Genomic DNA, 224,886 nt, shown 5'->3' with positions numbered 1-224,886 from the left:
ACGATCCAGGCGCTCTGGGCGGACTCCTGGGAGGAGGCACCGCCGATGTTGAGGGAGCCGGAGAGGTCAGCGGCCTCCTCGCTGGCGCCGCCACCGGAGTCGCCACCGCAGGCCGTCAGGCCGAGCGCGAGGGCTGCAATACCGGGCACCAGGGCGCGGCGGGTGGAAATACTCTTCACTTCATGTCTCCTGATGTCGCAGAAGTACGGACATTCAGGAGTCTGGGCAGCCGAAGTGACCGGACAGCCCGCGACGGGTGAACGAGCGGTGAACGGAGTCGAGACGTTTCACGATCAGCCGTGAGGCCCGTCACGGGGTCAGGGGGCGTGCCGCTCCACCGCGACCACCCGCCCCTTGCGGAGGTGCACCACGAGCATCTCCGCCGGGGAGAGGTCCTCGGCCCGGTGCTTCTTGCGCAGGCCCAGCGCGTCGAAGACCAGCGGCAGCACCGGACGGTGCGTGCAGACCACGGCCCCCGTCTTCTGGTCGACCAGGTCGGTGATCACCGCGGTCAGCCCGTCCAGGTCCGCGTCCTCCTCGCTCAGGCTGTCCAGCGCGAGGGGATCCCAGCCGGTCATCTCGGCGTACGGCGCCACCGTCTGCCGGCAGCGCACGCTGGAGGAGGTGACCACGCGGGTGACGTCGTACGCCGCGAGGAGCGGGACGACCCGGTCGGCCTGCCCGTGGCCCCGCTGCAGCAGGGGACGCTGGCGGTCGTCGCCGGACCACGCCTTGCGGGACCGCGCCTGGCCGTGGCGCAGCACGACCAGGGCGCGCGTCTTGCGCCGCTGCGCAGCGGCCGCGGCGAGCGTCTCGCGGTCCTGGTCGTAGGTGAGCCGGTCGGGCGCCTCGGCGAGCGGCACCCAGGCGACGTCGTCGATCTCGTCGTTGGGCTCGTAGCCGGACACGTCGTCGTCGCCGACCACGCGTGCGGTCCAGTAGTCGACCGTCTTGGGGCGGCCCTTGGCGCGGTACTGCTGCTGCGGCAGGGGTGCCCCCAGCCGCACGTGGAGGCCGGTCTCCTCGGCGGTCTCGCGGACCGCGGTCACCGCGAGGTGCTCGCCCCGCTCGACCTTGCCCTTGGGGAAGGACCAGTCGTCGTACTTGGGACGATGGACCACCAGGACCTCACGACCCGGCCGGAAGGCAACGACGCCGGCAGCCCGGACAGCGGCACGGTTGCGGGACACGCGCGCTAGTGTCACATCCCGACCCGCAGGACAGGGAGAGCCACCCGAGATGACATCCAAACGTCGCACGATCGTCATCGGCGCGATCCTTGCGGTGGTCCTCGGTGGCGGCGTCCTCGCCTGGCAGGCGTGGCAGCAGGACTCCCGGCTGGCGACCGCGGTCGCGCTGGCGCCCGGCGACAGCCAGCGGCTGAGCTGGACCGACTGGTCCGGCGTGCGGGAGGAGCTCGGCGCCGACCTCACCGGCGCGGGCCCGGAGGAGGTCGAGGCGTTCCTCGACCGCGGGTACGACGCGGACCTCACCTCGACCTCGGCGGTCCTCACCTCGGCGACCGCGCTGCAGGAGCAGTGGGACCTCTCCCCCGCCGACCTGGAGTGGGAGCTGCTCGCCCAGGCCGTCGACGGCCAGGTGGTGCTCCTCGGTCCGGGCGAGGACTTCGACTACGAGGCGTTCCGGGAGCGGTTGCGCGCGGCGGGCTACGTCGAGCCCGACGAGGAGGGCGGCACCTGGCAGGCCGGTGAGGGCGAGCTCGCCGAGCTCGGCCTGCCGCCGGAGGTGGGCAGCGTGCGGGTCGACGAGGACGCCGGGGTCGTCGCGACGAGCGAGGTGGCGGCGTACCTCGCGCAGTGGGACGAGGAGCTGCGCGAGGACGACGTCGACGAGGGCGTCGCCGACGTCGTGGGTGCCTATGACGAGGTCCGGGCGCTCTCTGCGGTGGTCTACACCGGCGACCAGGCGTGCGGGGAGCTGGCGATGAGCCAGGCCGACGGCGCCGACAACGCCCGTGCCGACCAGCTCATCGCCGACGCCGGTGAGATCCATCCGCTGCGGGGCTACGGCATGGCCGCGCTCCCGGGGGACGCCGTGCGGGTCGCGATGGCCTTCGAGTCCGACGACCAGGCACGCACCGACGCCGACACCCGCTCCACCCTCGCCGCCGGCGACGCCCCGGGCCAGGGCGGCACCTTCCCGGACCGCTTCCGGCTCGGCGAGGTCTCGGCCCGCGGCAACGTCGTCCGCATGGAGCTGGCCCCGACCGAGGGCTCCTACGTCCTCTCCGACCTCTCCAGCGGACCGGTGCTGTTCGCGACCTGCTGAGGTCGGCCCGGCGAGATAGTCCCTGACGAAAAGCACCCGAAACCGGCGTCCGGAGGTGCTCTTCGTCAGGCACTACCAGGTCAGGCCGCGCGGTACCTCAGGAAGCGAGCACGCTCGGCCGCGCTGAGCGCCCGCCGCTGCTCCACCGTGGCCGTGGACGTCCACCACGCAGGTGGAACGATCGTCCACGTGCGCCGCTGGGCACCGGTGGCCCCAGCGCGTCGGTACGCCGCGTCCAAGCGACGGAGGAAGCTCCCCTGCGGATCACCCGCCAGCCACGTGACCGCCTCGAGGCCGTGGGCCCGGAAGGCGGCGTCTCGGTTGACGTCGGTGACCCGCTGGTCAGGCTCGAGGTGGTGGGCGCCGTCGTACTCCCCCACGACCCCGGCCACCGGATCGACGAGGTCCGGCGTACCGATGTGGCGGCCCGTCCGGTCGAACAAGGGTTGGTTGTGCAGGGGAGGCGGATGCCCGCCGTCGAGCTCCCAGACCAGGCCCATACGAGTCTCGGCCGGTGACCATGAGTTCTCCGCCCCGTGGTCACGTGCCCATCGCGCCTGCGGGACACCGGTCCATCCGGACTGGCGCCCGATGACCTCGCTTGCTTCGGCGAGCGAGACGAGATCGGAGTACGCCGCCATGTCGAGCGCCGCGACGGCCTCCCGCCGGTCGGTGGACCGCCGCATGCTGTGGACCACCGACCAAGCCGGCACCGTGACGGGGATCCCATCCACGACGACGATGTCGTGGCGGCTCACACCTTCGCCGCACGGTTGGATACCGGGTTGCGGGCGGATGTCCTGCGTGCCGACGAGGATGGTCACCGGCTTGGTTCGAGCGCCACCACCGGTGAACCACACACCACCCAGCCATCTCAGCGCCGCCCACCCCGTGATGGCGCATCCGGTCGGCACGACGACGGAGGCCTCGAGGATGCGTTGGTCGACATTCGCAGCATCGACCGCGGCCGGGACGTAGAAGCCGTGACTGGTCTGACGCCAGCGAGGACCTCGCGCCTGTCCACGCGTCGGTCCGTCGGCCCCCGTCGGGTCAATGCGGACCGGTCGTACCAGACCGCGATGAGGAGCCTCTTCCATGACCGCACCCTGCGCGGCTCACTCGCGGTCCTCAACGGTGCGATTCGTTATCCACAGCGACCGTCGGATAGTCCCTGACGAAAAGCACCCGAAACCGGCCTCCGGAGGTGCTTTTCGTCAGGGACTATCCACCTGAGTCAGCGGAACCGGCGCAACCGCAGGCTGTTGCTCACCACGAAGACCGAGGAGAGCGCCATGGCGGCGCCGGCGAGCATCGGGCTGAGCAGGGCGGCGGCGGCCAGCGGCAGGGCGGCCACGTTGTAGCCGAACGCCCAGAACAGGTTGCCGTGGATGGTGCGGAGCGTACGCCGCGCGAGCCGGACCGCGTCCGCAGCGCCACGGAGGTCGCCGTGGGTGATGGTCAGGTCGCTGGCCTCGCGCGCGACGTCGGCGCCGGCGCCCATCGCGATGCCGAGGTCGGCCTGTGCGAGGGCGGCCGCGTCGTTGACGCCGTCGCCGACCATCGCGACCGATCGGCCCTGCTCCTGGAGGTCGCGCACCACGCGCACCTTGTCGGCGGGGAGTACGTCGGCGATCACCTGATCGATGCCGACCTCGGCGGCGACGGCTCGTGCCGCACGTTCGTTGTCGCCGGTGAGCAGCATCGGCTCCAGGCCGAGGTCGCGCAGTCGACCGATCGCCTCGGCGGCCTCGGGCTTGACGGTGTCGGCGACCACGACGACGCCCCGGGCGTGCCCGGCCCACCCCACGACGACCGGCGTCGCACCGTCGGCGCGGGCGGCCTCGACCGCGTCGGTGACCTCGCCGGCCACGGACCAGCCGAGGTCGTCGAGCAGGGCGGGACGCCCGACGACGACGTCCTCGTCCTCGACGCGGCCCCGCACACCGAGCCCCTCGTGGTTGGTGAACCCGGTGACGCCGCCCGCGACGTGCCCGGCGGCGATGGCGCGGGCGATGGGGTGCTCGGAGGCGGCCTCGAGCTGCGCGGCGCGGCGGTGCACCGTGTCGGCGTCCTCCCCGGGCGCGGCGACGACGTCGACCAGCGTCATCTCGCCGCGGGTCACGGTGCCGGTCTTGTCCAGCACGATGGTGTCGATCCCGCGGGTGGCCTCGAGTGCCTCCGGCCCCCGCACGAGCAGGCCCAGCTGGGCACCGCGGCCGGTGCCGACCATCAGGGCGGTGGGCGTCGCCAGGCCGAGCGCACACGGGCAGGCGATGATCAGCACCGCGACGGCGGCGGTCAGCGCGACGGCCGCTCCCTGGCCGGCCAGCAGCCACCCGGCGAGAGTGACGAGCGCCAGCCCGATCACGGCGGGCACGAAGTAGGACGACACCCGGTCGGCGATGCGCTGGGCGTTGGCCTTGCCCGCCTGGGCCTCCTCGACGAGTCGCGCGAGCTGCGCCAGGTGGGTGTCGCTGCCGACGCGGTCGGCGCGGACGACGAGACGGCCGGTGGCGTTGACGGCACCGCCGACGACGTCGTCCCCCTCGCGGACCTCGACCGGCACCGACTCACCGGTCAGCAGCGACTGGTCGACCGCGGAGAACCCGGCGACGACCCGGCCGTCGGTGGCGACCTTCTCCCCCGGCCGGACGACGAAGTGGTCTCCCACGCCGAGCTGCTCCGGGGCGATCAGGGTCTCGGGCCCGTCCAGTCCGTCACGGAGTACGGCGACCTCGCGCGCGCCCAGGTCGGCCAGTGAGCGCAGGGCGTCGCCGGCGCGCTGCTTGGCGCGCTTCTCGAAGTAGCGGCCGGCGAGCAGGAAGGTGGTGACGCCCGCGACGACCTCGAGGTAGACGTTGTCGAGTCCGTCGCTCGGCCCGTCGCGGAAGCCGACGAAGGGGTCGAAGCCGTGGCTCATGCCCAGCTCGCCGGCGCTGCCGAAGAACAGCGCGACCAGCGACCAACCGAAGGCGGCGGTGACGCCGACCGAGACCAGGGTGTCCATCGTGGTGGCGCCGTGGCGCAGGTTGGTCCAGGCGGCGCGGTGGAAGGGCGCCGCCGCCCACACCGCGACCGGCGTCGCGAGCACCAAGGAGACCCACTGCCACCCAGTGAACTGCAGCGGCGGCAGCATCGCCAGCACGATGACCGGCACGCTCAGGATCGCCGAGACCGTCAGCCGCCGACGCAGCGCGCCGACCTCGTCGCTCGCCCCGGGCGTCTCCTCCGCGGTGCGCACGGTCGCGCCGTACCCCGCGGCCTCGACGGTATCGACCAGTCGGTCGAGGGGTACGCCGTCGACGGTGGTGACGGACGCGCGCTCGGTGGCGTAGTTGACCGTGGCGGTCACGCCGTCGAGCTTGTTGAGCTTGCGCTCGATCCGGTTGGCACAGGAGGCGCAGGTCATGCCCGTCAGGTCGAGCTCGTGGGCCTGCTCCGCGTCGTGGGCGGCAGGGCGCGTGGTCTCACTCAAGGGTGTAGCCCGCCTCGGTCACCGCGGCGTCGACGTCGACACGCGCGATCGGGTCCGCGCTGGTCACCACGACGGTGCCGGTCTCGACGGTGACGTCGACCTGCTCGACGCCCGCGAGCTCGCCGACCTCCTCGCGGACCGAGGCGGCGCAGTGCTCGCAGGTCATGCCGGTGACGTGCCAGGTGCTGGTCATGCTCATGGGTGGCTCCTCGGGTCTCAGGACTTCACGAGTCGCTGGATGGCAGCGACGGCCTCGGTGATCTTCTCCTCGGCCTCGGCGTCGCCGGCTCGTGCGGCGTCGACGACGCAGGAGGCCATGTGCTCCTCGAGCAGCGACATCGAGAAGGAGTGCAGGGCACTGGTCATCGCCGAGACCTGGGTCAGGATGTCGATGCAGTACTTCTCCTCCTCGACCATCCGCTGCAGGCCGCGGGCCTGCCCCTCGATCCGGCGCAACCGTCGGAGATGGGCGTCCTTGCGTGCCAGGTAGCCGTACTGGTGCTCCTCCTGTGTCATGCCACCACTATACCCCCCATGGGTATCCGTTCAAGGCCGGGCGCCCCGGCACAAAAGGCACGAGGCCCCGTCCGTGCGGACGGGGCCTCGCGTGAAGTGCGGTTCGAGGAACCTCAGAGGGGAACGACGTTCTCCGCCTGCGGGCCCTTGGGGCCCTGGGTGACGTCGAACTCGACCTTCTGGTTGTCCTCCAGGGTCTTGTAACCCTGGGACTGGATCGCCGAGTAGTGGACGAAGACGTCGTCTCCGCCACCCTCCTGCTCGATGAAGCCGAAGCCCTTCTCGGCGCTGAACCACTTGACGGTGCCCTGAGCCATGTTGCTCGTTACTCCTCGTGTCGGGGCGAGAGCCGCCACCTCGGCGGCCCACAACGGATGCGATGACTCGTCGCTCCGACCCGTGGATGGAGACCACGAAGCAGATACGCCGTCGGCCACAAGACTCCGCAGGCGTCATACCGGTGGAACTTGCATCCGTTGCGAGGGTGAGACTATCAACGCCGCGGGGATTCCAACCCTTCGCGGCGCAACTTTCTCACCGACTACTGCCAGGCCTTGACGTAGTCGATGACGAACTCCGCCGGCAGGTCGGTGTGCGGACCCACGGCGTTGTTGCCGGTCTCCTTGTCCACCGCCATCGTGAGCGCGATGTTGAAGGGGTGGTCGAAGGGCTGCGGGGCGACGAGTGGACTGTCGGGCTGCCACGTGCGGGTCCAGCACTGCTGGCCGTCCTGGTAGAAGCGCATCTCCTGCGGCGTCCACTCCACGGCGTAGGTGTGGTACTTGCTGACGTCGGCGATGCTGCACCACCAGCCGCTGTCACCCCAGTAGGTGCGGCCGGAGTAGTGGAGCGAGGGCAGCACGGTGGTCGGCGAGCCGGACCACCACTCCGCGATGTCGATCTCGCCGGAGTGCGGCCAGCGGCCGTAGGTGTGCTCGTTGGGGTAGAGCCAGAACGCCGCATGCAGGCCGGTCTGGTCGGTGTCGGGCAGCTTGGCCCGGATCTCGAAGCGGCCGTAGGTCTGGGAGAAGCGACCACGGGTGCCGACACTGGCGCCGGTGTAGCGGGTGTCGAAGTCACCCAGCGGGCTCCGGCAGGTGAACGGCGCCCCCTCGTCCCGGGCGGTGAGGACCATGGTGCCGCGGCGCAGCGCGACGTTCGGGCGGCCCGCCTTGATGCAGGTCTGGTCGACGCGGAAGCCGCTCCAGCGGGTCTCACCGGCGAGCCACTTGTCGTCCACGGGCTGCCCGTTGCCGGCGAAGTGGTCGACGAACGTGCACGACCAGGTGCCGCCCTCGGGCTTGCCGAGGATCGCGCCGCAGGCGTCGGCGGCCGCAGGCGCGGCGGCCCGGGGTACGACGCGCGGCACCGTTTCTGCCTGTGCGGCCGGTGAGCCCGGCAGCAGTCCGAGCGCGACCAGCAGGGCACTTCCCGCACCGATCGCCAGTCGCCGGGCGCTTCGTTGCCTCATCGTGGCCATCACGCCACACCGTCCTTCCCGAGATCGTGACGGCCCCGGCGCGCGGACATCACTTCCACACCTTGACGTGGTCGATCACGAATTTCGCGGGGAGCTTGGTGCGCGCCGTGACCCCATTCCTGCCGCCACTGTTGTCCACCGCCATCGTGAGCGCAATGTTGAAGGGGTGGTCGAAGGGCTGCGGCGCCTCGAGTACGCCGGTCGGCTGCCACTTCCGCTTCCAGCACTGGCGGCCGTCCTGGTAGAAGCGCATGACGCGCCGGTTCCACTCGATCGCGTAGGTGTGGAACTTGTTGACGTCGCGGACGCGGCACCACCAGCCGGTGTCGGCCCAGTACTTGCGGCCCGGGTAGTGCAGCGACGGCAGCACCCGGCGGGGAGTCCCCGACCACCACTCGGCGATGTCGATCTCACCCGAGTTCGGCCACCGGCCGTAGGTGTGCTCGGTGGGATAGAGCCAGAACGCCGCGTGCAGGCCGGGCCGGTTGGTCGCGGGGAGCTTGGCCCGGACCTCGAAGCGGCCGTAGGCCTGGGAGAACCGACCGCGCGTGCCGACGCTCGCGCCGGTGTAGCGGGTGTCGAAGTCGGCGAGCGGGTTCTTGCAGGTGAACGAGCTGCCCTCGTCGCGGGCCTTGAGGACCATCTTGCCGCGGCGCACCTTGACGTTGCGCTTGCCGGCCTTGATGCAGGTGCCCTCGACGCTGAAGCCGCTCCACAGGGTCTCCCCCGAGAGCCACTTGTCCTCGTCCGGCTGTCCGCTGCGGGAGAAGTTGTCCACGAACGTGCACCGCCAGCGACGGCCGCTGCGCTTGCGGATCTTGCGACCGCACGCGTCGCGGCGCGCGGCCACCGTCTGCTTCACCTGCTGCGGCACGGCCGCCGACGCGGTCTCCGTGGCGGACGCCTGTGCCCCCGGTGCCGTCATCCCCGCCGGGAGGAGGCCCAGCGCCACCGTCGCCGACGCGACGGCGACCACTGCGGCCCGACGTACCCGAGCTCGTCGTTGGAACATTGCCACTCTCCCGTACGGCGTCTCCGCCATCCCATGAACACGATTGCGGCCATTGTGTGAGCTGCGACGCGCCGCCGTATCGCCAACTCGTGGGATGTGGCCGAACGACGGCGGCCCGTATGGTCCGTTGTGACCAGACAGCGTGGAAGGAGCCCGCGGCCCCGGGGCCCGGTACGGACGGGGCCCGTGACTGCGATACTTGGCCCGCCTGGGCCCCTAGCTCAATTGGCAGAGCAGAGGACTTTTAATCCTTTGGTTGTGGGTTCGAGTCCCACGGGGCCTACTGGTCGCCCCTCGCGATCGTGTCCTCGACGACCTGGTTGAGCCGGGCTCCGTGGGGCCAGCCGGCGTAGTGGCAAAGGAAGATGACGATCTCGCGCAGCGCGGTCGCGTCCAGCTCGCCGTTGGCGTACGCCGCCGGCACCTGGATGCCGAGCACGTCGGCACCACCGGTGCCGGCCAGCAGGCCGATCAGCAGGAGGCGGCGGTCGCGGTCGGAGAGTCCCTCGCGCTGCCACACGTCGCCGAAGAGGTGGTCGGCGGTGTAGCCGAAGAAGTCGCCCTCGCCGTCGGTCATGTCGAAGCCGTAGACCTGCTCCATCTTCTGCAGCCCTCGGCGGCGTTGCTCGGGCAGGTCGGCGAACTTGTCGGTCATGGGTGTCTCCCGTCGGTCGAGGCGGCGTTCACGGCAGTCCCAGGCCGGGACCGAGGCGGTCGCGGGCGAGCCGCGCCAGGGGGACGTCCACGCCGAGCTCGTCGGCGAGGGCGCACGCGAACCCGAGGTCCTTCTCCCCCAGGTCGCGGACGTGGCCGAAGACGTCGTGCCAGAAGTCGTCCGGCTCGATCTCCGCGGTGGTGTCGCGGTGCATGATCGCGCCGGGGCCGCCCGTGATCGCGTCGGTGTGGCGGACGACGTCCCCGAGCGCGACGAGGTCCAGCCCCGCGGCCTCGGCGAGCCGCTGGGCCTCGGTCGCGGCCGTGAACGCGACGAAGTGGAGCAGGTTGCGGGCGAGCTTGAAGCGGGTGCCGGCGCCGACCTCGCCGGCATGGACGACCTTCTCCCCCAGCACCTCCAGTGCGGGCCGGGCCCGCGCGAACGCCTCGTCGCTGCCGCCCACCAGGATCGCCAGCGTCCCGGCCGCGGCGCCCATCGGGCCACCGGAGACCGGAGCGTCCACGACGTGTACGCCGTGCCGCGCGGCCGCGTCCGCCAGGTCGGCCGGCGTCGTGGGTGCGACCGTGGAGTGCACCGCGACCACGAGCGGCTCCCCGCCCGCGCGACCGCCGGCCAGCACCGACTCGAGCACGTCGCGCACCTGGTCGTCGTCGCGCACCATCACGCACACCACGTCGACGTCACGCGCGAGGTCGCCGAGGTCCTCCGCAGCGCTCGCCCCGGCTTCGGTGAGCTCGGCGACCGGGCCGGGCGCGACGTCGTACACGGTCAACGAGACGTGTTCGGCGGCGGCGAGCCGCTGCGCCATCGGCTTGCCGATGTTGCCCAGGCCGACGAAGCCGACCCGGGTCCGGGCCGAGTCGACCGACGGTCGTCGCGGATGCTCGGTCACCGTCGCCCCCTCACAGCCGGAAGGTCTGGCCGCCGTCGACGGCGAGGACCTGGCCGGTGATCCACGACGCCTCCTCGGAGAGCAGGAACAGGCACGCTCCCACCATGTCGCGGGGCTGCCCCATCCGCTTCAGCGCGAGGTTCTTGACCAGCTCCTGGGACGCATCGCCCGCCTGGGTGCGGGTCGCCTCGGTGTCGGTCGGCCCGGGCGCGATCGCGTTGACCCGGATGCCCATGCCGCCCACCTCGTGGGCGAGCTGCTGGGTGAGGCCGTTGATGCCGACCTTCGCCAGCCCGTAGAACCCGGAGTAGAGGTAGGCCGCGGTGCTGGACTGGTTGACGATCGCGCCGCCGCCACGCGCCTGCATCGACGGCAGGCAGGCCCGCGTCATCACCAGTGCGCCGTCGAGGTTCACGCTCATGAACTTCTTGTAGTAGTCCCAGTCGACGCTGACCAGCAGGTCGAAGGCCATGTCGCCGTAGATCGCGGCGTTGTTGACCAGCGCATCGATGCCGCCGAAGGCCTCGGTCGCCTCCGCTGCCAGCGCCTCCGCCGACTCCGGCGAGGACACGTCGCAGCGCACGAACCGCGCCGAGCCGCCGTCGGCCCCGATCCGCTTCGCGACCTGCTCCCCCGACTCCTCGTTGAGGTCGGCCACGACCACGTGGGCGCCCTCCGCGGCCAGCGCCACGGCGTACGCCTCCCCGATGCCCTGGGCCGCGCCGGTCACGACGACGGTCTTGTCCTGGAACCTCATGCTGTCCTCTCGGGTTGCTGGGTGCTCAGGTTTCCCCGGTTAACCGGGGAAACTGGTATTCCATGGGCTTGCAATCCCTCATCAGTACGAGAATCCCCGGTTAACCGGGGATCCCTCCCCCCCTCATGCCGGCTCCGCGATCGTCTTGGTCTCGAGGTACTCCTCGAAGCCGGCGACGCCCATCTCGCGGCCGAGGCCGGACTGCTTGTAGCCGCCGAAGGGGGCGTCGGCGCTGAACCAGACGCCGCCGTTGACGGCCAGGGTGCCGGTGCGGATGCGGCGGGCGACGGCGCGGGCGCGGTCGAGGTCGGCGGAGTCGACCGACCCGGAGAGGCCGTACTCGGAGTCGTTGGCGATGCGGACGGCGTCGTCGTCGCCGCCGTGGGGGATCACCACGAGCACCGGGCCGAAGATCTCCTCCTGCGCGAGCCGGGAGGTGTTGTCCAGGCCGGCGACGACGGTCGGCTCGACCCAGTAGCCGTCGCGGTCGATGACGTGGCCGCCGGTGGCGAACCGGCCGCCCTCCTCCGCCGCGAGTGCGAGGTACGCCGCGACGCGGTCGCGCTGTGCGGCCGAGATGACGGGGCCGCAGATCGCGCTCGGGTCGCCGGGGTCCTTCACGCCGATGCCCGCCATCGTCGCGGCGGCCACCTCGACGGCCTCGTCGTACCTCTCCCGCGGCACCACCAGCCGGGTCGTGAGCGCGCAGCCCTGGCCAGCGTGGATGCAGGCCGCGAAAGCGGTCGCCCCGGCCGCCGCACCGACGTCGGCGTCGTCGAGCACGATGGCCGCGGACTTGCCGCCCAGCTCGAGGAAGGTGCGCTTCAGCGTCGGCGCCGCGGCGGCCATGATCGCCCGTCCGGTGGCGGTGGATCCGGTGAAGGACACCATGTCGACCCGCGGGTCGCTGCTGAGGACCGCCGCGACCTCGTTCGAGCGGGGCGTGACCACGTTCAGGACGCCCGCCGGGAGGTCGGTGTGCTCGGCAGCGAGCCGGCCGAGCTCGGCGGCCACCCACGGGGTGTCGGGCGCCGGCTTGAGCACGACCGTGCAGCCGGCCGCCAGGGCCGGGCCGACCTTGGCGAGGTTGATCTGGTTGGGCACGTTCCACGGCGTGATGGCGGCAACAACGCCGACCGCCTCGCGGCGTACGGTCCGCCGGGTCGGGATGCCCATCGGCTCGGCGACCCCGAGGTCGGTCTCGTACTCGTAGCGCTCGGCGAGGTCGGTCATCCACGCCAGGCCCCCGACGGGGACGTCGAACCCGGCTGCCCCCATCATGAACGACGGCATCCCCACCTCCGCGGTCGTCAGGGCGCGGAAGTCATCTGCGTGGTCGAGCAGCGCCCGGTGCAGCTGCCGCAGGCAACGCACCCGGAGCCCGGTGTCGGTGGACCACTCGGTCTCGTCGAAGGCACGCCGTGCGGCGGCGATCGCGGCGTCGACGTCCTCGGCGGTGCTGTCGGGCGCGACGCCGATCTCGCGCCCGGTCGCCGGGTCGAGGATCGGGTACGTCGCCCGGTCGCTGGCGGCGCCCAGCTTGCCGTCGACGAGCTGTTGCGCCTGCGGCGTGTTCATCGGGTCTCCCGGGTCTCGGCCACCGGGGCGGACCCTTGGGTGCGGTACTCCCCGGCCTCGACCGGGGGCGGCCACACCGGGGAGGGGATGTCGGCCAAGTGGTAGTGGCCGGGCACGTCGTGGCCGGTGACCTTCATCCGGTCCAGCAGCGTCGGCGGCGCCTTGTCGGCGGCGAGGATCTGCATGAAGGTGTGGGCGGTCGAGGGCATGTCGAACCAGTCGCGCTGCCAGGCGATCTTGATCTCACCCGCATCGGCGCCGCTGGTCTGTCGCTCGACCCCGAACCACGACCCGCCGATGCCGAGGATCTCGTACTCCTGCCCGTCGTCGTCGAGGATCCCCGAGCGCTGTTTCCAGAAACCGACGATCATCTGGTTCCTCTCGTCGATCACGGTGGCCTGGTAGTCGTAGTGCCAGCCGTCGAAGCCGTCCATCTCGATGCCGATGGCCCAGTCGCGGATCTGGTCCCGGCCCACGGCCATGAAGTGCTCGTCGACGGAGTACATCCAGCCGTAGCTGGCGTCCTCGGCGTACCACTGCGCCATCGGGCGCCAGTCGCCCAGCCGCTCGGCCTCACGGTTGATGTCGAGCCAGGAGTCCCAGAACTCCTCGATCTCGTCGCGGGTCATGCTCATCGGTCTTCCTCCAGTGAGAGTGCGAAGGCGGGGCAGTACTTGACCGCCTGGGTGACGTCGGTACGCCGCGCCTCGTCCGGGTGCTCGTCGAGGACGACCACCACGTCGGCGTCCTCGTCGAAGCCGAACACGTCGGGTGCCTCGCCCTGGCAGAGCTGGTGGCCCTGGCAGATGTCGACGTCGGCGACGACCCTCACCGGCCGGCCCTCCGGCGGTAGCGGACCCGGCAGGGCTGTTGCAGCTGGATGACCATCTTGGAGAAGTCGTCGCGGTAGGAGTCGACGGGCTGGGCCGGCTCGAAGGTGAAGTCGCGCAGGATCACCGAGAAGATCGCCTTCATCTGCATCATCGCGAAGGCGTTGCCCACACAGCGGTGCTTGCCGGCGCCGAAGGGGATCCAGGTCCAGCGGTTCTGCAGGTCCTCCTGCCGGGAGTCGATGTAGCGCCCCGGGTCGAAGGAACTCGCGTCGGGGAAGTCCGCCTCGATGCGGTTGGACACCCGCGGCGAGGCGGCGATCAGGGTGCCGGCGGGGATCTGCTGGCCGAGCAGCTCGAACTCCTGCTGCACCAGTCGCATCAGGATGACCAGCGGCGGGTGGAGCCGCAGTGTCTCCTTCAGCGCGGCCTCGAGCACCGGGATCGAGCGCAGCGCCTGGAAGGAGACCTCCACGGCACCGGTCCCCTCGGGGTCGGCGTAGAGCTCGTCGAGCTCGGCCACGACGTCGGCCATCACCTCGGGATGGCGCATCAGCTCGATCATCGCCCACGACGCGGTGCCGCTGCTGGTGTGGTGGCCCGCGAACATCATCGAGATGAAGATGCCGGTGACGGTGTCGGCGTCCATGTCGATGCTGATCAGCACGTCGAGGAGGTCGCGCTCCTCCTTGGGCACCGTCCCCCGCGCCCGGCGGCGGTCGATGATGGCCTGCACCAGCTCGACCAGCTGGACCCGGGCGGCGTCGCGACGGCGGAAGTTGTCCAGGTCGGCGTACGCGTCGACGTAGGCGATGGCGTCGGTGCCGCGCTCCAGCTCGTGGTAGTGCTGCGCGAAGCTGCTGTCGAGCTCCTCGCGGAACGGCTTGCCGATCAGGCACGCCGAGGTGGTGTAGATGGTCAGCTCCGCGAAGAAGTCGAGCAGGTCGATCTCGCCCTCCTCGCCCCAGTCGGCGACCATCCGGCGGATCTCGGCCTCGATGGTCTGCGCGTGGCCGCGCATCATCTCGCCGCGCAGTGCCTGGTTCTTCAGCATCTGCTGGCGTTCCTCGGGGCTGGCGTCGAAGACGACGCCCTTGCCGAAGATCGGCGTCATGAAGGGGTACGCCGCGGCCTGGTCGAGCACGTCGTCCGGCGCGCGGAAGAACGCCTCGTTGGCCTCGGCGCCGGTCACCAGCACCACGTCGGAGTCGGCGAGCCGGAACCGGCCGATGTCGCCGCACTCCTCCCGGACGCGCTCGAAGAGCCCGATGGGGTCCAGGCGCATCTCCGGCAGGTGGCCGGTGCCCTTGATGATGTCGGGGACGTCGGCGCCCCAGTCGTCGACCGGGCGCGACACCTCCGGGATCCCGGCGAGCCGGTCCGCGGCCGTCGTGCCGCGTCCGTTGGTCGTGGCGCGTTCGTTGGTCGTGGCGCGTTCGTTGGTCGTGCCGCGTCCGTTGGTCGAGCCTGTCGAGACCATGGTCAGTCCTCCCGTAGGGGTGCTTCGGGGTTGACGTCCACCGGGCTGAGGTGGACGCCGCGGGGTGCGGCGACGACCGCGGTGATGGCGTCCGCGATCGCCGTGGCCTTGAGGAAGTGCGGGTGCCGGGCGAGCCCGAACCGGACCCACTCGTTCAGCACGTCCGCGGCAGCCGCGTCGTCCCAGTCGGTGCCCATCTCGCTCCAGGTGGGGCCGGGCCGCACGATGGAGGCACGGACCCCGGTGCCCTCCAGCTCCATCTGCAGGGCGTGGACCATCCCCTCCAGGCCCCACTTGCTGGCGCTGTAGGCCGACATGAAGGGCCGCGCCCGCACCGCGACGTCGGAGGAGACGAAGACGATGTCGCCGCGACGACGCTCGACCATGCCCGGGACCAGTGCCCGCACCAGCCGATGGGCGCCGAGGAGGTTGACGTCGACCTCGTGCGCGAAGCGCTCGGTGGCGACCTCGTGGGTGACGCCGGGCCGCACCAGTGCGGCGTTGCACACGACGACCTCGGGCTCGCCGTGGTCCGCGGTGGCCTTCGCGACGAACTCCGCCACGGACTCCTCCTCGACCACGTCGAGCCGGTGGGCGACCGCCTCACCACCCTCGGCACGGACGGCGGTCGCGAGCTCCTCGCACAGGTCGGTACGCCGTGCGCCCAGTGCCACCGGGTGCCCCGCGGCGGCGAGGGCGCGGGCGGTCGCCGCGCCGATGCCCGAGGAGGCGCCGGCGACGATCGCCGGGCGGCGCTCGGGCTGCTCGTACTTGCCCATCACGCGCTCCGCTCGGTGAAGCTCACCGGCAGGCGGGCGAACCCGCGCACGCTGGTCGAGTGGACCCGCTCGGCGCGGTCGGCGTGGACCTCGAAGCCGGAGACGCGGCGTACCAGCTCGGTCAGCACCACCTTGGCCTCCAGCCGGGCGAGGTTGGCGCCGAGGCAGAAGTGGCGACCGGTGCCGAAGCTGAGGCTCTCGGCGAGCTCACTGCGGTCGCGGTGGATGTCGTAGCGCGTCGGGTCGGTGAACACCCGCTCGTCGCGGTTGGCCGAGCCGAGCAGGATCAGCGCCTTGGCGCCGGCCGGGACCGCCGTGCCGGACAGCTCGGTGTCGTGCACGACGTAGCGCGTGAGCATCTGGCTGGAGGTGTCGAAGCGCAGCGTCTCCTCCACCCACGGCGCGACGTACGCCTCGGGCTCGGCGGGGTCGGCGAACACCTCGCGCTGCTGCTCGGGATGGGCCGCGAGGTGGTGCAGCGCGTTGCCGAGCAGCTTGGTGGTGGTCTCGTTGCCGGCGACGACCATGAGGAAGAGGAACGCGATGACTTCGCCGTCACGGAGCCGGTCGCCCTCCATCTCGGCGGCGAGCAGCGCGGAGGTGAGGTCCTCGGTCGGCTGCCCGCGCCGGCGCGTGACCATGTCGCCGAAGTAGGTGAACAGCTCCATCGACGCCGCGACCCCCGCCTCCGGCACGTCACGTACGCCGGCCTCCCGGTGGACCGTGAGATCGGCCAGTCGGCGTACCTCGTCGCGGTCGGCCTGCGGCACGCCCATCATCTCCGAGATGACGTCCATCGGCAGGCGGCCGGCGAAGTCGCCGATCCAGTCGGCCTCGCCGTGCTCTGCGTTGGCGGCGAGGGTGCGGTCGAGGTAGTGGTCGGTCAGCGCCTGGACGTTCGGGGTCAGCTCCCGCACCCGGCGGGGTGTGAAGGCGCGCGAGACGAGCCGCCGGATGCGGCTCTGGGCGGCGCCGTCGAGGGCGAGGAAGGACATCACCCGGTGGGCCTCGGCGGTCCAGGCGGACGCGTCGAGGGAGACCCCCATCTGGTTGGAGTAGGTCTCGTCGTCGCGCATCACCGCGAACACGTCGGCGTGCCGGGAGATCACCCAGAGGTCGTCGCGGGCGGCGTGGTGGACCGGGTCCTCGGCGCGCAGCCGCGCGTAGGTCGGGTAGGGGTCCTCGTGGAAGTCGTAGTCGTAGGGGTCGAAGTCGATCGGCGCGGTGGCCGGCGCGGTCCCGGCGGTCACGGGGTGAGGGTCCCTTCGAGGATGGTGGCGACGACGACGTCGAGGCGGTCGCCGAGCTCGGCGTAGGTGACCAGGCCCATGCCGGCCTGCAGCAGGGCCCCGGAGAACGCGAAGGTGAGCGCCTCGAGCACCGCGGGCGTGGCGGCGTCACCGAGCGCCTCCTCGAAGCGGGAGACGAACTCCGCACCGACGTGGAGCCGCAACCGGTCGACGTCGGGGTCGCTGCCCAGCAGCGCCACGGTCACCGCCGCGGCGAGCGCCGGCGCGCCCTCGAGGAGATCGGTGAGGTGGCGGGTCACCGACTGCACCCGCGCGGTCGGCGTACGCCCGGAGGGCTCGTGGGCGTCCTCGGCGAGCATCCGGACGAACAGCTCGGTGACGAGGTGGCCCTTGGAGGAGAAGTAGGTGTAGGCCGTCGCCGGCGAGACCCCGGCCTGCAGGGCCACCTGGCGGATGGTGAGCGCCTCGGCCCCGCCCTCCTCCAGCTGGCGCAGGCCACCGTCGAGCAGCTTCTGCACGGTCTCGACCTGGCGCGGCTTGAGCTGCCGGCGCGGCGCACTGGTCATTTGACTGGACACCTGTCCAAACTAGAACACGTTGCACTACTCTGGCAAGGGAATCGTCACCACCACCCCACGGAGGACCCATGCCAGTGCGCAGCCGGTACGCCGATCTCTCCCGCGCCGACCTCGCGGTGGTCGTGCCCGAGCTGCTGTTGATGGGACAGCTCATCGACCGGTCCGGGATGGCGTGGTGCATCCAAGCCTTCGGGCGCGAGGAGATGCTGCAGATCGCGATCGAGGAGTGGGCCGCGTCCAGCCCGGTCTACACCCGTCGCATGCAGGCCGCGCTCGGGTACGCCCCCGCGACCCCGGGCCGCGGCGACGTCGTCACCATCTTCAAGGGCCTGCAGCTCGACATCGGGGCTCCCCCGCAGTTCATGGACTTCCGCTACACCGTCCACGACGCCCACCACGGCGAGTTCCACCTCGACCACTGCGGCGCCCTCATGGACGTGGAGCCGATGGGCGAGGACTACGTGCGCGGCATGTGCCACGACATCGAGGACCCGACCTTCGACGCCACCGCCATCGCGAGCCATCCCCGCGCGCAGGTGCGCCCGATCCACCGACCTCCCCGCACGCCCGCGGACCGCCAGCCGCACTGCGCCTGGACGGTGACCATCGACGACAGCCACCCCGAGGCCGAGGGCATCCCCGCACTGGCCCGCAACGAGCGGTCACGCGCCGCCGGCATCGCCCTCGCGCCGATCGACCCCACCGAGGACGGCGCGGCCGACTACGCCGGGCCGCTGGTCACCGACGTCGACTTCGCCGCGTTCTCCCACTCCGCCCTGGTGCGCATCGCCGACGAGGTGTGCCTGCAGATGCACCTGCTCGACCGCGGGTTCGCGATGGCCGTGCGCGGCCGCGCCGCCGACGAGGCCCAGCTGCTCTCGCTGCGGCGCCAGCAGCTCGTCGGCGCGGCCGGCATCGGCGCCCTGCGGCTCGCCCGCGCCCTGGGCGTCACCCGCGACGAGGCGGGTGCGCGACGCGTGCTCGCACTGCACCCGTTGCTCAACCCCGCGGCGTACGTCGACGCCGACGTGCCGGTCCCCGACGGCACGCTGACCGTCCGGCCCGGCCCGGCACACGAGGACGAGGCATGGATCTCGCTCGTCGGCCCGGACGCGCCCGACGCCCTGCAGGCGATCGTGCAGGCCGTCGACCCGCACCTCGACGTCGAGGTGACACCCGCCGGGGAGGCCTGGACCGCCGACGTCGTACGCCGCGCCGAGCCCGCCGAGGAGCGGCCCGAGGTGGCGGTGACGAAGTTCAGCACCGGCACCGACTTCGCCTTCGAGGAGCGGACCTCGCTGCCCATCACCCCGGTGTGAACGGCACCGGGAGACGGTCCCGGACGCAGCGCACCCCGACCGGCTCGATCGGGGTGCGCTGCGCCGTTGGGTCCCCGGCGTGGACGTCGGTCGGTCAGGTCGCGGAGCCCCCCGTCCCGGACCCCGTCCCCTGCCGGAACTGCTCGAGCTGGCGCGCCGCGGCCTCGCGGCCACCGAGCCCGAAGGCGAGCGCTGCGGCCAGCGCGCCGCCGACGACCAACGCACCGAAGCCGAGCTCGATGATCCGGTTGGCGACGCCCATGTAGTTGAGGCCCATCGCGGCGAACAGCACGATGATCGCGTAGCGGATGAAGGTGCTCGCGTGCCCCGAGAGGAACCCGGAGACCAGGTTGGCGATGAAGACGCCCGCCACCACGATCACGCCACCGAACAGCACGCGCCCGCCGAGCTCGAGGACCTCACTGAGGATGATCGTCAGCTGCGGGAACCCCAGCAGCTGGACCGCCGCGACCGCGAAGAACAGGGCGATGCCGACCTGCGCCACCTTGGCGATGACGGGGCTGGCCTCCTTGTCCTCGGGCAGCACCTGGATCTCGCGCAGCGCCCGGTCGGTGCCGGCACCCACCAGCAACTGCTCGAGGATCCCACCGACGAACCGGGCGATGGCGACACCGATGCCGAGCAGGACCAACGCGGCGACGATGCTCGGGACCGCGTCGAAGATGGTCTGCAGCATCTGCTCGGCGGGGCGGGAGATCGACTCGATGCCCAACACCTGCAGGGCAGCGATCGCGACCAGCAGCATGATCAGCCCGTAGACGACCGTCGCCAGGGTGGTGGGAAGCGTCCTGGCCAGGGAGCCCTGACGGTCGGTGTCGACCCGGGTCCCCCCGGTCCCGGTGGCCTCCCCCGCCTTGGCGTTGGCCGTGCTCAGCCATCGCTCGTAGGGCAGGGCCGTCAGTGCCGTGTGGATGAGCTGGCGCACGATCTTGGCGACCAGCGCTCCCACGAAGAAGACGAATCCCGCGCCGATGATGTTGGGCAGGAACTCGAAGATCCCATTGAGGAGCCCCTGGATGGGCGCCAGCACCTGGCCGAGCGCGAACACCTGGAGCACGGCGATGAGGCCGAACAGCCACACCAGCAGCGAGGCCACCTGGCCCAGTGACGCGCCGAGTGTGTCGCCACTCCCGCCGTCGCCCTGCAGCGCAGGCACCTTGGTCGTGAGCCGGGCGAACAGCGTCTTGACGAGGGTCGCGACGATCCAGGTGACGACGAGGATGACGATCGCGAATACCACGTTCTGCACCATGGATGCCCAGTCGATCTGGTCCCAGAAATCTTCCATTGTGAGCTCCCGTAATAGCGGAATGTCCTTTTCATGCTAGGACAACCCGCCTGCCCGGGAGCACGGTCAACAGTGGAGATCTGCGGTATTCTGGGACCAACGGGCAAGCGCACCGAATAGGGGCGGACCCGTCATTCCCAGTTGTGCGGGAGCGGCATTCGACCGATATTTAGAATGTCATTCCCGGCACCGGAAATCGCATTCTTCACAGGACGGTGAAATCAATCCCGGCCGTCTGGAGCCGCGCGAGGAGGGCGTCACCCATCGCCTGGGCGGTGGTGACCTGCCCGGCGGACTCGGGGTTGTCGTCGAGCGCGAGGCACATCGCCGCCTCGGCCAGCATCTTCGCGGTCTCGGTGTAGCCGGGGTCGCCCCCGCTCACCCGCGCGTGCACGGTGCGGCCGTCGGTCTCGCCCACCACGTCGACGGTGAACCACGACTTCTCGCGGCGCCGCTCGTCGGGCCCCTCGCCCTGCGGCACGCGCTTCTTGAGGAACTCCCGCACCGGCGGCACCTGGGCCGCGACACCGATGGCACCGACGCCGAGGGCACCACCCGCGGCGTAGCGCAGGGTCTTGGTGCCGGCGTAGTGGGAGTAGCGGAAGTCGGGGCCGTACGCCGGCAGCGCGGCGCCGCTGCGCGCCACGATCAGCGGGTCGACCACCGGCATCGGCAGCAGCCAGTAGCCCAGCAGCGGGTCCTTGTGCGGCTTGCCGCCCACGGGCTTGGCACGGCGACCCTCGGGACGCGGCTCGACCGCCTTGCGCTCGCTCATCGCGGATTTCATCTGCTTCGCGCGCGACATCGCGGTCAGCGCGGACGCGAAGGTGCCACCGGAGAACGCCGCTCCGGCCCGGACGATGCCGCGCATCGTCACCGGCGTGGTGATCGGACCGTCGGCGGCCAGCTGCTGGACGGTGAAGTAGGCGCCGAGGTCGTGCGGGATGGAGTCGAAACCGCAGGCGTGGACCAGGCGTGCGCCGGTGGCGCGAGCGGTCTCGTGGTGGGCGACGTACATCCGGTCGACGAACTCCGGCTCACCCGTCAGGTCGAGGTAGTCGGTGCCGGCCTCGGCGCAGGCGCGCACGAGTGGCTCGCCGTGCTCCAGGTAGGGGCCGACCGTGGTCGCGACGACCTTGGTCTGGCTGGCCAGCTCGGCCAGGCTGCCCGCGTCGCCGGCGTCGGCGTGCAGCAGCGGCAGGTCGGCCAGCGATCCGTTGCGCTCGGCGAGCCGGTCGCGTACGGCCTCGAGCTTGCCCTGGTTGCGGCCGGCGAGGGCCCACCGCAGTCCGGCGGGCGCGTGGTCGGCGAGGTACTCGGCCGTCAGCCCACCGGTGAAGCCGGTGGCGCCGAGGAGCACCAGGTCGTAGGGGCGGTCGCCTGCGTTGGAAGCTGCCATGCCTGCATCGTTGCACCGATCGGCGGCCCCGGTCGCACCTCCCCCCGGATGGTGGGACTGCCGCGGCGGCCCCCGCAAGGCTCGACGGGCAGCCCCGGCGGCCCGCCCGGCGTACCGTGGAGGCATGTGCCGCAACATCCGCCCCCTGCACAACTTCGCGCCGCCGGCGACGTCGGAGGAGGTGCACTCCGCCGCGCTGCAGTACGTGCGCAAGATCAGCGGATCCCCCAAGCCTTCACAGGCCAACGCCGCCGCGTTCGAGCAGGCGGTCGCGGAGGTCGCCGACGCCACCCAGCGGCTGCTGGACGGCCTCACCACGACCGCGCCGCCCAAGGACCGCGAGGTCGAGGCGGAGAAGCGGCGCGCGAAGGCCCGCCTGCGCTACGGCTGAACCCATGGGACGCGCGGCCGAGGCGATGCGGGCGGTCGACCGGCGCCGCTTCCTGCCCCGGGACCAGCAGGCCCGCGCCGCACTCGATGCCCCGCTCCCACTCGGGTACGGCGCCACCAACAGCCAGCCGACCACCGTCCGGATCATGCTCGACCTGCTCGACGTCGGCGCGGGTCACCGGGTGCTCGACGTGGGCGCCGGGTCCGGCTGGACCACCGCGCTGGCGGCGTGGCTGACCGGCGACGCCGGCGACGTGGTCGCCGTCGAGCGGGTGCCGGAGCTGGTCGCGTTCGCCCGCGAGCGGGTCGAGGCGGTGGTGCACGAGGCGCGGCCGGACGTCCTCGGGTGGCCCGACGGGGCGCCGTACGACCGGATCCTGGTGTCCGCCGAGGCCGCGGCCCTGCCGGGCGAGCTCGTGGACCAGCTCGCACCGGGCGGCGTACTGGTGGTGCCGGTCAGCGGCCAGATGCTGCGCGTGGTGCGCGGCGACGACGGGCCCGAGGTGACCCGGCACGGTCCGTTCCGCTTCGTCCCGCTCGTAGGCTCGTGACGTGGACGCACTGGAGCTGCTCGGCACGCGACCGCTGGTCGTGCTGACCGGCGCGGGGCTGTCCACCGACTCCGGCATCCCCGACTACCGCGGCCCCGACAGCCCGCCGCGGCAGCCGATGACCTACGACGAGTTCGTTTCCGGGCCCGGCGCCCAGCAGCGCTACTGGGCACGCAGCCACCTCGGCTGGACCCGCATGGGCGCGGCCGTGCCCAACGACGGGCACCGCGCCGTCGCGGCGCTGGGCGCCGACCTGGTGATCACCCAGAACGTCGACGGCCTCCACGAGGCCAGCGCCACCCCCCGCGTCGTCGCGCTCCACGGCCGTATCGCCGACGTCGTCTGCCTCGAGTGCCGGCGTACGTCGCCGCGCGCCGCGCTGCAGGAACGGCTCGGCGCCGCCAACCCCGGGTGGCTCGAGCGCCACCGGGCCGCGCCGGTCCGCCCCGACGGCGACGTCGAGCTCGACGACACCGCCGACTTCGTGGTCCCCGGCTGCGACGGCTGCGGCGGCGTGCTCAAGCCCGATGTCGTCTTCTTCGGCGAGAACGTCCCGCCCGACCGGGTCGCCCGCTGCTACGCCGCCGTCGACGCCCTCGCCGACTCCGGTGGTGCGATCCTCGTCGCCGGATCGAGCCTGACGGTCATGAGCGGCCTGCGCTTCGTCAAGCGCGCCGCCAAGCTCGGCGTCCCCGTCGTCATCGTCAACCGCGGCCCCACCCGCGGCGACGACCTCGCGACGTACCGCCTCGACGTCGGCACGAGCGAATGGTTGCCGCGGCTGGCGGCGGTGCGGAATCCCCGGTCAACCGGGGAAACTGGTACTTCCATGGTCTTGCAAGACCATGGAAGTGAAGGTATCCCCGGTTAACCGGGGATCCCGCACCCGCCTCAAAGTTTCTTGACGAAGATGTGGTCGGCGGCGTCAGTGACCAGTTCGGCGGTCTCGCCGCCGGCGCCGACCATGACGCCGTCGGGGGTGGCCTGGATGTTGACGGCCTTGTCGGGCATGGCACCGACGCGACGCAGGGCGCTCATGAGCGACTCGTCCTTCTGCATCTCCTCGGAGATGCGGCGGACCAGGGCGCGGCTGCTCTCGGTGCCGGCGGCCTTGGAGAGCGGCTCGACGCCGGCCATGAACTCCTCGCCCTCGGCGGTCTCCCCGATCTCGGCGAGGCCGGGGATGGGGTTGCCGTACGGCGACTCGGTCGGGTGGTCGAGCAGCTGGATGAGGCGGCGCTCGACGTTCTCGGAGATGACGTGCTCCCAGCGGCACGCCTCCTCGTGGACCAGCTCCCACTCCAAGCCGATGACGTCGGTGAGCAGGCGCTCGGCGAGGCGGTGCTTGCGCATCACCGAGGTCGCGAGCCGGCGGCCCTCGTCGGTGAGCTCGAGGTGGCGGTCACCCTCGACGGTCAGGAGGCCGTCGCGCTCCATGCGGGCGACGGTCTGCGACACCGTGGGACCGCTCTGGTGGAGCCGCTCGGCGATGCGGGCGCGCAGCGGCACGATCCCCTCCTCCACGAGTTCGTAGATCGTGCGGAGGTACATCTCGGTGGTGTCGATCAGGTCGCTCACGACGCCATTGTGTCTCATCCGTGGTTCCGCTGGCAGGCTGGAGTCCGTGAAATCGCTGATCGTGCCGCGCCGGTTCAACGGCCCCGCGAACTCGGGCAACGGCGGCTGGACCGCGGGCTCCCTCGCCCAGGACCTGCCGGGCTCCCGCGACACCGCGGTGACGGTCCGCCTGCACCGACCGCCGCCACTGGACACGCCCCTGGCCCTCACCGAGACCCCCACCGGGTCGGTGGCGACCCACCAGGGCCGCACGGTGGCCGAGGCGTCGTACGCCGAACTCGAGCCGGAGCCGCTGCCGCCGGTCACCGTGGCCCGCGCCAGCGAGGCCGAGGAGAAGTACGTCGGCCTGGCGAGCCACCCGTTCCCCACCTGCTTCGTGTGCGGCACCGACCGGCGTTCCGACGACGGGCTGCGGGTGTTCGCGGGCCCGGTCGAGCCGGGGCGCGTGGCCGCGACGTGGACGCCGTACGAGGTGTCGGTCCCGATCACCTGGGGCGCGCTGGACTGTCCCGGGGCCTGGGCGAGTGACATCGCCGAACGGATGATGGTGCTGGGCCAGATCACGGTCCGCATCCGCCGGCTGCCCCGGACCAGCGAGCGGTACGTCGTCACCGGCGCCGTGCGCGGGGCCGAGGGCCGGAAGACGTTCACGGCGACGACGCTGCACGACGCCGACGGCGAGGTGCTGGCAGCGGCCGAGCACGTCTGGATCACCGTGGACCCCGACACCTTCGGCTGACCTTCGGCCTCAGCCCAAGGCGGAGTTGTAGCGCTCCAGCAGGCCGACCAGGTCCTCCAGGTCGCTGGTGGGCCAGTCCGCCAGCCGCTCGTCCATGCCGCGGCGGCGCTGCTCGCGCACCTGCTGCATCTGGGCGCGGCCCTGCTCGCTGGGGACGATCAGGGTGGCCCGACCGTCCTCGGGGTCCGGGGTCCGGTCGACCAGGCCGAGCTCGAGCAGGTGCTGGACGTGGCGACTCACGGCCGCCTTGTCCAGGTCGAGCACCTCACAGAGGGCGGAGGCCCGCAGCGCACCGCAGCGCTGGAGGTGGCCCAGCATCAGGTAGGCACCGGTCTGCAGGTCGGGGTGCACCTCGGCCGCCCGTTGGGCCACCACCCGGCGCGCGCGGCGCAGCAGCACGCCGAGCTCGTGCTCGATGTGCTGCAGGGCGTCGTCACGCCGACTCATCGACCGGGCTCCGCGGTCGGCTCGGGAGCGCGCCCGGCGATCTCGTCCTCGGACTCGATGGTCGTGCGCAACGGCACCTCCTTGATGTACAGCACGCAGATGAGCGCGAGCAGCCCCAGCGGCGCGGCGATGAGGAAGAGGTGACCGGCGGCCTCACCGAAGGCACCTTCGTAGAGCACACGGAGGGGGTCGGGCAGGGCAGACACGTCCGGGATGCTGCCATGCGAGTGCTGGAGCTCGGCCAGCTGTTCGGGATCCAGTCGTCCACTGGCGGCCAGGTCGGCGACGCCGGTCTCGACCCGGTCGGCCACCTGGTGGGCGAGCACCGCACCCAGCACCGAGACACCGACGGAGCCGCCCATGGTGCGGAAGAAGGCGACCGTCGAGCTGACCGCACCCATGTCGGCGTACGCGGTGTTGTTCTGCACCGCGAGCACGAGGTTCTGCATCGTGGCGCCGATGCCGGTGCCGAGGACGGCCATGTAGCCGCCGACCAGCCAGATCGGGGTGTCCCCGTCGATGGTGCCGAGCAGCGCGAGGCCGAGCGTGGCGACGGCGGCGCCCCCGACGAGCCAGCGCTTCCAGTAGCCGGTGGCGGCGATGACCCGGCCGGTGAGGATGCTGGAGACGAGCAGCCCGCCCACCATGCACACCGACATCAGGCCCGCCTGCGTGGGCGACATGCCGCGGGAGAGCTGGAAGTACTGGCTGAGGTAGACCGTCGCGCCGAACATCGCCAATCCGATCGAGGCGGAGGCGATGGTGGCCAACCGGGTGGTGCGGTCGCGGAACAGTCGCAGCGGGATGATCGGGTCGGCGGCGACGCGGGCCTCGACCCAGGTCGCGGCAGCAACCAGGACGACGCCCAGGGCCACCAGCGAGAGGCTGGGCGCGGATCCCCAGTCGAAGGAGTTGCCCGCCAGGGAGATCCAGATCAGCAGCGCGCTGACGCCACCCATGAGCAGGAGCGCGCCGAGGTAGTCGATGCTGACCTCGCGGCGTCGGGTCGGGAGGTGCAGCGTGCGCTGCAGCACGACGAAGGCGCCCACGGCGACGGGCAGCACGACGTAGAAGCAGCCCCGCCAGCCGAGCGGACTGTCGACGATGAGCCCGCCGGCCAGCGGTCCGGAGACGGTGGCGACGGCGAAGGTGGCGCCGATGTAGCCGGTGTAGCGGCCGCGCTCGCGGGGCGAGACGAGGCCGGCGATGATCACCTGCACCAGCGCCGTCAGCCCGCCGACGCCCAGGCCCTGGATGACGCGGGCCGTGATCAGCACGCCCATGTTGGGCGCCAGGGCGGCGACCAAGGACCCGATGCTGAAGATGACCAGGGCGAGTTGCACCAGCAGCTTCTTGTCGAACAGGTCGGCGAGCTTGCCCCACAGCGGGGTGGTCGCGGTCATCGCAAGCAACAGCGCGACGACGACCCAGGTGTAACCGGTCTGGGAGCCGTCGAGGTCGGTGACGATCACCGGCAGCGCGTTGGTGACGATCGTGCTCGAGACCATCGCGACGAACATGGCGAGCAGCAGCCCGCTCATCGCCTCCAGCACCTCGCGGTGCGTCATCGTCGGGCCCGCTGCCGCCGTGGGCGTCGGTCCCGCCTGAGTCACCGGGTCCCCTGCGCTGCGTGCCTGGCTCACGCCACCTCCAGATTGGTTGATGTTGACAACTATATTGGATCTGGTTGCGCGCATCAACTTCCCGGGCACGGTCAAAAATGAGCGACCCGCAGGTGTGGCCGTGTGGCCTCGTCCGGGGGACGTTCCCGGATCACCTGCGGGTCGGGTGGCTGCTTCGGATTCGCCAGCAGCCGCTCATCTGCTGGGGGCTGCTAGCGGACAGCCACCTCACGCGTCCTTGAAGAATTCAACTTCGGACCACCTCCTTTCCCGTGTACGACGAAGGTACGCCGCCGCCCCAAGCGGCACAACGGGTTTCCGGTCCCTCAGTCGACCGCGGCCGCGGCGTACTGCGCGGCGTGGAGCCGCGCGAAGGCACCGCCCCGCCCGACCAGCTCCTCGTAGCCGCCCTGCTCGACGATGCGGCCCTCCTCCATCACCAGGATCAGGTCGGCGTCACGGATGGTGGAGAGCCGGTGGGCGATCACGAACGACGTCCGGTCGCTGCGCAGCGCCGCCATCGCGTGCTGCAGCAACAACTCGGTGCGGGTGTCGACCGAGCTGGTCGCCTCGTCGAGGATCAGCAGCGGCGGACGCGCGAGGAAGGCGCGGGCGATGGTGACCAGCTGCTGCTCGCCCGCGGAGAGGTTGCCGCCGCCGTCGGCGACCACGGTGTCGTAGCCCTCGGGCAGGGAGCGGACGAAGCGGTCGACGTAGGTGGCGCGGGCGGCCTCGACGATCTCCGCCTCGGTCGCCCCCGGACGCCCGTAGGCGATGTTGTCGCGGATCGTGCCCTCGAACAGCCAGGCGTCCTGCAGCACCATCCCCACGCGGCCGCGCAGGTCGGCGCGCGGCATCGCGGTGATGTCGGTGCCGTCGAGGGTGATCCGCCCGCCGTGGAGCTCGTAGAACCGCAGGACCAGGTTGACCAGGGTGGTCTTCCCCGCCCCGGTCGGGCCGACGATCGCCACCGTCTGCCCGGGCCGCGCGACCAACGACAGGTGCTCGATCAGTGGCTGGTCGGGGTCGTAGGAGAACGAGACGTCCTCGAACCGGACCTCGCCGCGGGTGGTCTCGACACGGTGCTCGCCCGCGCTCGCACCGGCTCGACCAGCAAGGGACTCACCGGCGCTCGCACCGGCTCGACCAGCAACGGCGGCACCTGCGGCATGATCGACGTCGGGGACCTCCTCCGGCGCGTCGAGCAGCTCGAAGACCCGCTCCGCCGACGCGACGCCGGACTGGAGCAGGTTCGCCATCGAGGCGATCTGCGTGAGCGGCTGGGTGAACTGACGGCTGTACTGGATGAACGCCTGCACCTCGCCGATGGTCAGCGCCCCGCTGGTCACCCGCAGCCCGCCGACGACCGCGATCGCGACGTAGTTGAGGTTCCCGATCAGCATCATGACCGGCATGATCAGGCCCGAGACGAACTGGGCCTTCCACGAGGCGGCGTACACCTGCTCGTTCTGGCGGTCGAACTCCTCACTCACCGCGGCGCGGCGGCCGAAGACGTTGACCAGTTCGTGCCCGGTGATGCTCTCCTCGACGTGGGAGTTGAGGCGTCCCGTACGCCGCCACTGGGCGATGAACTCGCGCTGCGACACCCGCATGATCCGGGTGGTCACGAACATCGACACCGGCACCGTCACCACGGCGATCAGCGCGAGCAGCGGGCTGATCCACAGCATCATCGACAGCACCGCGACGACGGTGAGCAGTGCGGTGAGCAGCTGGCTCATCGTCTGCTGGAGGTTCTGCGCGACGTTGTCGATGTCGTTGGTCACCCGGCTGAGCAGCTCACCGCGCGGCTGCCGGTCGACGTAGGACAGCGGCAGCCGGTGCACCTTGTCCTCGACGTCGGTGCGCATCTGCCGCACCGTGTCCTGCACGACGCCGGCGACGAGGTAGCCCTGCACCCAGCTCAGCGCGGCGCCGACGACGTAGATCACCAGCACCAGCAGCAGCACACGGGCCAGCGCGTCGAAGTCGATGCCCTGCCCGGGCACCAGGTCGTCGGTGCCGCGCAGCAGGTCGGCGAGGTTGCCCTCGCCGCGCGCCTCGGCGGCGTCGGCGGCCTGGTCCACCGTGGTGCCGGCGGGGAGGCGGCTGCCGAGGAACCCGCCGAAGACGATGTCGGTGCCCTTGCCGAGCAGCCACGGGCCCAGTGCCGTCGCGGTCACGCTGAGCGCGGCCATGACGAACACGGCGACGGCGCGTCCGCGGGCGGGTCGCAGCAGGCGCACCAGGCGTCGGGCGGAGCCACGGAAGTCGTCCGCCCGCTCCCCCACGTTGCCGCCCGGGCCGCGTCCGGGGCCGCCGGCCGCGGCGATCCGCTCGGTCTGCTTCAGGGTGCCGTCGCGCTCGCTCATGCGGCCACCTCGACACCCTGGCTCGTCGCGATCTCGCGGTAGGTCGGGTTGGACGCGCTGAGCTCGGCGTGGGTGCCGCGGCCGACGACCTCGCCGTCCTCGAGCACCACGATCAGGTCCGCGTCGCGGATGGTGGCGATCCGCTGGGCCACGACGACCACGGCGGCGTCGCGGGTCGCGGGAGCCAGTGCCGCCCGCAGCCGGGCGTCGGTGGCCAGGTCGAGGGCGGAGAAGGCGTCGTCGAAGAGGTAGACCTCCGGGCGACGTACGAGCGCCCGGGCGATCGCGAGGCGCTGGCGCTGGCCGCCGGACACGTTGGTGCCGCCCTGGGTCAGCTGGGTGTGGAGGCCGTCGGGCATCGCAGCGACGAAATCCCGCGCCTGGGCGATCTCCAACGCCTCCCACAGCTCGTCCTCGCTCGCGCCGGGGTCGCCGTGGCGCAGGTTCTCAGCGACGCTCCCGGAGAACAGGTGGGCGCGCTGCGGCACGAGCCCGACCCGGGACCAGAGGATCTCCGGGTCGAGGTCGCGGACGTCGACGCCGTCGACGCGCACCGCGCCCTCGGTGGCGTCCAGAAGCCGGGGCACCAGGTTGACCAACGTGGTCTTGCCGGCGCCAGTGGCGCCGATGATCGCGACCGTCTCGCCCGGGCGCACCGAGAAGGACACGTCGCGCAGCACCGGCTGCTCGGCGCCGGGGTGGGTGAGGCCGACGCCGTCCAGGTCGAGGTGACCGGCGAGGTCCAGCGTGGTCACCGGCTCGAGGGGTGGCGCCACCGAGGTGACCGTGTCCAGGACCGCGGTGATCCGGTCGGCGCTGACAGCCGCCCGCGGCACCATCATCAGCATGAAGGTGCCCATCATCACCGACATCAGGATCTGCATCAGGTAGGCGATGAACGCGGTCAGCGCCCCGACCTGCATCGAGCCGTCGTCGACCCGGTGGCCGCCGAACCACACCACGCCGACGCTGGCGATGTTGGCGACCACGAGCACCAGCGGGAACATCGTGGCCATCCAGCGGCCGGCCGTGAGGGAGACCCGGGTGAGGTCGGCGTTCGCCTCCTCGAAGCGCGCGCGCTCCTGCGGCTCGCGGACGAAGGCGCGCACCACCCGGATGCCGGTGACCTGCTCGCGCAGGATCCGGTTGACCGCGTCCAGGCGGTCCTGGACGGCCCGGAACGCCGGCACCATCCGCGAGACGACGATGCCCATGCACACGAACAGCACCGGCACCGTGGCGACGATGAGCCACGACAGGCCGAAGTCCTCCCGCATCGCCATCAGGACGCCGCCGACCATCATGATCGGCACGGTGACCGCCATGGTGCAGGTCATCATCGCCAGCATCTGCACCTGCTGCACGTCGTTCGTGGCGCGGGTGACCAGTGACGGGGCGCCGAACTCCGCGACCTCGCGGGTGGAGAAGGTCCCGACCCGCTTGAAGATGGCGGCGCGTACGTCGCGGCCGAAGGACATCGACGCGCGGCCGGCGAAGTACGCCGAGGTGACCTGGCACAGCGCCTGGCCCAGTGTCACCAGCAGCATCACGCCACCGAGCTCGACCACCCGGCCCGTGTCGCCGACGGCGACGCCCTCGTCGATGATGTCGGCGTTGATGCTCGGCAGGAAGAGCATGGCCACGGTCGCGACGAACTGGAGCACCACGATCGTGGCCAGCCACGCGCGGTAGCGGCCGAGGTGCTCCCGGAGCAGGCGGACCAGCATCACTTCCCCTCCTGCACGCCGTGCAGCAGGGTGTCGACGATCTCCTCGGGTGCGAGCAGGTGCCCCTCCGCGATGTCCTCGTGGGAGCCGGCGAAGGTCAGCATGCGCAGCAACTGCACCACCCGGGCGGGCGGCAGGCGGAGGCGGTCGGCGTCGGGGGCGAGCAGCGCGGCCAGGCGCTCGTCGAGGGCGTCCATGCGCTCACGGTGCGCCTCGTCGTGGACGTGGTCGGGCGGGGCCACCATGCCCACCGCACGCATCAGCCCGAAGACCCGCTGGAAGCGGCACTGCATCGCGGTCGCGACCACGACGAGTCGGTCACGCAGCGGCAGCGACGCGTCGACCTCGTCGAGCTGTCGCGCGAACTCACCGGGCTCGAACTCACGGGCCAGCGTCGCCTCGACCAGCTCCTCCTTGGTCGCGAAGACGCGGAAGATCGTGCCCTCGGCGACGCCGGCGGCCTCGGCGATCTGCTTGCTCGTGACGGCGCGCCCGTGCTCGACCAGGAGGGGCAGCGTGGCATCGATCAGGGCGGTACGACGTTCCTCGGGCGAGAGCGGGGCGGCGCGGGGCACGCGACGACGCTAACTGAGTGAGTGCTCACTCACCAAGTCGTGGGACGTCGACCGCCCTCAGGGCGCGAGGCGCTCGATGTGCCACTCCGCGCCCTCACGGCGGTAGCGCAGCCGGTCGTGCAGCCGCCCCGGACGGCCCTGCCAGAACTCGAACGACGCCGGCCGCACCCGGTAGCCACCCCACTCCTCCGGCGCCGGGACGTCGGCGCCCTCGAAGCGTTCCTCCACCGCGGCGTACGCCGCACCCAGCTCGTCGCGGTCCGCCACCACCTGGGACTGGTGCGAGGCGTGCGCGCCCAGCTGCGAGCGCCGCGGCCGCCCCGCGAAGTACGCCGCCACCTCCTCCCGCGACAGCGGCACGGTCTCGCCCTCGATCCGCACCTGCCGCTCCAGCGGGTGCCACGGGAAGAGCAGCGCGCACCGCGGCTCCACGGCGAGGTCCTCGCCCTTGCGCGAGGCCGCGTTGGTGAAGAACGCGAAGCCGTCCTCGGTGACGCCCTTGAGCAGCACGTAGCGCGCCGACGGCTGCCCGGTGACCGAGACGGTGGCCACCACCATCGCGTTGGGTTCGTGCAGGCCGGCGTCACGCACCTCGGCGAACCAGCGGTCGAACATCGCGAACGGATCCGGGTCCAGGTCCGACTCGTGCAGGCCCGCGTCGCCGTACTCCCGGCGCAGCGCTGCGATCGGTGAGGGTTCCTCCGACTGACCACCCATGGGGGCAACCTAGTGGGTGGGGCAGAATGCTGGCGACGCGCGGCGGCGCACACCGTCGCCCCGCGAGTGAGTCTTTCGCCGGCTCCGGGAACCGCCAGCCGGCACCCGCAGACGAAGGAGTCGCACGATGCCCGAGGTACACCACGGACTGGAAGGCGTCGTCGCCTTCGACACCAAGATCGCCGAGCCCGACAAGGAGGGGTCGGCACTGCGCTACCGCGGCGTCGACATCGAGGACCTCGCCGGCCGGGTGCCCTTCGAGAACGTCTGGGGCCTGCTCATCGACGGCGCCTTCACGCCCGGCCTGCCCCCCGCCGAAGCGGTCACCCTGCCCGTCCACACCGGCGACGTCCGCGTCGACGTCCAGTCCGCGATCGCCCAGCTCGCCTCCCAGTTCGGCTTCGGCCAGACCTACGACATCAGCGACGAGCAGGCACGCATCGACCTCTCCCGCGTCGCGGTGATGGTGCTGTCCTTCGCCGCCCAGTCCGCCCGCGGCATCGGCCGCCCGCTGGTCCCGCAGAGCGAGGTCGACAAGGGCCGCACGCTGGCGGAGAAGTTCCTCATCCGCTGGAAGGGCGAGGCCGACCCCAAGCACGCCCACGCCATCGACGCCTACTGGTCCTCGGCGGCCGAGCACGGCATGAACGCCTCGACGTTCACCGCCCGCGTCATCACCTCCACCGGCGCCGACGTGGCGGCCGCGTTCTCCGGCGCCATCGGCGCCATGAGCGGCCCGCTGCACGGCGGCGCGCCCTCGCGCGTCCTCGGCATGATCGAGGACGTGGAGCGCTCCGGCGACGCCGACGCCTACGTCAAGGACCTGCTCGACTCCGGCCAGCGACTGATGGGCTTCGGCCACCGCGTCTACCGCGCCGAGGACCCCCGCGCGCGGGTGCTGCGGCGTACGGCGCGCGAACTGGACGCGCCGCGCTACGAGGTCGCCGAGGCGCTGGAGAAGGCGGCGCTGGCCGAGCTGCGCGAGCGGCGCCCGGACCGCGTGCTGGAGACCAACGTGGAGTTCTGGGCCGCGATCGTGCTCGACTTCGCCGAGGTTCCCTCCAACCTGTTCACCTCGATGTTCACCTGCGCGCGCACCGGCGGCTGGTCGGCCCACATCCTGGAGCAGAAGACCACCGGACGCCTGATCCGCCCCTCGGCGGTCTACACCGGCCCCGGCACCCGGCCCGCGACCGAGATCGAGGGCTGGAACGACGCCTGGGGCGCCTGAGCACCCCCACGCCCGTGACCGCGCCACTACCATCGGCGCATGGGCTACTCGATGGCGACCGCCGGGCTGCTGGTGCTGCCCGCCGAGCAGGAGCCCCGTGCGCTCGACGCCGCGCGGGGCGCGATGGCGCCGCTGCAGGGGTGGTTCGACGGTGACGCCGACCTCGGCACGCTCGACGACCTCGCCCGGTACGTCGGCGCCGCCGTGACGCGCGACGGTGAGCGGCTGCTGCTGGCCACCGACGAGGACGGCGACCCGAAGTGGTCGGACCAGGCGACGGCGTTCTACCTCGCGATCGCGCCGTTCGTCTCCGCCGGCGAGGTCCGCTTCGTCGGCGAGGACGAGCGCAGCTGGCAGTACCGCTACGAGGACGGCGCCCTGCGCCAGGACGGCATCAACGGGTGGGACGGCAGCAACGAACCGTTCGGACCGCCCGCCGACCTGATGACCGACCCGGCCGAGGACCTGCCGCCGGCGCCCGTGGCACCGCCGAGCCGTCGCCCCCGTCGCGAGGAGCAGGAGTCCGCGTCCGTCCCCACCACCCAGACGAACTCGCTCGGGCTCAGCCCGACCGTCGTGGGCCTGCTGATCGGCCTGACCGTGCTGGTCATCCTGGTGCTCTCCATCTGAGGTCTCGACAGGCTCGACCACCGGGACCCCGGGCTCCCGGCGACCGGGGTTGACCGGTCAGAGCAGCTTGCCGAAGCAGCGCGACAGTGGCTCCGCCTTGTAGTGCCCGAAGCCGGGGATCGCCTCGTAGCCCGCGGACCGGTAGAGCTCGATCGCCTCGGGCTGGCGGGTGCCCGTCTCGAGCACCAGCAGGTCGTAGCCCGCCTCGGCGGCGGTGCGCTCGAGCTCGGCCAACAGCGCGCGGGCGTGGCCGGCGCCGCGGTGGTGGGCGGCGACGTACATCCGCTTGATCTCCGCGGCCGACGTGCCGCCCAGCGCACGGACCGGCGAACGACGCCACGCCCCCGAGGCGACCGGCTCCGCGCCGACGTAGCCGACCAGGAACGTGCCCTCGGGCGCCACGAACATCAGCGGGTCGATCGGGCTGTCGTCACGGCTGCCGTAGCGGGCGACGTACTCGCCCTGCACCTGCTCGATCAGCGCCGCGGCGTCGGGGTGGTCGTAGCCGACGCGCTCGATGCGCAGCACCGCACACCTCCCTGCTCCGCCCCTCGGTTGGATTGCGGGTCCTCCCCCGCGGGCTGACACAATAGGCACCACCTGACAGTGTCGTCAGCGCAGGTTCGCATCCATCAGCTGACGAAAGGCGCCCCCGTGACCGACGCTCCCGGGCCCGCACTGCAGATCCCCGCCGACCTCAAGCCGGCCGACGGCCGGTTCGGCGCCGGCCCGTCGAAGATCCAGACCGGTCACCTCGACGCGCTGGCCGCCACCGGCACCTCCCTGCTCGGCACCTCGCACCGCCAGGCGCCGGTGAAGGACACCGTGGGTCGGGTGCGCGACGGGCTGGCCGAGCTGTTCGGGCTCCCCGAGGGCTACCAGGTGGTGCTCGGCAACGGCGGCGCCACGGCGTTCTGGGACATCGCGACCTTCTGCCTGGTCGACCAGCGCTCGCAGCACCTGAGCTTCGGTGAGTTCTCCTCGAAGTTCGCCGCGGCGGTCGACAGCGCGCCGTGGCTCGAGGCATCGGTCATCAGCGCCGACCCCGGCTCGCGCCCCCAGCCGAAGGCCGAACCCGGCGTCGACGCCTACGCCTGGGCCCACAACGAGACCTCGACCGCCGTGATGGCGCCGGTGGAGCGGCCCACGGGCACCGACGACGGGGCGCTGGTCCTGGTCGACGCCACCTCCGGCGCCGGAGGGCTGCCCGTCGACCTCCGCGAGGTCGACGTCTACTACTTCGCCCCGCAGAAGTGCTTCGCCTCCGACGGCGGACTGTGGATCGCCATCATGTCGCCGGCCGCGCTGGAGCGCGTCGCGCGGCTCAAGGAGTCCGGCCGCCACATCCCGGCGTTCCTCGACCTGCAGACCGCGATCGAGAACTCGGCCAAGAACCAGACCTACAACACGCCCTCGGTCGCGACACTGTTCCTGATGGCCGAGCAGCTGGACTGGATGAACGCCAACGGACGGCTGCCCGGCATGGTGCAGCGCACCTCGGCCTCGGCCACCGCGCTCTACGACTGGGCCGAGCGCACCAGCTGGGCCACGCCGTACGTCGCCGACCCGGCCCACCGCTCCCTGGTGATCGGGACGATCGACTTCGACGAGTCCATCGACGCCGCAGGCATCGCAGCCACGCTGCGCGCCAACGGCATCGTCGACACCGAGCCCTACCGCAAGCTCGGCCGCAACCAGCTGCGGATCGCGATGTACCCCGCGATCGACCCCGCCGACGTCGAGGCGCTCACCCGCTGCATCGACCACGTGGTCGAGCAGGGCTGAGCCGGCCCGGAGTCAGCGCCCCAGCGCCTGCCGGGCGACGTCGTACGCCGCCTCGCCGAAGGCGACGAAGCGGGCCTCCTCGACCACGGTGCCCATGCCCTCGAAGGCCTCCAGGGCCGCCGTGATCGACTCCTCGGCCGACCACCCGTAGACCCCGGCCCCGACGAGCGGGAACGCCACCGTGCGCGCACCGAGCTCGCCGGCGACACCCAGGCACCGGGCGTAGCAGGAGACCAGCAGCGAGCGGTCGTCCTCGCCGGCGTGCCGGTTGGGGCCGACGGTGTGGATGACCCAGCGGGCGGGCATCTCCCCCGCGGTGGTCCATCCGGCGTCGCCGGTGGCGAGGCCGTCGGGGAAGCGTGCCTCGCAGTCGGCCAGCACGGCCGGTCCACCGGCGGCGTGGATCGCGCCGTCGACGCCCCCTCCGCCACGCATGGCGCGGTTGGCCGCGTTGACGACGGCGTCGACCTGCTGGGTGGTGATGTCACCGGTCACGACGGTGGTCTGCATGCCTCTCTCCTCACTCCTCGCGGAAGAACCCTGCCCGCACGAGCCGGACTGCGCCGTACAGCACGACCAGGCCCATGCCGCCCATGAAGAAGTAGGGCCAGACCGGCTCGTTCGCCTCCTCCGCCGCGGCGGCCTCGGCCCGTGCGCGTGCCTCGGCGTCGGGGTCGGGCTCGATGCCGCGGACGAGGTCGTCCAGCTCGCGGGGCAGCGTCACCCGCAGCACCGGCTGGTCGAGGCCCTCGCTGCTGAGGAGGAGCCGGCTGCGCTGGTCGACGGCGGCCGACTCGCCCTGCTTCTGGTCGGGCAACGCCACCTCGGCGACCTCCTCCAGGTCCGGCCAGGTGTAGACGACGGCCTTGGCGTAGCCGCGGATCAGCACGTGCTTGCCGTCGGGGAAGAACTCACCGCCGGTCGCGACGCCCATCACCTGCCCGACGCCACGCATCCGGTTGACACCGTCGGGGTCCGGGTCCTCCGGCACGGCGTAGATGCGGCCCGACACGGCCTCCTTGGTGACCACGTAGACGCGTCCCGTGCGGGGGTGGCGCAGCAGCGCCTCGGCGTCGTGGCGTCCGTCGGGATAGTCCAGCTCGTAGGAGGCGGAGACGGCCGTGCGCTCGCCGGGCCCGATGGGCACCCGGTGCACCTGGATCGACTCCCGACCGCCGAAGTTGTCGCCGATGTCGCCGACCCACACCTCGCCGTCGCCGGCGGGGGCGAGCGCCTCGACGTCGTAGAACGCCAGCGGCCAGCGGGTGACGCCCACCGTCTCCCCCGTCTCCGGGTCGACGGTGAAGAGCCGGGAGGTGTCGCCGGAGTCGTTGACGGTGATGACGTAGCCGTCCTGGATCGCCAGGCCGCTGGACTCCACGATCTCGGTGTCGGTGAAGGTGAAGAGCTCCTCGGTCGAGGGCTCCGGCGAGGCGGGATCCGCGACGGCCGCCATCGGCAGCGCCACGACCAGCAGGACCGCGGCGAGCGCGGCGCGGGCCGTCACGGGCGCTCCGCGAGCAACGCGGCCAGCCGCGGCCGCACGCCCCACGGGGTCACGAGGGCGTCGTACTCCTCGGCCGCGGCCGCGTCAGTGCCGTTGCCCCGGACGCCGCGGAGCAGGGTGTTGCGCGGCGTGTGCTGGCTGTCGACGAACTCCATCACGTCGGTGCGGTAGCCCTCGCGGCGCAGCAGCAGCGAACGCACCGCGTCGGTGAGGGTGTCGGCGAGCCGCTCGCGGAGGATGCCGTGCCGCACCAGCTCGGCGTACGCCGGCGGTGGGGTCCCGCGACGGAGTTGCGCGGCGATGTCGTGGTGGCAGCAGGGCGCGGCGAGGACCAGCGGCGCCTGCCAGGCCACGGCGCGGGCGAGCGCCTCGTCGGTGGCGGTGTCGCAGGCGTGGAGGGCGAGGACGACGTCGGGCTCGGTGACCGGCTGCGGGAGCGTGGACAGGTCGGCCTCGGCGATGCTGCCCACGACGAACGAGGCGTCCAGGTCCAGCTCCTCGGCGACGGCGGCGTTGTGGTCGCGCGACTGCTGCTTGACGTCGACGCCGATGACGCGGACCGGCAGCGAGCGGTGGGCGGTCAGGTAGCGCTGGGCGGCGAAGGTCAGGTAGCCGTTGCCGCAGCCGAGGTCGACGATGCGCAGCGGGTCCTCCGGCGTGGGGCGTCGCAGCTGCTTGCCCAGGGCGTCGTCGATCGAGGCGTCCAGGATCCGCAGGAACTCCTCGACCTGGCGGTACTTCGCCTGCCGGCTGGGCTTGATGCGGCCGCGCTCGTCGGCGATGCCGAGCCGCGCCAGCAGCGGGTCGTCGGCCGGCAGCAGCCGCCGCTTCGCGCGGTCGTGGCTGCGATCGGGTTCGGTGCGACCGGGGGTCGAGCCGTCACCGGTGGTCGAGCCTGTCGCCGTGTCCTGAGCCTGTCGAAGGGAGACCCGTCGCGTGTGCACCAGCGCCTCACCCCGCTTGGTGATCCGCACCTGCTGGTGATGGTCCGTGCCATCGACGTGCCAGTTGCCGAACGGCTCGGCCATGAGCTCGGCGAGCACCGTGTCGACGTCGTCGCCGGGCGCGTGGTTGGCGGTGTGGGCCTGGGTGTCGTCGTAGCGGGTGACCTGCAGGCGGCGCCCGGCCCTGAGGTCGACCCACCGCAGCTCCACGCGCTTCCACGCCGGTGTCGTTCCCTTGCGGCGGCCCGACGCCACTGCCCGTAGCAGGGTGGCGTCGTCGAGCACCTGGCGGCGTACGTCGTCCAGGGCGTCGGCGAGCGTCCGTCGCGCCACGGCTCAGCCCACGATCGCCGCGACGACGACGATCACGAGCAACGCGATCAGCGCGGCGGGGATCACGAGACGGCGATGGCGGGGGTTCACGTCACCAGATTACGGCGGAGCCCACCGGTGACGAGGGTCGAGGTGCGACGAACGCCAGCGACGACGCCGTCTCCGGGTGCCGCTGGCCGACATCGGGCGGCGGCTGATCCACTGAGTCACACACGGCGGCATCGCTCGGTCGTCGTCGTTCTCCGATCATTGAGCGAGCGGTCTACTGGCCTGCGTGTGCCGCAAGCGGATGGGCACGCGAACATCGAACCGTGTCCAAGTCCTTTCGTCGCTGGCAGAATGAGTCCCGTGTCAGAGGTGGAGAGTTCGCGGGTCGCGCTCTTGCTGCCGGGGCGTGGCTACACAGTGGATCATCCTGCCCTGTACTACGCGGCCGAGGTGGCGCGTGAGCTTGGATGGCGTGCCGACTCTGTCAGTTGGGACGCGACGGATCTATCGGATCAGCAAGTCGTCGCCCACGGCCGGGCTGCTGTCTCGGCGCTCCGTCCCGACAGGGACGTCGTGATCGGCAAGTCGCTCGGCTCGCTGCTCTTGCCGGACGCCGTGGACCGGGGGGTGCCGGGAGTGTGGCTTACCCCACTGCTGCATCGCGACGAGATTCGAGCCAGTGTCCTGCAGGGGATCGGGCCAGCGCTGCTCGTTGGTGGAAGCGCTGACGAATCGTGGGATTCAGGACTGGCGCACCAGAGCGGACACGTGGTGCACGAGCTTCGTGGAGGTGACCATCGACTCCAACTTCCGGGTGACGCGGTTGGTTCCGCTCGCTTTCTTGTCTCTCTTGTCGAGCAGGTGCGTAGCTTCCTCGTCGGACTCAGCTGAGAGCCCCAAACCTCTCGGCGCAGCGTGCCAGTACCCGATCGTCTAGTGGCTACAGGCGCAGCGAAGGACGCGACGAGGCCCCATCGGTCGGACGAAAGCCCCGGATGGGCCACGTTCGCGATGTAGCGTCACGGCCGTGCGGCGGCTACCAATCCTGGGCCTGACGCTCGTCCTCCCTGGCTGCTCACCTGACAAGGAGTTCGCGACGCGCGACGTCGACCGGGAGGACTACTGCAAGGCCTGGCCGTTGACAGTCGACGACGCCGTGCTCGCCTGCGAGCCGGGAGATGTCACGACCGTGACCGTGGATGGGAACTCCTATCGGCTGGACGAACTCCCCACCGTGCACGACGCCAGCTCCGGGCTGCTGCGCATCTGGGCAGTGAGACCGAGCGGCGGACCCCGTATGGATCTGTCGCCGTTGGCTCAGGGCGCGAAGGCTCTCTGTGATTGACGACCATCCGTGGCCCCGGCCTTGAGATCGGTGGTCGCAAGCCGATCGGTCAGTGCCACAGCCGAGATCGCGGCATGAGCGCTCGCAATATGTGAGGCTCCCGTACGTGACTGACGACGCGCTTCACAAGGCGATCCTCGACATTGGTCTGGAAGACGACATCCCCCTGTGGGAGATCGCGGACACGTGTCATTCCGCTGGGCTGATCGCCGACGGAACCGTAGGCATCGAGGTGCTTGCCACGGTTCTGTTGGACCTCGCGCGCAAAGACACGATCAGGGTTCTTGTAGGCCGCTGGAACGACCCTCAGCCTCGGTATGTGGGCGCCCGCGAGGCGGAGACCCTGCTCGCAGACACCCGCCGGTACGCCTCGTCCGAGGAGATCGCACACGATCTGGAGCGCGTCTACTACGTGAACGTGGACAACATCGTGGAGTGACCGCTCACCGGCATGCGGAGGTCCCGGTTGCCGAACGCTTTGCGGTGAGCCTCGCGGTCCGAGGGAGAGGTGCGGGCGTGAGTATCGGTCGGTGTGCCGGTTGACCCGTCCGCGTTACTGCCCGGGACTGGGGCGTCATTCGGGACGAGGTCGACGCCGCCCTGGCACTGCGCTGACTGGGCGGATCGACGCAACTGTCCGTGCACGATCAGCCACCCCGAATCGACCGTCCACAAGGGGGTCTTCGAGCCGGTAGCAATGTCGGTGCCCTCTGATCCAATAGGAATATGTCCACGCAGCCGACTCCCCACCGCGGCACCGCGGAGCTGCTCACGGTGCTGCGCGACCACGAGGACGTCAAGCGCGAGGCCGAGGTCGCCTCGGTCCGCACCATCGTTGCCTGGGCCGAAGTCAACACCGTCGAGACTCCCGAGGACGCCGCCACCCTCAGCGACGGATTCGTGGACACCGGGGTGCCGATCGCCGGCGACGGTGCGCCACTGGTGAGCGAGTTCGCGCTGATGGAGTTGTGTGCGGTGTTGGGCCGGTCGACCGCTGGTGGCCGGGAGTACGTCGGCAAGGTGCTCGAAACCGCCTACCGGCTCCCCAGCGTGTGGCAGGGCGTGCTCGAGGGTCGCGTTCCCGTCTGGCGTGCGCAGCGGATCGCCGACACTACCCGCCTGCTATCCGCCGAGGCGGCCGAGTACGTCGACCACCACCTCGCGACCTTCGCGGCCACCTGCACGTTCGCCCAGGTCGACCGGCTGGTCGAGGAGGCGCTCGCGAGGTTCGACCCCGAGACGGCTGAGGAGCGCCGTCGGGAGGCGGCCGAAGGGCGCCGGTTCGACGTCCACACCGACGACGCCGGCATCGAGGGCACCGTCGCCGTGGACGGTGTGCTGGACGTGGCCGACGCACTGGATCTGGACGCCGCCCTCGCTGAGCGGGCCACCGAGCTCGCCCAGCTCGGGTGTGAGGAGTCCCGCGACGTCCGTCGATCGATGGCCGCCGGCGACCTCGCCCGCGGCAACCAGTCGTTGGGGTTGGGACACGAGACCGGTGCGGCGGGTCTCGACACGCGCTCACTCGTCCCTCACGAGCGCGGCTCGACCACCAAGAACCGAACCACCACCACGAGCCGCCGCGCCGTCGACCTGCACGTCCATCTCACCGACACCGCCCTCACCACCGACGGCGTCGGGACCATCGGGCGGTTGGGCAACACCCGCACCCCCATCACCACCCAACAAATCCGCCACTGGTGCAGCGCACCCGGCACCACCATCATCGTCCGTCCGGTCATCGACCTCGCCGGCCACGAGCCGATCGAGGCCTACGAGATCCCTGACCGCCACCACCGCCAGGTCCGGCTCCGCGACCCCGTCTGTGCGTTCCCGCACTGCAACCGTCGCGCCGAACGCTGCGACACCGACCACGCGCAGCCCCACGCCGACGGCGGAGCCACGTGCCCCTGCAACCTGGTACCACTCTGCCGCGGACACCACCGCGCCAAGACCCACTCAGACTGGGGCTACACGATCCTCGACCCCGGCACCTACCTGTGGACCAGCCCGCACGGCCACCAGTTCCTGGTCGACCACCGCGGCACCCGCGACCTCGACCACGACCTCGACAGGCTCGACCACCGGCGGACGCACCGACATTGATCTCGCCCCGGACCCCGCCCGCGAGCGGGGCCCTCGTCATGCCGTCGGCACTTCAGTGGCGGCACGAGACGCGAAGAGCTCGGCCAAGTGCTGCGCTCGGACACCGGCGAGGTCGTCCAGCTGGAGTTGGCACGACATCCCGTCGGCCAGGACCACCGTCTGCGCGTCGGCGGCCAGCGCGTCGCGGACCGCCGGCAGCAGGTGGGTCTCCGCGACCGCGACGGAGGTCTCGTAGTGGCCCTGCTCGACGCCCCAGTTGCCCGCGAGGCCGCAACAGCCCTTGACCCGGGTCACGTCCGCGCCGGCCCGCCGCAGCAGCGCCTCGTCGGCCCCCCACCCGATGACCGCGTGGTGGTGGCAGTGCGGCTGCGCAACGACGCGCACGCCCGTGAGGTCCGGCAACGGCAGGTCCAGCCGCTCGACCAGCTCGGCAAAGCTGAGCACCCCGTCAGCGACCTGCTCGACGGCGTCCCCCTCGAGCAGCTCCCGCGCGTCAGTGCGCAGCGACGCCAGGCACGACGGCTCGATCGCGAGCACCGGTGCGCCGCCGGCGACGTACGGCGCCAGTCGCTCGACCGCGTCGCCGAGGATCCCGCGCGCCGCGTCCAGCTGGCCCGTCGTGACCCACGGCAGCGCACAGCAGGCCCGCTCGTCGATGACCCGCACCGACAGGCCCACCGCACGGAGGTACTCGATCGCGGCCAACCCGGACTCGGGCAGGAAGTGGTTGGTGAAGGAGTCCGCCCAGACCCACACGTCGGGGCGCTCGACGGGCTCGACCTCCCGCGCAGACCGGCGCAGCGTACGCCGCGCGAAGGTCGGCAGCGAGCGCCGCTGGTCCACGCCCGCGACGGCCTTGGCCATCCGGGCGACCGGGCCGATGCGGAGGCTCGCGTTGGCCACGCGGGCCACCGGTGCCGTCATCCGCGCCCACCGGGGCAGCTGCCCGAGGGTGTAGTGGCTCCGCGGACGACTCAGCCGGCGGCGGCCGCGGTATGACTGGTGCAGCACCTCGGACTTGTAGGTCGCCATGTCCACGCCGGTCGGGCAGTCCGAGGCACAGCCCTTGCACGACAGGCACAGGTCCAGCGCCTCGTGGACCGCCGGGTCGGTGACGCCGCCGAGCAGCGACCCGTCCAGCGCCTCCTGCAGCACCCGCGCGCGGCCGCGGGTCGCGTCCTTCTCCTCCCGCGTCGCGGCGTAGGACGGGCACATCACGCCACCGGGGCTCGGCGCCACGCACTTGCCGACACCGGTGCAGCGGTGCACCGCGTCGCCGAGCGAGCCGTCGTCGTGCAGCAGGCGCAGCGCCGTCGGCGGGTCGTGCCGGGGCCGCACCGGCCGCAGGTCGGCGTCGATGGGTGCCGGGTCGACGATGTTGCCCGGGTTGAGCAGGTTGTCGGGATCGCAGATCGCCTTGGCCGCACCGAAGAGCGCCAGCGAGGTGTCGTCGTACATCGTCGCGAGCAGCTCCGAGCGCTGCCGCCCGTCGCCGTGCTCGCCGGACAGCGACCCGCCGTACTCGGTGAGTCGCGAGGCGCACGCCTGGAGGAACGCGCGGTAGGTGCCCGTGCTCGACGGGTCCCCGGCCGCGAACGGGAAGTCGATGCGCACGTGCAGGCAGCCGTCGCCGAAGTGGCCGTACGGGATGCCCTCCAGGCCGTGGTCCGCCAGCAGCACGTCGAAGTCGCGCAGCCAGTCGCCCAGCCGCTCCGGCGGCACCGCGGCGTCCTCCCACCCCGAGTACGCCGGCGTCGCCAGGCTGCGGGCGGCCAGGCCCGCGCCGTCCTCGCGGATCCGCCACAACGCGGCGGCCTCACCGCCGTCGCGCACCAGCCGCGCGTCGAGGGCCCCGGACTCCGCCTGCACCGTCGCCAGCACCTCGGCGGCGTCGGCGCCGGTCGCCTCACAGAACAGCCACCCCGAGCCCCGCGGCAGCTCGGGTACGCCGCCCCGTTGCGCCACGAGGTCCACGATGCGCGCGTCGATGCCCTCGCAGGCGATGAGGCGACCCGGCGCGGCCGCGAGCAGCGCGGGCACCGCATCGGCCGCCTCGGGCATCGACGGGTAGCCCAGCACGAGCAGCAGTCGCTCCTCGTCGTCGGGGACGAGGTCGACCGTCGCCTCCAGCACCGTGGCCAGCGTGCCCTCGGTGCCGACCAGGAACCGGTCCAGCCGCCGGCCCTGCTCGGGCAGCAGGTGCTCCAGCGAGTAGCCGCTGACCTGCCGGGAGAAGCGGCCGAAGTGGGTGCGGACGTGGCCGAGCTGGTCCTCGACCATCCGCGTCAACGCCTCACCGGCCGCGCCCGCGGGGGCGCCCGGCCCGGCCGTGACGACCTCGCCGGTGCCGAACGCGACCCGCAGCTGCTCGACGTTGTCGGCCGTGCGGCCATAACCCAGCGCCCGCGAGCCGCAGGCGTTGTTGCCGATCATCCCGCCGATCGTGCAGCGGGTGTGGGTGGACGGGTCGGGGCCGAACCGCAGCCCGTGCGGCGCGGCGGCGGCCTGCAGCCGGGCGTGCACCAGGCCGGGCTCGATCCGCGCGGTCCGCGCCTCGGGGTCGATCTCCAGGACCCGGTTGAGGTGGCGCACGGTGTCGATGACGATGCCGGGACCGACCGCATTGCCGGCGATGGAGGTGCCCGCACCGCGCATGGTCACCGGCACCCCGAGCTCGCGGGAGGCATCGAGGACCGCCAGCACCTCGTCGGTGTCGCGCGGCCGCGCGACCGCCTGCGGCAGGACGCGGTAGAGCGAGGCGTCGGAGGAGTAGAGCGCCCGGGCGAGGTCGGAGTCGTCGACGTCGGTCACCCCGCGTCGCCGCAGTGCCGCCACCAGCTCGGACGTGCTCATTCCTGGCTCCCGTCGGGTCGGTAGCGCCACACCGTCAACCAGGCGGTGTAGCCGAGGATCACGACCACCAGCAGCAGCACGGCCGCCATGGTCACCGGGTCCATCCGCGGATCGTCCTGCCGGCTCGTGCGCACCAGGGCGAGTTGCACCAGCGTCAGCAGCGCCATGGTCAGCCCGCCGACCACGAGGAGGTCGCCCCGCAGCATGTCACGTGCCCGCGCCACCCGCTCCGGGGTGGCCGTCCACCAGTCCTTGTGGGGCAGGTTCACCCAGCTGGCCGCGAGCCGGGCACGCCCCACGAGCCAGGCGCCGCCGCCGAGCACCGCCGTCATGAGGATCCCGAGGGCAGCGAGCAGGACGAGCGCCTCGCCCCGACTCCCCCAGTTGTCCACCTCGCCGGTCAGGCCGAAGTGCAGCGCGACCCGATCGGGCAGCGCGCGGAACGCCCATCCCCACACGACGGCGTACGCCGCCACGGTGAGCCAGAAGAAGGTCCGCACGTCACCAATGTTCCATGGAGCCGCTGATGACCTGCGCGAGGTCCTCCCCCGTGACCGGCTTGGGCGCGGTGTCGAGCAGCCGCTGCTGCTTGAGAGCGCCCTCCACGAGGTCATCGACGTCGCCGTGGCCGTAGCCGACCTCGGCCAGTCCGTTGGGGAGTCCGATGTCGCGCATCAGCCGGGTCAGTACGTCGGGCAGCACGCCGGGGCCGTCGCCGTCGACCGACGGGTCCAGCAGGTGCGCTGCCCGCACGTGCCGACCGGGGGCGGCGTCGAAGGTGAACCGGAACGCCGCTGGAGCGGTGAGGCCCACGGCCATGCCGTGCGGCACGATCGGCGCACCCGGCGGGTAGTCGGCCGGGACGTAGTCGCGGACGCGGCCCGCGATCGGGTAGGCGTTGGCGTGCGGGATGTGCACGCCGGCGTTGCCGAACCCGAGCCCGGCGAAGGTCGCGGCGAGTGCGAGCTCCTCCCGGGCCGCGGTGTCGTCACCGTCGTTGACGGCGCGGCGGAAGGCCCCGGCGAGCAGGCCCATCGCGCGCTCGGACCACAGGTCGGCGATCGGGTTCGCACCGCAGTAGGGCACCCGCTGCTCGGGCTGCTTGGCGTCGTACGAGGCGTACCACCGGGCCGTGTAGCTCTCCAGGGCGTGGCACAGGATGTCCATGCCCGCCGCCGCGGTGACCCCGGCGGGCTGGGTCGCGCTCAGCTGCGGGTCCACCACGGCCAGCCGCGGCCGCAGCGCAGGGTGGCTGATGCCGGTCTTGACCTTCAGCGACAGCACGTCGAGCACGCAGATGGTCGTGGACTCGCTGCCCGTGCCGGTGGTCGTCGGCACCGCCACGAGCGGCAGCAGCGGCTCGCTCGGCGCCCTCCCCTGGCCGACCGGCGCGTTGAGGTAGTCCATGAGCTCGCCGGGATTGGTGGCGAGCAGGCAGATCGCCTTGGCGGTGTCGATGGAGGACCCGCCGCCGACCGCGACGACCGCGTCGAAGGGCCCCTCGTCGCTCGCGAACCCGACCGCCTCGGCCAGCGACTCGTCGGTCGGCTCCACGTGCGTGCCGTCGTACGTCGTCACGTCCAGTCCGCGCGAGGTCATCGCCTCCGCGACCCGCGCCGGATGACCGGCCGCGGCCACGCCGGCGTCGGTCACCAGCAGCACGCGACGCACGCCCCACGCGGTGAGGTCGTGCCCGATCTCGAGCGCGGCACCGCGGCCGAACTTCAGGTCGGGAGAGGCATAGGTGAACACGGTCTCGGTGGGGTGCACGGTCCCACCGTAACGAGGCGCCGAACTTTTCCTCGGGAACGACCAATCCGGATCGCGACTCCCCTCCGAACCCCGTGTGACCGAGACAACACCCAGGTGGGACTCGGCCCACCGATGCGGAGGAGTCACATCATGCGAACGTCACTTCGACTCGCCGGGGCCATGGCCGCGGCGGCACTGCCACTGGCCATGTTCCCGGCGGCAGCACAGGCCGACCACGCCAACGGCGAGTACAGCTCCCGACTGGACCCCCAGAACGGCTCCGGGGGCTCCGGCATGGTCACCGTCAGCATCGACGGCGACCAGGCCACGGTGAACCTCAACTACGACGGCCTCGCCGAGCAGTTCGACGGCGGACCGTTCCCCCACGTGCAGCACATCCACATCGGTGGCCAGGGCACCTGCCCCACTCCCGCTGACGACGAGAACGGTGACGGCGTGGTCAGCACGCCCGAGGGCCAGGCCTCCTACGGCGGCATCGGCACCACGCTCTCCACCAAGGGCAGCACCGGCCCCGAGGAGGGCACCAACATCCAGCTCGCCCCCGGTGGCGGCAGCGCCGACTACAGCCGGACGTTCACGATGAACGACGACACGCTCGACGCCCTCGCCAACGGTTCGGGCGTCGTCGTGGTGCACGGGCTGGACCCGTCCACGCTGAGCCAGGAGGCCCAGAACGCCAAGAGCCCGCTCGTCCCGGAGCTGCCGCTGGCCGCGACGGCACCGGCGCTGTGCGGTTCGATCGCCACGATGCCCTCCGGTGGCGTCGCGACCGGTAGCGGCTCGACCTCCGGCATGGAGGACCTCGGCCTGCTCGGCGGAGGCGCTGCACTCGTGCTCGGCGGAGGCGCGCTGTACGCCGCCAACCGTCGCTTCCGCACGGACGCGGTCGAGGCCCGCTGACCGACTCGGGACAAGGACTCGGTGCCGGGCGTGACCATGCGGAGCAAGCGGGCGATCAGCCTGATCGCCGTGGTGACGGTCGCGCTCGGCACCGTGCTCATCGGGTGGGCACTGGTCCACCAGCAGCGCACGTCTGACCCACCGGCCGCGGTCGGCACCGTCGATCCCGACCGGACGTCCCCGACCCCCGTGGACCCACCCCCCTCGTCCACGGACGGAGCGCGCGGCGGCGCGGACTCGGGGCAGGAGGCGTCCGGAGAGGCGCCCCTCCCCCTCTCGCCGCCGCGTCGCCTCGAGATCCCCGCCATCGACGTCGACACCGCGGTGCACCCGATCGGCAAGAACCCCGACGGCACCCTCGCGGTGCCCCAGCCCGGGCCGCGGCTCGACGAGGCCGCGTGGTTCGAGGAGTCACCCTCACCGGGCCAGCTCGGCCCGTCGATCATCGAGGGCCACGTCGACACCGAGCAGGGGCCGTCGGTCTTCGCCGACCTCGCCACGCTGCGCCCCGGCGACGAGATCACCGTGACCCGCCGCGACGGCGTGGTCGCCACCTTCACCGTCGACGCCCTGCGCGACGTCGAGAAGGCCTCCTTCCCCACCGAGCTGGTCTACGGTGGCAAGGACCTGGGGTCCTCGACGCTGCGGCTGATCACCTGCAGCATGTTCGACCCCGACATCGGCACCCACGTGGGCAACACCGTGGTCTTCGCCTCGCTCTCCGACGTCACGCGCTCCTGACGCGGTACGCCGCTCAGCGGTCCTCGCGGGCGGCCGCGACCGCCGCTCGCACCAGCGAGAACAGCGGCCGCTCACCGGCCTGTATCTCGGCCAGCGGGACCCACTCCACGGCGTCGGTGGTGCCGTCGACCTCCAGCACCTGCGGCGCCACACCGTCGGGCACCGTCGCCCGGTAGATGACGTAGAGGCCGTGGAAGTCCTCGGTGCGCCCGTTGGGGCCGGTGCCGGTGAGGTGGAGGGCGTCGACGGTCAGCAGGTCGCCGATCTTGCCGTCCAGGCCGGTCTCCTCGTGCAGCTCCCGCCGGGCCGCGTCCTCGGGGTGCTCGCCGTGGTCGATCCCGCCTCCCGGGAGCGTCCAGCTGCCGACCCCGACCCCTCGCGGGGAGATGCGGGTGAGCAACACGTGGTCGTCGCGCTCGACGTAGGCGTAGGCGCCGGTGCGCTGGTAGCGGTGGTGCCCGTGCGCCCGGAGCGCCTCCACGACGACGCTGACGGTGGGGATGGTGCCGTCGAGCACCTCCGACAGCGGACGCCAGGCGGCCTCCGCGGTGGACCCGTCGACCTCCACGACCCGCGGGGCGGGCGAGTCGACCGGCACCCAGCCCTCGTAGACGATGCGCAGCGAGTGGGCGTCGACCCGGCGGCCGCGGCGCCAGGTGTCGGGCATGTGCAGGGAGAACACCTGGGCCTCGTGGCCGACGGTCGCCGACAGCCCGGTCTCCTCGTGCACCTCCCGCACGACGGCCTCCCGGGGGTCCTCCCCGTGCTCGACGCCGCCGCCGGGCAGGCCCCACAGCTCCTGCTTGGTCACGCGGGAGGAGAGGCGGGTCAACAGCACCTGGTCCTCGCGGATGATGACGGCGTACGCCGCCACCCGTTGAACCCGCTGCGCCATCTCGTCCTCCTGTCCTGGTCCCACCCTACGGAGCCGACCGACACCGGTCCGGCACATCGGGGCGGGTCAGTGGAACGGCGGTCGGGCGTCGCGGAGGACCGAACGTCGCCCGGCCCAGCGCCACACCCGGGCGGCCCGGTCGCGGTCCTCGTCGGTGACGAGGTTGCCCATCCAGCGCAGTGCGAGCGTCATCAGCCACGTCGAGCGCATCCCGGCGGGTCCGAGCGTGGGCAGCAGTCCGGGCACGGTGACCAGTCCGGCCAGCCGGCGCGCGATCGAGAACGCCTCCCCGTAGTGCTCGTGCAGCAGCGCCGGCCACCGGGTCGCGAGGTCGACGTCGGGGCCCTCGGCGAGCAGCTCGGCGACGAACCGGCCGCCCTCGAGCCCGTAGTCGATCCCCTCGCCGTTGAGCGGGTTGACGCACGCCGCGGCGTCACCGATCAGGGCCCAGTTGCGGCCGGCCACGTGGGAGACCGCACCACCCATCGGCAGCAGCGCCGAGGTGGGCATGCGCAGCTCCTCGCCCAGGCCGAACTCCGCACGTCGTTCGTCGGCGTAGAAGCCCATCAGCGGCTTGACCGCGACCTCGGCCGGGCGCTTGGCGGTCGCGAGCGTCCCCACGCCGAGGTTGACCTCACCGGCGTCCTTGCCGAGCGGGAAGAGCCAGCCGTAGCCGGACAGCAGGTCGCCGTCGCGGCCGCGCAGCTCCAGGTGCGAGCTGATCCAGGGGTCGTCGGCGCGCGTGGAGGCGACGTAGGACCGCCCGGCGACGCCGTAGACGGTCTCGCGGTGCCACTGCCGCCCCAGCACCTTCCCGAGCCCCGACCGGACACCGTCGGCCACCACGAGCCGCCGGCACGCGATCTCGACCAGCTCGGTGCCGCCGCCGTCCCCGTTGGTCGCGCCGTCGCCGTTGGTCGAGCCGGTCGAGACCTTGAACACCACCGCGGCCACCCGGTCGCCCTCCATCCGCACGTCGACGGCCTTGGCGCCGTCGACCGGGACGGCGCCGGCTTTCACCGCGACCGAGCGCAGGTGGTCGTCGAGCTCGGTGCGCGCGACCGCGCTCCCCCAGTCCGGCAGCTCACCGCTGGGCCAGCGCAGGTGCAGGGTCTGGCCGAACCCGTGGGCGCGCAGGCCCTGGTTGACCGTGTGGGCGCGCAGCCAGTCCTCCAGTCCGAGGCGCTGCAGCTCGCCGATGGCACGCGGCGTCAGGCCGTCACCGCAGGTCTTGTCGCGGGGGAACACCGCCGCGTCCGCGAGCACGACGTCGAGCCCGTGGCGGGCCGCCCACGCGGCGGCCGCCGAACCTGCCGGGCCGGCGCCGACGACCAGGACGTCGGTGCGCTGCGGGGTGCCGTGACTCACGCGGACAATCTTCTCAGGCGGGCGGGGACCGCACGTACGCCGGTGGCAGTTCCAGCCCGTGCGCATCCATCACGTCGCGCGCCCGGTCCGGGTGGTCGGTGATGAAACCGTCGACGCCGAGTCCGATGAGCCACGCCATCAGGGCGGCGTCGTTGACGGTGTAGGGCACCACCAGCAGGCCCTGCTCGTGGGCCGCCTCGACGAGCTCGGCGGTGGTGAACGGCACGTGGGAGCGGCCACCGGGACCGTCGGCGTACGTCCCGTGGACGGGTGAGACGGCCGCGGCGCCGATCGAGGCCGCAGCGGCGACGTACTTGTGCTGCACCGACCCGGCGAAGTCGTCGATGTCCAGGCCGCCGAGCCACGGCGAAGCACCGCGCCGACCCACCTCGAGCCGGTCCTCGTGACTGAGGACGTACGTCGCCACCTCCGGCGCCACGTCCGACACCCGCCGCAGGGCGGCCCAGTCGAAGCTCTGGATGGTGCTGCACCCGAGGATGCCGGCGGCGTCGAGCTCGGCCAGCACGACGTCGACGAACTCCGCGGCGTCGGCACTCGTGCCGGGACGGGTGACCGCGACCTTGAGCTCGACGTTGCAGCGCACGGTGTCCGCGGCGACCGCGCGCAGTAGGTCTGCCACCTCCGAGAGCAGCGGCATGCGCGCACCGGGGGCGAGTGCCTGCTCCGGGTGCCGGGGATCGCGCACCGACCCGACGTCGAGGGAACGGGCCTCGGCCAGCGTGAGGTCACGGATCCGGTGGCCGCCGTGGTCGGCGTCGTGGGCGATCACGGCGCGTCCGTCCGCGGTGACCTGCACGTCGAACTCCAGGGTGCTGACGCCCACGGCGAGTGCCCGCTCGAACGCGGCCAGCGTGTTCTCCACCGTCAGCGCGAGCCCGCCACGGTGGGCCTGCAGGTCGAAGTGCACGGGGTCAGCCTGCCGCAGGTCACGTGGCCGCGGGCGCTTGGCTGGTCTCGATACGCCGAAGGCCCTCCCGAGCAAGCTCGGAAGGGCCTTCGTCTACTCGACCTGGTTCCTTGGCACCAGAGTCGATCGCTCCGCGATCAACTCTGGTAGGAACCAAAGTCGAAGTCGTCCAGTGCCACGGCCTGGCTGCCCGCAGCGTCGCCGAACTCGTAGTCGTAGGAGTCGTAGCCGGTGACGGCGTACGCCGCCTGCCGGGCCTCCTCGGTCGGCTCGACGCGGATGCTGCGGTAGCGCTCCAGGCCGGTGCCCGCCGGGATCAGCTTGCCGATGATCACGTTCTCCTTCAGGCCACGCAGGCTGTCGGAGCGACCGTTGATCGCGGCGTCGGTGAGCACCCGGGTGGTCTCCTGGAAGGAGGCCGCCGAGAGCCACGAGTCCGTCGCGAGCGAGGCCTTGGTGATGCCCATGAGCTCGGGACGACCCGAGGCCGGCTTGCCGCCCTCGGAGACCGCGCGACGGTTCTGCTCCTCGAAGAGGACCCGGTCGACCAGGTCCGAGGGCAGCAGCGTGGTGTCACCCGACTCCAGCACGGTGATCCGGCGCAGCATCTGCCGCACGATGATCTCGATGTGCTTGTCGTGGATCGACACGCCCTGGCTGCGGTAGACCTCCTGGACCTCGTCCACCAGGTGCTGCTGGGTCTTCTTCGGACCCAGGATCCGCAGGACCTCCTTGGGGTCGGGGGTACCGGCGGTCAGCATCTGGCCGACCTCGACGTGCTGGCCGTCGGCCACCTCGAGCCGCGAGCGGCGGTTGACCTGGTACTCCATGACGTCGGAGCCGTCGTCGGGCGTGATCTTGACGATCCGCGCCTTGTCGGTCTCCTCGATCTCGACCCGGCCGGCGACCTCGGTGATCGGGGCGACACCCTTGGGGGTGCGCGCCTCGAACAGCTCGACCACACGGGGCAGACCCTGCGTGATGTCGTCGGCGGAGGCCACACCACCGGTGTGGAAGGTCCGCATCGTCAGCTGCGTGCCGGGCTCACCGATGGACTGGGCCGCGATGATGCCGACCGCCTCACCGATGTCGACCAGCTTGCCGGTGGCCAGCGAGCGGCCGTAGCACTTCGCGCAGGTACCGGTGCGGGCGTCACAGGTGAGCACCGAACGCACGGTCACCTCGGTGATGCCCGCCTCGACCAGCTGGTCGATCTTGACATCGCCCAGGTCGTCACCCGCCGCGACCAGCACCTCGCCGGTCTCGGGGTGGGGCACGTCCACGGCCGAGGCACGGGCGTACGCCGCGGTCTCGGCGTGCTCGTGCTTGACCACGTTCCCGTCGGTGGCGACACCGATCTGCTTGACCATGCCGCGCTCGGTGCCGCAGTCGTCCTCACGGATGATGACGTCCTGCGAGACGTCGACCAGACGACGGGTGAGGTACCCGGAGTCGGCGGTCCGCAGCGCGGTGTCGGCGAGACCCTTGCGGGCACCGTGGGTGGAGATGAAGTACTCCAGCACCGAGAGGCCCTCGCGGAAGTTCGCCTTGATCGGCCGCGGGATGATCTCGCCCTTCGGGTTGGCCACCAGGCCTCGCATGGCGCCGACCTGACGGATCTGGTTCATGTTTCCCGAACCGCCGGAGTGGACCATCATCGCGATGGAGTTGCTGTCGGGCAGCGCCTCCTCCATCGCAGCACCCACCTTGGAGGACGCCTCGGTCCAGATCTCGATGAGCTCCTGGCGGCGCTCGTCGTCGGTGACGAGTCCGCGCTCGAACTGCTTCTGGATCTTGGCGGCCTTCTCCTCGTAGCCGGAGAGGATCTCGGCCTTCGCGTCGGGCGTGACGACGTCGTCGATGGAGACGGTGACACCGGACCAGGTGGCCCAGTTGAAGCCCGCGTCCTTCAACGCGTCCAGCGAGGCGGCGACCTGCACCTTGTCGTAGCGCTCGGCGAGGTCGTTGATGATCGCGCCCAGCTGCTTCTTGCCGACCTCGGAGTTCACGTACGGGTAGTCCGCGGGGAGCGTGTCGTTGAACAGCGCCCGGCCCAGGGTCGTCTCGATCGTCGCCGGCGTACCGGCCTCCCAGCCCTCGGGGGCGGGGACGTCGTCGGAGGGGACGATGTCGGGGAAGCGGATCCGGACCCGCGACTGCAGCGTGATCTCCTTGCGGTCGAAGGCCATGATCGCCTCGGCGGCCGAGGCGAACGAACGACCCTCGCCGGGCTCACCCTCGCGGTCGGTGGTGAGCCAGTACAGGCCCACGACCTGGTCCTGCGACGGCATCGTCACCGGACGGCCGTCGGAGGGCTTGAGGATGTTGTTGGTCGACAGCATCAGGATCCGGGCCTCGGCCTGCGCCTCGGCCGACAGCGGCAGGTGGACCGCCATCTGGTCACCGTCGAAGTCGGCGTTGAACGCGCCGCACACCAGCGGGTGGATCTGGATGGCCTTGCCCTCGACCAGCTGCGGCTCGAAGGCCTGGATGCCGAGGCGGTGCAGCGTGGGCGCACGGTTGAGCAGCACCGGGTGCTCGGTGATGACCTCTTCCAGGACGTCCCACACGACCGGCTTGGCGCGCTCGACCATCCGCTTGGCGGACTTGATGTTCTGCGCGTGCGACAGGTCGACCAGCCGCTTCATCACGAACGGCTTGAACAGCTCCAGCGCCATCTGCTTGGGCAGGCCGCACTGGTGCAGCTTCAGCTGCGGACCGGAGATGATGACCGAACGGCCCGAGTAGTCCACGCGCTTGCCGAGCAGGTTCTGGCGGAAGCGACCCTGCTTGCCCTTGAGCATGTCCGAGAGCGACTTCAGCGGCCGGTTGCCCGGGCCGGTGACGGGACGACCGCGACGACCGTTGTCGAACAGCGAGTCGACGGCCTCCTGCAGCATCCGCTTCTCGTTGTTGACGATGATCTCCGGCGCACCGAGGTCGAGCAGGCGCTTGAGCCGGTTGTTGCGGTTGATCACGCGGCGGTACAGGTCGTTGAGGTCGGAGGTCGCGAAGCGGCCACCGTCCAGCTGCACCATCGGACGCAGGTCCGGCGGGATGACCGGCACCGCGCCGAGCACCATGCCGGCGGGGTGGTTGCCGGTCTTGCGGAAGGCCTCGACGACCTTGAGGCGCTTGAGGGCGCGGACCTTGCGCTGACCCTTGCCGTTGGCGATGACCTCGCGGAGGTTCTCGACCTCGGCCTCGATGTCGAAGTTCTCCAGGCGCTTCTGGATCGCCGTGGCGCCCATGTGGCCCTCGAAGTACTTGCCGAACCAGCCCTTCATCTCGCGGTAGAGCATCTCGTCGCCCATGAGGTCCTGGACCTCGAGGTTGCGGAAGGTCTCCCAGACCTCCTCCAGGCGCGCGATCTCGCCCTCGGAGCGCTTGCGAATCTGGTTCATCTCCCGCTCGGCGCCGTCCTTGAGCTTGCGCTTGGCGTCGGCCTTCGCACCCTCGGCCTCGAGCTCGGCCAGGTCGGCCTCGAGCTTCTGGCTGCGGTCCTCGATGGCCACGTTGAGGCGGTCCTCGAGCATCTTGCGCTGCTGGCCGATCTTGCTCTCCAACGAGGACAGGTCGCGGTGGCGCGCGTCCTTGTCGACGTCGGTGATCATGTACGCCGCGAAGTAGATGACCTTCTCCAGGTCCTTCGGGGCGAGGTCGAGCAGGTAGCCGAGCCGGCTCGGCACACCCTTGAAGTACCAGATGTGGGTCACCGGGGCGGCGAGCTCGATGTGGCCCATCCGCTCACGACGCACCTTGGAGCGGGTGACCTCCACGCCGCACCGCTCGCAGATGATGCCCTTGAAGCGCACGCGCTTGTACTTGCCGCAGTAGCACTCCCAGTCCCGGGTGGGACCGAAGATCTTCTCGCAGAACAGGCCGTCACGCTCGGGCTTGAGCGTGCGGTAGTTGATGGTCTCGGGCTTCTTGACCTCGCCGTGGCTCCAGGTGCGGATGTCGTCCGCGCCTGCGAGGCCGATCTGGAGCTGGTCGAAGAAGTTGACGTCAAGCACTTGGCTGATTCCTTCGCTTGGTTCGAGTCTTAAGAGTCATTTGAGTGAGCGGGTCGCTCACACTTCTTCGACCGTGTTGGGCTCACGGCGGGAGAGGTCGATGCCGAGCTCCTCCGCGGCGCGGAACACGTCGTCCTCGGAGTCACGCATCTCGATCGCGGTGCCGTCCTCGCTGAGGACCTCCACGTTCAGCGACAGCGACTGCATCTCCTTGACGAGCACCTTGAAGGACTCCGGGATGCCCGAGTCGGGGATGTTCTCGCCCTTCACGATGGCCTCGTAGACCTTCACGCGGCCCGCGACGTCGTCGGACTTGATCGTCAGCAGCTCCTGCAGGGCGTAGGCGGCGCCGTACGCCTCCATCGCCCAGACCTCCATCTCACCGAAGCGCTGGCCACCGAACTGGGCCTTACCGCCGAGCGGCTGCTGGGTGATCATGGAGTACGGACCCGTCGACCGCGCGTGGATCTTGTCGTCCACGAGGTGGTGGAGCTTGAGGATGTACATGTAGCCCACCGACACCGGGTCCGGGTACGGCTCGCCGGAGCGACCGTCGAACAGGTTGGCCTTGCCGTCGCCACCCATGAGGCGTACGCCGTCACGGTTGGGCAGCGCGCTGCCGAGCAGGCCGGTGATCTCGTCCTCACGCGCACCGTCGAAGACGGGGGTGGCGACCTTGCTGTCGCCCTCCACCTTGTCGGCGTGGATGTCGATCAGCCGCTGCTTCCAGTCGGCGTTGTCGGGGTCGTCGGACAGGTTGAGGTCCCACCCCTGCTTGGCCAGCCAGCCCAGGTGCAGCTCGAGCACCTGGCCGATGTTCATCCGGCGCGGCACGCCCAGCGGGTTCAGCACGACGTCGACCGGGGTGCCGTCCTCCATGAACGGCATGTCCTCGGTGGGCAGGATCTTGGCGATCACGCCCTTGTTGCCGTGCCGGCCGGCGAGCTTGTCACCGACGGAGATCTTGCGCTTCTGCGCGACGTAGACCCGCACCAGCTGGTTGACGCCCGGGGGCAGCTCGTCGCCGTCCTCGCGGTCGAAGACCCGCACGCCGATGACGGTGCCGGACTCGCCGTGCGGCACCTTCATCGAGGTGTCGCGGACCTCGCGGGCCTTCTCACCGAAGATCGCGCGCAGCAGCCGCTCCTCCGGCGTCAGCTCGGTCTCACCCTTGGGGGTGACCTTGCCGACGAGGATGTCGCCCGGCGAGACCTCCGCACCGATGCGGATGATGCCGCGCTCGTCCAGGTCGGCGAGGGTCTCCTCGCTGACGTTGGGGATGTCGCGGGTGATCTCCTCCGGCCCCAGCTTGGTGTCGCGGGCGTCGACCTCGTGCTCCTCGATGTGGATCGAGGTGAGGACGTCCTCCTGCACCAGGCGCTGGCTGAGGATGATCGCGTCCTCGTAGTTGTGGCCCTGCCAGGACATGAACGCCACCAGCAGGTTCTGGCCGAGCGCCATCTCCGCGTTGTCGGTGCTGGGACCGTCGGCGATCGGCGAACCGACCTCGACGCGGTCGCCGGCGTCGACCAGCGGGGACTGGTTGATGCAGGTGCCCTGGTTGGACCGACGGAACTTCGCCATCTTGTAGCTGACGTGGGTGCCGTCGTCGTTCATGACCTCGATGAGGTCGGCGGTCACGCTCTTCACCACACCGGCGGACTCGGCGACCATCACGTCACCGGCGTCGATGGCGGCGCGGCGCTCCACACCGGTGCCGACGAACGGGCTGTCGGCCTTGATCAGCGGGACGGCCTGGCGCTGCATGTTGGCGCCCATGAGCGCACGGTTGGCGTCGTCGTGCTCGAGGAAGGGGATCAACGCGGTCGCCACCGACACCATCTGGCGCGGCGAGACGTCCATGTAGTCGATTTCCTCGCGCAGGATCTCGGAGACCTCCTGGTCGCGCTGGCGCACCAGGACCCGCTCGTTGACGAAGTTGCCCTGCTCGTCGATCTGCGCGTTGGCCTGCGCGATGACGTAGCGGTCCTCGTCGTCGGCGGTCAGGTAGTGGATCTCGTCGGTGACGCGACCCTTCTCCACCACGCGGTACGGCGTCTCGACGAACCCGAACGGGTTGATCCGGCCGTAGGAGGCCAGCGACCCGATCAGACCGATGTTCGGGCCCTCCGGGGTCTCGATCGGGCACATCCGGCCGTAGTGCGACGGGTGGACGTCACGGACCTCCATGCCCGCGCGGTCACGGGACAGACCGCCGGGGCCGAGCGCGGAGAGCCGGCGCTTGTGCGTCAGGCCCGCGATCGGGTTCGTCTGGTCCATGAACTGCGAGAGCTGCGAGGTGCCGAAGAACTCCTTCAGCGCCGCGACGACCGGACGGATGTTGATCAGCGACTGCGGCGTGATGGCCTCGACGTCCTGGGTGGTCATCCGCTCGCGCACCACGCGCTCCATCCGCGCGAGTCCGGTGCGCAGCTGGTTCTGGATGAGCTCGCCGACGGTCCGCATGCGGCGGTTGCCGAAGTGGTCGATGTCGTCGAGGTCGAGGTAGATCTCCTCGCCCTCGGCGTCGGTGAGGTCCTCGCGGCCGTCGTGCAGCGCGACGAGGTAGCGGATCGTGGCGACCACGTCGGCGATGGTCAGCGTCTGCTGGTCGTAGGCCTGGCCGGCGCCGATCTTCTTGTTGACCTTGTAGCGACCGACCTTGGCCAGGTCGTAGCGCTTCGGGTTGAAGTAGTAGTTCTTCAACAGCGTCAGCGCGGCCTCGCGCGTCGGCGGCTCACCGGGACGCAGCTTGCGGTAGATGTCCAGCAGCGCCTCGTCGGCGCTGGTGGTGGCGTCCTTCTCCTCGGTGTACTGGATCGACTCGTACTGGCGCATCTCGGCCATGACCGCGTCGAAGTCGTACTCCTCGCCGATGTCCTCGGCGACGGCCTGCAGGGCCTTGAGCAGCACGATGACGTTCTGCTTGCGCTTGCGGTCGAGGCGGACGCCGACCAGGTCGCGCTTGTCGATCTCGAACTCGAGCCAGGCGCCGCGGCTCGGGATGAGCTTGGAGGTGTAGATGTCCTTGTCGGAGGTCTTGTCCGGGGTGCGCTCGAAGTACACGCCCGGGGACCGGACCAGCTGGGAGACGACGACACGCTCGGTGCCGTTGATGACGAAGGTGCCCTTGGGGGTCATGAGCGGGAACTCGCCCATGAAGACCGTCTGGCCCTTGATCTCGCCGGTCTCGTTGTTCATGAACTCGGCGGAGACGTAGAGCGGCGCGGAGTAGGTGAGGTCCTTCTCCTTGCACTCCTCGACCGAGTAGTTCGGGTCGTAGAAGACCGGGCTGTCGAACGAGAGCGACATGGTCTCGTTGAAGTCCTCGATCGGCGAGATCTCCTCGAAGATCTCGGCGAGGCCGGACTTGTCCGAGACGTCCTCACCACGGGAGCGTCGCTCCTCGACGCGACCCAGGTGGTCCTCGTTGCCGATCAGCCAGTCGAAACTGTCGGTCTGGAGGGAGAGGAGCTGCGGGAGCTCGAGCGGTTCGTTGATCTTCGCGAAAGAAATGCGGGTCTTACCGGGAGTGGTACGCGCGGCCAAGAGTGTTGTCCTTCGAGCGAATCGCTGTACGGAGGCGCCGGCCAACCACATTCATCGGCCACCGGACAGGCCAATGTGCATTTGAGGGCAGGCGCAAGGCGCCACGTTACACGACCGGAGGGCGCCGGACAACATCGGGCGTCACCGCCCGGGGGCGACGTTCCCATTCGCAGAGGATCATCCCCGGCGGGGGCACTCAGGTCAAGCACCCACACGGGCCTGGGCCCCGGTTCGGGCGCGGGTTCAGCCGCACTCCGGGTCGGTGGTGCAGATCTTCTCCAGCTGCCAGGTCTCCCCGTCGCGGATGAGCCGGAGGGTCGCCCACATGGTCAGCTCGCTGTCGTCCTCGCCGCTCTTCTGGACCAGCTGGTCCACGAAGACGAGCACCTCGGACTGGCCGCCGTCGTCGCTGAGGCCGGAGATCGCGCTGCCCCGCACCGCCGCGGTCACGACGGCCTCCTGCTGCTGGGCCTGCTCCCGCAGCCCCTCCTGGACGCCCACCCACTCCTCGGCGTAGGAGGGCGTCATCAGCTCCTGGAGCTCGGCGAGCCGGTCGTCGCCCATGTCGCGGTGGTCATAGCTCAGCACCTGCGGAGCGATGCGCTCGGCAGCGGCGATGCTCTCCGCGGCGCGCTCCTGCTGTGCTGACCGGGCGTCGGGAGCGGTGCCGAAGGTGCCGGGCCAGGTGAGCACCCAGGCCGTCGTGGCGATCACGACCACCGCCACCGCCGCGACCGTCGCGACGACCCACTGCGGGGGGCGTGAGGCGAGCATCGCGGTCCCGGTCGACGCCGGACGGGTCGCCGCGGGCGCTGCGCCGGCAAGGTCCGCCGGCCCGACGGACGCCTCGTCCTCGCGCTCGTCGGCGGCCGTCGCCTCGCCCTCGTCCTCGTCGTCGTCCTCGTCGGGTCCGGCGGTCTCGTCCTTCCCGCTCGCGGCCCGCTCCTCCGGGGCGGTCTCCCCGGCTCCCGCGTGCCCGTCGGTGGCCTCCTCGGCCGTCGGCTCCGCTGCCGCAGGCTCCTGCGCGGCCAGCTCGGCGTCGTACGCCGCCCGGCGGTCGGGGTCCATCAGCACACTGGCGGCGTCGGTGTAGGCACGGAAGCGCCGGTCGGTCGGTCCCAGGTCGGCGATCGCCTCGGCCCAGGCCTCCCGGATCTCCTCGGTGGAGGCGGTGGGGTCGACGTCGAGCAGGTCGTAGAGGTTCGGGCTCACTGGCCGTCCCCCTGGCTCTCGCTCGGCACCGGCACGCTCGGCGAGGGCTCGGATGACCCGGGGGCGGAGGGCTCCGGCGCCTCGGTGGGGTCGGCGAGTCCCTCGTCCTGGTCGTCGAAGGAGTCCAGGTTGTCCACCAGCCACTCACCGTCGACCCTGACCAGTGAGACCTCGAAGCGGAAGGGCAACCGGTCGCCCTTGATCTCCTCCGACTCCTTCTCCGGGTTCGGGTAGGCCTGTGTGCCCCACCCGCCGACGAGGACCTCGGCGGAGTCCTCGTCGAAGGACGCCACGCCCACGCCCTGCACCGTGCCGGCGCTGCGGACCTCGTACTGCGCGACGATTCCCTCGATCTGGAGCAGGCGCTGGTCCAGGGCGGTGCGGAACTTCGCCGACATCAGCGGTCGGATGCGGTCCTTGAAGCCCGCGAGGCTGCCCTGGTCGTCCAGGTCGTCGGGCCCGTATGTGAAGAACTCCTCCACGAACTCGGTGGCTCGCTGCCGGGCGTCGGAACGCACCTGGGCGGCGTCGACGGTGTCGGCACGCAGCGCCTCGGTGCGGGCGCCGATGCCGCCCTCACCGGCGCGGTCGAGGTAGACCCAGCCGACGAAGACCAGGCAGGCGACGACGAGGAACACCAGTGTGGACAGCACCCACCACAGCGGGGCGACCCGTCGTGCGGCGGGCCCGCTCACTCCTGACTGTCCAGGAGAGGTTGGAGGTACAGCCACTTCCACGCGTCCTTTCCGAGCCCGTCCGGCGGCGCAACGCTACCGGTCCGGGGCAAGGAGGTGGACTGCTGCTCACCCCAGGCGAACTCGCCGCTGTCGACGTCGAAGCTGCCGATGACGCTCTCGGGGTCCGGACCGTCGAGGTCGGGCGCGACCCGCGGCAGGTTCTGCGCCCCGCGGGAGTTCGTGCTGGGCGGGGCGGTGCACCGGGCGTCGGTGTTCAGGGCCAGGTCCTCGCCCTGGAACGGCGTCCGCTTCTGGGTGCTCTCGTACCCCTCGGTGCAGGGGTGGCTGTCGCTGAGGATCAGCCCGAAGTGGGCGTCGTAGAGGTTGTCGTCGTCCTTGGCGACCACGCTCCACGCCCCCTCCACGACGTAGGGGAACACGATCAGTGCCTGCTCGATGGCCGGCAGGTGGCGCACCACGACCTGGCCGGTGGTGACCAGGTCCTGCAGCAGCTCCTGGAGCGGGACCTCGTTGGCCTCCAGGAAGGCGCGCAACTGGTTGACCGAGAAGGACCCGGTGTCGATGAGGCGACGCAGGTCCGGATCGGCGTCGGCCAGCGCGGTGCTGAACAGCGAGAGCTGGTCGGCGAAGGTGCGCAGCGAGCTCTCGCTGTCCACCTGGCCGTTGAGCACGGTGTTGGCGTTGCGGATCAGCTCGGTGGTGACGTCGAAGTTCTCGTCGGCGGCCTCGATGAAGGAGTTGCCGGTGTCGATGATCTGCTGGAGGTCCTCCCCCGTGCCGTCGAAGGCGACGCCCAGCTCGCTCACGGTGGTGCGCAGCGCTTCCTGGTCGACGTCGGAGACGGTCTGGGAGATGTCGGCGAGCAGCTTCTCGGTGCGGATCGGGGTCTCGGTGACCAGGATCTCCGACCCGTCCTCGAGGAACGGCCCGTCGTCGACGGTCGGCTGGATCTCGACGTACTGCTCACCGATGGCGGAGCGGTTGCCGACCAGTGCCCGCGCGTCGGAGGGGATCGCGTCCCACTCGTTGTCGATGCGCAGCACGACGTCGACGCCCTCGTCGGTGACCTGCATGTCGGTGACCTGGCCGACGCGGACGCCGCGGTAGGTGACCTCGCCGCCGACGAAGATGCCGCCGGACTCCTCGAACTTCGCCACCACGTCGTAGGACCGGTCGAGGATCAGGCGGTCGAGCTGGGCGTACTTCGCGCCGACGTAGGTCACGCCGAGCACGGTGATGATGACGAAGACCAGCAGCTGGACCTTCGTGCGCCGGGTGATCATCGGCCACCTCCTGACTGGAGCGGAGCGCGCAGCAGCCCGTCGAGCGGCGAGGTGCCGCCGTTGCCCAGGTTGGGCAGCAGGCCGCCGCCGTTGCCGCCGGTGCCACCGCCGCCGGTGCCACCACCGCCGTTGCCGCCGCCACCGTTGCCGCCGCCACCGGTGTTGCCACCACAGACGACGGGCAGCTGGAGCGTCTGGCAGAGCTGGTCACCGGCCACGCCCTGCAGGATCTCCTGCGGCAGGCTGGTGCAGGCCGAGGGGTCGTTGAGGCCCTCCTCGATGCAGTTGAAGATCGGGCCGATGACCTCGTCACACGGCAGCGCGTCATTGATCGGCTCCAGGCAGATCGTCGGCAGCTGCGGGTTGGCCAGGTCGATCTCGAGCTCGGCGTCGAGGTTCACGTAGTCGCCCATGTGCAGGTTGCGGGCCACCTGCGGGTCGCGGCCCACGGCGGCGTCGATGAACGGGAATACGAGCGCCTCGATGGAGTTGGCGAGGTTGTCACCGGAGTTCGAGAGCTGGTTGAGCACCGGGAAGAGCTGCTCGAGCGACTCGATGGTGACGTCCTCGGTCTGCCGGATCACCCGGACGCCGACGTCGCCGAGCCGGTTGAGTCCCTGCAGCATGGAGACCAGGTCCTCCCGCTGGCGGTCCAGCGACAGCACGGCGCTGGGCAGCTCCTCCAGGGCGAGGTCGATGCTGTCCTGCTGGGCGCGCACCTGCTTGGCGAGCCGGTTGACCGACTCCAGCGCGTCGATGATGTCGCCCTTGCGCTGGTCGAGCTGGCTCATCAGGTCACGGACCTGGCGCAGCGCCGACTTCACGTTCTCCTCGCGCCCCTCCAGGGCGAGGTTGACCTCCTTGGCGATCGTGCGCAGCTGCGCGACGCCACCGCCGTTGAGGATCAGGCTCAGCGCACCGAGCACCTCCTCGACCTCGGGGTTGCGGCCGGTGCGGGCCAGCGGGACGAGGTCGCCGTCGGCGAGCTCGCCGCTCGCCGACTCCTGCGTGGGATCGGCGAAGGAGACGAACTTCTCCCCCAGCAGGCTGGTCTGGCGGATGTTGGCCCGCGCGTTGGCGGGCAGGCCGGTGTCGTTGCGCACCAGCAGCGTGACCCGGGCGGTGCGCCCGTCCTCGCCGCCGAGCTCGACGTCGGTCACGCGTCCGATGTCGACCTCGTTGTACTTCACCGAGGACTGCGGGACGAGGTCCAGCACGTCATTGAACTCCACGGTGACGGTGATCGGGTCCTCCCCCACGTCCGCACCGCCCGGCAGCGGGAGCGAGTAGACGTCGAACTCGCAGCCGGTCAGGAGCAGGGTGGAGAACAGCACCGCGACGAGGACGCGGATCCTGCGCAGACGGTTCCTCATTGCGGCACCACCCCGCTCAGCGTCGGGTCATAGGTCGCATCGGCTCGCGAGCCCGTGCCCGCTCCGAACGGACCACTGCGGGGCAGGATCGTCTTGAACAGGTCGCACAGGTTGCCGTTGTTGTCGGCGTTGCCCAGCAACGTGCACAGCACCAGCGCCGGGTCGTCCTGCAGGTTGCCCAGCAGCTGGGCGACGTTGGCGTTGGTGTCCAGCGTGCCGGTCTGCGGGTTGTAGGTGTGCGCCAGGTTGTTGTACGCCAGCGGAGCGACCTCGAGGAGCTCGTCCAGCTGCGCGCGTCGCTTCACCAGGGTGTCGGTGACGCGACCGACCTTCTTGATGTTGCGGCCCAGCAGCTGCTTGTTCTCGTCGACGAAGTCGCCCACGACCTGCAGCGCGGTGCCGAGCTCGGCGAGGGCCGTGGTCAGCTCCTGCCGCTCGTCGGCGAGCACCGTGGAGATGTTGCCCAACTCGGTGTTGAAGTCACGCACCGTGCCGTCGTTCTCGGCCAGCGTGCGGACGAAGTTGTTGAGCTGGCGCACGGACCCGAAGAGCTCGTCCTTGTTGTCGTCCAAGGTCTTGCTCAGCTGGCCGAAGTCCTCGATCGTCTCTCGGAACTGCGCACCCTGGCCACCGAAGTTCTCCGCGGTGGTCTGCAGCAGGTCGGTCAATGCACCGTCCTGGTTGGCCCCCTGGGGACCGAGCGCCACCACGAGGTCGTCGATGCTCTGGTAGATCTCGTCCAGCTCCAGTGGCACCGAGGTGCGCTGGGTGTCGAGGACGGTGTTGTCCGGCAGCACCTCACCGGACTCGTAGGCCGGGGTGAGCTGGATGTAGCGGTCACCCACGACCGAGGGCGAGATGATGACCGCCTTGGCGTCCATCGGCACCTCGACCTCGCTGTCGTAGCGCATCTCGACGCGGACCTTGGTGCCCTCGGGCACGACGGAGTCGACCGTGCCGACCGCGACGCCGAGGACCCGCACGTCGCTGCCCTCGTAGACCGAGACGGTGCGGGGGAAGTACGCCGTCACCAGCTTGGTGTCGCCGTTGCTACCCACCATCCACAGCACGCCGGCCGCGACCAGGGCGAGCACGACCGCGATGGGGAGGAACTTGCTGATGGTCCGCATCATTCCTGGCTCCTCCCCCCGGGCACCGGCGGCAGGTTCGACACGAAGGTGTCGAACCACGGCCCGGTGCCGAGCGTGTTGGCGAAGACCCGCGCGAACGGCGCGGCCAGGCGCAGGCTGTTGTCGAGGTTGTCCTGGTTCTTGTTCAGCACGTCCACGACGCTCTCCAGCCGCTGCAGCGCCGGCCGGAGGTCGGCGCGGCTCTCGCGCACGAACGTCTTGAGCTCGCGGCTGAGCGTGGTCGCCGACACGAGGAGGTCGTGCACCGCGTCGCGCCGGCTGACCAGGGCCTCGAACAGGACGCGCGCGTCGTCCATGAGGGCGATGATGTCCTCGTCGCGCTCGTCGAGCACGCGGGACACGCGCTGGGTGTTCTGCAGCAGCGAGTTGAGCTCGGCGTCGCGCTTCACGACCGTCTCCGACAGCGCCGACAGCCCGTTGAGCGCGTCACGGAACTCGTCCGGAGTGTTGCGCGTGAGGTCCGACAGCGTCGTCAGCGCCTCGGTCAGCTGGTCGGTGTCGATGCCCTCGGAGGTCTCGGCGAGGCCCTCGAAGGCGTCGATGACGTTGTACGGCGACCGCGTGCGCTCGGAGGGGATCGTCTCGCCCTCGGCGAACTCACCCTCCCCGGCGGGGACCAGGGCGACGAACATCTGGCCCAGGATCGTCTGCACCCGGATGTCGGCCTCGGGACGGTCGCCGAGCTGGGCGTCGGTGTCGACCTTGAAGCCCACCTTCACCTCGCCGCTGGCGAGCTCGATCGTGTCCACCTCGCCGACCCGGACACCGGCCAGGCGCACGGGGTCGCCGACCGAGAGCCCGCCGGCCTCGGTGAAGTTGGCGTAGTAGGTGTCCCCGCCGCCGATGAGCGGCAGGTCACCGGCGCGGAAGGCGGCGAGCAGCAGCATCGCGAGCACCGAGATGCTGATCGCCCCGATCACCACGGGGTTGCGTTCGCGGAAGGGTTTCATCGGCACCTCACGGCAGCTCGCAACGGTGGTCGTCGTTGCCGTTGTAGGTCTGGTAGTTGATGGGCGGGATGAGGTTGTCGCCGCTGAGCTTCACCGAGGCGGAGAAGTTGCACAGGTAGAAGTTGAACCAGGAGCCGTAGGTGGCGGTGCGACCGATCTTGTTGAGCTTGATCGGCAGCACCTGCAGCGCCCGGTCGACCTCGGCCTTGTTGTTGTCCAGGTTGGTCGCGACGCTGCGCAGCTCCTTGATGTCGCGCACCAACGGCGCCCGGAGGCCCTGGAGCAGGTCGGCGGTCTCGACGGAGAGCTCGGAGATCCCGTCCAGCGAGTCCAGGATCGCCCGACGGTCCTGCTTCAGCCCCCCGACGAGGGTGCGGAAGCTCTGGATGGTGTCGGTGAGCTCGCGCTCGCGGTCGGCGATGTGGTCCAGCGCGTAGTCGAGGTTGTCGAGCAGGTCGCCGATCAGGGCGTCCCGGTTGGCCAGGGTCTGGGTCACCGAGGCGGTGGTCGCGAGCAGGCTCTCGACCGTGCCGCTCTCGCCCTGGAAGACCTGGACGACCTCGAAGGAGAGCCGGTTGATGTCGTCGGGGGTGAGCGCCTCGAAGAGCGGCTTGAACCCGTTGAAGAGCTTGGTCAGGTCCAGCGCCGGCTCGGTGCGGTCGATGGGGATCTCGTCGCCCTCGGCCAGGTCGTCGCCGCCGTCGGCGGTCTGGGTCAGCGCGAGGTAGCGCTGTCCCACGAGGTTGCGGTAGCGGATCTTCACCTGCGTGCTCGTGGCGAGCCGCTTGTCCTCGTCGACGGTGAACGTCAGTCGGGCCCGGTTGCCCTCGATGATCTCGATGTCCTCCACCGAGCCGACCTTCACCCCGGCGATGCGCACGTCGTCGCCCTCGACGACGCCGGTCACGTCGGAGAACTGCGCCCGGTAGGAGAGCGTGGCACCGAAGGAGAGGTTGCCGATGGTCATCACCAGCAGCCCGGTGAACAGCGTGGTGACGACGCCGAAGATCACCAGCCGGACGAGGTCGAAGGTGGTCTCCTTGTCCATGCGTGCCATCAGCGGTCACCTCCTGTCGCCAGTGGCCCCGCCAAGGCGACACCGAGGTCGCTGCCGGGGACGTCGTAGTGCTCCTCAAGCAGCGAGCGCAGGACGTCCATGTCCTCGCCGGTGCCCGTGTACCCCTCGGAGAACCCGGGTGCCACGCGCTGGGTGCCCTTGCCGGTGGGCTCGTCGACGCCGTCGTTGAAGTCCGGCACCGACTTGCGGAAGTTGTCGCCCTCCTGGCTGAAGGGCGGGTTGGGCAGCTCGGCGCAGTCCGGCCCCCGGGTGTCGGCGAATCGCTGCTGGTCCTGCGGGGTCCACTTGCGGGGCTGGTTGGGCAGCGGCTCGAGGATGATGTGCAGCTCGTAGCCGCGGAACGCCTCGCTCAGGCGATCGCTGGCCCCGACCAGGCCCTCGGTGACGCAGGGGAAGATCGGCGAGTACTTGCTGAGCAACCGCAGCTGACGGACGCTGAGGTTGCCGAACCGCTCGATGAGGTCGCCGTTGCGGTCCAGGAACCCGCGGGCGGTCGAGGCGAAGGAGTCGGTGTCGCGCAGGAACTGGTTGAGCACGCCCTCGCGTCCCTCCAGCGTCTGGGTCGTCTTCACCGTGTTGTCCAGGATGGTCGCGACCTCGGGGAGGATGTCGGCGTAGATGTCGGACGTCTCCGCGGTCAGTCGCAGGTCCTCCAGCAGCGCCGGGATCTGCGGGTTGAAGCGCTTCAGGTAGGAGTCCAGCCGCGTGAGGTTCTCGCCGAGCGCCTCGCCGCGGCCCTCCAGCGCGGTCGCCAGGGCGGTCAGCGTGACGTTCAGGTCGGCCGGCCGCACCGCGCGCAGCAGCGGGTAGATGTCGGTGAGCACCTGCTCGACCTCGACGGCCAGCTCGGTCTCGTCGATCACCGCACCGGCCCGGATCGCCGGGCCGCTGGTGTCGGTGCCGTCGGGGATCTTCAAGGAGACGTACTTCTCGCCGAAGAGCGTCTTGGGCACGATCGCGCCGGTGACCCCGGCGGGGATGGTGTCGAGCTCGTCGGGGTAGATGCCCAGCGTGAGCATCGCGTCGTCGGCGCCGCCGGGGTCCATCTCCAGCACCTCGCCGACGATGACGCCGCGCACCTTCACGTCGGCCCGCGCGGGCAGCTGCAGGCCGATCGAACCGGCCTGGAGGGTGATCTCCTCGTACTCGGCGAACTTCTTGGTGAAGATGCCGTAGGAGGCCCACACCCCGAGCAGCAGCAGCGCGATGAACACGACGCCCAGCGCCTTGTGGAAGGTCAGCAACCGGTGGATCATCAGCGCATCACCCCGCCAGCCTGACCGTCGTCGTCGTGCCCCAGATGGCCATCGACAAGAACAGGTCGATGACGTTGATCGCGACGATACTGGTGCGCACCGCGCGTCCCACCGCGACGCCCACGCCCGCAGGACCGCCGCTCGCGGTGTAGCCGTGGTAGCAGTGGATCAGGATCACCACGACCGCGAAGACCAACACCTTGCCGAAGGACCACAGGACGTCGCCCGGTGGCAGGAATTGGTAGAAGTAATGGTCATAGGTGCCCGTCGACTGGCCGTAGAACTGCACCACCACCAGGCGACTGGCCATGTAGGAGGAGAGCAGGCCGACGACGTAGAGCGGCACGATCGCGATGAGGCCGCCGATCACGCGCGTGGCCACCAGGAACGGCATCGACGGGATCGCCATCACCTCGACCGCGTCGACCTCCTCGGAGATGCGCATCGCGCCCAGCTGGGCGGTGAAGCCGCAGCCGACGGTCGCGGCCAGTGCGATGCCGGCGACCAGGGGCGCGATCTCGCGGGTGTTGAAGTAGGCCGAGACGAAGCCCGACAGTGCCGCCGTGCCCAGCTGGTCCAGCGCGGCGTACCCCGACAGCCCGACCTGGGCACCGGTGAAGAAGGTCATGCCGACGATGACGCCGACGGTGCCGCCGATCACGGCGAGCGCGCCCGACCCGAGCGTCACCTCGGCGAGGATCCGCAGGATCTCCTTGGGGTAGCGCCGCACCGAGCGGGGCAGCGCCATGAGGACCTTGATGTAGAACGAGAGCTCCTGGCCGAGGGTGTCCAGACCCTTCAGCGGCCGCTCGTAGATCGCCTTCACGTTCGCCATGGCTCAGCCGACCTTCGGCGGGACGAGCTCGAGGTAGATCGTGCTGAGGACGAAATTGACCACGAAGAGCAGCAGGAAGGTGATGACGACCGACTCATTGACCGCGTCGCCGACGCCCTTGGGACCGCCACCGGCGTTCATGCCCTTGAAGGCGGCGACGATGGCGGCGATGAGACCGAAGATCAGTGCCTTGACCATGCCGATCCACACGTCGGGGATCTGGGCGAGCGCGGTGAAGCTGGCCATGTAGGCGCCCGGCGTGCCGTCCTGCAGGATCACGTTGAAGACGTAGCCGCCCGCGACGCCGACGACGCTGACCATGCCGTTGAGGAAGACGGCCACCAGCATCGCGGCCAGCACGCGGGGCACGACGAGGCGCTGGATCGGGTCGATGCCGAGCACCATCATGGCGTCGAGCTCTTCACGGATCTTGCGGGCACCGAGGTCCGCGGCGATCGCCGACCCGCCGGCGCCCGCGATCAGCAGCGCGGTCGCGATCGGGCCGGCCTGCTGGATCACCGCCAGCACCGACGCCGAACCGGTGAAGGACTGGGCGCCGAACTGCTTGATCAGGCCACCCACCTGGAGAGCGATGACCGCACCGAACGGGATCGCGACCAGCGCGGTGGGGACGATGGTGACCGAGGCGATGAACCAGGCCTGCTGCAGGAACTCACGCAGCTGGAAGGGTCGCCGGAACAGCCCACGGCCGACGTCGAGGCCGAAGGCGAAGAGCTTGCCCGCGGTCCCGACCGGGGCCAGGACGCGGGTCGCCATCTGGGACACGGAAGTGGAGCCTCCCTCAGCCCACTGCCGCCGTGGCGGCCTCGGGGGTGAAGGATCCCGGCGGAGGCGTCACGCCGTGCTCGCGGCACCACTCGCCCGGCGGGCGCTGGCCCTTGCGCGGGATGCCGTTGGAGGGCTCCAGCTGCAGTGCGATCGGGGGCAACGGCGGCATCTCCTGGTCGCCCTCGGCAGCGAGCTCGTCGGCGTCCTTCTCCTCGGACATGCCGATCGGGCCGATCTTCTGCGCGTTGAGGAACTGCCGCACCACCGGCTCGTCGGAGCTGAGGAGCTGCTCGCGGTGACCGAACATCGCCAGGTGCTTGTGGTAGAGCAGGCCGATGTTGTCTGGCACCGTGCGGGCGGTGTTGATGTCGTGGGTGACGATGAGGAACGTCGCGTCGATCTGTGCGTTCAGGTCCACGATCAGCTGGTTGAGGAAGCTGGTGCGGACCGGGTCCAGGCCGGAGTCGGGCTCGTCGAACAGCACGATCTCCGGGTCCAGGACCAGTGCACGGGCCAGGCCGGCGCGCTTGCGCATACCGCCGGAGATCTCACCGGGCAGCTTGTCCTCCGCACCGAGGAGGCCCACCAGGTCCATCTTCTCCATGACGATGTCGCGGATCTCCGACTCGCCCTTCTTGGTGTGCTCACGCAGCGGGAAGGCGACGTTGTCGTAGAGGTTCATCGAGCCGAACATCGCGCCGTCCTGGAACAGCACGCCGAAGAGCTTGCGGATCTCGTAGAGGTCGCGCTCGGAGCAGGAGGCGATGTCGGTGCCCTCGATGAGCACGGAGCCCCGGTCGGGCTTGAGCAGCCCGATCACGGTCTTGAGGAGGACGGACTTGCCGGTGCCGGACGGGCCGAGCATCACGCAGATCTCACCGGCGGGGATCGTCAGGGTCACGCCGTCCCAGATCAGGTCCTTGCCGAACGACTTGGTCAAGTCGTCGATCTTGATCTCCACTCCCATGCGACCTCTCCTCAGTGTCGTCGTCGCCGGTGGGCCCGCCGTTCTCGCTCCGCCCTCCCTCGGGCGACGGTGTCGGGCACCTACTCACCAGTTAACTATGACCGAACACGGAGGTTACGCGTTGACCGTGGCGCGCGTCACGAAACCGCCATGGTGCGAGACGGAATCGTTGTCGACGGGTGGTCGGCACCGCCACCGCGCCGGCACCACCACGACACGACGACGGAGGGCGGGCCCTGCCGCAGCAGGACCCGCCCTCCGGGAGTGATTCGCCTCAGGCGAGGGTCACTTGACGGTCACCTCGGCGCCGGCGCCCTCCAGGGCCTCCTTCGCCTTCTCGGCGGCCTCCTTGTCGACGCCCTCGAGGACGGCCTTCGGCGCACCCTCGACGAGGTCCTTGGCCTCCTTGAGGCCGAGGGAAGTCAGCGCGCGGACCTCCTTGATGACGTTGATCTTCTTGTCACCGGCGGACTCCAGGACGACGTCGAACTCGTCCTTCTCGGCCTCGCCGCCCTCGTCGCCGCCACCGGCGGCCGGGGCAGCGCCACCCGCGGCAACCGCGACGGGCGCGGCGGCGGTGACGTCGAAGGTCTCCTCGAACTGCTTCACGAACTCGGACAGCTCGATGAGGGTCATTTCCTTGAATGCATCGAGCAGCTCGTCGGTGCTGAGCTTCGCCATGGTGGCGTTCCTTCCTCTAGATGATGCCGTGGTGGTCCCACTGGGACCGGATGGGATGTGGATCAGGTGTGGTCAAGGGCCGTGGCCGGCGTCGCCGGCCGCGACTCACTCCTCGGAGGCCGACTCCTCGGCGGCTTCCTCGGCGGCCGGCTCCTCGGCAGCGGCCGGGGCGTCGCCCGCACCCGCCAGCACCGAGGGGTCCTCCTGGGCCTTGGCCTCCAGCGCACCCGCGAGGCGGGCGGTCTGGGAGAGCGGGGCCTGGAAGAGTCGGGCCGCCTGGGACAGCGAGGCGAGCATGCCGCTCGCCAGCTTGCCCAGGAGCACCTCGCGCGACTCGAGATCGGCCAGCTTGGCGATCTGACTCGGGTCGAGGTTCTCGCCGTCGAGCACACCACCCTTGATGACAAGGGCCTCGTGTGCCTTGGCGAAGTCACGCAGGCCCTTGGCCGCCTCGACGACGTCGCCCGTGATGTAGGCGATGGCCGTCGGCCCGGTGAGCAGGTCGTCGATGCCCTCGACGCCCGCCTCCTTCGCGGCGATCTTGACCAGCGTGTTCTTGACCACGGCGTAGTCGGCGTGCTCAGCGAGCGAGCGCCGCAGTTGCTGCAGCTCCGCCACGCTGAGGCCACGGTATTCGGTCAGCACGGCGCCGTTGGACTCGTTGAGCGACTCAACGATCTCCGCGACGGCGGCCTGCTTCTCTGCCCGCGCCATGGGTCTCCTTCCGGATCTGACGAGACCGACGCTCGTTTCCGGGGACCGACATGCGAAACGCCCCGAACGCAGGCGTTCAGGGCGTGAGGATCGAATCCTGCTCTGGTCCACCTGCGCTGGCCGTCCGCGTGAGCGGCACCTTCGGTCCGTGTCGCCCTGCGCGTGCGGCGGGACGATCCGGACAACCGGCGGTCTCTGGTTGCGAGAAGTACAGTACGCCGTCGCGGCGCCACCGCCAAAACCGCGGCAGGGCCACCTCCCGGCCGAGTCGTCCGATCGTCGGGGTCTCGACACCACGGACCGGGGAGTTGAGAAGATGGGGCGGTGACCACCACGCCGTACGCCGACCTGTCCGCCGACGACCTCGCCTCCGAGCTCACCCGCCTGCGTGAGGAGTACGACGCGCTGCGGGCGAAGGGCCTCGACCTCAATCTCACCCGTGGCAAGCCCGCCCCCGAGCAGCTCGACCTGTCCAACGGCCTGCTGGACCTGCCGAGCACCCACGTCGACCCCGACGGCACCGACGTCCGCAACTACGGCGGACTGCAGGGCCTGCCGGCACTGCGGGAGATCTTCGCCGACCTGCTCGGCGTCGACGCCGACCGCGTCGTGTGCGGGGGCAACTCGAGCCTGACGATGATGTACCAGACCCTGACCTGGCTGATCCTCAAGGGCGGGCCGGACTCGCCCCGGCCGTGGTCGGCCGAGCCGACGGTCAAGTTCATCACGCCGGTCCCGGGCTACGACCGCCACTACACGATGCTCGAGGAGCTCGGCATCGAGATGCTGCCGGTGCCGATGCACGAGGACGGTCCCGACGTGGCCGCCGTACGCGAGCTCGTCGCCGACGACCCGGCAGTGAAGGGCATGTGGCTGGTGCCGACCTATGCCAACCCCACCGGCTCGGTGTGCAGCACCGAGGTCGCCGCCGAGCTGATGGCGATGCCGACCGCCGCCCCGGACTTCCGCATCCTGTGGGACAACGCCTACGCCGTGCACCACCTCACCGCCGAGGAGACCAAGAGCGCGGACGCCCTCGGGCTCGCGGCGGCGTCGGGCCACCCCCACCGGCCGGTGATGTTCGCCTCGACCTCCAAGATCACCTTCGCCGGCGCCGGCGTCGCGGCACTCGCCGCCTCGCCGGAGAACGTCGCGTGGTGGCTGGAGCGGCTCTCCTTCGCCGCGATCGGCCCCGACAAGGTCAACCAGCTGCGCCACCTGGAGTTCTTCGGCGACGCCGAGGGCGTGCGCGCCCACATGCGTCAGCACCGCGACCTGATCGCACCGAAGTTCGCCGCGGTCGAGGACGCACTCACCGCGCGGCTGGCCGGGCGCGGCGTGGCCACCTGGAGCCGCCCGACCGGCGGCTACTTCGTCAACCTCGACGTGGTCGACGGCACCGCCTCGCGCGTGGTCGCGTTTGCCGGCGACGCCGGCATCGCGCTCACCCCGGCCGGGTCGGCCTTCCCGCACGGCGACGACCCGCACGACCGCAACATCCGCCTGGCCCCGACCTTCCCCTCGCTGGCCGACGTCGAGACCGCGATGGCCGGCGTCGCCCTGTGCGTCGCCCTGGCCGCGGTGGAACAGCTCACCAAGTGACTGAGCCCCGGGGCCGAGTCGGCGTGAACTCGGCCCACAAAAGCGCCGAGTCGGCGTGAACTCGTCGAGTTCACGCCGACTCGGCGTCAGTACCCAGGGGGTCGGACCACCTCAGTTGGTGGCGACCTCCTTGGAGCTCGGGTCGATCTGCACGCCCGGGCCCATGGTCGTGGAGACCGTGACCTTCTTGACGTAGCGGCCCTTGGAGCTGGACGGCTTCAGTCGCAGCACCTCGTCCACGGCGGCGGTGAAGTTCTCGGTGAGCGCCTCCTCGCCGAAGGACGCCTTGCCGATGATGAAGTGCAGGTTGGCGTGCTTGTCCACGCGGAACTCGATCTTGCCGCCCTTGATGTCGGTCACGGCCTTGGCCGGGTCCGGGGTGACGGTGCCGGTCTTCGGGTTCGGCATCAGGCCGCGGGGACCGAGCACGCGACCGAGCCGGCCGACCTTGCCCATCATGTCCGGGGTGGCCACGACCGAGTCGAAGTCCAGGTAGCCGCCGGCCACCTTCTCGATCAGCTCGTCGTCGCCGACCTCGTCCGCGCCGGCCTCACGCGCGGCCTCGGCCTTGTCCGCGGTGGCGAACACGAGGACCCGGGCGGTCTTGCCCGTGCCGTGCGGCAGGTTGACGGTGCCGCGGACCATCTGGTCGGCCTGACGCGGGTCGACCCCGAGCCGCAGGACGACCTCGACGGTCTCGTCGAACTTCTTCTTGCTGACCGACTTGGCGATCTTGATCGCCTCGGCCGGGGTGTGCAGGGCGTCGCGGTCGAAGGTCTCGACGGCGGCGCGGTAGGACTTGCTGCGCTGCATGGGTTCCTCTTCTCAGAAGTCGTGGTCAGCGGGCCAGCGCGGCCCTGCCACAGGGTTCGGCGTACGTGCCGACGGTCAGGGGGTGTCGATGCCCATCGAACGGGCGGTGCCCGCCACGATCTTCATCGCCTGGTCGACGTCGTTGGCGTTGAGGTCGGGCATCTTCTTCTCGGCGATCTCACGCACCTGGTCGGCGGTGATGGAACCGACCTTCTCCTTGTGCGGGACGCTCGAGCCCTTCTTGATCTGCGCTGCCTTCTTGATCAGCTCCGACGCCGGCGGCGTCTTGGTGATGAAGTCGAAGGACCGGTCCTCATAGATCGTGATCTCGACCGGCACGATCTCGCCACGCAGGGACTCGGTCTCGGCGTTGTACGCCTTGCAGAAGTCCATGATGTTGACGCCGTGCGGACCGAGCGCCGTACCGACCGGCGGGGCCGGGGAGGCAGAACCCGCCTGCAGCTGCACCTTGACGAGTGCGGCGATCTTCTTCTTGGGAGGCATTGCGTTTCTCTTTCTCTCTCGTGGTCATGACGAGGGCGTCGGGCGCCCTCTGCCACCTGCGGTCGCCACGTGGGCAACCCTCACATTGTGCGGGGTTTTCGCGTGGGGACGAAATCGGGTGCGGTCCGTCCGAACGCTGCGGTGGGTCTCGACCCGCGGTCGCGGCTTCGCAGGCTCAGCCGCGCGCTCGCTCGACCCAACTCGGTCCTGTCGGTCCGGCATGCTCGCTCGCAAGCTCGCGAGCGAGGCCGGACCGTCAGACGCGCTGCACCTGGTCGAAGCTGAGCTCGACGGGGGTCTCGCGGCCGAAGATCTCCACCAGCGCCTTGACCCGCTGCGACTCGGCGTTGATCTCGGTGATCGTGGCGTGCAGCGTCGCGAACGCGCCGTCGACGATGAGCACCGAGTCGTCCACGGCGAAGTCCGCGACCTCGACCGGCTTCTTGGCCGGCTGCCCACCGCCGGAGGAAGCCGCCGCACCCTGGTCGGCGTCGACGACGACCGGCTCGGAGGGCACGATCGTGGGGGCCAGCATGTTCTCGACCTCACCCATGCTCAGCGGCACGGGCTGGTGGCTGTGGCCCACGAAGCCCGTCACCGACGGGGTGTGGCGTACGGCGGCCCACGACTCGTCGGTCAGGTCCATGCGGACCAGGACGTAGCCGGGCAGGACGGTCCGCTTGACCATCTTGCGCTGGCCGTTCTTGATCTCCGCGACCTCCTCGGTGGGGACCACGATCTCGTGGATGTAGTCCTCCATGTTGAGCGAGGTGATGCGGTTCTCGAGGTTGCGCTTGACCCCGTTCTCCTGGCCGGAGTAGGTGTGCACGACGAACCACTCGCCGGGCTTGGCCCACAGCTCGCGGCGGAACTCCTCCAGCGGGTCCGCGGCCGCGGCGGGCTCCTCCTCCGTCGCCTCGTCGGCGTCGGTCCCGGCGTCGTCGGTCTCCTCCACGGAGTCCTCGGGGGTCTCGACGGGATCGACCACCGAGTCCTGCTCGAAGGTCGAGTCCGACTCGGTCGCCGAGTCCTGCTCGGTCATCGAGTCGCCGTCGTACTGCTCACTCACGTCCTGCTCCATCCTGATCAGAGACTTCCTGCGCCACCGAAGACCTCGAACACCAACTGGCCGAAGGCGTAGTCCAGCGCGGTGATGATGCCGATCATCACCAGCACGAAGGCCATCACGACGAGGAAGTAGGTCACCAGCTGGTCCCGCGTGGGGTAGACCACCTTGCGGAGCTCGGCGACCACCTGGCGGTAGAAGGTCACCGGACCGGTGCGCTTGTCAGCGCCGGACCGGTCCGGCTTGCCGGGACCGCGGTCCCCGCGGACGGTGTCGGCGTCCGACACGCTGCTCACCTCATCCATCGCTTCCGAGTTCGTCACTTCTCGCAGGGCACGAGGGACTTGAACCCCCAACCTTCGGTTTTGGAGACCGATGCTCTGCCAATTGAGCTAGTGCCCTCCGACGGCCGACCCGCCCCGAGCGCGACCTGCGTGAGGGCGCGACTGAGCATGTGGGAAAGCCACCAGGGGTGGAGTCTACGCACTCCGACCAGCGGCGACCAATCGCCCGCTCCCGGTGGCCGTTACGCTGCCCGGATGCGGGACCTCCATGCGCTGCCGAAGGCCCACCTGCACCTGCACTTCACCGGGTCGATGCGCCACGAGACCCTGCTCGAGCTCGCCGAACGCGACGGGATCCACCTCCCGGACGCACTCGTGCACCAGTGGCCACCGCAGCTGTCGGCACGCGACGAGAAGGGCTGGTTCCGCTTCCAGCGGCTGTACGACGTCGCGCGGAGCGTGTTGCGCACCGAGGACGACGTACGCCGGCTGGTCCGGGAGGCGGCCGAGGACGATGCCCGCGACGGCGGCCGCTGGCTGGAGATCCAGGTCGACCCTAGCGGCTACGCCAGCCGGTTCGGCAACACCACCGCCTTCACCGACCTCGTGCTGGACGCGGTGCGCGACGCCTCCGAGCGCACCGGCGTCGGCATGGGCGTCATCATCGCCGCGAACCGCACCCGCCACCCGCTCGACGCCCGCACGCTGGCCCGCCTGGCGGCGCAGTACGTCGGTCACGGCGTGATCGGCTTCGGGCTGTCCAACGACGAGCGGCGTGGGACGACGCGGGAGTTCGAGAAGGCGTTCTCGATCGCCGAGCGCGCCGGCCTGATGCTCGCACCGCACGGCGGCGAGCTGTGCGGGCCCGAGCACATCGAGGTGTGCCTGGACGTGCTGCACGCCGACCGGCTCGGGCACGGCGTGCGTGCGGTCGAGGACCCCGCACTGCTGGACCGCATCGTCGAGGCCGGCGTGGCACTGGAGATCTGCCCGACCTCGAACGTCTCCCTCGGCGTCCACTCCGACCTGAGCTCGGTGCCCGTCCCGCAGCTGATGGAGGCCGGCGCCACCCTCGCGCTGGGGGCCGACGACCCGCTGCTCTTCGGGTCCCGTCTGGCCGGGCAGTACGCCACGATGCGGGCCGCCCACGACCTCGACGACACCCAGCTCGCCGAACTGGCACGGATGTCCTTCCGCGCCAGCCGCGCGCCGGAGGAGGTCGTCAAGCAGGCGATGGCCGACATCGACGCCTGGTTGGCGGCCCCGGACCCACGGGATGGAACACTGCCCGCGTGAGCGAGCACTACCCGCCCCCGGGTGGCGAGGACCGTCCCGAGGAGTCCGGCTGGTCCGACTGGTCCGACGGCGGGTCGCCGCCTCCCCCACCCCCACCGGGTACGCCGCCCTACGGCACGCCGCCGGCGTACGGCGCCCCGATGGGTGGCTACGGACCCGCGGTGCCGCTGTCGCACACCGGGGCGACCACGTCGCTGGCGCTGGGGATCACCAGCATCGCGGTCGCGGTGATCGGTGCCTGCCTGTGCGGGTTCCTCGGCGCACTCGGCGCCCTGGTGGGCCCGTTCGGGATCTGGCAGGGCCTGCGGGCCCGCTCGGAGATCGACGCCGACCCGGCCCGCTACGGCAACCGCGGCAACGCCGTCGCCGGCCTGGTGTGCAGCATCATCGGCACCGTGCTCGGCGTGCTCACGCTGCTGGGCACCCTCGCGGTGCTGGCCTTCATCGGACTGGGCGCGTTCTCCGGCCCCGGCTACTGACTCTCCCTAGAGCGTGCAGCCGACGAGCACCGGCTCGTTGACCAGCGTGATGCCGTAGGCCTCACGCACCCCGTCGCGGACCTCGCGGGCGAGCGCCAGCAGGTCCGCCGTCGTCGCGCTGCCCCGGTTGGTCAGCGCGAGCGTGTGCTTGGTGGACAGCCGTGCGGCGCCCGATCCCGGGTGCCCCTTGCCGAAGCCCGCGTGCTCGATCAGCCACGCGGCGCTGGTCTTGACCAGGTCCGGGTCGTCGGTCGCGAAGGCGGGCGCGCCGTCGGGGACACGGTCGGGCGCGATGATCGGGTTGGTGAAGAAGGACCCGGCGCTCCAGGTGTCGTGGTCGTCCGGGTCGAGCACCATGCCCTTGCCGCGGCGCAGCCCGAGCACCGCGGACCGGACGTCGCTCGCCGGCGCCCGCTCCCCCACCGCGACGCCGAGGTGGCGCGCCAGCTCGGCATAGGCCACCGGCGCGCCGAGGGGTCCCTCGGCGAGGTCGAAGGTCACCGAGAGCACCACGTGGGCGCCGCCGCGGTCGTCGTACCGGTCGGCCTTGAACCGGGACGTGCGGTAGCCGAAGTCGCACTCGTCGGCGGGGTAGTTCCTCACCTCGCCGGCGCGGCGGTCCCACACCCGCACCTCGGCGATGGTCTGGGAGACCTCCTGGCCGTAGGCGCCGACGTTCTGGACCGGCGTGGCGCCGACCGAGCCGGGGATGCCGGAGAGTGCCTCGATGCCGGACCAGTCACGATCGACGGCATGCGCGACGAGGGCGTCCCAGTCCTCGCCGGCCGCGACCCGGACCCGGGTGCCGTCGGCCTCGATGCCGGTGGTGGCGACCTCGACCACGGTGCCCGGGAAGCCGTCGTCGGCGACGACGACGTTGCTGCCCCCGCCGAGCACGAGCACCGGCTCGCCGGCGGCGTCGGCGGCGGCGACGGCATCGGCCAGCGCCGACTCGGTCTCGGCCCGTACCCAGGCGCGGGCGGGGCCGCCCAACCGCAGGGTCGTCCGGGCGGCGAGTGCATGGGACCCGGCCGGACCACGCGGCTCGGCCTGCACTGCCTGGGGGTTCCTCGGCTCAGCCAAGCCGCACGACCGCCTTGGGCGCACCCAGCACCTTCTCCTCGCCGCTGGTGACCTCCAGTGCGAGGGTGGCGAGGCCGTCCTCGACGGCCTTGACGGTGCCGGCGACGCGCACCGTGGCGCCGCCCTCCGCGGGCACGACGACGGGGGCGGTGAAGCGGCAGCCGAGGTCGACGACCTCCGCACCGTCGGTCCAGGTGGCGACGGCGCGGGCGACCAGCGCCATGGTGTACATGCCGTGTGCGATCACGCCCGGCAGGCCCACCGCGGTCGCGACCGCCTCGTCCTGGTGGATCGGGTTGTGGTCACCGCTGGCCTCGGCGTACGCACGGAGGTCGGCCCGCGTGATCGTGTAGTCCTGCGGCGCGAGCTCCGCACCCGTCGTGAGTGTCATGCGTCCTCCCCGGACCGGTGGACCAGCGTGGCCTGTGCGGTGCAGACGGTCGCGTCGTCGGCATCGACGATCTCGCTGGTGGTCGACACGAAGTCCGCGCCGCCGCGCGAGCGGACCTTCTCCACCCGCAGCCGCGCCCGCAGCTCGTCGCCCACCCGCACCGGGCGGGTGTAGGAGAACTTCTGGTCGCCGTGCACGATCCGGGACAGGTCGACCTGCTCGGCCTCGAGGAAGCCCAGCATCGCCTCGAAGGTCACCACGATCGGGAAGGTCGGTGGCACCGGCTCGGCGGCGGCACCCACGGATTCGGCGAAGGCGGCCACCGCGTCCGCGGTGACGGCGTACGGCGCGGTCTCGGGGAACTCCCGTCCGGCCAGCGAGGCATCGATCGGCATGGCGCCAGCCTAGGGCAGCCGTTCGGGCACCGGGACCTCGTAGGCTGCGGCGGCATGCGAGCGCGACGCGGCAGGTGGCTGGTGCCCTGGGTCGCCCTGCTGGCCGCGGTCACCGCGTGCACCGCCGCTGAGCCTCCGGCGACCGAGGACCGGCCGGTCGCCGGCTGCGGTCCGCCGACGCGGGACGACGTCGGGGGGACCGCCCCGGCGTACCTGCGGGGCGCGTTGGACCGCTTCCCCAACGACGAGTCGATGTGCGCGGCACGCTGGCTGCCCCACACCGACAGCGAGTTCGTGCCGCAGGGGCTGGTCGTGCGCGGTCGGACGGCCTGGGTCAGCGGCTACGACCACGGAGCGGTGGGCCACAAGTACTGCCGCGTGCTGCGCATCGACCTGCGGGACGGGGAGCGGGTCACGCAGCGGGCGCGGGTCGGTGGCCAGGTCGGGCACCGCGACCCGGTCGGCTGCCGCCACGGCGGCGGGCTCAGCCGGGACGAGCACGGACTGTGGCTCACCGAGAAGCGTCGACTGTGGCTGCTGGACCCCGACACCCTCGCGACGAAGCGGGCCTGGGCGATCGTGCTGCCGGTCTGGGGGTCGACCGTCCTCCACGACGCGCGGGGACGGCTGGGGCTGGTCGGGTGGAGCGACCACCGCCGTGCCCGGCTCCACTGGTACGACCCGCAGGACCTGCTGGCCGACGGTGTGATCGAGGTACGTCGCGGCGCGGCCGCCGGACGGCGGTGGGTGCCGCCCCGGACCCAGGGTGCGTTCTGGGGCGCGCCGGCCGGTGGCGAGCCGCGGGTGTGGTTCGTCCGCTCGACGACCCGCTGCGGGGAGCTCAAGGCCGGCCAGCGCCGGCGCGGCTTCATCCCGGGCGCCGAGGGCACCGCCCTGGGCGAGGAGCACCTGTGGGTGCTGAGCGAGTCGACCTCGGCGCCGTACTGGCGTCGGGGCGGCCGGCCGCTGGTCCCGCAGCTGGCGCGGTTCGAGGTGGCCGACCTCGCCGACTGGCGACCGCCGGACTGCACGGTGTGAAGCGGCCCCGAAAACGACGAACGGCCCGGCATCGTGCCGGGCCGCGTCGTCGTGTCAGGACCGCTGGGTCAGCGGGTCTCCTTGTGACCGGTGTGCTTGCCGCAGCGCGGGCAGAACTTCGACATCTCCATCCGGTCGGGGTTGTTCCGCCGGTTCTTCTTGGTGATGTAGTTCCGCTCCTTGCACTCGGTGCACTCGAGCGTGATCTTCGGACGAACGTCGGAGGTCTTGCTGGCCACGGGGAATCCTTCTGCTGCGGACGGATGCGTTGGGTCTTTGGCGTAGCGGGGGCGGGACTTGAACCCGCGACACCACGATTATGAGCCGTGTGCTCTAACCACCTGAGCTACCCCGCCATGGGGTCGAGGGCAACCGGATCGAGCAGCCCTGCTCCCAGAGCCCCTTTACGGAATCGAACCGTAGACCTTCTCCTTACCATGGAGACGCTCTGCCGACTGAGCTAAAGGGGCAACGCCGCTGAACGATACACACGCCTGCCCACCGGTGCGAAATCCGGCCTCCCCCAGCCGGCTCCGCGGCGTACGACGGCCAGCGGGGAGCGCGTCAGGAGTCGGTGATCCGGGCGAAGGGAGCGGCCTCCTCCAGCTCCAGGGCGAGCTCGAGCAGCAGCGCCTCGTCGCCCGCACCGGCGCCGAACATCATGCCCTGCGGGAGCCCGTCGGCGGTGGTCGCCAGCGGCAGCGAGATCGCCGGCGTCCCGGTCGCGTTCTGCAGCGGGGTGAAGGCCACCCAGTCCAGGAGCCGCTCGAGGATGATGTCGTAGTCCTGCGTCGGGTCGAGGTGGCCGACCTCGGGCGTCGGGTGCGCCAGCACCGGCGTGAGCGTGACGTCGTAGGTCTCGTAGAACTCCGCCGCGATCGCCGCGCTGCGCCGCAGTCGCCGGATCGCCCCCGGCAGCCGGTGGAGGTTGCGCCGCACGTGGCGGTCCAGGCCGAGGGTGAGGTTGTCGTGGCGGTCACGGCGCCAGGAGCTGCCGTGGACCAGCCGCCCCGTGCTCAGCATGGCCGTCGAGAGGCTCCCCCAGTACAGCAGGAAGTCGGCCTCGAAGCCGTCGTAGACCGGCGGCTCGACCTCGACCACGCGGTGCCCCAGCTCCTCCATCCGACGGGCGACGCCCTCGGTGAGGGCGGTGACCTCCGGGTCGGCCCCGCGCGCGACGCCGGTGGTGTTGAGCGCGACCGTGAGCCGCTTCTTGCCCGGGCGCCGGATGTCACCGATGGGCGGCAGCTCGACGTCGCGGAACACCTTCTCCGCCTCCCGGCAGAACACCGCCGTGTCGCGGACGCTGCGCGTCAGCACCCCGTCGGAGATGATCCGGACCGGCATGGTCCGCAGCGCCTGGTCCTGTGCGAACCGACCGCGGGTCGGCTTGAGCCCGACCAGCCCGTTGACCGAGGCGGGGATGCGGATCGAGCCGCCCCCGTCGTTGGCGTGGGCGATCGGCAGCGCCCCCGAGGCGACCAGGCCGGCGGCACCGGAGCTCGAGGCGCCGGCGATGCGGGTGGTGTCCCACGGGCTGCGCACCGGGCCCAACCGCGGGTGCTCGGCCGCGGCGCTGAAGCCGTACTCGGAGAGCTGGCTCTTGCCGAGGTTGACCAGACCGGTGCCGAGGTACATCCGGGCCCAGTCGCCGTCCTTCTTCGCGGGCGTGGGGTCCCAGGCGTCGGCACCGTTCATCGTGGGCATGCCCGCGACGTCGCAGTTGTCCTTCACCACCGTCGGTACGCCGGCCAGGAAGGAGTCGCCGACGGTGCCGGACCCCGTGCGGGCGCGGTCGTAGGCCGGGTGCGCCATCGCGTTCAGCTCCGGGTCGACCTGCTCCACCCGGGCGATCGCGGCCTCGAGCACCTCGCGGGGCGAGACCGAGCCGGCACGCAGCGACTCGGCGACCCCCACCGCGTCGAGGTCTCCCAGGGCATCGTCGGTGAAGGCGTGGATCCGCGTCATGGCACGACGCTAGCGTCCACGTCGCGGTGGCCGGGGCACGCCCACGGCTCAAGATCCGGGCTCAGAACAGCCACAGTGCGAGCAGCGGAAGCACGAGGCTGATCGCGAGGGCGGTCAGTCCCATCGAGAGGCCGGCGACCGCGCCCTCGGTCTCGTCCTCGCGCAGCATCCGCGACGCGCCGATCCCGTGCGCCACCGCCCCGACCGCCAGGCCACGGGCCCGCCGGTCGCGGATCCGCAGCAGGTTGAGGGTGGCCGGGCCGAGGATCGCGGTGAAGATGCCGATCATGATCGCGAACACCGCCGCGAGCGGCGGCGTACCGCCGATCCCCTCGCTGAGCGCGATCGCCACCGGGGTCGTGGCGGCCTTGGTGCCCAGGGTCTTGGCGATGACCTCGTCGGCGCCGAGGGCGCGCGCGAGCAGCACGGCACTGCTGATCGAGAGCACGGCGCCGACGACGACCGCGGTCAGCAGTGGCACCACGAATCCCTTGAGCCGGCCGGCCTGGCGGTGCAGCGGGATCGCCAGCGCCACGGTGGCCGGTCCCATCCAGAACGCGATCAGCTCGGTGCCGGCGCGGTAGTCGGGGTAGTCGACGCCGAGCAGGCCGATGGCGGTGCCGGCGACGACGATGGTGACCAGCGTGGGCTGCACCGCGGCGTGGCCTCCGGAGAGGTCCTGCAGGCGACGGCCGAGCTGGTAGCCGGCCAAGGTGATGGCGATCAGGCCCACCGGCGAGCGCAGCACGTCGAGGACGGGGTCGAGCATCAGGCCCCCTCCCCCGCGTAGTCGTCCCGCGGGCGGCCCAGGAGCCGCTCCAGGGCGACGGCGGTCCAACCGACCCCGGCGAGCGCGATGAGCCACGACCCGAGCATCGCGACCAGGATCGGGAGCCAGGAGTCGGCGAGCTCGCCGAGGTAGGCGGTGATGCCGACGCCGGCCGGGACGAACAGCAGCTGGAGGTGGCGCAGCAGGCCGGACCCGGCGCGCACCAGCGCGGTGTCCTCGCCGGGGTCGCGCCACTGCAGCCACACGAACAGGAACAGCATCCCCACCACCGGGCCCGGCACGGGCAGGCCGGTGAGCTGCACGACGAGCTCCCCGGCCAGTTGGAAGACGATGAGTCCGGTGAGTCCTCGGATCACGCGGACCTCCGGTGGCACCCGAGCAGGTGCGGGTCGAAGATCCCGATCGCCTCCATCAGCGCGAACATCGTGGTCGGCCCGACGAAGGCGAACCCGTGCCGCTTCAGCGCCCGCGACAGCTCGGTCGACTCCGTCGAGGTGGTCGCCTGTTCCTCGGTCGTCGTGGGTCGCGGGTGCGCCGCGGGCGCGAACCCGTCGACGAACGCGGGCAGTCCGCCGTCCTCGCGCAGCGCGACCGTCGCGCGGGCGTTGGTCAGGGCGGCCTCGACCTTGCGCCGGTTGCGCACGATGCGGGCGTCGGCCATCAGTCGCGCGACGTCACGGTCGTCGTACGCCGCCACCGCGTCCGCGTCGAAGCCGTCGAAGGCCTCGCGGAACGCGGGCCGCTTGGCCAGGATCGTCGCCCACGACAGGCCCGACTGGAACGCCTCGAGGGTCAGCCGCTCGAAGTACGCCGCCTCACCGCGGACCGCGCGTCCCCATTCGTGGTCGTGGTAGTCGCGCATCGTCGACGGCTCGGTGCCCGCCCACGGGCAGCGGGGTACGCCGTCCTCGCCGGTCACCGGTCCCACGGCGACCGTCCGTCCCCGCGCGTCATCGGCGTTCCTTGAGGCGGGCGTTGGGCAGGGCGGGTGCGGGGATCGGCGGTAGGTGGTCGCCCAGGACGGTGCCGAACGGCCCGTCGGCCACGTCCTGGGAGTCCGCCACGACCTCGCCGTCGCGGGTGATCTGGTCCTGCCACTGCTGCCGGAATGCCGCGACCTCCTCGTGGCTGCGGCCGACGAAGTTCCACCACATGACGATGGCCTCGCCGAACGGCGGACCGCCCAGCACCAGGAGCCGTGCTCCCTCGTGCCCGGCGGTCAGCCGGACCTTGCCGGTGCCGGTGGGGACGTAGGCCAGGTCGTGCCGGGGGACCTCGACGGGCTCCACCCCGTGCTGGTCGTCCGTGGTCGCCGCCCCCGTGATCGCCACGCCGCCGGTGTCGACGAGCACGCCGTGCTCGTGGGACTCCTCCAGCGGGACGTCGAGCGTGGCCCCCGGGTCGAGGACGACCTCGGCCCCCAGCAGCGGGGTGTGGGTGACCACTGGTGACACCTCGCCCAGCAGCGACCCGAGGAAGACCCGCGCCCGCCAGCCCTCGCCGGCGACCTCGTCGGGGACGTGGTGCTCGAAGCCGGGGTCGACCGCTCGGTCGGCGTCGGGCAGCGCGACCCACAGCTGCACCCCGTGCAGCGTGGTCGTGGACGGCGGCGACACCTCCGAGTGGCTGATGCCGCGACCGCCGGTCATCAGGTTCAGCTCGCCGGGCCGTACCCAGGCGTGGTTCCCGGCACTGTCGCGGTGCTCGATCTCGCCGGTGAAGAGCCAGCTGACCGTCTGCAGCCCCGTGTGGGGGTGCGGGGCGACGCTCATGCCGCCGGTCTCGGCGACGTCGTCGGGACCGTAGTGGTCCACGAAGCACCAGGCACCGATGAGGGACCGCTGGCGCTGCGGCAGGGTGCGGCGTACGCGCATCGCACGGGGACCGCCCAACGGCACCTCCCGCGAGGTCATCACCTCGATCGCCGCGGCACCGGCCGCCTCGCACACGACCTCGTCGGGCCGCCGCTCCGTGTTGCTCATGGGCCCATCCTGCCGCGTCCCGGCGGCCGTGCCACCACGGCGGCGGTCGCGACCGTGGCGGGACTCGACCGCGATGGCATACGTTGCGCCGAAGCGAGTGCTCGAGGAGGGCGCGCCGTGCCCCACACGCAGCCACCCGGCGGATGGACCGTACGCCGGTGCGTCGCCTGGTCGACCGCCAGGTTCCAGGAGCACGCGGCCCTGCTGATCCTCGCCACGCTGCCGGTGGTCGCCGTGATCGGGATCGCCCAGGTCGCCGCCGCCGTGCTGCTCGGCACCCCGGACGAGGCCGCCGCGACCGCCGGCGACCTCGGCGCCACGCTGCGGGAGGCGGTCGCCGGCTTCGTGGCGTTGCTGGCGATCCAAGTGGCGGCCATCGCCCCGCTGCGCCTCACCCACGCGATCGCCGCGGGCCGGCCGCCCGACCTGAGGGCGGCGTACCGCCTCGACGGCCTCGCGCCGGTCGTGCTGACGGCCGCGATCGTGTCCGCCGTGGCGACCGCGGGGTTCCTGCTCCTCTACGTGCCCGGCTTCGTCGCGCTGTTCGCGACGGGCTACGCGCTGTTCTTCGTCGTCGATGCCGCGCGGTCCCCGCTGGCGGCGCTCGGTGACAGCCTCCGCCTGGTCCTCGACCACCTCGCCGACACGGTGGTGTGGTTCCTGCTGGCCGCCGTCGTCGTGGTCGTGGGCGCGCTCGCGCTGCTGGTGGGACTCGTCGTGGCGCTGCCGCTGGTGCTGCTCGGCACGAGCTACACGCACCGCGTGCTGACGGGCCCTCCCGCCGGCCCCTGACGGCCATGCGGCCGGACGCCGTACGCCGGCCACGCGGCTGCCACCGCGAGGTCGACCCGCGTTCATCGGGGGCTGGGACGGTGGCGCGGTGCGCATCGCCCAATTGGCCAACTTCGTCGGCCCGGCCTCGGGGGGCATGAAGACGGCACTGGCCGAGCTCGGTCGCGGCTACGTCGACGCCGGCGCCGAGCGGCTGCTCGTCGTCCCCGGTCCGGTGGACACCGTCACGACCACCGAGGTCGGCGACGTGGTGCAGGTCCGCGCCCCGCGGGTCGGCAGCGGCTACCGGCTGATCGTGGAGCCGTGGCGGTTGACCGAGATCCTGGAGCGGTTCCGTCCGACCTCGATCGAGTGGAACGACAAGCTCACGCTGCTGCCCGTGGCGTGGTGGGCGCGCCGCAACGGCGTGCGCACCGTGCTGCTCTCCCACGAGCGCCTCAGTGACATGTTCGCCCTGCGCAGCGGCCGCCCGACGACCTCGATGGTGTCCATCGCCCTGCTCAACCGACTGCTGGTGCGCAGCTTCGACACCGTGGTGGTGACCTCGCGCTACGCGCAGCGGGAGTTCCAGCACGTCGCCGACGCCGCCGGCTGCCCGGTCGAGCGGGTGCCCCTGGGCGTCGACCTCACGACCTTCCGTCCGCATCCGGAGGAGCACCGGTCCGACGACGTGCTGCGCCTGGTCCACGTGGGGCGGCTGTCGCGGGAGAAGTCGCCGCACCTGGCGGTCGCGGTCGCCGCGGAGCTGCACCGGCGCGGCGTACCCGTACAGCTGGACGTGTACGGCGAGGGGCCGCACCTGGGTGAGCTGCGGACGATCGCCGGCGAGACGCCGGTGGCGTTCCACGGGTTCGTCGCGGGCCGTGAGGAGCTCTCCCGGCGGATCGCCCGGGCCGACGTCGCGCTGTCGGTGTGCCCGAGCGAGACCTTCGGCCTCGCGGTCCTCGAGGCACTCGCCAGCGGCACCCCGGTGGTGACCGCGGCGCGGGGTGGGGCACGCGAGCTCGTCGACGCCCGGTGCGGCGCGTGGGCCCACCCCGATCCGGTCTCGTTGGCCGACGCCACCCGGGACCTCGCCGGCCGCCCGGTCGCGCTGCGGCGGGCCGCGGCGCGGCGGCGGGCCGAGCAGTTCCCCTGGGCCGCCACCGTCGAGCGGATGCTGGCGATCCACGCCGGCGACTCCGCGGGCCTCTCCGACGTCGCCTGAGCGCCCGGGCCGGACCGGTCCCGGTCAGGTCACCACGAGCCAGCGCGAGGACGCGATCCGGTCGATGCGCTCACGACTGCGGCGCGTGAGGAGCAGGACCGGCAGCAGCACGGCGAGCACCATGCAGGCCAGGACGATCGCCTCGTAGGCGCCGTGGAGCGAGGAGTCCAGCGGCGCCACCATGCCCAGCACCACCGACCCGGCGAGGAGTGCACTCATCGCCGTGCGTGAGAGCTCCAGGCTGGCCAGGAATGGGGTGAGCCACAGGAAGTACCACAGGTGCACGACCGGGCAGAGCACGACGAACGCCGCGACCACGGCCGCCACGGCGGCGACCGACGCGGACCGGTCGCCGGTGCGCCAGCGCAGGGCGACGCCGGCCGCCACCACGAGGGAGGCGAGCACGCCGAGGGTGCGCAGCAGCTCCAGGAAGGTCGCCGGCTCGGTGCCGACCCCGCCCTGCAGCGCCAGCCAGTCCAGGGCGCCACCCAGCAGGCTGGTGATCGACAGCGGCGTACTGATCGAGCCCGGCACGGTGAGCGCGGCGAACCATCCCTGACCGAGGCCGGTCACCACGCCCAGCGCCACCAGGGTCCCGACCGACACCACGGCGACGGCGGCGAAGCGCCGCAGCCGGTCGGTGAGCGACGCGGCGACCGGCAGCGTCGCCAGTGCGATCCCCACACACACCAGTCCACCGGGCAGCTTCACCGCGGCAGCGGCCCCACCCAGCACGGCGCCCCACGCCCAGCCGCGCTCGACGGCGGTGACGAGCGCCGCCGCCATCAGGCCGACCATCAGCAGGTCGTTGTGCAGCCCGGCGACGCCGTTGGCGACCATCAGCGGCGAGACCAGCACCAACGCCGACGCCAGGGCGGGATTGACCCCGCCCCACGACGCCAGGCGCGGCACCGCCCACGCCAGCAGGAGCAGGCCGAGCAGCGCCACGCAGCGGTGGCCGACGACCAGCACCCACGGGTTGCCGGTCTCGACCGCCATCAGGGCGCCGGCGGCGATCGGCAGCGGCCCGTAGGGCGCGGCGGTGTCCAGCCACATCGGGTCGACGGCCTGCACGATCGGGTACTGGTGCCACAGCAGCAGGCCGGCCTCCCCCTGGGGCAGCAGGGCGGACGGCCCGTGCTCGTACGGCGAGATCCCGACCCGGGCGAGCATGCCCTGCGCGGCGTAGGACCACCCGTCCCGGGAGAACAGCGGGGGTGCCAGCAGCAGCGGCGCCGACCACAGCACCATCGCGTGGCGCACGAGCAGGAGGCCGGCACCGCGGTCGTCGCCGTCGGCGAGCGCGACGCGTCGGCACAGCGCCAGCCAGGCGCTCGCGACCAACCCCAGCCCGACGAGGACGACGGTCAGCGCGGTCATGCGGCCCAGCTCGCTGTTGCGGACGTCGGTCACGGTCTCCCACGCCAGCAGCGGCGCCGTCGGCGGCAGGGTCGCGACGCCGAGGCCGCCCACGAGGACGAGCAGGCTGCCGGTGAAGCCACGGAGAAGCACCCGGGCACGCTAGGGACGCCGGGCGACGGCCGGTTGAACGCGGCGGCACCACTCGGAGACCGTCGGGCGACGGCTGGGGCAGCGCGCGGCGGGCCGGGGGCATGCGGCACGACCTAGGGTGGCGCCATGTCCTCATCGGCACCGTCGGACGCACTGCACGGCCTGTTCGTCGCCGCCGGCACGGCCGCGGCGAGCGAGCCCCTCGTCGGCGCGCGGCTGGTCACCGACACCGAGCTGCCCGACGTCGACGATCCCGCGACCCCGATCGCGCTGGTCAACACCGGCGGCGCCGGCCAGGTGGCCGGTCCGCTCGGGCTCGCCGTACGCCGTGGCCTGGCGCTCACCTCGCTCACGACCGGTGTCGCGGACCCGTCGGACCCGGCGGGCAACGTACGGCGCATCGTCGCGGCCGTCGACGCCGCCCGCGACGAGGGCGTCCTCGGCGAGGAGGTGGCGGTCCGGGTCGCACTGCCCGCCGAGCCGGTCGGTCACGCCTGGGAGGCGGCCGCCGACGAGGTCGCCGCGGTGCAGTTCGACGCCGCGCTCCCGACGACGCGGGGCGGCGTACCGGTGCCGCCGGAGGCGCTGGTGGGCTGGATCGACGCGTTGCTGGACCGGGAGACCCCGTTCGCGGTGATCGACGTCGACGGCGCCGACCTCGCCCTCGGCGTGCTCGCGGCCACGGCCGCCCTCTGGGACGGCCACGGCGCGGACGCGGCGGTCACGGCGCTGCGCGAACCGGCCCCGACCGCGGAGCAGCTGGCCACGGCGCGACGCTGGTGCCGAGCCGTGCACCTGGCGGCGGGCGACGAGACCCTGACGGGTCTGCGCGAACGCCTGGGCTGACCCGGGTCGCGACCACGCTGCGGTCGCCACGACAGCAAGGTCAGCCTTGCCTTACCATCTTCCGGTGGTCACCACTGCCCCGGAGCCGCTGCGCAGCGGCGTTGAGTTCGCCCGTGCCCTCGCCCGGCACGGTGCGCGGCCTGCGCTGCGCGCAGGTGGCGACGTCGTGACCCACCGGGAGCTGGCCGCACGGGTCGCCGACGCGGCCGCCGGCCTCGGCGACGTACGCCGCCTGGTCGCGCTGCGCCCCTCACCGACGGTCGACTTCGTGGTCGCCCACCTCGCGGCACTGGCCGGTGGCCATCCCGTGTTGCTGACCGACGACGACGCCCTCGTCGCGGCGTACCGTGCCGAGGTGGTGCGCGCCGGCGGCCGGTGGCAGGCGACGGGTGCGACCGGACCGGAGCTGCACCCCGAGCTGCAGTTGCTGCTGAGCACGTCGGGATCGACGGGGTCGCCGAAGCTGGTGCGCCTCTCGGCGGCGGGGATCGAGGCCAACACCGCCGCGATCGTGGACTACCTGGGCCTGACCGCGGACGACGTGGCGGTGACGACGTTGCCGCTGGGCTACTGCTACGGCCTGTCGGTGCTGCACTCGCACCTCAGCGTCGGCGGCTCGGTGGCGCTCACCGACCGGTCGGTCACCGATCCTGCCCTGTGGGAGGTCGCCCGGGACGCGGGGGCGACGTCGTTCGCCGGAGTCCCCCACACCTTCGACCTGCTCGACGCCGCCGGGTGGCCCGAGCTGCCGTCGCTGCGCTACGTGACGCAGGCCGGTGGCCGTCTCGCGCCGGACCGGGTGCGTGAGGTCGCCGCGCGCGGGCGCCGCGCGGGCTGGGACCTGGTCGTGATGTACGGCCAGACCGAGGCGACGGCCCGGATGGCCTACCTGCCGCCGCACCTGACCGAGGCCCACCCGGAGGCGATCGGCGTCCCCGTCCCCGGTGGGGACCTACGCATCGACGCCCCGGACACGCACGGCGTGGGCGAGCTGGTCTTCGCCGGACCCAACGTGATGCTCGGCTACGCGAACGGCGTGGCCGACCTCGCTCACGGTCGGGACGTGACCGAGCTGCGCACCGGCGACCTCGCCCGTCGCACCGGCGACGGGCTGCTCGAGATCACCGGCCGGGTCAGCCGGTTCGCCAAGCTCTTCGGGCAGCGCATCGACCTGGACCGGGTCGTCGACCTGCTCGGCTGTGAGGGCCACGAGGTGGCCTGTGCCGAGGCCGCCGACGGATCGGGCGAGCTCGTGGTCGCGGCGGCCGGCACACCGGACGCGATCGCGGTCGACCTGGTCCGCGTGGCCACCGTCGACCGCACCGGGCTCCCGGCGCACGCGGTGCGGGTGGTGCCGGTGGACTCACTTCCCCGGCGCGACAACGGCAAGGTCGACCAGGCCGCCGTCGCGCGGCTGTCGCGCCCCGCGGCGGCCCCCGAGCAGCACTCGCCCGAGGAGGCGCTCACCCGGCAGTACGCCGCCGTGCTCGGTCGCGCGGTCACCCCCGAGGACACCTTCGTCGGCCTCGGCGGCGACTCACTGTCCTACGTCGAGCTGTCGGTGCGCCTGGAGGCGCGGCTGCGGCGGCTCCCCCACGACTGGCCGACGCGCAGCGTCGCGGACCTCGCCCGGCTCCAGCACGACGGACCTCGGCGCGGGTGGCAGTGGCTGGACACGACCATCGTGCTGCGGGCGCTGGCGATCGTGCTGATCGTCGGCTCGCACACGAACCTGTTCGCCGTCACCGGCGGTGCGCACGTGCTGCTGGCCGTCGCGGGGTTCAACCTGGCGCGCTTCCTGCTGACCGGGGCGACGCCTCGGGACCGGGGCCGCGGACTGCTGCGTGCCGCCGCCAGGATCGCGGTGCCGGCGGTCATCTGGATCGGTGCGGTGGCGACCGTGACCGGCGCCTACGGCTGGCGCAACGTGCTGCTCCTCAACGACGTACTGGGGCCGCGGACCTGGGCGGAACCGGAGTTCTACTTCTGGTTCGTCGAGGTGCTGGTGATGCTACTGCTCGCGACCGCGGCGCTGCTGTTGGTGCCGGGGCTGCGGTGGGCCGAGCAGCGGTGGCCGTTCGGCTTCGCCACCGCCCTCCTCGCCGCGACGCTGGTGCCCGTGGCCTGGGCCGCCGTCACCGACCACACCGGCGACGTCCTGCACTCCACCGTCTTCGTCGCCTGGTACTTCGTCGCCGGCTGGGCGGCCGCGCGGGCGACGTCGTGGCCGCAGCGGCTCCTGGTCACCGCCGTGGTGGTGGTCGGCAGCGTGGACTTCTTCGACGACACCCAGCGCACGGCCGTCGTCGTCGGTGGCGTCGCGGTGCTCACGTGGCTGCCCACGGTGCCGTGGCCCCGGCTGCTCGGCGGCGTCACCGGCGTCCTGGCGAGCGCCTCGCTCTACGTCTACCTCACCCACTGGCAGGTCTACCCGCACCTGGAGTTCCGGTGGCCGCTCGGTGGCCTGCTCGCCTCGCTCGCCGTCGGGGTGGCCGCCTGGTGGCTCGTCGACCGGGCGCCGGGCGCGCTGCGCCGCCGGAAGGCGCAGCGGCGTACGCCGGCGCCGTTGTAGATTCCGGCGCGTGGGACTCCTGACACCGCTCGCCATCACCATCGGCGCCCAGCCGTGGATGCCGCGCTTCCTGCCGCAGGTCACCTGGGTCGACCACCGACTGCAGCGCGCGACGCGTGGCCGGATCGGCGTGCTCGACATCGCCGGACTGCCGAACCTGATGCTGACCGTGCCCGGCCGCAGGAGCGGCATCCCGCGTTCGACGCCGCTGCTCTGTGTGCCCGACGGCGCCGACTGGTTGATCGCGGGGTCGTACTTCGGTGCGCCGAAGCCGCCGCTGTGGGCGGCCAACCTGCGTGCCTGCGAGACCGCCACGGTGCGTTCCGGCGGGCGCGAGCACACGGTCACCTGGCGCGAGCTCGAGGGCGCAGACCGGGAGCGCGCCTGGGCGGTCATGCGGACGACGTGGCCCAACTTCGACAAGTACGCCGAGCGCACCGACCGGGTCATCCCGGTCTTCCGCCTCACCCCGGTCGACTGATCACCGACGCGACCGGGGCCGCGGAACGACGCGAGCCCGGCCCTGGGGGACCTACTGACGGTGCGGCGAGAACCCGACCGCTAGCTCCACAACCGACGACGGAGCCAGCCTTCCCTGCTCTGTGTGCCGTTGGCCTTCTTGGGCGGCAGCGTGCCACTGCGAGACCAGCGCAGACCGGCTGAGTCGATGAACGACAGTCTGACTTGCGCCTTGAGTGGGTTCAGATCATCGAACGCGATCGGAACCGCGACACGAATCGTCCGCTCCGATTGAGGCGGCAAGACCTTGGCGACCAACTCGATCGGAGTGTGCTCCCACCGCGGAGGCCCCTCTATCGGTCTTGTCGCGGAAGTGCGCCAAGAGCCAGACAATGTCACGCGACATCGCCCGATCGGCTCGTTGCCGTTGTTGACCAGCTTCACCTCGAATATGGTCAACTCGCGAGCGATAACCACCTTGGTGTCGCCGTTCTCGGAGCGTCCCTCGTAGTCGTCCTGCCGATCAAAGAGCCGACCCCGCCCGAGATACTTCTCGCCCATGTCACCGGGCGACGACTCGGCGTGCTTTCCAACGTGCCCACCCACCTGCGCCCAGACGAGTCGCGCCTGCGCAACCTCCCGCGCAGTGACGCTGTCCTGATAGGCGCGGCGGGCGATATTCACGTTCACGATCGAGTATCCGCCGACGACGAGAGCGGTCAACGCGGCGATCCACGCCGGGGCGTTGTCGCCAATCCAGTCCAGCACGAAGGTGAGCCTAGTCACTGAACATCAGGCTGGATCGCCCTTCAGCGATCGGGAAGCGTCCCCAAGTCGGCCCCCGCGCAGCCTTTGGAGCACCGAGGGCGTGATCGCCTCCTGGGCGTTCCAGTCCCACGCTTGTACCAATGACCCCAGGAATGAGACCGCCCCTCACCTGTCACCCAGGTGAGGGGCGGTTCTGTCGGTGGCAGGTGAAGGATTCGAACCTTCGAAGTCAATGACGGCTGATTTACAGTCAGCTCCCTTTGGCCGCTCGGGCAACCTGCCGGGTCGTCGGCGGGGGCGGCAGTCCGCGACCCCGGACGACGCGTCACAATAGCGCAGCACCCCCGACCCCCACGAATCTGCCCCAGGTGATCCGCATGGCCGACTCCTCCTTCGACATCGTCAGCAAGATCGACCGCCAGGAGGTCGACAACGCGCTGGGCCAGACGGCGCGGGAGATCGCCACCCGCTACGACTTCAAGGGCACCGGGGCCACGATCGCCTGGCAGGGCGAGGACGCGATCGTCATCTCCAGCAGCGCCGAGGAGCGCACCAAGGCCGCCTACGACGTGTTCCAGCAGAAGCTGGTCAAGCGCCAGGTCAGCCTCAAGGTCCTCGACGCCTCCGACCCCAAGCAGTCGGGCAAGGACTACAAGATGGCCATCGCCCTCAAGGAGGGCATCCGCACCGAGGACGCCAAGAAGATCTCCAAGCTGATCCGCGACGAGGGCCCCAAGGGCGTCAAGGCCCAGGTCCAGGGCGACGAGCTGCGGGTGTCGAGCAAGAAGCGTGACCACCTCCAGGAGGTCATCGCCCTGGTCAAGGACCAGGACTACGACTTCGCCGTCCAGTTCACCAACTACCGCTGAGCAACGCCGCACGATGAGCGATCCGCGGGCATCGGTCGAGATCGACGCACCGCTCGAGGTGGTCTGGCAGGTGATGCTGGACACCGCGTCGTACGCCGCGTGGAACCCGTTCGTGGTCGGCGCGGAGACCGCCGAGCCGCCGGCGGTGGGCAACCCGATCGTGCTGCACGTCCGGTGGGCCGACGGCTCGCGCACGACCTCCCCGGAGCGGATCACCGCGATCGAGCCCCCGGTCACGGACACCGAGGGCACGGTGACGGCGCGCCTGAGCTACGTCTACGAGGGCTGGCCCGCCCGGCTCGGGCTCGTCCGCGGCACCCGGCACCAACGGCTCACGCAGCGCCCCGGCGGACCGACGACGTACGACACCGTCGAGGAGTTCTCCGGACCGCTGGTCCGGTTCGCCGGCCCGGGCCGGGTGGCGGACGGCTTCCGACGGCACGCGGAGGCCCTTCGGAGCCATGCGGAGCGCCTCGCGCCCTGACGGGGTGGGCGACCTCACACCACTCGTCCCTCTCAGTGGCTGGCGACGGCTGGGGACCGACTCGCCCGGGGACTACCCTTGACAACGAGAGACGTTGGACGTGTGACACAGGGAACTGGACAGGTGTCCGGGGCAAACTGGAACACGTTCTAGAATCGCTGGCGATGGGCCCCGCCCGCCGGACCACCACCGCCATCGTCGTGTGAGGAAGTTGGACCCAGACGTGAGTGAGACCAAAGAGGTCAAGCAGCTGGACCGGGTGATCATCCGGTTCGCCGGTGACTCCGGTGACGGCATGCAGTTGACCGGTGACCGCTTCACCCAGGAGTCGGCCGTGTTCGGCAACGACCTGGTGACGTTGCCGAACTTCCCGGCCGAGATCCGCGCCCCCCAAGGGACGCTGCCGGGTGTCTCGTCGTTCCAGGTGCACTTCGCCGACCACGACATCCTGACCGCCGGCGACCGGCCCGACGTGCTGGTGGCGATGAACCCGGCTGCGCTGAAGGCCAACATCGACGACCTGCCCAAGGGCGCGGCGATCATCGTGGACACCCACGACTTCACCAAGCGCAACCTGACCAAGGCCGGCTACGAGACCAACCCCTTGGACCTGCTGGGCGACACCAACGACCCGCTGGGTGAGTTCCAGGTCCACCCGGTCGACCTGACCGGCATCACCGTGGAGGCGGTCAAGGAGTTCGGGCTGACCCGCAAGGAGTCCTCGCGGGCGAAGAACATGTTCGCGCTCGGGCTGCTGTCGTGGATGTACGGCCGCCCGGTCGAGTCCACGCTGGACTTCCTGGGCAAGAAGTTCGCCAAGGCCCCCGACATCCGCGACGCCAACATCGCGGCGTTCAAGGCGGGCTGGAACTACGGCGAGACCACCGAGACCTTCGTCGTGCAGTACGAGGTCAAGCCGGCCAAGCTGCCCCAGGGCACCTACCGCAACATCACCGGCAACCTGGCGCTGTCCTACGGCCTGGTGGCTGCCGGGGTCCGTTCGAAGCTGCCGGTCGTACTGGGCTCCTACCCGATCACGCCGGCCTCGGACGTGCTGCACGAGCTGTCCAAGCACAAGGGCTTCAACGTCACCACCTTCCAGGCCGAGGACGAGATCGCCGGCATCGGCGCGGCCGTGGGCGCAGCGTTCGGCGGCGCACTCGGCGTGACCACCACGTCGGGTCCGGGCATCGCGTTGAAGTCGGAGACGATCGGGCTGGCGGTGATGACCGAACTGCCACTGCTGGTCATCGACGTGCAGCGCGGTGGCCCCTCGACGGGGCTGCCGACCAAGACCGAGCAGGCCGACCTGATGCAGGCGATGTACGGCCGCAACGGCGAGGCGCCGGTCCCGATCGTGGCGCCCCAGTCGCCCGGCGACTGCTTCGCCGCCGCGGTGGAGGCCGCGCGGATCGCGATCACCTACCGCACGCCGGTGATGCTGCTGTCCGACGGCTATCTCGCCAACGGTTCCGAGCCGTGGGCCATCCCCGACGTGGAGGACCTGCCGGCGATCGACCCGGACTTCGCCACCGAGCCCAACCACAGCACCGGGGACGACACCGACCCCGACTTCTGGCCCTACCTGCGTGACCCCGAGACGCTCGCGCGACCGTGGGCGATCCCGGGCACCGCGGGGCTGGAGCACCGCATCGGTGGCCTGGAGAAGGGCGACGGGCACGGCAACATCTCCTACGACCCGGCCAACCACGACCTCATGGTCCGCACCCGGGCGGAGAAGATCGCCCGGATCGCCGACAGCTTCCCGCCGCTGGCCGTGGACGACCCCACCGGCGACGCCAAGGTGCTGGTCATCGGGTGGGGCTCCACCTACGGCCCCATCGGCGCCGCCTGCCGCCGCGTACGCCGCGCCGGCTACCAGGTCGCCCAGACCCACCTGCGCCACCTCAACCCCTTCCCCCAGGACCTCGGCGAGGTCCTCGCCCGCTACGACAAGGTGCTGGTGCCCGAGATGAACCTCGGCCAGCTCTCGAAGCTGCTGCGGGCGGAATACCTCGTCGACGCGGTCGGCTACAACCAGGTCCGTGGCCTGCCGCTGAAGGCCGCCGAGCTCGCCGAGGCCGTCGGCCGGCTGGTCGGCGAGGCCGAGGGCATCGACGTCGACCTGGGCGAACACGGACTCAACCTTCCCTCCGACCACGAGGAGGCATCCGTCTGATGGATGCGAGGAGCCCCCGCGGAGGTAGCGCGAGGAACGAGGGCTGCCGGAGCGAGGCACCGCAGCATCCATCGAAGGAGGAACACTGATGAGCATCGATCTGGGCGTGCCCGGCCAGCGCACCGGCAACGAGCTGGTGCCCGGCACTGACGAGAAGCAGACCGGCAAGGACTTCACCTCCGACCAAGAGGTCCGCTGGTGCCCCGGCTGCGGCGACTACGCCGTCCTCAAGGCCGTGCAGTCCTTCCTGCCCGACCTCGGCCTGCGCCGGGAGAACATCGTGTTCATCTCCGGCATCGGCTGCAGCTCCCGGTTCCCCTACTACCTCGACACCTACGGGATGCACTCCATCCACGGCCGCGCCCCCACCATCGCCACCGGCCTGGCCACCGCACGCGAAGACCTCTCGGTCTGGGTCGTCACCGGCGACGGCGACGCCCTCTCCATCGGCGGCAACCACCTCATCCACACCCTGCGCCGCAACGTGAACATGACCATCCTGCTGTTCAACAACCGCATCTACGGCCTCACCAAGGGCCAGTACTCCCCCACCAGCGAAGTCGGCAAGGTCACCAAGTCCACCCCCGTCGGCTCCCTGGACCACCCCTTCAACCCGGTGTCGCTGGCCCTGGGCGCCGAGGGCACCTTCGTGGCCCGCACCATCGACAGCGACCGCAAGCACCTCACCGCCGTCCTCCAGGCCGCCGCCGCACACCGCGGCACCTCCCTGGTCGAGATCTACCAGAACTGCCCCATCTTCAACGACGGCGCCTTCGACGCCATCAAGGACCGCGACACCAAGGAACACGCCATCATCCCCCTCGTCCACGGCGAACCCATCACCTTCGGCACCCTTGATGAGGACACCGGCCACGGCGACAAGGGACTGGTCCGCAACACCGCCGGCGGCGTCGACGTCGCCCAGGTCGCCGAGGTCGGCATCGACCAGGTCATCGTCCACGACGCCCACCACGACGACCCCTCCACCGCCTTCGCCATCTCCCGCCTCACCGACGCCGGCTACCTCAACCGCTCCCCCATCGGCATCTTCCGCCAGGTCGAACGCCCCACCTACGACGACCTCGCCCGCCAGCAGGTCGCGATGGCCGCCGACACCGAGGGCGATGGCACCCCCGAGGACCGACTCGCCGCGCTGATCAGCGCCGGCGACACCTGGCAGGTCGACTGACCGAGGTCTCGACACCGCTCGCTGCACTCGCGGGCTCGACCACCAAGGGGACCCAACTGGGCCTTGCTGGTCGAGCCGGCGCCGCGAGGGACGAGCGGCGACGTGTCGAGACCACCGAGCACGCACGAAAACCGGTGGCCCGGCGCGCCGTACGACGGATAACTTCGCGGCATGGACGCACTGGAGGCGATCGGTCTCGACGCGGGGATCCGTGCCGAGCTGGCGGCGTACGACGGCCGGCCGGCCCGCGTGGTCCGCACCGACCGCGGGCGCGTCACCGCACTCGTCTCCGACGGCACGGTGCGGGCCGGCGTCCCCGCCGGGGCGCCCACCCCGGTCACCGGTGACTGGGTCGCGGTGGCGGGCGACCCGCCCGTGGTGGTCGGCAGCGCCGAGCGTCGTGGCGCCCTGACCAGGCCGCGGCCCCACGGAGATCGTGCCGAGGCGTCACCGGAGCAGGTGCTGGCAGCCAACGTCGACCTGGTCGCCCTCGTCACCCCGGTCGACACCGCGCCGAACCTGCGCCGTGTCGAGCGCGGTGTCGTGATGGCCTACGAGTCCGGCGCCACGCCGCTGGTGTTGGCGACCAAGACCGACCTGGCCGCGGACCTCGCGGGGACCATGGCGACGCTCGAGGAGGCGTGCGTGGGGGTCGAGGTGCTCGCCACCTCGGCGGTGACCGGCGCCGGCATCGACACGCTGGCCGCCCACCTCGCGACGGGCCGGACGGCGGTGCTCCTGGGCGCCTCCGGCGTCGGGAAGTCGACCTTGGTCAATGCGCTGCTCCAGGCGGACGTCATGGCGACCCGGGAGGTGCGCGGTGACCACAAGGGGCGCCACACGACCACGCACCGCGAGTTGCTGGTCGTCCCGGGTGGCGGGGCGGTGATCGACACCCCGGGGCTGCGCAGCCTCACGCTCGGCGGCGACGACACCGGGCGCGACCTGGCCTTCCCCGACGTGGCCGAGCTCGCCGAGCAGTGCCACTTCCACGACTGCCGCCACGACACCGAGCCCGGCTGCGCAGTGCAGCAGGCGGTGGCCGACGGCGGGCTCGCCGCCGACCGCTTCGAGGGGTGGCGGCGCATCCGCGCAGCGAACGAGAACGCGGTGCTGCGGGCCGACCCCGCCGCGCACCGGCGCGAGTCCAAGCGACTGGGGCGGATGTACCGCGAGGCGCAGGCCGCCGCGCGGTACAAGAGCCGGCACGGACGCCGGTGACTCCGGCGGTCCCGCGGATACGTCGCCAGGCGGCGGGCTGGCCTACGATCCGGCAGTGACGTCCACCCGCTCCGGCTACCTCTACGGGGTCGCGGCGTACGGCTTGTGGGGCGCGTTCCCGCTCTACTTCCCGCTGCTCCAGCCCGGCGGCGCCGGCGAGATCCTCGCCCACCGCATCCTGTGGTCGGCGGTCACGCTGGTCCTGCTGGTCGTCGCGCTTCGGCGGGGACGTCGCCTGGCCGATCTCGCACGGGACCGCCGTACGGCGCTGTTCCTGCTGGCGGCCGCGGTGGTGATCAGCCTCAACTGGGGTGGCTTCATCTTCGGCGTGACCTCGGGCCGGGTGGTCGAGGTGTCACTGGGGTACTTCATCAACCCGCTGGTCTCGATGCTGCTGGGCGTGCTCGTGCTGGGCGAGCGGATGCGGCCGGCGCAGTGGGTGGCGATCGGCATCGGCGCCCTGGCGTGCGGGGTGCTGACCTGGGACTACGGGCGCCTGCCGTGGGTGGCGCTGCTGCTGGCCTTCAGCTTCGGCACCTACGGGTTGTGCAAGAAGAAGGCCAATGCCGGCGCGATCGAGTCGCTGACCTTCGAGACCGTGCTGGTCGCACCCGTCGCCGTGGCGTGGGTCGCGTGGCTGTGGCTCACCGGCAACGGCCACTTCACCACCGAGGGCCCCGGGCACGCGGTGCTGCTGATGACCGCGGGCCTGGTGACGGCCGTGCCGCTGCTGTGCTTCGGTGCCGCCGCGACCCGCATCCCGCTCAGCGCGATCGGCCTGCTGCAGTACATCGCGCCGATCTCCCACTTCCTGCTCGGCATCACCGTCTTCGACGAGGTGATGCCGGCCGGCCGCTGGGCCGGCTTCTGCCTGGTCTGGCTGGCACTGGCGGTCTTCACCACCGACGCGCTCCGGGCACGGCACCGGCGGAGTGTGCTGGTGCGGCAGGCGGCCGCACCGTAGGACCTCAGGCCGAGCGGACCGCCACGACGTCGGCGAAGTCCTCCAGCGCCGCCCGCACCGAGCCCTCCGGCAGTGCCGTCAGCAGCTCCTTGGCCTCCTGGGCACGGCCCACGACGTAGGAGCGGGCCTCCTCCATCGCGGGGTGGACCCGCAGCAGGCGCAGTGCCTCGGCGTGACGGTCGTCGTCGGTCAGGTCACCGGCGAGGAGCTCCTTGAGCCGGGCGTCCGCGGGGTCGGTCGAGGCCTGCGCCAGCAGCACCGGCAGCGTCGGCACGCCCTCGCGGAGGTCGGTGCCCGGGGTCTTGCCCGACTCCTCGGTCTCGGAGGCGATGTCGAGGATGTCGTCGGAGAGTTGGAAGGCCGTGCCGACCAGCTCGCCGTACGCCGTGAGCGCGGCGACGACCGTGGGGTCGGCGCCGCCGAACATCGCGCCGTAGCGCGCGGAGGTGGCGATGAGCGACCCGGTCTTGCCCGCGACGACCTCGAGGTAGTGCTCCAGCGGGTCCTCGTCGGGGCCAGGCTCGACGGTCTCGAGGATCTGGCCCTCGACGAGCCGCGCGAAGGTCTCGGCCTGGATCCGCACCGCGTCCGGGCCCAGCTGCGAGGTGAGCTCGGAGGACTTGGCGAAGAGGAAGTCGCCGGTGAGGATCGCGACCAGGTTGTCGTAGCGCGCGTTGGCCGAGGCCTCGCCGCGCCGCAGCTCGGCCTCGTCCATCACGTCGTCGTGGTAGAGCGACCCGACGTGGGTGATCTCCACGACGCACGCCGCGGTCTGCACCTCCGGTGCCTCCGGGTGCGGGCCGGACTCGGCGGCCAGCAGCACCAGCAGCGGCCGGAACCGCTTGCCGCCGGCGGCGAGCAGGTGGCGCGCCGCGTCGGTGACGTACGCCGTCCGGCCCTGCGCGTGGTGGTACAGCGCCTCCTCGACAGCCTCCATGCGGGTGCGGAGGCGGTCGGCCAGCGCCGTGTCGTCGATCGGCAGGGCCAACTCGGCGGGGCTCGGCCCCACTGCGGACCCGGTCGAGGAGTGACTCACCTGATGAAGTCTCCCGCATGGCCGACCCAGTCGAACACCGGGCCCGGGTAGATGCCGAGCACGACGGTCGCGGCCAGGCAGAGCCCGATGGTGCCGACCGTCAGCACCGACGGCTGCACGACGGCGACGTCGCTGTCGGGGCTGGGGTCGGCGAAGAACATGGTCCGGATGGTGCGCACGTAGAAGAAGATCGCCACCACGCTGGCACCGATCGCGACCGCGACCACCGGCCAGGCGCCGGCGGCACCCGCGCTGGTGAAGACCGCCCACTTGCCGACGAAGCCCGAGGTGAGCGGGATGCCGGCCATGGAGAGCAGGAAGAGCGCGAACGCACCGCCCACCAGCGGGGCCCGGCGGCCCAGCCCGTTCCAGTGGTGCAGCGACGTCGCCTCACCGGAGGGGTCACGCACCATGGAGACGAGCGCGAAGGCGCCGAGCATGGCGAACCCGTAGGTCGTCAGGTAGAACAGCACCGCCTCGAGGGAGGAGAACTGGCCGGGCCCGAGCTGGTCGGCGCCCTGCACGCCCAGCACACCGGTGAGGATGAACCCGGTGTGGGCGATCGAGGAGTAGGCCAGCATCCGCTTCACGTCGCTCTGCGCCACGGCGAGGGCGGCGCCCACGACCATGCTGGCGATCGCCACCACCCACAGCACCGGCTCCCAGCTCCAGCGCTCGGGACCGAAGGCGACGTAGAGCAGCCGCAGCAGCGCACCGAAGGCAGCGACCTTGGTGCCGGCGGACATGAACGCCGTGACCGCGGTCGGCGCCCCCTGGTAGACGTCCGGGGTCCACGCCTGGAACGGCGCCGCACCGACCTTGAAGAACAGGCCGACGGTCAGCAGCGCGATGCCGGCGAGCAGCAGGCCGTGGTTGTCGCCACCGGCCCGGACCGCGTCGTGGATGCCGGCGAAGGACATCGAGCCCGCATAGCCGTAGACGAGCGCCGCGCCGTAGAGGAAGAACCCGGAGGAGAAGGCGCCGAGCAGGAAGTACTTCATCGCCGCCTCCTGGCTCAGCAGCCGGCGACGGCGCGCGAGGCCACAGAGCAGGTAGAGCGGGAGGGAGAGGACCTCCAGCGCGACGAACATGATCAGCAGGTCGCCCGAGGCCGGGAAGAGCAGCATGCCCAGGACCGCGAACAGCAGCAGCGGGTAGACCTCGGTGTGCTCCCAGCCCCGTGCGGACACCTCACGCTCGGCGTCGGTGCCGGGCAGTGCCGACGCCTGGCCTGAGAAGGCGGTCACGCCGCCCTCGAGCTGGCGCTCGGCGAACAGGGCGACGCCGCCGATGCCGAAGACCAGCAGCAGCGCCCACAGGTAGACCGTCGGACCGTCGACGACGATGCTGCCCTCGGCCCCGACGATGCCGCGGGCGGCGCCGTCGGCGTGCTCGGGCAGGTCGAAGGCCACCATGATCGTGGCGACGAACGCGGCGACGAGCGTCACCGCGGCCAGCAGGGCCTGGGGCAGCAGCCGACGCTGCCGGGGCAGGAACGCCTCGAGCAGGACGCCGAGGACCCCGCCGCCGAAGACGATGATCAGCGGCAGCAGCTCGAAGTACTCGATGGTCGGGTTCACGAAGTCCATCAGTGCGCCTCCTCGCCGCTCGCGTGCTCACCGCTCACGACGGGTGGGTCGTCGCTGACCCCCACCTCCGTGAGCAGGTCGCCGATCATCGGGTTGCTGACGTCGAGCAGCGGACCCGGGAAGAACCCGAAGAACACCAGGGCCGCCACGAGCGGGACGACGGCCGCCAGCTCACGGACGCCGAGGTCCTTCGCGTCCGCCACGGCCGGTGTGGTCGGACCGGTCATCGTGCGCTGGTAGAGCCACAGCACGTAGATCGCGGCGAGCACGATGCCCGTGACCGCGACCGCACCGGCCCACCAGGCGTAGTCGAACGCCGAGAGCAGCACGAGGAACTCGCTGATGAAGGGGCTGAGCCCGGGCAGGCCGAGCGTGGCCAGGCCGGCGATCAGGAAGAGGCCGGCGAGCACCGGCGTGACCTTCTCCATGCCGCCCATCTCGCGGATGCTCATGGTGCCGCTGCGGTGGTAGACGTAGCCGGCCAGCAGGAACAGCCCGGCGGTCGCGAGCCCGTGGTTGACCATGTAGAGGATCGCGCCGGAGCCGCCCTGGGTGGTGAAGGCGAAGATGCCGAGGGTGATGAAGCCGAAGTGGCTCAGCGAGGTGAGCCCGATCAGCCGCAGCACGTCGTCCTGGCCGATGGCCAGCAGCGCGCCGTAGACGATGGAGACCAGCGCCAGGGTGATCACCAGCGGCGTCGCCCACTGCGAGGCCTCGGGGAAGAGCCCGAGGCAGAAGCGCAGCATGCCGAAGGTGCCGATCTTGTCCAGCACGCACACCAGCAGCGTGGAGGTGCCCGGGGTGGCCTTCTCGGTGGTGTCGGCCAGCCAGGTGTGGACCGGGAACAGCGGCGCCTTCACCGCGAAGGCGAAGAAGAACCCGGCGAAGAGCCAGCGGCCCGCCTCGGTGCCGATGTCGAGTGCGGCCAGGTCGGTGAGCAGGTAGGACGGCTCACCGGCCTCGGCGGAGACGACGTAGAGCCCGATCACCGCCGCGAGCAGCACCAGGCCGCCGGCGAGCTGGAACATCAGGAACTTCAGCGCCGCGGCACCGCGTCCGTCGCGGCCGAAGCCACCGACGAGGAAGTACGCCGGGATCAGCGTGGCCTCGAAGACGACGTAGAAGAGGAACACGTCAGTGGCGGTGAAGACCGCCAGCGAGAGGGCCTCCAGCGCCAACGTCCAGGCGATGAAGCTGCGCGGACCGCGGCCCGACTCGTCCTCGACGGTGAGCCACTCCGCGACCAGCACGATCGGCACCAGCACGGTGGTGAGCAGCACCATCAGCAGGCCGAGGCCGTCCAGGCCCACGGCGTAGTGCACGCCGAGCGCCTCGATCCAGTCGGCGGTGTAGGTGAACTGCATGCCGCCGTCGAGCTGGTACTGCGCCGCGGCGACCAGGCTGATCGCCAGCGTCACGAGCGCGACGCCCAGGCCGGCGGGCTTGCTGAGCCGCTGCGGCAGCAGCGCCACCGCGAGGGCACCCACCAGGGGCAGAGCGATGAGCAGGGAGAGCATCAGAGGTTCACCGCCACGATGATCAGCACGAGCAGCAGCGCGCCGCCGAGCACGGACAGGGCATAGGAGCGGACGTAGCCGGTCTGGGTACGCCGCAGCACCGCTCCGAGGGCACCGATCATCGTGCCGCCGCCGGTGACGGCGCCGTCGATGAGGGCCTTGTCGGTGGCCACGGCGGTCCGCACCAGGTGCCGACCGGGCCCGACCACGAGCGCCTCGTTGATGTCGTCGCCGTAGACGTCACGACGGGCGGCGCGGGTGAGGAAGGAGACCTCGCTCGGCGCCTCCCGCGGCACGGCCTGGCGACCGAAGAGCCAGAACGCGAGCGCGACGCCGACCGCCACCGTCGCCACGGTGATCATCGTGATCACGATGATCGGCAGCGGCGGCTCGTGGTGCTCGGCATGGCCGACCACCGGCTCGAGGAAGGTGACGATCCAGTCGCCGAGCACCAGGACACCGCCCAGCACCGAGAGGGCCGCGAGCACGACCAGCGGGCCGGTCATCACGGCAGGCGACTCGTGCGGGTGGGCGTCCTCGGCCCACCGCTTCTCGCCGAAGAAGGTCATCAGCATCAGGCGGGTCATGTAGAAACCGGTGATGCCGGCACCGAGCAGCGCGCAGACACCGACGACCCAGTTCTCCACCAGGGCGGTCTCGATGATCTTGTCCTTGGACCAGAACCCGGAGAAGCCGGGGAAGCCGATGATGGCCAGGTAGCCCATGGCGAAGGTCAGGAAGGTGACCGGCAGCATCTTCGACAGCCCGCCGTAGCGCCGCATGTCGACCTCGTCGTCCATCGCGTGCATGACCGACCCGGCGCCGAGGAACATGTTGGCCTTGAAGAAGCCGTGGGTGATCAGGTGGAAGATCGCGAAGGCGTAGCCCGCGACGCCGAGGCCCGCTCCGAGCATCATGTAGCCGATCTGGCTCATCGTGGACCCGGCCAGCGCCTTCTTGATGTCGTCCTTGGCGCACCCGATGACCGCACCCCACAGCAGCGTCACCACGGCCACGACGACCACGGCGGTCTGCGCGTGCGGCGCGAGCTCGAAGATGAAGTTGGAGCGCACGATCAGGTAGACGCCGGCGGTGACCATCGTGGCGGCGTGGATGAGGGCCGAGACCGGGGTCGGACCCTCCATCGCGTCCAGCAGCCAGGCCTGCAGCGGCACCTGGGCGGACTTGCCGCAGGCGCCGATGAGCAGCAGGACACCGAGGGCGGTCAGGGTGCCCTCCGCGGCGCCGGGGGCGGCCGCGCTGATCACGGTGAAGCTGGTGGACCCGAAGGTGACGAACGCGAGGAAGATCGCCAGCGACATCCCCATGTCACCGACGCGGTTGATGACGAAGGCCTTCTTGGCCGCGGCGGCCGCCGAGGGCTTGTGCTGCCAGAAGCCGATCAGCAGGTACGAGGCGAGGCCCACGCCCTCCCAGCCGAGGAAGACGCCGACGTAGTTCTCGGCGAGCACCAGCATCAGCATCGCGGCGACGAAGAGGTTCAGGTAGGCGAAGAACCGGCGCCGACGCACGTCGTGGGACATGTAGCCGATGGAGTAGATGTGGATCAGCGACCCGACACCGGTGATGAGCAGCAGGAACAGCGCGCTCAACGGGTCGTAGAGCAGGTCCATCCCGACGTGGAGCCCGCCCACGTCGATCCAGTCGTAGAGGTGTTGGCTGATCTGCCGGTCGTCATCGGCACGGCCGAGGAGGCGCAGGAACAGCACCAGGCTGATCGCGAAGGAGCCGAGCGCGGTGGCCGTGCCGAGCAGGTGGCCCCACCGGTCGGTGAGCCGACCGCCGACCAGCAGCACGACCGCTCCCAGCAGCGGCAGCGCGATGATCAGCCACAGCAGCGAGAAGGCGCCGTCGGCGACCGAGGGGTCCACGACCGGGACGTGCGGCTCCTCGGCGGCAGCGGACAGGGCAACGAGGGAGGGTGTCATCAGCGCCTCAGAACTTCAGCAGGCTCGCGTCGTCGACCGAGGCCGAGCGACGGGTCCGGAAGATGGTCATGATGATCGCCAGTCCGACGACGACCTCGGCCGCGGCGACCACCATCACGAAGAAGGCGGCCACCTGACCGTCGAGGTTGCCGTGCTGGCGGGCGAAGGCCACGAAGGCGAGGTTGCAGGCGTTGAGCATCAGCTCCACGCACATGAACACCACGATCGCGTTGCGCCGCGTCAGTACGCCGATGCCACCGATGGTGAACAGGATGGCCGACAGGACGACGTATTCGGTCATGCGTCCTCACCGTCCTCGTGGTCGACGGGGCCGTCGGGTGGCGTCCGGTCACCGCGGTCCTCGCGCCCCAGCAGGTCGCTGACGTCGTCGGCGGCGTCCGCGGCCGAGCCGACGTTGCCGCGGGCGGCGAGCACGCGGGACACCGACGAGGGGGCCGGGCTGCCGTCGGGCAGCAGCGCCGGGGTGTCGACGGCGTTGTGCCGGGCGTAGACACCGGGCGCCGGCAGGGAGCCGAGCGGCTTGTCCTCCTCGGTCAGCGCGCGGACGCGGTCCGCGGCCACCTCGGCCTGGCTGCGCTTGGGGTCGAGTCGTTCGCGGTGCGCGAGGACCATCGCCCCGACCGCGGCGGTGATCAGCAGCGCGGCGGTCGCCTCGAAGGCGATGACGTAGCGGGAGAGCATCAGGCCGGCCAGCCCCTCGACGTTGCCGGGGTCGTTGGCCTCCTCGAGGCCGACCGCGGCACCGAAGGACAGCTGGGCGAAGCCGACGACCAGCAGCACCACGAAGCCGAGGCCGACCGCCCAGGCAGACGCCCGCTGGCCGCGGATCGTCTCCACCAGGGAGTCGGAGGCGTCCACGCCGACGAGCATCACGACGAACAGGAACAGCATCAGGATCGCGCCGGTGTAGACGATGATCTGCACGGCGAACAGGAACGGCGCCTCGAGGACGGCGTACAGCACGGCGAGGCTGATCATCACCGTCGCCAGCAGCAGCGCGGCGTGCACGGCCTTGCGGACGAAGAGGATGCCCAGCGCCGCCGCCACCATCAGCGGGGCGAGGACCCAGAACGCGGTCACCGGGCCTCCCCCTGCTCGGTCAGCTGCTCGGTCATCGCGGCCGGGGCGCCGCCGGGGGCGTCGGCCTCGGGCGGCTCCGCGACGGGGGTGAACTCACCGCGGTAGTAGTCGACCTCGTCCTCGCCGAGCTTCATCTCGTGCGGCGGCTGCTCCATGCCGGGCAGCAGCGGCGCGAGCAGGTCGGACTTCTCATAGATCAGGTCCGCCCGGTTGTCGTCGGCCAGCTCGAACTCGTTGGTCATCGTCAGCGCGCGCGTCGGGCAGGCCTCGATGCACAGGCCGCACAGGATGCAGCGCAGGTAGTTGATCTGGTAGACGGCGCCGTAGCGCTCCCCCGGCGAGAACCGCTGGGAGTTGCCCGCGGCGTCGGGCTCGTCGCTGTTGGAGGCGCCCTCGACGTAGATGGCGTCCGCGGGGCACGCCCAGGCGCACAGCTCGCAGCCGACGCACTTCTCCAGGCCGTCGGGCCACCGGTTGAGCTGGTGGCGGCCGTGGAAGCGTGGCGCGGTCTGCTTGGGCTCCTTGGGGTACTGCTCGGTGACGGTCTTGCGGAACATCGTCCGGAACGTCACCCCGAACCCGGCGACCGGGTCCCAGAGCTGCTCCCTCAGGCTCTGGCCCTTCTCGTCACTCATGACTCTCCTCCGCGTCGGTTTCGAAGACCAGCGGCTGCGCCGAGCCGCGGACGGGGCCACCGGCCGGCATCGGCGGCACCGGGTAGCCGCCCTCCCGCGGGCCGGCCACGGTCGACTCCTCGTCGCGATCCGCCTTGGACTCGGGGATCAGCATCAGCAGCACGAACACCAGCGCCAGTCCGGCCGCGATGAACAGCAGCCCCTGCCGGTCCAGCTCCAGCTCGGGACGGATGAGCCGCATCGCGGCCACGGCCACGGTCCACGCCAGGGCGACCGGGATCAGCACCTTCCAGCCGAAGGCCATGAACTGGTCGTAGCGCAGCCGCGGCAGGGTGCCCCGGAGCCAGATGAAGATGTAGATGAAGAACAGGACCTTGCCGAAGAACCACAGCACCGGCCAGTAGCCCTCGTTGGCGCCCGCCCAGACCTCGTCGATCCAGAACGGCGCGGCCCAGCCGCCGAGGAACAGCGTCGTCGCCAGCGCGGAGACCGTGGCCATGTTGATGTACTCGGCGAGGAAGAACAGCGCGAACTTCAGCGAGGAGTACTCGGTGTGGAAGCCACCGACCAGCTCACCCTCGGCCTCGGGGAGGTCGAACGGCGCGCGGTTGGTCTCGCCCACCATCGAGATCACGTAGATCACGAAGGAGGGCAGCAGCACCAGGCCGAACCAGAGGTCGTCCTGCGCGGCGACGATCTCGCTGGTCGACATCGAGCCGGCGTACATGAACACGCTGACCAGCGCGAGCCCCATCGAGACCTCGTACGAGATCATCTGGGCGCTGGAGCGCAGACCGCCCAGCAGGGAGTACGTCGACCCGCTCGACCAGCCGCCGAGCACGATGCCGTAGATGCCGATCGAGGCGATCGCCATCACGAAGAGCACCGCCACCGGCATGTCGGTGAGCTGCAGCGGCGTCTGCACGCCGAAGAAGTTCACCTCCGGACCGAACGGGATCACGCTGAAGGTGACGAACGCCGGCACCGTGGCGACGACCGGGGCGATCAGGTAGACGGCCTTGTCGGCCGCCTTGGGGATGATGTCCTCCTTCAGCGCCAGCTTCACGCCGTCGGCCAACGACTGCAGCAGGCCGAAGGGGCCGTGCACGTTGGGCCCGATCCGGTGCTGCATCCGGGCCACGACCCGGCGCTCCCACCAGATGTTGAACAGCGTGAGCAGCACCAGGACCACGAAGACCAGCAGGGTCTTGATCAGCACGACCCACCACGGGTCGCCGCCGAAGAGTCCGAGGCCGTAGTCCTCCATCAGGACCCACTCCCCTCGTCGGTCTGACCATCCTCGCCGGTCACCCGGACGCGGCTGCCCGGCGACGCCAGGTCGCTGAGGACGCCCGCACCGAAGGAGTTGGCCGGCACCCACACGGTGTCCGCCGGCAGGTCGGCGACCTCGGCGGGGAGGGTGACCGAGCCGCGGTCACCGGTCAGCGTCACGGTCGGCCCGCAGGCGTCGTACACCCGCTGCGGCAGCAGCGCCACGACCGGACGGGCACTCGCCTCGAGGTACTTGTCACCGGCCTGCATCGACCCGTTGTCCAGCGAGAGCTTCCAGGTCGCCAGGCGAAGACCGTCACCGGCATCACCGGCTGTGCGAGGCGTCGAGTGCGAGGAGCGAGCCTCCGAGGTCTCGAGCCCCGGCCGCTCCCCGTCCCACGGCCCGAGCTGGGCCATCTCGCGGCGCGCCTCGGCGACGGTACGGAACCCGATCGGGTGGCCCATCTCCTCGGAGATGCCGGCCAGCACCCGGAGGTCGGGCAACGCACCCGGCTGCTCCATCGCGGCCTCGAAGGAGCGTGCGCGCCCCTCCCAGTTGACGAAGGTGCCGGCCTTCTGGCTGACCGCGGCGACGGGGAAGACCACGTCGGCGGCCCGGGTCACCTCGGTCTCGCGCAGGTCCAGCGCGACGACGAAACCAGCGGCCTCGACGGCCGCGCGCATCAGCTCGGGGTCGGCGGTGTCGGCGGGGTCGACGCCGCCCACGACCAGGCCACCGAGCTGTCCGGCCGCGGCGGCGGCCAGCATCGCGTCGGCGTCGCGGCCGGCGGTGTCGGGCAGGCCCTCGACGCCCCAGGCGGTGGCGACGTCGACACGGGCACTGGCGTCGGCGAGCGGGCGTCCTCCCGGGAGCAGCCACGGCAGGCAGCCGGCCTCGACCGCGCCACGGTCACCCGCACGACGCGGCACCCAGGCCAGCCGGGCACCGCTGCGGTCGGCGAGGTCGGCGGCCGCGGCCAGTGCCCCGGGCACGGTCGCGAGTCGTTCGCCGACCAGGACCACGGCGGAGCCGTCGAGCTCGTCGGCCAGGTCGGCCAGCGCGGCGGCCTCCTCACCGGGGGCGGTGCGCACCAACCGTGCCCCCAGCTTGCCGAGGCCGCGGGTGGTGTGGGGAGCGACGGCGACGACCTCGGTGCCGCCGGCGCGGACGGACTTGCGCAGCCGCAGGAAGATCGCGCCGGCCTCGTCCTCGGGCTCCAGACCGGCCAGCACCACGGTGCCGGCGCGCTCGAGGTCGGCGTAGGTCACGCCACCGCCGTCGGGCGTGGTGAGCGCGACGCGGGCGGCGAGGAACTCCGCCTCCTCGGCCGAGTGGGGCCGGGCGCGGAAGTCGACGTCGTTGGTGCCGACCGCCAGCCGCGCGAACTTGCCGTAGGCGTAGGCGTCCTCGGCGATGAGCCGACCGCCCGGGAGTACGCCGACACCGCCGGCGTCGCGGGCAGCCGCCAGGCCGCGGGCCGCCACCACGAAGGCCTCCGGCCACGACGCCGGACGCAGCTGGCCGTCCTCGTCACGGACCTGCGGATGCGTCAGGCGGTCCGCAGCGGCCGCGTAGGTGAAGGCGAAGCGGTCCTTGTCGGTGATCCACTCCTCGTTGACCTCGGGGTCGTTGCCGGCCAGGCGGCGCATCACCGTGCCGCGGCGGTGGTCGACACGGATCGCCGACCCGCAGGCGTCGTGCTCGGCGATCGCGGGCGTGGAGACCAGGTCGAAGGGACGGGACCGGAAGCGGTACTGGGCCGAGGTGAGCGCGCCCACCGGGCAGATCTGGATCACGTTGCCGGAGAAGTAGGAGAGGAACGGCGCGTCCTCGGCGATGCCGATCTGCTGCTCCGCACCCCGCTCGAGCAGCGCGATGAACGGGTCACCGGCGATCTCGTCGGCGAACCGGGTGCAGCGCTGGCACACGATGCAGCGCTCGCGGTCCAGCAGCACGTTGGGCGCGAGGTTGATCGGCTTGGGGAAGGTGCGCTTGACGTTCTGGTGCTGGCCGCTGTTGAAGCGGGACTCGCCGCGACCGTTGCTCATCGCCTGGTTCTGCAGCGGGCACTCGCCGCCCTTGTCGCACACCGGGCAGTCCAACGGGTGGTTGATCAGCAGGAACTCCATCACGCCCTGCTGGGCCTTGTCGGCGACCTCGCTGGTGGCCTGCGTGTTGATGACCATCCCATCGGCGACCGGCTGGGTGCACGAGGCGATCGGCTTGGGGAAGCCGCGTCCGTTGCCCGCGTCGGGGATGTCGACCAGGCACTGACGGCAGGCGCCCACCGGCTCCAGCAGCGGGTGGTCGCAGAACCGCGGGATCTCCACGCCGACCTGCTCGGCGGCGCGGATCACCAAGGTGTCCTTGGGCACCGAGACCTGGACGCCGTCGATGGTGACGTTGACCAGGTCGGTCCGCTCGACCTCACCGGCGCTCATGCCGGCACCTCCGTCCCGGCCCACGCGGTCGACCGCGCGGGATCGAAGGGGCACCCACCCTCGGTGAGGTGGGCGAGGTACTCCTCGCGGAAGTACTTGATCGAGCTCGAGATCGGGCTCGTCGCACCGTCACCCAGGGCACAGAAGGAGCGGCCCAGGATGTTGTCGCACTGGTCCAGCAGCAGGTCGAGGTCGGCCTCGTCGCCCTCGCCGCGCTCGAGCCGCGCCAGGGTCTGCACCAGCCACCAGGTGCCCTCACGGCACGGGGTGCACTTGCCGCAGGACTCGTGCTTGTAGAACTCCGTCCACCGCAGCACGGCCCGCACCACGCAGACGGTGTCGTCGAAGACCTGCAGCGCCCGGGTGCCGAGCATGGAGCCCGCCTCCCCGATCGCCTCGAAATCCAGCGGCACGTCGAGGTGCTCGTCGGTGAGGATCGGCGTACTGGAGCCGCCGGGTGTCCAGAACTTCAGCTCGTGGCCCTCGCGGACCCCGCCGGCGAGGTCGAGCAGCTGGCGCAGCGTGATGCCCAACGGCGCTTCGTACTGTCCCGGCTTCCGCACGTGGCCCGAGAGCGAGAAGATCCCGTAGCCCTTGGACTTCTCGGTGCCCATGGAGCTGAACCAGTCCGCACCGTTGGCCACGATGCTGGGCACCGACGCGATCGACTCGACGTTGTTGATCACCGTCGGGCTGGCGTAGAGGCCGGCGACCGCGGGGAACGGCGGCCGGAGCCGCGGCTGCCCGCGGCGACCCTCCAGTCCCTCCAGCAGCGCGGTCTCCTCACCGCAGATGTAGGCGCCCGCACCGGCGTGGACGACCACGTCGAGGTCGAACCCCGACCCGTGTATGTCCTTGCCGAGGTGGCCGGCGGCGTACGCCTCGGCCACGGCGGCCTGCACGCGCCGGATCACGTGGGCGACCTCGCCACGGATGTAGATGAAGGCCTTGTTGGCACGGATGGCATAGGAGCTGACGATGACGCCCTCGACGAGCACGTGGGGGTTGGCCATCATCAGCGGGATGTCCTTGCAGGTCCCCGGCTCGGACTCGTCGGCGTTGACGACGAGGTACTTCGGCTTGGGGTTGTCCTGGGGGATGAAGGACCACTTCATGCCGGTGGGGAAGCCCGCGCCGCCGCGTCCGCGGAGGCCGGCCTCCTTGACCATCTCGATGATGGCGTCCTGCTCCGTGCCGAACGCCGCGTCGAGCGACCCGTAGCCGCCCTTGGCTTCATACGACGCGAGCTTCCAGGACTGCTCCACGTCCCACATGTCGGTGAGGACCGGGGTCAACATCAGGCGTCACCTTCCTCGGCATCGGTGCGCTCGGCCGGGCTCCCGGCGCCGGGCTTCTGCTCGGCGACGGTGTCGGACTCGGCACGCTGGGTGTCCGCGTCGGCGACCGCGCCCTCCTTGGACCCGGGCAGCTCGGTGGCACCGGAGGCCTGCGGGTCCGGGGCGGTCCAGCCGCGCTCGCGGGCGATCGCCAGGCCGACGGTGCTCGCGGGTCCGGCGGCGGGTCCCTCGTCCACGCGGCCGTCGGGGAAGCCGGCCAGCACCCGTTCGGTCTCGCGCCAGGTGCACAGGCGGGGGCCGCGGCTCGCGGTGACCTCCTCGCCGGCACGGAGCCGGTCGACCAGCTCGACCGCCGACTCGGGGGTCATGTTGTCCATGAACTCCCAGTTGACCATCATCACCGGGGCGTAGTCGCAGGCCGCGTTGCACTCGACGTGCTCGAGGGTGATCGACCTGCCGCCGGGCCCCTCCTCGGTCGTCTCGTCGTTGCCGACGCCGAGGTGGTCCTGCAGCCGCGCCAGGATCTGGTCGCCGCCCATCACCGCGCACAGCGTGTTGGTGCACACCCCGACGTGGTAGTCGCCGACCGCGTGCCGCTTGTACATGGTGTAGAACGTCGCGACGCCGTTGACGTCCGCGGCGCTGATGTCGAGGATCTCCGCGCAGGTCTCGATGCCCTCGGGAGTGACCTTGCCCTGCACCGACTGCACCAGGTGCAGCATCGGCAGCAGGCCCGAGCGCTTCTCGGGGTAGCGGGCCGCGATCTCGCGCAGCTCGCCGATCGTGGTCTCGTCCAGCTCCGGCGTACTCGCCTCAGTCATCGGTCGACGCCTCCCATCACCGGGTCCACCGAGGCGATCGCGACCACCACGTCGGAGAGCATGCCGCCCTCGCTCATCACGCCCACGGCCTGCAGGTTGTTGAACGACGGGTCCCGGAAGTGGGCCCGTGCCGGGCGGGTGCCGCCGTCGGAGACGACGTGGCACCCGAGCTCGCCGCGCGGGGACTCCACCGGGACGTAGGCCTGACCGGGCGGCACCCGGAAGCCCTCGGTCACCAGCTTGAAGTGGTGGATCAGTGCCTCCATCGACTCGCCCATGATGTGGCGGATGTGGTCGAGGCTGTTGCCCATGCCGTCGCTGCCGATCGCGAGCTGGCTGGGCCAGGCGATCTTCTTGTCCGCCACCATGACGGGGTCGCCCGACATCTTCTCCAGCCGGTCGACGGCCTGCTCGACGATCCGCAGCGACTCCCACATCTCGTTCAGGCGCAACCGGAAGCGGCCGTAGGAGTCGCAGGTGTCCCAGGTCTGCACGTCGAAGTCGTAGGTCTCGTAGCCGCAGTAGGGCTGCACCTTGCGCAGGTCCCACGGGTAGCCGGCGCTGCGCAGGATCGGTCCGGTGAGGCCCAGCGCGAGGCAGCCCTCGAGCTCGAGGTGGCCCACGCCCTGCAGCCGCGCCTTGAAGATCGGGTTGGCGTTGCACAGGGCGGCGTACTCCGGGAGACGCTTCTTCAGCAGCGCGATCAGGTCGCGCAGCTTCTCGATCGCCCCGTCGGGCAGGTCCTGGGCGACGCCACCGGGGCGGAAGTAGGCGTGGTTCATCCGGAGCCCGGTGATGAGCTCGAACAGGTCGAGCACGGCCTCGCGGTCGCGGAAGCCGACGGTCATCACCGTCAGTGCGCCGATCTCCATGCCGCCGGTCGCGATGCAGACCAGGTGGGAGGAGATGCGGTTGAGCTCCATCAGGAGCACCCGCAGCGTCTGCGCCTTCTCAGGGATGTCGTCCTCGATGTCGAGCAGCCGCTCCACGCCGAGCACGTAGGTCATCTCGTTGTAGAACGGCGCGAGGTAGTCCATCCGGGTGCAGAAGGTGACGCCCTGCACCCAGGAGCGGTACTCCATGTTCTTCTCGATGCCGGTGTGGAGGTAGCCGATGCCGGCACGGGCCTCGGTCACCGACTCGCCGTCGAGCTCGAGGATGAGTCGCAGCACGCCGTGGGTGGACGGGTGCTGGGGACCCATGTTGACCACGACGCGCTCCTCGGCGTCGCCATCGGCGAGACCGGCGGCGATCTCGCCCCAGTCCTGCCCGGTGACGGTGAAGACGCGGCCCTCGTCGGTCTCGGTGGACCCGGCGAAGGGATCCTGCTGGGTCGTCATGAGTACTCCCTCCGCTCGTCGGGGGGTGGGACGGTCGCTCCCTTGTACTCCACGGGGATGCCACCGAGGGGGTAGTCCTTGCGCTGCGGGTGGCCCGGCCAGTCGTCGGGCATCAGGATCCGCGTCAGCGCCGGGTGGTCGTCGAAGACGATGCCGAACATGTCGTAGGTCTCGCGCTCGTGCCAGTCGACCGAGGGGTAGATCCGGGTCAACGACGGCAGGTGGGCGTCGGCGTCGGGCACGCTGACCTCGACCCGGATGCGCCGGTTGTAGGTCATCGACGTCAGGTGGTAGGCCACGTGCATCTCGCGGCCCTCGTCGCCGGGGTAGTGCACGCCGCTGACGCTGGAGCACATCTCGAAGCGCAGCTTGGGGTCGTTGCGCAGCAGCCGGGCGACCTCGACGAGGTTCTCGCGCGCCACGTGGAAGGTGATCTCGCCACGGTGGATGACGACCCGTTCGATCAGCGGGTCGAGCACGTCGGCGACGTTGTCGAACCAGCCACCGAAGGGGCGCTGCGCGGCCGGCGGCAGGACCACCGGCTTGACCAGGCCGCCGTAGCCGCTGGTGTCACCGGACCCGGACGCGCCGAACATGCCGCGGCGCTCGCCCACGCGGCGTACCTCACCGGCCTGGGCGGGGACGTGGGTCTGGTGCTCCTCGGCGCTGGTGGGGTCGTCGCGACGCGAGGTCTCGTCACTCATCGCAGGAGCCCCTTCTGCTCGTGCGTGGGGATCGCGACCAGGCCCTCGGCCTCGAGCTGCTCGATCTGCGCGGTGCGGTTGGCGCCGAGCGGCTGGTGCTGCACCTGGTCGTGGAGCTTGAGGATGGCGTCGATGAGCATCTCCGGGCGCGGCGGGCAGCCGGGGAGGTACATGTCGACGGGGACGATGTGGTCCACGCCCTGCACCACGGCGTAGTTGTTGAACATGCCGCCCGAGGAGGCGCACACGCCCATGGCCAGCACCCACTTGGGCTCGACCATCTGGTCATAGATCTGGCGGACGACGGGCGCCATCTTCTGACTGACCCGGCCGGCCACGATCATCAGGTCGGCCTGGCGCGGGCTGGCCCGGAAGACCTCCATGCCGTAGCGCCCGAGGTCGTAACGCGGCGCACCGCTGGTCATCATCTCGATGGCGCAGCAGGCCAGCCCGAAGGTGGCGGGCCAGAAACTGGCCTTGCGCATGTAGCCGGCGACGCCCTCGACCGTGCTCAGCAGGATGCCGCTCGGCAGCTTCTCTTCGAGTCCCATTGGTCAGTCCCAGTCCAATCCGCCGCGGCGCCACTCGTAGACGTAGGCGATGGTGATGTTCACGAGGAAGAGGAGGACGGCCAGGAAGCCGAACCAGCCCAGCTCGTCGAAGTAGACCGCCCAGGGGTAGAGGAAGACGATCTCGATGTCGAAGATGATGAAGGTCATCGCGACCGTGTAGTACTTCACCGGGAACCGGCCCGAGAGTGCCTGCGGCGTGGGGTCGATGCCGCACTCGTAGGACTCGAGCTTGTTGCGGTTGTAGCGCTTCGGGCCGCCGACGAAGGCACTCATCACGACCGACCCGACCGCGAAGGCGGCGGCCAGCGCGGTCAGCGCGAGCACCGGCACGTACAGCTCCATGAGCGTCCTTCCCTGGGTGTCACTCCCGAGAGCCACTTCGTGACCTTGTGAACCGAATCACTAGTGACCCGCAACACATAGTGCCACTGGTCACGGGGGTCGACACAAGGGGGGTCGCCGGGTCGCAATTCCGGCGCTGACCTGCGGATTTAAGTCATGCCGACGTGTCGAAAATGCGGCGTGGGCCGCCCGGCCTCACGCGGTCGCGCGGTGGAGCGCGACGATGCCGCCACTGAGGTTGCGCCACTGCGGGTGCGACCAGCCGGCCTCGGCGATCAGGTCGGCCAGGCCCTGCTGGTCGGGCCACTCGCGGATCGACTCGGCGAGGTAGACGTAGGCGTCGGGTGAGGAGGAGACGCCGCGCGCGATCGTGGGCAGCGTCTTCATCAGGTACTCCAGGTAGACCGTGCGGAACGGCGACCACGTCGGGTGGCTGAACTCGCACACCACGAGTCGCCCGCCCGGACGCGTGACGCGCCGCATCTCCCGCAGGCCCGCGAGCGGGTCCACCACGTTGCGCAGGCCGAAGGAGATGGTCACCGCGTCGAAGACGTCGTCGGCGAACGGCAGCCTGGTGGCGTCGCCGGCGGTGAAGGGCAACTGGGGCCGGGCCTCCTTGCCGACCTGCAGCATGCCGATGGAGAAGTCGCACGGCACGACGCTCGCGCCCGCCTCCTCGAACGGCTCCGCCGACGTGCCGGTGCCCGCCGCCAGGTCGAGCACCCGGTCACCGAAGCCGGGATCGACGGCGTCCAGGACGTGGGTGCGCCAGCGACGGTCCTGCCCGAAGGACAGCACGTCGTTGGTGACGTCGTAGCGCCGGGCGACGGCGTCGAACATGCGACGTACGTCGGCGGGTTGCTTGTCCAACTCTGCACGGGCCACGCGCAGAATCTACGCGCATCACGAAACGGTCTCGATGTCGGGCTCGACGGCCCGGCGATGCAACCGAACACCGCCCGGGAGCGTCTCCTCCCTGCACGACCATCCATGGGAAGCGTGGCGAAAGGCGGACGACGATGAGGCTCCTACGACGCATCGTGTTGGTGCTGGCACTGCTGACCACGGGAGCCGTCACCGTGGGCGCGGCGTACGCCGCCGGGCTGGTGGACCGCGACGACCTCTGGCCGGGCGCAAGGACCGAGGCGGCGCAGCAGGGGACGCCGTCGGCGCGTCCCGCACCGTCGCCGAGCGCCGCGTCCCCCAGCGCCCCCGCGAGCGCCGGGGCCACGACGACGGCACCCGAGCCCACACGCACGCCCACGACGAGCGCACCGTCGCCGAGCCGGACGGCGACCCCGTCCCCGACGCCGACGCTCACCCCCGGCCCCCGACTGCTCGGACAGGGCGACCGGGGTGACGAGGTCCGCGACCTCCAGGCCAGGCTGCGCCAGATCCGCTGGTTCGACCACTCCGTGACCGGCTACTACGGCGACGTCACCGCGACCGCGGTGCGCGGCTTCCAGGGCAAGCGGGGCTTCCCGGTGACCGGCGAGGTCGACCGGCGCACCCTGGACCGGCTGCGCGAGATGTCGCGCGAGCCGACCGCGGCCGAGCTCACCGACGCCCCGATCGGCAACCAGCCGGGCACCCTCGACGCCCGCTGCAGCAGCGGCCGCGTGCTGTGCATCGACAAGTCCAGCCGGACCTTGCGCTGGGTCGTCGACGGCACCGTCCAGCGCACCGTCGACGTGCGGTTCGGCCGGGAGAGCATGCCGACCCGGGAGGGCTCGTTCGCGGTGCGGTTCAAGAGCCGTGACCACGTGTCGTCGATCTACGACACCTCGATGCCCTTCGCGATGTTCTTCTCCGGTGGCCAGGCGGTGCACTACTCGCCCGACTTCGCCGCCAACGGCTACAACGGCGCCTCGCACGGCTGCGTCAACGTGCGCGACCGCGACGCCATCGCCACGCTCTTCGACCAAGTGCGCGTCGGCGACCGGGTCGTCGTCTACTGGTCCTGACGAACGTCTCGGTGTCGAGCGGTGTCGTCAGCCGGCGCCGTGGGCGACGATCTCGTCGAGCACCCCCACGGTGTCGTCCACGCTGAGCCCGGCGGCCCGGATCTCGTAGGTGGCGCCGTCGTCGCCGCGCTGGCAGTGCACCGCACTCGGCACGGCGTCCGCCGCGGCGGCCTGGTCGTCGGAGGACCAGGCGACGTAGCACGCGGTCTCGCCCTGGCGGACGACGTCGTACCACGGGCCGCCGTGCGGCTCGTCGGGGTCGACCGGCAGCCCGAGGCGGAACGTCCCGGGCTCGCCCGCCGAGATCGAGGCCTCGGCCTGTGCGGAGAGGTCGGTGGCGAGGTAGGTCGTGACGGCCACGTCGGTCTCGAAGACCTCACCGAGCTTGTCGGCGGCGTACTCGTTCTGCTCGTCGAGCTGCTCGGTGATCTGCTCCGGCGTCACCTGGGCGCCCTCGGGCAGCTGCTCCAGCCCGTCGTAGACGACGAGGTCGCCGCCCAGCACCCGGTCCGGGAACGGGTCGGCCGGCACCGAGCCGCCCGCCTCGTCGTCGGCGACGGCGGGCAGCCCGACGGCGAATCCGACCATGCCGGCGAGCAGGACGAGGCCGGCGACGAGGGCCAGGACGGGGGACGCAGCACGCATGGGCGCCATGGTGCCCGAACGGTGGGTGGCGATCCCCGACTGGGTAGGCTCGCGCCGTGACGAGCGGCGTGACGACAGATGCCCCCGCGGTCGCGACCGGACCGCTGGTCGCGCGGACCGTCGCTGTCCCCGTGGACGCGATCGAGTCGCTCGTCGACCTGCTGCCCGAGCGCCAGCCGCTGGCCTGGCTGCGCCACGGCGAGGGCATCGTCGGTTGGGGGCGTGCCGCCGGGGTGGAGACCTCGGGACCGGCACGGTTCGCCGAGGCCGACGCCTGGTGGCAGGAGGTCGTCGAGCACGCCGTCGTCCGTGACGAGGTGCGCGAGCACGGCACCGGACTGCTGTGCTTCGGAAGCTTCGGCTTCACCGACGCCCCGGGATCCTCGGTCCTGGTCGTGCCGGAGGTCATCGTCGGGGTGCGCGAGGGCACGGCCTGGGTGACGACCGTGACCAGCGGCAGCCTGGACCGCATCGACCGGGCCCTGCATCCTGCCGACCCGCCACCCGCACCGGCCGGCCTGACCTTCGACGACGGAGCCCTCGACGCCGGAGCGTGGGGCGACGTGGTCGCGGAAGCCGTGCGCCGCATCAACGGCGGCGAGCTGGAGAAGGTCGTGCTCGCCCGCGACCTGCGCGCGACCGCCGAGGAGCCGGTCGACGTCCGCTGGCCGCTGCGGCGACTGGCTGCGACCTACCCGACGTGCTGGACGTTCCACGTCGACGGGCTCTTCGGCGCCACCCCGGAGATGCTCGTACGCCGCGAGCGCGGCCTGGTGACCTCCCGGGTGCTGGCCGGCACCATCCGGCGTACCGGCGACGACGAGCACGACCTGGCGCTGGCCGGCGCACTCGCGCGCTCGTCGAAGGACCTCGAGGAGCACGAGTACGCCGTCCGGTCCGTGGCCGACGCCCTCGCCCCTCACTGCTCCTCCACCAGCGTCCCCGAGACGCCGTTCGTGCTGCACCTGCCCAACGTCATGCACCTCGCCACCGACGTCAACGGCGTGGTCCACGACTCCCGCGAGACCTCTTCGCTGCAGCTGGCGGCCGCGCTGCACCCCTCCGCCGCCGTCGGAGGCACGCCGACCCCGGACGCCGTCGCGCTCATCGGCGAGCTGGAGGGCATGGACCGCGGCCGCTACGCCGCCCCGGTCGGCTGGATGGACGCCGCCGGCGACGGCGAGTGGGGCATCGCGCTCCGCTCGGCCCAGGTGGAGGGCAACGCCGTCCGCCTCTTCGCCGGGTGCGGCATCGTCGCCGACTCCGACCCCGACGCCGAGCTGGCCGAGGCCGCCGCGAAGTTCGAACCGGTCCGCGAGGCGCTCCTCCCCTGAGGGTCGTCGCCCGGCATCGGTCTCGACATGCTCGACCACCGGTGGTCGAGCATGTCGGGACCGGGTGAGCCGCGTCCGCTACAGGTCGGCGCCGTCGGCGAGGCGGACGTACTCCTGTCCCTCGTCCAGCAGCCGGGAGAAGTGGGTGTCGGCGATGCCCAGCCCGGCCTCGGAGTACACCCGGTCGTGGATCGCGACGTTGCGCTGCGCGCCCACGCGGCGGGCGAAGTCGATGCCCTCGGCGACCTTCATCCACGGGGCACTCACCGGGGTGAGCAGCACGTCGACCGACTCGCCCGGCCCGGTCAGCGCGTCGCCGGGGTGGAAGACCTTCGTCTCCCCGAGGTCGAGGACGTAGCCGCTGTTGTCGAAGCGGGGCAGGTCGGGATGGATCACCGCGTGCTGCTCGCCGACGACCCGCACCGGGATCGCGCCGAGGTCGAACCGCTCCTCGGGCGCCACCACCCGCACCCGCTCGGCCACGTCGGGGGCGTCCCCGCGCAGCACGGCCGCGACCGCGCCGATGGTGTGGATCGGCGCGTCGGTGCGGCGCAGGTTCGCCACGTCGCAGTGGTCGAAGTGCTCGTGGGTGATGAGGACGGCGTCCGCACCGTCGAGCGCCTCCGGCTCGGTGAACACGCCGGGGTCGATGACCACCGTGGTGCCCTCGTGCTCGACCCGGACGCACGCATGCCCGAACTTGGTGAGCCTCATGGGGGCAACCTACCCACGACCTACGCTGGACGCATGCCTGCGCTCTCGGAGGTCGTCCTGCGCCCCGTCGTGCCCGCGGACGCGGCGGCGATGGCGACGTTGCACGTCGACGCCTGGGAGGAGGCGTACGCCGACCTGATGCCCGCCGCGGTGCTCGCCGAGCGGCGTCGCAACCTGGCCCAGCGCGTCGATCGGTGGCGCACCATCATCGACTCCTCCCCCGCGACCACGACGGTGGCCGAGCACGACGGTGAGCTCGTCGGGTTCAGCTCGGTCGGTCCCGGTCGCAGCGACGACCTCGACGTCGCCGAGGAGCTGTGGGCGCTCTACGTGCGCGCGTCCTGGTGGGGCGACGGGCTCGGGCACCGGATGCTGCGCGACGGGCTGGGTGACCGGCCGGCGTACCTCTGGGTGCTGCGGGGCAACCAGCGGGGCATCGGCTTCTACCAGCGGCAGGGGTTCGTCCTCGACGGCGCGGCCCACGACGACCCGCCGTTCGGCACCGAGCTGCGGATGGTGCGGCGATGATCGCGCTCACCGGCGCGACGGGCGCCGTCGGCGGGCTGGTGGCGCACCGGTTGGCCGACCTGCGGCCGCGGCTGGTGGTGCGCGACGCGGGCCGGGCACCGGACCTCGGCGGCGAGGTGCGCGAGGCGACGTACGCTGACACCGCGGCCATGCGTGCCGCGCTCGACGGCGTCGAGACGCTCTTCCTCGTCTCCGCCGCCGAGTCGGGCCGGCGCCGCGCCGAGCACCGCAGCGCGATCGAGGCCGCCGCGGCCGCCGGCGTACGGCACGTCGTCTACACCTCCTTCCAGGGCGCCTCCCCGGACGCGACCTTCACCCTCGGCCGCGACCACGCCGACGCCGAGGCCACGATCCCCGCCTCCGGGATGTCCGCGACGCTGCTGCGCGACAACTTCTACGCCGACATCCTGCCGCTCTTCGCCGACACCGAGGGGGTGCTGCGCGGACCCGCCGGCGAGGGGCGCGTGGCGGCAGTCGCCCGTGCCGACGTGGCCGACGTGGCGGCGGCCGTGCTGCGCGACCCGGCCGCGCACGCCGGCGCCACCTACACGCTCACCGGACCGGAGGCGTTGACGCTCACCGAGGTGGCGGACCGGGCCGGGGCCGTGCTCGGCCGGCCGCTGCGCTACCTCGAGGAGACGGTCGAGGAGGCCTACGCCTCACGTCGGGCCGGCTGGCCGGACACCCCCGACTGGCAGCTCGACGCCTGGGTCAGCACCTACACCGCGATCGCCGACGGGTCGGTGGCCGCCGTGAGTGACGACGTACGCCGCGTCACCGGCCGTGCGGCGCGCACGCTGGAGGAGGCGCTCGACCGACGCGCCTGACTCAGTCGACGAGGTCGCGGATCGCCGCGTCCAGCGCGCGGCGGTCGGCGCGGCCGACGGTGGCCTCGACGACCTCGATGCCGCCGTTGGGGCTGGCGAGTGCCTGCTCGAGTTCGGGGCGTGACGCCACCCGGAGGTGGGGCGTCCGGGTCGCTGCACAGGCGCTGGCGAGGTCGGCGCCGGTCGGGGTGCCGAAGAGCCGTTCAAAGGCGTCGGCGTGTGCCGGTGCACCCTGCTCGAGCAGGGAGAAGATGGCGCCACCGTCGTCGTTGGGCACCACGATCGTCAGGTCGGGCCGCGGCTCGTGCGGACCGAGCACGAGGCCGTTCTGGTCGTGGAGGAAGGTCAGGTCGCCCAGCAGCGCGAGGTTGCGCGTGGAGGCGGGTCGCCCGAGTGCGGCCCCGACGGCGGTGCTGACGGTGCCGTCGATGCCGGCGAGACCGCGGTTGGCGATGACCTTGCGGCGCTCGCCGACCGGGGCCGGCCGGGCGACCAGGTCGAGGTCGCGTATCGGGCTGGAGGCGCCCACCATGAGCAGGCCGCCGGCGGGCAGGGCCGCGAAGGTCGCCGCCGCGACGTCGTACGCCGTCAGCGCGGGCTGCTCGGCGAGCAGTGCGTCGAGGCGACGTCCGGTGGTGCGGTCGGCCTCCTGCCAGGCGGCGAGCCAGATGCCGTCGTCGGGCTCGGCGGTGGGGACGTGGTCGAGCAGCGTGGCCAGCGGTGGTCGCACGGGCCAGACGCCGCGGCCGGGGACGACGAGCACCTCGACGTCCTCGCGCGCCAGCAGCCGCGCGACGGGCCGCGAGAGCGTGGGACGGCCGACGACCACGACCCGCTCGATGGCCGCGCCGAGCTCGCCGGCCAGGAGGAGGCGGTAGGTGCGGATGGCGTTGGCCCCGGTCCGCGACCCGCTGCTGGGCTCGGCGAGCAGCGGCCACTGCGCGTCCTGGGCGAGCACCCGGGCCGGGGGGCCGGCCTCGTCACCGGCCACGACCACGGTCCGCGGGCCGGCACCGAGTCGAGTCGTGAGTTGTTCACCGTCGAGTCGTGACTTCTTGCGCTCCGGGGCGACCACTCCTGCGGACTCGACCGGCAACAACTCACCACTCGACGCCTCGGGCACGAGCGGGTCGTCGAGCTGGACGTTGAGGTGGGTCGGCCGGTCGCCGCGGAGGTCGGCCACCGGGGGCAGGTCTGCCTCCGTCGCGACGTCGTACGCCGTCACCAGCGACCCGAAGGCGCCACGCTGGTCGGTCGTCTGGTTGGCGCCGGTCCCCCGGAGGCGGGCGGGGCGGTCCGCGGTCACGAACACGACGCCGAGTCCGGTGTGGGCGGCCTCGAGGGCGGCGGGGTGGAGGTTGGCGACCGCCGTACCGGAGGTGCAGAGGACCGCCGCCCGGGCGCCGACCTTGGTGAGGCCGACGGCGAGGAAGCCTGCGGAGCGCTCGTCGATGCGGGTGTGGAGTCGCAGCGCGCCGGCACGGTCGGCCTGCCAGGTCGCGAATGCGAGCGGGGCGTTGCGGGAGCCGGGCGCCACGACGACGTCGGTGACGCCGGCCGCGAGGAGCCGCTCGAGCGTGGTCCGGGCCAGGGTGGTCGCGTCGGTCACGGGAGTCGATCCTGCCCCAGGGCCTGCACTGCGTGCAGTCTCGCCTGCCAGTGCGCCACGCGGTCCGGTGCAGCGGCACACCGCTCGAGTGCGGCCGGGTCGACGCTGGGCCGCACGACCGGCAGCGCACCATCGACCGGGAGCAGCGGCTCGTCGACGACGTCGTCGGTGAGCAGCTGGCCGGTCGCGAGCCCGCACGCGTGCGGCAGCTCCGGGAGCGCCGCCGCGAGCGCCACGCCGGCGGCCAGCCCGACGGAGGTCTCCAGCGCCGAGGACACCACCACCGGCAGCTGGATCTGCTCGGCGATCTCGAGGCAGGCGCGGACACCACCCAGCGGCTGCACCTTCAGCACGGCGATGTCGGCGGCGGCGAGGTCGCGCACCCGGTAGGGGTCCTCGGCGCGGCGGATCGACTCGTCCGCGGCGATCGGCACCTCGACGCGGCGGCGGCACGCGGCCAGCTCCTCGACGGTGGCGCAGGGCTGCTCGACGTACTCCAGACCGCCGGCGGCGCGGTCGAGCAGGGCGATGGCGGACGCCGCGTCGTCGACGCCCCACGCACCGTTGGCGTCGATCCTGACGTGGCCGGCCGTGCCGAGGGCGTCGCGGACTGCCTCGAGCCGGGCCTGGTCCTCCGCGAGCGACTGCCCGCGTTCGCCGACCTTGACCTTGGCGGTGCGGCAGCCGCCGTCGGTGACGATGCGGTGGGCCGTGGCGGGGTCGACGGCGGGGACGGTGACGTTGACCGGCACCCGGTCGCGCACCGGCGCGGGCCAGTCGCCGGCGGCGGCCTCCTCGGCGCAGCGCAGCCACGGCGCCGCGACGGCGGCGTCGTACTCCAGGAAGGGGCTCCACTCCCCCCAGCCGGCCGGGCCCTCGACGAGGGCGGCCTCGCGGGTGGTGATGCCGCGGAACCGGGTCCGCAGGCCGATCGAGACCACCTTCACGGCTGCTCCGCGAGGGCGCGCAGGGCCCGGCGGTCGGGCTTGCCGTTGGGCAGTTCGGGGATCGCGTCGAGGGCGACGACCTGCCGCGGCGCCCACGACCGCGGGTGCGCGGCCGCGACCCAGTCGCGCAGGTCGTCGAGCCCGGTGGCGTGGCCGACCACGAACGCGACGACCCGGTGGCCCCACTCCTCGTCGGGGATGCCGAGCACCTCGGCGGCGGCGAGGTCGGGGTGGGCGCGCAGCCGGGCGGCGACGGCCGGCGCCGGCACGTTGAGCCCGCCGGAGACGACGACGTCGTCGACCCGGCCGAGCACCTGCAGCCGTCCGTCCTCGTCGAAGCGGCCGGCATCAAAGGTGTGGAACCAGCCGTCGAGCAGCGCCTTGTCGGTCAGCAACGGGTCGTCGGCGTAGCCGGAGAACAGCGTCGGCCCGCCGATCCGGATCCGGCCGGACTCGCCCAACGCGACGGCGACACCGTCCAGCGGCACCCCGTCGTAGACGCATCCGCCAGCGGTCTCGGCGGCGCCGTACGTCGCCACGATCCGTACGCCGGCCTCCTCCGCCGCCGTGCGGAGCCCGGGATCGATGGGGCCGCCGCCGAGCAGGACGGTGTGGGCGCGGGCCAACGCCGCACGGTCACGGCCGTCGGCGAGCATGCGGTGCAGCTGGGTGGGCACCAGCGACACGAACCATCCCGCACCGTCCGGCCACCCGTCGCGTTGGAGGAGGACGGGCTCGTGACCGGCGACCAGTGAGCGGACAACGACCTGGATGCCGGCGACGTAGGTCGGCGGCAGCGCCAGCACCCACGGGCCGGTGGCGCCGAGGCGCTGCGCGCTCGCGGCGACGGAGGCGAGGACGGCGGCGCGGGGCAGGCGGACCCGTTTGGGGGCACCGGTCGAGCCGGAGGTCTCCACGACGAGGGGCCGGTCGGGGCCGGCGAGCCAGTCGCGCAACTGGGCCACGACCTCGTCCGGGGTGCCGCGCGGGCTGACGTCCTCCACGGCACCGACGCTATCGGAGGCTCACCCAGTGGCCACCTCGGCCAGCGCCGCGTCGATCGCGGCGCGTTGCGGTGAGGGGACCTGCTCGACGAGGTCGACGAGCTCGGCCCCCTTCTTGGTGTTCCGCCAGGTGGCGACCACCCGGCCGTCCAGGACCACCAGCGGCCGGAAGACACCGTTCTTGCCGGGCACGACGGCCTGCTGCATCGCCGGCGTGGCGACGAGGCTGCGGTCGGCGTGGCCGAGGTAGTACTCGTCGAAGCCGGGCAGCAGCACCACGCCCTCGGCGGGCGGGAGGTCGGCCAGCGCGGCGTAGTCCTCCTCGTGGACCAGGTGGACCGTGTCGAGGCCCGCGACGGCGACCTCGGCGAGACCCACGCAGCGCGCGACCGCGCGGCGTACCTGCCCCTTGGGGAGCTTGGTCCACCAGGCGATGTCGTCGACCGTGGCGAGTCCGCGGGCGCGGACGTAGCCGGCGACGGCGTCGGCGAGCACCTCCTCCGGCGCGGCGACCTCGACCGGCGGCGTCGCGACCAGGCACTGCTCGCCGTCGCGGAACGGGCCCCAGTGCCACAGTGAGCGCACCGAGTGCAGCACGATCAGGTGGTAGCCGCGGCCCTGCGTGGTCGGGACCCCGGCGTCCTCCCACTGCTGCAGCATCTCAGCGCGCGTGTGGGGACCGTCGGTCATCGCCTCCGCGGCGACCTCGGCCGACCGCGCGACGATGTCCTCGTCGAGCCCGATGTGCCCCCAGCGCTTGACCATGGCCTGCTCGGTGCGGGCCGCGGTCAGGCTCAGCAGGCCCGCCAACCAGTGCGGTGTCGTCGCGAACAGGGTGCCGCGCATCGGCCACCCGCGCACCAGCTCGCCCCGGTCGAACGCCGCCCGCACCCCGGTCACGTCCTCGCCGGACCGCAGTCCGATCGCCTGCAGCACCGCCGGCAGGTCCTGCCCCTGCAGCGCCACCGCCCGCTCGACCACCCCCGCCGGGTCGAGCCCGAGCGGCCTGGTCAGTCCGTGGGCGGCCAGCCGGAGCCGGAGCGCCTGGTCGGTGGTCAGCATGGCCGTCAGCCTGCCACTGGGCTCCGACAGCGGTGGGAGCGATCCCCGGCCGACCGGGGATCGCCCACCTTGTCCGGCACTGCACTGCCCGACAACGTAGGCGAACACCGGACAACCCCACCGCCCGTCGCGTCGACGCCGTCGCCGGCCTGCTTGAATCCGGGCATGGCCACCCCTGCTCATTGGCTCGCCGGCGCCCGTCCCCGCACCCTGCCCGCGGCGGTCGCGCCCGTGCTGGCCGGCACCGCCGTGGCGGCGTACGACGGCCGGTCCGGTGACCTCGGCGGCGCGGTCTGGTGGAAGGCACTACTGGCCCTGCTGGTCAGCCTCGCGCTGCAGGTCGGCGTCAACTACGCCAACGACTACTCCGACGGCATCCGCGGCACCGACGACTCCCGGGTGGGACCGCTGCGCCTGGTGGGCTCCGGTCTCGCCGAGCCGTACGCCGTCAAGCGGGCCGCGTTCGCCGCCTTCGGTGTCGCCGGCCTCGCCGGCCTGGTCCTGGCCGCGACGACCGCATGGTGGCTGGTGGCCGTCGGCGCGGTGTGCGTGCTGGCGGCGTGGTTCTACACCGGCGGCTCGCGCCCGTACGGCTACCTGGGGCTGGGCGAGGTGATGGTGTTCGTCTTCTTCGGACTGGTGGCGGTCATCGGCACCACCTACGTCCAGGTCGAGGCGTGGTCGTGGACGGCGCTCGCGGCCGGCGTCGGCATCGGCGCGCTGGCGTGCGCGATCCTGGTCGCCAACAACCTGCGCGACATCCCCACCGACACCGACGCCGGCAAGCTGACGCTCGCCGTACGCCTCGGCGACCGGCGCACGCGCGGCCTCTACGTCGCGCTCGTGGTCCTCGCCGGCCTCGCCGTGATCGGCGTCGCCGCGCTCACCACGTGGTGGGCCCTGCTGGGCCTGGGCTTCGTCGCGTTCGTCGTCATCGCGGTGCGCATCGTCACCGGCGGCGCGTCGGGGCCGTCGCTGATCCCGGTGCTGCAGCAGACCGGGCAGGCCGAGCTCGCCTGGGCCGTGCTGGTCAGCGCCGGGCTGCTGCTCGGCCTGGCCTGAGCGGACCGGACGCGATCGACGACCGGCCGGGCAGAGCCCGGATCAGTCCCGGTCCTCCTTGGACCGCTGCTCGTCGAACTTCGCCGCCGCCTGCTCGGCGCGGCCCTCGACGCGGACCGCGAAGGCTCGTCGCTGCCGCTCGAGGATGAAGAACGACGCCACGCCGCTGACGACGAACGCGATCAGCACCGCCCAGAAGATCGGCACCGAACCGGCGACGAGGAACCAGACGCCGAAGATGATCGCGAACGAGCCCGCAAACAGGCCGAGCCGCATCGCGGTGTAGATCCAGAAAGCCTTCACGGCCCCAGCCTACGTAACCGCCTGCCGGGAACCCCACCCGCGGTTACCGCCCACGGCCTACCCTTGGGGCATGGGCAAGGTGCTGGCAGTCGTTCTCATCTTCGCGGTGGCGACCTACCTGATCACGCGCGCCATGCAGGCGCGCGGCAACACCCCGGTACGCCGTCGCCCCTCGTTCCCCGACGTCCTGCCGAAGCCGAAGCCGCGGCCCTCCGCCCCGGACGACGACGAGGACTTCCTGCGCGACCTGGACCGCAAGCGTCGCAAGAAGAAGCGCCAGAACCCCCCGCCCGAGGACTCCTGAGGGCCGAGCGGGGTCAGCTGCTCAGCCTGCCGCGACCTCGCAGTGCTGGAAGGCCTCGATCACCGGGTCGAGCGCCGGGTCGCCCGGCTTCGCTGCCAGGAACGCCGAGACGTCGGCGTCGATCTCGACGAGGCGCTCCACGACGCATTCGGCGAGGGTTCGGTCGACCTGCGGGTCGAGCATGAGGCCGCGGACGAACTCCTCACGGACCTGCGGGTGTGCGAACGGGTCGTCCCCGAGCACGGCGTCGTAGGAGTCGGCGTCCATGTGCTCGGCGCAGGCCATGCCGGCCGTGCGGGCTGCCTCGTAGAGATCGGCACCGGCGCCGGCGAAGTCCTCCAACGCGTACTGCGAGATGTCGATCCCCTGGCGTTCGAGGTCGTCGAGCAGGCAGTCGGCGGCCTTGCCGGGGTAGCCGAGCCCGGTGAGTTCCTCCCGCACCTGCGCGCGGGTCAGGCCACCCGACTCCGCCACCGGTTCCTCGGTCGCCTCGGTCGCCGTGGTCGACCAGGTCTCGTCCGCGGCTGGTTCACCGGCCTGCCACTGGCCGCCCGCGAGTCCGCAGGCGGCGAGCAGGAGTCCGAGTGGGGCCAGGACGAGAGCACGGAGGAGGCGGGCCATGGGCCCACCCCATCACGGCCTGTCAACGATGGTGACGGCCGGGACCTCCGCCGGCGTCCCCGGCGCGGCGTAGGAGTGCTGGGAGTTGGAGGCGAAGTAGTTGACGCCGATGAAGTTGAACCACAGCGTCGCCATGCCGATCAGGGCCAGGATCGCTGCGTTGCGGCCCTTCCAGCCCGCGGTGGCGCGGGCGTGGAGGTAGCCGGCGTACACGACCCAGGTGATGAAGGCCCAGACCTCCTTGGGGTCCCAGTTCCAGTAGCGCGACCACGCCTCGTGGGCCCAGATCGGGCCGGTGATGAGCACCGCGAAGGTCCACACCGGGAAGGCGAACGCGTGGATCCGGTAGGCCAGCTTGTCCAGCGAGACGAGCCCCGGCACGCGCGCCAGCCAGCCATCCTCGGCGTCGCCGGTGCGGAGCTTGACCAGGTACATCACCGAGGCGATGCCGCCGACGGTGAAGGCACCGGTCGCGACCGCGGCGGAGACGACGTGGATCACCAGCCAGTAGGAGTTGAGCGCCTCGGTCAGCGGCGCCACGGGCTCGTGCAGCCAGATGACGGCGACCATCAGCACGCTGAGCACGAACCCGACCGCCAGCGGCGCCATCCAGCCCAGCCCGTAGCGGCGGAAGAGCGCCAGGTAGATCACCGTCACGACGAACGTGCCGGAGACGGTGAACTCGTACATGTTGCCCCACGGCACGCGGTTGGGCTCGGCGGCCATCCCGCGTCCCACGAGTGCCACGAAGTGCGCCAGTGCCGCGATGACGGTGAGCAGGTAGCCCAGCCGCCCGAGGAACGCGATCCGCTCCGACGGCGTACGCGCGCCGCTGTCGTCGCCCTCGACCGGCGCGTCCGGTGCCCCACCGGCGCCGACCGCAACCGCCGCCTCCTTGGGCTGGCGCAGCGCGGCGAACTCGCCCAGGTGCACCAGGAGCGCCAGGAAGTAGACGACGCCGGCGACCGCCACGGCCTGGTTGCTCAGGCCCTCCCACATCGCGTTGGTCATGATGGGTCCTTCTCCTCTGCACTCGTCTCCGGTCGCGGGCCCCGCAGGGCGGACACGATGTCGGAGAGCAGCTCGTCGACCTCGGCGTTGCCCGAGCGGTCCAGCACGGCGACCTCCACCAGCGTAGACGCGCCGCCCCCATCGGCGGCCCGCGCCCGGACGAAGACGCGGCGCGGCCGGATGAAGAGCGAGCCGCACAGCCCGATCAGGGCCAGCACGACGCCGATCAGCGCAACCTCCTTGCCGGGGCTCTGGCTGATCTGCACCCGCACCCAGGGCTCGACGCCCTCGAAGGTGACCGATCCGAGCCCGTCGGGCAGCTGCTGGGTCTGGCCCGGCTGGAGGTCGAGCCGCAGCGGGTCGCCCTCGGCGTCGCGGAGCTGGTCGGCGTTGCTCTTGTCCAGCACGTAGACCGACTCCGGCGAGCCGTCGTCGAGCCCGATGTCGCCGCTGTAGGCGAGCATCGAGATCGTGGGGTTGAGGTCGTCACCCATCAGCGTGACGGGGTCGCCCTCGACGTTGGCGAAGGTCGGGTAGAACAGCCCCTCCAGGCCGATCGCCTGCGGCTCGGCGGCGGGCGCCTTGACCACGCCGAAGGAGAGGAAGCTCGCGTCCTGGGGCAGGAAGACCGTCGGCCCCTTGTAGGCGACCTCGCCGTCGCCGTCGCGGACCGTGATGACCGGGGCGTAGCCGTGCCCGATGAGGAAGACGTCGGTGTTCTCGATCGTCAGCGGGTGGTTGACCCGCAGCGTGTACTCGTCGCGACTCTCGGTGTCGTCGGTGTAGTGGCTGAGGTCGGCCTCGAAGCCCTGCGCCATCCCCGCACGCGGCCCCTCGGTGAGCCAGTCGACGTGGAAGTCCTCCACGGTGAACGCGAACCGGTCGAGCTGGTCGGGGCTGAAGAGCCCGCCGGGGTTGAAGTCGTCGTACTGGGTGAGGCTGTTGCCGAACGTCGACCCCTTCACCAGGATCACGCCGCCCTGGTAGCCCAGCAGCCCCCCGACGGCGAACCCGGCGAGCACCACCAGCACCGAGAGGTGGAAGAGCAGGTTGCCCGCCTCGCGCAGGCGTCCCCGCTCGGCGCTGACGGCGTCGTCCGCCTTCTCGGTCGAGCTCGTCGGGACCCGCCGCAGCCGGTGGCCCCTGCCGAACGACCTCGGCCCCAGCACCGCCCGCGCGTGGGCGAGCACGGCCTCCGGCGTCTCGTCGGTCTCGTACGACGTGCTGTCCGGCATCCGCGAGAGGTTGCGCGGCGCGGCGGGCGGCTGGGCGCGGAGCGCGCGCCAGTAGACGGCCGTGCGCGGCACGATGCAGCCCACCAGCGAGATCACCAGCAGCAGGTAGATCGCGGAGAACCACACCGAGTCGTAGACGTTGAACAGGTCCAGCCGCTCATAGATCGGCGTCAGGTCGGGGTGCTGGTCCTTCCACCGCGTCACCGCGAGCGAGTCGACGCCCTCCTGCGGGATCACCGACCCCGGCACCGCCGCGAGCGCGAGCAGCAGCAGGAGCACCAGGGCGGTGCGCATCGAGGTGAGCTGGCGCCACGTCCAGCGCAGCAGCTCGCGCGCCGTCAGCTCCCCGGGACGGCGTACGGGGGCATCGCTCACACGTACACCCCGAAGTCGTCGACGAACTGGATCTGCACCCACTGGGTCAGGTGGCCCCACCAGCCGGTGACCATCAGCAGGCCGACGGCGATGAGCATCAGGCCGCCCAGGCGCATCACCCAGGCCTGGTGGCGGCGTACCCAGCCGAAGGCACCGATGAGGCGCCGGTAGAAGACCGCGGCGAGGATGAACGGGAGGCCCAGCCCGAGGGCGTAGACGAAGGACAGCAGGGCGCCGCGGGCGGCGGTGGCGTCGTCGAAGGTGAGTCCGACGATGACGCCGTAGGTGGGTCCGACGCACGGCTGCCAGCCGATGGCGAACAGCGCCCCGACCAACGGTGCCGACCCCAGGCCGACCCCGGGCAGGGTGTGGATGCGCCACTCGCGCTGCAGCCACGGGACCGCCCCGGCGAACACCAGGCCCAGCACCACCAGCAGTGCGCCGAGCACGACGGTGATGGTGTCCTGCCAGGTGCGCAGCCACGTGCCGACGCTGCCGAAGGCCGCCCCGAGGGCGACGAAGACCGCGGCGAAGCCGGACACGAACAGCACCGAGCCCAGCAGCATCCGGCCGCGGTGGCCGCGACCGTCGACGATGTCGGCGCCCGACAGCCCGGTCGCGTAGGAGAGGTAGCCCGGCAGCAGCGGCAGCGTGCAGGGCGTGAAGAAGGAGACCAGCCCGACCAGCAGCGCGATCGGCAGTGCGAGGCCGAGCGAGCCGACGGCGGCCTGCTCCTGGAAGAACTCAGCCATCGCCACCCTCGGCCGCGACCTCCTCGACGAGGTCCAGCAGCGTCCGCTTCGAGGGGATCTCCCCGCTGATCAGGGCGGCGACACGGCCGCGGTCGTCGAGCACGAGCGTGCTCGGCGTCGCGTACGGCGACCGCTTGCCGAACCGCAGCAGCAGCTCGCTGCCGGGGTCGTAGAAGGAGGGGTACTCCACGCCGACCTCGCGCTCGAAGGCCCGCGCGTTGGCCGGGTCGGTCTCGCGGATGTCGATGCCGACGAAGGACACCTCGTCGCGGTCGGTCTCCCCGTAGGCATCGACCAGCATCGGCATCTCGGCCTTGCACGGGCCGCACCAGGAGCCCCACACGTTGACGACCACGACGGTGCCGCGCAGGTCGGCCAGGTCGAGCCGGTCGCCGTCGAGGGTCTCCCCCGCGATCTCCACCGGCTCCTCGCGCTCCTCGGGTGCGACCTGGGTGACCGCGCCCTGCCCGGCGACGTAGTCGAGGTCGCCGGTGCCCTGGAAGGTCGAGCAGCCCGTCAGCAGCGCGGCGAGGACGAGGCCCACCGCAGCTGTGACGCCGAGTCGGCGTGAACTCGGCGAACCAGCGCCGACACGACGCCCGTGTCGGCCGAGTTCACGCCGACTCGGCAGCCCCGGCACCTCAGCCACCGTCGGGCTTCACGTCGTCGGGGGCGTTGCCGGCCGAGAACGGCGCGTGGCGGTCGCCCTTGGGCACCAGGTCGATCGCGGGCTCGCGGTAGGACACCTGGGTGATGCGGTCGCCGACGAAGCCGAACGAGGTCACCGAACACAGCGTGCACTGGCGCTTGCGGGGATCATGGAGGAACGACCGGTCCTCCACGTGGAGCCGTGTGGTCCAGATCGGCAGCTGGTGGGAGACCAGCAGCGCCTCGTGCCCGGCCGCGTCGCGGCGTACGTCCTCGATCGCGGCCATCATGCGGGCGACGATCTCGGCGTACGGCTCGCCCCAGCTGGGGCGGAAGGGGTTCCACAGGTGGCGCCACAGGCGGGGGTCGCGCAGCGTGCGGGGGCCGCTGAACTGCATGCCCTCGAACTGGTTCTCCGACTCCAGGATCCGCGACTCGAGCCCGACCTCGACCCCCAGCGTCTCGGCCAACGGCGCGGCGGTCTCCTGCGCCCGTTCCAGCGGTGAGGAGCGGACCACGGTGATGTCGCGGTCGCCGTAGGTCTCGGCGACCCGGCGCGCCATGGCACGGCCGCGCTCGGAGAGGTGGAAGCCGTCGCGGCGGCCGTAGAGGATGCCGTCGGGGTTGTGCACCTCGCCGTGGCGCAGCAGGTGGACGACGGTGTCGGGGGTGCCGCTCACTGGCCACCCCCGGCGGCAGCGGCCTGCGCGGCGGCCGGCAGCGCGTCGAGGACCTGCTGCACGGCGCGGTCGTCGTGCGCGGCCGAGACGAACCAGCCCTCGAAGGCCGACGGCGGCAGGTGCACCCCGCGCTCGAGCATCGCGTGGAAGAAGGCGCCGTACGCCGCCACGTCGGTGCCCTGGGCCTCGGCGAAGTTCCGCACCGGCCCCTCGGTGAGGAACACCGAGAACATCGAGCCGGTGGACTGCACGACGTGCGGTACGCCGGCCTGCTCCAGTGCACGGGAGGCCTCGGTGCGCAACGTGTCGGCCACCCGGTCCAGGTGGGCGTAGACCTTCTCGGTCGCGCAGCGCAGCGTGGTGAGGCCGGCGGCGGTGGCGATGGGGTTCCCCGACAGCGTGCCGGCCTGGTAGACGGGACCGTCGGGCGCCAGGTGGGCCATCACCTCGGCGCGCCCACCGAACGCGGCGGCCGGCAGCCCGCCACCCATGACCTTGCCGAAGGTCATCAGGTCCGGCGCCCAGCCCTCGACCTCGCCGTCCAGGCCCCACTGGCCGTGGGCGGAGGCGCGGAACCCGGTCATCACCTCGTCGCTGACGAAGAGCGCACCGTGGGCGCGGCAGGTCTCGGCGAGGAAGGCGTTGAAGCCCTGCCCGTCCACGACCTCGGGAGCGATGACACCCATGTTGCCCGGCGCGGCCTCGGTGATGAGGCAGGCGATCCGGTCTCCGTACTCGGCGAAGACCTGCTCGACCGCGGCACGGTCGTTGTAGGGCAGCACGAGGGTGAGCTCGGTGGAGGACTCCGGGACGCCGGGCGTGCCGGGGATGGAGAAGGTGGTGAGGCCGGACCCGGCCGCGGCCAGCAGCGAGTCGACGTGGCCGTGGTAGCAGCCGGCGAACTTCACGACCACGTCACGGCCGGTGAAGCCCCGCGCCAGCCGGATGGCCGACATGGTGGCCTCGGTGCCCGAGGAGACGAGCCGGAGCCGCTCGACCGGCGTACGGGAGACGATCTCCTCGGCGAGGGCGACCTCGCCCTCGGTCGGGGTGCCGTACGACGTGCCGCGGGCGGCCGCCGCCTGCACCGCCGCGACCACCTCGGGGTGGGCGTGGCCGAGCAGCATCGGCCCCCAGGAGCCGACCAGGTCGACGTAGGAGTGCCCGTCGACGTCGGTCAGCCAGGGGCCCTGCGCCTCGGCGATGAAGCGGGGGGTGCCGCCGACCGCGTTGAACGCGCGGACCGGTGAGTTGACCCCGCCGGGCGTGACCGCGCGGGCGCGCTCGAACAGCGCCGCGGACTTGTCCGTGGTGAGTGGCGTGGAGGTCACGCGGCCATTGTCACCGATGCCTGGATGGCACACCCAACCGGCCGATCGGCGCCGCGGGCGCTCGGCGTGACACACCTCACAGACGTGCGGGCTAGCATGCACGGAGAGCAGCGCCGGTGCACGCCGCCACGCCGTGGCGTGGGTGGGCCGGTCAACGAGATCGTGTGACACGCGTAACGCGGTGTGACACCATTCGTTGAGGAGGATGTCGCGCCGCTTCGGGAGGAGGCGCGATCATCAACCGGTGGCTTCGGGACCGCCAGATCCAAAGGGGAGAGACCACACATGTCGAGAATGCGTCAGGGCTACCTGTTGCGCGGCGTCGCGATCCTCATCGCAGCCGTGTTCTCGGGCGCGTGGACGTTCAGCGTCGCCGGGATGGGCGGCCTGCCCGCCGTCTCCGCCGCCGAGGAGCCCACGCCGGACCTGCCCGACGGCAGCAGCGTGCCCTCCGAGGCGATCGACGCGCCGGCCAGCCTGTCCAACACCGACGACCTCACCGGCGGCAACGGCGCGTCGGTGATCGCGGCGTCCTCGACCAACGCGATCCCGTCCGCCGCCCTGGCGGCGTACCAGCGTGCCGAGTCGGTCATCAACAAGGCCGACGAGAGCTGCAACATCACCTGGCAGCTCATCGCCGCGATCGGTCGGGTCGAGTCCAACCACGGCCGGGTCAACGGCAACGTGCTCGACAGCGACGGTGTGGCCAGCCCGGGCATCTACGGCCCCGCGCTCAACGGCACCGGCGGCGTGAAGGCGATCGCCGACACCGACGCCGGCCAGTACGACTCCGACGAGCGCTGGGACCGAGCGGTCGGCCCGATGCAGTTCATCCCCTCGACCTGGTCGGTCGTGGGCGTGGACGCCGACGGCGACGGCATGCGCAACCCGCAGGACATCGACGACGCCGCACTGGCCGCGGCGGTCTACCTCTGCTCCGGCGACGACGACCTGTCCACGCTCGCCGGCCAGAAGAGCGCGATCTTCCGCTACAACAACTCCACCGAGTACGTGAACCTGGTGCTCGACATCATGGAGGCCTACCTCGAGGGCGACTACACCGCCGTCGAGGGCACCACCACCGCGGGCGGCTTCATCGTCCCGGACCCGACCTACCAGCCGCCGCCGGCCTACAACCCGCCGCGCGCCGGTGGTGACCGCTACACGCCGCCCACGCAGAACAGCGGCGGTTCCTCCGGCGGCAGCAACGGCGGCTCCAGCAGCGGTGGTTCGACCGGTGGCAGCACCGGCGGCTCCGGTGGCGAGACCGGCGGCGACGGCGGTGGCGGCGACGTCATCTCCAACGACCCGGGCCAGGCCGCCAAGGACACCACCAAGAAGGTCACCGACGGCGTCAAGAAGACGACGGAGAAGCTCGCCAAGGGCGACGTCGGCGGCGCCGTGGAGGAGGTCGACAAGGAGGTCGTCGGCGGTGTCACGACGGCGCTCATCGACGGCCTGCTCGGCCCGCTGGCCAAGGACGAGGTCCGCACCAAGTGCAAGCAGAGCGTGGCGGACAAGCCGCTGCTGGTGCGTGAGCTCAAGCTGACCGAGTGCCTGCTGTCCTACGGCCTGCGGGGCTGACCGACCGCGAATCGTCGACGAGGGGCCCGGACCGATCACGGTCCGGGCCCCTCGTCGTCCCGGGGTGACGCGCACGACGGTGACCCCGATGCGCCCGCCTCGTTGAACGAGCATGGCCATCATCACGGCGCGCCGGCTCCGGGCGCGCGTCCTCTACGTCATGGCGGCCGTCGTCGTGGCGCTCGCCGTCGGCGCCTGGGCGGTGGGGACGGTCCGTCCCGGGTCCGACGCCAAGGTGACGGCGGACCCGGCCGGCACCGGCGAGGAGTCCACCGAGTCCCCCGACGCCATCTTCGACGTGCTCGACGGCCTGCCCGGCGGCGTGAACGACCCGACCTCGGACCTCACCAGTGAGCTTCCGGTCGAGATCACCGAGCTGGACCGGCCGACGTTCGAGGACCCGGACCTCCCCGAGCCGACGTTCGAGGACCCCGACTTCCCCGAGCCGACCTTCGAGTCCCCCACGTTCCCCTCCAGCCAGCCGCAGGCGCCCACCACCCCCACGGGCGGGCGCACGGAGAACGGCGACCGCAACGGTGGCGGCGGCAGTACCGGTGGCGGCTCGGGCGGCGGCTCGGGCGGCACCGGCGGTGGCAACGGTGGTGGATCCGGCGGCGGAGGTGGCGGCGGTGACGACACCGAGAAGCCGCCCCCCGAGGAGCCGGAGGAGCCCGACGAGCCCGAGGACGAGCCGGCGCCGGACAACCCACTGGCGCCGGTGATCGACCCGCTGGTCGACGCACTCACCGGCCTGCCGAGCCGGCTCGGCAACTGACCTGTCGCGCGATCAGGCCAGGAGCGCTGCGGCCTCGCTGGCCCAGTAGGTGAGGATCACGTCCGCACCGGAGCGGTGGATCGAGGTCAAGGTCTCCAGGATCGCCGGCTCGCGGTCGATCCACCCACGCTCGGCGGCGGCCTCGACCATGGCGTACTCCCCCGAGATGTTGTACGCCGCCACCGGCACGTCCACCGCGTCGCGCACCTGCCGCAGCACGTCGAGGTAGGCCAGGGCCGGCTTGACCATCACCATGTCGGCGCCCTGGGCGACGTCGAGCTGCGCCTCCCGCACGCCCTCACGGGCGTTGGGCGGGTCCTGCTGGTAGGTGCGGCGGTCACCCTGCAGCGTCGAGCCCACGGCCTCCCGGAAGGGCCCGTAGAACGCCGAGGCGTACTTCGCGCCGTAGGCGAGGATGCCGGTGTCGGTGTGCCCGGCCCGGTCCAGCGCGGTGCGGATCACCGCCACCTGGCCGTCCATCATCCCGCTCGGGCCGACCATGTCGACACCGGCGGCCGCCTGGGCGCGCGCCATCTCGGCGTACGAGCGGAGCGTGGCGTCGTTGTCGACCGTGCCGTCCGGGGCGAGCAGGCCGCAGTGGCCGTGGTCGGTGAACTCGTCCAGGCACAGGTCGCTCATCACGACCAGGGCGTCGCCGACCTCGGCCTTCACCTCGGCGATCGCGACGTTGAGGATGCCGTCGGGGTCGATCCCGCCGCTGCCCTCGGGGTCCTTGGACTCGGGAACGCCGAAGAGCATCAGCCCGCCGACGCCGCGCTCGGCCGCCTCGGTGGCGGCGCGGCGGAGCGAGTCGCGGCTGTGCTGCACGACGCCCGGCATCGACCCGATCGGCGTCGGCTCGTCGGCGCCCTCCCGCACGAACGCAGGCAGCACCAGCTGACTGGGGCGCACGGCGGTCTCCGCGACCATCCGCCGCATCGCCGGGGTGGTCCGCAGTCGCCGCGGCCGGATCGTGGGCACCTCGATGTCAGGCATGGCCCCATCCTCCCAGCCGGTCGAGTCGGCACTTCTTCCCGTCGAGACTGCAGTTCCCACGGTCGAGTCTGCAGTTGTTGCGCAGTGAGTCTGCAGTGGTCGACCCGCCACCGACAACAAGTGCCGACTCGAGGGTCAACAACTGCAGACTCAACGCCTCACTTGGCGCTGGCCTTGCGGCGGCGGCGCGTGGCGGGCTTGCGGTCCGAGGGCTTGGTGATCGGCTCACCGGCCTCCAGCAGCGAGGCGCGGCGGGAGGCACCGAAGTCGGCCAGTCCGTCGACCAGCACCTCGACGTCGGGCTTGGCAGCCATGACGTCGACGCGCAGCCCGTGCTCCTCGGCCGTCTTGGCCGTGGCCGGACCGATGCAGGCGATGATCGTCGAGGGGTGCGGCTTGCCGGCGATGCCGACCAGGTTGCGCACCGTCGAGGACGAGGTGAACAGCACCGCGTCGAACTTGCCCGACTTGATCGCCTCACGCGTCGGCGCCGGCGGCGGCGCAGCACGCACCGTGCGGTACGCCGTCACGTCGTCGCACTCCCAGCCCTTGTCGATGAGCCCCGCGACCAGGTTCTCGGTCGCGATGTCGGCCCGCGGCAGGAAGACGCGGTTGATCGGGTCGAGCACGTCGTCGTACTCCGGCCAGTCCTCCAGCAGGCCGGCGGCCGACTGCTCGCCCGAGGGCGTCAGGTCGGCCCGCAGGCCCCACGCGGCCAGCGACGCGGCGGTCTTCTCGCCGACCGCGGCGATCTTCAGGCCGGAGAAGGCACGCGCGTCGAGGCCGTACTCCTCGAACTTCTCACGCACCGCCTTGACGGCGTTGACCGAGGTGAAGGCGATCCACTCGTAGCGCCCCTCGACCAGGCCGCGCACGGCCTTGTCCATCTGCTGCGGGTTGCGCGGCGGCTCGACGGAGATCGTCGGGACCTCCTCGGGCACGCCGCCGTAGGAGCGGACCTTGACCGACAGCGAGGCCGACTGCTCCTTGGTGCGCGGCACCAGCACGCGCCATCCGAAGATCGGCTTGGTCTCGAACCACGACAGCTTGTCGCGCAGGTCCACGACCTGACCGACCACGATCACCGCCGGAGGCGCGACCCGCGCGGCGCGGGGGTCCTCGGCGACCTCCTCCAGCGTCGTGGTGACGGTCTGCTGCTCCGTCGTCGTGCCGACCTGGGTCATCGCGACCGGCGTCGCGGGCTTGCGACCCGCGTCGATCAGGTCACGCGCGATGTCGCCGATCTGGCCGACCGCGGACAGCAGCACCAGCGTCGGGACCTTCGCGTAGCGGCTCCAGTCGACCTTGTCGCCACAGGTCACGACCGCGACCTCGCGGTGGTTCTTCGTCGTCAGCGGGATGCCGGCGTACGCCGGGACCGCGCCCACCGAGGAGACGCCCGGGACGACCTCGAAGGTGATGCCCGCCTTGGCCACGGCCTGGGCCTCCTCGGGGCCGGAGGCGTAGAGGAAGGGGTCGCCACCGAGCAGCCGGACGACGCGCTGGCCGCGCTTGGCGTGCTTGACGACGAGCTTGGCGCGGGCGGCGTGGGTCAGCGGCTGGCCGTCCTCGCCGAAGCCGCCGTCGACCACCTCGGGACCGTCCTCGGTCTCCCCCTCGAGCGCGGCGTGGCCGAGCACGTGGGCGATCAGGTCGGCGTGCTCGGGGAGCTCGGTGATGAGGACGTCGGCCTCCGCGATCACCGCGGTGGCACGCACCGTGAGGAGCTCGGGCGCACCGGGGCCGGTGCCGACGAAGGCGACGTCGCCGGGGGTGGTCTGCTGGCGGGTGGACTTGGCAGCCGGAGCGGCTGTCTTGGCGGTCATCGGTTGTGCACCTCTGCTGATCGTGCGGGATGTGCGGGCGGTGTCGCGGGGGACGGGGTGGTGTCGAGCTCGCCGGCGCCCTCGTCGAGGAGCTCGGCGGCGAGCCGGTCACCCAGGTGGGTGGCGGCCGTGATCGGGTCGGTGTCGGGCAGCGGGGCCGTGGCGGAGCGGCGTACGGACAGGGCGCCGTCGGCGGAGAGCACGACCGCGCGCAGCCACAGCTCGGGGCCGTCCTCGCCCTCGGCGACCTCGCCGAGGGCACCGATCGGGGCCGAGCAGCCGCCCTCGAGGGTGGCGAGCGTGGCGCGCTCGGCGACCACGGCGGCGTGGGTGAGGGGGTCGTTGATGCCGGCGAGGTCGGCGACCAGGTCGGGCTCGTCGGCGCGGCACTCGACGGCCAGCGCACCCTGTCCGGGTGCCGGCAGCATCTGCAGCGGGTCGAGCACCTCGGTCACGTCCTCGAGGCGCCCGGTCCGGGCCAGTCCGGCTCGTGCCAGCACCACGGCGTCACACTCCCCCGAACGCACCTTCTCGATCCGGGTGCCGACGTTCCCACGGATGCCGACCACGTCCAAACCGAGGCCGAGTGCGCGGATCTGGGTGGCTCGCCGCGGCGAGCCGGTGCCGACGACGCTGCCCGCGGGCAGCTCGCCCAGGGTGAGGCCGTCGCGGGCCACGACCGCGTCGCGCGGGTCCTCCCGCGACGGGACGGCCGCCAGCGCGATGCCCGGCTCGGGGGTGGTGGGCAGGTCCTTGAGGGAGTGGACGGCGACGTCGACCTCGCCGGCCAGCAGTGCCTCGCGCAGCGCGCTCACGAAGACGCCCGCGCCGCCCAGCTCGGTCAGCGGGGTGCCGGCGCGCTGGGTGCGGTCACCCTCGGTGGAGACGACGACCAGCTCGGTCGCCACGCCCAGCGTCTCGCGCAGCAGCGCGGCGACGGTCTCGGACTGGGTGCGCGCCAGCTCGCTGCGCCGGGTGCCGATCCGCAGCGTGCGCGTCGCGGTGTCGGTCATCGGTCCTCCTCCTCGGGTACGCCGAAGGGGCGGGTCACGGCGTCGACGGCCTCGGGGTCGAGGGCGAACAGCTCGGCGAGCGCGGCCGCGTAGGAGACCGCGCCCTGCTCATTGGCCAGCTCCTTGACCCGCACCGTGGGCTCGTGCAGCAGCTTGTCGGCCACACGGCGCACCGCGTGGCGGATCTCGTCGCGCTCGGTGGCGCCGAGCTCGGGCAGCCGGCTCTCCAGCCGCGTCATCTCCGCGTCGACCACCGACGTCGCCATCGACCGCAGCGCCACGACCGTGGGCGTCACGCTCGAGGCACGCCGGGCGGCCAGGAAGGCCGTGACCTCCTCGCCGAGGATGCGGCGCACCGCCTGCACCTCGGCACCGGCGTCGCCGCCCTCGAGCGACTCGGCGAGCTGGGAGAGCCCGATCAGCGTGACGCCGGGCAGGTCGGCCACCTCGGGCGCCACGTCGTGCGGCAGCGCCACGTCGATGACCACCAGCGGCCGCTCCGGGGTCGTCGCACGGGCCGCAGCGACCGCCTCGACCCCGACCACGGTGCCGGCCGAGCCGGTGCAGGTGATCAGCACGTCGGCGCGGGAGATCTCGTCGGCGAGACCACTGAGCGGCACCGGGGTGCCGTCGTACGCCGCGGCAAGGCGCTCGGCGCGCTCACGGGAGCGGTTGACGATGGCGAGGTGGCCCGCTCCCCCGCGGCTGGCAGTCGCCGTGGCGAGGCCGGCCATGGCGCCGGCGCCGAGGATGACGACGTACTTGCCCTCGATGGAGCCGACCGCCTCGCGGGACTCCTCCAGGGCGCGGCTGACCAGCGACGGGGCGACCTGGTCGATGTCGGTCTCGGCGCGGGTGCGCTTGCCGACGCGCAGCGCTTCCTGGAACAGCGAGTTCAGGGCGGGGCCGACGGTGCCGAGCTCCTGCCCGATGCGCAGCGCCTCGCGGGCCTGGCCGAGGATCTGCGCCTCGCCCAGCGCCATCGAGTCCATGCCGGCGGCGACCTGGAACAGGTGGGAGATGGCGCCGTCGTCGTAGTGGACGTAGAGGTGGGGCAGCATCGCCTCGACGCTCTCGCCGGCCCGGTCGACCAGGATGCGCGACAGGGCCTCGACGCTGCCGTGGAAACGGTCGACGTCGGTGTAGATCTCGACCCGGTTGCAGGTGGAGATCACCGTGGCCTCGCTGACGTGGTCGCACGCAGCGACCTCCTCGACGAGCTTCGGCACGGCGGACTCCTCGAGCGCGACGCGCTCCAGCAGCGCGACGGGAGCCGAGTTGTGGGAGATGCCCACGACCAGGACGCTCACTTGTCACCTCCGGCGGCGGGGAAGGTCACGGCTGGGTCGACCGCATCGGGGTCGCCGGCCGCCTTGCGCTGCTCGTGGTAGGCGAGGATCTGCAGCTCGATGGAGAGGTCGACCTTGCGGACGGCCACTCCCTCGGGCACCGAGATCACGCCGGGCGCGAAGTTCAGGATGCTGGTGATGCCCACCTCGACGAGCCGGTCGGCCACGTCCTGGGCGGCGGTCGGCGGGGTGGCGATGACGCCGATGGCGACCGAGTGCTCGTGCACGACCGCGTCGAGGTCGGCGAAGGGGCGCACGGCGACCCCGGCGACGATCTCGGCGTGCCGGGCGGGGTCGGCGTCGAGCAACGCGACGACGCGGAAGCCGCGGCTGCGGAAGCCGGAGTAGTTGGCGAGCGCGTGGCCCAGGTTGCCGATGCCGACGATGACGACGGGCCACTCGTGGGTGACCCCGATCTCGCGGGCGATCTGGTAGCGGAGGTACTCCACGTCGTACCCGACGCCGCGGGTGCCGTAGCTGCCGAGGTAGGAGAGGTCCTTGCGGAGCTTGGCGCTGTTGACGCCGGCGGCGGTCGCGAGCTCCTCACTGGAGCAGGTGGCAATGCCCTGCTCGGCCAGGCCCGTGAGTGCACGCAGGTACACCGGGAGCCGGGCGACCGTGGCCTCCGGGATCACCCGGGCGGTCTCGTGGGAACTCCGTGGGGACACCGTTCTTCTCTCCAGCCGCCGCACCCGGACAGTCGGCGCCGCGGCAGATTCACTGTAGGAGTTTGTGAACGCGAGAACAAAATCCAGTGACGGCCCCCGCGAGGGCCGGGGCAGCGGGCCGAACACACCTCGAGGAGTGTCGACTCAACCGACAACTCCTGCGCACTCGACGGGGACGAAGTGCGCACTCGGCGGGAGGAAGTGCCGACTCAACCCGTCAGGGCGGCCCGCAGCCGAGCGGGGTCGACCCGGAAGAAGTCGTGCTGGCGGCCGTCGACGAACGTGACGGGGATCTCGTGTCCGAAGCGGCGCTCGAGGTCGGGGTCGTCGGCGATGGAGACCTCGTCGTACGCCGCGCCGACCTCGGCGCAGACGTCCTCGATCACCCGGCGGGCGTCGTCGCACAGGTGGCACCCGGGGCGGGTGTAGAGCGTGATGCGCGCGCCGGACATGCACCCATTGTCCACACCGATCACTAGGCTGAGGACATGCCCGGCACACCGGCCCACCGTCGGCTGAACCTGAAGAAGCGCTCGCTGCTGGCCGGCGAGGCGGCGGCCGCGGCCGCCGAGGTCGAGGCTGCGCTCGACACCCCGGCCGACCCGACCGCCGCGGCCTTCTTCGACTGCGACAACACCATGCTCGAGGGCGCGGCGATCTTCCAGCTCGCCCGCGGCCTCTACCGCCGGCAGTTCTTCACCAAGCGCGACCTCGCCGGCGCCGCCTGGAAGCAGGCCTACTTCCGCTACGTCGGCGTGGAGGACCCCGAGCACATCGCCGAGGCCCGCAACTCCGCGCTCGCCTTCATCGCCGGCCACCGCGTCGAGGAGGTCGAGGAGGTCGGCGAGGAGATCTTCGACGAGCTGATGGCCCACCGGATCTGGCCCGGCACGCGCGCGCTCGCCCAGATCCACCTCGACCAGGGCCAACGGGTCTGGCTGATGACCGCCGCCCCCGTCGAGATCGCCCGCGTGATCGCGCGCCGCATCGGCCTCACCGGCGCCATGGGCACCGTCGCCGAGAGCGTCGACGGCGTCTACACCGGCCGGCTGGTCGGCGAGATGCTGCACGGGCCGGCCAAGGCCGCCGCCGTCACCGCCCTCGCCGAGCGGGAGGGCCTGGACCTCGACCGCTGCGCGGCGTACTCCGACTCCTCCAACGACCTGCCGATGCTCACGCTGGTCGGCAAGCCGGTCGCGGTGAACCCCGATCCGAAGCTACGCGCCCACGCCCGCGAGCACGGGTGGGAGATCCGTGACTACCGGACCGGACGCAAGGCCGCCCGCACCGGCCTGCTCCTGGGCGGGGCCGCCGGGGGCGCCGCCGTGGCCGGGAGCCTGGTGCGGCACGCGCTGCGTCGCAGCCCCTGAGGCCCGCGACCCAGCCGAGGGCCAATAGCTGGAATCCGTTCCCCCCGAGCGCCGGGCCCCCTAGGATCGGTGGTACAGGGAGGGAACATGGCATCGTCTCCGGCGCTCCAGCGCGGCCTCGACGCGCTCCGCGCTGCCGTCGTCGCCGCCATGGCCGTGCCCGGGACACCCGCCCCCGTGACCGCCCCGTCGGGGTCGTCCGGGTCCACCGGCCGCCGACCGGAGCGCACCGCGTCCTGGTTGCTCGTCTCCGCCGCCGCCGATGCCGAGCGCGGCGTGGCCACCGGCCCGCACGGCGACTCCGGGCTGGCCACCTCCTCGGAGGACTCCGCCGACGAGCGTGAGCGCCTCATCGGCCTGGTGGAGCTGGCACGCGGCGGCGACGCCGAGGCCTTCGGAATGCTCTACGACCACTACCAGCCCTCGGTCTACCGCTTCCTGTACTACCGGACGCGCTCGGTCGCCGTCGCGGAGGACCTCTGCTCGGAGGCCTTCATCCGGGCCCTGCGCAACATGCCCAACTTCCGCTGGCAGGGCAAGGACTTCGGCGCGTGGCTGATGACGATCGCCCGCAACCTCGCCACCGACCACTTCAAGGCCGGCCGCACCCGGCTGGAGCTGTCCACCGACGACATGGGGCAGCACGACGACACCACCGAGAGCCCCGAGGACGGCGTACTCGCACACCTCACCCACGAGGTGCTCATCGAGAAGCTCAAGGAGCTGCCCACCGAGCAGCGCGACTGCCTCATCATGAGGTTCCTGCAGGGATGGAGCATCGCCGAGACCGCCGCCGCCCTGGAGCGCAGCGAGGGTGCGGTCAAGCAGCTGCAGCTGCGCGGCGTCCGCAACCTCGCGAAGCTGATGCCGGAGGGCCTGCGATGACGGTGATCGAGCCCACGTCGGCCGACGTAACTTTCCGCGCGTCGGCCTCGTTGTCCCCATACCACCGCACAGCGGCACATGGGGTGCGTGGTGACCAGCGACACGCAGGGACCAAGGAAGGGCGGCCAGCATGAAGGGCGGCTTCGCAACGAAGCGACGAGCCGACAGGTTCGATGCCGTGCTCTCGGGCGAGATCACCGATGTCGACGGCGTCGAGGCCGAGCTCGCCGAGCTCGTCGGCGCCATGCGGGAGCTCCCGCCGGTCGAGGCGCGACCGGACTTCGTCGCCTCCCTGCGTGAGCACCTCATGGCCGAGGCGGCCACGATGCCCGCCGTCGACCCGGACCGGGCCACCGTCGAGCACCTCAGCCTCCACCAGCCCACCGTGCGGCGCGAACGCCGGATCGCCACCGTGCTCGGCGGCCTCGCCGTCGCGAGCGCGACGACGTCCATGGCCGTCGCCTCCCAGGGCGCCCTGCCCGGCGAGACCCTCTACCCCGTCAAGCGGGCCATCGAGAACGCCGAGTCGACCTTCCAGGCCGACGGCGCGGAGAAGTCCCACACCCTGCTCGAGCACGCCCAGCGACGCCTCGTCGAGGTCCGCGAGCTCAGCGCCGACGGCAGCGACGGCGTCGAGGTCGCCGAGGCGCTCGACGGACTCAACAACCAGGCCACCGAGGCCGCGACGCTGTCCTTGGAGGACTACCGCGCGAGCGGTGACGACCAGGGCGTACGCGAGGTGCGCTCCTTCGCCGCCACCGCGCTCGCCGAGCTCACCGGCCTGAGCGAGGACGTGCCGGCCGACGCCCGACCCGCACTCGTCGGCGCCGTCAACGCGCTGCGCAACATCGAGGCGGCTGCGGTGCAGGCCTGCGCCACGTGCGCCGGCCCGGCCGACCTGCCGGACCCGATGCTGGTCGCCAACCTGCAGACCCTGCTCAGCGGCGACCCCACCGAACTGCAGAGCCTGGCCCGCACCGCCGAGGACATCGCCGGGGAGGCCCCGAGCGTGGACCCGACGCTCCCGGGCGGCCCGACCGCCGCACCGACGGCGGCCCCCAGCACCGGCGCAGCCCCGAGCACGCCGTCCGCGCCCTCGGGTGGCGGCTCGACGCCGACCGGCCAGGGCCAGTCGGGTGCGACCTCGGGCGGGTCGAGCGACCTGAGCACGATCGTCCCGGAGACGCTGAAGAAGTCCAAGGGTCCGGTGACGACGCTGCTCGACGAGGTCAGCAACGACCTGGAGAAGCTGAGCCAGCCCGCCGAGGGCGAGGACTGGACGCTGCTCAACAACGGACTGGTCCGTGACCTGACCGACGGGCTCGGGCTGACCGGCGGCAACTGAGCCGACGCGCCGGGCAGCGCGGTCCGGCAGCGGCCGACCGAGGGGGCTCAGCCCCGACCGAACACCGAGCCCCGCTCGCGCAGCAGTGCGTACAGCGTCTGCTGGATCGTCTCGCGCACCTGGTCGGTCACGCTGAACACCAGCATGGGGTCGTCGTCGGCACCGTGCTGGTAGTCGTCGGTGCGGATCGGCTCGCCGAACTCCAGCAGCCACTTCGAGGGCAGCGGCACCAGGCCGAGCGGCCCCAGCAGCGGGAAGGTCGGCGTGATGGGGATGTAGGGGATGCCCAGCAGTCGCGCCAGCGCCGGCAGGTTGCCGACCAGCGGATAGATCTCCTCCGCGCCGACGACCGAGACCGGGACGATGGGGACACCGGTGCGCAGCGCGGCCGAGACGAACCCGCCGCGGCCGAAGCGCTGGAGCTTGTAGCGCTGCGAGAACGGCTTGCCGATGCCCTTGAAGCCCTCGGGCCAGACACCGACCAGTTCGCCGCCGGCGAGCATCCGCTCGGCGTCGGCGCTGCAGGCCAGCGTGGCCCCGCCCTTGCGGGCCAGGGAGCTGACGAAGGGCATCTGGAAGACGAGGTCCGCACCGAGCGCGCGCAGGTGGCGTCCGGTCTGGTCGTGGACGGAGAACATCGTCATCAGTCCGTCGACGGGGATCGTGCCGGAGTGGTTGGACACGATGAGCGCGCCGCCGTCGGTCGGGATGTTCTCGGCCCCGCGGACCTCGACGCGGAACCACTTCTCCGCGATCGGCCGCAGCACGGCCATCAGGAACCGCTCGGTCAGCTCGGCGTCGAAGCCGTACTCGTCGATGGCGTACTCACCGGTCAGCCGCCGCCGCAGGAAGGCGAGGAAGCCCGCCAGCTCCGGCTCCCAGTGCTCTCCCCAGATCTCGCGGGCCCCCACCTGGATCGCCTGGAGCCAGTCGCCGACGGGGATGCCGTGGGCGTCGCGCTCCACGGCCTGCACCGGCGCCCGGTCGCCACGTCCGCCCGCCGATGCGGTGGCGGACCCCGCCTCCGTCGGCGCGACTCCGTCGGGTGCCTCGGCGGGCTCCGGACGGTGTTGCGGACGCTTCGCGGCACTGCCGCGACCGGCGTCGCCGGCAAGGCTTCGGGCGGCCGAGGAGGGGCGGTCCTTGCCGCTGCCCCGGCCGGGTCGACCGCGGGTGCCCAGCGGGATGATCTCGGCGTCACCCACGGGAGCCCCCCGGGCCGACGGCAGTGAGCTCCTCGGCGTCGATCCGCTCCGCGAGTGCGTCGACGAGGCGCGCCGTACGCCCGCCGGTGGGCTGCAGCGAGCTGGCGAACTCCGCGAACGCCTCGGGCGTGGAGTAGGTGGGCTCGAACCCGAGCTCGGTGCGCATGCGGGTGGTGTCCACGCCCCGGCCGAAGGTCAGGAAGGACCGCAGCTCGTGGGGCAGCTCGGCCAACTGGGCCGACTTCAGCGCCGACCCGAGCTGGGGCAGCGCGAAGCTCGGCACCGCGACCCGCGCCCGCTGCAGGCGACGCAGCGCCTGGGAGAGGGTGATGATGCCCTCGCCGGCGACGTTGAACGTGCCGGGCACCGAGGAGTGCACGGCATGGGTGAGCGCCCGGTGCAGGTCGCTCTCGTGGAGGAACTGCAGCCGTGGGTCGTAGCCGAGGACCGTCGGCACCACCCCGAGGCGGAAGTACGACGTCACCGGGCTCTGCACGCGCGGCCCGATCACGTTGGCGCACCGCAGCGTCGTCACGTCGACGTCGTCACGACGCCGCCCGAAGCTGCGGACGTAGGCCTCGACCTCGGCGACGTCCTTGGCGTAGCCGCTGGAGGCCGGCCGCTTGGGCTCCATGTCCTCGGTGAACATCGCCGGGTCGCGCGGGCTCGCGCCGTACACGGTGGTGGTGGACTTCAGCACGAACCGGCGGACGTGCTCGGACTGCTGGCAGGCGGCCAGCAGCTGCATCGTGCCGATGACGTTGAGTTCCTTCATGGTGCCGCGCGCGCCGGCGCTGCCGGGCGTCGCGATGACACTCATGTGGACCACGGTGTCGACACCCTCGCGGGCGATCACCTTGGCGATGATCGGGCTGCGGATGTCGGCGCGGATGAAGGCGACGTCGCCGATGTCGCCCCGCGGCGGGATCACGTCGACCCCGACCACGCGGTCCACGCCCGGGTCCGCGGCGAGCAGGCTGGCGAAGTTGCGTGCCAGGGGGCGGGAGACGCCGGTGACGAGGACGACCCGTCCCGAATCCGTAGCCATGCACCACTCCCACGCCGTAGTCGACGCGGCCCAGCCTAGCCGGGGCGCGCGACGGGCAGAATCCCAGGGCGGCGAATATCAGGAGGAGTTCAGGGTCCCCGGCGACCGGCGACGGACTCGCCGATCACCGGGATCCCTCAGCCGGCGCTGTAGAAGCTCTTCTCCAGGTAGGCGTTGACGTCCTCCTCGGTCACCCGGAAGGAGCGGCCGACTCGGATCGCCGGCAGTTCGCCGTTGTGGACGAGGCGATACACGGTCATCTTCGACACGCGCATCATCGTCGCCACCTCGGCGATGGTCAGGAACTTCGGGTCCGGCACGTTCTCGGACCCCGTCCGGGAGGTAGCCACGGCGCACCACGCTTTCTTCGCGCTCGTCGCCACCTTCCCCGGTGGCGAGCCACGAGCGATATGCACAGCACCCTAGAGCCCAGTGTGACTGTTGGGAAGAGGGGGACGCGTGAAACTTTTGAGGCGACGGCGTGTCGCCTTGACGCGGAGCCGCCAACAGGGTCCGATCGGGCCCGTTGCGGTCATCAGAGCACGGGGTCGATGCCGTGCAGGGGGAACGCCGCCAGGCGCGTCTGGTGGATCGCGCGGTCCAGCCAGATGCCGGGGTCGTAGCCCTCCTCCCAGGCACGGAACGACGGGATCCGCCCGTCGCTCATCGACGTCGGCGCACGGCGGCGCGTGGTGGCGGTGAGGTGCTCCCGCCAGGCGGCCGGCACCGGCGTCTCCGGCGCGATCGGCCGCCCCGCCACCGTGGCGAGCAGGTGGGTCCATGCGCGCGGGACCACGTTGTAGATCGAGTAGCCGCCCCCACCGGTCGCCACCCACCGGCCACCGGCCACCTCGTGCGCGAGCCGGTGCAGGGCGTCGTACGCCGCCCGCTGGCCGTCGACGCTGAGCATCAGGTGCGTCAGCGGGTCCTCGGAGTGGGAGTCGCAGCCGTGCTGGGTGACCAGCACCTCCGGCGCGAAGGCCTCCAGCAGCTCGGGCACGACCGCGTGGAAGGCCCGCAACCACCCGGAGTCACCCGTGCCGGGCGGCAGCGCGACGTTGACCGCACTGCCCTCCGCACCCGGCCCCCCGGTCTCGTCGGCGAATCCGGTGCCGGGGAAGAGGAACTGGCCGGTCTCGTGCAGCGAGATGGTCAGCACCCGCGGGTCGTCGTAGAAGATGCGCTCGACGCCGTCGCCGTGGTGGGCGTCGACGTCGACGTACGCGACACGGGTGGCGCCCTGGTCCAGCAGCCACTGGATGCCCACGGCGATGTCGTTGTAGATGCAGAACCCACTCGCGCGGTCGGGCATGGCGTGGTGGAGGCCGCCGGTGATGTTGGCACTGTGGCGGCTCTCGCCCGACCACACCTGGCGGAACGCTTCCTGCGTCGCCCCGACCACGTGGGCGGCCGCGTCGTGCATGCCACGGAAGACCGGGTTGTCGTCGGTGCCGAGACCCCGCGCCTCCTCACCGGGCCCGGGGCGGGCGCCCATGCGCTGCACCGCCTCGATCAGCGCCGGGTCGTGCACGGTGGCGATCCGGTCCTCGCTGGCGACCGGCGCGGGCACGATCGTGAGCCCCTCGAGCACCCCGAGGTCCTCGGCGAGCCGCATCGTCAGGTCGACGCGCACGGGCGCCATGGGGTGCTCGCCCCCGAAGTCGTACTCGGTCAGCGTCGGGTCGAACACGACGCTCGTCGCGCCGGCCTCCGCGCTGCACTCGCTCATGACGGGGACGCTACGCGACGGCCCCGCGCACCGCGCCGGGCGGTCAACTGCCGAGCTCGACCGAACGGTCGCGCGCGGCCTTGAGCGCCTCGAGGAACGCCGCGCGCACCTTGTGCGTCTCCAGCTCCCGCAACGCCGAGGCGGTCGTGCCGCCCGGAGAGGTCACCTGCTCGCGCAGCACCGTGGGGTGCTCGCCGGTCTCGGCCAGCATCCGCGCCGACCCGACGAGGGTCTGGACGACCAGGTCGCGCGCCGTGGACCGCGGCAGCCCCAGGTGGACGCCCGCCTCGATCATCGACTCCACCACGAAGTAGATGTACGCCGGACCGGAACCGCTGATCGCCGTGACGGCGTCCTGCTGCTTCTCCGGCACCTGCATCACCTTGCCCACCGAGGCCATCAGCTCCTCCGCCTCGGCGAGGTGGTCGGCGTCGCAGTGGGTGCCGCCCGACAGCGTCGACATGCCCTCGTCGACCAGCGCCGGGGTGTTGGGCATGACCCGGACGACGGCGACGCCCTCGGGCACGTGGGACTCGATGAATGCGGTGGTCGTGCCGGCCGCCAGCGAGACCAGCAGCTGGCCGGGGCGCAGCGCGGGCGCGAGCTCGGCGAGCACGACGGCCATGTCCTGCGGCTTGACGACGACAGCGAGGGTGTCGGCCTTCTCGGCGGCCTCGACGTTGCCCACCACCGTGACGCCGTACCGCTCGATGAGCTCGGTGGCCCGCTCGGGGCGCTTCTCACCGACCAGGAGCTGGGCGACCGGACGGCCGGAACGGATCAGGCCGGCGAGCAGGGTCTCCCCCATCACCCCGCCACCGATGACGGCGGTCTGCTTCACGGCTGCCTCCCGGCTCACTTCTTCGACACCAGTGCCGTCAGGAAGAATGACAGGTTGCGCGGACGCTCGGCGAGTCGACGTACGAGGTAGCCGTACCAGTCACTGCCGTAAGGCAGGTAGACGCGGACCCGCTCCCCCGTCGCCGCGAGCCGCTGCTGCTCCTCGGGGCGGCAGCCGTAGAGCATCTGGAACTCGTACGTGCCGGCGGCACGGCCGTAGCGGCTGACCAGCGCCGATGCGATCTCGACCAGGCGCGGGTCGTGGGTCGCGATCATCGGGTAGCCCTCGCCGTCGAGCAGGGTCTTCAGGCACCGCACGAAGGCCCGGTCCACGTCGACCGGCGCGGCGTGGGCGACCTCCTCGGGCTCGTCGTAGGCGCCCTTGCACAGCCGCACGCGCGACGAGCCACGCGCCAGCGAGCGGCAGTCGGTCTCGGTGCGGTGGAGGTAGGCCTGCACCGCGACACCGGTCTCGGGGAAGTCCTGCTGCAGGTCGCGCAGGGCCGCGAGGATGTCGTCGGTGGTGGTGTGGTCCTCCATGTCCAGCGTGACCGTGGTGCCGGCGTTGTGCGCGGCGCGGCAGATGCGACGGGCGTTCTCCAGCGCCACCGCGCGGCCGCCGGGCAGGTCCAGTCCGATGGCGGTCAGCTTGACGCTCACCTCGGCCCACGACGCGAGGCCCTCGGCGGCGAGCGCCTCCAGCAGGGCGACGTACTCGGCGACGATCCGGTTGGCCTGCGCGGCGTCGGTGGTGTCCTCGCCGAGGTGGTCGATGGTGGTGTGGATGCCGGCATCGGCCAACTCGCGCGCGGCCGCGACCGCCTCCTCGAGCGTCTCGCCGGGCACGAAGCGCGCCACGATGTCGCCGGCGAGGGGCAGCTTGGTCAGCAGCGTCTTGGCGGTGCCGCTGCGGGACAGCAGCAGGAGCGGCTGGCGGAACGGAGACATGACCCGAGGCTAGGGCATGGGTGGGACGCCGGTCAGGGCGTACGCCGCCGCAGGGTCGCTGCGCCCACGGCCAGCCCGGCCAGGACGAAGCCGCCGACGACGAGCAGGTCCCACCAGACCTCACCGGCCGCCTGGCCGTCGCGTACGGCGGCCATCGCGTCCACGGCGTAGGAGAGCGGCAGCACGTCGCTGATCGTCTCCAGCACCGACGGCAGCGCCGTGCGGGGCAGGAACAGGCCGCACAGCAGGATCTGGGGCACCACGAGCGCCGGCATGAACTGCACGGCCTGGAACTCGGTGCGGGCGAAGGCGCTGACCAGCAGCCCGAGCGCGGTGCCGAGAGCGGCGTCGACGACGGCGACGACGGTCAGCAACCACACCGCCCCGTCGATCTCCAGGCCGAGCACGCCCACGCTCAACCCGACCGCGGCGGCGGACTGGACGGCGGCGACGATGCCGAACGCGAGTGCGTAGCCGAGCAGGAAGTCGACCTTGCCCATCGGCATCGCCAACAACCGCTCCAGCGTGCCGCTCGCACGCTCGCGCAGCGTGGTCACACTCGTCACGAGGAACATCACGATGAACGGGAAGAGCGCCAGCAGGCCCGGACCGAGGTCGTCGAAGCTGTTGCCCGGGACGTCGGCGAACATCCACCACAGCAGTGCGATGAGCAGGCAGGGCAGGACCAGCATGATCGCCAGCGTGCGGTGGTCGCGCCGCAGCTGGGTCAGCACGCGGCCGGCGACGGCGAGCGTGACGCGGGGGTTCATGCGGCATCACCCCGCACGATCGTGAGGAAGGCCTGCTCGATGTCCTCGGCACCGGCGCGGGTGCGGATCTCTCCGGGGGTGCCGTCGGCGATGATCCGGCCCTCGCGCATCAGCAGCAGCCGGTCGCAGCGCTCGGCCTCGTCCATCACGTGACTGGAGACCAGCACGGTCGTGCCGGTGTCGGCGAGGTCGTGGAAGGTGGTCCACAGCTCCTCGCGCAGCACCGGGTCCAGGCCGACGGTGGGCTCGTCGAACACCAGCAGCTCGGGACTGCCGAGCAGCGCGACGGCGAGGCTGGCGCGGGAGCGCTGCCCGCCACTGAGGTCGGCCACGACGCGGTCGGCGTGGTCCGCCAGGGCCACCGCCTCGACACAGCGGTCGACCTCCCCGGGGTCCACGCCGAGCACGCGGGCGAAGAAGGCGAGGTTCTCGGTGACGCTGAGGTCGTCGTACACGCTCGGCGCCTGGGTCACGTAGCCGACCCGGTCGCGCAGCGGCGCCGTGCCGGCGGACTGCCCCAAGACGCTGACGGAGCCGCGGACCTTGGCCTGCACGCCGACGAGCGCGCGCATCAGGGTGGTCTTGCCGCAGCCGGAGGGGCCGAGGAGGCCGGTCACCTGGCCGACGGGCACGGCGAAGGCGAGCTCGCGCAGTACGTCGCGCCCGCCCCGCTCGACGGAGAGGTCGGCGACCTCGACCGCGTTTTTCATCATACGTTGAATATATGCCGCTTCGCGGTGCTCGGGCAAGCCTGTGTGGAGGATCGGTGCCACCTGGTGACCGCGATCCTCCGCACAGTCGTCCACAGGGCGGTCGGCGGCGGTTGCCGGCGGTGCCGCGGGCGAGCAGCCTCGGGGCATGGACGACCCCGCCGCTCCCCGCTTCGTCGACCTGCTCGGCCGCCAGGCCGGCGTCGTGGGGCGACGGCAGCTCCTCGGGTGCGGTGTCACGGACCACGACATCCGTCGGCTGCAGCGGCGGCGACTGCTCACGACGGTGCATCCCGGCGTGTACGTCGACCACACCGGCCCGCTCACCTGGCTGCAGCGCGCGTGGGCAGCGGTGCTGGCGTGCTGGCCAGCAGCGCTGCGCGGCGCCTCGGCGCGCCGGGCCGCCGACGGCCCCGGGCGCAGCGAGGCGGACGACGGCCTGCCGATCGAGGTCGCGGTCGGGCGCGAGCGCCGCGTGACGGCACCGGCCGGCGTACGCCTGCGACGCTCGAGCCACCTCCACGACACCGTGCTGTGGAACACCGGGCCACCCCGGCAACGGCCGGAGTACGCCGCGCTGGAGCTGGCGGCGAGTGCTCGGCGGGACGTGGACGCGGTCGCCCACCTCTCCGACGTGCTCCGCGCCCGCCGGACCACGCCCCGTCGCCTGGCAACCGCGCTGGCGTCGCGACCGCGCCACCGGCGGCGCCACTTCCTCGAGCAGGTGATCACCGACCTCTCCCACGGGACCTGCTCGACGCTCGAGCACGCCTACCTCGTGCGCGTCGAGCAACCGCACGGACTGCCGGTGGCGCGGCGACAGTTCCGCGAGTCGATCAAGGGGACGCTCTACCGCGACGTCTGCTACGTCGAGTACGCCGCGATCGTCGAGCTCGACGGGCGCCTGCACCACACCTCCACCCACGACCGCGACCACGACCTGGAGCGTGACCTCGACGCGTTCGCCACCGACCGCTCGACCGCGCGGCTGGGCTGGGGCCAGGTGTTCGACCGCCCCTGCGCCACGGCCGCCCGGATCGGCGCCGGCCTCGCTGCTCGTGGCTGGCCGGGCGCCGTACGCCGCTGCCCCGACTGCCCGCCGCCCTGATCGACTGTGTGGAGGATCGGTGTCACCTGGTGACCGCAATCCTCCGCACAGCGGCGGGGATCCCCGGTCAACCGGGGATCCCGACGGCTCAGCCCGGCAAGGGCCCCGTGAGGTACCGCTGCACCACGGGGGCGTACGCCGCGACGAGGGCGTCGGCGTCCATCGAGGCGAGGGGCTCGACGACGACCAGGTAACGCAGGGTGATCAGGCCGAGGACCTGGCTGGCGAGCAGCGGCATGCGCAGCTCGGGACGATCGATGCCCAGACGCTCGCCGATGGGGACGAGGACCACGGGCAGGAAGCCGTCGCGCAGCAGCGGCTCGCCGCCGGGCTCGAGCACGCGGCGCACCAACGCGATGAGTGCGGGCTGGTTGTCCGGGTCGTCCCACACGGCGAGGAAGGTGCGCACGAGCCGCTCGCCGGCGTCGTCCCGGTCGCCGGAGACCACGGCCTCGGCCAGGACCTCGCGGGGGTCGACCGGCAACTCCAGGGCGGCGAGGAAGAGGTCGTCCTTGCTCCCGTAGTAGTGGTGCACCAGCGCGCCGTCGACCCCGGCGGCCGCGGCCACCGCGCGGATCGTGGTGCCGGCGTACCCCACCTCGGCGAAGCGTTCCCGCGCGGCAGCCAGGATCGCGGCCCGGGTGTCGGGGCTGCCGGGGCGCCGACCGCGGCGCCCGGGCCGCACGCTGGTCACGACTCGACGGCGGTCGCGGCGAGGTGGCGCTGGGCGAACTCCAGCGACTCGCGCAGGTCGGCCAGCCGTTCCTCGTGGGAGTTGCAGCGCCGGGTGTTGATCTCGAGCACCACCTCGCCGCCGAACCCGCTGCGGGCCAAGTGGTGCAGGAAGGTGTCCGCGCCGATGTCGCCGCGTCCGGGCACGAGGTGCTCGTCCTTGGCCGAGTCGGTGCCGTCGGTCAGGTGCACGTGCCGCAGCCGCTCCCCCAGCCGCTCGGCCATCGCGACCGGGTCGTCCTTGGCGATCGCCGCGTGGGAGAGGTCGATGGTGGCGTTGGCGTACTCCTCCGCCGACGGGTCACGGCCGGGCTGATACATCTCGACCTTGCCGCGCGAGGCCCGCCACGGATACATGTTCTCCACCGCGAAGGCGATGCCGGTCGACTCCTCCAGCGCCGCGATGCCCTCGACGAAGCCGGCGGCGTACTCACGCTGCCACCGGAACGGCGGATGGACGACGACCACCTCGGCGCCGACGGCGGTCGCCATCTCCGCGGACCGCTCGAGCTTGCCCCACGGCTCGATGCCCCACACCCGCTGGGTGAAGAGCAGGCACGGCGCGTGCACGGCGCACACCGGCAACTGGTGGTGGTCGATGAGCTTCTCCACCGCCTCCACCTGCTGGGAGAGCGCGTCGATGCCGACCATCACCTCCACGGCGTCGTACCCGGTCTCGGCGGCGTAGCTGAACGCGTGCGCCGTCGACTCCGGGTAGACCGAGGAGGTGGAGAGGCCGATCCGCGGCATCCGGGCCATGTCAGGTCCCGTCGGCGGCGCCGAGCCGGTCGATGCGCTCCAGGATCACGCCCTCCCGCAGCGCCCACGGGCAGATCTCGAGCTCGTCGAGGTCGTAGATGTCCATGCAGGCCTCCGCCACCAGCGCACCCGGCACGATCTGGTGCGTGCGGCTGGGCGAGACGCCGGGGAGGTCGGCGAGGTCGGAGTCGCTCATCTGGAGCAGCTTGGGGATCCACGACTGCAGGTCGGCCATCGCCAGCGTGCGCGGCACCAGCGGCCCGTCCGCCGACGGCGCCGCACCGCAGATGCGGGCCAGCGAGCGGAACGTCTTCGAGGTCGCCGCCGCACGGTGCGTCGTCCCGCCCCGCAGCACCCGGTCGGCGTCGCGGGCGATCTCGGCGCGCAGCTTGCGGCGGATCTTGCGCAGCTTGTCCTCGTCGACCTTCTTCTCGAAGTACCGGCGCGCCAGGCGCGCCGCACCCAGCGGCTCCGAGAGCGCGACGTCGGGATGCTCGTCGGGGCCGGCGGCGATCTCCAGCGACCCGCCGCCGATGTCGAAGACGGTCAGCCGGCCGGCCGACCAGCCGAACCAGCGGCGTACGGCGAGGAAGGTCAGCCGGGCCTCGTCCTCCCCGTGGAGTACGCCGATCTCCACGCCGGTGCGCTTCGCGACGTGCTCGAGCACGTCGTCGCAGTTGACCGCGTCGCGCACCGCGGAGGTCGCGAACGGCACCATCTCCTCGCAGCCCTTCTCCTCCGCCACCGCGAGCGACTCGGCGGTGAAGTCGGTGAGGGCGTCGATGCCGGTCTTGGTGACGGCACCGTCGTCGTCGAGGTGCTCGGCGAGCCGCAGCGGGCGCTTGTACTTCGAGGCCGGCAGCGGCGCGGCACCCGGACGGGCGTCCACCAACAACAGGTGTCCCGTGTTGGAGCCGATGTCGAGGACGCCAAGGCGCATGGGACCAACCTACCCGCGCAGCAACTACGGTGGTCCACGTGCCAGAGGTCAATCCCAACTTCCCGCGTGCGTGGGTGGAGTTCACCAACCCCGACGACGAGGCCGAGATCTTCCGCTGCGACCTCACCTGGCTCACCTCGAGCTACATGTGCATCTTCGGGCAGGGATGCCCCGGCATCGTCACCGACTCGCCCGACATGGGCTGCTGCACGCTCGGCGCGCACTTCGCCGACGGCGAGGACGAGAAGCGCGTCGCGGAGTACGTCAAGCAGCTCACACCCGAGCGGTGGCAGCTGCACCCGGGGCGGAAGGTGAAGAAGAAGGACTGGATCGAGACCGACGAGGACGGCGAGCGCAAGACCCTCCAGGTCCAGCACGCCGACGGCCAGCGCTCCTGCGTCTTCGCCAACCAGCCCGGCTTCCCCGGCGGCTACGGCTGCGCCCTGCACGGCCTGGCGCTGGAGCAGGACCGCAACCCGCTCGAGACCAAGCCGGACGTGTGCTGGCAGCTGCCGCTGCGGCGTACCTTCCGCGAGGTCGAGCGCACCGACGGCAGCGAGTACACCGAGACCACGATCACCGAGTACGACCGCGGCGGCTGGGGCGCGGGCGGCCACGACTTCGACTGGTACTGCTCGGCCAACACCGAGGCGCACGTCGCCCCGGAGCCGCTCTACGTGACCCAGGAGGCCGAGCTCATCGAGCTGATGGGCAAGGCGGCGTACGCCGAGCTGGTCCGGCACTGCGAGGCGCACCTGCGGTCGCGCTCGGCGCTGGCGCTGCACCCCGCCGGCCCGTCCTGAGGACTCCCCCGACTCTCGACGTCAAGAAACCCCGACCCCGCCGCCCCGTCCCTGCTGCGCCGGGCTGACAATGTCCGCATGCGTCTCGACCACATCTCCTACGCAGCGGGCCCCGAGGGCCTGGAAGCCACCGCCGACCGGCTGGGCGAAGCGCTCGGTCAGGAGTTCGTGGACGGGGGCGTGCACCCCCGCTTCGGCACGACCAACATGACCCTGCCGATGGCGGACAACACCTACCTGGAGGTCGTGGCTCCGCTGGAGCACCCGGCCTCGGACAAGGCCCCGTTCGGCCAGGCGGTCAAGGCCCGCTCGCAGCTCGGCGGCGGCTGGCTCGGCTGGGTCGTCGCGGTCGACGACCTCGCCGCGGTCGAGGCACGCCTGGGTCGCTCCGCCGTCGACGGCCACCGGCACCTGCCCGGCGGCATCGAGCTGAACTGGAAGCAGATCGGCGTCAACGGCCTCATCGCCGACCCGCAGCTCCCCTTCTTCGTGCAGTGGGAGTCCGACCTCTCGCTGCACCCCTCCGCCGGTGCCGACGGCACGCTGTCGCTGGCCGGCATCGAGATCGCCGGCGACCCGCTGCGCGTCTCGGAGTGGCTGGGCGTCCCGGTCGAGGCGCCGCTGGAGGACGTCAAGGTCGAGTGGGTCGCCCCGCACGGCACCCCCGGCATGCTGGCCGCCCAGGTGCAGACCCCCAACGGGGTCGTCCGCATCTGACCGGCCGTCGACCGTCACAGCGTCCCGTCACACCACGGGGCCGACCAGGACGAGGACGCCCGTGACGACGACACCGCGGGGCACGATCACCAGCCCCAACATCTGGCACCACACCGCCACCTACGAGCTGGAGAACCGCGCAGCCGACCCCGACGGCCGCCTGTGGGCAACCATGGAGCGGCAGGCCGACTGGCGCGGCCGCACGGTGCTGGACCTCGGGTGCGGCGCCGGCTTCCACCTGCCGCGCTTCGCCGACACCGCCGCGCGGGTGATCGGCGTGGAGCCGCACCCCGGCCTGCAACGACTCGCGGCACGGCGTACGCGCGACCGCGAGCGGGTCACCGTGCTGTCGGGGACCGCGCAGGAGGTCCCACTGCCCGACGCGTCGGTGGACGTCGTCCACGCCCGGTGGGCCTACTTCTTCGGGCCGGGTTGCGAGCCCGGACTGGCCGAGCTGAACCGCGTCGTACGCCGCGGCGGCACCGCGCTGGTCATCGACAACGACGGGTCCCGGTCGACCTTCGGCGCGTGGTTCCGTCGCGGCTTCGGCCACCTGCCGCCCCCGGAGGAGATCGAGCGCTTCTGGACCACGCGCGGGTGGACCCGTCACGCGGTCGACATGGGGTGGCGCTTCGAGAGCCGGGCCGACCTCGAGGCGGTGGTGCGCATCGAGTTCCGGCCCGAGGTGGCCGAGCAGATCGTGCGGCACCACGAGGGGCTCGAGGTCGACTACGCGGTGAACCTGTGGACCAAGGAGTTCTGAGGCGTCGGGTCCTGCGTGGTTCGACGACACTGTCGGAGCCGTGGACTACCGTTCGAACATGGCTTCGAATCGCAAGCGCACGACGTACGAGTGCTCCGAGTGCGGCTGGACCACCCCCAAGTGGGTGGGCCGGTGCGGCGAGTGCCAGGCGTGGGGGTCGATGGCGGAGGCCGCCGGTGAGCCGCAGGGCCGCACGACCGCCGCTCCGGTGACCCGGAAGGCCGTGCCCATCGGCGAGGTCTCGGCCGAGCAGGCCGTGCACCAGTCGACCGGGGTGGCCGAGCTCGACCGGGTGCTGGGCGGCGGCCTGGTGCCCGGCGCCGCAGCACTGCTCGCCGGGGAGCCCGGCGTGGGCAAGTCCACGATGCTGCTCGAGGTCGCCGCGAGCGCGGCCCGCGGCGGTCGACGGACGCTCTACCTCACCGGCGAGGAGTCGGCCTCGCAGGTGCGACTGCGTGCGGACCGCACCAACGCGCTCGAGCCCGAGCTGCTGCTCGCCGCCGAGACCGACCTCGGCGCCGTCCTCACCCACGTGGAGCAGACCCGCCCCGAGCTGGTCGTCATCGACTCGGTGCAGACGATCTCGGCCGCGGGCGTCGACGGGGTCCCCGGTGGCGTCACCCAGGTCAAGGAGGTCGCCGCGGCGCTGGTGCGGATGGCGAAGTCGCGCGGCATCACCGTCGTGCTCGTCGGCCACGTCACCAAGGACGGCTCGATCGCCGGGCCGCGCGTGCTCGAGCACCTCGTCGACGTCGTGCTGCACTTCGAGGGCGACCGCAACACCAAGTTCCGCATGCTCCGTGCGGTCAAGAACCGCTTCGGCCCGGTCGACGAGGTGGGGTGCTTCGACCTCAGCGCCGACGGCATCGCCGCGGTGACCGACCCGACCGGGATCTTCGTCGAGCAGCACCACGGCCGTGTGGCCGGCACGTGCGTCGCGGTGACGATGGAGGGGCGCCGCCCGCTGCTCGCGGAGGTGCAGGCCCTGGTCACCACCTCGCCGCTGGAGCGGCCGCGGCGTACGACGTCGGGGCTGGACTCCTCCCGCCTCGCGATGGTGCTCGCGGTGCTGCACCAGCACGGCCGGATCCACCTGCACGGCCAGGACGTGTTCGCCTCCACCGTCGGCGGGGCGAAGCTCATCGACCCCGCCGCCGACCTGGCGCTCGCCGTCTCGCTCGCCTCGGCGCACTTCATGGCGCCGCCGCCGGCAGGGCTGGTGGCGATGGGCGAGATCGGGCTGTCCGGGGAGCTGCGTCGGGTGCGGGACCTGCCGCAGCGCCTGGCCGAGGCGGCGCGGCTCGGGTTCGAGATGGCGATCGTGCCGGCCGAGCCGGGACCGCACCGGCGCGGCGTCCGCAGCACCCGCACCGACCGCAGCATCGACGGCATGCGCATCGTCGAGGCGCCCGACGTCGGCACCGCCCTGCGGCTGCTGCACCTGGACCAGCGCACCAAGCACGCCCTGGAGGTCATCGAGCCGGGCTGATCTCGCGCGGCGATGCCGGGGGCGCCGTGTCGGCCCATTCGTCTACAGTGCCGACGTGGCCGAACGACTGGGAGATCCGCGCGTGCGGGAGGTGCTGGCGCTCATCGCGCCGGGCACGCCGTTGCGCGACGGCCTCGAGCGCATCCTGCGCGGCCGCACCGGCGCCCTGATCGTCATCGGCACCGATGACACCGTGGACTCGATCTCGACCGGCGGGTTCGAGCTCGACGTCGAGTTCTCGGCCACCGGGCTGCGCGAGCTGGCGAAGATGGACGGCGCGATCATCGTCGACGAGGGCCTCACCCGGATCGTGCGCGCCGCCGTGCACCTCATGCCCGACCACACCATCGAGTCCGCCGAGAGCGGCACCCGGCACCGCACGGCCGACCGGGTGGCGCGCCAGACCGGGTTCCCGGTGATCTCGGTGTCGCAGTCGATGCAGATCATCGCCGCCTACGTCGGCGACACCCGCCACGTGCTCGAGGACGCCGGCCAGATCCTGGCCCGGGCCAACCAGGCGCTCGCGACACTGGAGCGCTACAAGGCCCGTCTCGACGAGGTCACCCGCACCCTGTCGGCGCTGGAGATCGAGGACCTGGTCACGGTGCGCGACGTCGCGATCGTGGCGCAGCGCATGGAGATGGTCACCCGGATCGCCCGCGAGATCGAGGACTACGTCGTCGAGCTCGGCACCGACGGTCGCCTGCTCTCACTGCAGCTGGAGGAGCTCATCTCCGGCGTCGACCTCGAGCGGGAGCTGGTCGTCCGCGACTACGCCCCCGCCACCAAGCGCGGGCCGGCGCCCACCGAACGGCTCGGACGGATCGAGGAGCTGGGGCCGACCGAGCTGGTCGACGTGGCCGCGGTCGCCTCGGTGCTCGGCCTCGGCGGCGGTGAGCACCTCGACGGTGCCGTCTCGCCCCGCGGCCACCGGCTGCTCGCGCGCGTGCCGCGCCTGCCCGACGCCGTCATCGCCCGGCTGATCGACCGGTTCGGCACCCTGCAGCAACTGCTGGCCGCCAGCATCGAGGACCTGCGCGACGTCGACGGCGTCGGCGAACTGCGTGCGCGCAGCGTGCGCGAGGGCCTGTCGCGGCTGGCCGAGTCGACGATCCTCGAGCGGCACGTCTGACCGGGCGCCGGCGGCCCGAGCCGGCTGCCACTACTCGTTGCGCTGCTTGATCCGGTCGAGCGCGTTGCCGGTCTTGACCTCGGCCGGCAGGTCCGGGGCCGCACTCCCCGCCTGCGGCGCGACGAGGCGGAGCGCCTGCTCGCGCGGCTCCCCGCCCAGTGCGGCAGCGGTGACGACGTACTCGCCGGGCAGGACCCACTCGGTGGCGTCGGGGCAGCCGGGCGAGGACCGGCGGGCGTCCCAGGTGATGGTCAACTCGGTGGCGACCTCGCGGCGCAGCACGACCTGCTGGGACGGGATCGCCTGCTGGCAGTGACGGGTCGACCAGACCTCGCCGCCGTCGCCGCTGACGCGGACGGCGAGCCGCTGCTTGCCCACGCGCCAGTGGCAGGCGGGGTCGGTGCGGGTCTGCAAGCTCAACGTCAGCTCGATCGGGCGGCCGGCGACGGCCCTCTCGGTGACCGGCGTGACGCGGACGTCCCCGGCGGCGCAGTTGCCCGACGGGGCGGCGAGCTCGGGCTCGGCCCGCTTGTTCTTCTTGCCCTTCGTGGCCTTCGCCGTCGGAGTGCTGGTGGTCGGAGCCGTCGTGGCGCCGCCCTCGGGCGGCAGGGTCACGGTGTGGGTCGCCTCGGCGCCCGCCTGCTGCGCGACCGGGGCGTCGTCGGACGACCCGTCGCTGCCCAGCCCGAGTGCGGTCGCGATGACGAAGACGATGCTCAGCGCCAGCAGTCCCACGAAGAGGCGGCGGCGCCAGTAGACCCCCGGCGGCAGCGGGCCTCGAGTCATCGCGGGCATGGCGCCACCGTAGTCAGCCGGTCACGCTCGATGCGGGTGCCACACCGGGGGCACTCGGACCAGGGACGTCGGGGAGAATCTGCGTGATGTCCAAGCGTCTGGTGGCACCGATCGTGGCGTGGTACGACGTCCACGCCCGCGACCTGCCGTGGCGGCAGCCGTCGGCCACGCCCTGGTCGGTGATGGTCTCGGAGTTCATGCTGCAGCAGACCCCGGTGTCGCGCGTCCTCCCGGTGCACGAGGCGTGGCTGGACCGCTGGCCGACGCCGGGCGACCTGGCCGCGGAGGCCTCCGGCGAGGCGGTCCGCGCCTGGGGCCGACTGGGGTATCCCCGGCGCGCGCTGCGGTTGCACGCGAGCGCGGTCGCGATCACCGAGCAGCACGAGGGAGCGGTGCCGGCCACCTACGACGAGCTCCGTGCCCTGCCGGGCGTGGGCGACTACACCGCCGCCGCCATCGCGACCTTCGCGTTCGGCCGCCGCCACGTCGTGCTCGACACCAACGTGCGCCGGGTCCTGGCGCGGACCGTGCAGGGCGAGCAGTTCCCGGCCCGCTCGGTGCGCCGCGCCGAGCGCGACCTGGCTGCCGAGGTGCTGCCCGAGGACGAACCGACCGCGGCGACCTGGTCGGTGGCCGTGATGGAGCTCGGTGCCCTGGTCTGCACGGCCGAACGCCCCCGCTGCGGGGCCTGCCCGGTCGCCGACCAGTGCGCCTGGGTGGCCGCCGGCCGGCCGGCGTACGACGGTCCGCCGCGGCCCGTGCAGGCATGGGCGGGCACGGACCGCCAGTGCCGGGGGCGGCTGCTCGCCGTGCTGCGCGACGCCGAGGGCTCGGTGACCGCCGCCGACCTCGACGCCGCGTGGGACGACCGGGACCAGCGCGCGCGGTGTCTGGCCTCGCTGCTGGCCGACGGGCTCGCGGTCCGGACCGCCGAGGGCCGCTACGCGCTCCCCTGACGGTCGGTGGCGGGAGCGCTACTTCACCTCGGCCCGCAGCACGCGCCAGGCACCGATCACGATCGGCACGAGGACGTAGAGGACGGCGGTGAACCCGAACTGGACGTACTCCAGACCCCCCACGTCCACCGCCTGACCGGCGTAGTCCTCGCCGGACACGATCGGCATGCTCGCCGTCGTCATGTCGACCCAGGGCAGGACGTCGCGTGCCCAGTCGAAGAGGAAGAACAGCGTGGAGTAGACCATGAACGGCAGCAGGAACCCGATCACGTAGAAGATCGCGACGGCACCCGCGGTGTTGAGCACCAGCATGCCGAACCCGAAGCCCATCAGGAAGAACAGCACCTGCACCACGACGGTCCACAGCAGCGTCGACACCTCGAGGTTCCACACCACCTCGTTGCCCGTGATCGCGCCGTAGAGCAGGTTCCCCACGGCACCGAGCAGTACGGCGGCCACGATGGTCAGCACCGCGAGCGCACCCACCGCCAGCAGCTTGGCCCAGATCACCCGCATCCGCTGCGGCTCCCGGGTGAAGGTCTCCAGGTGGGTGCGTTGGCTCCACTCGCTCGTGACGGTCAGGATGGCGAAGACCGGCACCAGCAGCGACACCGGGATCACCATGATCTCCGAGATGCCCGACGCCGAGAGCCGCACCGTGTCGTCGACCGCGGCAACCAGCAGCGTGATGCCGAGCGCGAGCACCAGGAGGGCTCCGCTGACGGCCAGCAGCCAGAAGCCGGCACGGGTGTCGGTCATCTTGCGCCACTCGACGGCGACGATGCGCCCGAACGGCACCGGTCGCGTCCCCGAGACGTCGATCCGCAACTCGCTCGTCCCTCGCTCGACTCCGTCGCTCACAGCACCTTCCGGTGAGCTCGGTCGCTCGCTCGTTCCTCGCTCGACTCCGTCGCTCACAGCACCTTCCGGTGAGCTCGGTCGCTCGCTCGTTCCTCGCTCGACTCCGTCGCTCACAGTCCAGTCCCTCCTTCGGTGGTCGCCCCGGCGAGGTTGCCCTCGCGCTGGGCGTCGGCGGTCAGGTCGAGGAAGAGGTCCTCCAGCCCGGATGCCCCCGACCGCAGGTCGGAGAGCACGATGCGCTCATCCACGGCCAGCCTGCCGACCTCGGTCGGGGCCGCACCGATCCGCACGCCCTCACCGGCGACGTCGGCCGACCAGCCCCGCCGCTGCGCTGCTGCGGCCAGCGCGTCGTTGTCGACCGCGGTCGCGAGCGTGACGTCGTGCCGGGTGCCGTCCAGCAGGGCGCGCTTGTCGCCCTGCGCCACGATCCGCCCGCGCCCGATCAGGATCATCTCGTCGGCGATGAGCTCCACCTCGTTGAGGAGGTGACTGGAGAGCAGCACCGTGCCGCCCCGGTCCGCGAAGTCCTTCAGCAGGCCGCGCATCCAGCGGATGCCCGCCGGGTCGAGGCCGTTGGCGGGCTCGTCGAGGATGAGGACCTCCGGGTCACCCAGCAGCGCACTCGCGATGCCGAGTCGCTGCCGCATCCCGAGCGAGTAGTTGCGCAACCGCCGGCTCGCCTCGGCATCACTGAGCGAGACCATCGCCAGCATGTCGTCGACCCGCGACTGGGGCGCGCCCACCATCCGGGCACCGAGCGAGAGCACCTCCCGCCCCGTCCGCCCCGCGTGCTGGGCCGAGGCATCGAGCAGGACGCCGACGTGCTGGCCCGGGTTGGGGATGGCGGCGTAGTCGTGACCACCGATGGTCACCGAGCCCGCCGAGGGTGCCGTCAGGCCCACCATGATCCGCATCGTCGTGGTCTTCCCGGCCCCGTTGGGTCCCAGGAAGCCGGTGATGCGGCCCGGCCGACACGTGAAGCTGACATCGTCCACGGCCGTGAACTGGCCGTACCGCTTGGTGAGTCCCTCGACCTTGATCATGGCGCCATCGTTCCGCACCCGGCCGCCGCGCACATCGGTCGCAGGACGGAACCTCGCCTCCCCCGCGCGGATGAGGCGGGCGGCCTACGCCGTCAGCGTGGGCGGAGGCGACGCATCGCCTTGGCCAGCGGCCTGTCGGTCGCGTGCGGCTCGCCGTCGCGGTCGATCGGTCGCTTGGCCGGCGGGCGGAAGGAGGACTTCGGCTCCGCGGTGACCGCCACGACGGCCCGGTCGAGCGCGCTGCGGGTGGCGCCGTCGAGGGCCGCCGGCTGGTGGGTGCCGCGGTCGGGGTCGGCCTCGACGAGCAGGCCGAGCTCCTGCAGGGCGTCGAAGTCGTCGGCGGTGGTCTCCTCGAAGATCCGCAGCAGGTACCGCTCGGTGACCTCCGGCGGCAGCGCGAGGTCACGCAGCGCGCGGACCGCACCCTGGGTGCCCTGGCGTCCCGGCCGCAGCCGCAGGGCCGGGCCGGCGTCGATGAGGGCCATCCACTTCCGGACGAACTCCTCGCCGGAGTAGGACTCGTAGTGGAGGACACGCAACGACGGGTCGACCCAGGTGTCGACGCCGCGCGCCTCCTCGTCGATCGGGTCGTGCAGCGTCAGCCACGCCCCGGCGCCGGGACGTACGCCGGTCTTGCCCTCGGCGTGCCCGTGGAAGTACGCCCCCTGGCGCGGCGCGTCGATGATGCCCAGGGTGGCGACGAGGGACAGCTCGTCCTCGGTCAGCGGGCGCTTGAACCAGGTCGGCCAGCCGTCCCACTGCGCCTGGGCGACGGACTCGAGGACGCCCAGCCGGGCGGCCGGCGTGGTGGGCGGGGCGCCCGCCAGCCGGTCGCGGTCGATCTGGGCGACCTCGTCGCCGTCGATGTGGAAGAGCCAGTCCGCGCAGCCGACCTCGCGCAGCGCGGCCTGGACCGCGTTGGCGTTGATCCGCTGCCGCTCGTTGAGCTGCTTGGGACGCGACCCCTGCCACCAGGCCTGGTCGGTGCGGATGCACGTGACGTGCGGGTGGTCGTCACACCAGGCGCGGACGTCGGGACCGGCCCCGTCCAGCAGGACGAAGAGGTGGTCCACACCGCCAGCGAGATTGCCCGCCACGAACCGCTGCACCCGCGGCAGCGTGTCCTTGACGGTGCTGACCGTGCAGACCAACCCCCCGGTCACGTGCTACTAGCCCTCCGAGGACTCGTCGGAGCCGCCCGACTCCTCACCGGAGCTGTCCGACTCCGAGGCCGTCGTCTCCAGCGGGGGCATGTCGGGCAGGTCGCCCATCCGCTGCCCCTCGAAGGTGAAGGTCGTGTTCGGACCCTCGCCCTCGACGTCGACGAGCACGATCTGGCCCGGTCCGACCTCGCCGTAGAGCATCTTCTCGGCCAGGACGTCCTCGATGTCGCGCTGGACCGTGCGGCGCAGCGGACGGGCACCGAGGACCGGGTCGAAGCCACGCTCGGCGAGCGTGTTCTTCGCGGCCTGGGTGAGCTCGATCTTCATGTCGCGGTCGCGCAGTCGCTCCTCGACGGCGCCGACCATGTTGTCCACCATCGAGATGATCTGCTCCTGGCTCAGCGGCGGGAACACGATGACCTCGTCGACACGGTTGAGGAACTCGGGGCGGAAGTGCTGCTTGAGCTCCTCCGACACCTTGCCCTTCATCTTCTCATAAGAGCCCTTGGCGTCACCGGCCTGCTGGAAGCCGAGGTTGACGCCCTTGGCGATGTCGCGCGTGCCGAGGTTGGTGGTCATGATGATGACGCAGTTCTTGAAGTCGACGACCCGACCCTGCGAGTCGGTGAGGCGCCCCTCCTCCAAGATCTGCAACAGCGAGTTGAAGATGTCGGGGTGGGCCTTCTCGACCTCGTCGAAGAGCACCACGGAGAACGGCTTGCGGCGCACCTTCTCGGTGAGCTGGCCGCCCTCCTCGTAGCCGACGTAGCCCGGGGGCGAACCGAACAGCCGCGAGACGGTGTGCTTCTCGCCGTACTCGGACATGTCGAGCTGGATCAGCGCGTCCTCGTCGCCGAAGAGGAACTCCGCGAGCGACTTGGACAGCCACGTCTTGCCGACACCGGAGGGCCCGGCGAAGATGAACGATCCGCCCGGCCGCTTCGGGTCCTTCAGGCCGGCACGCGTACGCCGGATCGCCCGGCTGAGCGCACGGACGGCCTCCTCCTGGCCGATGACGCGCTTGTGGAGCTCGTCCTCCATCTTGAGAAGTCGCGTGGACTCCTCCTCGGAGAGCTTCACGATCGGGATGCCGGTCGCCACGGCCAGGACCTCGGCGATCAGCTCCTCGTCGACCTCGGCGACCTCGTCCATGTCGCCGGCGCGCCACTGCTTCTCACGCTCGGACTTGGCGAGGATGAGCTGCTTCTCCTCGTCGCGGAGGTTGGCGGCGACCTCGAAGTCCTGACCGTCGATCGCGGCCTCCTTGCGCTCGCGGACCTCGGCGATCTTGTCGTCGTACTCGCGCAGGTCGGCCGGGGCCGTCATGCGCCGGATCCGCATCCGCGAGCCCGCCTCGTCGATCAGGTCGATCGCCTTGTCCGGCAGGTAGCGGTCGGAGATGTAGCGGTCGGCCAGCGTGGCTGCGGAGACCAGCGCCTCGTCGGTGATGGTCACCCGGTGGTGCGCTTCGTACCGGTCGCGCAGGCCCTTGAGCATCTCGATGGTGTGGGCGATGGACGGCTCCGCGACCTGGATGGGCTGGAAGCGGCGCTCGAGCGCGGCGTCCTTCTCCAGGTGCTTGCGGTACTCGTCCAGCGTCGTGGCACCGATGGTCTGCAGCTCGCCGCGGGCCAGCATCGGCTTGAGGATGCTGGCGGCGTCGATCGCTCCCTCGGCCGCGCCGGCGCCGACGAGGGTGTGGATCTCGTCGATGAACAGCACGATGTCGCCGCGGGTCTTGATCTCCTTGAGCACCTTCTTCAGGCGCTCCTCGAAGTCACCGCGGTAGCGGCTGCCCGCGACCAGGGCACCCAGGTCGAGGGTGTAGATCTGCTTGTCCTTCAGCGTCTCGGGCACGTCGCCCTTGACGATGTCGGCCGCGAGGCCCTCCACCACGGTGGTCTTGCCCACGCCGGGCTCACCGATGAGGACCGGGTTGTTCTTGGTGCGGCGCGAGAGCACCTGCATGACCCGCTCGATCTCCTGCGACCGGCCGATGACCGGGTCGAGCTTGCCCTCGCGGGCGTCCTGGGTCAGGTTGCGACCGAACTGGTCCAGCACCAGCGAGGAGGACGGCGCCTCGCCGCCGGGCGCACCGGAGGTGGCGGCCTGCGAACCGGACTCCTTGCCCTGGAAGCCCGAGAGCAGCTGGATGACCTGCTGGCGGACGCGGTTGAGGTCCGCACCGAGCTTCTGCAGCACCTGGGCGGCGACGCCCTCGCCCTCGCGGATCAGGCCGAGCAGGATGTGCTCGGTGCCGATGTAGGAGTGGCCGAGCTGCAGGGCCTCGCGCAGCGAGAGCTCCAGCACCTTCTTGGCGCGCGGGGTGAACGGGATGTGGCCCGAGGGCGCCTGCTGGCCCTGGCCGATGATCTCCTCGACCTGGGCACGCACGGCCTCCAGCGAGATGTCGAGGGACTCCAGCGCCTTGGCGGCGACGCCCTCCCCCTCGTGGATCAGGCCGAGCAGGATGTGCTCGGTGCCGATGTAGTTGTGGGACAGCATGCGGGCCTCTTCTTGGGCCAGCACGACCACCCGACGAGCTCGGTCGGTGAACCGCTCGAACATGTGCGCATCTCCTCAAGCCATGTGTGGCTGCGACTACCGCAACTTCTGGTAGTCCAACTGTCCGACCACCCTACGCGTTCCCGGTTCGCGGCGAGGATCAGTGCGCTGAGAGCGAACAACCACTCCGGTGGGCCCGACCGACCGGTCGAGCCCGCCGGAGGGAACGGCTCAGTGAGCGGCGTCGTACGCCGACCGGATGTCGGCGGGGATGCGGCCGCGGTCAGGCACCTCGTAGCCCTGGTCGCGGGCCCAGTCGCGGATCTGGCTGGCGGGCGTGCTCGAGCCGCCACCCTTCGCGGCCCCCCGGCTGCGCTTGCCGGCGGCCACCTTGCGGCCGGCGGCGACGTAGGGCGCGAGGGCCTCGCGCAGCTTCTTGGCGTTCTTGTCGTTGAGGTCGATCTCGTAATTCGACCCGTCGAGTCCGAAACGGACCGTTTCACTCGCATCGGTGTCGTCGATGTCGTCGATCAGGACGATGTTGACCTTCTGGGCCACGTCCAGCTCCTTCCCAGTCCCCCCAGGTGGATATGAACAAACAGAAACCTAGGGCACGAAGGGAGCGCGATCAACTCGACAGGAAAGCCAATTCCGAATACCGGAGGAAATCGCGGGGAATCACGTGCGGGAATTGCGCTCGAAGACCATTTCCAGCCCCCGCAGCGTGAGCCACGGCAGGTGGTCGGTGAAACACTCGCATTCGTCGACGACGAGTTCGGCGAGATAGCCGGTCGCGACGACCCTGACGTTCTCCTCGGGCATTTCCAGGGTCCGCACGATGCGCGCCACCAGGCCCTCGACCTGGCTCGCGACGCCGAAGACCATGCCCGACTGCAGGGCCTCGACGGTGTTCTTCCCGATGACGCTGCGGGGACGGGCCAGCTCGACCATGCGCAGCTGCGCACCGCGGCGTTCCAGCGCCTGCAGCGAGATCTCGATCCCCGGCGAGATCACGCCGCCGACGTAGCTGCCCCGGTCGTCGACCACGTCGAAGGTCGTCGCCGTGCCACCGAAGTCGACGACCACGGCGGGACCACCGACGAGTCGGGACGCCGCCAGGGCGTTGATGATCCGGTCGGTGCCGACTTCTCGGGGATTGTCGACCTGGATGGGAATTCCGGTCCGGACGCCGGGTTCGACGATTACCTGCGGCAGGTGGTCGAAATGCGCCGCCAGCATCTCGCGCCACTGGTGGAGCACCGTCGGGACGGTGGCGCACACCGCGATTCCCGACACCTCCGCGGCACGGTCCTCCAGCAGGCCCCGCAGCAGCACGGCCCATTCGTCCCGGGTGCGGTTCTCGACCGTGGCGACCCGCCAGTGCGCGATGACCTCGCCCCCACGGACCAGGCCGATCACCGTGTGGGCATTGCCGATGTCCACGGCGAGCAGGCTCACGGCGACACCGCGCTTTCCTCGCGCAGGTCCAGGCCGATGTCGAAGACGGTCACCGAATGGGTCAACGCGCCGACGGAGATGAAGTCGACCCCGGTGCCGGCCACCTCCCGCGCGCTGGTCAGCGTCAGCCCGCCCGAGGCCTCCAGTGTCGCGCGGCCGGCGGTGATCCGGACGGCCTCGGCCATGGTGGCGGTGTCCATGTTGTCGAGCAGGATCTCCTCACAGCCCGCATCCAGCAGGGCGGAGAGCTGGTCGAGGTCGGTGACCTCCACCTCCACCCGCAGGTCGGGGTACGCCGCCCGCACCCGCTCGTACGCCGCGACCACGCCGCCGGCAGCGATCACGTGGTTGTCCTTGACCATGGCGCGGTCGGAGAGGCTGAACCGGTGGTTGAGGCCGCCGCCGCAGGTGACGGCGTACTTCTGCAGCGCGCGGAGGCCCGGCAGGGTCTTGCGGGTGTCGAGCACGCGGGCGCCGGTGCCCGCCAGGGCGGTGACCCACAGCTGGGTGTGGGTCGCGATGCCCGACAGGTGGCAGGCGATGTTGAGCGCGACGCGCTCGGCGGTCAGCAGGCCACGGGCCGGGCCGGTCACGGTGAGCACGGCGTCGCCCGGGGTGACGATCGTGCCGTCGGGGGTGCGGTGCCCGACCTGCACCTGCGGACCGAGGACCATCCGGAAGGTCAGCTCGGCGATGGCGAGCCCGGCCACGACCCCGGGCTCCCTGACGTTGAAGTCGCCGACCACCGGCGCCTCGGAGGTGATCGTCGCCGCGCTGGTCACGTCCTCGGACGGCACGTCCTCCACGAGGGCTGCCGCGACCAGGTCGTAGGTCGACCGCGGGTCCAGTCCGGCGTCGGCCAGCTCGGCCAGGAGCGGCCCGGGCAGGTCGTCGTACGCCGTCGCCACCGGGTTCATGACAGCTCCTCCACCGTGGGGTCGGTCTGTGGGGCGGGCGTGAAGCCCACGGTCGTCTCGCCGTCGCTGCGGGTGACGTCGAAGTGGCCGGCCCAGCGGTCGTCGTCGCGCTGCGGGAAGTCCTCCCGCCAGTGCGAGCCGCGGGTCTCCTCGCGGAGCGACGCCGCCTCGGCCATGGCCGTCGAGAGCATCACCAGGTTCGTGGTCTCCCAGGACTCCTGGTCCACGACCTCGCTGCCCTGGCCGGCGAGCTTGTCCAGCCGTGCCAGCGCCTCGGTCATCCCGTCGGCGGTGCGCAGCACGCCGACGAGGGAGGTCATCGTCTCCTGCATCTCGGCGCGGGCGGCGCCAGCGACCAGGCCGGGGACGCGGTCGTCGGTGACCGGGTCCCCCCAGGGTCGCAGCTCATCCGGCAACACCTCGGCGATGCGCCGGGAGAAGACCAGCCCCTCCAGCAACGAGTTGGAGGCGAGCCGGTTGGCGCCGTGCACGCCGGAGCAGGCGACCTCGCCGGTGGCGTAGAGCCCGGGCAGGTCGGAACGGCCGTGGAGGTCGGTCGCGACGCCGCCGGAGGCGTAGTGGCAGGCAGGGGCGACCGGGATCAGCTCGGTGACGGGGTCGACGCCGTGGGCGCGGGCGGTGGCCAGGATGGTGGGGAAGCGCTCCTCCCAGAACGCCCCGCCGAGGTGGCGCGCATCGAGCCACACGTGCGGCCGGCCGGTGGCGAGCATCCGCTTCATGATCGTCTTGGCGACCACGTCGCGCGGGGCGAGGTCGGCGAGCTCGTGGACGCCGACCATGATCCGGTCACCGGCGTCGTCGACGAGGAATGCTCCCTCGCCGCGGACCGCCTCGGAGATCAGCGGCTGCTGCCCGCGGGAGTCGGGGCCGAGGTACATCACCGTCGGGTGGAACTGCACGAACTCCAGGTCGCGCAGCGTGGCGCCGGCGCGCAGCGCCAGGGCCATGCCGTCGCCGGTCGAGACGGGCGGGTTGGTGGTCTGGCTGAAGACCTGTCCCAGCCCGCCGGCGGCGAGCACGACGGCACGGCAGCGCACCGCACCGACGCCGTCGCGCTGCCCCTCACCCATGACGTGGACGGTGACGCCGGCGACGCCGCCGTCCTCGGCGTGCAGCAGGTCGACGGCGAGGGCGTGCTTGATGACCTCGATGTCGGGGGCGGCCTTGACGGCGGCCTTGAGGGCGCGCTGGATCTCGGCACCGGTGGCGTCGCCGCCGGCATGGGCGATCCGGTCGCGGTGGTGCCCGCCCTCGCGGGTCAACGACAGCTCGCCCGCGGGCGTCTTGTCGAACTCCGCACCGAGCGCGATGAGCTCACGCACGGCTTCCGGGCCCTCGGTGACCAGGGCACGTACGGCGTCCCGGTCGCAGCCACCGGCACCCGCGACCAGGGTGTCGCGCAGGTGCTGGTCGGGCGAGTCCTCGGGGCCCAGCGCGGCCGCGATGCCGCCCTGCGCCCACCGCGTCGAGCCGGCGGACAGCTTGTCCTTGGTGATCACCATGATCTTCTCGACCCGGTGCCGCAGTCGCAGCGCAGCGGTCAGGCCCGCGATGCCGGAACCGATGATGACCACGTCGGCCCGGGTGGTCCACCCGGGCTCGGGGGCCGCGAGCCGGCCCGGGAGCGCACGGGTGACGCTCGGACTCGCGGACGTGGGATCCATGGGTGCCCCGTGGCGGGCGCTCAGTGGCCCGCGGTGACGTCGCCGCGGGTGAGCGAGGGGTCCCCGAAGGTCTCGGCCGGGTCGAAGCCGGTCGCCATCACCTTGTTGTCGGCGTCGACGAACACCACGTGGGGCTGGAACTCCTGTGCCTCCTCGGTGGTCATCTGGCCGTAGCCGATGAGGATCACCAGGTCACCGGGGTGCACGAGGCGCGCGGCGGCGCCGTTGATGCCGATGACGCCGCTGCCGCGCTCGCCGGCGATGGTGTAGGTCTCCAGCCGGGCGCCGTTGGTGATGTCGACGATGTGGACGAGCTCGCCCTCGAGAAGGTCGGCCGCCTCGAGGAGGTCGGCGTCGACGGTGACGGAGCCGACGTAGTGCAGGTCGGCCTGCGTCACCGTGGCGCGATGGATCTTGCTCTTCATCATGGTGCGCAACATCAGTTGTCTCCTCCGGTTGCCGGCACCCCGAGGGTGAGTGCCACGTTGTCGATGAGTCGGATCCCGCCGACCCGGGCAGCGATGAGAGCGCGGGCCCGGGTGCCGGGCGGCACCTCGGCGGGGAGTTCGGAGAGGTCCGCGGCGCGGATCTCGAGGTAATCCAGGTCGACGCCGGTCGCGCTGCGCAACTCGGCGCGGGCGGCAGTGAGCGCAGCGGTCGGGCCGTACTCGGCGTCGGTCCGGGCGGCGTACAGCACCCGGCTGAGGGCGGCGGCCCGGAAGCGCTCCTCGTCGTCGAGGTAGCGGTTGCGGCTGGACCGGGCGAGGCCGTCGGACTCGCGGTCGGTCGGAGCGCCGATGATCTCCAGCGGCCCGCGGCGGCCGGAGTAGCACAGGTCGGCGACCAGGCGCCGGATCAGCACCAACTGCTGGTAGTCCTTCTCGCCGAAGATCGCCGCGTCGGGCCGCACCAGGCCGAAGAGCTTGGCGACCACGGTGAGGACGCCGCGGAAGTGGCCGGGACGGATCGCGCCCTCGAGCTGGGAGGCGAGCGAGCCGGGGTCCACGGTGACGCGGTCGGTGGCGTCAGCGGTCGGTACGCCGTCGGGGTAGACCTCGTCCACCGCCGGCGCGAACACCACGTCGGCGCCCTCGCGGCCACAGACGTCCAGGTCGGCGTCGAAGGTGCGGGGGTAACGGTCCAGGTCCTCACCGGGCCCGAACTGCAGCGGGTTGACGAAGATCGAGACCACGACCGAGCCGTCGGTCCCGGCGCGCTCACGGGCGCGGCGGACGAGGCTGGCGTGGCCCTCGTGGAGGGCGCCCATCGTGGGCACCAGGACGACGTCGCCGTCGCGCTGCTCCAGCACTGCGGCGAGTTCGGCGCGCGTGGCCGCGACCGTGGGGGTGTGGACCGCCGTACTCACGGCGCCTCCGGCGTCTCGGCGGCCGCGGGGGTCTCGACACGACCGGTGGTGCGCGCGGCCCGGCCAGCGAGACCGTCCAGCAGCGCGGCGATGGTCGCGGCGCGGATCGGCAGCACCCGCCCGTCGGTGACGGCGCGGTCGAGGGTGGCGCGGGCGAGCGCGACGTAGGTGGGCAGCGCGTCGGGCGCGTTGACCGCGATGTCCTCCAGGTGGGCGGCGACGGTCTGCACGTCACCGCGCACGATCGGACCGGTCAGGGTCGCGTCGCCGTGCTCGAGGGTGTTGTCCAGCGCTGCCTGCAGCAGGGGGCGCAGCGTGTTGCCGGGCTCGGCCACGCCGGCGGCGGCGAGCATGCCCATCGCCTCGCTGACCAGCGTCACGAGGTGGTTGGCGCCGTGCGCCAGACCCGCGTGGTAGAGCGTGCGCATCTCCTCGGGCACCCACATGGCGCGGCCACCGAGGGCGGCGACCAGGCGCTCGGCGAAGTCGCGCTCGGCATCACCGGCGGTGAGGCCGAAGACGCAGCCGCTCAGGCGGTCGAGGTCGACCGCGGTGCCGGTGAAGGTCATCGCCGGGTGCAGCGCGACCACCCGCGCCCCGAGGGCGGCGGCCGGGGCGAGCGGCGCCAGGCCGTGGCGCCCGGAGGTGTGGACGACGTACTGGCCCTCGCGGAGGGCGCCGCTGTCGGCGAGCACGCGGACGACGTTGGCGAGCATGTCGTCGGGCACGGTCAGCAGCAGCACGTCGCAACCGCGCGCCACGGCGCTGGGCTTGTCGAGCGGTACGCCGGGCAGCAGGTCAGCGGCGCGGTCGCGGGAGGCGTCGGACTCGCCGGACGCGGCGACCACCTCGAAGGGGTCGCCGGCGCGCTGCAACCGGGCCGCGAGGACGGAACCGACCTTGCCGGCGCCGACCAGGCCGATGCGCAGGCGTGCCTCAGGTGTGCTCATCGAAGAACCTTTCGTTCCAGTCCCGCCGACCACCCGCGGGTGCGGGCCGGTGTGGGTACCGGACGTGTGCTCTGGTGTGAGTCGTCGCTGACAACGGTACGCCGCGCCGCGGCGGGACGGAACGCCCCGGGAGCGTGGGACGGGTCACACCGGTAGCCTCGGTCCACCGAGGGCGACACCTCCGCGAGTGTGCCGCCGGCCTCCGCCGCAGCGAGAAAGCACCGTGAGACACACCAGCCAGCGCAGCCAGCGACAGCTCCGGCGCCAACGGCGGCGAGTCGACATGCTCGCCGATGGACCGAGCCTGCCGATCACGTGGGCCATCGCCGGGGTGCAGAAGGCAGCGACGAGCACGCTCTACCGCTTGGTCAGCGCCCACCGGCTCGTCACCCGCGGCCCGGAGAAGGAGATGCACTTCTTCGACCGTGAGGACCACGACTGGAGCGACCCGGCCTATGACACTTACCGGCGACCGGCCATGCGGCCCCAGCACCGCAGTGCGGGTGACGCAACCCCCATCTACTTCTTCTGGCCGCGTGCGATGGAGCGCATGCAGCGCTACCGCCCCGACATGCGGCTCATCGTCGTGGTCCGGGATCCGATCGAGCGGGCCATGTCCCAGTGGGCGATGGAGCGAGCGCGCAAGCGCTACCCGTCGGTGCCGGAAACCATCGAGCAGTTCGCATCGGCTCGACTTCCGCTGGAGGTTCCGGCGGACCGTCCCCAGGCGCAGTTCCGTCGGGAGCAGCAATACACCCGCGGGCTCTACGGGCAACAGCTCAGGCGGGGGCTGTCGCTCTTTCCCCGTGAGCAGTGGCTTCTGTTGGACTTCCAGGACGTGGCCCGGGCGCCACACCGCGTGCTGGATCGGGTCACCGACCACCTCGACCTGCCACGGTTCGAGTCCCACCCGGAGCCCCGCCACGGGCACCGGTCCTCGACCGAGCAGTCAGGCCCTCCGCCGACCGCCGACCACGTGCGGCAGCTCGTGGACTCCTATGCCCGGGACCTCGAGGAGTTCACCCACCTGTCGGGCATGGACGTCTCCCACTGGCCCACGTGGCAGGTCGCCCACGGCCACCTGCCGGCGGCGGAGTTCGCCGAGCGCATCGCGCGCAAGCTCGGCCTGTCCTGACTGACGGCCGGGTCAGCGGGGCCGGCGCAGGGCGCGGCGTACGCCGCGACGCACCCCGGCGGGCACCAGCGCGCGCACCTCGTGCGGGATCAGGTCGACCCGGCGGCGGTTGCCCGGGATCGGCTCGTAGTCCACGCGGTCGCGCTCGGCCTTGAACTTCTGACGCATCTCGCGACGGACCTCGCGCCGTGCCGCGATGCGCGAGGAGGTGCTCATGTCCTCGGCGGCCTGGTAGAGCCCGGCGTAGGTCTCGCGCAGCTCGTCCAGTCGCGCCTGCGCGTCCGGGGTGTCGCCACCCGGTTGGCCCAGCGCGGCCAGCTCATTCCAGGTGTCCATCACCAGGTCGTGCAGCGGCGGGGCGAGGCCGAGCTCGGCCAGGTCGGGGGTCACACGACGCAGCGCGGGGTCGATGAAGGAATCGGCCTCCGCGACACGGTCGGGGTCCTCGCTCAGCGCCACGCCGAGTGAGGAGTTGACGTGCGCCGCGGTGCCGCGCCAGTCCTGGAGCAGGTCGGCGTAGCGCACGAAAGCGCGTCCGCCGCCGGCGGACCGGGTCTCGTGCTCGGTGTGGAGCAACATGTTGACCCAGGAGGCGGCCAGGTGGGAGGGGCTGTTGAGCGCGTTGTAGTACTTGCGCTTGCTGCCGACGACTTCGGCCGGCGGCCGCAGCATGGTGACGAAGCCCAGCGTCGCGTCGTTGCGTTGGGCCGCGGACCGCCACATGGGGAGGAACCAGCTCAGCCGCGGGTCCTTGACGACCAGCGCGGGATGGTCGGCCAGGTGCTCGGCGAGCCACGCCGCGGCGCGCTGCTGCTCGACGTCACGCTCGGCGACCTCGCGGGCGAGGTCCCAGGCCTGCGGACGGGAGTCCGACACCTGCACGCCGGCGAGGCCAAGCATGCGGTCGTGGGTCTCGACCACCCACGACGGCTCGCCGAAGCCCTTCGGGTTGGTCTCGTCGGCGACGATCTCCGGCTGCGGCACGTGCATCCCCAGGATCCGCAGGAGGCCCGACATGCTGCTGGTGCCACTGCGGCCGGCGCCGGCGACGAAAACGACACGGCGATCCGGGCTGTGGGGAATGGCGCTCACGGGATCTCACCCTATCGTCCGGCTACGGTTCCTCGTGTGTCCTGGCTGTCCCGGCGCCGCTCCGCCCCCCAGATCGGTGTCGTCGTCCCCGCGTACGACGTCGCCGCCTACCTGCCCGCCTGCCTGGACAGCCTGCTCGCCCAGACCCACCGCGACCTCGACGTCGTCGTGGTCGACGACGGGTCGCCGGACGACTCCGGCGAGATCGCCGAGCAGTACGCCGCCCGCGACGAGCGCGTGCGCGTCCTCCACATCGACAACCGCGGGCTGGGCGGGGCACGCAACGAGGGCCTGCGGCACGTCCGTGGGGAGTGGATCACCTTCGCCGACTCCGACGACGTGGTCCCGCCGACGGCGTACGAGCGGCTGCTGGCGCAGGGGCGGCGCACACGTGCCGACCTGGTCACCGGTGACGTGGCGCGACTGGTGGGCGACGAGGTGCGCACGCTCGGGTGGTCGCAGCGCCTGCACGACGCCGACCGGCGCTGGCTGCGCATCGCGGAGCGTCCGGAGCTCCTCGGCGACGTCTTCGCGTGGAACAAGCTCTACCGCCGCGAGTTCTGGGACCGCGCCGGGCTGCGGTGGCCCGAGCGGATCCGGTACGAGGACCAGCCCACCACGACCGAGGCCTTCGTGGCGGCCGAGCGCATCGGGATCGTGCCCGAGGTGGTCTACCACTGGCGCCAGCGCGAGGACGGCACGTCGATCAGCCAGCAGCGCGCCAGCGTCGAGGACCTGCGGGACCGGTGGACGACCAAGCGGATGTCGCTGGCCACGGTGGCCGGCATGGGATCACCGGAGATGACGCAGGCGTTCCTCGACCGGGTGCTGCCTGGCGACCTGTGGCGCTACTTCCGGCTGATCCCCGAGGCCGACGACGAGTGGTGGGACCTGCTCGTCGCGGGCGTTCGCGAGTTCTGGGGCGAGGATCGCTCGCTGGTCCACTCCACCATGCTGCCCGTCGACCGGCTCACCGGTTGGCTGGTCGAGCAGGGGCGTCGCGACGACGCCGCACTGGTACGCCGCTACCGCGCCACCCACGAGGGACCGCTCCCCCGCGTCCCACTCCCCGACGGCACGGTGCGGGTGGACGTACCCGGCCTGGACCACGCCGGCGTCGCCCCCGAGGCAATGGCGCTGCGACGAGGAGAGCACTGACCGATCCGCTGGCCGGCGCCCGGCTCAGCGCAGCGGTCCGATCGTCACCTCGGGATCGACTCCGGAGTCGGACAGCACGCGCTCGACTGCGGCGACGTCGTCGTCGTCGAAATACTCGCGCCACTGGCCCACCGCGCCGCTGCGGACGAACGACCCGCGGTCGAGGTCGGCCTCGAGAGTGCGGCCCTGCTGCTGCTCGTCCTCGGCGGCGTTCTCTGCGGTGGATCGCTCGACCGCACGCGTCAGTGCATCGGTGTCCGGGACGACGTCGATCGCGTCCAGCGCGACGGCGAGCGTGCCCGCGGTGTCGCGCATCAGGTCGTCGTAGTCGACCATCGCGGCACCCCCGCCCGGGATCACGCGCTCGGTGAGGTAGCGGTGGTTCAGCGCCCAGTAGCGGACGTAGACGTCGATCAAGTCGCGTGGGTGCGAGGCCTTGCCGCGGTTCGCGTCGCGGTACTCGAAGAAGTAGTAGTAGCAGGAGACGAGGAAGTCCAGGACGTTGCGGGACGCGCAGAGCTTGGGCCCGCCGTGCTCCATGACGTCGACCATCAGCCGACCGCCCATGGCCCGGCCGCGCTGGAGGTGTTGGACGAGCAGGTAGTCCACGCCGAGTCCGGGCCGCAGATCCCCCATCGTCTCCGGCACCGGGTTGGTCCCCCGCCGGATGAAGCTGCGCTCCACCGAGTAGCGCGACAGCGCGGCGTAGTCCGCACGATCGGCTCCCGGGTCAGCGACCTGGAGCGAATAGTTGATCAGCAGATAGCGGAGCCACGTCGTGCCGCACTTCGGGATGGTCAACAACAGCATCGACTGCGGGTTGTTGATGAAGGCGGCGACGTCGCGGTCGACGTAGGCCATCGAATCCAGCCGGGAAAGCTGGCGATCGAGCCGTCTCGTGTCGTTGAGATCGGCGAACATGGTCGCACTCTAGCCGTCGGGTCCCGGGGACCCATACACGCAGTAGGCTCCCGAGCATGGCCGGCCGCCTCCACCTCCACATCGGTCCTCCGAAGTCCGGGACGACCTACGTTCAGCAGGCGCTGTGGTCGAACCGGGCAGCAATGGTCGACGCCGGACTCGTGCTCCCACTCGACAAGGCGGCCGCCCAGAAGTCGGCGTCCGCCGGCCTGATGGGGAGCGCCAATGACGGGAACCCGCGAGCGCTCGAGCGGTGGTTGGAGCTCGCGCGGACCGTGGAGAGCACCGACCGCGACACCATCGTGAGCCAGGAGCTGTTGTCCTACCTGCCCGACGACCGCATCGAACGCCTCCTGCAGTCGGTGCCCGACACGGCGGTGCACGTCGTCATCACCGCACGGGACCCCGCGCGCCAGCTGACCAGCCTGTGGCAACAGACCGTCAAGCAGGCGGGCCGTCCCGACTTCCCCGACTGCCCACCCCCGCTGGGTGACTACGCCGCGCTCGTGGCAGACGGCCAGGTGGACAGCTGGAACGTCCAGCAGCACCTGCCGACGCTGCTCCGCCGGTGGGCGCGCCACGTCCCGGCGGACCGGATCACCGTGGTGTCGGTCCCGGACAGCTCGTTGCCCCGCGACACGCTCTGGCGTCGGTTCGCCCGGGCGGTCGACGCCGAGGACGTGGAGGTGGATCTGCCCGACGGCAACTCCAACACCAGCCTGGACCACGACCAGACCGAGCTCCTCCGCCAGGTCGTCGTCGAGCTCGGCGGCGAGGTGAACTGGCCCCGTCCGGGCTACCGCGTCATCCGCAACGACATGGTGGCATCCGTCCAGGCCCGTTCCGGTGGTGCCCGGATCTCCTTCCCCGAGCGCCACCGGCCGTGGGCGGTCGACCTGGCCGACACCACGATCTCCACCATCGACGAACTGGGTGTCCACCTGATCGGCGAGGAGTCAGAGCTGCGACCGGCCGGGGCACCACCCGACGCACCGGATACGCCGGCGGCCGAGCCATCGTTCGACCCGCTGACGGTGGCAGCACTCGCGCAGACCTGTCGCTACCTCGGCGCGCAGTACACCAAGCTCGACCGGCGGGACAAGCGGATCGAACGGCTTCGCAAGGAGCTCGACCAGAGACAGCAGGCTGACCTCGAGCAACAGCCGGCACCGTCCTGGTGGCGCCGGCTCGCCGGCCGGTGAGCCCGGTCAGTACTCGCCGAGGACTGTGCGGAACGCATCGCGATGGCACTCCGGGTCGCGACTGATGTAGTCGCTGTGTTCCACCGGACGTCCGATGCAGGCGTCGAGCGCGGCGATCAGTGACGGCCCGTCGACTCCGGCACTGAAGACGCCGCGCTCGAGGTAGTCCTCCATCATGGCCTCGCCCACCTCGTCGATGATGATGACCGGCCGACGCTGTTCGTTGGCCTCGAACGCCACGGTCGAGTAGCTCGTGAGCACCGCATCAGAGAAGTCAATGAGCGCTGACAACGGCTCGTTCGTCGCCAGGTCCACCTCGAAGTTGGCGTGGCCGATGCCGGCAAGGTGGCGTTCGACCTTCGGGATGACGTGCCGCGAACGGGGGTGCAGCCGGATGAGCCAGAGGGTGTCCGGGTCGGCCCGGATCGCGGCCTCGAGCGCCGAGGGCAGCAGGCTGCCCGCCTCCTCGTGCACCAGCATGTCGGGCTGCCAGCAGAAGAGGGCGACGCGCTTGGTTTCGGCACGCATGCGGTGCAGGGCATCGGGAACGGTGCCGGACGCGACGGAGACCTCGCTCGGGGCGAGCTGCTGCTCCGGCTTGCCGCCCAGCACCGGGCGATGGACCGCGGCCGCGTCGCCCAGCGAGCGTCGCAGAAGCCGCGCGCTCTCCTCGCCCCACACCCAGAAATAGTCGGGCAGACTCGCCCACCCCGAGGCCGGCACGCATCCCAGCCGGCCGTAGGCCGACAGGTAGCCCATGAACCCGTGCTCGACGTCGACGCTGGTCACCCCTGCGCGTCGGGCCGCGATGATCATGGCCATCCGCTCGGTGTTGGCGATGGAGGACTGGACCACCACCCGCGGTCGCCACTCCTCCAACAGGCCTTGGAACTGCTCTGCCTGCCAGAGCATGGTGCGCAATCGGTGACGGATGTACTCCGGTTGGTACTCGATCGCGAACCCACGCTCCTCGCAGTGGGCAACGATGTGTTCCAGCTCCCCGAAGAGCCGGTCCTCGCCGGGGACCGGCGGGCTCGGCCGGCCGCCGTTCATCTCCTGGGCGTAGCGCCACGGGGTGTGGGTGAACCGGGCACGCAGGGAGTCCGGCGTGGCACGTACCAGCTTGGCGCACCGCTCGGGTTTCCCGTAGAGCTCCAGGACACTGTCGGCGATGCGGTTGTAGCAGCCCTGTCCATCGGATTCCCCGTAGTCCTGGAAGGCGTGGAAGAACAGCAGATCCAGGTCCGCGGGCACGTCGGCGGCGGACGTCCGGAAACACGTCATGCCGCCGGCCTGGCGGAACTCTACGTCGACCTCGTCGGGACCGAGCTCCGGCATCGGCCGCCCCGCCGACATCGGCTTGACCAACGCCTGGTCCCCGAGCACCTCCCGGTAGGTGTGACCCCGGTGGTCCACGAACGGCTTGATCAGCATCATGCCGCGCAACGGGATCCACACGTTGACGCCGTCGAGCTCGAGGGCGTCAACGTCGAAGGTGCTCTCGATCTCGGCGATCGAGTCGTAGACCTCCAGCAGGTTGAACTTCACGACACGGTCTCCTGACGCAGCCAGCCCTCGAGTCGGTCCCGAGCGACGTGGCTGGCATCGACGTCGATGAGGTCGACGACCTGGTCGTAAATACCCTCGGGGGTGTCCTGTCGGCGCAGGTCGGCCGGGTCCAACTCACCGCGGCGCAGACTGAGCCGCTCCATCCAGTCGACCGCGGTGGCGGTGGGTCGGAGCGCGTGGCTCCGCGCGAAGGTCTCCATCGCCTCATCCTCTCGACCGACGTAGGCGAGGAGCTGCCCCAGCTTGGTCAGCAAGTCGGGCCGCTCGGAGAGTCCGACCGCCTGCTCGTAGGCGAGGATCGCCTCGTCGAAGCGGTACGTGGCCTTGAGCAGGGCGGCGCGATTGGCGTGCAACGGCACCGACGACGGGTCCAGGCGCGATGCGCGCTCGAAGACGGCCAGCGACTCGTCGTACCGGCGGGCGCGCTGGAGCGCCTTGGCCAGCACCACGAGATGACGCGAGGTCGGTGCCGCCCGAACGAGGTCCTCCCCCGCGGCGACGGCAGCACGACGGCGACCGGTGCGCAAGCAGGTCCGGGTGAGGGACCAGAGCAGGTCGGGCCGGTGCTGCGCCAACGCCGGCCGTGCGAGGTCGACCACGACACTCCCGGCCTCACGTTCGTCCCGCTCATCGAAGGAGGCGACGAGCTCATCCGTCGCCGAGGCCAGGCGCCTCGGGCGGAGGCGGCCGGCCGGCACCTCGTCACTTGTGGCGCGACGCCAAGCGGTCAGGGCGTCCTGGACGCGGCCGAGCGCGGCGAGCTGCAGGGCCAGCTCCACCGGGGGGAGGGCAGCAGCCAGGTCGTCCCACCTCTCCAGATCGACCAGAACGGGGCCGGCGACGCGCCGCCACGACGCGTCGCGGCGGTCCTCGGACGGAACCGCGTCCAGCAGCCGCCATGCGGCGTCGGCATCGCCTGCCGCAGCGCGTCCCTCGGCCGCCGCCATCAGGGCGGACGTCACGCGCGGCTCCCCGCCCAGCGCCCGAAGGGCGCCCAGGAGCGGTGCCATCACCGGGAGGGCGCCGCGTGCGGCGGTCGCGGCGAGCAGCCGGGCCAAGTACCCGAGAAGGGCGGGCCGGAGGCGGGAGATACGCCGAACTATGTCCCTGATACCGACCACGACTTTCCTACGACCATTGCGCCAACGTGCCGCGGAGGGGCTTCACAAGCCCACCGCGCCTGCAGGCTAGCATCGCGCAATGCTCGATTCCCCGGAGGCGAAAGGCCGTGGCGGCGCGCCCTTCGTCGCCGTCGTTCCCCTCAGGGCCGGGTCCAAGGGGTTGCCAGGCAAGAACGTACGAGAACTGGCGGGACGGCCGCTTTATCGTCATGCCGTCGAGCACGCCCGCGACGCCGGTGCGACTCGGATCGTCATCACCACCGACGTCCCCGAGGTCCTCTCCGCGGACCACGGTCAGGACGTGGTGCTCCACCACCGACCCGACGCACTGGCCAGTGACACGGCGACCATGGACGACGTTCTGGGCGACGTCCTGGCCCGCGGCGAGTTCGACGACGTCGACGTCGTACTGCTGCAACCCACCTCACCGTTGCGGCGCGTGGCCCAAGTCCGTGGCGCGATCGACCTCTTCCGGGCCGGCGCCTGGGAGTTGGTGATGTCGGTGTGCGAGGCCGACCGGGGCGTCCTGAAGTACGGCACCATCGAGGACGACCGTTTCCGTCCGCTCCGTTCTGCCGAACACCCCTTCCAGAACAGGCAGTCCCTGCCCCGGGTGCATCGACCCAACGGGGCGATCTACGTGTTTGCTGCAGAATGGTTCCGGCACCGCGGCAGTCTCGCCACCGATTCGATTGGTGCATTCGAGATGCCGTCGGCAGACTCGTGGGACATCGACAACGCTGCAGACTTCGACGAGTGCGAACGTGTACTCAACGCACGGAGAAGGACAGAACAATGAAGATCGGGAATCGTGACGTCGGGCCGGAGCACCCCCCGTTGGTGATCGCGGAGATCGGTATCAATCACGGTGGCGATCTCGACGTCGCCAAGGAAATGGTGGCCGCCGCGCATTCCGCGGGCTGCGAGATGGTCAAGCACCAGACCCATTTCGTCGAGGACGAGATGACCGACGAGGCCAAGGAGATCTTCCCTCCCAACGCGGACAAGTCGATCTGGGACGTCATCGCCGAGTGCGCCCTGGACCGCGAGCAGGAGAAGGAGCTCAAGGCCTACACCGAGGACCTCGGGATGATGTACATCTCGACGCCCTTCTCCCGCTCGGCGGCCGACTTCCTCGACGAGCTCGACGTGCCGGCCTTCAAGATCGGGTCCGGCGAGTGCAACAATCTCCCCCTCGTCGAGCACGTCGCGGCTTTCGGGCGCCCGATCATCATGAGCACGGGGATGCAGACCATCGACACGCTGCAGGACTCGGTGAAGATCCTCGACGAGAGCGGCGTCGACTACGCACTCCTGGAATGCACCAACCTCTACCCCTCGCCTCCGCAGAACGTGTCGCTGCGCGGTATCGCGGACCTGCGGGAGGCCTTCCCCAACGCGGTGATCGGTTTCTCCGACCACTCGATCGGACCGGAGATGGCGCTGGCCGGAGTGGCCCTCGGTGCCGCCATCGTTGAGCGACACTTCACCGACAGTCGTTACCGCCAGGGACCCGACATCACCGCGTCGATGGACCCGCCGGAGCTCCGCCGCCTCATCACGCTCAGCCGTGAGATCCACATCGCGGCCAACAACGACAAGCACCGCACGGCGGACGAGGAGGCGGTCTACCGCTTCGCGCGAGCATCTCTCGTCGCCGATCGAGACCTCGAGGCCGGCACCGTGGTCGACCGCGCCGACATCTGGGCACGACGTCCCGGGTCCGGCGAGATCCCCGGCTTCGACTACTACAAGGTCCTCGGCCGTCGGACGACCCGCGCCATTCCCCGGAACACGCAGTTGACGTGGTCCGACTTCGAGCCGACCGCATGACCCCACACGAGTCCCCGGACCGTAGCGGCGAAGCGCGCCGCATCACCTTCGTCACCGGCACCCGCGCGGACTTCGGCAAGGTCCAGCCACTCGCCAACGCCGCGGCCCGTCACGGGCACGAAGCCATCTTCTTCGTGACCGGCATGCACATGCTCCGCAAGTACGGCGACACCCGGCTGGAGGTGCGCCGGCAGGCCCCGGGCGACATCTACGAGTTCGTCAACCAGAGCCCAGGGGACGCCCACGACACCGTCCTGGCCAAGACCATGCAGGGCTTCGCGGACTGGGTCACCGAGTACCCCACCGACCTCGTGGTGATCCACGGCGACCGCGTCGAGGCGCTCGCGATCGCGCTCGTGTGCGCGATGCGCTACATCCCGTGCGCCCACGTCGAGGGCGGCGAGGTCTCCGGCACGATCGACGAGATCTACCGCCACTGCAACTCCAAGCTGTGCCGCTATCACTTCGTCAGCTCCGATACCGCCGCATCCCGCCTACAAGCGCTCGGTGAGCACCCCGACGACATCTACGTGATCGGCTCACCTGAACTGGATTTCCACGGCAGCGACGTCGAGGTGCGGATCGAGGAGGTCCGGAAGCACTACGAGATCGACTTCGCCGACTACGGGATCGCGGTGTTCCATCCGGTCACCTCCGAGTCCGACACGATCGCCCAGCAGACCGCCGACCTCTTCGACGCCCTGGAGGAGTCCGGGCGCTCGTTCGTGGTGATCTGCCCGAACAATGACCCCGGTTCCGAGCACATCTTCGCCCGTCTCGAGAGCCTGCCTCCGGAGCGCTTCCGGGTCATCCCGTCGATGCGGTTCTCGTACTTCTCGGTGCTGATGCGCCACGCCGCGGCCATCGTGGGCAACTCCTCCCTCGGTGTCCGGGAGGCCCCCTTCCTCGGGGTCCCCAGCCTCGATGTGGGCTCGCGTCAGACCAACCGGGCGACAGACGACTCGATCACACACGTGGCGGCGGACGAGCGTTCGGCGATCCGCTCCTTCCTCGATCAGGAGTGGAGCAAGCGGTACCCGGCGTCGACGGCGTTCGGCCGTGGCGATGCCGGCGAGCAGTTCAGTCGCATCCTGGCCGGGTCGGAGTTCTGGGAACGCGACCGCCAGAAGTCCTTCTACGAGCAGCCCTGACCATGATCAGCGCCCGGCGTCGCCGCCCACCACGATGTCGCGGTGCCAGGACTCGGTGACGTAGCGGGTCTGCCAGCCCATGGCGAGGTAGAGGTCCTGGGCGCCGGTCGGGGAGTCGGCGTCGACCTCGATACCGATGCGGGGGCGCCCGCGCTGGGCGGCGTCGGCGATCGCGGTGTGCAGCAGCCCCTTGGCCACGCCGCGGCCGCGAGCGGCGGAGAGCACCCCGAGGTACTCCACGTAGGACCCGTCCGGGCCGTCCTCGCTGTGGGACACCGACCCCACCAGGGTGCCGACGGGCACCGGCTCCTCGCCGTCGAGCAACTCAGCGAGCCACCAGTGGTCCCACGCGTGGCCCGGTTCCTCCCGGAGGCGGTGGATGAACTCCCAGAACGTCTCCCGGTGGGAGTTGAAGTGGTCGACGAACGCGCTCTCCAGCACCTCGTGCACCTCGCGCAGGTCCTCCACGTCCGGCAGCCCGTCGGGGCCGCGGCGTACGACGCGGACGCGGACGCCGTCTGCCTCCCAGCCCGCAGGGTCGCTGACCAGGTCGACCTCGCCGGCCTCGACGGGCCGGGTCATCTGCCACCAGCTGCGGACCCTGGCGAACCCGGCGCGCTCGAGCACGCGCTGCTGGGTGGTGTCGTCGGCGAAGACGGAGCAGTCGATCTGCTGGACCTCCACGCCCCGGGCCTCGGCCACGGTCCGCGCCTGGCTCTCCGCCCACTCCAGCAGCAGCTCGCTGCAGGCGCGGGCGGGCCCGGCGGCCAGCTCGCGGTCGACGACGTGGCTGTAGACCATGCGACCACCGGCGCGGTCGTTGACCGTGCCCCAGGCCCGGATGGTGCCGTGCTCGTCGCGGATGACGAGGTTCTCCCGCACCTCGGCCCCGCCGGTCTCGAGCAGCACGTCGTCCTCCCCCGACGATGCCCAGCCACGGCCCCGCTCCTCGTGGGCGCGCAGCAGGGCCAGCAACTGCGCCACGTCGGCACGGCTCCCCGCATCGGGGATCGCGAACTGCCAGTCGTCGGGGAGGGCGGCCGGCTCACCGTCCAGTGCCTGCTCCGGGTCGCTCTCGAACCGGTTGTCCTCCGGGATCACGCGTGCCACCCTTCCACACCGGCCTGCGCTGCCGACCGGTCGAGGAGGTTCGGTGGAAGCAGGCTCAGACCGCCCGGGCGGAGCTGGCGCGCCACTCGGCGTGCAGCAGGTCGAGCTCCTGCTCGAGCTCGGCCACCCGCAGGATGGCCTCGCTGGAGCGCTCCTCGGCCTCCTCCAGACGCCCGGCGAGACGACCCGACTCGGCCTCGGCCTCGGCGGCCAGGGTGCGTGCTTCCTCGAGATCACGGCGCGCAGTGGCGAGGTCGCGGGCGGTCTCGGTCAGCCGGCCCTCGAGTCGACGGATCGTCGCCGCACGGCGGGCCAGCTGACCGCGCTGCTCGGCGACGTAGGCGAGGTGCTCCTCAGAGCGGGCCTCGGCCTCGGCGCGGTACTCCTGCGCCTGCTGGGCGCGGTCGCGGGCGGCCTCACGGCGCGAGGCCAGCAGCTCGCTGTGCATGATCTTGGTGGCGGCAGCGCCGAGCACGGCGGCGGTCACGGCGGAGAGAAGGACGAAGGCCGGGGAGCCGGCCAGCGAGGCGGCCAGCACGACGGCGGCGCCCACGACGACGAGGGCAGCGGCGACCGTGATGCGGGTCGACCGCTGGCGGCGGCGGGAGGAGGAAGGGGAAGTCATGCCATCACGGTAGGCGATCGGACCGGGTGGATCGTGGACCTGCGGCCCGAGCGTCGCAGGACCGGATCGGCGGGTCGGGCCTCAGCCGGCGTCCTCGTCGGGCACCCGGCAGGCGCGCTCGAGCACCAGCGCAGCAACGAGGCCGAGCACGCAGGCTCCGGCCGCGACGAACGAGCGCCACATCCGCTCCTCGGCCAGTGCGGCCGGGTCACCGATCCAGCTCAGCCCGTAGCCGGCGTACCCCGCCCCCACGAAGGCGGTCACCAGTGCGCACGCGCGCGCGAGGACGAACCGGTTCACGGCCTGGTGGGTCTCCAGCCGGCGTCGCTCCACCTGCACCGTGCGGTGCGTCGCGTACGCCGTCACTCCCAGCAGCGCGGCCAGCAGCAGCAACCCGAGGGGTTGGGCCCACGCCACCATCGGTGCCACCATGCCGAACCGGTCGGCGAGGACGTGCAGTCCCCATCCGCCGACCAGGCCGGCAGCCGCCCAGCCGGCGATGACGACCGGCGGCAGCGGGTGGAGCGTTCCCTCGGGCTCGGGGCCGGGGTCCTCCTCGGGAGGCTCCGGCTGGTCCCTCACCCGAGCTCGAGCTCCAAGTCGTCGCGGCGGGTGATGCCGTCGGTGCCGATCTTGTCCAGCAGGTCGGCGACCGCGCCCCGGTCGATCAAGTAGGCGTCGGGCTCGAGGTCCAGCCACGGCTGGAGCACGAAGGCCCGCTCCTGGGCCTGCGGGTGCGGCAGGCGGAGCTCCTCGGTCTCGCTGCGGCGGTCACCGATGGTGATCAGGTCGATGTCGAGGGTGCGCGGGGCGTTGACGCCGTGGCTGCGGTCGCGGTCGTAGGCGTCCTCGATGGCGAGCGCCCGGTCGAGCAGTCGGTGGGCCGACAGCGTGGTGTCGGCGAGCAGGATGGCGTTGAGGTAGTCCCCGGCACCGGCGGGCGAGTCGACCGGGGTCGACTCGTAGACGGGTGAGACGCCGGTCAGCCAGACGTCCGGGGTGTCCGAGAGCGAGTCCACGGCGCCCTGCAGGTTGCCCAGGCGGTCGCCGAGGTTGGATCCCAGGGCAACGACGATCCGGCGGATCGGCCGCATCTCACCGGTCAGAGTGTCTGCGTCGATGATGTTCGGGTTGGGGGTCTCAGTCATGGGGGCCCTCTCCCTCTCCAGGTCCTCGTCGGTGCCGTGTGATGGTCAGTGCCACGTCCGTGAACGGCTCCTCGATCGGAGCTTCTGGCTTGTGCAGCGTCACTCGCGCCCATTCAACACGAGTCTTGGTGAGGCACACACCGGCGACCCTCTCTGCGACCGTCTCGATGAGATCCACCGGATCCCGAGTCACCGCTGACACGACCTCGGCGACGAGGGTTCCGTAGTCGACGGTGTCGCGCAAGTCGCCCGAGGCGGCTGCCGGACCGGTGTCGAAGCCCAGCACGAGGTCGATCACGAACCGCTGCCCGTCGCGGCGCTCGTGGTCGAACACGCCGTGGTGGGCGAAGCACTCGATGCCGGTCACCGCCAGCTCGTCGGTCACGCCCGTCACGACGGCCCCACCAGCCCCTCGGTCACCGCGATCGCGTCGCGGGCGGCACGGACGTCGTGCACCCGCACCCCCCACACGCCGTGGCGTGCGAGGAGGGCCAGCAGGGCCACGTGGGCGTGCTCGCGGTCGTCGACGGGGCGGGGCGTGCCGTCGGGTCCGGCGAGCAGCTCGCCGAGGAACCGCTTGCGGCTGGCCCCGACCAGGAGCGGGTACCCGAGGTCGTCCACGGCGGCGAGGTCGCGCAGCAGCTCCCAGTTCTGCTCCGGCGTCTTGGCGAAGCCGACCCCCGGATCGAGGACGAGCTGCGCGGGCGCGATGCCGGCCTCCCTGGCCGCGGCCACCCGGTCGGCGAGCTCGCGAGCGACGACGGTGGCCACCGGACCGTCGTAGAAGGTGAAGTCCTGCATCCGGTCGCTGTGGGCGCGCCAGTGCATCGCCACGTAGGTCACGCCGGTGTCAGCGGCGACGTCGAGGATCTCCGGGTCGGCCAGCCCGCCGGAGACGTCGTTGACGATGGTGGCGCCGGCGCGGACGGCCGCGGAGGCGACCTCCGCGCGCATGGTGTCGATCGAGACCGCCGCTCCGGCGCGGGCGAGCTCCTCGATGACCGGGACGACGCGGTCCAGTTCCTCGCGTGCCAACGGTCGGGTCGCCCCCGGCCGGGTCGACTCGCCGCCGATGTCGAGCACGTCGGCTCCCTGGGCCAGCAGCGCGTGGCCGTGCGCCACGGCCGCCTCGGGGTCCAGGTAGCGACCACCGTCGGAGAAGGAGTCGGGGGTGACGTTGACGACCCCCATCACCAGCGGACGTCCCATGCTCACCCCGCGCGGTGGATGAGCGCCATGGCCTCGGCGCGCGTCGCGGCGTTGTGCATGCCACCGCGGACGGCGGAGGTGATGGTGCGGGCACCGGCCTTGCGGACCCCGCGCATCGTCATGCACAGGTGCTCGGCCTCGACCACCACGATCACGCCGCGCGCGTCGAGGATGCGCATCAGCGCGTCGGCGACCTGGGTGGTGAGGCGCTCCTGGACCTGGGGCCGCTTGGCGTAGACGTCGACCAGGCGGGCGAGCTTGGACAGCCCGGTGATCTTGCCGCTCTCGGCCGGGATGTAGCCCACGTGGGCCACGCCGGTGAACGGCACCAGGTGGTGCTCACACATCGACCACAGTTCGATGTCGCGCACCAGCACCATCTCGTCGTGGCCGATGTCGAAGGTGGTCGTCAGGACCTCCTCCGGCGTCTGCCGCAGCCCCGAGGTCAGCTCGCGGTAGGCACGGGCGACCCGCGCCGGCGTGTCCCGCAGTCCCTCACGGTCGGGATCCTCCCCCATCGCGGCGAGCAGCTCGCGGACCGCGGCGGCCGCACGCTCCTCGTCGAACTCGGGCACGTCCTCCGGGGCCCGGTCGGGGACGGAGATCGGGTCCGCCACGTCAGCCTCCCGGCGGCGGGGGCGGTGGCGGCGCCATGCCCGGCGGGCTGCCGGGACGCTCGCCCGACTCCACCGACGGGCTCTCCGGCTCCCCGGTCGGGGTGTCGGGGTGGGCGTCGGGGCGCCCGACCGCGGCCGCGCTCTCCTTCACCCGGTCGCGGATCTCCTGCGGGATCTCCACCGGCGGGATGCTGGAGGGGGTGCGGGTGTCCGACCCCGTCCACGCGGGCCGCTCGGGACGGCGGCGCAGCGGCTCGAAGATCGCGGCGACCTCGGCCTTGTCCAGCGTCTCGCGGTCCAGCAGCGCCAGCACCAGCGAGTCGAGGACGTCGCGGTTCTCCTCCAGGATGTCGAATGCCTCCTGGTGGGCGGTCGCCAGCAGCTTCTTGGTCTCCTGGTCGATCGCGGCCGCGATGTCCTCGGAGTAGTTGCGGCCGTGGCCGATGTCGCGGCCGACGAAGGGCTCGGAGTTGTCCTCACCGAACTTCATCGCACCCAGGCGCTCTGTCATGCCGTACTGCGTCACCATCGCGCGGGCCAGGCCGGTGGCCTTCTCGATGTCGTTGCCCGCACCCGTGGTCGGGTCGTGGAAGATCAGCTCCTCCGCGGCACGGCCGCCGAGCATGTAGGCCAGCTTGTCCAGCATCTCCGAGCGGTGCTGGGAGTACTTGTCCTCGTCGGGCAGCACCATGGTGTAGCCCAGTGCCCGACCCCGCGGCAGGATCGTCACCTTGTGCACCGGGTCGGTGCCGGGCAGCGCCGCGGCGACGAGCGCGTGGCCGCCCTCGTGGTAGGCGGTGATGAGCTGCTCCTTCTCGCTCATCAAGCGGGTACGCCGCTGCGGGCCCGCGATCACCCGGTCGATCGCCTCGTCCAGGGCGTCGGAGGTGATGAGCTTCTGGCCGTTGCGCGCCGACAGCAGGGCGGCCTCGTTGAGCACGTTGGCCAGGTCCGCGCCGCTGAAGCCCGGCGTACGCCGCGCCACCGACATCAGGTCGGTGCCCTCGGCGAGCGGCTTGCCCCGCGCGTGGACCTCGAGGATGCGCTTGCGCCCGGCCAGGTCGGGCGCGTCGACCTGGATCTGGCGATCGAAGCGGCCCGGCCGCAGCAGGGCCGGGTCGAGCACGTCGGGACGGTTGGTGGCCGCGATCAGGATGACCCCGCCGCGCACGTCGAAGCCGTCCATCTCCACCAACAGCTGGTTGAGGGTCTGCTCGCGCTCGTCGTGGCCGCCGCCCATGCCGGCGCCGCGGTGGCGACCGACGGCGTCGATCTCGTCGATGAACACGATCGCGGGGGCGTTCTCCTTGGCCTGCTCGAACAGGTCGCGCACGCGGGAGGCACCGACACCGACGAACATCTCCACGAAGTCCGAACCGGAGATCGAGTAGAACGGCACGCCCGCCTCACCGGCGACCGCCCGCGCCAGCAGGGTCTTGCCGGTGCCGGGCTGGCCGTAGAGCAGCACGCCCTTGGGGATCTTGGCGCCGACGGCCTGGAACTTCGCCGGCTCGGAGAGGAACTCCTTGATCTCGCCGAGCTCCTCGATCGCCTCGTCACACCCGGCGACGTCGCCGAAGGTGGTTTTGGGCATGTCCTTGGTGATCATCTTCGCCTTGGACTTGCCGAACTGCATGACGCCGCCGCCACCCTGGGCACGGTTCATCAGCCAGATGAAGAGCAGGATGATCAGCGCGAACGGCAGCAGCGTGAGCAGGAACGAGCTGAAGATGCCCGGCTGCGGGTTGTCGGAGTCGGACTCCTCGATCTCCCCGGCGGCGATCTGCTCGTCGACCGAGGCGAGCAGCGCCTCCTGCTGGCCGTCGATGTAGTGGGCCTTGACCTCGGAGCCCTCGTCACGAACGCCGTCGTCGAGCGTGGTCTCGATGACCTGGTCCTGGTCGATGAAGGTGATCTCGTCGACGTCACCGTCGGCGATGTACTCCGCCATCTGCGAGGTGGTGATCTCCTGGTGGCTGTCGCCACCCGCGATGAACTCGAGGGCCAGCAGGACGGCGACCACCGAGACGACGATCCAGAGCCACGGGCCCCTGAACAAGCGCTTCACAGACTCTTCCGCTCCTACCGGGTTCCTCGTCGGTCAACGGACCCGGGCCGACCTCGATCCCGGAGTCGGACTCCGGGGCTTGACTGATTGGACGACGCTACACGCCGCCCGGGACGGCCATTGTCGCAGGCGGCGACAAGATCGGTGCATCGTGCTCGTGCGGTGGCACCGCCCACGGCCACGTGGCGGACCCCGGTGGGCCCGACCGGCGACACCTCAGGAGTAGACGTGGGGCGCCAGGGTGCCGATGTCGCGCAGGTTGCGGTAGTTCTCGCGGTAGTCCAGGCCGTAGCCGACCACGAACTCCTCGCCGATGTCCCAGCCGACGTAGCGCGCCTGCACCGGCATCTGCTGGGCCTCGGGCTTGCGCAGCAGCGTGCAGATCTCCACGCTCGCCGGGTTGCGCGAGTTCAGGTTCGAGGTCAGCCAGCTCAGCGTGAGGCCGGTGTCGATGACCTCGTCCACGATCAGCACGTGGCGCCCGGAGATGTCGGTGTCGAGGTCCTTGAGGATCCGCACCACACCGGAGGACTTGGTGCCGGAGCCGTAGGACGACACCGCCATCCAGTCCATCTCGACGTGCCGGCCGAGCGCCCGGGCGAGGTCGGCCATCACCATGACCGCGCCGCGCAGCACGCCGACGATGAGCAGGTCCTTGCCGTCGTAGTCACGCTCGATGTCGGCGGCGAGCTCACCGAGGCGATCGTGGATCTGCTTCTCGGTGAAGAGCACCTCGACCAGGTCGTCGTCGACGTGGGCTGCGTCCATGGCGATCAGGATGGCACATCGGTGCGTGTGAGGCGGATCGCGCCTCCGTCGCGACGGGCCGAGAGGTGGCCCGGGAGCTGCACCTCGCCCCGGACCTCCCCCGTCGCCAGGTCCCACAGGGCGCGCACGTGCACGTGGGACAGCTCGCCGTCGATCGCGCCGGCGTCGACGGCGGCCAGCCGGAGCACGCGGGTCGCGACGGCGCGTGGCTGCTCGAGGAGCTCGGCCACGGCGAGCCCGACAGCGGGGTCTCGACAGGCTCGACCACCGGCGCCGGCCGCTGCGGTCGGGCCCGCCGGGACCTGCAGGCGGTCGTACGCCGCCCGGGCCAGCGCGTCGAGCGCCTCGGCGTCCTCGCGCACCAGGCCGGCCGTGCGTGCGAGCGCGTCGGCGACGCCGGGGCCGAGCTGCGCCTCCAGCGCCGGCAGCAGGTGGCGGCGTACGCGCACCCGGGCGAAGGCGGGGTCGTCGTTGTGCGGGTCGTGCCAGGTCTCGAGACCGGCGGCGGCGCAGGCGGCGAGGGTGTCGACGCGCGGGACGTCGAGCAACGGACGCCGCACCCGCCCGCGCTGGGCTGCCATGCCCGCGACGGCCCGCGGCCCGGAGCCACGCGCGAGGCCGAGCAGGACGGTCTCGGCCTGGTCGTCGCGGGTGTGCCCCACCAGCACGCAGGCGGCGCCGAGGTCGTCGGCGAGGCGGTCGAGGGCCGCGTAGCGGGCGCGCCGGGCAGCGCCCTCGGGGCCGTCACCGACCGCTGCCACCGTCACCGGCACGGCGTACGCCTCGGCGCACCCGAGCGCGAGCAACTGCTCGCGGACCTGCTCGGCGCGCGCGGCCGAGCCGTCCTGCAGGCCGTGGTCGACGGTCACCCCGACGACGCGGAGACCTGCCCGGCGCCCCTCGTGGACAGCCGCGGCGGCCAGGGCGGTCGAGTCCGGCCCGCCGGAGCAGGCCACGAGGACGGTCTGGCCCGGCGGCAGGTCCGCCACGCTGCGGCGTACGCCGTGCCGGCAGGCGGCGACGGCCGGCGGGAGTGCCACGGCGGTCCGGTCAGAGGACCCGACGGATCCACGCGTCGGGGTCGGCGAGGTCGTCCTTGGTGGGCAGGTTCTCGGGGCCGTCCCACACGGCGTTGAACTGCTCCATGCCGACCCGGTCGACGACGGCGCGGACGAACTTGGCGCCGTCGCGGTACTGCGCCATCTTGGCGTCCAGGCCGAGGAGGCGGCGCAGCAGCCGGTCGAGGGTGCCGACACCCTGGCGGCGCTTGGTGAACTTCTTGCGGATCTCGGCGACGCTGGGGATGACCTGCGGGCCCACGTCATCCATCACCACGTCGGCGTGGCCCTCCAGCAGCGACATCATGCCGGTGACCCGGTCGAGAATCTCGCGCTGTGCGGGCGTGGAGAACATCTCCACCACGCTGGCTCCGCTGCGCCCGGCCTTGACGGCGTCGGCGATGCGCTCCAGCCCGCCGTCGAGGAACCCGGCCGGCTCGATGGTCTCGCTGATGGCGGCGATCTCGCCGAACAGGTGCTCGCGCATCCAGGGCACGGCGGTGAACTGCACCCGGTGGGTCTCCTCGTGCAGGCAGACCCACAGCCGGAAGTCGTGGGGGTCGACGTCGAGCTGCCGCTCGACGTGGACGACGTTGGGCGCCACGAGCAGGAGCCGTCCGGCCGGCTCGTGGAAGGGGTCGAACTGGCCCAGCACCTTGCCGGCGAGGAAGCCCAGCAGGCCGCCGACCTCCGCACCGGTCACCTTGGAGCCGACCGCCGTGGTGAGACCGCCACCGTCGGACCGGTCGCCGGAGTCGCGGACCTTCTCGATCAGGGGGCCGGAGGCGATCTCGAGCGCCTCGGCGTTGGCCTGGATCCAGCCGGGGCGGTCCACCACCAGGATCGGGGCGGTGCCCTCGGTGGCGTCCAGGCCGGTGAAGTCACGGACGTAGCCGGTGGACCTGTTCGCGTCCTCACGCAGCTCGGCAACGACGGCGGCGGCCTCGGCGCGGGAGACCTCCGGGCCGTCTCCGGCGAGGCGCGCGGCCAGGCCCTTGGCGAACTGCCAGTCCACCATCGCGGGCGCTGCGGGCGAGGCTGCGTGAGTCATGCGGGAAGCCTACGCAACGGGCCCCCGCGCCGGAGCAGCCTCAGGCGGCGCACGCTCCGCCGGTCGGGTACGGGCCGTGGGCGGCGGGCACCAGCGTGGCCAGCCACGCCAGCGGGGAGAGACCGGAGTCGGCCTGCTCGCCGGCGCGCAGGAAGGCGGCGACGTAGGTGTCGCAGGTGACCCGGTCGGCCGCCTCCTGCTCGTGACGGCAGCGCACCAGCCGGTAGATCGCGTCCACGGTGGAGTCGAAGAACGCCATGAACGCCGCCTCGTCCCCGGACGCCGCCTGCACCAACAGCCCGGCGTCGCGCCGTCGAGCGGCACGCACGCTGCGCGCCGTACGCCGCTTCGGCGACCGGCGGAGCAGGGCCTCCCGCCGTTGGTCCTGACCCAGCTGCGTGATGCTCATGACACCCTCCCGACCCGACGACACTGAACCTCAACAAGACTTTCCACAGCCTGTGTAGATTATTGTGGAGATCATGACGGACCGACGCTCCCCCGCGCAACCCCTCGAGGCCGAACTGTCCATCGGCGAACTCGCCCGACGGACAGGGCTCCAGCCTGCGCAGCTACGGATGTGGGAGGCCCGGCACGGGTTCCCCGTGCCGCGGCGCCTGGACAGCGGCCACCGCCGCTACCGCGCCTCGGACGCCGCGATCATCCACGCCGTGCTGCGGCGCAGGGCGACCGGTGTCCGCCTCGAGGTCGCCATCGCCGAGGCCGCGGCGAGCCGGCCGCCGCAGAGTCCGTCGGTGTTCGCCGAGCTCCGCTCCCGCCACCCCGGCCTCGCGGTGCACACGCTGCGCAAGACGACGCTGATCGCGATGTCGCACGCCATCGAGGACGAGTGCTTCGCCGCCGCCGACCGGCCGCTGCTCTTCGGCGCGTTCCAGCACGCCGACTTCTACGCCCCCTCCGCCGGCCGTTGGTCCGAGCTCAACCGTGCCGCGCGGGCGACGGTGGTGTTCGCCGACGACTGGCCGGACACCGAGGCGGCCGGCGGGCCGGAGCGGATCACGCTCGCCCCGGACGCGCCGATGCGCCGGGAGTGGGCGGTCGTGTGCGATGCCCACGACAGCACCGCCTGCCTCTCCGCCTGGGAGCTGCCCGGCCAGGGCGACGTGCCGGACCGCCACCGTGAGTTCGAGGCGGTGTGGACCGTCGACCCGACCGCCGTCCGCGATGCGGCCGCCGTCGCCGCCCACACCGCGGCCGGCACCGGCAACGCCCGAGCGGCGCAGCTGGTCGAGGAGCTGGCGGCCAAGCCCACGGCAAGGGAGACCTCACCGGAGGCCGTCACGCGCCTCTTCAACCGCGTCGTCTCCTACGTCGACCGGCTCACCGCTCCCTGACCCGTCCCGCTCGCGAGCTCGTCAACCGCACCGACACCCACCCAGCGCCGCGGCGGCCGCGTCCTGTGCCTGCCGCGCGGCGAGGTCCTCGTCCTCGGGGATGCGATCGGCCATCAGCACGAAGGCCATCACGCGCCCGTCGCGGTCCTGCACGATGCCGGCCAGCGAGGACACCCCGGTGAGCGTGCCGGTCTTGGCACGGACCCGGCCGAGCCCCACCGGCGGCGCCTCGGACAGCCGGTCGCGCAACGACCCCGTGAAGCCGGCCACCGGCAGGCTGGTCAGCACCTGCCGCAGCTCGGGACGGGCCGGGTCGGCGAGCCACCGGATCACATCGATGAGCAGGGCGGGCGTGACCCGGCTGTCGCGGGAGAGACCGCTGCCGTCGTGGAGCACGCTGTCGCCCATGCGGATGCCGGCATTGGCCAGGGTGCGGCGTACGCCGCGTTCGCCGGCGGCGAAGGAGCCCTCCCCCTCCGCGGCGAGCCCGATGTGGCGCAGCAGCACCTCGGCGGCCGCGTTGTCGCTCACCTCCAGCAGCCGGTGGACGATGTCCGACAGCGGCGCGCTGCGCAGCGCGACCAGGTCCTGGGCGTCGGCACCGGCGGTGGCCGACCCGACCAGCCGGACGTCGATGCCCCGCTCGCGCAGCTGCTCGGCGAGGAACTGCGTCGCCGCGGCAGGCGGGTCGGACTCGCGTCCGGACCCGTTGCGCACGGCGCCCTGGTCCATCCACAGCGCACTGATCGGGGCGATCACGCCGTCCTCGAGGTAGCCCCCGACCTCCAGCCGCGGGTCCTCCCGCCACGTCGGGTGGCCACCGGGACCGGCGAACAGGCTCGCGTCGTGGGCGAGCCGGATGCGCGTGACGCCACGCTCGACCAGCTCGGCCGCCGTACGTCGCGCCAGCTTGGCCACGCTCTGCCGGCCGAAGTCGAAGGTCGCCGACCGGTCCGGGCGGTAGCGGGCGGCGGACAGGTACGGGTCGCCGCCACCGACGAGGACGACGCGCGGCGCCCCGCCACCCGGCTCGAGCACGGTGCGGGTGGTGAAGCGGTGGTCCCCGCCGAGCAGGCGGAGGGCGACCGCGGAGGTGACCACCTTCGTCGTGGACGCCGGGACCGCCCGCGCTCCGCCGCGGACACGCTCGTGGCCGGGCAGGTCGCCACGCAGGGGCGCGACGGCGGCCAGGGCGTGCGGCCCGACGTCGGGGTCGGCGAAGTAGTCGTCGAGGATCTCGTCGACGACATCGACGTCGACCGTGCCGCGCGCGATCGCGGGACGCCCCACCGACCGCGGCGTGGTCACGTCCGGCACCTCGACCGCCGGCGGCGGCTCCACCTCGGCCGGCGTCGCGGCCGGATCCTCTCCCCGCCAGCGCTCCCACCACTGCTCGGCGTAGCCCAACTGCCAGGCGACGGCGCCCGCCGCGACGAGGACGACGCACAGGAACCCGGCGATCCAGCGGAGGGGACGACGGGAGGAGGTCGTGCCACGGCCCATCGGTCTCACCCCCACCCCTCGACTGCGCGTTCTGGAACCTTGTGCGCGAGGATAGGCCCACACCCGAGAGGAAGGCCCCCCGCGGGCCACGTATTGCGGAGGCTGACGTGCTGGAGTTCGACGTACTGGTGGAGATCCCCAAGGGGAGCCGGAACAAGTACGAGGTCGACCACGAGTCCGGGCGCATGCGCCTGGACCGGTTCCTGTTCACCTCCACGATGTACCCCGCCGACTACGGCTACATCGAGAACACCCTCGGTCAGGACGGCGACCCGCTCGACGCGATGGTCCTGCTGCAGGAGCCGACCTTCCCGGGCTGCCTCATCGAGTGCCGTGCCATCGGCATGTTCCGCATGACCGACGAGGCCGGCGGCGACGACAAGGTGCTGTGCGTCCCCTCGGGCGACCCGCGCATGGAGCACCTGCGCGACATCGCCCACGTGGCGAAGTTCGACCGCCTCGAGATCCAGCACTTCTTCGAGGTCTACAAGGACCTCGAGCCCGGCAAGTCCGTCGAGGGTGCGGACTGGGTCGGCCACAACGAGGCCGAGGAGGAGATCCAGGCCTCCATCGAGCGCTTCAAGGCCAACGGCGGCCACTGACCCCGTAACGCCGGTCGCGCCGACGGGGCCGACCGGTCAGATGCCGCGGACACCGCGGAAGTAGGCGATCGCGCCGCTGCGCTCCAGGGTCACGTCCCGCATCCCCGCCTCGGTCAGCCAGTCGACGACCTCACTCCCGGTGCAGCCGGGACCGAGGACGCCGATCAGGCGCCCACCGATGCGCACGTGCTCGTGCCACGGACCCGTGTCGTTGAGCAGCGCGCTGCCCGCGAGCACTCCTCCCGGGGCCAGAACCCGCGCCATCTCGTGGATCGCGGCCCGTGGCTCGGGGAAGCAGTGCAGCCCGGTGAGGGTCAGCACGCGGTCGAAGGCGGCGTCCCCGAACGGCAACGTCGCCACGTCGGCCACCGTGGTCGTGACCTGGTCGGCCACGCCGCGGCGTACGGCGGCACGGCGGGTCCGCGCCAGCATCGCCGGAGCGATGTCGGCGGCGACGTAGTCGATCCCCTGCCCGGGCCGGACGCCACGCAGTCCGACCCCACCGCCACAGGGGACGTCGAGGACACGGCTGCCCGCCGGCAGACGACCGATCTCTGCAGTGGCGGCGTACAGCTTGCGCAGGTCACTGTGGATGCCGACCCGCCAGAGGAGTCCCCCGAGGCGCGGGTGCTCCACGGTCCAGTCGTAGACCGACGCCCACGCGGGGTCCTCGTCCCAGCCACCGATCCCCGGCAGGCGGGTGAGCGGGTTCAGCGGGCCGCGGCCCGGCAGCATCAGACCTCCCGGAGCAGGGCGTCGGCGCGCAGCATCTCGCGGGGGATGTCGAACGCGCGGACGAAGTCCAGCGCGTGCGGCCGGATGCGGCGGCACAGGTCGTCGACCTCGCGGGTGATCGCCTTCGAGCGGGTGCTGGAGAGGCGCCCGTGCTCGATGAACCAGGCGCGGTCGGCCTCGATCGAGGACAGCGCGTGCAGGTCGCACAGCAGGTTCAGGCCCACCTTGAGGTCACCCTCGGGCAGGGCGGCGGTCTTCTCGATGAAGGCCTCCATCACCATCCGCTCCACGTGGGCGCGGGCCGCGGCGATGACGTGCGGCTGCACCCGGGAGAAGACCTCGCCCGGGTTCATGCCGGCGTCGATCCCGCGCTTGAGCCGACGAGCGGCGCTGCCGATGAGGTGCTCCTCGCGGAACACGAACATCGCCATGTGGTACTCCGGGTCCAGCAGTCCGGCCGCCTGGTCCCAGTCGTCACCGTCGCCGAACGCGTCCTTGATGCGCTCCAGCAGCTGGTGCACCCGCGTCTTCTCCAGGACGGTGTCGACGGCGAGCCCCGCCACGAAACGCACCATGCCGACCTGGTCCAGGTCCTCGAAATCGCTGGAGTAGTCCGAGAGCAGCGCCTTGGCGACGAGCTGGAGCAGCACGTGGTTGTCGCCCTCGAAGGTGGCGAAGACGTCGGTGTCGGCCTTGAGCGCGGCGAACCGGTTGACCGAGAGGTAGCCGGCACCACCGCACGCCTCACGGCACTCCTGGATGGTGCGCGTCGCGTGCCAGGTCGCCAGTGCCTTCGTCCCTGCCGCGCGGGACTCCAGCTGTCGGCGCTCGCTCTCCTCCGAGGTCAGGCCGGAGAAGACCTCGTGCAGTCGCGAGGTCAGGACCTCCTGCCCGAAGTGCAGCGCATAGGTGCGCGCCAGCAGCGGGAAGAGGCGGCGCTGGTGCAGCCCGTAGTCGAGCAGCAACTCTTCCTCGTCGTCGGTGGTCGCCTCGAACTGACGACGCTGCAGGGCGTACTCGGTCGCGATCGTCAACGCCACCTTCGACGCACTCACGCCGGCCGCGCCGACCGACACCCGGCCCTGCACGAGGGTGCCGAGCGTGGTGAAGAAGCGCTTGTTGTCGCTCTCGATCTCGCTGGTGTAGCGACCGTCCTCGGTGACGTCGGCGAACTGGTTGAGCAGCGCCGTACGCCGGACGCGGACGCGGTCGAACCAGAGGCGGCCGTTGTCGACGCCGTTGAGCCCCATCTTGATGCCGTCGTCCTCGATCCGGACACCGGGCAGCGCCTCCCCGGCGTCGTCGCGGATCGGCACCACGAGGGCATGGACACCGTGGGACTCCCCGGCGACGTGCAGCTGGGCGAACACCACGGCGTACTGGCCGTGGCGGGCGGCGTTGCCGATGTAGTCCTTGCCCGACTGCTCATCAGGGGTGTGGATCTCGAACTCGTCGGTCTCGGGCACGTAGGTGGCCGTGGTGCCCAGCGCCTGCACGTTGCTGCCGTGACCGGTCTCGGTCATGGCGAAGCAGCCCAGCAGCTCGCCCTTGATCAACGGCTCGAGGTAACGCTCGTGGTGGCGCTCGGTCCCCAGCTGCAGGATCGCGCCACCGAACAGCCCGAACTGCACGCCGACCTTCACCCACACCGACAGGTCGCCGTAGGCGAGGGTCTCGAACGCCGCGATGGAGGCGCCGATGTCGCCGCCCCCGCCGTACTCCTCGGGGAAGCCGAGCGCGACGTGTCCGGTGTCCGCCAGCTCGCGCACCACCTCCAGCACCCGCTCGCGGAACTCGCCGTGCGGCAGGGTCTCGGCATCCTCCAGGACCGAGGCGTACTCCGGGAGCACCTTGCGCACCCGCTGGCGCACGTCGGCGTACTCGCCGTCGAGCAGCTCGGTCAGCGCGGGGACGTCGATGCCGATGTCGGGGACGGTGGTCTCGTCGGTCGCGGGCTCGGTGGTGGCCATGCCCTCGACACTAGTCGCGCCGCCAGCGGCGTGGGAGCCGATGTGAGGTGGGACTCAGCACGCGAGGAACGAGGCTGGCCATCACCGCACCCACCTGCCGCAGTCCGGGCGAGGAGACCGGCGCGGTCAGCCGACGTCCACCGGCTGCAGTGGGTGGATCGCCACCTCGCCGGCGAGCAGCGGCTCGGCCGCGGCGAATGCGGCGGCGAGGTGGGGCGAGGCCATGTGCTCGTCCAGCGCCGCTTGGTCCCGGTAGCGCTCGACCATGACGAAGGTGCTGGGCGCCGAGGCGGACTCGTAGAGGTCGTAGGACACGACGCCCGGCTCCTGACGGGTGGCGACGATGAGGCTCTCGAGCGCGGAGCGAGCCTCCTCGACGGCCTCGGGCTTGATGGGGATGGTGGCCACGACATGGATCTCGCTCATGGATCTGGTCCTCTCGGGTCGGGAGTCCACCGTAGGACCGACGACGGAACGGCGCAGCCCTTTGTCGTCACGGTTGGCCGCAGGCGGCCCGGGCACCGCGGGCTGCCTCTCGACCGGCACTCGGCGCTCAGTCGATCGGCACCTTGGAGGTGGTCGTCGTCGGGTGGGAGTGGAAGCCCTTGTCGAACTTCTGGCCGCTGGCGATCCCGCCGAGGTAGAAGGCGATGACCGCGATCGCGATGCCGGCGACGTCGTCGGCGACGTAGTGCCAGCCGAAGTAGATCGTGGCGATGACGGTGAGTCCGAAGTTCACCCAGAACACCCAGTGCAGCACCTTGGAGCGGATCGTGTACTGCACCATCAGCGCCCACAGCAGGGTGATCGCGACGTGCAGGCTGGCGAACCCGGCCACGGAGTTGAGCAGGCCCTCGACGGAGTTGTCGTAGAGGAACTGCTCGCGTGAGGCCTTGATCCCCTCCATCAGGTCGGTGGTGGGGGTGTGGGCCAGACCGGCGTACTCCGAGGGGTACTCGATGCCCGGGCCGAGCGTGGGCAGCAGGTAGTAGGACAGCGTGCCCAGGGACCAGCCGACCACCTGCGAGGTCACGAACCAGTAGCCGAAGGAGATGTTGCGGGACCAGACGACCCACACCGTGACCAGGACCACGACCAGCGGCAGGTAGGTGAGATAGATCTGCGAGAGGACGTGCGCGGAGATCGTGGTGCCGAAGATGGCGTGCATGACGTCGGACGGGTCGTTGCCGAAGAACAGCACCCGGTCCATGATGTGCAGCTCGCGGTCATACGACAGCGGCTTGACCTCGCCCGGGGCGCGGGACGGGTCGGGACGCACGAACGGCAGGTTCGACTTGAGGTTCCGGTAGCTGACGTAGGTGATGTAGAAGCACACGATGCCCAGCACCACCAGGGTCATCCGTTCCCGGGTCCAGTGGCTGGCGAACCGCGCCCGTGCCATCGGCTGGATCTGGGAGAACTTGCCGCGCGACTGCCACAGCGACCGCGCCACGAGATCGGCCAGCAGCGCCGCGAGCAGGATCGTCAGGGCACGGAAGACGACGTCGACCAGCAGCACGAGGCTCAACAGCACTGTGTTGGTCGGCAGCGCGCCGAACAGCTCCAGCAACCAGGTCAGCGACGGACCGAGCAGCTTGCCCTCCGGCTCGACCAGTGGTCGCTCGTAGACGGTCGAGACCAGGAACGCCATGCCGAACATGCACACGGCGGAGCCGATGAGCAGGCTGTAGGCGCGGCGGTACACGGGCCGATTCTAGGCAGGGCCGTGGGCGTCGTCCGCTTCGGCGGGTGGCAGGACGGCGATCCGGTCCCGGTGCACGGCGACTCCGACGCGGTCCCCCACCGAGGGCAGCCAGGTCGGGGCGCCGGTCGCGTCGAGCTCGCCGACGCCGTCCCACCGGACCGTGAGGTGGAGCTCGTCCGGCGTGGGGTGGACCGCGGTGACGACGGCGGTGACCTCGCTGTCGGCCGTGGGGTGGGCGCGGATCGCGGAGCGGCGTACGGCGACGGGGGTCTCGACAGGCTCGACCAACGGAGACGGCTCGACCAACGGGGACGGCTCGACCGACGGAGGTCCCTCGACCGACGATGGCGTCGAGCGCGACTCCCGTTGGTCGAGCCCGTCGAGACCTGCCAGCAGGGTCCGGGCGGCCTCGCCGTCGAGGACGCGGCTGTAGCCGAGGAAGAGCGCGGTCTCGGCGTCGGCGGGGGCCTGCCAGACCTCCTCGACCGTGCCCTGCTGCACGACACGGCCCTCCCGCATGACCGCGACCCGGTCGGCGAGTGCGTAGGCCTCGGCCTGGTCGTGGGTGACCAGCAGCGCCGTGGTGTCGGCGAGGATGCGGCGCAGGTCGGTGGCCAACCGCGCGCGCAGCGCCGCGTCGAGCGCCGTGAGCGGCTCGTCGAGCAGCAGCAACCGCGGCGATGCCGCGAGCGACCGGGCGAGCGCGACCCGCTGCCGCTCACCGCCGGACAGGGTCCGCGGCAGGCGATCGCCCTGGCCGGCGAGCCCGACCAGGTCCAGCAGCTCCGTCACCCGCGGCCGCGCCGCGGACCGCGAGTGGCCGCGTCGCCGCAGTGCGTACTCGACGTTGCCGGCCACGTCGAGGTGGTCGAAGAGCTGCCCGTCCTGGAACATCAGCACGAAACCCCGCCGGTGCGCCGGTACGCCGGCCTGGTCCTCACCGTCCCACCGCACCAGTCCGTCCGCGAGCGGCTCGAGGCCTGCGACCGCCCGCAGCAGGGTCGACTTCCCGCATCCCGACGGGCCGAGCACCGCGAGCACCTCGCCGTCGCCCACCTCGAGGTCGACCCCCGACACGGCCGGGACGCCGTCGTAGCGCACCTCGGCGCGTTCGACTCGCAACATCAGAAGGTTCCCAACGCCGGCACGCGGAGTCGCTCCACGAGCAGGATGACGGCCGCCGTCGTGGCGGCCAGCAGCACCGAGGCTGCCATGGCCGTGCCGTAGTTCAGCGCCCCGGGGTTGCCGATCAGCCGGAAGATCACCACCGGCAGCGTCGGCACCTCCGGGCGCACGATGAACGACGTCGCCCCGAACTCGCCCAGGGACACCGCGAACGCGAACCCGGCCGCCGCCAGCAGCGGCCGCCACAGCGCGGGCACGTCGACCGTCAGCAGGGTCCGCCACGCCCCGGCACCGAGCGAGGCGGCCGCCTGCCGCTGGCGGTCGTCGATGCCGGCCAGCACCGGCACGAGCGTGCGCACCACCAGCGGCAGCGCGACGAGCGCCTGGGCGATCGGCACCAGCAGCGCACTGGAGCGCAGGTCCAGCGGTGGCTGGTCGAGGGTGATCAGGAACCCGAAGCCCAGGGTGACCGCGGAGACGCCCAGCGGCAGCATGAAGAGCCCGTCGAGCACGCCGCGGACACGGCGCTCCCCCAGCGACCGGGACCGTCGCGTCACCACCACCGCCACGAGCACCCCGAGCGTGAGCGACATCCACGTCGCATCGGCCGCGATCCGCAGCGAGTTCCCCAGCGCCTCGGTCACCGGCACCCGCAGCAGGGAGCCGACCCCGGCATCGCTGCCGGGGCTGCCCAGCGCGCGGTAGTGGACCAGCGTCCAGCCCCCGTCGCGGCGCAGCGACGCGGTGACGAGGCCGATCAGCGGCGCGGCGACCAGGGCGAGCACGGCACCCGTGGCGGCCAGCGCGGGAAGGTCCCCCGCCGTCGGGCGGGACGGGCGGGCCAAGGCGCGGCGTACGGTCGGGTCGGGCACGCGGCGCAGGCGTCCCGCGACCGCGAGCAGCACGGCCACGGCCAGCAGCTGCACGATCGAGAGCGCCGCCGCGGCGGGCAGGTCCAGCAGGTCGGTGGTCAACAGGTAGATCTCGGTCTCGACCGAGGCGTAGCGCGAGCCGCCGAGCACCAGCACCACCCCGAACGCCGTGGCGCAGAAGAGGAACACCACGCTCGCGGCCGAGACGATCGCCGGCCGCAGCGCCGGCAGCGTCACCGACCAGAAGACCTGGCGGGGCGAGGCGCCGAGGCTCGCCGCGGCCTCGGCGGGTCGGCGGTCGAGGCCCTCCCACGCGGCGCCGACGGTGCGCACGATGACCGCGACGTTGAAGAACACCAGGCCGAAGACGATCGCCGCCGGCGTGCCGTCGAGCCCCAGGAACCCGAGCGGCCCCGACTCGGTGAGCAGCTGCCGCACCGCCACGCCGACGACGACCGTCGGCAGCACGAACGGCACCAGCATGAGTGCCCGCAACAGCCCGCGCAGCGGGAACCGCAGCCGATACAGCGCGTACGCCGCGGGCAGGCCCAGGACGACCGCGCTCAGCGTGGCGGCGGTGCTGGTCCACAGCGTGAACCAGACGACGCGCCGCGTCCGCGGCCGGGTCAGCACCTCCCAGACCGCCCCGGGGTCGAAGGCGCCGTCGGGGAAGAAGCCGCGCTGCAGCATGCCCGCAACCGGCAGGGCGAAGAAGACCCCCAGCACCGCGACCGGCACGGCCGCGAGCAGCAGCAGGGCAGCGATGCGCCTCACGGCGTGACCGATGCCGTGGTCCCGGGACTCGTCGCCGGCGCTCCTCGCACCTCGACCGCCACGCTCATCGCGTGGTGATGTCGGTCCATTCCTGCTGCCACTGGCTGCGGTTGGCCGCGATCTCCTCCGGCGGGAGGCTCAGCTCCGGCGACGCCGGCGGCGCGAACTCCGCCCACTCCTCGGGGAGCGCGGCGTCCTCGGCGACCGGGTAGACGTACATGTTCGGCGGCAGCGCCTCCTGGACCTGCTGGCTCAGCATCCAGTCGATGACCGCCTGCGCGCCCTCGGGGTTCTCGGCCCCGGCCAGGACGCCGGCGTACTCGACCTGGCCGAAGCAGGTCGAGGCCAGGTCGGCGGTGCTGGTCTCACCGTCGGCGACGGTGAAGGCCGGCGAGGAGTCATAGGACAGCACGATCGGCCGGTTGCCACCGGAGTAGGTGAAGTCGACGGTGTAGGCGTCCTCCCAGCCGCGGACGATCTTGGCGCCGTTGGCGAGCAGGTCCTGCCAGTACTGCTGCCAGTCCTCGCCGTACTCGGCGATCGTGGCCAGCAGGAACGCCATGCCCGGCGTGCTGGAGGTGGCGCCGGGGGTGACGAAGAGCGACTCGTAGGCGGGCTCGGTGAGGTCGTCGAGCGTCTCGGGGGGCGGCCGGTCGCGCTGCTCGAACCAGGCGGTGTCGACGTTGACGCAGACGTTGCCGGTGTCGATCGGGGCGAGCGCACCCTCCTCGTCGCCGGGCAGGGTGTGCTGCTCGGCGCCGGCCGGCAGCTCGGCGTCGTACGGCGCGAACACGTCAGCGTCCAGCGCCCGGGACGCGAAGGTGTTGTCGACGCCGAAGGCCACGTCACCCAACGGCTCGGAGTCGGTGAGGACGAGCTTGTTGGTCAGCTCGCCGCCGTCGCCGGCCGGGGTGTGCACCAGCTCGTAGCCGGTGTCCTCCTCGAAGGCGGCGACCAGCTCCTCGGGCAGGTTGAAGGAGTCGTGGGTGACCAGGACGACCTCGCCACCGCCGGACTCACCGGAGGCCGACCCCTCCTCGGTACTCAGCGAGCACCCGGTCGCGACCAGCGACAGGGCACCGAGGGCGACGAGGCCGCGGGTTGCGGGACGGATGAACATGAGGACTCCCTTCGCCGGTGCTAACCGGAGCAGGTTCATAGGGTCTGGGCGCCGGGCCCACTCTCAGCACGAGGTGTGCTCCCCTGTCGGACACGCCCAGTCTAGGACGCGGTGTAGCGGATCCCGTCGGCGTGGTCGGCCCGCGTGGCCTCGCCGCGGGCGACGAGCAGGTCCAGGTGGGCCTTGGTCTCCATGGAGGCCATGCCCTGGCTGAAGACGTCGAGCTCGTCGTAGGCCTTCTCGTGGCGGGTCCAGCCCAGGTCCTGCGCCACGACGTGGGCCGTGGTGGTGCGGTGCTCGCGCAGCGCCTTGGCGCACAGGTCGAGCCGGTCCTCGTGGTGTGCGGTCAGCTCGTCGACGCGCTCGTGGGTCGACGGCGCGACCGGTCCGTGCGCGGGCAGCACCTGCAGGTCCGGCAGGGCACGGACCCGCGCCAGCGAGGACATGAAGTCGCCCAGCGGCTGGTCGGTCGGCGGCACGGTGAAGCCGATCGAGGGGGTGATGGTCGGCAGCACGTGGTCGCCGGCGAAGAGGAGCCCGTCGTCGGTGTCGGCGAAGACGTAGTGGCCCGGCGTGTGACCGGGGGTGTGGACCGCATCGACCGTGCGACGACCGAGGTCGATGGTGAGGTCGCCCTCCAGCCAGGCGTCGGGCATGCGCCACAGCGAGGCGTCGGGCAGCTCGCCGTCCTCGCCCGCGAGCCAGAGGTCGGCGATGTCGCGGGCCCCCGCACTGACCAGTACGTCGATGAAGGGGCTGTGCGCGAGGTCCTCGGCGTTGTTGAGGAGGTCCAGCGCCGGCTGCTCGCCGCGCCCCAGCGACACCGGGACGTCGTACTCCGCGCCGAGCACCGAGGCCATCGTGTAGTGGTCGCGGTGGACGTGGGTGACCAGGAACCGGCGGATGTCGCCGAAGCCGTAGCCGACCTGTGCCAGGCACTTCTCCAGCAGCTCGCGGGCGACCGGGATGGCCCAGCCGCCGTCGATGAGGGTCAGCCCGTCGTCGCTCTCGACGACGTAGACGTTGATCGCCTTCAGCCCGTCCATCGGCAGCGGCAGCGGGATGCGGTGGATCCCGTCGGTGACGCGCCAGGCGCCCTCGGCGGCCCAGTGCTCGCCGGAGTCCGGCGAGATCGCTGCGCCCGTGCTCACTCCCGATGCCATGGCGCGACTCTACGAGTCCGAGGTGGGCTCCAGGTCGGGCAGCCCCAGGTCCAGGTTGGGCTGCAGCAGGCCGCCGTCGACCTCGAGCATCTTGCCGGTGAGGTACTTCCCCGCGGGCGAGGCGAGGTAGAGGACGGCCGCGGCGATGTCCTCGGCCTCACCGATGTGGCCCAGCGGGGTCGCACCCTCCATCTGCTGCCGCGTCTCGGGGACCCCCGCCACGAACTCCAGCGCGCTGGTCATCACCGAGCCGACGTAGACGCCGTTGACCCGGACCTGCGGCGCGAGGTCGGTCGCGGCGAGCCGCGACCAGTGGGCCAACGCCGCCTTCGCGGTGCCGTAGGCGAGGTAGCCGCGGCCCGGGGAGCGCCCCATCATCGAGGAGATCGAGGTGACCGACTTCTGGCGCGGGGCGTCCGGGGTGCCGGCCGAGGCCAGCATCAGCGGCACCGCCGCCCGGGTCAGCGCGTGGGCGGTGGAGACGTTGAAGTGGAACGACTCCTCCAGGTAGGCCACGTCGGTGTCGAGGAAGGCATTGGGGATGGTGCCGCCGACGTTGTTGACCACGACGTCGAGGCGGCCGAACTCGTCGTACGCGCGCTGCGCGAGGGCGGCGACGGCCTCGGTGTCACTGAGGTCGGCGGGGACGACGACGGCCGTGCGGCCGGTGTCCTCGACCCGGTGGGCGACCTCGTCGAGCTGGCCCTCGGTGCGCGAGGAGAGCACGACGTCGGCGCCGGCCTCGGCGAGCGCGACGGCGGTGGCGGCGCCGATGCCGCGCCCGGCACCGGTGACGACGGCGACGTGGTCGGTGAGCGTGAAGCGGTCGAGGATGCTCACCAGACACCGTCCCCGACCAGCGAGCCGGCGCCGGTCGACCGGACTCCGGTGGCGACCAGGCCGCGGCCGGTGACCAGCGGCAGGTCCAGCGGCGTCCGCAGGCCCGGCTCGGCGGCCACGACGGCGGGCACGGCGTTGATCAGCCGCTGGGCGGTCACGATCATCCCGGAGACGTTGTGGTCGCCGTGTTCGCCGTGGTGGGTGAAGTCGACCTTCATGTGGGGCTCACCGGTGATCTCGACCCGGTAGCAGCCGTCGCCCTCGTGCGGCGTCGGCCAGTCCTCGTCGGTGGTCGCGTCGGTGCGGGTGACGTGCTCGAGGGTGATCCGCGGCTCGCCGCCCACGGTGCCGACCACGCGGAAGCGGACCGAGCCCATGGTCCCCTCGGCGACGTCGACCGACGCGGTCTCGACCGCCCGCGGTGCGGGACGGCGTTCGACCTCCTCCAGGAGCGGCTCGTCCAGGGTCACCCCGAGCCCGTCGGCGAGGAGGCGTACGACGGGACCCCAGGCCGTGGTGAGGATGCCCGGCTCCCAGAGCATGGCCGCGAAGTCCAGCGGCTGGCCGAAGCCGAACAGGTCGCGCATGACGACGGGTTGGTAGTAGGTGGAGTAGTCGGCGATCTCGCTGACCTTGAGGTGGTCGATGCGCTGGCTGAGGCTGCTCATGACCAGCGGGAGCACGTCGTTGGCGAAGCCGGGGTCGATGCCGTTGACATGGAGGCTGGCGTTGCCGTCGCGACCGGCGGCGTCGATGTCGGCGATCATCTCCGGCGGCAGCGTGCCGGCCCGGTGCAGCAGGATGACCGGCCCGCTGGAGACGACGTTGACGCCGTCACGCAGGAACCCGGTGAGGTCCCCGATGGACTCGAAGACCCGGTCGTCGGTCATCGCGCCGTGCACGATGCAGTCGGGCCGCAGCGCGACCAGCTCGTCGCGGTCGGTGGTCGCCGCGATCCCGACGTCGCGTCCGAGCTCGGCGAGCCGGCCGACGTCGACGCCGTGCTTGGCCTCGCTGGAGGTCCACACCCCGACCAGCTCGAGGTCGGGGTGGGCCAGGACGCCGGCGATCGCGTGGCGGCCGATGGTGCCGGTGGACCACACGACGACGCGGAGGGGCTGGTCGGGAATCACCTGGGACATGGACCCAACCTAGAACACGTTCTATTTCAGTGGAAGGGGTCGCGCCTCACAGCGGGTCGACCACCCATTCCGGGCACCGGGTGCCGGAGTAGATCGTGGGCATGCAGCGGTTGCAGTGGATGCAGGCGCCCTCGGTCGCAGCGCCGTCGCGCAGCCGCTGGACGAGGTCGGGCTCGCGCAGCAGGGCGCGGCCCATCGCGACGTACTCGAACCCGTCGGCCATCGCCTGCTGCATCGTGGCCAGCCGATTGATGCCACCCAGCAGCATCAACGGCATCGACAGCGCATCGCGGAAGCGCAGGGCCTTGTCGCGGAAGTAGGCCTCCTCGAAGGGGTACTCCTTGAGGAAGCCGCGACCGACCGGCGTCCGCATGCCCCAGCGGACCAGGGGCGGCATCGCGTCGGCGAACTCGTTCACCGGCGCCTCGCCGCGGAAGAGGTACATCGGGTTCATCAGCGACGACCCGCCGCTGAGCTGCAGGGCGTCCAGGTGCCCGTCGGCCTCGAGCAGCTGGGCGAACTCCAGGCCGATGTCGGTGGTGACACCGCCGCGGAACCCGTCACCCAGCGACGTCTTGGCGGTGACGGCCGCCGCGTCGCCGACCTCCTCGCGGACGGCGCGGGCGACCTGGCGCGCCAACTTCGCCCGGGACACGAGCGGGCCTCCCCAGCGGTCGGCGCGCCGGTTGAGGCCCGGCGCCAGGAAGGAGGACAACAGGTAGCTGTGGGCCATGTGCAGCTCGAGCACGTCGAACCCGGCGTCGACCAGGACCCGCGCCGCGGCCACGTAGGCACGGGTGATGCGGGTCAGGTCGCGCTCGGTCGCGGCGCCGACCAGCTGCATCGACAGCGGGCTGGGCATGCGGCTCGCCGCGACGGCGCGTACGCCGTTGGAGCGGCCGTTGGCCACGGGCCCGGCATGGCCGACCTGCCCGGCGATCGCCGCCCCCTCCTGATGGACGGCGTCGGCCAGCCGCGCGAGGCCGGCGCGGGTGTCCTCGCCGACGACGATGACCTCGCGGTGGGTGCGCCCCTCGGGCGCCACCGCGAGGTAGGCGACCGTGGTCAGGCCGACGCCGCCGCGGGCCGGGGCGAGGTGGTAGTCGATCAGCTCGTCGGTGACCTGCCCGTGCGGCGTACGCCCCTCGAAGGTGGCCGCCTTGACGGTGCGGTTGCGCAGCCGGACCGGCCCGAGGTCGGCAGCGGCGAAGACGTCGGTCACGACCGGAACTGTAACGCGTTCCACTCGACGGACCCTTGTTGGCATCATGCCAACTGACCTAGGATCGGTCCCGGCGGAAGGAGACGTCCATGCCCCCACGGCTCGCCCTGCCCATGCGCTCGCTCTGGCGTCGGCGCAACGAGGAGCTCGACCCCGAGGTCGACTTCGTCGAGATCTACCGCAACCTGACGTTGTACGAGTTCCCCTGGGACTTCAACCAGTCACTGAGCCTGGCGCTGTTCCGCACCTACGCGGTGCCCAGCATCGGCCGGCTGCTGCACGAGACGCGCCAGTTCGAGGAGCGCTGCCAGCAGCGCTACGACGACACCGCGCTCCTGCTGGAGGCGCCCCTGGTCCACGGCTTCGACAGCGAGGCCGGGCGCACCGGCGTACGCCGCGTCAACCAGATGCACAAGATGTATGACATCAGCAACGACGACATGCGCTACGTGCTCTCGACGTTCGTCGTGGTGCCGCAGCGCTGGATCAACGACTTCGGCTGGCGCCGCCTCACCGAGGGCGAGCTGCGGGCCATGGTCAACTACTTCCGCACGCTCGGCCAGCACATGGCGATCCGGGACATCCCCGAGACCTACGACGAGTTCATGCACCTCATGGACGACTACGAGCGTGAGTACTTCGCCTACGACGAGGGTGGTCGCAAGGTGGCCGACGCGACGCTGGACCTGCTCAAGGACTTCTACCCGCGTCCGGCCCGCGGCGTGCTGGACGTGTTCAGCCGCGCCCTGATGGACGAGCCGCTGCTCACGGCGTTCCGGTACGACGAGCCGGGCCGGCCCGCGCGCCGGGCCTCGGCGGCCGCACTGCGGGCACGCGCCCGGGTGCTGCGCCACACGCCGTCGCGGCGCAAGCCGACCTACGTCATCGACAGCCCGCGGATCCGGTCCTACGCCCCCGGCAGCTTCCGGCTGGCCGACCTGGGGACCTTCCCGGCGACCGCCCAGGGCTGCCCGGTCCACCGGGACCCGGTGGACGCCTGAGCCCGGGTCGGCACACCCGGACTGAGCCCGCCGGGTCGGGTCAGCGGGCCCGGCGGGTGATCCGCTCGATGTCGTGGATGACGACCGAGCGGGGCTCGAGCCGGACCCAGCCTCGGGAGGCGAAGTCGGCCAGCGCCTTGTTGACCGTCTCCCGGGAGGCGCCGACCAGCTGGGCGAGCTCCTCCTGGGTGAGGTCGTGGTGGACGTGCACGCCGTCGTCGGCGGTACGGCCGAACCGGTCGGCGAGGTCGATCAGCGCCTTGGCGACCCGGCCGGGCACGTCGGAGAACACCAGGTCCGCGACGACGTCGTTGGCCTTGCGCAGGCGGCTGGCGAGCTGGCCCAGCAGGCTGTTGGCCACCATGGGGCGGCCGTCGAGCCACTTGAGCAGGTCGTCGTGGGTGAGCGAGGCGAAGTTGCTGTCGGTCACCGCGGTCACGGTCGCCGAGCGCGGTCCGGGGTCGAAGAGCGAGAGCTCGCCGAACATCTGTCCCGGGCCGAGGATCGCGAGGAGGTTCTCGCGGCCGTCGGCGGACGAGCGGCCGAGCTTCACCTTGCCCTCGATCACGATGTAGAGCCGGTCACCGGCATCGCCCTCGTGGAAGAGCACCTCTCCACGACGCAACCCCGTCTCGGTCATCGACGTCCGCAGCGCGGTGGCGGCCTCGTCGTCGAGCGAGCTGAACAGCGGAGCCTGACGGAGTACGTCGTTATCCACTCTTCCTCCAAACCTGTTGTCGGGCGTGCCGCCACGACGGGGCGACCTGAGCATCCTATAGGTAGTGGCGCAGTTCACAGCGACTTCCCGGTACCTCTGCGCCGCGCGCCGGCACGGCGCTCCCCGCGTCGAGGTGGCGCCGGAGCTGTCCCCACCGCCGATTACGCTGTCCGAGTGCCGCCCAGCGTGAGATCCCGAGTCGAAGCCGGAGAGACGCGCACGCAGTTGGTGCGCCGAGCACGACGGATCAACCGCGTCCTGGCCACAACCTATCCCGAGGCCGGTCCCGAGCTCGACTTCGACGACCCGTTCCAGTGCCTCGTGGTGACCGTGCTCAGCGCACAGACCACCGACAAGCGGGTCAACGCCGTCCGGCCCCACCTGTTCGCGGCCTACCCCGACGCCACCGCGATGGCCGGGGCCGACCGCACCCATCTGGAGTCGCTGATCGGCTCGCTCGGCTTCTTCCGCGCCAAGACCGATGCGCTGCTCAAGCTCAGCGCCCAGCTGGTCGAGGAGTTCGACGGCGAGGTCCCCCGGCGGCTGGAGGACCTGGTGCGGCTCGCGGGAGTCGGCCGCAAGACCGCCAACGTGGTGCGCGGCAACGCCTTCGACCTGCCCGGCATCACCGTCGACACCCACTTCGGTCGGCTCGCGCGGCGCTTCGCGTGGACCGACGAGACCGACCCGGTCAAGGTCGAGCACGCGGTCGGCGACCTGTTCGACAAGCGCGACTGGACGATGCTCAGCCACCACCTGATCTGGCACGGCCGTCGCCGCTGCCACGCCCAGAAGCCGGCGTGCGGTGCCTGTCCGGTCGCGCGCTGGTGCCCGTCGTACGGCGCGGGCCCGACCGACCCCGACGTCGCGGCGAAGCTGGTGCGCAGCGAGGGACGCGCATGAGGAGCCGGCCCGGGCCACGTGCGGTCCTCCCGGCGTTCCTGGTCGCCGTCGCCGTGCTGTTGGCGGGCTGCGACCAGGCCGAGCCGTTCTCCGCCGCGTGCAAGGTCGAGGTCGACACCGGCGACCTGCAGCAGGAGCGCACGCAGGCCGGCATCCCCGACTGCGACCCCGAGCGGGCCGGGACGGACGCGGGCGAGCCGGCCGACCTGCCCGACGTCGACCTGCCGTGCCTGGGCAGCGAGGCCACCATGTCGCTCTCGGAGGTCACGGGGCCGGCGATCATCAACTTCTGGGCCTCCAACTGCGGGCCGTGCCGCAAGGAGATGCCCGCCCTCGCGGAGTTCCAGGAGCAGTACGGCGACCAAGTCCCTGTCCTCGGTGTCGACTACCTCGAGACCTATCCGAGCGCGGCGCTGGAGCTGGCCGCCGACAGTGGCACCAACTACCCGAGCCTGGCCGACCCGTGCGGGGAGCTGCAGCAGACCGACCTGGTGATCCAGGGGCTCCCGGTCTTCCTGTTCGTCCGTGCCGACGGCAGCGTCGAGCGCACCACCGGCGGCGTCGAGACGCTCGCGGAGGTCGTCGAGAAGGCCGAGAGCAACCTCGACGTCGACCTCGACGCGGGGGCGACCCGGTGACGCCCGCGCTCGGGCTGCCCGACGTCGTACCCGACCTCCCGGAATGGCTGCACCCCGTCCGCGACGGTGCCGCGCGGATCCAGGGCAGTGACCTCACCCGGTTCCTGCCGCCGGAGGGGTCCGACCCGCGCCGCGGGTCGGTGCTGATGCTCTTCGGCGAGGACACCGACGGCGAGGGCGGCCCCGACCTGCTGCTGACCGAGCGGGCGCACGACATGCGCTCGCACCCGGGCCAGGTCTCCTTCCCCGGCGGCAAGATCGATCCCGGCGAGAGCGTCGTGGCCGCCGCCGTCCGCGAGGCCGAGGAGGAGATCGGGGTCGCCCCCGCCTCCGTCGAGGTCTTCGCCGCGCTGCCCGAGCTCTGGCTCCCGCCGTCGAATTTCGCCGTCACCCCGGTGATCGGCTGGTGGCGTGACCCGCACCCGGTCACCATCACCTCCCCGGAGGAGGTCCACGAGATCCACCGGGTCTCGCTGGCCGAGCTCATCGACCCCGACCACCGCATCCAGGTCCGTCATCCCAGCGGCTGGGTGGGCCCGGGTTTCCTCATCGGCGAGGACAAGGACGTGATCCTGTGGGGATTCACCGGCGGAATCATCACCCGGTTCCTCGACTTTCTGGGATGGTTGCCTCCGGTCCCGGAGCCACCGGTGCACGAACTACCTGACTACATGCTCGCGGAGTACCCCGACCGGTCCGCGGACGAGCTGGACATCCTGGAGGAGGACGCGGAGTGATGAACTTCCTCGACGTCCTGCTCCTGCTGCTGGTCCTGGCCTATGCCCTGTCGGGCTACTGGCAGGGCTTCATCACCGGCGCCTTCGCCACCGTCGGGCTGCTCGCCGGGGGCCTGTTCGGCATCTGGCTCGCCCCGATCGCGCTGTCGGGCGTCGAGCCCTCGATCTGGGTCTCGCTGGGCGCACTGTTCATCGTGATCCTCAGCGCTTCGCTGGGCCAGGCGGTCCTGCAGTACGCCGGCAGCAAGGTCCGCGAGAAGGTCACCTGGCAGCCGGCGCGGTTCCTCGACGCGCTGGGCGGTGCCGCGCTCAGCGCCTTCGCGGTGCTGCTGGTCGCCTGGGCCCTGGGGGTCGCCGTCTCGGGCACCCGCATCGTCGGCGTGACCGAGCAGGTGCGCAACTCCCAGGTCCTGTCGAAGGTCAACGAGGTGCTGCCGAGTTCGGCCCCCAGTGCGCTCGGCGCCTTCAACAACGTGGTCGGTCTCGGTTTCTTCCCGCGCTACCTCGAGCCGTTCGCCCCCGAGCGCATCGTCGAGGTCGGGCCCGGCCCGCGACGGGTGCTGGAGGACCCCGACGTCGTCGCGGCCCGTCGCAGCGTGCTCAAGGTCCGCGGCACCAACGTGTGCGGCCGCGGCGTCGAGGGCACCGGCTTCATCTACGAGGACAACCGCGTGATGACCAACGCCCACGTGGTCGCCGGCGTCCGCGAGCCGGTCGTCGAGATCGGGCAGGAACGGGTGCCCGCGCAGGTCGTCGCGTTCGACTCCGACCTCGACATCGCCGTACTCCGCCTCGACACCCAGGACCTGCCCTCGCTGCAGTTCGACATCCAGGGCGGCCCGGCCGCGGAGGCCCGCGACCCGGTGGCCGTGCTCGGCTACCCCGAGGACGGGCCGTACGACGCCCAGCCCGGCCGCATCCGGTCCGAGCAGCGGCTGCGCTCACCCGACATCTACGGCCGCGGCACCGTGCTGCGCGACGTCTACTCGATCCGGTCGCTGGTGCGGCCGGGCAACTCCGGTGGCCCGATCGTCACCGAGGACGGCGACGTCGCCGGCGTGGTCTTCGCTGCGTCGGTCACCGACAACGAGACCGGGTACGCCGTCACCGCGGGCCAGGTCTCCGAGATCGCCGATGCCTCCCGCGACGACACCTCCCCCGCCTCGACCGGCGACTGCGCCGCGTGAGTGAAAGGAACCCGATGAGTGAGCACGAGTCCGTCCGCTACCACCATGCCGACGGGTGTGCCCGGATCACGTTGACCAACCCGTCCGCGGGCAACCCGCTGACGCCGGAGTCCGGCGACGCGCTGCTCGCCGCGATCCTGCAGGCCAAGGCCGACGCCGCTCGGGTGATCGTGCTGGCGGCGGAGGGGCGCTTCTTCTCCGTCGGCGGTGCGCTGGACGGCTTCGCCGAGGCGAGCGACCCGAAGTCGCACCTGCTCGAGCTCGCCGAGGGCGCGCACCGGATCGTCACCGAGCTCAAGCGCTGCGACGCGGTCGTGGTCAGCGTCGTGCAGGGCACGGCGGCCGGCGTGGGGTTCCCGTTGTCGGCGGCGGCCGACATCGTGCTCGCCGCCGACTCGGCGCAGTTCAGCCTCGCCTACGCCAAGGTCGGACTCAGCCCCGACGGTGGCGGCACGCTGCTGGTCAACACCCTCGGGATGCACCGCACGCTGCGGCTGGCGATCCTCGGGGACCTGCTCTCGGCACAGGAGGCGCACGCCGCGGGGCTGCTGGCGCGCGTCGTACCGGCCGAGGAGCTGGAGGCCACTGCCGAGGAGGTCGTCGCGACGCTGCTCGCCGGCTCCCGCGACGCGCAGGTCGCCGCCAAGCACCTCATCCGCGACCTGACCGAGCCGGCCGCCGAGTCTGCCCTGCGGCGCGAGGCCGAGTCGATCAGCCACCTCGGCTCCTCCCCCAGCGGCCAGGAGGGCATCAGCGCCTTCGTCGAGAAGCGCGCCCCCACGTTCCACTGACCGAGTCGGCGTGAACTCGGCCCACGAACGGGTCGAGTCGGCGTGAACTCGGCTCAACGACGGCGCTCAGTGCCGAGTTGGCGCCGACTCGGCGCCCCGGACAGCCGAGTTGGCGCCGACTCGGCGAGGTCAGCGGCGGGCGAGGTAGGCCAGCTGGGCGCGGACCGACCACTCGGCGGCGCCCCACAGCGACTCGTCGACGTCGGCGTAGACGACCTCGACGACGCGGCGGGGCAGGGTGTCGTGCTCGGCGACGTCGGGCGGCAGGTCGGTGGGGGTGAGGCCGAGTCGCTCCAGGGCCGCCTCCACCTGCGCGAGGCGCTGGCGACGGTGGACGACGTAGTGGTCGAGGACGCCGGCGGCATCGTCGAGCACCGGGCCGTGCGCCGGCCAGAGCGTGTCGACCCGGTCCTCGCTCACCAGGGCGCGCATCCGCGCGATGGAGTCGAAGTACGCCGACAGCTCGCCGTCGGGGTGCACCACCACCGTGGTCCCCCGCCCCAGCACCATGTCGCCGGTCAGCAGGGCGCGCTCGGCCGGCAGCACCAGCGAGATCGAGTCCGAGGTGTGGCCCGGCGTGGTGAGGACCTCGGCCTGAAGGCCACCGACGTCGATCCGCTCGCCGTCGGTCACCGGCTCCGAGCGCCAGCACAGCTCGGGGTCGAGGGCGCGGACGCCGCACCCCATGCGCTCAGCGAAGCCGCGCGCCGCCTCGGAGTGGTCGAGGTGGTGGTGGGTCAGCAGCACGTACTCGACCTGCCCGGCCGACTCCGCGACCGCGTCGAGGTGCTCGTCCACCACGGGACCCGGGTCCACGACGATCGACCGCTCCGCACCGGGCTCGCGCAGGACCCAGGTGTTGGTGCCGTCGAGCGTCATGACACCGGGGTTGGGGGCGAGCACGCACCGTCCGCGCTCACCGAAGGCGCCACCGTTCCACTCCGGCTGCTGGGTCATGGCCGCCGTGCCGCGAGCAGGGGACGCAGCTCCTCGGGGATGGTCAGCGTGAAGCCGTCATCGAGGCGCTCGACCTCGGGCATGAACATCGCCACCTCCCGGTCCGCGGCGGCCAGCACGTCGGCCACGCTGCGGTGCTGGCCGACGTGGAGGCAGGTCAGGTAGGTCGGCGGCAGCATCGCCATCCGTGACGCCTCGACGTCCTCGGCCGCCGAGGTCGCGCCCTGCCAGACCACCGAGGAGGACTCGGTGGAGACGTCGCGCGTGCGCTGCCCCTCCGGCAGCGCCGCCACGAAGAACCACGTGCGGTAGCGCTTGGGCTCGAAGACCGGCGTCAGCCAGCCCGACCACGCGCCGAGCAGGTCGGTGCGCAGCACCAGGCCGCGGCGGGCGAGGAAGTCGGTCATCGCCAGCTCGCGCGACTCCAGCGCCACGCGGTCGGCCTCCCAGTCCTCGCCGGTGGTGTCGGCGACGACGGAGTCCTCCGACGGGCCGGCGAGCAGCACGCCGGACTCCTCGAAGGTCTCGCGCACCGCGGCGCAGACCAACGCCCGCGCCACCTCCTCGTCGGTGCCGAGCAACCGGGCCCACTCCGCCGGGGAGGGGCCCGCCCACGAGACGGTGCCGTCGAAGTCGCGCTCGTCCACGCCGCCCCCGGGGAAGACGCACATGCCGCCGGCGAAGTCCATCGAGACCTGCCGCCGCATCAGGTAGACCTCCGGCCCACCGGCGCTGCCGGCCGCCGCGTCGCGGAGCAGTACGACGGTCGCGGCGTTGCGCGGCTCGGCCGGCTCCCGCGTGCCGTCGGCGTACTCCTGCGCCACCTGCGCGACCTTCTCCGGCAGCGGCACCGGCGGGACCGGGATCTGCATCAGGAGGCGACCTCGACGGTCAGCTCGACCTCGACCGGCGCGTCCAGCGGCAGCGCCGCGACGCCGACGGCGGACCGGACGTGCACGCCCGCGTCGCCGAAGACCTCGCCGAGCAGCTCCGAGGCGCCGTTGGCGACGCCGGGCTGGGCGGTGAAGGCCGGGTCGGAGGCGACGAACACGACCACCTTGACGATCCGGGTGATCGCGGACAGGTCCCCGGTCACCGACCGGACGGCGGCCAGCCCGTTGAGGGCGCACTGCCGTGCGGCGTCGTACGCCGTCTCCGGCGTGACCTCCGCACCGACCTTGCCGGTGGCCAGCAGCTCGCCGTCGCGCATCGGCAGCTGGCCCGCGGTCAGCACGTGGTCGCCACTGCGCACCGCGGGGACGTACGCCGCCACGGGCGGCACGACGTCGGGCACGCTCAGCCCGAGCTCGGCCAGCCGCTCCTCGGGGGTGCTCGCCGCGGCCATGTCAGCCCTCGGCGGGGCGCTTGAAGTAGGCGATGTCGTTGCCGCCCTCGCCGCCCATGATGGCGACGAGCTCCCAGCCGTCCTCGCCGAAGTTGTTCAGGATCTGCGTGGCGGCGTGGTTCAACACCGGCGCCACCTGGTACTCCCACTTGGTCATGGTCCGCAGCCTACTCACGCGAGACGGCGTGGCCCATGTCACGGGTTGTGCGACGATGCCGCCCGTGAACCTCGACAACGCCGTGTGGCTGCTCACCGGCCTGGCGGCCGTCGTCGTCCTCCTCACCCGGATGCGGCTCTCCTCGGAGCAGTCGCAGGCGGGCAGCGCGCGTGTCCCCCTCGGCGTGGTCAACGCCCACACCGCCGTCGGCGTCGTGGCACTGGTCGCGTGGATCGCCTACCTCACCGCCCCGGGCGGGACCCTCGGCGCGGTCGCACTCCTCGCCTGGTGGGTGGAGGTGGTCATCGGCATCCTGATCCTGGCCCGGTGGCAGTCCGCCTCGGGCGCGCACGCCCGGGCCACGACCGGCGACAGCTGGGGCGACGGGCCGGCGCTGTCGATCCTGGGGCACGTGGGCATGCTGCTCGGCGTGTGCTTCTTCACCTGGGTCGTGCTGGCGGACAAGCTCGCGTGAGCGGGCGGCCGCTCCGCGGCGTCCAGCACGCACCGCAAAGCCGGTGGCCGTGCCGTGCGATCGCTAGGCTGCCCGGGTGAGTGATTGGTCGCGGGTGAAGCTCCACGTGGTCACCGGCAAGGGGGGCACCGGCAAGTCGACGGTCGCCGCGTCGTTGGCGCTCGCCCTCGCCAGGGCGGGCACGAACGTGCTGTTGTGCGAGGTGGAGGGTCGGCAGGGCATCGCGCGGATGTTCGACGTCGACCCGTTGCCCTACGAGGAGCGCCGGCTCACCACCGGGCTCCCGGAGGAGAGCGGCCGCAAGGGCGTCGTGCACGCCCTGCACATCGACGCGGAGTCGGCGCTGCTGGAGTACCTCGCGATGTACTACCGCCTCGGCCGGGCGGGCAAGGCGCTGGACAAGTTCGGCGTGGTCGAGTTCGCGACCACCATCGCCCCCGGCGTGCGCGACGTGCTGCTCACCGGCAAGGTCTACGAGGCGGTGCAGCGCAACACGCGCAACCGGGGGGCGCAGGAGTACGACGCGGTCGTGCTCGACGCTCCCCCGACCGGTCGGATCACCCAGTTCCTCAACGTCAGCAACGAGCTGGCCGGGCTGGCGAAGGTGGGCCCCATCAAGCAGCAGTCCGACACGATGATGCAGCTGTTCCGCTCGCCGCGGACCGCGGTGCACCTGGTGACCCTGCTGGAGGAGATGCCGGTGCAGGAGACCGCCGACGCCATCGAGGAGGTCCGCGAGGTCGACATCCCGGTCGGCGGCGTCGTCGTCAACCAAGTACGCCCGCAGGACCTCACGACCGAGGAGCTCGCCGCGGCCCGCGCCGGGACGCTGGACCGCGACGCGATCGCCGGCGACCTGTCCGGTGCCGGCCTCGAGCCCGACGACGCCCTGGTCGACGGCCTGCTCAGCGAGGCGCGCAACCACGCCGACCGGCGGGCACTGGAGGACTCCCAGCGCGAGCGCATCGCGGCGCTGGACGTGCCGGCGTACGAGCTGCCGCGGCTGGCGGGCGGCGTGGACCTGGGCGGGCTCTACGAGCTCGCGTCGACGATGCGGGAGCAGGGACTGGCATGAGCAGGAGCAGGAGCCGCGTGGGGCCGACCACGACGCAGTCGGCCGGACCGCTCGACGTCGACGCGCTGCTGGACGACCGCGACACCGGCATCATCGTGTGCTGCGGCTCCGGCGGGGTCGGCAAGACCACCACCTCGGCCGCGCTCGCACTGCGGGCGGCCGAGCGGGGCCGCAAGGTCGTCGTCCTGACCA

Annotated in this window: 225 protein-coding genes, 5 tRNA genes and 1 riboswitch (2 of these 231 cut by a window edge); of the genes, 66 read left to right on the top strand and 164 right to left on the bottom strand. The window is 71.7% G+C overall.

What is annotated here, in order from left to right; genetic code table 11:
* Window positions 1-179: the 5' end (the start) of a phosphate ABC transporter substrate-binding protein PstS gene (locus KUV85_RS16535; protein ID WP_219960981.1), read on the bottom strand. Its footprint begins 919 nt before the window's first position; the window shows 179 of its 1,098 coding nt (coding positions 1-179); the start codon lies at window positions 177-179; its stop codon lies off the left edge, out of view.
* 138 nt (window positions 180-317) lie between these two features.
* Window positions 318-1,190 (bottom strand): NUDIX hydrolase, encoded by an 873-nt coding sequence (locus tag KUV85_RS16530; RefSeq protein WP_219960980.1) that lies wholly within the window; start codon window positions 1,188-1,190, stop codon window positions 318-320.
* A 49-nt stretch (window positions 1,191-1,239) separates the two neighbouring features.
* On the opposite strand from KUV85_RS16530, the gene KUV85_RS16525 reads away from it, so the two are divergent.
* Entirely contained in the window at window positions 1,240-2,289 is a 1,050-nt protein-coding gene (locus KUV85_RS16525; RefSeq protein WP_219960979.1) for a hypothetical protein, read from the top strand.
* 80 nt (window positions 2,290-2,369) lie between these two features.
* Here the strand turns inward: KUV85_RS16525 and KUV85_RS16520 are convergent, their stop codons facing one another.
* The 7 genes from KUV85_RS16520 to KUV85_RS16490 form a co-directional block, all read right to left on the bottom strand.
* Window positions 2,370-3,386, bottom strand: coding sequence for a hypothetical protein (locus KUV85_RS16520; protein WP_219960978.1), 1,017 nt, complete (start codon window positions 3,384-3,386; stop codon window positions 2,370-2,372).
* Between the two features lie 137 nt (window positions 3,387-3,523).
* Window positions 3,524-5,698: a heavy metal translocating P-type ATPase gene (locus KUV85_RS16515; RefSeq protein WP_237690310.1), complete on the bottom strand. Its 2,175-nt coding sequence runs from the start codon at window positions 5,696-5,698 to the stop codon at window positions 3,524-3,526.
* 58 nt (window positions 5,699-5,756) lie between these two features.
* Window positions 5,757-5,963 (bottom strand): heavy-metal-associated domain-containing protein, encoded by a 207-nt coding sequence (locus tag KUV85_RS16510; protein ID WP_237690164.1) that lies wholly within the window; start codon window positions 5,961-5,963, stop codon window positions 5,757-5,759.
* Window positions 5,964-5,980: 17 nt separating this feature from the next.
* Window positions 5,981-6,280, bottom strand: a complete 300-nt coding sequence (locus KUV85_RS16505; protein ID WP_219960976.1) for a metal-sensitive transcriptional regulator — start codon at window positions 6,278-6,280, stop codon at window positions 5,981-5,983.
* 113 nt (window positions 6,281-6,393) lie between these two features.
* Complete coding sequence (locus KUV85_RS16500; RefSeq protein ID WP_219960975.1) at window positions 6,394-6,597, bottom strand: cold-shock protein; 204 nt, start codon at window positions 6,595-6,597, stop codon at window positions 6,394-6,396.
* 224 nt (window positions 6,598-6,821) lie between these two features.
* On the bottom strand, window positions 6,822-7,760 hold the full coding sequence (locus tag KUV85_RS16495) for a glycoside hydrolase family 16 protein (RefSeq protein WP_219960974.1): 939 nt from the start codon (window positions 7,758-7,760) through the stop codon (window positions 6,822-6,824).
* Between the two features lie 49 nt (window positions 7,761-7,809).
* Complete coding sequence (locus KUV85_RS16490; RefSeq protein WP_219960973.1) at window positions 7,810-8,772, bottom strand: glycoside hydrolase family 16 protein; 963 nt, start codon at window positions 8,770-8,772, stop codon at window positions 7,810-7,812.
* A 210-nt stretch (window positions 8,773-8,982) separates the two neighbouring features.
* Here KUV85_RS16490 and KUV85_RS16485 point away from each other — a divergent pair.
* Window positions 8,983-9,055, top strand: a tRNA-Lys gene (locus tag KUV85_RS16485).
* On the opposite strand, the gene KUV85_RS16480 is transcribed toward KUV85_RS16485, so the two are convergent.
* The 10 genes from KUV85_RS16480 to KUV85_RS16435 form a co-directional block, all read right to left on the bottom strand.
* Complete coding sequence (locus tag KUV85_RS16480; RefSeq protein WP_219960972.1) at window positions 9,053-9,427, bottom strand: carboxymuconolactone decarboxylase family protein; 375 nt, start codon at window positions 9,425-9,427, stop codon at window positions 9,053-9,055. The two genes, KUV85_RS16485 and KUV85_RS16480, sit on opposite strands and share 3 nt — an antisense overlap.
* 28 nt (window positions 9,428-9,455) lie before the next feature.
* Window positions 9,456-10,340 (bottom strand): NAD(P)-dependent oxidoreductase, encoded by an 885-nt coding sequence (locus tag KUV85_RS16475; RefSeq protein ID WP_219960971.1) that lies wholly within the window; start codon window positions 10,338-10,340, stop codon window positions 9,456-9,458.
* Between the two features lie 10 nt (window positions 10,341-10,350).
* Window positions 10,351-11,097, bottom strand: coding sequence for an SDR family oxidoreductase (locus KUV85_RS16470; protein WP_219960970.1), 747 nt, complete (start codon window positions 11,095-11,097; stop codon window positions 10,351-10,353).
* A 123-nt stretch (window positions 11,098-11,220) separates the two neighbouring features.
* Window positions 11,221-12,675 (bottom strand): aldehyde dehydrogenase, encoded by a 1,455-nt coding sequence (locus KUV85_RS16465; RefSeq protein ID WP_219960969.1) that lies wholly within the window; start codon window positions 12,673-12,675, stop codon window positions 11,221-11,223.
* Window positions 12,672-13,310, bottom strand: a complete 639-nt coding sequence (locus tag KUV85_RS16460) for a hypothetical protein (RefSeq protein ID WP_219960968.1) — start codon at window positions 13,308-13,310, stop codon at window positions 12,672-12,674. Before KUV85_RS16460 ends, KUV85_RS16465 begins: the two co-directional genes overlap by 4 nt.
* Complete coding sequence (locus KUV85_RS16455) at window positions 13,307-13,507, bottom strand: ferredoxin (protein ID WP_219960967.1); 201 nt, start codon at window positions 13,505-13,507, stop codon at window positions 13,307-13,309. The genes KUV85_RS16460 and KUV85_RS16455 overlap by 4 nt, the downstream gene beginning before the upstream one ends.
* A complete protein-coding gene (locus tag KUV85_RS16450) occupies window positions 13,504-14,985 on the bottom strand; it encodes a cytochrome P450 (RefSeq protein WP_219960966.1) in 1,482 nt (493 codons plus the stop codon). The genes KUV85_RS16455 and KUV85_RS16450 overlap by 4 nt, the downstream gene beginning before the upstream one ends.
* A 2-nt stretch (window positions 14,986-14,987) precedes the next feature.
* Window positions 14,988-15,764: an SDR family oxidoreductase gene (locus KUV85_RS16445; protein WP_219960965.1), complete on the bottom strand. Its 777-nt coding sequence runs from the start codon at window positions 15,762-15,764 to the stop codon at window positions 14,988-14,990.
* A complete protein-coding gene (locus KUV85_RS16440) occupies window positions 15,764-17,014 on the bottom strand; it encodes a cytochrome P450 (protein WP_219960964.1) in 1,251 nt (416 codons plus the stop codon). Before KUV85_RS16440 ends, KUV85_RS16445 begins: the two co-directional genes overlap by 1 nt.
* The gene (locus tag KUV85_RS16435) at window positions 17,011-17,580 is read right to left on the bottom strand and encodes a TetR/AcrR family transcriptional regulator (protein WP_219960963.1); all 570 of its coding nucleotides are present in this window, start codon (window positions 17,578-17,580) and stop codon (window positions 17,011-17,013) included. The genes KUV85_RS16440 and KUV85_RS16435 overlap by 4 nt, the downstream gene beginning before the upstream one ends.
* Window positions 17,581-17,660: 80 nt before the next feature.
* On the opposite strand from KUV85_RS16435, the gene KUV85_RS16430 reads away from it, so the two are divergent.
* A complete protein-coding gene (locus tag KUV85_RS16430; RefSeq protein WP_219960962.1) occupies window positions 17,661-18,911 on the top strand; it encodes a hypothetical protein in 1,251 nt (416 codons plus the stop codon).
* A gap of 94 nt (window positions 18,912-19,005) precedes the next feature.
* On the opposite strand, the gene KUV85_RS16425 is transcribed toward KUV85_RS16430, so the two are convergent.
* Window positions 19,006-20,220: a mechanosensitive ion channel gene (locus tag KUV85_RS16425; RefSeq protein WP_219960961.1), complete on the bottom strand. Its 1,215-nt coding sequence runs from the start codon at window positions 20,218-20,220 to the stop codon at window positions 19,006-19,008.
* A gap of 205 nt (window positions 20,221-20,425) precedes the next feature.
* Window positions 20,426-21,619, bottom strand: a complete 1,194-nt coding sequence (locus KUV85_RS16420; protein WP_219960960.1) for a saccharopine dehydrogenase family protein — start codon at window positions 21,617-21,619, stop codon at window positions 20,426-20,428.
* Between the two features lie 124 nt (window positions 21,620-21,743).
* Here KUV85_RS16420 and KUV85_RS16415 point away from each other — a divergent pair, with 124 nt between their 5' ends.
* The 3 genes from KUV85_RS16415 to KUV85_RS16405 are packed head-to-tail and all read left to right on the top strand — an operon-like array spanning window position 21,744 to window position 23,431.
* Complete coding sequence (locus KUV85_RS16415) at window positions 21,744-22,010, top strand: DUF2277 domain-containing protein (RefSeq protein WP_219960959.1); 267 nt, start codon at window positions 21,744-21,746, stop codon at window positions 22,008-22,010.
* A 4-nt stretch (window positions 22,011-22,014) separates the two neighbouring features.
* Window positions 22,015-22,560, top strand: coding sequence for a protein-L-isoaspartate O-methyltransferase family protein (locus KUV85_RS16410; protein WP_219960958.1), 546 nt, complete (start codon window positions 22,015-22,017; stop codon window positions 22,558-22,560).
* Window position 22,561: 1 nt separating this feature from the next.
* Entirely contained in the window at window positions 22,562-23,431 is an 870-nt protein-coding gene (locus KUV85_RS16405; RefSeq protein WP_219960957.1) for a Sir2 family NAD-dependent protein deacetylase, read from the top strand.
* Window positions 23,432-23,451: 20 nt separating this feature from the next.
* Here the strand turns inward: KUV85_RS16405 and KUV85_RS16400 are convergent, their stop codons facing one another.
* Entirely contained in the window at window positions 23,452-24,138 is a 687-nt protein-coding gene (locus tag KUV85_RS16400; protein WP_219960956.1) for a metal-dependent transcriptional regulator, read from the bottom strand.
* Window positions 24,139-24,184: 46 nt separating this feature from the next.
* On the opposite strand from KUV85_RS16400, the gene KUV85_RS16395 reads away from it, so the two are divergent.
* Window positions 24,185-24,877 (top strand): hypothetical protein, encoded by a 693-nt coding sequence (locus tag KUV85_RS16395; RefSeq protein WP_219960955.1) that lies wholly within the window; start codon window positions 24,185-24,187, stop codon window positions 24,875-24,877.
* A 9-nt stretch (window positions 24,878-24,886) separates the two neighbouring features.
* Here KUV85_RS16395 and KUV85_RS16390 read toward each other — a convergent pair whose 3' ends face one another.
* From KUV85_RS16390 to pdxH, 6 genes are all read right to left on the bottom strand, one after another.
* Entirely contained in the window at window positions 24,887-25,324 is a 438-nt protein-coding gene (locus KUV85_RS16390) for a MarR family winged helix-turn-helix transcriptional regulator (protein ID WP_219960954.1), read from the bottom strand.
* On the bottom strand, window positions 25,321-26,937 hold the full coding sequence (locus tag KUV85_RS16385) for an MDR family MFS transporter (RefSeq protein ID WP_219960953.1): 1,617 nt from the start codon (window positions 26,935-26,937) through the stop codon (window positions 25,321-25,323). The genes KUV85_RS16390 and KUV85_RS16385 overlap by 4 nt, the downstream gene beginning before the upstream one ends.
* Window positions 26,938-27,272: 335 nt before the next feature.
* The gene (locus tag KUV85_RS16380) at window positions 27,273-29,318 is read right to left on the bottom strand and encodes an ABC transporter ATP-binding protein (RefSeq protein ID WP_219960952.1); all 2,046 of its coding nucleotides are present in this window, start codon (window positions 29,316-29,318) and stop codon (window positions 27,273-27,275) included.
* A complete protein-coding gene (locus KUV85_RS16375) occupies window positions 29,315-31,045 on the bottom strand; it encodes an ABC transporter ATP-binding protein (RefSeq protein ID WP_219960951.1) in 1,731 nt (576 codons plus the stop codon). The genes KUV85_RS16380 and KUV85_RS16375 overlap by 4 nt, the downstream gene beginning before the upstream one ends.
* Window positions 31,045-31,620: a TetR/AcrR family transcriptional regulator gene (locus KUV85_RS16370; protein WP_219960950.1), complete on the bottom strand. Its 576-nt coding sequence runs from the start codon at window positions 31,618-31,620 to the stop codon at window positions 31,045-31,047. Before KUV85_RS16370 ends, KUV85_RS16375 begins: the two co-directional genes overlap by 1 nt.
* A 57-nt stretch (window positions 31,621-31,677) precedes the next feature.
* Window positions 31,678-32,337: a pyridoxamine 5'-phosphate oxidase gene (pdxH, locus tag KUV85_RS16365; protein WP_219960949.1), complete on the bottom strand. Its 660-nt coding sequence runs from the start codon at window positions 32,335-32,337 to the stop codon at window positions 31,678-31,680.
* Between the two features lie 127 nt (window positions 32,338-32,464).
* Here pdxH and KUV85_RS16360 point away from each other — a divergent pair, with 127 nt between their 5' ends.
* Window positions 32,465-33,568: a citrate synthase 2 gene (locus KUV85_RS16360; RefSeq protein WP_219960948.1), complete on the top strand. Its 1,104-nt coding sequence runs from the start codon at window positions 32,465-32,467 to the stop codon at window positions 33,566-33,568.
* Window positions 33,569-33,607: 39 nt separating this feature from the next.
* A complete protein-coding gene (locus tag KUV85_RS16355) occupies window positions 33,608-34,198 on the top strand; it encodes an OprD family porin (RefSeq protein ID WP_219960947.1) in 591 nt (196 codons plus the stop codon).
* Window positions 34,199-34,255: 57 nt separating this feature from the next.
* On the opposite strand, the gene KUV85_RS16350 is transcribed toward KUV85_RS16355, so the two are convergent.
* Window positions 34,256-34,726, bottom strand: coding sequence for a GNAT family N-acetyltransferase (locus KUV85_RS16350; protein WP_219960946.1), 471 nt, complete (start codon window positions 34,724-34,726; stop codon window positions 34,256-34,258).
* Window positions 34,727-34,852: 126 nt separating this feature from the next.
* Here KUV85_RS16350 and serC point away from each other — a divergent pair, with 126 nt between their 5' ends.
* Window positions 34,853-35,983, top strand: coding sequence for a phosphoserine transaminase (serC, locus tag KUV85_RS16345; RefSeq protein WP_219960945.1), 1,131 nt, complete (start codon window positions 34,853-34,855; stop codon window positions 35,981-35,983).
* A gap of 12 nt (window positions 35,984-35,995) precedes the next feature.
* On the opposite strand, the gene KUV85_RS16340 is transcribed toward serC, so the two are convergent.
* The 3 genes from KUV85_RS16340 to KUV85_RS16330 are packed head-to-tail and all read right to left on the bottom strand — an operon-like array spanning window position 35,996 to window position 38,767.
* Window positions 35,996-36,493 carry a macro domain-containing protein gene (locus tag KUV85_RS16340; protein WP_219960944.1) on the bottom strand — a complete coding sequence of 166 codons (498 nt, stop codon included), beginning with the start codon at window positions 36,491-36,493 and terminating at the stop codon, window positions 35,996-35,998.
* Window positions 36,494-36,503: 10 nt separating this feature from the next.
* Window positions 36,504-37,490: a hypothetical protein gene (locus KUV85_RS16335; protein WP_219960943.1), complete on the bottom strand. Its 987-nt coding sequence runs from the start codon at window positions 37,488-37,490 to the stop codon at window positions 36,504-36,506.
* Complete coding sequence (locus KUV85_RS16330; protein WP_219960942.1) at window positions 37,487-38,767, bottom strand: SAM-dependent methyltransferase; 1,281 nt, start codon at window positions 38,765-38,767, stop codon at window positions 37,487-37,489. Before KUV85_RS16330 ends, KUV85_RS16335 begins: the two co-directional genes overlap by 4 nt.
* 348 nt (window positions 38,768-39,115) lie before the next feature.
* Between KUV85_RS16330 and KUV85_RS16325 the strand changes: the two genes are divergently transcribed.
* The 4 genes from KUV85_RS16325 (at window position 39,116) to KUV85_RS16310 (ending at window position 42,206) form a co-directional block, all read left to right on the top strand.
* Window positions 39,116-39,646 (top strand): hypothetical protein, encoded by a 531-nt coding sequence (locus KUV85_RS16325; protein ID WP_219960941.1) that lies wholly within the window; start codon window positions 39,116-39,118, stop codon window positions 39,644-39,646.
* A gap of 136 nt (window positions 39,647-39,782) precedes the next feature.
* On the top strand, window positions 39,783-40,100 hold the full coding sequence (locus tag KUV85_RS16320) for a YebY family protein (protein ID WP_219960940.1): 318 nt from the start codon (window positions 39,783-39,785) through the stop codon (window positions 40,098-40,100).
* 106 nt (window positions 40,101-40,206) lie between these two features.
* A complete protein-coding gene (locus tag KUV85_RS16315; RefSeq protein WP_219960939.1) occupies window positions 40,207-40,539 on the top strand; it encodes a hypothetical protein in 333 nt (110 codons plus the stop codon).
* 287 nt (window positions 40,540-40,826) lie between these two features.
* Window positions 40,827-42,206 (top strand): HNH endonuclease signature motif containing protein, encoded by a 1,380-nt coding sequence (locus KUV85_RS16310; protein WP_219960938.1) that lies wholly within the window; start codon window positions 40,827-40,829, stop codon window positions 42,204-42,206.
* Between the two features lie 36 nt (window positions 42,207-42,242).
* On the opposite strand, the gene KUV85_RS16305 is transcribed toward KUV85_RS16310, so the two are convergent.
* The 3 genes from KUV85_RS16305 to KUV85_RS16295 are packed head-to-tail and all read right to left on the bottom strand — an operon-like array spanning window position 42,243 to window position 46,829.
* Entirely contained in the window at window positions 42,243-45,059 is a 2,817-nt protein-coding gene (locus tag KUV85_RS16305) for an FAD-binding and (Fe-S)-binding domain-containing protein (protein ID WP_219960937.1), read from the bottom strand.
* Window positions 45,056-45,559 carry a DUF1648 domain-containing protein gene (locus KUV85_RS16300; protein ID WP_219960936.1) on the bottom strand — a complete coding sequence of 168 codons (504 nt, stop codon included), beginning with the start codon at window positions 45,557-45,559 and terminating at the stop codon, window positions 45,056-45,058. Before KUV85_RS16300 ends, KUV85_RS16305 begins: the two co-directional genes overlap by 4 nt.
* 1 nt (window position 45,560) lies before the next feature.
* Window positions 45,561-46,829, bottom strand: coding sequence for a hydroxyacid-oxoacid transhydrogenase (locus tag KUV85_RS16295; RefSeq protein WP_219960935.1), 1,269 nt, complete (start codon window positions 46,827-46,829; stop codon window positions 45,561-45,563).
* Between the two features lie 132 nt (window positions 46,830-46,961).
* Between KUV85_RS16295 and KUV85_RS16290 the strand changes: the two genes are divergently transcribed.
* Both KUV85_RS16290 and KUV85_RS16285 read left to right on the top strand, forming a co-directional pair.
* Window positions 46,962-47,732 (top strand): hypothetical protein, encoded by a 771-nt coding sequence (locus KUV85_RS16290; RefSeq protein WP_219960934.1) that lies wholly within the window; start codon window positions 46,962-46,964, stop codon window positions 47,730-47,732.
* 36 nt (window positions 47,733-47,768) lie between these two features.
* Window positions 47,769-48,473: a class F sortase gene (locus KUV85_RS16285; RefSeq protein ID WP_237690309.1), complete on the top strand. Its 705-nt coding sequence runs from the start codon at window positions 47,769-47,771 to the stop codon at window positions 48,471-48,473.
* Between the two features lie 13 nt (window positions 48,474-48,486).
* On the opposite strand, the gene KUV85_RS17650 is transcribed toward KUV85_RS16285, so the two are convergent.
* From KUV85_RS17650 to rplJ, 18 genes are all read right to left on the bottom strand, one after another.
* The gene (locus KUV85_RS17650) at window positions 48,487-49,368 is read right to left on the bottom strand and encodes an NUDIX domain-containing protein (protein WP_219960932.1); all 882 of its coding nucleotides are present in this window, start codon (window positions 49,366-49,368) and stop codon (window positions 48,487-48,489) included.
* Between the two features lie 66 nt (window positions 49,369-49,434).
* Window positions 49,435-50,736 carry a geranylgeranyl reductase family protein gene (locus KUV85_RS16275; RefSeq protein ID WP_237690163.1) on the bottom strand — a complete coding sequence of 434 codons (1,302 nt, stop codon included), beginning with the start codon at window positions 50,734-50,736 and terminating at the stop codon, window positions 49,435-49,437.
* 13 nt (window positions 50,737-50,749) lie between these two features.
* Window positions 50,750-51,664, bottom strand: coding sequence for a glycerophosphodiester phosphodiesterase family protein (locus KUV85_RS16270; RefSeq protein ID WP_219960930.1), 915 nt, complete (start codon window positions 51,662-51,664; stop codon window positions 50,750-50,752).
* A gap of 137 nt (window positions 51,665-51,801) precedes the next feature.
* Entirely contained in the window at window positions 51,802-55,680 is a 3,879-nt protein-coding gene (locus tag KUV85_RS16265) for a DNA-directed RNA polymerase subunit beta' (RefSeq protein WP_219960929.1), read from the bottom strand.
* A 57-nt stretch (window positions 55,681-55,737) separates the two neighbouring features.
* Window positions 55,738-59,229: a DNA-directed RNA polymerase subunit beta gene (locus KUV85_RS16260; RefSeq protein ID WP_237690162.1), complete on the bottom strand. Its 3,492-nt coding sequence runs from the start codon at window positions 59,227-59,229 to the stop codon at window positions 55,738-55,740.
* A gap of 243 nt (window positions 59,230-59,472) precedes the next feature.
* Complete coding sequence (locus KUV85_RS16255; protein ID WP_219960927.1) at window positions 59,473-60,441, bottom strand: J domain-containing protein; 969 nt, start codon at window positions 60,439-60,441, stop codon at window positions 59,473-59,475.
* Window positions 60,438-61,136 carry a hypothetical protein gene (locus KUV85_RS16250; RefSeq protein WP_219960926.1) on the bottom strand — a complete coding sequence of 233 codons (699 nt, stop codon included), beginning with the start codon at window positions 61,134-61,136 and terminating at the stop codon, window positions 60,438-60,440. Before KUV85_RS16250 ends, KUV85_RS16255 begins: the two co-directional genes overlap by 4 nt.
* Entirely contained in the window at window positions 61,133-62,422 is a 1,290-nt protein-coding gene (locus KUV85_RS16245) for an MlaD family protein (RefSeq protein WP_219960925.1), read from the bottom strand. Before KUV85_RS16245 ends, KUV85_RS16250 begins: the two co-directional genes overlap by 4 nt.
* On the bottom strand, window positions 62,419-63,795 hold the full coding sequence (locus tag KUV85_RS16240) for an MCE family protein (RefSeq protein WP_219960924.1): 1,377 nt from the start codon (window positions 63,793-63,795) through the stop codon (window positions 62,419-62,421). Before KUV85_RS16240 ends, KUV85_RS16245 begins: the two co-directional genes overlap by 4 nt.
* Window positions 63,792-64,928 (bottom strand): MCE family protein, encoded by a 1,137-nt coding sequence (locus KUV85_RS16235; RefSeq protein ID WP_219960923.1) that lies wholly within the window; start codon window positions 64,926-64,928, stop codon window positions 63,792-63,794. The genes KUV85_RS16240 and KUV85_RS16235 overlap by 4 nt, the downstream gene beginning before the upstream one ends.
* Window positions 64,925-65,896, bottom strand: coding sequence for an MCE family protein (locus KUV85_RS16230; RefSeq protein WP_219960922.1), 972 nt, complete (start codon window positions 65,894-65,896; stop codon window positions 64,925-64,927). The genes KUV85_RS16235 and KUV85_RS16230 overlap by 4 nt, the downstream gene beginning before the upstream one ends.
* Window positions 65,897-65,903: 7 nt before the next feature.
* Entirely contained in the window at window positions 65,904-66,953 is a 1,050-nt protein-coding gene (locus tag KUV85_RS16225; protein WP_219960921.1) for an MCE family protein, read from the bottom strand.
* Window positions 66,953-68,230 carry an MCE family protein gene (locus KUV85_RS16220; RefSeq protein WP_219960920.1) on the bottom strand — a complete coding sequence of 426 codons (1,278 nt, stop codon included), beginning with the start codon at window positions 68,228-68,230 and terminating at the stop codon, window positions 66,953-66,955. Before KUV85_RS16220 ends, KUV85_RS16225 begins: the two co-directional genes overlap by 1 nt.
* A gap of 7 nt (window positions 68,231-68,237) precedes the next feature.
* The gene (locus KUV85_RS16215; RefSeq protein WP_219960919.1) at window positions 68,238-69,065 is read right to left on the bottom strand and encodes an MlaE family ABC transporter permease; all 828 of its coding nucleotides are present in this window, start codon (window positions 69,063-69,065) and stop codon (window positions 68,238-68,240) included.
* 3 nt (window positions 69,066-69,068) lie between these two features.
* A complete protein-coding gene (locus KUV85_RS16210) occupies window positions 69,069-69,842 on the bottom strand; it encodes an MlaE family ABC transporter permease (protein WP_219960918.1) in 774 nt (257 codons plus the stop codon).
* Window positions 69,843-69,867: 25 nt separating this feature from the next.
* Window positions 69,868-70,821, bottom strand: a complete 954-nt coding sequence (locus tag KUV85_RS16205) for an ABC transporter ATP-binding protein (protein ID WP_219960917.1) — start codon at window positions 70,819-70,821, stop codon at window positions 69,868-69,870.
* A 285-nt stretch (window positions 70,822-71,106) separates the two neighbouring features.
* Window positions 71,107-71,502: a 50S ribosomal protein L7/L12 gene (gene rplL, locus KUV85_RS16200; protein ID WP_219960916.1), complete on the bottom strand. Its 396-nt coding sequence runs from the start codon at window positions 71,500-71,502 to the stop codon at window positions 71,107-71,109.
* A 105-nt stretch (window positions 71,503-71,607) separates the two neighbouring features.
* Entirely contained in the window at window positions 71,608-72,216 is a 609-nt protein-coding gene (rplJ, locus tag KUV85_RS16195) for a 50S ribosomal protein L10 (protein ID WP_219960915.1), read from the bottom strand.
* A 324-nt stretch (window positions 72,217-72,540) separates the two neighbouring features.
* Here rplJ and KUV85_RS16190 point away from each other — a divergent pair, with 324 nt between their 5' ends.
* Window positions 72,541-73,818: an aminotransferase class I/II-fold pyridoxal phosphate-dependent enzyme gene (locus tag KUV85_RS16190; RefSeq protein WP_219960914.1), complete on the top strand. Its 1,278-nt coding sequence runs from the start codon at window positions 72,541-72,543 to the stop codon at window positions 73,816-73,818.
* Between the two features lie 111 nt (window positions 73,819-73,929).
* On the opposite strand, the gene rplA is transcribed toward KUV85_RS16190, so the two are convergent.
* The 5 genes from rplA to KUV85_RS16165 all read right to left on the bottom strand — a co-directional run bounded on the left by rplA (window position 73,930) and on the right by KUV85_RS16165 (window position 76,603).
* Window positions 73,930-74,631 carry a 50S ribosomal protein L1 gene (rplA, locus tag KUV85_RS16185; RefSeq protein ID WP_219960913.1) on the bottom strand — a complete coding sequence of 234 codons (702 nt, stop codon included), beginning with the start codon at window positions 74,629-74,631 and terminating at the stop codon, window positions 73,930-73,932.
* Window positions 74,632-74,706: 75 nt separating this feature from the next.
* Window positions 74,707-75,135 (bottom strand): 50S ribosomal protein L11, encoded by a 429-nt coding sequence (gene rplK, locus KUV85_RS16180; protein WP_219960912.1) that lies wholly within the window; start codon window positions 75,133-75,135, stop codon window positions 74,707-74,709.
* Between the two features lie 256 nt (window positions 75,136-75,391).
* Complete coding sequence (nusG, locus tag KUV85_RS16175; protein WP_237690161.1) at window positions 75,392-76,204, bottom strand: transcription termination/antitermination protein NusG; 813 nt, start codon at window positions 76,202-76,204, stop codon at window positions 75,392-75,394.
* A gap of 17 nt (window positions 76,205-76,221) precedes the next feature.
* Complete coding sequence (gene secE, locus KUV85_RS16170; protein ID WP_219960911.1) at window positions 76,222-76,497, bottom strand: preprotein translocase subunit SecE; 276 nt, start codon at window positions 76,495-76,497, stop codon at window positions 76,222-76,224.
* Window positions 76,498-76,530: 33 nt separating this feature from the next.
* Window positions 76,531-76,603, bottom strand: a tRNA-Trp gene (locus KUV85_RS16165).
* Between the two features lie 137 nt (window positions 76,604-76,740).
* Here KUV85_RS16165 and KUV85_RS16160 point away from each other — a divergent pair.
* Window positions 76,741-77,781: an adenosine deaminase gene (locus KUV85_RS16160; protein WP_219960910.1), complete on the top strand. Its 1,041-nt coding sequence runs from the start codon at window positions 76,741-76,743 to the stop codon at window positions 77,779-77,781.
* Complete coding sequence (locus tag KUV85_RS16155) at window positions 77,778-78,260, top strand: hypothetical protein (RefSeq protein ID WP_219960909.1); 483 nt, start codon at window positions 77,778-77,780, stop codon at window positions 78,258-78,260. Before KUV85_RS16160 ends, KUV85_RS16155 begins: the two co-directional genes overlap by 4 nt.
* Before the next feature lie 6 nt (window positions 78,261-78,266).
* Here KUV85_RS16155 and KUV85_RS16150 read toward each other — a convergent pair whose 3' ends face one another.
* From KUV85_RS16150 to KUV85_RS16140, 3 genes are read right to left on the bottom strand one after another with little or no spacing between them, the layout of a single operon-like run.
* Window positions 78,267-79,316 carry a UDP-N-acetylmuramate dehydrogenase gene (locus KUV85_RS16150; protein ID WP_219962936.1) on the bottom strand — a complete coding sequence of 350 codons (1,050 nt, stop codon included), beginning with the start codon at window positions 79,314-79,316 and terminating at the stop codon, window positions 78,267-78,269.
* A 19-nt stretch (window positions 79,317-79,335) separates the two neighbouring features.
* Window positions 79,336-79,734, bottom strand: coding sequence for a MaoC/PaaZ C-terminal domain-containing protein (locus KUV85_RS16145; RefSeq protein WP_219960908.1), 399 nt, complete (start codon window positions 79,732-79,734; stop codon window positions 79,336-79,338).
* A complete protein-coding gene (locus KUV85_RS16140) occupies window positions 79,731-80,129 on the bottom strand; it encodes an FAS1-like dehydratase domain-containing protein (RefSeq protein ID WP_219960907.1) in 399 nt (132 codons plus the stop codon). Before KUV85_RS16140 ends, KUV85_RS16145 begins: the two co-directional genes overlap by 4 nt.
* 54 nt (window positions 80,130-80,183) lie before the next feature.
* Here KUV85_RS16140 and KUV85_RS16135 point away from each other — a divergent pair, with 54 nt between their 5' ends.
* Entirely contained in the window at window positions 80,184-81,167 is a 984-nt protein-coding gene (locus tag KUV85_RS16135; protein WP_219960906.1) for a hypothetical protein, read from the top strand.
* Between the two features lie 68 nt (window positions 81,168-81,235).
* Here KUV85_RS16135 and rpmG read toward each other — a convergent pair whose 3' ends face one another.
* The 8 genes from rpmG to KUV85_RS16095 form a co-directional block, all read right to left on the bottom strand.
* On the bottom strand, window positions 81,236-81,406 hold the full coding sequence (gene rpmG, locus KUV85_RS16130; protein ID WP_219960905.1) for a 50S ribosomal protein L33: 171 nt from the start codon (window positions 81,404-81,406) through the stop codon (window positions 81,236-81,238).
* Window positions 81,407-81,449: 43 nt separating this feature from the next.
* Window positions 81,450-81,523 (bottom strand) — tRNA-Met (locus KUV85_RS16125).
* A gap of 41 nt (window positions 81,524-81,564) precedes the next feature.
* A tRNA-Thr gene (locus KUV85_RS16120) sits at window positions 81,565-81,637 on the bottom strand.
* 94 nt (window positions 81,638-81,731) lie between these two features.
* Window positions 81,732-83,135, bottom strand: coding sequence for an amidase (locus tag KUV85_RS16115; protein WP_219960904.1), 1,404 nt, complete (start codon window positions 83,133-83,135; stop codon window positions 81,732-81,734).
* A 61-nt stretch (window positions 83,136-83,196) separates the two neighbouring features.
* Window positions 83,197-83,904 (bottom strand): LrgB family protein, encoded by a 708-nt coding sequence (locus tag KUV85_RS16110; protein WP_219960903.1) that lies wholly within the window; start codon window positions 83,902-83,904, stop codon window positions 83,197-83,199.
* Window positions 83,904-84,281 carry a CidA/LrgA family protein gene (locus tag KUV85_RS16105; protein WP_219960902.1) on the bottom strand — a complete coding sequence of 126 codons (378 nt, stop codon included), beginning with the start codon at window positions 84,279-84,281 and terminating at the stop codon, window positions 83,904-83,906. The genes KUV85_RS16110 and KUV85_RS16105 overlap by 1 nt, the downstream gene beginning before the upstream one ends.
* On the bottom strand, window positions 84,278-84,853 hold the full coding sequence (locus KUV85_RS16100; RefSeq protein ID WP_237690160.1) for a DNA-3-methyladenine glycosylase I: 576 nt from the start codon (window positions 84,851-84,853) through the stop codon (window positions 84,278-84,280). Before KUV85_RS16100 ends, KUV85_RS16105 begins: the two co-directional genes overlap by 4 nt.
* 22 nt (window positions 84,854-84,875) lie before the next feature.
* The gene (locus tag KUV85_RS16095; protein WP_219960901.1) at window positions 84,876-85,907 is read right to left on the bottom strand and encodes a pirin family protein; all 1,032 of its coding nucleotides are present in this window, start codon (window positions 85,905-85,907) and stop codon (window positions 84,876-84,878) included.
* 117 nt (window positions 85,908-86,024) lie between these two features.
* Between KUV85_RS16095 and KUV85_RS16090 the strand changes: the two genes are divergently transcribed.
* Window positions 86,025-86,699: a hypothetical protein gene (locus KUV85_RS16090; RefSeq protein ID WP_219960900.1), complete on the top strand. Its 675-nt coding sequence runs from the start codon at window positions 86,025-86,027 to the stop codon at window positions 86,697-86,699.
* A gap of 88 nt (window positions 86,700-86,787) precedes the next feature.
* The gene (locus tag KUV85_RS16085; protein WP_219960899.1) at window positions 86,788-87,906 is read left to right on the top strand and encodes a glycosyltransferase; all 1,119 of its coding nucleotides are present in this window, start codon (window positions 86,788-86,790) and stop codon (window positions 87,904-87,906) included.
* Window positions 87,907-87,930: 24 nt separating this feature from the next.
* Here the strand turns inward: KUV85_RS16085 and mptB are convergent, their stop codons facing one another.
* Window positions 87,931-89,418: a polyprenol phosphomannose-dependent alpha 1,6 mannosyltransferase MptB gene (gene mptB / locus KUV85_RS16080; protein ID WP_219960898.1), complete on the bottom strand. Its 1,488-nt coding sequence runs from the start codon at window positions 89,416-89,418 to the stop codon at window positions 87,931-87,933.
* Window positions 89,419-89,544: 126 nt separating this feature from the next.
* On the opposite strand from mptB, the gene KUV85_RS16075 reads away from it, so the two are divergent.
* From KUV85_RS16075 to KUV85_RS16065, 3 genes are all read left to right on the top strand, one after another.
* On the top strand, window positions 89,545-90,264 hold the full coding sequence (locus KUV85_RS16075) for a hypothetical protein (RefSeq protein ID WP_219960897.1): 720 nt from the start codon (window positions 89,545-89,547) through the stop codon (window positions 90,262-90,264).
* A gap of 64 nt (window positions 90,265-90,328) precedes the next feature.
* The gene (locus tag KUV85_RS16070) at window positions 90,329-92,836 is read left to right on the top strand and encodes an AMP-binding protein (protein ID WP_219960896.1); all 2,508 of its coding nucleotides are present in this window, start codon (window positions 90,329-90,331) and stop codon (window positions 92,834-92,836) included.
* A gap of 10 nt (window positions 92,837-92,846) precedes the next feature.
* Window positions 92,847-93,317, top strand: coding sequence for a nitroreductase/quinone reductase family protein (locus tag KUV85_RS16065; protein WP_219960895.1), 471 nt, complete (start codon window positions 92,847-92,849; stop codon window positions 93,315-93,317).
* Window positions 93,318-93,397: 80 nt separating this feature from the next.
* Here KUV85_RS16065 and KUV85_RS16060 read toward each other — a convergent pair whose 3' ends face one another.
* Together KUV85_RS16060 and KUV85_RS16055 are read right to left on the bottom strand one after the other, a co-directional pair.
* Window positions 93,398-94,063, bottom strand: a complete 666-nt coding sequence (locus tag KUV85_RS16060) for a hypothetical protein (protein WP_219960894.1) — start codon at window positions 94,061-94,063, stop codon at window positions 93,398-93,400.
* Window positions 94,064-94,263: 200 nt separating this feature from the next.
* Window positions 94,264-94,345, bottom strand: a tRNA-Tyr gene (locus KUV85_RS16055).
* Between the two features lie 95 nt (window positions 94,346-94,440).
* On the opposite strand from KUV85_RS16055, the gene KUV85_RS16050 reads away from it, so the two are divergent.
* The 6 genes from KUV85_RS16050 to rarD all read left to right on the top strand — a co-directional run bounded on the left by KUV85_RS16050 (window position 94,441) and on the right by rarD (window position 100,969).
* Window positions 94,441-94,932, top strand: coding sequence for a YajQ family cyclic di-GMP-binding protein (locus tag KUV85_RS16050; protein ID WP_219960893.1), 492 nt, complete (start codon window positions 94,441-94,443; stop codon window positions 94,930-94,932).
* Window positions 94,933-94,945: 13 nt separating this feature from the next.
* Complete coding sequence (locus KUV85_RS16045) at window positions 94,946-95,416, top strand: SRPBCC domain-containing protein (protein ID WP_219960892.1); 471 nt, start codon at window positions 94,946-94,948, stop codon at window positions 95,414-95,416.
* 223 nt (window positions 95,417-95,639) lie between these two features.
* On the top strand, window positions 95,640-97,595 hold the full coding sequence (locus KUV85_RS16040; RefSeq protein ID WP_219960891.1) for a 2-oxoacid:acceptor oxidoreductase subunit alpha: 1,956 nt from the start codon (window positions 95,640-95,642) through the stop codon (window positions 97,593-97,595).
* 88 nt (window positions 97,596-97,683) lie between these two features.
* Window positions 97,684-98,784, top strand: coding sequence for a 2-oxoacid:ferredoxin oxidoreductase subunit beta (locus KUV85_RS16035; protein WP_219960890.1), 1,101 nt, complete (start codon window positions 97,684-97,686; stop codon window positions 98,782-98,784).
* Between the two features lie 171 nt (window positions 98,785-98,955).
* Window positions 98,956-100,005, top strand: a complete 1,050-nt coding sequence (rsgA, locus tag KUV85_RS16030) for a ribosome small subunit-dependent GTPase A (RefSeq protein WP_219960889.1) — start codon at window positions 98,956-98,958, stop codon at window positions 100,003-100,005.
* Window positions 100,006-100,060: 55 nt separating this feature from the next.
* Window positions 100,061-100,969 carry an EamA family transporter RarD gene (rarD, locus tag KUV85_RS16025; RefSeq protein WP_219960888.1) on the top strand — a complete coding sequence of 303 codons (909 nt, stop codon included), beginning with the start codon at window positions 100,061-100,063 and terminating at the stop codon, window positions 100,967-100,969.
* 4 nt (window positions 100,970-100,973) lie between these two features.
* On the opposite strand, the gene KUV85_RS16020 is transcribed toward rarD, so the two are convergent.
* The 16 genes from KUV85_RS16020 to KUV85_RS15945 form a co-directional block, all read right to left on the bottom strand.
* Window positions 100,974-102,005, bottom strand: a complete 1,032-nt coding sequence (locus KUV85_RS16020) for a polyprenyl synthetase family protein (RefSeq protein WP_219960887.1) — start codon at window positions 102,003-102,005, stop codon at window positions 100,974-100,976.
* Window positions 102,002-103,594: an NADH-quinone oxidoreductase subunit NuoN gene (nuoN, locus tag KUV85_RS16015; protein ID WP_219960886.1), complete on the bottom strand. Its 1,593-nt coding sequence runs from the start codon at window positions 103,592-103,594 to the stop codon at window positions 102,002-102,004. The genes KUV85_RS16020 and nuoN overlap by 4 nt, the downstream gene beginning before the upstream one ends.
* Window positions 103,594-105,111: an NADH-quinone oxidoreductase subunit M gene (locus KUV85_RS16010; protein ID WP_219960885.1), complete on the bottom strand. Its 1,518-nt coding sequence runs from the start codon at window positions 105,109-105,111 to the stop codon at window positions 103,594-103,596. Before KUV85_RS16010 ends, nuoN begins: the two co-directional genes overlap by 1 nt.
* Window positions 105,111-107,060, bottom strand: coding sequence for an NADH-quinone oxidoreductase subunit L (nuoL, locus tag KUV85_RS16005; RefSeq protein ID WP_219960884.1), 1,950 nt, complete (start codon window positions 107,058-107,060; stop codon window positions 105,111-105,113). The genes KUV85_RS16010 and nuoL overlap by 1 nt, the downstream gene beginning before the upstream one ends.
* A gap of 7 nt (window positions 107,061-107,067) precedes the next feature.
* Window positions 107,068-107,361, bottom strand: coding sequence for an NADH-quinone oxidoreductase subunit NuoK (gene nuoK, locus KUV85_RS16000; protein ID WP_219960883.1), 294 nt, complete (start codon window positions 107,359-107,361; stop codon window positions 107,068-107,070).
* Window positions 107,358-108,161 (bottom strand): NADH-quinone oxidoreductase subunit J, encoded by an 804-nt coding sequence (locus tag KUV85_RS15995; RefSeq protein ID WP_219960882.1) that lies wholly within the window; start codon window positions 108,159-108,161, stop codon window positions 107,358-107,360. The genes nuoK and KUV85_RS15995 overlap by 4 nt, the downstream gene beginning before the upstream one ends.
* Entirely contained in the window at window positions 108,158-108,796 is a 639-nt protein-coding gene (nuoI, locus tag KUV85_RS15990; RefSeq protein WP_219960881.1) for an NADH-quinone oxidoreductase subunit NuoI, read from the bottom strand. The genes KUV85_RS15995 and nuoI overlap by 4 nt, the downstream gene beginning before the upstream one ends.
* The gene (gene nuoH, locus KUV85_RS15985) at window positions 108,789-110,063 is read right to left on the bottom strand and encodes an NADH-quinone oxidoreductase subunit NuoH (protein ID WP_219960880.1); all 1,275 of its coding nucleotides are present in this window, start codon (window positions 110,061-110,063) and stop codon (window positions 108,789-108,791) included. The genes nuoI and nuoH overlap by 8 nt, the downstream gene beginning before the upstream one ends.
* Window positions 110,063-112,510, bottom strand: a complete 2,448-nt coding sequence (locus KUV85_RS15980) for an NADH-quinone oxidoreductase subunit G (protein WP_219960879.1) — start codon at window positions 112,508-112,510, stop codon at window positions 110,063-110,065. The genes nuoH and KUV85_RS15980 overlap by 1 nt, the downstream gene beginning before the upstream one ends.
* Window positions 112,507-113,808 (bottom strand): NADH-quinone oxidoreductase subunit NuoF, encoded by a 1,302-nt coding sequence (nuoF, locus tag KUV85_RS15975; RefSeq protein WP_219960878.1) that lies wholly within the window; start codon window positions 113,806-113,808, stop codon window positions 112,507-112,509. The genes KUV85_RS15980 and nuoF overlap by 4 nt, the downstream gene beginning before the upstream one ends.
* Window positions 113,808-114,629 carry an NADH-quinone oxidoreductase subunit NuoE gene (gene nuoE / locus KUV85_RS15970; protein WP_219960877.1) on the bottom strand — a complete coding sequence of 274 codons (822 nt, stop codon included), beginning with the start codon at window positions 114,627-114,629 and terminating at the stop codon, window positions 113,808-113,810. The genes nuoF and nuoE overlap by 1 nt, the downstream gene beginning before the upstream one ends.
* Window positions 114,626-115,969, bottom strand: a complete 1,344-nt coding sequence (locus KUV85_RS15965) for an NADH-quinone oxidoreductase subunit D (RefSeq protein ID WP_219960876.1) — start codon at window positions 115,967-115,969, stop codon at window positions 114,626-114,628. Before KUV85_RS15965 ends, nuoE begins: the two co-directional genes overlap by 4 nt.
* A complete protein-coding gene (locus KUV85_RS15960) occupies window positions 115,966-116,673 on the bottom strand; it encodes an NADH-quinone oxidoreductase subunit C (protein WP_219960875.1) in 708 nt (235 codons plus the stop codon). The genes KUV85_RS15965 and KUV85_RS15960 overlap by 4 nt, the downstream gene beginning before the upstream one ends.
* Window positions 116,670-117,224, bottom strand: a complete 555-nt coding sequence (locus KUV85_RS15955) for a NuoB/complex I 20 kDa subunit family protein (protein WP_219960874.1) — start codon at window positions 117,222-117,224, stop codon at window positions 116,670-116,672. Before KUV85_RS15955 ends, KUV85_RS15960 begins: the two co-directional genes overlap by 4 nt.
* Window positions 117,225-117,227: 3 nt before the next feature.
* Window positions 117,228-117,587, bottom strand: coding sequence for an NADH-quinone oxidoreductase subunit A (locus KUV85_RS15950; RefSeq protein ID WP_219960873.1), 360 nt, complete (start codon window positions 117,585-117,587; stop codon window positions 117,228-117,230).
* 195 nt (window positions 117,588-117,782) lie between these two features.
* Complete coding sequence (locus KUV85_RS15945) at window positions 117,783-118,472, bottom strand: demethylmenaquinone methyltransferase (RefSeq protein WP_237690159.1); 690 nt, start codon at window positions 118,470-118,472, stop codon at window positions 117,783-117,785.
* 134 nt (window positions 118,473-118,606) lie between these two features.
* On the opposite strand from KUV85_RS15945, the gene KUV85_RS15940 reads away from it, so the two are divergent.
* Window positions 118,607-119,551, top strand: coding sequence for a L,D-transpeptidase family protein (locus KUV85_RS15940; protein WP_219960872.1), 945 nt, complete (start codon window positions 118,607-118,609; stop codon window positions 119,549-119,551).
* Between the two features lie 27 nt (window positions 119,552-119,578).
* Here KUV85_RS15940 and KUV85_RS15935 read toward each other — a convergent pair whose 3' ends face one another.
* Window positions 119,579-120,196, bottom strand: coding sequence for a hypothetical protein (locus KUV85_RS15935; protein ID WP_219960871.1), 618 nt, complete (start codon window positions 120,194-120,196; stop codon window positions 119,579-119,581).
* Between the two features lie 68 nt (window positions 120,197-120,264).
* Here KUV85_RS15935 and KUV85_RS15930 point away from each other — a divergent pair, with 68 nt between their 5' ends.
* Window positions 120,265-121,530 carry an isochorismate synthase gene (locus tag KUV85_RS15930; RefSeq protein WP_219960870.1) on the top strand — a complete coding sequence of 422 codons (1,266 nt, stop codon included), beginning with the start codon at window positions 120,265-120,267 and terminating at the stop codon, window positions 121,528-121,530.
* Between the two features lie 78 nt (window positions 121,531-121,608).
* On the opposite strand, the gene KUV85_RS15925 is transcribed toward KUV85_RS15930, so the two are convergent.
* Window positions 121,609-122,244, bottom strand: a complete 636-nt coding sequence (locus KUV85_RS15925; protein WP_219960869.1) for an MBL fold metallo-hydrolase — start codon at window positions 122,242-122,244, stop codon at window positions 121,609-121,611.
* A 33-nt stretch (window positions 122,245-122,277) separates the two neighbouring features.
* Here KUV85_RS15925 and KUV85_RS15920 point away from each other — a divergent pair, with 33 nt between their 5' ends.
* Complete coding sequence (locus tag KUV85_RS15920; RefSeq protein WP_219960868.1) at window positions 122,278-122,772, top strand: GNAT family N-acetyltransferase; 495 nt, start codon at window positions 122,278-122,280, stop codon at window positions 122,770-122,772.
* Window positions 122,769-123,599, top strand: coding sequence for an NAD(P)H-binding protein (locus KUV85_RS15915; protein WP_219960867.1), 831 nt, complete (start codon window positions 122,769-122,771; stop codon window positions 123,597-123,599). Before KUV85_RS15920 ends, KUV85_RS15915 begins: the two co-directional genes overlap by 4 nt.
* A 1-nt stretch (window position 123,600) precedes the next feature.
* On the opposite strand, the gene menD is transcribed toward KUV85_RS15915, so the two are convergent.
* From menD to KUV85_RS15895, 4 genes are read right to left on the bottom strand one after another with little or no spacing between them, the layout of a single operon-like run.
* Window positions 123,601-125,208 carry a 2-succinyl-5-enolpyruvyl-6-hydroxy-3-cyclohexene-1-carboxylic-acid synthase gene (gene menD / locus KUV85_RS15910; protein WP_219960866.1) on the bottom strand — a complete coding sequence of 536 codons (1,608 nt, stop codon included), beginning with the start codon at window positions 125,206-125,208 and terminating at the stop codon, window positions 123,601-123,603.
* The gene (locus KUV85_RS15905) at window positions 125,205-126,155 is read right to left on the bottom strand and encodes an o-succinylbenzoate synthase (protein ID WP_219960865.1); all 951 of its coding nucleotides are present in this window, start codon (window positions 126,153-126,155) and stop codon (window positions 125,205-125,207) included. Before KUV85_RS15905 ends, menD begins: the two co-directional genes overlap by 4 nt.
* Window positions 126,152-127,159 carry an AMP-binding protein gene (locus KUV85_RS15900; RefSeq protein WP_219960864.1) on the bottom strand — a complete coding sequence of 336 codons (1,008 nt, stop codon included), beginning with the start codon at window positions 127,157-127,159 and terminating at the stop codon, window positions 126,152-126,154. The genes KUV85_RS15905 and KUV85_RS15900 overlap by 4 nt, the downstream gene beginning before the upstream one ends.
* A gap of 21 nt (window positions 127,160-127,180) precedes the next feature.
* The gene (locus KUV85_RS15895) at window positions 127,181-128,221 is read right to left on the bottom strand and encodes a winged helix DNA-binding domain-containing protein (RefSeq protein ID WP_219960863.1); all 1,041 of its coding nucleotides are present in this window, start codon (window positions 128,219-128,221) and stop codon (window positions 127,181-127,183) included.
* Window positions 128,222-128,386: 165 nt separating this feature from the next.
* Between KUV85_RS15895 and KUV85_RS15890 the strand changes: the two genes are divergently transcribed.
* Entirely contained in the window at window positions 128,387-129,283 is an 897-nt protein-coding gene (locus tag KUV85_RS15890) for a 1,4-dihydroxy-2-naphthoate polyprenyltransferase (RefSeq protein WP_219960862.1), read from the top strand.
* 42 nt (window positions 129,284-129,325) lie between these two features.
* Here KUV85_RS15890 and KUV85_RS15885 read toward each other — a convergent pair whose 3' ends face one another.
* Window positions 129,326-129,586 (bottom strand): DUF4229 domain-containing protein, encoded by a 261-nt coding sequence (locus KUV85_RS15885; RefSeq protein WP_219960861.1) that lies wholly within the window; start codon window positions 129,584-129,586, stop codon window positions 129,326-129,328.
* 70 nt (window positions 129,587-129,656) lie between these two features.
* On the opposite strand from KUV85_RS15885, the gene KUV85_RS15880 reads away from it, so the two are divergent.
* On the top strand, window positions 129,657-129,890 hold the full coding sequence (locus KUV85_RS15880; protein ID WP_219960860.1) for a hypothetical protein: 234 nt from the start codon (window positions 129,657-129,659) through the stop codon (window positions 129,888-129,890).
* Window positions 129,891-129,911: 21 nt separating this feature from the next.
* Here KUV85_RS15880 and KUV85_RS15875 read toward each other — a convergent pair whose 3' ends face one another.
* The 7 genes from KUV85_RS15875 to hemL all read right to left on the bottom strand — a co-directional run bounded on the left by KUV85_RS15875 (window position 129,912) and on the right by hemL (window position 136,543).
* Window positions 129,912-130,511, bottom strand: a complete 600-nt coding sequence (locus tag KUV85_RS15875) for a hypothetical protein (RefSeq protein ID WP_219960859.1) — start codon at window positions 130,509-130,511, stop codon at window positions 129,912-129,914.
* Window positions 130,512-130,523: 12 nt separating this feature from the next.
* The gene (ccsB, locus tag KUV85_RS15870) at window positions 130,524-131,522 is read right to left on the bottom strand and encodes a c-type cytochrome biogenesis protein CcsB (RefSeq protein WP_219960858.1); all 999 of its coding nucleotides are present in this window, start codon (window positions 131,520-131,522) and stop codon (window positions 130,524-130,526) included.
* Entirely contained in the window at window positions 131,519-133,132 is a 1,614-nt protein-coding gene (resB, locus tag KUV85_RS15865; RefSeq protein WP_219960857.1) for a cytochrome c biogenesis protein ResB, read from the bottom strand. The genes ccsB and resB overlap by 4 nt, the downstream gene beginning before the upstream one ends.
* Window positions 133,129-133,884 (bottom strand): cytochrome c biogenesis CcdA family protein, encoded by a 756-nt coding sequence (locus tag KUV85_RS15860; protein ID WP_219960856.1) that lies wholly within the window; start codon window positions 133,882-133,884, stop codon window positions 133,129-133,131. Before KUV85_RS15860 ends, resB begins: the two co-directional genes overlap by 4 nt.
* Window positions 133,877-134,428: a TlpA disulfide reductase family protein gene (locus KUV85_RS15855; protein WP_219960855.1), complete on the bottom strand. Its 552-nt coding sequence runs from the start codon at window positions 134,426-134,428 to the stop codon at window positions 133,877-133,879. Before KUV85_RS15855 ends, KUV85_RS15860 begins: the two co-directional genes overlap by 8 nt.
* Window positions 134,429-134,525: 97 nt before the next feature.
* A complete protein-coding gene (locus KUV85_RS15850; RefSeq protein WP_219960854.1) occupies window positions 134,526-135,212 on the bottom strand; it encodes a histidine phosphatase family protein in 687 nt (228 codons plus the stop codon).
* Window positions 135,209-136,543 carry a glutamate-1-semialdehyde 2,1-aminomutase gene (gene hemL / locus KUV85_RS15845; RefSeq protein WP_219960853.1) on the bottom strand — a complete coding sequence of 445 codons (1,335 nt, stop codon included), beginning with the start codon at window positions 136,541-136,543 and terminating at the stop codon, window positions 135,209-135,211. The genes KUV85_RS15850 and hemL overlap by 4 nt, the downstream gene beginning before the upstream one ends.
* Before the next feature lie 285 nt (window positions 136,544-136,828).
* On the opposite strand from hemL, the gene KUV85_RS15840 reads away from it, so the two are divergent.
* Window positions 136,829-138,127: a lytic transglycosylase domain-containing protein gene (locus tag KUV85_RS15840; RefSeq protein ID WP_219960852.1), complete on the top strand. Its 1,299-nt coding sequence runs from the start codon at window positions 136,829-136,831 to the stop codon at window positions 138,125-138,127.
* A 112-nt stretch (window positions 138,128-138,239) separates the two neighbouring features.
* On the top strand, window positions 138,240-138,902 hold the full coding sequence (locus KUV85_RS15835; protein WP_219960851.1) for a hypothetical protein: 663 nt from the start codon (window positions 138,240-138,242) through the stop codon (window positions 138,900-138,902).
* A gap of 12 nt (window positions 138,903-138,914) precedes the next feature.
* Here the strand turns inward: KUV85_RS15835 and hemB are convergent, their stop codons facing one another.
* The 6 genes from hemB to KUV85_RS15805 all read right to left on the bottom strand — a co-directional run bounded on the left by hemB (window position 138,915) and on the right by KUV85_RS15805 (window position 145,206).
* The gene (gene hemB, locus KUV85_RS15830) at window positions 138,915-139,898 is read right to left on the bottom strand and encodes a porphobilinogen synthase (protein ID WP_219960850.1); all 984 of its coding nucleotides are present in this window, start codon (window positions 139,896-139,898) and stop codon (window positions 138,915-138,917) included.
* Between the two features lie 158 nt (window positions 139,899-140,056).
* Window positions 140,057-141,724 (bottom strand): uroporphyrinogen-III synthase, encoded by a 1,668-nt coding sequence (locus KUV85_RS15825; RefSeq protein WP_219960849.1) that lies wholly within the window; start codon window positions 141,722-141,724, stop codon window positions 140,057-140,059.
* Window positions 141,721-142,737 carry a hydroxymethylbilane synthase gene (gene hemC, locus KUV85_RS15820; protein WP_219960848.1) on the bottom strand — a complete coding sequence of 339 codons (1,017 nt, stop codon included), beginning with the start codon at window positions 142,735-142,737 and terminating at the stop codon, window positions 141,721-141,723. Before hemC ends, KUV85_RS15825 begins: the two co-directional genes overlap by 4 nt.
* A complete protein-coding gene (locus tag KUV85_RS15815; protein WP_219960847.1) occupies window positions 142,734-144,047 on the bottom strand; it encodes a glutamyl-tRNA reductase in 1,314 nt (437 codons plus the stop codon). Before KUV85_RS15815 ends, hemC begins: the two co-directional genes overlap by 4 nt.
* Window positions 144,044-144,754, bottom strand: a complete 711-nt coding sequence (locus tag KUV85_RS15810; RefSeq protein ID WP_219960846.1) for a redox-sensing transcriptional repressor Rex — start codon at window positions 144,752-144,754, stop codon at window positions 144,044-144,046. Before KUV85_RS15810 ends, KUV85_RS15815 begins: the two co-directional genes overlap by 4 nt.
* A 209-nt stretch (window positions 144,755-144,963) precedes the next feature.
* Entirely contained in the window at window positions 144,964-145,206 is a 243-nt protein-coding gene (locus KUV85_RS15805; RefSeq protein WP_219960845.1) for a glutaredoxin family protein, read from the bottom strand.
* 36 nt (window positions 145,207-145,242) lie between these two features.
* Here KUV85_RS15805 and KUV85_RS15800 point away from each other — a divergent pair, with 36 nt between their 5' ends.
* From KUV85_RS15800 to KUV85_RS15790, 3 genes are all read left to right on the top strand, one after another.
* Window positions 145,243-146,124, top strand: coding sequence for an HAD family hydrolase (locus KUV85_RS15800; RefSeq protein WP_219960844.1), 882 nt, complete (start codon window positions 145,243-145,245; stop codon window positions 146,122-146,124).
* 87 nt (window positions 146,125-146,211) lie between these two features.
* Window positions 146,212-147,009 (top strand): sigma-70 family RNA polymerase sigma factor, encoded by a 798-nt coding sequence (locus KUV85_RS15795; RefSeq protein WP_219960843.1) that lies wholly within the window; start codon window positions 146,212-146,214, stop codon window positions 147,007-147,009.
* Between the two features lie 178 nt (window positions 147,010-147,187).
* Window positions 147,188-148,354: a DUF5667 domain-containing protein gene (locus tag KUV85_RS15790; protein ID WP_219960842.1), complete on the top strand. Its 1,167-nt coding sequence runs from the start codon at window positions 147,188-147,190 to the stop codon at window positions 148,352-148,354.
* 47 nt (window positions 148,355-148,401) lie between these two features.
* On the opposite strand, the gene KUV85_RS15785 is transcribed toward KUV85_RS15790, so the two are convergent.
* The 8 genes from KUV85_RS15785 to KUV85_RS15750 form a co-directional block, all read right to left on the bottom strand.
* Window positions 148,402-149,559, bottom strand: a complete 1,158-nt coding sequence (locus KUV85_RS15785) for a lysophospholipid acyltransferase family protein (protein ID WP_219960841.1) — start codon at window positions 149,557-149,559, stop codon at window positions 148,402-148,404.
* Window positions 149,552-150,607 (bottom strand): NAD-dependent epimerase/dehydratase family protein, encoded by a 1,056-nt coding sequence (locus KUV85_RS15780; RefSeq protein WP_219960840.1) that lies wholly within the window; start codon window positions 150,605-150,607, stop codon window positions 149,552-149,554. Before KUV85_RS15780 ends, KUV85_RS15785 begins: the two co-directional genes overlap by 8 nt.
* A gap of 137 nt (window positions 150,608-150,744) precedes the next feature.
* Complete coding sequence (locus KUV85_RS15775) at window positions 150,745-150,957, bottom strand: helix-turn-helix domain-containing protein (protein ID WP_237690158.1); 213 nt, start codon at window positions 150,955-150,957, stop codon at window positions 150,745-150,747.
* Window positions 150,958-151,142: 185 nt separating this feature from the next.
* Window positions 151,143-152,336 carry an acetoin utilization protein AcuC gene (locus KUV85_RS15770; protein ID WP_219960839.1) on the bottom strand — a complete coding sequence of 398 codons (1,194 nt, stop codon included), beginning with the start codon at window positions 152,334-152,336 and terminating at the stop codon, window positions 151,143-151,145.
* Window positions 152,337-152,379: 43 nt separating this feature from the next.
* Window positions 152,380-153,177, bottom strand: a complete 798-nt coding sequence (gene proC / locus KUV85_RS15765) for a pyrroline-5-carboxylate reductase (RefSeq protein ID WP_219960838.1) — start codon at window positions 153,175-153,177, stop codon at window positions 152,380-152,382.
* Between the two features lie 14 nt (window positions 153,178-153,191).
* On the bottom strand, window positions 153,192-154,124 hold the full coding sequence (locus tag KUV85_RS15760; protein ID WP_219960837.1) for a proline dehydrogenase family protein: 933 nt from the start codon (window positions 154,122-154,124) through the stop codon (window positions 153,192-153,194).
* A gap of 32 nt (window positions 154,125-154,156) precedes the next feature.
* Entirely contained in the window at window positions 154,157-154,894 is a 738-nt protein-coding gene (locus KUV85_RS15755; protein ID WP_219960836.1) for an ABC transporter permease, read from the bottom strand.
* Entirely contained in the window at window positions 154,891-155,607 is a 717-nt protein-coding gene (locus KUV85_RS15750; RefSeq protein ID WP_219960835.1) for an ABC transporter ATP-binding protein, read from the bottom strand. The genes KUV85_RS15755 and KUV85_RS15750 overlap by 4 nt, the downstream gene beginning before the upstream one ends.
* 145 nt (window positions 155,608-155,752) lie before the next feature.
* Here KUV85_RS15750 and KUV85_RS15745 point away from each other — a divergent pair, with 145 nt between their 5' ends.
* On the top strand, window positions 155,753-156,712 hold the full coding sequence (locus KUV85_RS15745) for a hypothetical protein (protein ID WP_219960834.1): 960 nt from the start codon (window positions 155,753-155,755) through the stop codon (window positions 156,710-156,712).
* 88 nt (window positions 156,713-156,800) lie between these two features.
* On the opposite strand, the gene KUV85_RS15740 is transcribed toward KUV85_RS15745, so the two are convergent.
* Genes KUV85_RS15740 through KUV85_RS15730 form a run of 3 tightly spaced genes read right to left on the bottom strand, consistent with a single transcriptional unit; the run spans window position 156,801 to window position 159,143 of the window.
* The gene (locus tag KUV85_RS15740) at window positions 156,801-157,406 is read right to left on the bottom strand and encodes a TetR family transcriptional regulator (RefSeq protein ID WP_219960833.1); all 606 of its coding nucleotides are present in this window, start codon (window positions 157,404-157,406) and stop codon (window positions 156,801-156,803) included.
* Entirely contained in the window at window positions 157,403-158,194 is a 792-nt protein-coding gene (locus tag KUV85_RS15735) for a sugar phosphate isomerase/epimerase family protein (RefSeq protein ID WP_237690305.1), read from the bottom strand. The genes KUV85_RS15740 and KUV85_RS15735 overlap by 4 nt, the downstream gene beginning before the upstream one ends.
* Window positions 158,195-158,204: 10 nt before the next feature.
* On the bottom strand, window positions 158,205-159,143 hold the full coding sequence (locus KUV85_RS15730) for a Ppx/GppA phosphatase family protein (RefSeq protein ID WP_219960831.1): 939 nt from the start codon (window positions 159,141-159,143) through the stop codon (window positions 158,205-158,207).
* A 38-nt stretch (window positions 159,144-159,181) separates the two neighbouring features.
* Between KUV85_RS15730 and KUV85_RS15725 the strand changes: the two genes are divergently transcribed.
* The 5 genes from KUV85_RS15725 to disA all read left to right on the top strand — a co-directional run bounded on the left by KUV85_RS15725 (window position 159,182) and on the right by disA (window position 164,047).
* Window positions 159,182-159,946 carry a hypothetical protein gene (locus KUV85_RS15725; protein ID WP_219960830.1) on the top strand — a complete coding sequence of 255 codons (765 nt, stop codon included), beginning with the start codon at window positions 159,182-159,184 and terminating at the stop codon, window positions 159,944-159,946.
* A 78-nt stretch (window positions 159,947-160,024) separates the two neighbouring features.
* Complete coding sequence (locus tag KUV85_RS15720) at window positions 160,025-160,663, top strand: VOC family protein (protein ID WP_219960829.1); 639 nt, start codon at window positions 160,025-160,027, stop codon at window positions 160,661-160,663.
* A 61-nt stretch (window positions 160,664-160,724) separates the two neighbouring features.
* Window positions 160,725-161,426 (top strand): class I SAM-dependent methyltransferase, encoded by a 702-nt coding sequence (locus KUV85_RS15715; RefSeq protein WP_219960828.1) that lies wholly within the window; start codon window positions 160,725-160,727, stop codon window positions 161,424-161,426.
* Between the two features lie 58 nt (window positions 161,427-161,484).
* Window positions 161,485-162,915, top strand: a complete 1,431-nt coding sequence (gene radA, locus KUV85_RS15710) for a DNA repair protein RadA (RefSeq protein WP_219960827.1) — start codon at window positions 161,485-161,487, stop codon at window positions 162,913-162,915.
* A 55-nt stretch (window positions 162,916-162,970) separates the two neighbouring features.
* Window positions 162,971-164,047, top strand: a complete 1,077-nt coding sequence (gene disA, locus KUV85_RS15705) for a DNA integrity scanning diadenylate cyclase DisA (RefSeq protein WP_219960826.1) — start codon at window positions 162,971-162,973, stop codon at window positions 164,045-164,047.
* Between the two features lie 30 nt (window positions 164,048-164,077).
* Here the strand turns inward: disA and KUV85_RS15700 are convergent, their stop codons facing one another.
* Window positions 164,078-164,842 carry a hypothetical protein gene (locus KUV85_RS15700; protein WP_219960825.1) on the bottom strand — a complete coding sequence of 255 codons (765 nt, stop codon included), beginning with the start codon at window positions 164,840-164,842 and terminating at the stop codon, window positions 164,078-164,080.
* 86 nt (window positions 164,843-164,928) lie between these two features.
* Here KUV85_RS15700 and KUV85_RS15695 point away from each other — a divergent pair, with 86 nt between their 5' ends.
* The gene (locus tag KUV85_RS15695) at window positions 164,929-165,798 is read left to right on the top strand and encodes an A/G-specific adenine glycosylase (RefSeq protein WP_219960824.1); all 870 of its coding nucleotides are present in this window, start codon (window positions 164,929-164,931) and stop codon (window positions 165,796-165,798) included.
* Between the two features lie 18 nt (window positions 165,799-165,816).
* Here the strand turns inward: KUV85_RS15695 and KUV85_RS15690 are convergent, their stop codons facing one another.
* The 11 genes from KUV85_RS15690 to KUV85_RS15640 all read right to left on the bottom strand — a co-directional run bounded on the left by KUV85_RS15690 (window position 165,817) and on the right by KUV85_RS15640 (window position 177,746).
* Entirely contained in the window at window positions 165,817-166,659 is an 843-nt protein-coding gene (locus tag KUV85_RS15690; RefSeq protein ID WP_219960823.1) for a hypothetical protein, read from the bottom strand.
* A gap of 110 nt (window positions 166,660-166,769) precedes the next feature.
* Window positions 166,770-167,702 (bottom strand): ABC transporter ATP-binding protein, encoded by a 933-nt coding sequence (locus KUV85_RS15685; protein ID WP_219960822.1) that lies wholly within the window; start codon window positions 167,700-167,702, stop codon window positions 166,770-166,772.
* A 92-nt stretch (window positions 167,703-167,794) separates the two neighbouring features.
* Window positions 167,795-168,865, bottom strand: coding sequence for a glycosyltransferase family 2 protein (locus KUV85_RS15680; protein ID WP_219960821.1), 1,071 nt, complete (start codon window positions 168,863-168,865; stop codon window positions 167,795-167,797).
* A gap of 6 nt (window positions 168,866-168,871) precedes the next feature.
* The gene (locus tag KUV85_RS15675; RefSeq protein WP_219960820.1) at window positions 168,872-171,433 is read right to left on the bottom strand and encodes an ATP-dependent Clp protease ATP-binding subunit; all 2,562 of its coding nucleotides are present in this window, start codon (window positions 171,431-171,433) and stop codon (window positions 168,872-168,874) included.
* Between the two features lie 168 nt (window positions 171,434-171,601).
* Window positions 171,602-171,928, bottom strand: coding sequence for a histone-like nucleoid-structuring protein Lsr2 (locus KUV85_RS15670; RefSeq protein ID WP_219960819.1), 327 nt, complete (start codon window positions 171,926-171,928; stop codon window positions 171,602-171,604).
* Between the two features lie 120 nt (window positions 171,929-172,048).
* On the bottom strand, window positions 172,049-172,828 hold the full coding sequence (locus KUV85_RS15665; RefSeq protein ID WP_219960818.1) for a type III pantothenate kinase: 780 nt from the start codon (window positions 172,826-172,828) through the stop codon (window positions 172,049-172,051).
* The gene (gene nadC / locus KUV85_RS15660) at window positions 172,825-173,745 is read right to left on the bottom strand and encodes a carboxylating nicotinate-nucleotide diphosphorylase (RefSeq protein ID WP_219960817.1); all 921 of its coding nucleotides are present in this window, start codon (window positions 173,743-173,745) and stop codon (window positions 172,825-172,827) included. The genes KUV85_RS15665 and nadC overlap by 4 nt, the downstream gene beginning before the upstream one ends.
* A complete protein-coding gene (locus KUV85_RS15655) occupies window positions 173,742-175,430 on the bottom strand; it encodes an L-aspartate oxidase (protein WP_219960816.1) in 1,689 nt (562 codons plus the stop codon). The genes nadC and KUV85_RS15655 overlap by 4 nt, the downstream gene beginning before the upstream one ends.
* Window positions 175,431-175,450: 20 nt before the next feature.
* Window positions 175,451-175,870, bottom strand: a complete 420-nt coding sequence (gene panD, locus KUV85_RS15650; RefSeq protein ID WP_219960815.1) for an aspartate 1-decarboxylase — start codon at window positions 175,868-175,870, stop codon at window positions 175,451-175,453.
* Window positions 175,870-176,796, bottom strand: coding sequence for a pantoate--beta-alanine ligase (panC, locus tag KUV85_RS15645; protein WP_219960814.1), 927 nt, complete (start codon window positions 176,794-176,796; stop codon window positions 175,870-175,872). Before panC ends, panD begins: the two co-directional genes overlap by 1 nt.
* Entirely contained in the window at window positions 176,793-177,746 is a 954-nt protein-coding gene (locus KUV85_RS15640) for a Rossmann-like and DUF2520 domain-containing protein (RefSeq protein ID WP_219960813.1), read from the bottom strand. The genes panC and KUV85_RS15640 overlap by 4 nt, the downstream gene beginning before the upstream one ends.
* Before the next feature lie 223 nt (window positions 177,747-177,969).
* Here KUV85_RS15640 and KUV85_RS15635 point away from each other — a divergent pair, with 223 nt between their 5' ends.
* Window positions 177,970-178,881 carry a sulfotransferase domain-containing protein gene (locus KUV85_RS15635; protein ID WP_219960812.1) on the top strand — a complete coding sequence of 304 codons (912 nt, stop codon included), beginning with the start codon at window positions 177,970-177,972 and terminating at the stop codon, window positions 178,879-178,881.
* A 12-nt stretch (window positions 178,882-178,893) separates the two neighbouring features.
* Here KUV85_RS15635 and KUV85_RS15630 read toward each other — a convergent pair whose 3' ends face one another.
* Window positions 178,894-179,973, bottom strand: a complete 1,080-nt coding sequence (locus KUV85_RS15630; protein ID WP_219960811.1) for a sulfotransferase family protein — start codon at window positions 179,971-179,973, stop codon at window positions 178,894-178,896.
* 36 nt (window positions 179,974-180,009) lie between these two features.
* Here KUV85_RS15630 and KUV85_RS15625 point away from each other — a divergent pair, with 36 nt between their 5' ends.
* Window positions 180,010-181,131 (top strand): glycosyltransferase family 2 protein, encoded by a 1,122-nt coding sequence (locus tag KUV85_RS15625; RefSeq protein WP_219960810.1) that lies wholly within the window; start codon window positions 180,010-180,012, stop codon window positions 181,129-181,131.
* Window positions 181,132-181,155: 24 nt separating this feature from the next.
* On the opposite strand, the gene KUV85_RS15620 is transcribed toward KUV85_RS15625, so the two are convergent.
* The gene (locus KUV85_RS15620; RefSeq protein ID WP_219960809.1) at window positions 181,156-182,052 is read right to left on the bottom strand and encodes a sulfotransferase domain-containing protein; all 897 of its coding nucleotides are present in this window, start codon (window positions 182,050-182,052) and stop codon (window positions 181,156-181,158) included.
* Window positions 182,053-182,108: 56 nt separating this feature from the next.
* On the opposite strand from KUV85_RS15620, the gene KUV85_RS15615 reads away from it, so the two are divergent.
* Window positions 182,109-183,254: a hypothetical protein gene (locus tag KUV85_RS15615; protein WP_219960808.1), complete on the top strand. Its 1,146-nt coding sequence runs from the start codon at window positions 182,109-182,111 to the stop codon at window positions 183,252-183,254.
* A 6-nt stretch (window positions 183,255-183,260) separates the two neighbouring features.
* Here the strand turns inward: KUV85_RS15615 and KUV85_RS15610 are convergent, their stop codons facing one another.
* Window positions 183,261-184,802, bottom strand: coding sequence for a hypothetical protein (locus KUV85_RS15610; protein ID WP_219960807.1), 1,542 nt, complete (start codon window positions 184,800-184,802; stop codon window positions 183,261-183,263).
* The gene (locus KUV85_RS15605) at window positions 184,799-185,785 is read right to left on the bottom strand and encodes a hypothetical protein (protein ID WP_219960806.1); all 987 of its coding nucleotides are present in this window, start codon (window positions 185,783-185,785) and stop codon (window positions 184,799-184,801) included. Before KUV85_RS15605 ends, KUV85_RS15610 begins: the two co-directional genes overlap by 4 nt.
* 238 nt (window positions 185,786-186,023) lie before the next feature.
* Here KUV85_RS15605 and KUV85_RS15600 point away from each other — a divergent pair, with 238 nt between their 5' ends.
* From KUV85_RS15600 to neuC, 3 genes are read left to right on the top strand one after another with little or no spacing between them, the layout of a single operon-like run.
* Window positions 186,024-186,743 (top strand): cytidylyltransferase domain-containing protein, encoded by a 720-nt coding sequence (locus KUV85_RS15600; RefSeq protein WP_219960805.1) that lies wholly within the window; start codon window positions 186,024-186,026, stop codon window positions 186,741-186,743.
* Window positions 186,740-187,777: an N-acetylneuraminate synthase family protein gene (locus tag KUV85_RS15595; protein ID WP_219960804.1), complete on the top strand. Its 1,038-nt coding sequence runs from the start codon at window positions 186,740-186,742 to the stop codon at window positions 187,775-187,777. Before KUV85_RS15600 ends, KUV85_RS15595 begins: the two co-directional genes overlap by 4 nt.
* The gene (neuC, locus tag KUV85_RS15590; RefSeq protein WP_219960803.1) at window positions 187,774-188,928 is read left to right on the top strand and encodes a UDP-N-acetylglucosamine 2-epimerase; all 1,155 of its coding nucleotides are present in this window, start codon (window positions 187,774-187,776) and stop codon (window positions 188,926-188,928) included. Before KUV85_RS15595 ends, neuC begins: the two co-directional genes overlap by 4 nt.
* A gap of 6 nt (window positions 188,929-188,934) precedes the next feature.
* On the opposite strand, the gene KUV85_RS15585 is transcribed toward neuC, so the two are convergent.
* The 12 genes from KUV85_RS15585 to KUV85_RS15530 all read right to left on the bottom strand — a co-directional run bounded on the left by KUV85_RS15585 (window position 188,935) and on the right by KUV85_RS15530 (window position 198,991).
* Window positions 188,935-190,029: a GNAT family N-acetyltransferase gene (locus KUV85_RS15585; RefSeq protein ID WP_219960802.1), complete on the bottom strand. Its 1,095-nt coding sequence runs from the start codon at window positions 190,027-190,029 to the stop codon at window positions 188,935-188,937.
* A 64-nt stretch (window positions 190,030-190,093) separates the two neighbouring features.
* Entirely contained in the window at window positions 190,094-190,663 is a 570-nt protein-coding gene (locus tag KUV85_RS15580; RefSeq protein ID WP_219960801.1) for a hypothetical protein, read from the bottom strand.
* An 81-nt stretch (window positions 190,664-190,744) separates the two neighbouring features.
* Window positions 190,745-191,245 (bottom strand): DUF3180 domain-containing protein, encoded by a 501-nt coding sequence (locus KUV85_RS15575; protein ID WP_219960800.1) that lies wholly within the window; start codon window positions 191,243-191,245, stop codon window positions 190,745-190,747.
* Window positions 191,242-191,811: a 2-amino-4-hydroxy-6-hydroxymethyldihydropteridine diphosphokinase gene (gene folK / locus KUV85_RS15570; RefSeq protein WP_219960799.1), complete on the bottom strand. Its 570-nt coding sequence runs from the start codon at window positions 191,809-191,811 to the stop codon at window positions 191,242-191,244. Before folK ends, KUV85_RS15575 begins: the two co-directional genes overlap by 4 nt.
* Window positions 191,804-192,196 carry a dihydroneopterin aldolase gene (gene folB, locus KUV85_RS15565; RefSeq protein WP_219960798.1) on the bottom strand — a complete coding sequence of 131 codons (393 nt, stop codon included), beginning with the start codon at window positions 192,194-192,196 and terminating at the stop codon, window positions 191,804-191,806. The genes folK and folB overlap by 8 nt, the downstream gene beginning before the upstream one ends.
* Window positions 192,197-192,201: 5 nt before the next feature.
* Window positions 192,202-193,020 (bottom strand): dihydropteroate synthase, encoded by an 819-nt coding sequence (gene folP / locus KUV85_RS15560; RefSeq protein WP_219960797.1) that lies wholly within the window; start codon window positions 193,018-193,020, stop codon window positions 192,202-192,204.
* 2 nt (window positions 193,021-193,022) lie between these two features.
* On the bottom strand, window positions 193,023-193,538 hold the full coding sequence (gene folE, locus KUV85_RS15555) for a GTP cyclohydrolase I FolE (RefSeq protein ID WP_237690304.1): 516 nt from the start codon (window positions 193,536-193,538) through the stop codon (window positions 193,023-193,025).
* Between the two features lie 100 nt (window positions 193,539-193,638).
* On the bottom strand, window positions 193,639-195,705 hold the full coding sequence (gene ftsH / locus KUV85_RS15550) for an ATP-dependent zinc metalloprotease FtsH (protein WP_237690157.1): 2,067 nt from the start codon (window positions 195,703-195,705) through the stop codon (window positions 193,639-193,641).
* 216 nt (window positions 195,706-195,921) lie between these two features.
* The gene (gene hpt, locus KUV85_RS15545) at window positions 195,922-196,473 is read right to left on the bottom strand and encodes a hypoxanthine phosphoribosyltransferase (protein ID WP_219960796.1); all 552 of its coding nucleotides are present in this window, start codon (window positions 196,471-196,473) and stop codon (window positions 195,922-195,924) included.
* A 5-nt stretch (window positions 196,474-196,478) separates the two neighbouring features.
* Window positions 196,479-197,513, bottom strand: coding sequence for a tRNA lysidine(34) synthetase TilS (gene tilS / locus KUV85_RS15540; RefSeq protein WP_219960795.1), 1,035 nt, complete (start codon window positions 197,511-197,513; stop codon window positions 196,479-196,481).
* Window positions 197,514-197,523: 10 nt separating this feature from the next.
* Window positions 197,524-198,582, bottom strand: coding sequence for a zinc-dependent metalloprotease (locus KUV85_RS15535; protein ID WP_219960794.1), 1,059 nt, complete (start codon window positions 198,580-198,582; stop codon window positions 197,524-197,526).
* 40 nt (window positions 198,583-198,622) lie between these two features.
* The gene (locus KUV85_RS15530) at window positions 198,623-198,991 is read right to left on the bottom strand and encodes a hypothetical protein (RefSeq protein WP_219960793.1); all 369 of its coding nucleotides are present in this window, start codon (window positions 198,989-198,991) and stop codon (window positions 198,623-198,625) included.
* A 73-nt stretch (window positions 198,992-199,064) separates the two neighbouring features.
* Here KUV85_RS15530 and KUV85_RS15525 point away from each other — a divergent pair, with 73 nt between their 5' ends.
* Window positions 199,065-199,937 (top strand): DICT sensory domain-containing protein, encoded by an 873-nt coding sequence (locus KUV85_RS15525; protein WP_219960792.1) that lies wholly within the window; start codon window positions 199,065-199,067, stop codon window positions 199,935-199,937.
* A 21-nt stretch (window positions 199,938-199,958) separates the two neighbouring features.
* Here the strand turns inward: KUV85_RS15525 and dacB are convergent, their stop codons facing one another.
* Window positions 199,959-201,440 carry a D-alanyl-D-alanine carboxypeptidase/D-alanyl-D-alanine endopeptidase gene (dacB, locus tag KUV85_RS15520; protein ID WP_219960791.1) on the bottom strand — a complete coding sequence of 494 codons (1,482 nt, stop codon included), beginning with the start codon at window positions 201,438-201,440 and terminating at the stop codon, window positions 199,959-199,961.
* Between the two features lie 110 nt (window positions 201,441-201,550).
* On the opposite strand from dacB, the gene KUV85_RS15515 reads away from it, so the two are divergent.
* Window positions 201,551-202,042 carry an inorganic diphosphatase gene (locus KUV85_RS15515; RefSeq protein WP_219962930.1) on the top strand — a complete coding sequence of 164 codons (492 nt, stop codon included), beginning with the start codon at window positions 201,551-201,553 and terminating at the stop codon, window positions 202,040-202,042.
* A gap of 36 nt (window positions 202,043-202,078) precedes the next feature.
* Here KUV85_RS15515 and KUV85_RS15510 read toward each other — a convergent pair whose 3' ends face one another.
* The 11 genes from KUV85_RS15510 to KUV85_RS15460 form a co-directional block, all read right to left on the bottom strand.
* Window positions 202,079-202,777, bottom strand: a complete 699-nt coding sequence (locus tag KUV85_RS15510) for a class I SAM-dependent methyltransferase (RefSeq protein ID WP_219960790.1) — start codon at window positions 202,775-202,777, stop codon at window positions 202,079-202,081.
* Complete coding sequence (locus tag KUV85_RS15505; RefSeq protein WP_219960789.1) at window positions 202,777-204,747, bottom strand: acyl-CoA dehydrogenase; 1,971 nt, start codon at window positions 204,745-204,747, stop codon at window positions 202,777-202,779. Before KUV85_RS15505 ends, KUV85_RS15510 begins: the two co-directional genes overlap by 1 nt.
* A 126-nt stretch (window positions 204,748-204,873) precedes the next feature.
* On the bottom strand, window positions 204,874-205,173 hold the full coding sequence (locus KUV85_RS15500) for a putative quinol monooxygenase (RefSeq protein ID WP_219960788.1): 300 nt from the start codon (window positions 205,171-205,173) through the stop codon (window positions 204,874-204,876).
* Window positions 205,174-205,300: 127 nt separating this feature from the next.
* Complete coding sequence (locus KUV85_RS15495) at window positions 205,301-206,452, bottom strand: phosphatase PAP2 family protein (protein ID WP_219960787.1); 1,152 nt, start codon at window positions 206,450-206,452, stop codon at window positions 205,301-205,303.
* 9 nt (window positions 206,453-206,461) lie between these two features.
* Entirely contained in the window at window positions 206,462-207,577 is a 1,116-nt protein-coding gene (locus KUV85_RS15490; protein WP_219960786.1) for an ABC transporter ATP-binding protein, read from the bottom strand.
* A complete protein-coding gene (locus KUV85_RS15485; protein ID WP_219960785.1) occupies window positions 207,577-209,223 on the bottom strand; it encodes an ABC transporter permease in 1,647 nt (548 codons plus the stop codon). Before KUV85_RS15485 ends, KUV85_RS15490 begins: the two co-directional genes overlap by 1 nt.
* Window positions 209,224-209,287: 64 nt before the next feature.
* Window positions 209,288-210,343 (bottom strand): thiamine ABC transporter substrate-binding protein, encoded by a 1,056-nt coding sequence (locus KUV85_RS15480; protein WP_219960784.1) that lies wholly within the window; start codon window positions 210,341-210,343, stop codon window positions 209,288-209,290.
* Window positions 210,333-210,438: riboswitch (TPP riboswitch) on the bottom strand. It overlaps the preceding gene by 11 nt.
* A 6-nt stretch (window positions 210,439-210,444) precedes the next feature.
* Window positions 210,445-211,506: an MBL fold metallo-hydrolase gene (locus tag KUV85_RS15475; RefSeq protein ID WP_219960783.1), complete on the bottom strand. Its 1,062-nt coding sequence runs from the start codon at window positions 211,504-211,506 to the stop codon at window positions 210,445-210,447.
* 9 nt (window positions 211,507-211,515) lie between these two features.
* Window positions 211,516-212,346 (bottom strand): SDR family oxidoreductase, encoded by an 831-nt coding sequence (locus KUV85_RS15470; protein ID WP_219960782.1) that lies wholly within the window; start codon window positions 212,344-212,346, stop codon window positions 211,516-211,518.
* Window positions 212,343-213,488 carry a hypothetical protein gene (locus tag KUV85_RS15465; RefSeq protein WP_219960781.1) on the bottom strand — a complete coding sequence of 382 codons (1,146 nt, stop codon included), beginning with the start codon at window positions 213,486-213,488 and terminating at the stop codon, window positions 212,343-212,345. The genes KUV85_RS15470 and KUV85_RS15465 overlap by 4 nt, the downstream gene beginning before the upstream one ends.
* Before the next feature lie 46 nt (window positions 213,489-213,534).
* Window positions 213,535-214,710 (bottom strand): NADH:flavin oxidoreductase, encoded by a 1,176-nt coding sequence (locus KUV85_RS15460; protein WP_237690156.1) that lies wholly within the window; start codon window positions 214,708-214,710, stop codon window positions 213,535-213,537.
* Between the two features lie 89 nt (window positions 214,711-214,799).
* Between KUV85_RS15460 and KUV85_RS15455 the strand changes: the two genes are divergently transcribed.
* A complete protein-coding gene (locus tag KUV85_RS15455; protein WP_219960780.1) occupies window positions 214,800-215,711 on the top strand; it encodes an oxygenase MpaB family protein in 912 nt (303 codons plus the stop codon).
* A gap of 40 nt (window positions 215,712-215,751) precedes the next feature.
* Here the strand turns inward: KUV85_RS15455 and KUV85_RS15450 are convergent, their stop codons facing one another.
* Window positions 215,752-216,429 carry a Crp/Fnr family transcriptional regulator gene (locus KUV85_RS15450; RefSeq protein ID WP_273543992.1) on the bottom strand — a complete coding sequence of 226 codons (678 nt, stop codon included), beginning with the start codon at window positions 216,427-216,429 and terminating at the stop codon, window positions 215,752-215,754.
* 225 nt (window positions 216,430-216,654) lie between these two features.
* Here KUV85_RS15450 and nth point away from each other — a divergent pair, with 225 nt between their 5' ends.
* From nth to KUV85_RS15425, 5 genes are read left to right on the top strand one after another with little or no spacing between them, the layout of a single operon-like run.
* A complete protein-coding gene (nth, locus tag KUV85_RS15445; protein ID WP_425299367.1) occupies window positions 216,655-217,332 on the top strand; it encodes an endonuclease III in 678 nt (225 codons plus the stop codon).
* Entirely contained in the window at window positions 217,329-217,970 is a 642-nt protein-coding gene (locus KUV85_RS15440) for a TlpA family protein disulfide reductase (RefSeq protein WP_219960778.1), read from the top strand. The genes nth and KUV85_RS15440 overlap by 4 nt, the downstream gene beginning before the upstream one ends.
* A complete protein-coding gene (locus KUV85_RS15435) occupies window positions 217,967-218,707 on the top strand; it encodes an NUDIX hydrolase (RefSeq protein WP_219960777.1) in 741 nt (246 codons plus the stop codon). The genes KUV85_RS15440 and KUV85_RS15435 overlap by 4 nt, the downstream gene beginning before the upstream one ends.
* Window positions 218,707-219,894 carry a MarP family serine protease gene (locus KUV85_RS15430; RefSeq protein WP_219960776.1) on the top strand — a complete coding sequence of 396 codons (1,188 nt, stop codon included), beginning with the start codon at window positions 218,707-218,709 and terminating at the stop codon, window positions 219,892-219,894. The genes KUV85_RS15435 and KUV85_RS15430 overlap by 1 nt, the downstream gene beginning before the upstream one ends.
* A gap of 14 nt (window positions 219,895-219,908) precedes the next feature.
* Window positions 219,909-220,685: an enoyl-CoA hydratase/isomerase family protein gene (locus KUV85_RS15425; RefSeq protein WP_219960775.1), complete on the top strand. Its 777-nt coding sequence runs from the start codon at window positions 219,909-219,911 to the stop codon at window positions 220,683-220,685.
* A 129-nt stretch (window positions 220,686-220,814) separates the two neighbouring features.
* Here the strand turns inward: KUV85_RS15425 and KUV85_RS15420 are convergent, their stop codons facing one another.
* Genes KUV85_RS15420 through KUV85_RS15405 form a run of 4 tightly spaced genes read right to left on the bottom strand, consistent with a single transcriptional unit; the run spans window position 220,815 to window position 223,144 of the window.
* A complete protein-coding gene (locus KUV85_RS15420; RefSeq protein ID WP_219962927.1) occupies window positions 220,815-221,642 on the bottom strand; it encodes an MBL fold metallo-hydrolase in 828 nt (275 codons plus the stop codon).
* On the bottom strand, window positions 221,639-222,514 hold the full coding sequence (locus KUV85_RS15415) for an NUDIX hydrolase (RefSeq protein ID WP_219960774.1): 876 nt from the start codon (window positions 222,512-222,514) through the stop codon (window positions 221,639-221,641). Before KUV85_RS15415 ends, KUV85_RS15420 begins: the two co-directional genes overlap by 4 nt.
* Complete coding sequence (locus tag KUV85_RS15410) at window positions 222,514-222,987, bottom strand: RidA family protein (RefSeq protein WP_219960773.1); 474 nt, start codon at window positions 222,985-222,987, stop codon at window positions 222,514-222,516. The genes KUV85_RS15415 and KUV85_RS15410 overlap by 1 nt, the downstream gene beginning before the upstream one ends.
* Window position 222,988: 1 nt before the next feature.
* On the bottom strand, window positions 222,989-223,144 hold the full coding sequence (locus KUV85_RS15405) for a DUF4177 domain-containing protein (RefSeq protein ID WP_219960772.1): 156 nt from the start codon (window positions 223,142-223,144) through the stop codon (window positions 222,989-222,991).
* 64 nt (window positions 223,145-223,208) lie between these two features.
* On the opposite strand from KUV85_RS15405, the gene KUV85_RS15400 reads away from it, so the two are divergent.
* The 3 genes from KUV85_RS15400 to KUV85_RS15390 all read left to right on the top strand — a co-directional run.
* Window positions 223,209-223,619, top strand: coding sequence for a hypothetical protein (locus tag KUV85_RS15400; protein ID WP_219960771.1), 411 nt, complete (start codon window positions 223,209-223,211; stop codon window positions 223,617-223,619).
* A 76-nt stretch (window positions 223,620-223,695) separates the two neighbouring features.
* Window positions 223,696-224,694, top strand: a complete 999-nt coding sequence (locus KUV85_RS15395) for an ArsA-related P-loop ATPase (protein WP_219960770.1) — start codon at window positions 223,696-223,698, stop codon at window positions 224,692-224,694.
* Window positions 224,691-224,886 carry the start of an ArsA family ATPase gene (locus KUV85_RS15390; RefSeq protein WP_219960769.1) on the top strand. The gene runs 989 nt beyond the window's last position, so 196 of the gene's 1,185 nt are visible here — the first part of the coding sequence; the start codon lies at window positions 224,691-224,693; the stop codon falls past the right edge of the window. Before KUV85_RS15395 ends, KUV85_RS15390 begins: the two co-directional genes overlap by 4 nt.

The organism is Nocardioides panacisoli, from assembly GCF_019448235.1.
GTDB classification, from domain to species: domain Bacteria; phylum Actinomycetota; class Actinomycetes; order Propionibacteriales; family Nocardioidaceae; genus Nocardioides; species Nocardioides panacisoli_A.
Note: the sequence above shows the minus strand (reverse complement) of the source record. Positions and strands in the feature narration are given on the sequence as shown.

Excerpts from the sequence above, each read along its gene's own strand:
- KUV85_RS16470 (WP_219960970.1), bottom strand. The coding sequence starts at position 11,097 with ATGAGGTTCCAGGACAAGACCGTCGTCGTGACCGGCGCGGCCCAGGGC.
- KUV85_RS16445 (WP_219960965.1), bottom strand. The coding sequence starts at position 15,764 with ATGGGCAAGTACGAGCAGCCCGAGCGCCGCCCGGCGATCGTCGCCGGC.
- KUV85_RS15700 (WP_219960825.1), bottom strand. The coding sequence starts at position 164,842 with ATGCCCGCGATGACTCGAGGCCCGCTGCCGCCGGGGGTCTACTGGCGC.
- KUV85_RS15655 (WP_219960816.1), bottom strand. The coding sequence starts at position 175,430 with ATGGATCCCACGTCCGCGAGTCCGAGCGTCACCCGTGCGCTCCCGGGC.
- KUV85_RS16410 (WP_219960958.1), top strand. The coding sequence starts at position 22,015 with ATGGGACGCGCGGCCGAGGCGATGCGGGCGGTCGACCGGCGCCGCTTC.
- KUV85_RS15965 (WP_219960876.1), bottom strand. The coding sequence starts at position 115,969 with ATGACGACCCAGCAGGATCCCTTCGCCGGGTCCACCGAGACCGACGAG.
- KUV85_RS15475 (WP_219960783.1), bottom strand. The coding sequence starts at position 211,506 with ATGGCATCGGGAGTGAGCACGGGCGCAGCGATCTCGCCGGACTCCGGC.
- KUV85_RS16215 (WP_219960919.1), bottom strand. The coding sequence starts at position 69,065 with ATGGCGAACGTGAAGGCGATCTACGAGCGGCCGCTGAAGGGTCTGGAC.
- KUV85_RS16075 (WP_219960897.1), top strand. The coding sequence starts at position 89,545 with ATGTCCTCATCGGCACCGTCGGACGCACTGCACGGCCTGTTCGTCGCC.
- KUV85_RS16415 (WP_219960959.1), top strand. The coding sequence starts at position 21,744 with ATGTGCCGCAACATCCGCCCCCTGCACAACTTCGCGCCGCCGGCGACG.
- nuoF (WP_219960878.1), bottom strand. The coding sequence starts at position 113,808 with ATGTTGACCCCGGTCCTCACCGACATGTGGGACGTGGAGCAGTCCTGG.
- nuoI (WP_219960881.1), bottom strand. The coding sequence starts at position 108,796 with ATGAGTGACGAGAAGGGCCAGAGCCTGAGGGAGCAGCTCTGGGACCCG.
- KUV85_RS16135 (WP_219960906.1), top strand. The coding sequence starts at position 80,184 with ATGCGAGCGCGACGCGGCAGGTGGCTGGTGCCCTGGGTCGCCCTGCTG.
- nuoH (WP_219960880.1), bottom strand. The coding sequence starts at position 110,063 with ATGGAGGACTACGGCCTCGGACTCTTCGGCGGCGACCCGTGGTGGGTC.
- KUV85_RS15780 (WP_219960840.1), bottom strand. The coding sequence starts at position 150,607 with ATGGCTACGGATTCGGGACGGGTCGTCCTCGTCACCGGCGTCTCCCGC.
- KUV85_RS15730 (WP_219960831.1), bottom strand. The coding sequence starts at position 159,143 with ATGCGCCTTGGCGTCCTCGACATCGGCTCCAACACGGGACACCTGTTG.
- KUV85_RS16435 (WP_219960963.1), bottom strand. The coding sequence starts at position 17,580 with ATGACCAGTGCGCCGCGCCGGCAGCTCAAGCCGCGCCAGGTCGAGACC.
- KUV85_RS16225 (WP_219960921.1), bottom strand. The coding sequence starts at position 66,953 with ATGGCACGCATGGACAAGGAGACCACCTTCGACCTCGTCCGGCTGGTG.
- ccsB (WP_219960858.1), bottom strand. The coding sequence starts at position 131,522 with ATGACCAACGCGATGTGGGAGGGCCTGAGCAACCAGGCCGTGGCGGTC.
- KUV85_RS15800 (WP_219960844.1), top strand. The coding sequence starts at position 145,243 with ATGCCCGGCACACCGGCCCACCGTCGGCTGAACCTGAAGAAGCGCTCG.
- KUV85_RS16510 (WP_237690164.1), bottom strand. The coding sequence starts at position 5,963 with ATGAGCATGACCAGCACCTGGCACGTCACCGGCATGACCTGCGAGCAC.
- KUV85_RS15935 (WP_219960871.1), bottom strand. The coding sequence starts at position 120,196 with ATGCGTGCTGCGTCCCCCGTCCTGGCCCTCGTCGCCGGCCTCGTCCTG.
- KUV85_RS15480 (WP_219960784.1), bottom strand. The coding sequence starts at position 210,343 with ATGTTCATCCGTCCCGCAACCCGCGGCCTCGTCGCCCTCGGTGCCCTG.
- KUV85_RS15505 (WP_219960789.1), bottom strand. The coding sequence starts at position 204,747 with ATGGCCACCACCGAGCCCGCGACCGACGAGACCACCGTCCCCGACATC.
- KUV85_RS16235 (WP_219960923.1), bottom strand. The coding sequence starts at position 64,928 with ATGATGCGGACCATCAGCAAGTTCCTCCCCATCGCGGTCGTGCTCGCC.
- KUV85_RS16525 (WP_219960979.1), top strand. The coding sequence starts at position 1,240 with ATGACATCCAAACGTCGCACGATCGTCATCGGCGCGATCCTTGCGGTG.
- KUV85_RS15675 (WP_219960820.1), bottom strand. The coding sequence starts at position 171,433 with ATGTTCGAGCGGTTCACCGACCGAGCTCGTCGGGTGGTCGTGCTGGCC.
- KUV85_RS15980 (WP_219960879.1), bottom strand. The coding sequence starts at position 112,510 with ATGAGCGCCGGTGAGGTCGAGCGGACCGACCTGGTCAACGTCACCATC.
- dacB (WP_219960791.1), bottom strand. The coding sequence starts at position 201,440 with ATGGGCCGTGGCACGACCTCCTCCCGTCGTCCCCTCCGCTGGATCGCC.
- KUV85_RS15580 (WP_219960801.1), bottom strand. The coding sequence starts at position 190,663 with ATGACTTCCCCTTCCTCCTCCCGCCGCCGCCAGCGGTCGACCCGCATC.
- rplL (WP_219960916.1), bottom strand. The coding sequence starts at position 71,502 with ATGGCGAAGCTCAGCACCGACGAGCTGCTCGATGCATTCAAGGAAATG.
- KUV85_RS16290 (WP_219960934.1), top strand. The coding sequence starts at position 46,962 with ATGCGAACGTCACTTCGACTCGCCGGGGCCATGGCCGCGGCGGCACTG.
- KUV85_RS16520 (WP_219960978.1), bottom strand. The coding sequence starts at position 3,386 with ATGGAAGAGGCTCCTCATCGCGGTCTGGTACGACCGGTCCGCATTGAC.
- KUV85_RS15535 (WP_219960794.1), bottom strand. The coding sequence starts at position 198,582 with ATGACTCACGCAGCCTCGCCCGCAGCGCCCGCGATGGTGGACTGGCAG.
- KUV85_RS15455 (WP_219960780.1), top strand. The coding sequence starts at position 214,800 with ATGCCCCCACGGCTCGCCCTGCCCATGCGCTCGCTCTGGCGTCGGCGC.
- KUV85_RS16010 (WP_219960885.1), bottom strand. The coding sequence starts at position 105,111 with ATGCTCTCCCTGCTCATCGCTCTGCCCCTGGTGGGTGCCCTCGCGGTG.
- KUV85_RS16480 (WP_219960972.1), bottom strand. The coding sequence starts at position 9,427 with ATGACCGACAAGTTCGCCGACCTGCCCGAGCAACGCCGCCGAGGGCTG.
- KUV85_RS15420 (WP_219962927.1), bottom strand. The coding sequence starts at position 221,642 with ATGACCCAGCAGCCGGAGTGGAACGGTGGCGCCTTCGGTGAGCGCGGA.
- KUV85_RS15425 (WP_219960775.1), top strand. The coding sequence starts at position 219,909 with ATGAGTGAGCACGAGTCCGTCCGCTACCACCATGCCGACGGGTGTGCC.
- KUV85_RS16355 (WP_219960947.1), top strand. The coding sequence starts at position 33,608 with ATGGGCTACTCGATGGCGACCGCCGGGCTGCTGGTGCTGCCCGCCGAG.
- KUV85_RS15875 (WP_219960859.1), bottom strand. The coding sequence starts at position 130,511 with ATGGCCCGCCTCCTCCGTGCTCTCGTCCTGGCCCCACTCGGACTCCTG.
- KUV85_RS15410 (WP_219960773.1), bottom strand. The coding sequence starts at position 222,987 with ATGGCCGCGGCGAGCACCCCCGAGGAGCGGCTGGCCGAGCTCGGGCTG.
- KUV85_RS15465 (WP_219960781.1), bottom strand. The coding sequence starts at position 213,488 with ATGTCCCAGGTGATTCCCGACCAGCCCCTCCGCGTCGTCGTGTGGTCC.
- KUV85_RS15950 (WP_219960873.1), bottom strand. The coding sequence starts at position 117,587 with ATGGAGCTGTACGTGCCGGTGCTCGCGCTGACCGCGCTGGCCGCCGCC.
- KUV85_RS15745 (WP_219960834.1), top strand. The coding sequence starts at position 155,753 with ATGGACGACCCCGCCGCTCCCCGCTTCGTCGACCTGCTCGGCCGCCAG.
- rplK (WP_219960912.1), bottom strand. The coding sequence starts at position 75,135 with ATGCCTCCCAAGAAGAAGATCGCCGCACTCGTCAAGGTGCAGCTGCAG.
- KUV85_RS15960 (WP_219960875.1), bottom strand. The coding sequence starts at position 116,673 with ATGAGTGACGAGACCTCGCGTCGCGACGACCCCACCAGCGCCGAGGAG.
- KUV85_RS15770 (WP_219960839.1), bottom strand. The coding sequence starts at position 152,336 with ATGAGCGAGTGCAGCGCGGAGGCCGGCGCGACGAGCGTCGTGTTCGAC.
- KUV85_RS16210 (WP_219960918.1), bottom strand. The coding sequence starts at position 69,842 with ATGGCGACCCGCGTCCTGGCCCCGGTCGGGACCGCGGGCAAGCTCTTC.
- KUV85_RS15430 (WP_219960776.1), top strand. The coding sequence starts at position 218,707 with ATGAACTTCCTCGACGTCCTGCTCCTGCTGCTGGTCCTGGCCTATGCC.
- KUV85_RS15490 (WP_219960786.1), bottom strand. The coding sequence starts at position 207,577 with ATGTTGCGAGTCGAACGCGCCGAGGTGCGCTACGACGGCGTCCCGGCC.
- KUV85_RS15760 (WP_219960837.1), bottom strand. The coding sequence starts at position 154,124 with ATGTCTCCGTTCCGCCAGCCGCTCCTGCTGCTGTCCCGCAGCGGCACC.
- KUV85_RS16310 (WP_219960938.1), top strand. The coding sequence starts at position 40,827 with ATGTCCACGCAGCCGACTCCCCACCGCGGCACCGCGGAGCTGCTCACG.
- KUV85_RS16495 (WP_219960974.1), bottom strand. The coding sequence starts at position 7,760 with ATGGCCACGATGAGGCAACGAAGCGCCCGGCGACTGGCGATCGGTGCG.
- rplJ (WP_219960915.1), bottom strand. The coding sequence starts at position 72,216 with ATGGCGCGGGCAGAGAAGCAGGCCGCCGTCGCGGAGATCGTTGAGTCG.
- KUV85_RS15640 (WP_219960813.1), bottom strand. The coding sequence starts at position 177,746 with ATGAGCACACCTGAGGCACGCCTGCGCATCGGCCTGGTCGGCGCCGGC.
- KUV85_RS15915 (WP_219960867.1), top strand. The coding sequence starts at position 122,769 with ATGATCGCGCTCACCGGCGCGACGGGCGCCGTCGGCGGGCTGGTGGCG.
- KUV85_RS16050 (WP_219960893.1), top strand. The coding sequence starts at position 94,441 with ATGGCCGACTCCTCCTTCGACATCGTCAGCAAGATCGACCGCCAGGAG.
- KUV85_RS16205 (WP_219960917.1), bottom strand. The coding sequence starts at position 70,821 with ATGGGAGTGGAGATCAAGATCGACGACTTGACCAAGTCGTTCGGCAAG.
- KUV85_RS16140 (WP_219960907.1), bottom strand. The coding sequence starts at position 80,129 with ATGCCGATCGATGCCTCGCTGGCCGGACGGGAGTTCCCCGAGACCGCG.
- hpt (WP_219960796.1), bottom strand. The coding sequence starts at position 196,473 with ATGGACGCAGCCCACGTCGACGACGACCTGGTCGAGGTGCTCTTCACC.
- KUV85_RS16490 (WP_219960973.1), bottom strand. The coding sequence starts at position 8,772 with ATGTTCCAACGACGAGCTCGGGTACGTCGGGCCGCAGTGGTCGCCGTC.
- KUV85_RS15920 (WP_219960868.1), top strand. The coding sequence starts at position 122,278 with ATGCCTGCGCTCTCGGAGGTCGTCCTGCGCCCCGTCGTGCCCGCGGAC.
- hemC (WP_219960848.1), bottom strand. The coding sequence starts at position 142,737 with ATGACCGACACCGCGACGCGCACGCTGCGGATCGGCACCCGGCGCAGC.
- neuC (WP_219960803.1), top strand. The coding sequence starts at position 187,774 with ATGACCCCACACGAGTCCCCGGACCGTAGCGGCGAAGCGCGCCGCATC.
- KUV85_RS16500 (WP_219960975.1), bottom strand. The coding sequence starts at position 6,597 with ATGGCTCAGGGCACCGTCAAGTGGTTCAGCGCCGAGAAGGGCTTCGGC.
- nuoK (WP_219960883.1), bottom strand. The coding sequence starts at position 107,361 with ATGACCGAATACGTCGTCCTGTCGGCCATCCTGTTCACCATCGGTGGC.
- folK (WP_219960799.1), bottom strand. The coding sequence starts at position 191,811 with ATGACTGAGACCCCCAACCCGAACATCATCGACGCAGACACTCTGACC.
- KUV85_RS15525 (WP_219960792.1), top strand. The coding sequence starts at position 199,065 with ATGACGGACCGACGCTCCCCCGCGCAACCCCTCGAGGCCGAACTGTCC.
- rsgA (WP_219960889.1), top strand. The coding sequence starts at position 98,956 with ATGGACGCACTGGAGGCGATCGGTCTCGACGCGGGGATCCGTGCCGAG.
- hemB (WP_219960850.1), bottom strand. The coding sequence starts at position 139,898 with ATGCCTGACATCGAGGTGCCCACGATCCGGCCGCGGCGACTGCGGACC.
- nadC (WP_219960817.1), bottom strand. The coding sequence starts at position 173,745 with ATGAACCCGGTGGCGACGGCGTACGACGACCTGCCCGGGCCGCTCCTG.
- KUV85_RS15720 (WP_219960829.1), top strand. The coding sequence starts at position 160,025 with ATGCGTCTCGACCACATCTCCTACGCAGCGGGCCCCGAGGGCCTGGAA.
- KUV85_RS15735 (WP_237690305.1), bottom strand. The coding sequence starts at position 158,194 with ATGCCGCGGATCGGCCTCTCCACCTCCTCGGTCTACCCGGAGTCGACG.
- nuoE (WP_219960877.1), bottom strand. The coding sequence starts at position 114,629 with ATGACTGAGGCGAGTACGCCGGAGCTGGACGAGACCACGATCGGCGAG.
- KUV85_RS15620 (WP_219960809.1), bottom strand. The coding sequence starts at position 182,052 with ATGTTCGCCGATCTCAACGACACGAGACGGCTCGATCGCCAGCTTTCC.
- KUV85_RS16425 (WP_219960961.1), bottom strand. The coding sequence starts at position 20,220 with ATGGAAGATTTCTGGGACCAGATCGACTGGGCATCCATGGTGCAGAAC.
- KUV85_RS16460 (WP_219960968.1), bottom strand. The coding sequence starts at position 13,310 with ATGAGCATGACCCGCGACGAGATCGAGGAGTTCTGGGACTCCTGGCTC.
- KUV85_RS15940 (WP_219960872.1), top strand. The coding sequence starts at position 118,607 with ATGAGGCTCCTACGACGCATCGTGTTGGTGCTGGCACTGCTGACCACG.
- KUV85_RS16430 (WP_219960962.1), top strand. The coding sequence starts at position 17,661 with ATGCCAGTGCGCAGCCGGTACGCCGATCTCTCCCGCGCCGACCTCGCG.
- KUV85_RS15925 (WP_219960869.1), bottom strand. The coding sequence starts at position 122,244 with ATGAGGCTCACCAAGTTCGGGCATGCGTGCGTCCGGGTCGAGCACGAG.
- KUV85_RS15860 (WP_219960856.1), bottom strand. The coding sequence starts at position 133,884 with ATGGCTGAGTTCTTCCAGGAGCAGGCCGCCGTCGGCTCGCTCGGCCTC.
- KUV85_RS16035 (WP_219960890.1), top strand. The coding sequence starts at position 97,684 with ATGAGCATCGATCTGGGCGTGCCCGGCCAGCGCACCGGCAACGAGCTG.
- KUV85_RS16375 (WP_219960951.1), bottom strand. The coding sequence starts at position 31,045 with ATGCTGGTCCGCCTGCTCCGGGAGCACCTCGGCCGCTACCGCGCGTGG.
- KUV85_RS16285 (WP_237690309.1), top strand. The coding sequence starts at position 47,769 with ATGCGGAGCAAGCGGGCGATCAGCCTGATCGCCGTGGTGACGGTCGCG.
- KUV85_RS15805 (WP_219960845.1), bottom strand. The coding sequence starts at position 145,206 with ATGTCCGGCGCGCGCATCACGCTCTACACCCGCCCCGGGTGCCACCTG.
- KUV85_RS15955 (WP_219960874.1), bottom strand. The coding sequence starts at position 117,224 with ATGGGACTCGAAGAGAAGCTGCCGAGCGGCATCCTGCTGAGCACGGTC.
- KUV85_RS15880 (WP_219960860.1), top strand. The coding sequence starts at position 129,657 with ATGGGCAAGGTGCTGGCAGTCGTTCTCATCTTCGCGGTGGCGACCTAC.
- KUV85_RS15530 (WP_219960793.1), bottom strand. The coding sequence starts at position 198,991 with ATGAGCATCACGCAGCTGGGTCAGGACCAACGGCGGGAGGCCCTGCTC.
- KUV85_RS16045 (WP_219960892.1), top strand. The coding sequence starts at position 94,946 with ATGAGCGATCCGCGGGCATCGGTCGAGATCGACGCACCGCTCGAGGTG.
- KUV85_RS16450 (WP_219960966.1), bottom strand. The coding sequence starts at position 14,985 with ATGGTCTCGACAGGCTCGACCAACGGACGCGGCACGACCAACGAACGC.
- KUV85_RS16420 (WP_219960960.1), bottom strand. The coding sequence starts at position 21,619 with ATGGCAGCTTCCAACGCAGGCGACCGCCCCTACGACCTGGTGCTCCTC.
- KUV85_RS16220 (WP_219960920.1), bottom strand. The coding sequence starts at position 68,230 with ATGATCCACCGGTTGCTGACCTTCCACAAGGCGCTGGGCGTCGTGTTC.
- KUV85_RS15695 (WP_219960824.1), top strand. The coding sequence starts at position 164,929 with ATGTCCAAGCGTCTGGTGGCACCGATCGTGGCGTGGTACGACGTCCAC.
- KUV85_RS15750 (WP_219960835.1), bottom strand. The coding sequence starts at position 155,607 with ATGATGAAAAACGCGGTCGAGGTCGCCGACCTCTCCGTCGAGCGGGGC.
- KUV85_RS16245 (WP_219960925.1), bottom strand. The coding sequence starts at position 62,422 with ATGATCACCCGGCGCACGAAGGTCCAGCTGCTGGTCTTCGTCATCATC.
- nuoN (WP_219960886.1), bottom strand. The coding sequence starts at position 103,594 with ATGGACTTCGTGAACCCGACCATCGAGTACTTCGAGCTGCTGCCGCTG.
- KUV85_RS16465 (WP_219960969.1), bottom strand. The coding sequence starts at position 12,675 with ATGAACACGCCGCAGGCGCAACAGCTCGTCGACGGCAAGCTGGGCGCC.
- nuoL (WP_219960884.1), bottom strand. The coding sequence starts at position 107,060 with ATGACACCCTCCCTCGTTGCCCTGTCCGCTGCCGCCGAGGAGCCGCAC.
- KUV85_RS15835 (WP_219960851.1), top strand. The coding sequence starts at position 138,240 with ATGGCCATCATCACGGCGCGCCGGCTCCGGGCGCGCGTCCTCTACGTC.
- KUV85_RS15840 (WP_219960852.1), top strand. The coding sequence starts at position 136,829 with ATGTCGAGAATGCGTCAGGGCTACCTGTTGCGCGGCGTCGCGATCCTC.
- folE (WP_237690304.1), bottom strand. The coding sequence starts at position 193,538 with ATGGGGGAGGATCCCGACCGTGAGGGACTGCGGGACACGCCGGCGCGG.
- KUV85_RS16230 (WP_219960922.1), bottom strand. The coding sequence starts at position 65,896 with ATGAAACCCTTCCGCGAACGCAACCCCGTGGTGATCGGGGCGATCAGC.
- KUV85_RS16160 (WP_219960910.1), top strand. The coding sequence starts at position 76,741 with ATGCGGGACCTCCATGCGCTGCCGAAGGCCCACCTGCACCTGCACTTC.
- KUV85_RS16340 (WP_219960944.1), bottom strand. The coding sequence starts at position 36,493 with ATGCAGACCACCGTCGTGACCGGTGACATCACCACCCAGCAGGTCGAC.
- KUV85_RS16115 (WP_219960904.1), bottom strand. The coding sequence starts at position 83,135 with ATGACGCGGATCCACGCCTTCACCGACGATGCCCTGGGAGACCTCGAC.
- panD (WP_219960815.1), bottom strand. The coding sequence starts at position 175,870 with ATGTTGCGCACCATGATGAAGAGCAAGATCCATCGCGCCACGGTGACG.
- KUV85_RS16380 (WP_219960952.1), bottom strand. The coding sequence starts at position 29,318 with ATGAGCGAGCGCGACGGCACCCTGAAGCAGACCGAGCGGATCGCCGCG.
- KUV85_RS15895 (WP_219960863.1), bottom strand. The coding sequence starts at position 128,221 with ATGCTGACCACCGACCAGGCGCTCCGGCTCCGGCTGGCCGCCCACGGA.
- KUV85_RS15795 (WP_219960843.1), top strand. The coding sequence starts at position 146,212 with ATGGCATCGTCTCCGGCGCTCCAGCGCGGCCTCGACGCGCTCCGCGCT.
- KUV85_RS16390 (WP_219960954.1), bottom strand. The coding sequence starts at position 25,324 with ATGAGTCGGCGTGACGACGCCCTGCAGCACATCGAGCACGAGCTCGGC.
- KUV85_RS15615 (WP_219960808.1), top strand. The coding sequence starts at position 182,109 with ATGGCCGGCCGCCTCCACCTCCACATCGGTCCTCCGAAGTCCGGGACG.
- pdxH (WP_219960949.1), bottom strand. The coding sequence starts at position 32,337 with ATGGGTGGTCAGTCGGAGGAACCCTCACCGATCGCAGCGCTGCGCCGG.
- KUV85_RS15500 (WP_219960788.1), bottom strand. The coding sequence starts at position 205,173 with ATGAGCGAGATCCATGTCGTGGCCACCATCCCCATCAAGCCCGAGGCC.
- KUV85_RS15890 (WP_219960862.1), top strand. The coding sequence starts at position 128,387 with ATGGCCACCCCTGCTCATTGGCTCGCCGGCGCCCGTCCCCGCACCCTG.
- KUV85_RS16515 (WP_237690310.1), bottom strand. The coding sequence starts at position 5,698 with ATGACCTGCGCCTCCTGTGCCAACCGGATCGAGCGCAAGCTCAACAAG.
- KUV85_RS16305 (WP_219960937.1), bottom strand. The coding sequence starts at position 45,059 with ATGAGCACGTCCGAGCTGGTGGCGGCACTGCGGCGACGCGGGGTGACC.
- KUV85_RS15440 (WP_219960778.1), top strand. The coding sequence starts at position 217,329 with ATGAGGAGCCGGCCCGGGCCACGTGCGGTCCTCCCGGCGTTCCTGGTC.
- folP (WP_219960797.1), bottom strand. The coding sequence starts at position 193,020 with ATGGGACGTCCGCTGGTGATGGGGGTCGTCAACGTCACCCCCGACTCC.
- KUV85_RS16360 (WP_219960948.1), top strand. The coding sequence starts at position 32,465 with ATGCCCGAGGTACACCACGGACTGGAAGGCGTCGTCGCCTTCGACACC.
- KUV85_RS17650 (WP_219960932.1), bottom strand. The coding sequence starts at position 49,368 with ATGGCGCAGCGGGTTCAACGGGTGGCGGCGTACGCCGTCATCATCCGC.
- KUV85_RS15595 (WP_219960804.1), top strand. The coding sequence starts at position 186,740 with ATGAAGATCGGGAATCGTGACGTCGGGCCGGAGCACCCCCCGTTGGTG.
- KUV85_RS15600 (WP_219960805.1), top strand. The coding sequence starts at position 186,024 with ATGCTCGATTCCCCGGAGGCGAAAGGCCGTGGCGGCGCGCCCTTCGTC.
- radA (WP_219960827.1), top strand. The coding sequence starts at position 161,485 with ATGGCTTCGAATCGCAAGCGCACGACGTACGAGTGCTCCGAGTGCGGC.
- KUV85_RS16145 (WP_219960908.1), bottom strand. The coding sequence starts at position 79,734 with ATGACACTCACGACGGGTGCGGAGCTCGCGCCGCAGGACTACACGATC.
- KUV85_RS16095 (WP_219960901.1), bottom strand. The coding sequence starts at position 85,907 with ATGAGCAACACGGAGCGGCGGCCCGACGAGGTCGTGTGCGAGGCGGCC.
- KUV85_RS15405 (WP_219960772.1), bottom strand. The coding sequence starts at position 223,144 with ATGACCAAGTGGGAGTACCAGGTGGCGCCGGTGTTGAACCACGCCGCC.
- KUV85_RS15510 (WP_219960790.1), bottom strand. The coding sequence starts at position 202,777 with ATGCTGCCGGGCCGCGGCCCGCTGAACCCGCTCACCCGCCTGCCGGGG.
- KUV85_RS15755 (WP_219960836.1), bottom strand. The coding sequence starts at position 154,894 with ATGAACCCCCGCGTCACGCTCGCCGTCGCCGGCCGCGTGCTGACCCAG.
- KUV85_RS15415 (WP_219960774.1), bottom strand. The coding sequence starts at position 222,514 with ATGCAGATCCCGGTCCCGCCGGTGCCGCTGCCGGAGAAGGTCGCGCAG.
- KUV85_RS15825 (WP_219960849.1), bottom strand. The coding sequence starts at position 141,724 with ATGACCGCCAAGACAGCCGCTCCGGCTGCCAAGTCCACCCGCCAGCAG.
- KUV85_RS16505 (WP_219960976.1), bottom strand. The coding sequence starts at position 6,280 with ATGACACAGGAGGAGCACCAGTACGGCTACCTGGCACGCAAGGACGCC.
- KUV85_RS15685 (WP_219960822.1), bottom strand. The coding sequence starts at position 167,702 with ATGATCAAGGTCGAGGGACTCACCAAGCGGTACGGCCAGTTCACGGCC.
- KUV85_RS16110 (WP_219960903.1), bottom strand. The coding sequence starts at position 83,904 with ATGCTCGACCCCGTCCTCGACGTGCTGCGCTCGCCGGTGGGCCTGATC.
- KUV85_RS16240 (WP_219960924.1), bottom strand. The coding sequence starts at position 63,795 with ATGAGGAACCGTCTGCGCAGGATCCGCGTCCTCGTCGCGGTGCTGTTC.
- rplA (WP_219960913.1), bottom strand. The coding sequence starts at position 74,631 with ATGCAGCGCAGCAAGTCCTACCGCGCCGCCGTCGAGACCTTCGACCGC.